The organism is Pantoea sp. GbtcB22, assembly GCF_019091025.1.
Classification (GTDB): Bacteria; Pseudomonadota; Gammaproteobacteria; order Enterobacterales; family Enterobacteriaceae; genus Pantoea; species Pantoea leporis.
Window position 1 is genome coordinate 114,176 of record NZ_JAGXKB010000005.1, and the last position, 198,073, is coordinate 312,248.

166 protein-coding genes, 8 tRNA genes, 1 other RNA gene and 1 other annotated feature (1 of these 176 only partly in view) are annotated in these 198,073 nt (G+C 55.1%); of the genes, 131 read left to right on the forward strand and 44 right to left on the reverse strand.

Translation table 11 applies throughout. From position 1 onward, the window contains the following. Positions 1-699, forward strand: partial view of a capsule biosynthesis protein gene (locus KVT28_RS16835; protein WP_217549394.1) — the 3' portion only. The gene continues 528 nt to the left of window position 1, outside the view; 699 of the gene's 1,227 nt are visible here — the last part of the coding sequence; its start codon lies beyond the left edge, outside the window; the stop codon is at positions 697-699. A 98-nt stretch (positions 700-797) separates the two neighbouring features. On the opposite strand, the gene KVT28_RS16840 is transcribed toward KVT28_RS16835, so the two are convergent. The 6 genes from KVT28_RS16840 to KVT28_RS16865 form a co-directional block, all read right to left on the reverse strand. Next, positions 798-1,439 (reverse strand): acyltransferase, encoded by a 642-nt coding sequence (locus tag KVT28_RS16840; protein WP_158238600.1) that lies wholly within the window; start codon positions 1,437-1,439, stop codon positions 798-800. 84 nt (positions 1,440-1,523) lie between these two features. Next, positions 1,524-2,642: a Stealth CR1 domain-containing protein gene (locus tag KVT28_RS16845; RefSeq protein WP_240632898.1), complete on the reverse strand. Its 1,119-nt coding sequence runs from the start codon at positions 2,640-2,642 to the stop codon at positions 1,524-1,526. 56 nt (positions 2,643-2,698) lie between these two features. Then, on the reverse strand, positions 2,699-3,619 hold the full coding sequence (locus tag KVT28_RS16850; RefSeq protein ID WP_101761928.1) for a hypothetical protein: 921 nt from the start codon (positions 3,617-3,619) through the stop codon (positions 2,699-2,701). After that, positions 3,616-6,018, reverse strand: a complete 2,403-nt coding sequence (locus KVT28_RS16855) for a glycosyltransferase (protein WP_217549396.1) — start codon at positions 6,016-6,018, stop codon at positions 3,616-3,618. Before KVT28_RS16855 ends, KVT28_RS16850 begins: the two co-directional genes overlap by 4 nt. 46 nt (positions 6,019-6,064) lie before the next feature. After that, complete coding sequence (locus KVT28_RS16860) at positions 6,065-6,748, reverse strand: ABC transporter ATP-binding protein (RefSeq protein ID WP_101761930.1); 684 nt, start codon at positions 6,746-6,748, stop codon at positions 6,065-6,067. Further along, complete coding sequence (locus KVT28_RS16865; RefSeq protein ID WP_217549398.1) at positions 6,745-7,521, reverse strand: ABC transporter permease; 777 nt, start codon at positions 7,519-7,521, stop codon at positions 6,745-6,747. Before KVT28_RS16865 ends, KVT28_RS16860 begins: the two co-directional genes overlap by 4 nt. Positions 7,522-8,009: 488 nt before the next feature. Between KVT28_RS16865 and speB the strand changes: the two genes are divergently transcribed. Both speB and KVT28_RS16875 read left to right on the forward strand, forming a co-directional pair. Then, the gene (speB, locus tag KVT28_RS16870) at positions 8,010-8,930 is read left to right on the forward strand and encodes an agmatinase (protein WP_217549400.1); all 921 of its coding nucleotides are present in this window, start codon (positions 8,010-8,012) and stop codon (positions 8,928-8,930) included. A gap of 54 nt (positions 8,931-8,984) precedes the next feature. Continuing rightward, complete coding sequence (locus KVT28_RS16875) at positions 8,985-9,389, forward strand: YidB family protein (protein ID WP_101761933.1); 405 nt, start codon at positions 8,985-8,987, stop codon at positions 9,387-9,389. Between the two features lie 161 nt (positions 9,390-9,550). Here KVT28_RS16875 and KVT28_RS16880 read toward each other — a convergent pair whose 3' ends face one another. Then, complete coding sequence (locus KVT28_RS16880) at positions 9,551-10,303, reverse strand: M48 family metallopeptidase (RefSeq protein WP_101761934.1); 753 nt, start codon at positions 10,301-10,303, stop codon at positions 9,551-9,553. A gap of 273 nt (positions 10,304-10,576) precedes the next feature. Here KVT28_RS16880 and tkt point away from each other — a divergent pair, with 273 nt between their 5' ends. The 6 genes from tkt (at position 10,577) to argO (ending at position 18,146) form a co-directional block, all read left to right on the forward strand. After that, the gene (gene tkt / locus KVT28_RS16885) at positions 10,577-12,568 is read left to right on the forward strand and encodes a transketolase (RefSeq protein WP_217549402.1); all 1,992 of its coding nucleotides are present in this window, start codon (positions 10,577-10,579) and stop codon (positions 12,566-12,568) included. A gap of 343 nt (positions 12,569-12,911) precedes the next feature. Further along, positions 12,912-13,931 carry an erythrose-4-phosphate dehydrogenase gene (gene epd / locus KVT28_RS16890; RefSeq protein ID WP_192236435.1) on the forward strand — a complete coding sequence of 340 codons (1,020 nt, stop codon included), beginning with the start codon at positions 12,912-12,914 and terminating at the stop codon, positions 13,929-13,931. Between the two features lie 51 nt (positions 13,932-13,982). Then, complete coding sequence (pgk, locus tag KVT28_RS16895; RefSeq protein ID WP_101761937.1) at positions 13,983-15,146, forward strand: phosphoglycerate kinase; 1,164 nt, start codon at positions 13,983-13,985, stop codon at positions 15,144-15,146. A 104-nt stretch (positions 15,147-15,250) separates the two neighbouring features. Continuing rightward, positions 15,251-16,330 carry a class II fructose-bisphosphate aldolase gene (gene fbaA, locus KVT28_RS16900; protein WP_101761938.1) on the forward strand — a complete coding sequence of 360 codons (1,080 nt, stop codon included), beginning with the start codon at positions 15,251-15,253 and terminating at the stop codon, positions 16,328-16,330. 188 nt (positions 16,331-16,518) lie between these two features. Then, complete coding sequence (gene mscS / locus KVT28_RS16905; protein ID WP_101761939.1) at positions 16,519-17,394, forward strand: small-conductance mechanosensitive channel MscS; 876 nt, start codon at positions 16,519-16,521, stop codon at positions 17,392-17,394. A gap of 128 nt (positions 17,395-17,522) precedes the next feature. Next, positions 17,523-18,146: an arginine exporter ArgO gene (gene argO / locus KVT28_RS16910; protein WP_110868000.1), complete on the forward strand. Its 624-nt coding sequence runs from the start codon at positions 17,523-17,525 to the stop codon at positions 18,144-18,146. Here the strand turns inward: argO and KVT28_RS16915 are convergent. Beyond that, the gene (locus tag KVT28_RS16915; RefSeq protein ID WP_217549404.1) at positions 18,143-20,404 is read right to left on the reverse strand and encodes an FAD-dependent oxidoreductase; all 2,262 of its coding nucleotides are present in this window, start codon (positions 20,402-20,404) and stop codon (positions 18,143-18,145) included. The two genes, argO and KVT28_RS16915, sit on opposite strands and share 4 nt — an antisense overlap. A 54-nt stretch (positions 20,405-20,458) precedes the next feature. On the opposite strand from KVT28_RS16915, the gene KVT28_RS16920 reads away from it, so the two are divergent. After that, complete coding sequence (locus KVT28_RS16920) at positions 20,459-21,157, forward strand: transcriptional regulator (protein ID WP_101761942.1); 699 nt, start codon at positions 20,459-20,461, stop codon at positions 21,155-21,157. On the opposite strand, the gene KVT28_RS16925 is transcribed toward KVT28_RS16920, so the two are convergent. Next, positions 21,144-22,451: an MFS transporter gene (locus tag KVT28_RS16925; RefSeq protein WP_217549406.1), complete on the reverse strand. Its 1,308-nt coding sequence runs from the start codon at positions 22,449-22,451 to the stop codon at positions 21,144-21,146. The two genes, KVT28_RS16920 and KVT28_RS16925, sit on opposite strands and share 14 nt — an antisense overlap. 217 nt (positions 22,452-22,668) lie before the next feature. Here KVT28_RS16925 and KVT28_RS16930 point away from each other — a divergent pair, with 217 nt between their 5' ends. Next, positions 22,669-23,397 (forward strand): oxidative stress defense protein, encoded by a 729-nt coding sequence (locus KVT28_RS16930; RefSeq protein ID WP_101761944.1) that lies wholly within the window; start codon positions 22,669-22,671, stop codon positions 23,395-23,397. A gap of 38 nt (positions 23,398-23,435) precedes the next feature. On the opposite strand, the gene KVT28_RS16935 is transcribed toward KVT28_RS16930, so the two are convergent. After that, complete coding sequence (locus tag KVT28_RS16935; RefSeq protein ID WP_007890292.1) at positions 23,436-24,341, reverse strand: LysR family transcriptional regulator ArgP; 906 nt, start codon at positions 24,339-24,341, stop codon at positions 23,436-23,438. 181 nt (positions 24,342-24,522) lie between these two features. On the opposite strand from KVT28_RS16935, the gene rpiA reads away from it, so the two are divergent. Both rpiA and serA read left to right on the forward strand, forming a co-directional pair. After that, the gene (gene rpiA / locus KVT28_RS16940; RefSeq protein WP_110867997.1) at positions 24,523-25,182 is read left to right on the forward strand and encodes a ribose-5-phosphate isomerase RpiA; all 660 of its coding nucleotides are present in this window, start codon (positions 24,523-24,525) and stop codon (positions 25,180-25,182) included. A 279-nt stretch (positions 25,183-25,461) separates the two neighbouring features. Continuing rightward, complete coding sequence (gene serA / locus KVT28_RS16945) at positions 25,462-26,700, forward strand: phosphoglycerate dehydrogenase (protein WP_110867996.1); 1,239 nt, start codon at positions 25,462-25,464, stop codon at positions 26,698-26,700. 38 nt (positions 26,701-26,738) lie between these two features. Here the strand turns inward: serA and KVT28_RS16950 are convergent, their stop codons facing one another. The 3 genes from KVT28_RS16950 to zapA all read right to left on the reverse strand — a co-directional run bounded on the left by KVT28_RS16950 (position 26,739) and on the right by zapA (position 27,968). Then, positions 26,739-27,335, reverse strand: coding sequence for a 5-formyltetrahydrofolate cyclo-ligase (locus tag KVT28_RS16950; protein WP_101761947.1), 597 nt, complete (start codon positions 27,333-27,335; stop codon positions 26,739-26,741). A gap of 80 nt (positions 27,336-27,415) precedes the next feature. Further along, a non-coding RNA gene (ssrS, locus tag KVT28_RS16955) (6S RNA) lies at positions 27,416-27,599 on the reverse strand. 39 nt (positions 27,600-27,638) lie between these two features. Next, positions 27,639-27,968, reverse strand: a complete 330-nt coding sequence (gene zapA / locus KVT28_RS16960; protein ID WP_007890288.1) for a cell division protein ZapA — start codon at positions 27,966-27,968, stop codon at positions 27,639-27,641. Between the two features lie 170 nt (positions 27,969-28,138). Between zapA and KVT28_RS16965 the strand changes: the two genes are divergently transcribed. The 9 genes from KVT28_RS16965 to KVT28_RS17005 all read left to right on the forward strand — a co-directional run bounded on the left by KVT28_RS16965 (position 28,139) and on the right by KVT28_RS17005 (position 39,118). Then, entirely contained in the window at positions 28,139-28,720 is a 582-nt protein-coding gene (locus tag KVT28_RS16965; RefSeq protein ID WP_101761948.1) for a YecA family protein, read from the forward strand. A 50-nt stretch (positions 28,721-28,770) separates the two neighbouring features. After that, a complete protein-coding gene (pepP, locus tag KVT28_RS16970; RefSeq protein ID WP_217549408.1) occupies positions 28,771-30,093 on the forward strand; it encodes a Xaa-Pro aminopeptidase in 1,323 nt (440 codons plus the stop codon). After that, the gene (gene ubiH / locus KVT28_RS16975; RefSeq protein ID WP_217549410.1) at positions 30,090-31,268 is read left to right on the forward strand and encodes a 2-octaprenyl-6-methoxyphenyl hydroxylase; all 1,179 of its coding nucleotides are present in this window, start codon (positions 30,090-30,092) and stop codon (positions 31,266-31,268) included. Before pepP ends, ubiH begins: the two co-directional genes overlap by 4 nt. 20 nt (positions 31,269-31,288) lie before the next feature. Next, a complete protein-coding gene (ubiI, locus tag KVT28_RS16980) occupies positions 31,289-32,491 on the forward strand; it encodes an FAD-dependent 2-octaprenylphenol hydroxylase (protein ID WP_101761951.1) in 1,203 nt (400 codons plus the stop codon). A 422-nt stretch (positions 32,492-32,913) separates the two neighbouring features. After that, positions 32,914-34,011, forward strand: a complete 1,098-nt coding sequence (gene gcvT / locus KVT28_RS16985; RefSeq protein WP_217549411.1) for a glycine cleavage system aminomethyltransferase GcvT — start codon at positions 32,914-32,916, stop codon at positions 34,009-34,011. 23 nt (positions 34,012-34,034) lie between these two features. Next, positions 34,035-34,421 carry a glycine cleavage system protein GcvH gene (gene gcvH / locus KVT28_RS16990; RefSeq protein ID WP_101761953.1) on the forward strand — a complete coding sequence of 129 codons (387 nt, stop codon included), beginning with the start codon at positions 34,035-34,037 and terminating at the stop codon, positions 34,419-34,421. Between the two features lie 99 nt (positions 34,422-34,520). Beyond that, positions 34,521-37,394, forward strand: coding sequence for an aminomethyl-transferring glycine dehydrogenase (gcvP, locus tag KVT28_RS16995; RefSeq protein ID WP_217549413.1), 2,874 nt, complete (start codon positions 34,521-34,523; stop codon positions 37,392-37,394). Positions 37,395-37,513: 119 nt separating this feature from the next. Next, complete coding sequence (locus KVT28_RS17000; RefSeq protein ID WP_217549415.1) at positions 37,514-38,257, forward strand: SDR family oxidoreductase; 744 nt, start codon at positions 37,514-37,516, stop codon at positions 38,255-38,257. A gap of 207 nt (positions 38,258-38,464) precedes the next feature. Next, positions 38,465-39,118, forward strand: a complete 654-nt coding sequence (locus KVT28_RS17005; RefSeq protein ID WP_101761956.1) for a hemolysin III family protein — start codon at positions 38,465-38,467, stop codon at positions 39,116-39,118. 60 nt (positions 39,119-39,178) lie between these two features. On the opposite strand, the gene ygfZ is transcribed toward KVT28_RS17005, so the two are convergent. Next, a complete protein-coding gene (ygfZ, locus tag KVT28_RS17010; RefSeq protein ID WP_101761957.1) occupies positions 39,179-40,162 on the reverse strand; it encodes a tRNA-modifying protein YgfZ in 984 nt (327 codons plus the stop codon). 218 nt (positions 40,163-40,380) lie between these two features. Between ygfZ and sdhE the strand changes: the two genes are divergently transcribed. Both sdhE and KVT28_RS17020 read left to right on the forward strand, forming a co-directional pair. Continuing rightward, positions 40,381-40,647: an FAD assembly factor SdhE gene (gene sdhE, locus KVT28_RS17015; RefSeq protein ID WP_101761958.1), complete on the forward strand. Its 267-nt coding sequence runs from the start codon at positions 40,381-40,383 to the stop codon at positions 40,645-40,647. After that, entirely contained in the window at positions 40,622-40,948 is a 327-nt protein-coding gene (locus tag KVT28_RS17020; protein WP_368734930.1) for a protein YgfX, read from the forward strand. The genes sdhE and KVT28_RS17020 overlap by 26 nt, the downstream gene beginning before the upstream one ends. 89 nt (positions 40,949-41,037) lie before the next feature. Here KVT28_RS17020 and fldB read toward each other — a convergent pair whose 3' ends face one another. Next, positions 41,038-41,556 (reverse strand): flavodoxin FldB, encoded by a 519-nt coding sequence (gene fldB / locus KVT28_RS17025; RefSeq protein ID WP_101761960.1) that lies wholly within the window; start codon positions 41,554-41,556, stop codon positions 41,038-41,040. 100 nt (positions 41,557-41,656) lie between these two features. Between fldB and xerD the strand changes: the two genes are divergently transcribed. The 3 genes from xerD to recJ are packed head-to-tail and all read left to right on the forward strand — an operon-like array spanning position 41,657 to position 45,020. Then, positions 41,657-42,550, forward strand: a complete 894-nt coding sequence (gene xerD, locus KVT28_RS17030; protein WP_192412041.1) for a site-specific tyrosine recombinase XerD — start codon at positions 41,657-41,659, stop codon at positions 42,548-42,550. Positions 42,551-42,572: 22 nt separating this feature from the next. Then, entirely contained in the window at positions 42,573-43,286 is a 714-nt protein-coding gene (gene dsbC / locus KVT28_RS17035; RefSeq protein ID WP_101761962.1) for a bifunctional protein-disulfide isomerase/oxidoreductase DsbC, read from the forward strand. Positions 43,287-43,292: 6 nt separating this feature from the next. After that, positions 43,293-45,020 (forward strand): single-stranded-DNA-specific exonuclease RecJ, encoded by a 1,728-nt coding sequence (recJ, locus tag KVT28_RS17040; RefSeq protein ID WP_101761963.1) that lies wholly within the window; start codon positions 43,293-43,295, stop codon positions 45,018-45,020. 95 nt (positions 45,021-45,115) lie between these two features. Here recJ and KVT28_RS17045 read toward each other — a convergent pair whose 3' ends face one another. Continuing rightward, positions 45,116-47,878, reverse strand: a complete 2,763-nt coding sequence (locus KVT28_RS17045; protein ID WP_217549418.1) for an autotransporter domain-containing protein — start codon at positions 47,876-47,878, stop codon at positions 45,116-45,118. Positions 47,879-48,432: 554 nt separating this feature from the next. Between KVT28_RS17045 and prfB the strand changes: the two genes are divergently transcribed. The 9 genes from prfB (at position 48,433) to KVT28_RS17090 (ending at position 56,530) form a co-directional block, all read left to right on the forward strand. Continuing rightward, positions 48,433-49,531, forward strand: a protein-coding gene (prfB, locus tag KVT28_RS17050) for a peptide chain release factor 2 (RefSeq protein WP_110867985.1) whose coding sequence is annotated in 2 segments (ribosomal slippage) — positions 48,433-48,507 and positions 48,509-49,531 — 1,098 coding nt in all. Because the reading frame shifts where the segments join, the coding sequence is not laid out codon by codon here. Between the two features lie 9 nt (positions 49,532-49,540). Continuing rightward, positions 49,541-51,061: a lysine--tRNA ligase gene (gene lysS, locus KVT28_RS17055; protein ID WP_101761966.1), complete on the forward strand. Its 1,521-nt coding sequence runs from the start codon at positions 49,541-49,543 to the stop codon at positions 51,059-51,061. A gap of 248 nt (positions 51,062-51,309) precedes the next feature. Then, positions 51,310-52,161, forward strand: a complete 852-nt coding sequence (locus tag KVT28_RS17060) for a MurR/RpiR family transcriptional regulator (RefSeq protein ID WP_101762021.1) — start codon at positions 51,310-51,312, stop codon at positions 52,159-52,161. Positions 52,162-52,423: 262 nt separating this feature from the next. Beyond that, positions 52,424-53,260, forward strand: coding sequence for a transporter substrate-binding domain-containing protein (locus KVT28_RS17065; protein ID WP_217549420.1), 837 nt, complete (start codon positions 52,424-52,426; stop codon positions 53,258-53,260). A gap of 2 nt (positions 53,261-53,262) precedes the next feature. Further along, positions 53,263-53,895, forward strand: a complete 633-nt coding sequence (locus KVT28_RS17070) for a DUF1989 domain-containing protein (protein ID WP_217549422.1) — start codon at positions 53,263-53,265, stop codon at positions 53,893-53,895. Beyond that, positions 53,879-54,526, forward strand: coding sequence for an urea carboxylase-associated family protein (locus KVT28_RS17075; protein WP_217549424.1), 648 nt, complete (start codon positions 53,879-53,881; stop codon positions 54,524-54,526). Before KVT28_RS17070 ends, KVT28_RS17075 begins: the two co-directional genes overlap by 17 nt. A gap of 3 nt (positions 54,527-54,529) precedes the next feature. Continuing rightward, positions 54,530-55,180, forward strand: coding sequence for an amino acid ABC transporter permease (locus KVT28_RS17080; RefSeq protein WP_192412037.1), 651 nt, complete (start codon positions 54,530-54,532; stop codon positions 55,178-55,180). Continuing rightward, positions 55,180-55,845 carry an amino acid ABC transporter permease gene (locus tag KVT28_RS17085; protein ID WP_217549426.1) on the forward strand — a complete coding sequence of 222 codons (666 nt, stop codon included), beginning with the start codon at positions 55,180-55,182 and terminating at the stop codon, positions 55,843-55,845. The genes KVT28_RS17080 and KVT28_RS17085 overlap by 1 nt, the downstream gene beginning before the upstream one ends. Before the next feature lie 13 nt (positions 55,846-55,858). Further along, a complete protein-coding gene (locus KVT28_RS17090; RefSeq protein ID WP_137386382.1) occupies positions 55,859-56,530 on the forward strand; it encodes a DUF1989 domain-containing protein in 672 nt (223 codons plus the stop codon). Positions 56,531-56,713: 183 nt separating this feature from the next. Here the strand turns inward: KVT28_RS17090 and KVT28_RS17095 are convergent, their stop codons facing one another. Continuing rightward, positions 56,714-57,340: a hypothetical protein gene (locus KVT28_RS17095; protein WP_101761972.1), complete on the reverse strand. Its 627-nt coding sequence runs from the start codon at positions 57,338-57,340 to the stop codon at positions 56,714-56,716. A gap of 362 nt (positions 57,341-57,702) precedes the next feature. Here KVT28_RS17095 and KVT28_RS17100 point away from each other — a divergent pair, with 362 nt between their 5' ends. After that, positions 57,703-58,866 carry an MFS transporter gene (locus KVT28_RS17100; RefSeq protein ID WP_101761973.1) on the forward strand — a complete coding sequence of 388 codons (1,164 nt, stop codon included), beginning with the start codon at positions 57,703-57,705 and terminating at the stop codon, positions 58,864-58,866. Here KVT28_RS17100 and KVT28_RS17105 read toward each other — a convergent pair. Then, positions 58,863-59,783 carry a LysR family transcriptional regulator gene (locus KVT28_RS17105; RefSeq protein ID WP_192236479.1) on the reverse strand — a complete coding sequence of 307 codons (921 nt, stop codon included), beginning with the start codon at positions 59,781-59,783 and terminating at the stop codon, positions 58,863-58,865. The genes KVT28_RS17100 and KVT28_RS17105 overlap by 4 nt on opposite strands. 110 nt (positions 59,784-59,893) lie before the next feature. Here KVT28_RS17105 and lysA point away from each other — a divergent pair, with 110 nt between their 5' ends. Both lysA and KVT28_RS17115 read left to right on the forward strand, forming a co-directional pair. Continuing rightward, positions 59,894-61,147 (forward strand): diaminopimelate decarboxylase, encoded by a 1,254-nt coding sequence (gene lysA / locus KVT28_RS17110; protein ID WP_217549428.1) that lies wholly within the window; start codon positions 59,894-59,896, stop codon positions 61,145-61,147. After that, on the forward strand, positions 61,147-61,596 hold the full coding sequence (locus KVT28_RS17115; protein ID WP_217549486.1) for a GNAT family N-acetyltransferase: 450 nt from the start codon (positions 61,147-61,149) through the stop codon (positions 61,594-61,596). The genes lysA and KVT28_RS17115 overlap by 1 nt, the downstream gene beginning before the upstream one ends. A 151-nt stretch (positions 61,597-61,747) precedes the next feature. On the opposite strand, the gene galR is transcribed toward KVT28_RS17115, so the two are convergent. Next, positions 61,748-62,749 carry an HTH-type transcriptional regulator GalR gene (gene galR / locus KVT28_RS17120; protein WP_036649453.1) on the reverse strand — a complete coding sequence of 334 codons (1,002 nt, stop codon included), beginning with the start codon at positions 62,747-62,749 and terminating at the stop codon, positions 61,748-61,750. Between the two features lie 197 nt (positions 62,750-62,946). On the opposite strand from galR, the gene KVT28_RS17125 reads away from it, so the two are divergent. The 12 genes from KVT28_RS17125 to lplT all read left to right on the forward strand — a co-directional run bounded on the left by KVT28_RS17125 (position 62,947) and on the right by lplT (position 86,645). Beyond that, positions 62,947-65,208 (forward strand): molybdopterin-dependent oxidoreductase, encoded by a 2,262-nt coding sequence (locus KVT28_RS17125; protein WP_192236481.1) that lies wholly within the window; start codon positions 62,947-62,949, stop codon positions 65,206-65,208. A gap of 273 nt (positions 65,209-65,481) precedes the next feature. Then, positions 65,482-67,212: a penicillin-binding transpeptidase domain-containing protein gene (locus KVT28_RS17130; RefSeq protein WP_101761978.1), complete on the forward strand. Its 1,731-nt coding sequence runs from the start codon at positions 65,482-65,484 to the stop codon at positions 67,210-67,212. Positions 67,213-67,617: 405 nt separating this feature from the next. Then, positions 67,618-67,806, forward strand: coding sequence for a hypothetical protein (locus KVT28_RS17135; protein ID WP_061719884.1), 189 nt, complete (start codon positions 67,618-67,620; stop codon positions 67,804-67,806). Positions 67,807-68,110: 304 nt separating this feature from the next. Continuing rightward, complete coding sequence (locus KVT28_RS17140) at positions 68,111-69,247, forward strand: efflux RND transporter periplasmic adaptor subunit (RefSeq protein ID WP_217549431.1); 1,137 nt, start codon at positions 68,111-68,113, stop codon at positions 69,245-69,247. A 9-nt stretch (positions 69,248-69,256) separates the two neighbouring features. Next, complete coding sequence (locus tag KVT28_RS17145) at positions 69,257-72,394, forward strand: efflux RND transporter permease subunit (protein WP_217549433.1); 3,138 nt, start codon at positions 69,257-69,259, stop codon at positions 72,392-72,394. Beyond that, positions 72,381-73,781: an efflux transporter outer membrane subunit gene (locus KVT28_RS17150; protein WP_217549435.1), complete on the forward strand. Its 1,401-nt coding sequence runs from the start codon at positions 72,381-72,383 to the stop codon at positions 73,779-73,781. Before KVT28_RS17145 ends, KVT28_RS17150 begins: the two co-directional genes overlap by 14 nt. A gap of 142 nt (positions 73,782-73,923) precedes the next feature. Next, positions 73,924-75,171 carry an MdtA/MuxA family multidrug efflux RND transporter periplasmic adaptor subunit gene (locus KVT28_RS17155; protein WP_217549437.1) on the forward strand — a complete coding sequence of 416 codons (1,248 nt, stop codon included), beginning with the start codon at positions 73,924-73,926 and terminating at the stop codon, positions 75,169-75,171. Then, complete coding sequence (locus KVT28_RS17160; protein WP_217549440.1) at positions 75,168-78,317, forward strand: MdtB/MuxB family multidrug efflux RND transporter permease subunit; 3,150 nt, start codon at positions 75,168-75,170, stop codon at positions 78,315-78,317. Before KVT28_RS17155 ends, KVT28_RS17160 begins: the two co-directional genes overlap by 4 nt. Continuing rightward, positions 78,314-81,418: an efflux RND transporter permease subunit gene (locus tag KVT28_RS17165; protein ID WP_217549442.1), complete on the forward strand. Its 3,105-nt coding sequence runs from the start codon at positions 78,314-78,316 to the stop codon at positions 81,416-81,418. Before KVT28_RS17160 ends, KVT28_RS17165 begins: the two co-directional genes overlap by 4 nt. After that, positions 81,419-82,822 carry an efflux transporter outer membrane subunit gene (locus KVT28_RS17170; protein WP_217549444.1) on the forward strand — a complete coding sequence of 468 codons (1,404 nt, stop codon included), beginning with the start codon at positions 81,419-81,421 and terminating at the stop codon, positions 82,820-82,822. It begins immediately after the preceding gene. Positions 82,823-83,307: 485 nt separating this feature from the next. After that, complete coding sequence (gene aas / locus KVT28_RS17175) at positions 83,308-85,458, forward strand: bifunctional acyl-ACP--phospholipid O-acyltransferase/long-chain-fatty-acid--ACP ligase (protein WP_217549446.1); 2,151 nt, start codon at positions 83,308-83,310, stop codon at positions 85,456-85,458. Beyond that, positions 85,455-86,645 carry a lysophospholipid transporter LplT gene (lplT, locus tag KVT28_RS17180; RefSeq protein ID WP_110867969.1) on the forward strand — a complete coding sequence of 397 codons (1,191 nt, stop codon included), beginning with the start codon at positions 85,455-85,457 and terminating at the stop codon, positions 86,643-86,645. The genes aas and lplT overlap by 4 nt, the downstream gene beginning before the upstream one ends. Before the next feature lie 119 nt (positions 86,646-86,764). Here the strand turns inward: lplT and KVT28_RS17185 are convergent, their stop codons facing one another. From KVT28_RS17185 to mutH, 3 genes are all read right to left on the reverse strand, one after another. Next, a complete protein-coding gene (locus tag KVT28_RS17185; protein ID WP_110867968.1) occupies positions 86,765-87,805 on the reverse strand; it encodes an NADP(H)-dependent aldo-keto reductase in 1,041 nt (346 codons plus the stop codon). A gap of 144 nt (positions 87,806-87,949) precedes the next feature. After that, on the reverse strand, positions 87,950-88,168 hold the full coding sequence (locus KVT28_RS17190) for a YgdI/YgdR family lipoprotein (protein WP_101761992.1): 219 nt from the start codon (positions 88,166-88,168) through the stop codon (positions 87,950-87,952). A 104-nt stretch (positions 88,169-88,272) separates the two neighbouring features. Continuing rightward, positions 88,273-88,959: a DNA mismatch repair endonuclease MutH gene (mutH, locus tag KVT28_RS17195; RefSeq protein ID WP_217549448.1), complete on the reverse strand. Its 687-nt coding sequence runs from the start codon at positions 88,957-88,959 to the stop codon at positions 88,273-88,275. A gap of 682 nt (positions 88,960-89,641) precedes the next feature. Between mutH and rppH the strand changes: the two genes are divergently transcribed. The 12 genes from rppH (at position 89,642) to recD (ending at position 107,892) form a co-directional block, all read left to right on the forward strand. Further along, positions 89,642-90,169, forward strand: coding sequence for an RNA pyrophosphohydrolase (gene rppH / locus KVT28_RS17200; protein WP_007890933.1), 528 nt, complete (start codon positions 89,642-89,644; stop codon positions 90,167-90,169). Between the two features lie 12 nt (positions 90,170-90,181). Further along, a complete protein-coding gene (gene ptsP, locus KVT28_RS17205; RefSeq protein WP_110867966.1) occupies positions 90,182-92,428 on the forward strand; it encodes a phosphoenolpyruvate--protein phosphotransferase in 2,247 nt (748 codons plus the stop codon). A gap of 94 nt (positions 92,429-92,522) precedes the next feature. Further along, positions 92,523-93,404 (forward strand): prolipoprotein diacylglyceryl transferase, encoded by an 882-nt coding sequence (lgt, locus tag KVT28_RS17210; RefSeq protein ID WP_008109262.1) that lies wholly within the window; start codon positions 92,523-92,525, stop codon positions 93,402-93,404. Further along, the gene (thyA, locus tag KVT28_RS17215) at positions 93,401-94,195 is read left to right on the forward strand and encodes a thymidylate synthase (protein ID WP_217549450.1); all 795 of its coding nucleotides are present in this window, start codon (positions 93,401-93,403) and stop codon (positions 94,193-94,195) included. Before lgt ends, thyA begins: the two co-directional genes overlap by 4 nt. Before the next feature lie 177 nt (positions 94,196-94,372). Next, positions 94,373-94,843, forward strand: coding sequence for a prepilin-type N-terminal cleavage/methylation domain-containing protein (locus tag KVT28_RS17220; protein ID WP_192236490.1), 471 nt, complete (start codon positions 94,373-94,375; stop codon positions 94,841-94,843). Continuing rightward, the gene (locus KVT28_RS17225) at positions 94,834-95,373 is read left to right on the forward strand and encodes a prepilin peptidase-dependent protein (protein WP_217549452.1); all 540 of its coding nucleotides are present in this window, start codon (positions 94,834-94,836) and stop codon (positions 95,371-95,373) included. The genes KVT28_RS17220 and KVT28_RS17225 overlap by 10 nt, the downstream gene beginning before the upstream one ends. Continuing rightward, on the forward strand, positions 95,370-95,792 hold the full coding sequence (locus KVT28_RS17230; RefSeq protein ID WP_192236492.1) for a DUF2509 family protein: 423 nt from the start codon (positions 95,370-95,372) through the stop codon (positions 95,790-95,792). The genes KVT28_RS17225 and KVT28_RS17230 overlap by 4 nt, the downstream gene beginning before the upstream one ends. Beyond that, on the forward strand, positions 95,725-96,066 hold the full coding sequence (locus tag KVT28_RS17235; RefSeq protein ID WP_110867962.1) for a prepilin-type N-terminal cleavage/methylation domain-containing protein: 342 nt from the start codon (positions 95,725-95,727) through the stop codon (positions 96,064-96,066). Before KVT28_RS17230 ends, KVT28_RS17235 begins: the two co-directional genes overlap by 68 nt. Positions 96,067-96,135: 69 nt before the next feature. Then, the gene (recC, locus tag KVT28_RS17240) at positions 96,136-99,516 is read left to right on the forward strand and encodes an exodeoxyribonuclease V subunit gamma (protein ID WP_217549454.1); all 3,381 of its coding nucleotides are present in this window, start codon (positions 96,136-96,138) and stop codon (positions 99,514-99,516) included. A 107-nt stretch (positions 99,517-99,623) separates the two neighbouring features. After that, positions 99,624-102,521 (forward strand): pitrilysin, encoded by a 2,898-nt coding sequence (ptrA, locus tag KVT28_RS17245; protein ID WP_217549456.1) that lies wholly within the window; start codon positions 99,624-99,626, stop codon positions 102,519-102,521. Continuing rightward, positions 102,518-106,057 carry an exodeoxyribonuclease V subunit beta gene (gene recB, locus KVT28_RS17250; protein ID WP_217549458.1) on the forward strand — a complete coding sequence of 1,180 codons (3,540 nt, stop codon included), beginning with the start codon at positions 102,518-102,520 and terminating at the stop codon, positions 106,055-106,057. The genes ptrA and recB overlap by 4 nt, the downstream gene beginning before the upstream one ends. Further along, positions 106,054-107,892 carry an exodeoxyribonuclease V subunit alpha gene (gene recD / locus KVT28_RS17255; RefSeq protein ID WP_217549460.1) on the forward strand — a complete coding sequence of 613 codons (1,839 nt, stop codon included), beginning with the start codon at positions 106,054-106,056 and terminating at the stop codon, positions 107,890-107,892. The genes recB and recD overlap by 4 nt, the downstream gene beginning before the upstream one ends. Before the next feature lie 142 nt (positions 107,893-108,034). On the opposite strand, the gene argA is transcribed toward recD, so the two are convergent. Next, entirely contained in the window at positions 108,035-109,363 is a 1,329-nt protein-coding gene (gene argA, locus KVT28_RS17260) for an amino-acid N-acetyltransferase (protein WP_007891884.1), read from the reverse strand. Positions 109,364-109,596: 233 nt separating this feature from the next. Here argA and amiC point away from each other — a divergent pair, with 233 nt between their 5' ends. Next, entirely contained in the window at positions 109,597-110,832 is a 1,236-nt protein-coding gene (gene amiC / locus KVT28_RS17265) for an N-acetylmuramoyl-L-alanine amidase AmiC (protein ID WP_146001292.1), read from the forward strand. A 72-nt stretch (positions 110,833-110,904) separates the two neighbouring features. Here amiC and KVT28_RS17270 read toward each other — a convergent pair. The 3 genes from KVT28_RS17270 to KVT28_RS17280 form a co-directional block, all read right to left on the reverse strand. Next, positions 110,905-110,981: transfer RNA gene (locus KVT28_RS17270), tRNA-Met, on the reverse strand. A gap of 51 nt (positions 110,982-111,032) precedes the next feature. Further along, positions 111,033-111,109, reverse strand: a tRNA-Met gene (locus KVT28_RS17275). 53 nt (positions 111,110-111,162) lie between these two features. After that, positions 111,163-111,239, reverse strand: a tRNA-Met gene (locus KVT28_RS17280). A gap of 204 nt (positions 111,240-111,443) precedes the next feature. Here KVT28_RS17280 and mltA point away from each other — a divergent pair. Together mltA and tcdA are read left to right on the forward strand one after the other, a co-directional pair. Continuing rightward, complete coding sequence (mltA, locus tag KVT28_RS17285) at positions 111,444-112,592, forward strand: murein transglycosylase A (RefSeq protein ID WP_101762003.1); 1,149 nt, start codon at positions 111,444-111,446, stop codon at positions 112,590-112,592. A 28-nt stretch (positions 112,593-112,620) separates the two neighbouring features. Continuing rightward, positions 112,621-113,427, forward strand: a complete 807-nt coding sequence (gene tcdA / locus KVT28_RS17290) for a tRNA cyclic N6-threonylcarbamoyladenosine(37) synthase TcdA (protein ID WP_176973561.1) — start codon at positions 112,621-112,623, stop codon at positions 113,425-113,427. Here tcdA and csdE read toward each other — a convergent pair. Continuing rightward, positions 113,415-113,870, reverse strand: a complete 456-nt coding sequence (gene csdE, locus KVT28_RS17295; RefSeq protein ID WP_110867956.1) for a cysteine desulfurase sulfur acceptor subunit CsdE — start codon at positions 113,868-113,870, stop codon at positions 113,415-113,417. The two genes, tcdA and csdE, sit on opposite strands and share 13 nt — an antisense overlap. A 4-nt stretch (positions 113,871-113,874) precedes the next feature. Then, positions 113,875-115,080, reverse strand: coding sequence for a cysteine desulfurase CsdA (gene csdA / locus KVT28_RS17300; RefSeq protein ID WP_101762025.1), 1,206 nt, complete (start codon positions 115,078-115,080; stop codon positions 113,875-113,877). A gap of 206 nt (positions 115,081-115,286) precedes the next feature. On the opposite strand from csdA, the gene KVT28_RS17305 reads away from it, so the two are divergent. From KVT28_RS17305 to rlmM, 4 genes are all read left to right on the forward strand, one after another. After that, entirely contained in the window at positions 115,287-115,511 is a 225-nt protein-coding gene (locus KVT28_RS17305; protein ID WP_008109575.1) for a YgdI/YgdR family lipoprotein, read from the forward strand. 330 nt (positions 115,512-115,841) lie between these two features. Further along, positions 115,842-116,759, forward strand: coding sequence for a transcriptional regulator GcvA (locus KVT28_RS17310; RefSeq protein WP_101762006.1), 918 nt, complete (start codon positions 115,842-115,844; stop codon positions 116,757-116,759). A 49-nt stretch (positions 116,760-116,808) separates the two neighbouring features. Further along, positions 116,809-117,204 carry a DUF423 domain-containing protein gene (locus tag KVT28_RS17315; protein WP_101762007.1) on the forward strand — a complete coding sequence of 132 codons (396 nt, stop codon included), beginning with the start codon at positions 116,809-116,811 and terminating at the stop codon, positions 117,202-117,204. Next, complete coding sequence (gene rlmM, locus KVT28_RS17320; protein ID WP_101762008.1) at positions 117,197-118,297, forward strand: 23S rRNA (cytidine(2498)-2'-O)-methyltransferase RlmM; 1,101 nt, start codon at positions 117,197-117,199, stop codon at positions 118,295-118,297. The genes KVT28_RS17315 and rlmM overlap by 8 nt, the downstream gene beginning before the upstream one ends. Before the next feature lie 325 nt (positions 118,298-118,622). On the opposite strand, the gene xni is transcribed toward rlmM, so the two are convergent. The 3 genes from xni to queF form a co-directional block, all read right to left on the reverse strand. Then, complete coding sequence (gene xni / locus KVT28_RS17325; RefSeq protein ID WP_101762009.1) at positions 118,623-119,393, reverse strand: flap endonuclease Xni; 771 nt, start codon at positions 119,391-119,393, stop codon at positions 118,623-118,625. Positions 119,394-119,431: 38 nt separating this feature from the next. After that, a complete protein-coding gene (gene ppnN, locus KVT28_RS17330) occupies positions 119,432-120,796 on the reverse strand; it encodes a nucleotide 5'-monophosphate nucleosidase PpnN (protein ID WP_101762010.1) in 1,365 nt (454 codons plus the stop codon). Positions 120,797-120,978: 182 nt separating this feature from the next. Further along, on the reverse strand, positions 120,979-121,824 hold the full coding sequence (gene queF, locus KVT28_RS17335; RefSeq protein WP_101762011.1) for an NADPH-dependent 7-cyano-7-deazaguanine reductase QueF: 846 nt from the start codon (positions 121,822-121,824) through the stop codon (positions 120,979-120,981). 62 nt (positions 121,825-121,886) lie between these two features. On the opposite strand from queF, the gene syd reads away from it, so the two are divergent. The 4 genes from syd (at position 121,887) to KVT28_RS17355 (ending at position 124,592) form a co-directional block, all read left to right on the forward strand. After that, positions 121,887-122,450 carry a SecY-interacting protein gene (gene syd, locus KVT28_RS17340; protein WP_101762012.1) on the forward strand — a complete coding sequence of 188 codons (564 nt, stop codon included), beginning with the start codon at positions 121,887-121,889 and terminating at the stop codon, positions 122,448-122,450. Positions 122,451-123,027: 577 nt separating this feature from the next. Next, positions 123,028-123,354 carry a YqcC family protein gene (locus tag KVT28_RS17345; RefSeq protein ID WP_101762014.1) on the forward strand — a complete coding sequence of 109 codons (327 nt, stop codon included), beginning with the start codon at positions 123,028-123,030 and terminating at the stop codon, positions 123,352-123,354. Further along, positions 123,354-124,133, forward strand: a complete 780-nt coding sequence (gene truC, locus KVT28_RS17350; protein WP_217549462.1) for a tRNA pseudouridine(65) synthase TruC — start codon at positions 123,354-123,356, stop codon at positions 124,131-124,133. The genes KVT28_RS17345 and truC overlap by 1 nt, the downstream gene beginning before the upstream one ends. Positions 124,134-124,145: 12 nt before the next feature. After that, positions 124,146-124,592: a flavodoxin gene (locus KVT28_RS17355; protein WP_217549464.1), complete on the forward strand. Its 447-nt coding sequence runs from the start codon at positions 124,146-124,148 to the stop codon at positions 124,590-124,592. A gap of 123 nt (positions 124,593-124,715) precedes the next feature. Here the strand turns inward: KVT28_RS17355 and garD are convergent, their stop codons facing one another. Beyond that, positions 124,716-126,275: a galactarate dehydratase gene (gene garD / locus KVT28_RS17360; RefSeq protein WP_217549466.1), complete on the reverse strand. Its 1,560-nt coding sequence runs from the start codon at positions 126,273-126,275 to the stop codon at positions 124,716-124,718. 509 nt (positions 126,276-126,784) lie between these two features. Here garD and KVT28_RS17365 point away from each other — a divergent pair. The 6 genes from KVT28_RS17365 to KVT28_RS17390 all read left to right on the forward strand — a co-directional run bounded on the left by KVT28_RS17365 (position 126,785) and on the right by KVT28_RS17390 (position 133,777). Beyond that, positions 126,785-128,131 (forward strand): MFS transporter, encoded by a 1,347-nt coding sequence (locus KVT28_RS17365; RefSeq protein WP_101762584.1) that lies wholly within the window; start codon positions 126,785-126,787, stop codon positions 128,129-128,131. A 9-nt stretch (positions 128,132-128,140) separates the two neighbouring features. Next, positions 128,141-129,481 (forward strand): glucarate dehydratase family protein, encoded by a 1,341-nt coding sequence (locus tag KVT28_RS17370; RefSeq protein WP_217549468.1) that lies wholly within the window; start codon positions 128,141-128,143, stop codon positions 129,479-129,481. Between the two features lie 16 nt (positions 129,482-129,497). After that, the gene (gene gudD, locus KVT28_RS17375; protein WP_110868303.1) at positions 129,498-130,829 is read left to right on the forward strand and encodes a glucarate dehydratase; all 1,332 of its coding nucleotides are present in this window, start codon (positions 129,498-129,500) and stop codon (positions 130,827-130,829) included. Positions 130,830-130,881: 52 nt separating this feature from the next. Beyond that, positions 130,882-131,649, forward strand: a complete 768-nt coding sequence (gene garL / locus KVT28_RS17380) for a 2-dehydro-3-deoxyglucarate aldolase (protein WP_217549470.1) — start codon at positions 130,882-130,884, stop codon at positions 131,647-131,649. Positions 131,650-131,668: 19 nt separating this feature from the next. Then, positions 131,669-132,553, forward strand: coding sequence for a 2-hydroxy-3-oxopropionate reductase (gene garR / locus KVT28_RS17385; protein ID WP_217549472.1), 885 nt, complete (start codon positions 131,669-131,671; stop codon positions 132,551-132,553). An 84-nt stretch (positions 132,554-132,637) separates the two neighbouring features. Beyond that, positions 132,638-133,777 (forward strand): glycerate kinase, encoded by a 1,140-nt coding sequence (locus tag KVT28_RS17390; protein ID WP_217549474.1) that lies wholly within the window; start codon positions 132,638-132,640, stop codon positions 133,775-133,777. 145 nt (positions 133,778-133,922) lie between these two features. Here KVT28_RS17390 and barA read toward each other — a convergent pair whose 3' ends face one another. After that, positions 133,923-136,652, reverse strand: coding sequence for a two-component sensor histidine kinase BarA (gene barA, locus KVT28_RS17395; RefSeq protein WP_217549476.1), 2,730 nt, complete (start codon positions 136,650-136,652; stop codon positions 133,923-133,925). 90 nt (positions 136,653-136,742) lie between these two features. On the opposite strand from barA, the gene rlmD reads away from it, so the two are divergent. From rlmD to queE, 6 genes are all read left to right on the forward strand, one after another. Beyond that, positions 136,743-138,059, forward strand: coding sequence for a 23S rRNA (uracil(1939)-C(5))-methyltransferase RlmD (gene rlmD / locus KVT28_RS17400; protein ID WP_101762591.1), 1,317 nt, complete (start codon positions 136,743-136,745; stop codon positions 138,057-138,059). 32 nt (positions 138,060-138,091) lie between these two features. After that, a complete protein-coding gene (relA, locus tag KVT28_RS17405; protein ID WP_101762592.1) occupies positions 138,092-140,323 on the forward strand; it encodes a GTP diphosphokinase in 2,232 nt (743 codons plus the stop codon). A gap of 112 nt (positions 140,324-140,435) precedes the next feature. Continuing rightward, positions 140,436-141,227 (forward strand): nucleoside triphosphate pyrophosphohydrolase, encoded by a 792-nt coding sequence (gene mazG, locus KVT28_RS17410; protein WP_101762593.1) that lies wholly within the window; start codon positions 140,436-140,438, stop codon positions 141,225-141,227. 241 nt (positions 141,228-141,468) lie between these two features. After that, positions 141,469-143,106: a glutamine hydrolyzing CTP synthase gene (pyrG, locus tag KVT28_RS17415; protein ID WP_007891723.1), complete on the forward strand. Its 1,638-nt coding sequence runs from the start codon at positions 141,469-141,471 to the stop codon at positions 143,104-143,106. 75 nt (positions 143,107-143,181) lie between these two features. Beyond that, positions 143,182-144,480, forward strand: a complete 1,299-nt coding sequence (eno, locus tag KVT28_RS17420; protein WP_101762594.1) for a phosphopyruvate hydratase — start codon at positions 143,182-143,184, stop codon at positions 144,478-144,480. Positions 144,481-144,629: 149 nt separating this feature from the next. Further along, on the forward strand, positions 144,630-145,301 hold the full coding sequence (gene queE / locus KVT28_RS17425; RefSeq protein ID WP_101762595.1) for a 7-carboxy-7-deazaguanine synthase QueE: 672 nt from the start codon (positions 144,630-144,632) through the stop codon (positions 145,299-145,301). A gap of 54 nt (positions 145,302-145,355) precedes the next feature. On the opposite strand, the gene queD is transcribed toward queE, so the two are convergent. Then, on the reverse strand, positions 145,356-145,715 hold the full coding sequence (queD, locus tag KVT28_RS17430; protein ID WP_167391191.1) for a 6-carboxytetrahydropterin synthase QueD: 360 nt from the start codon (positions 145,713-145,715) through the stop codon (positions 145,356-145,358). Between the two features lie 297 nt (positions 145,716-146,012). Here queD and cysJ point away from each other — a divergent pair, with 297 nt between their 5' ends. Genes cysJ through KVT28_RS17445 form a run of 3 tightly spaced genes read left to right on the forward strand, consistent with a single transcriptional unit; the run spans position 146,013 to position 150,270 of the window. Then, on the forward strand, positions 146,013-147,815 hold the full coding sequence (gene cysJ, locus KVT28_RS17435; RefSeq protein WP_101762596.1) for an NADPH-dependent assimilatory sulfite reductase flavoprotein subunit: 1,803 nt from the start codon (positions 146,013-146,015) through the stop codon (positions 147,813-147,815). Then, complete coding sequence (gene cysI / locus KVT28_RS17440) at positions 147,815-149,539, forward strand: assimilatory sulfite reductase (NADPH) hemoprotein subunit (protein ID WP_101762597.1); 1,725 nt, start codon at positions 147,815-147,817, stop codon at positions 149,537-149,539. Before cysJ ends, cysI begins: the two co-directional genes overlap by 1 nt. Continuing rightward, on the forward strand, positions 149,536-150,270 hold the full coding sequence (locus tag KVT28_RS17445) for a phosphoadenylyl-sulfate reductase (RefSeq protein ID WP_101762598.1): 735 nt from the start codon (positions 149,536-149,538) through the stop codon (positions 150,268-150,270). Before cysI ends, KVT28_RS17445 begins: the two co-directional genes overlap by 4 nt. 200 nt (positions 150,271-150,470) lie before the next feature. Here KVT28_RS17445 and KVT28_RS17450 read toward each other — a convergent pair whose 3' ends face one another. Next, positions 150,471-150,755 carry a YciI family protein gene (locus KVT28_RS17450; RefSeq protein WP_101762599.1) on the reverse strand — a complete coding sequence of 95 codons (285 nt, stop codon included), beginning with the start codon at positions 150,753-150,755 and terminating at the stop codon, positions 150,471-150,473. A gap of 9 nt (positions 150,756-150,764) precedes the next feature. Further along, positions 150,765-151,787, reverse strand: a complete 1,023-nt coding sequence (locus KVT28_RS17455; RefSeq protein ID WP_101762600.1) for an aminopeptidase — start codon at positions 151,785-151,787, stop codon at positions 150,765-150,767. Between the two features lie 248 nt (positions 151,788-152,035). On the opposite strand from KVT28_RS17455, the gene cysG reads away from it, so the two are divergent. From cysG to KVT28_RS17530, 15 genes are all read left to right on the forward strand, one after another. Beyond that, positions 152,036-153,451 (forward strand): siroheme synthase CysG, encoded by a 1,416-nt coding sequence (cysG, locus tag KVT28_RS17460; RefSeq protein WP_101762601.1) that lies wholly within the window; start codon positions 152,036-152,038, stop codon positions 153,449-153,451. Between the two features lie 9 nt (positions 153,452-153,460). Continuing rightward, positions 153,461-154,369, forward strand: coding sequence for a sulfate adenylyltransferase subunit CysD (cysD, locus tag KVT28_RS17465; protein WP_007893231.1), 909 nt, complete (start codon positions 153,461-153,463; stop codon positions 154,367-154,369). A 10-nt stretch (positions 154,370-154,379) separates the two neighbouring features. After that, positions 154,380-155,807: a sulfate adenylyltransferase subunit CysN gene (cysN, locus tag KVT28_RS17470; RefSeq protein ID WP_101762602.1), complete on the forward strand. Its 1,428-nt coding sequence runs from the start codon at positions 154,380-154,382 to the stop codon at positions 155,805-155,807. Next, positions 155,807-156,412 (forward strand): adenylyl-sulfate kinase, encoded by a 606-nt coding sequence (gene cysC / locus KVT28_RS17475; RefSeq protein WP_008104549.1) that lies wholly within the window; start codon positions 155,807-155,809, stop codon positions 156,410-156,412. The genes cysN and cysC overlap by 1 nt, the downstream gene beginning before the upstream one ends. A gap of 55 nt (positions 156,413-156,467) precedes the next feature. Beyond that, positions 156,468-156,788, forward strand: coding sequence for a DUF3561 family protein (locus KVT28_RS17480; protein ID WP_101762603.1), 321 nt, complete (start codon positions 156,468-156,470; stop codon positions 156,786-156,788). 171 nt (positions 156,789-156,959) lie between these two features. Beyond that, the gene (ftsB, locus tag KVT28_RS17485; protein WP_101762604.1) at positions 156,960-157,277 is read left to right on the forward strand and encodes a cell division protein FtsB; all 318 of its coding nucleotides are present in this window, start codon (positions 156,960-156,962) and stop codon (positions 157,275-157,277) included. A 3-nt stretch (positions 157,278-157,280) separates the two neighbouring features. Further along, positions 157,281-157,997, forward strand: coding sequence for a 2-C-methyl-D-erythritol 4-phosphate cytidylyltransferase (gene ispD / locus KVT28_RS17490; protein WP_101762605.1), 717 nt, complete (start codon positions 157,281-157,283; stop codon positions 157,995-157,997). Further along, positions 157,997-158,479, forward strand: coding sequence for a 2-C-methyl-D-erythritol 2,4-cyclodiphosphate synthase (ispF, locus tag KVT28_RS17495; protein ID WP_061719965.1), 483 nt, complete (start codon positions 157,997-157,999; stop codon positions 158,477-158,479). Before ispD ends, ispF begins: the two co-directional genes overlap by 1 nt. Further along, entirely contained in the window at positions 158,476-159,519 is a 1,044-nt protein-coding gene (gene truD, locus KVT28_RS17500; RefSeq protein WP_101762606.1) for a tRNA pseudouridine(13) synthase TruD, read from the forward strand. Before ispF ends, truD begins: the two co-directional genes overlap by 4 nt. Then, positions 159,500-160,261, forward strand: a complete 762-nt coding sequence (surE, locus tag KVT28_RS17505) for a 5'/3'-nucleotidase SurE (RefSeq protein ID WP_101762607.1) — start codon at positions 159,500-159,502, stop codon at positions 160,259-160,261. Before truD ends, surE begins: the two co-directional genes overlap by 20 nt. Further along, a complete protein-coding gene (locus KVT28_RS17510) occupies positions 160,255-160,881 on the forward strand; it encodes a protein-L-isoaspartate(D-aspartate) O-methyltransferase (RefSeq protein ID WP_008104533.1) in 627 nt (208 codons plus the stop codon). Before surE ends, KVT28_RS17510 begins: the two co-directional genes overlap by 7 nt. A 166-nt stretch (positions 160,882-161,047) precedes the next feature. Next, on the forward strand, positions 161,048-162,169 hold the full coding sequence (gene nlpD / locus KVT28_RS17515; RefSeq protein ID WP_206098214.1) for a murein hydrolase activator NlpD: 1,122 nt from the start codon (positions 161,048-161,050) through the stop codon (positions 162,167-162,169). Positions 162,170-162,217: 48 nt separating this feature from the next. Beyond that, positions 162,218-163,216, forward strand: coding sequence for an RNA polymerase sigma factor RpoS (gene rpoS / locus KVT28_RS17520; protein WP_007893257.1), 999 nt, complete (start codon positions 162,218-162,220; stop codon positions 163,214-163,216). Positions 163,217-163,586: 370 nt separating this feature from the next. Beyond that, positions 163,587-164,894: an MFS transporter gene (locus tag KVT28_RS17525; RefSeq protein ID WP_101762609.1), complete on the forward strand. Its 1,308-nt coding sequence runs from the start codon at positions 163,587-163,589 to the stop codon at positions 164,892-164,894. A gap of 26 nt (positions 164,895-164,920) precedes the next feature. Then, positions 164,921-165,667 carry a GolD/DthD family dehydrogenase gene (locus tag KVT28_RS17530; RefSeq protein ID WP_101762610.1) on the forward strand — a complete coding sequence of 249 codons (747 nt, stop codon included), beginning with the start codon at positions 164,921-164,923 and terminating at the stop codon, positions 165,665-165,667. Between the two features lie 103 nt (positions 165,668-165,770). Here KVT28_RS17530 and mutS read toward each other — a convergent pair whose 3' ends face one another. Next, positions 165,771-168,314 (reverse strand): DNA mismatch repair protein MutS, encoded by a 2,544-nt coding sequence (gene mutS / locus KVT28_RS17535; protein WP_101762611.1) that lies wholly within the window; start codon positions 168,312-168,314, stop codon positions 165,771-165,773. A 366-nt stretch (positions 168,315-168,680) separates the two neighbouring features. Between mutS and mltB the strand changes: the two genes are divergently transcribed. Both mltB and KVT28_RS17545 read left to right on the forward strand, forming a co-directional pair. Next, positions 168,681-169,763, forward strand: a complete 1,083-nt coding sequence (gene mltB, locus KVT28_RS17540) for a lytic murein transglycosylase B (RefSeq protein WP_101762612.1) — start codon at positions 168,681-168,683, stop codon at positions 169,761-169,763. Between the two features lie 85 nt (positions 169,764-169,848). After that, a complete protein-coding gene (locus tag KVT28_RS17545; RefSeq protein WP_192236517.1) occupies positions 169,849-170,184 on the forward strand; it encodes a zinc ribbon domain-containing protein YjdM in 336 nt (111 codons plus the stop codon). 32 nt (positions 170,185-170,216) lie between these two features. On the opposite strand, the gene KVT28_RS17550 is transcribed toward KVT28_RS17545, so the two are convergent. After that, positions 170,217-171,104 carry a dihydrodipicolinate synthase family protein gene (locus tag KVT28_RS17550; RefSeq protein ID WP_101762614.1) on the reverse strand — a complete coding sequence of 296 codons (888 nt, stop codon included), beginning with the start codon at positions 171,102-171,104 and terminating at the stop codon, positions 170,217-170,219. Positions 171,105-171,270: 166 nt separating this feature from the next. Here KVT28_RS17550 and tam point away from each other — a divergent pair, with 166 nt between their 5' ends. The 15 genes from tam to luxS all read left to right on the forward strand — a co-directional run bounded on the left by tam (position 171,271) and on the right by luxS (position 182,069). Further along, positions 171,271-172,047 carry a trans-aconitate 2-methyltransferase gene (tam, locus tag KVT28_RS17555; RefSeq protein WP_101762615.1) on the forward strand — a complete coding sequence of 259 codons (777 nt, stop codon included), beginning with the start codon at positions 171,271-171,273 and terminating at the stop codon, positions 172,045-172,047. A gap of 102 nt (positions 172,048-172,149) precedes the next feature. Beyond that, on the forward strand, positions 172,150-172,644 hold the full coding sequence (gene pncC / locus KVT28_RS17560) for a nicotinamide-nucleotide amidase (protein WP_101762616.1): 495 nt from the start codon (positions 172,150-172,152) through the stop codon (positions 172,642-172,644). 93 nt (positions 172,645-172,737) lie between these two features. Continuing rightward, complete coding sequence (recA, locus tag KVT28_RS17565) at positions 172,738-173,808, forward strand: recombinase RecA (RefSeq protein ID WP_101762617.1); 1,071 nt, start codon at positions 172,738-172,740, stop codon at positions 173,806-173,808. Between the two features lie 115 nt (positions 173,809-173,923). Then, a complete protein-coding gene (locus KVT28_RS17570; protein WP_254633574.1) occupies positions 173,924-174,439 on the forward strand; it encodes a regulatory protein RecX in 516 nt (171 codons plus the stop codon). Between the two features lie 135 nt (positions 174,440-174,574). Continuing rightward, positions 174,575-177,202 (forward strand): alanine--tRNA ligase, encoded by a 2,628-nt coding sequence (gene alaS / locus KVT28_RS17575; RefSeq protein WP_217549478.1) that lies wholly within the window; start codon positions 174,575-174,577, stop codon positions 177,200-177,202. A gap of 248 nt (positions 177,203-177,450) precedes the next feature. Beyond that, positions 177,451-177,636 (forward strand): carbon storage regulator CsrA, encoded by a 186-nt coding sequence (gene csrA / locus KVT28_RS17580; protein ID WP_008104508.1) that lies wholly within the window; start codon positions 177,451-177,453, stop codon positions 177,634-177,636. 305 nt (positions 177,637-177,941) lie between these two features. Then, positions 177,942-178,034 (forward strand) — tRNA-Ser (locus KVT28_RS17585). An 8-nt stretch (positions 178,035-178,042) separates the two neighbouring features. Further along, positions 178,043-178,119, forward strand: a tRNA-Arg gene (locus KVT28_RS17590). Positions 178,120-178,204: 85 nt separating this feature from the next. Further along, positions 178,205-178,281: transfer RNA gene (locus tag KVT28_RS17595), tRNA-Arg, on the forward strand. A gap of 55 nt (positions 178,282-178,336) precedes the next feature. Continuing rightward, positions 178,337-178,413 (forward strand) — tRNA-Arg (locus KVT28_RS17600). Between the two features lie 44 nt (positions 178,414-178,457). Beyond that, positions 178,458-178,534 (forward strand) — tRNA-Arg (locus tag KVT28_RS17605). Between the two features lie 241 nt (positions 178,535-178,775). Continuing rightward, positions 178,776-179,342 carry a fructose-1-phosphate/6-phosphogluconate phosphatase gene (gene yqaB / locus KVT28_RS17610; protein ID WP_008108985.1) on the forward strand — a complete coding sequence of 189 codons (567 nt, stop codon included), beginning with the start codon at positions 178,776-178,778 and terminating at the stop codon, positions 179,340-179,342. Beyond that, positions 179,339-179,767 (forward strand): YqaA family protein, encoded by a 429-nt coding sequence (locus KVT28_RS17615; protein WP_061719953.1) that lies wholly within the window; start codon positions 179,339-179,341, stop codon positions 179,765-179,767. The genes yqaB and KVT28_RS17615 overlap by 4 nt, the downstream gene beginning before the upstream one ends. A 31-nt stretch (positions 179,768-179,798) precedes the next feature. Continuing rightward, positions 179,799-181,403, forward strand: a complete 1,605-nt coding sequence (gene gshA, locus KVT28_RS17620) for a glutamate--cysteine ligase (protein WP_101762621.1) — start codon at positions 179,799-179,801, stop codon at positions 181,401-181,403. A 150-nt stretch (positions 181,404-181,553) separates the two neighbouring features. Continuing rightward, positions 181,554-182,069 carry an S-ribosylhomocysteine lyase gene (luxS, locus tag KVT28_RS17625; protein ID WP_192236523.1) on the forward strand — a complete coding sequence of 172 codons (516 nt, stop codon included), beginning with the start codon at positions 181,554-181,556 and terminating at the stop codon, positions 182,067-182,069. A 53-nt stretch (positions 182,070-182,122) separates the two neighbouring features. Here luxS and KVT28_RS17630 read toward each other — a convergent pair whose 3' ends face one another. Together KVT28_RS17630 and KVT28_RS17635 are read right to left on the reverse strand one after the other, a co-directional pair. Then, the gene (locus tag KVT28_RS17630; RefSeq protein WP_101762622.1) at positions 182,123-183,409 is read right to left on the reverse strand and encodes an HlyC/CorC family transporter; all 1,287 of its coding nucleotides are present in this window, start codon (positions 183,407-183,409) and stop codon (positions 182,123-182,125) included. Between the two features lie 10 nt (positions 183,410-183,419). Then, a complete protein-coding gene (locus KVT28_RS17635; protein ID WP_101762623.1) occupies positions 183,420-184,214 on the reverse strand; it encodes an inner membrane protein YpjD in 795 nt (264 codons plus the stop codon). Between the two features lie 167 nt (positions 184,215-184,381). Here KVT28_RS17635 and ffh point away from each other — a divergent pair, with 167 nt between their 5' ends. The 7 genes from ffh (at position 184,382) to tyrA (ending at position 190,490) form a co-directional block, all read left to right on the forward strand. After that, entirely contained in the window at positions 184,382-185,743 is a 1,362-nt protein-coding gene (gene ffh / locus KVT28_RS17640; RefSeq protein WP_101762624.1) for a signal recognition particle protein, read from the forward strand. A gap of 142 nt (positions 185,744-185,885) precedes the next feature. Continuing rightward, complete coding sequence (gene rpsP, locus KVT28_RS17645; RefSeq protein ID WP_007893313.1) at positions 185,886-186,134, forward strand: 30S ribosomal protein S16; 249 nt, start codon at positions 185,886-185,888, stop codon at positions 186,132-186,134. Positions 186,135-186,152: 18 nt separating this feature from the next. After that, positions 186,153-186,701, forward strand: a complete 549-nt coding sequence (rimM, locus tag KVT28_RS17650) for a ribosome maturation factor RimM (RefSeq protein WP_008108998.1) — start codon at positions 186,153-186,155, stop codon at positions 186,699-186,701. A gap of 35 nt (positions 186,702-186,736) precedes the next feature. Further along, entirely contained in the window at positions 186,737-187,501 is a 765-nt protein-coding gene (trmD, locus tag KVT28_RS17655) for a tRNA (guanosine(37)-N1)-methyltransferase TrmD (protein WP_206098215.1), read from the forward strand. A 42-nt stretch (positions 187,502-187,543) separates the two neighbouring features. Beyond that, a complete protein-coding gene (rplS, locus tag KVT28_RS17660; protein WP_007893316.1) occupies positions 187,544-187,894 on the forward strand; it encodes a 50S ribosomal protein L19 in 351 nt (116 codons plus the stop codon). A 388-nt stretch (positions 187,895-188,282) separates the two neighbouring features. Continuing rightward, entirely contained in the window at positions 188,283-189,362 is a 1,080-nt protein-coding gene (locus tag KVT28_RS17665) for a 3-deoxy-7-phosphoheptulonate synthase (RefSeq protein WP_217549480.1), read from the forward strand. A 6-nt stretch (positions 189,363-189,368) separates the two neighbouring features. Then, complete coding sequence (gene tyrA / locus KVT28_RS17670) at positions 189,369-190,490, forward strand: bifunctional chorismate mutase/prephenate dehydrogenase (RefSeq protein ID WP_061719956.1); 1,122 nt, start codon at positions 189,369-189,371, stop codon at positions 190,488-190,490. A 34-nt stretch (positions 190,491-190,524) separates the two neighbouring features. Here the strand turns inward: tyrA and pheA are convergent, their stop codons facing one another. The 4 genes from pheA to bamD form a co-directional block, all read right to left on the reverse strand. Continuing rightward, positions 190,525-191,688 carry a bifunctional chorismate mutase/prephenate dehydratase gene (pheA, locus tag KVT28_RS17675; protein ID WP_101762627.1) on the reverse strand — a complete coding sequence of 388 codons (1,164 nt, stop codon included), beginning with the start codon at positions 191,686-191,688 and terminating at the stop codon, positions 190,525-190,527. Between the two features lie 22 nt (positions 191,689-191,710). Further along, positions 191,711-191,835, reverse strand: a sequence feature (Phe leader region). Further along, positions 191,787-191,834, reverse strand: coding sequence for a pheA operon leader peptide PheL (gene pheL / locus KVT28_RS17680; protein ID WP_100703679.1), 48 nt, complete (start codon positions 191,832-191,834; stop codon positions 191,787-191,789). Its footprint overlaps the feature before it by 48 nt. A 96-nt stretch (positions 191,836-191,931) precedes the next feature. Further along, the gene (raiA, locus tag KVT28_RS17685) at positions 191,932-192,258 is read right to left on the reverse strand and encodes a ribosome-associated translation inhibitor RaiA (protein ID WP_008109009.1); all 327 of its coding nucleotides are present in this window, start codon (positions 192,256-192,258) and stop codon (positions 191,932-191,934) included. Between the two features lie 275 nt (positions 192,259-192,533). Then, a complete protein-coding gene (bamD, locus tag KVT28_RS17690; RefSeq protein WP_008109011.1) occupies positions 192,534-193,274 on the reverse strand; it encodes an outer membrane protein assembly factor BamD in 741 nt (246 codons plus the stop codon). A 130-nt stretch (positions 193,275-193,404) separates the two neighbouring features. On the opposite strand from bamD, the gene rluD reads away from it, so the two are divergent. The 3 genes from rluD to clpB all read left to right on the forward strand — a co-directional run bounded on the left by rluD (position 193,405) and on the right by clpB (position 197,810). Next, positions 193,405-194,385: a 23S rRNA pseudouridine(1911/1915/1917) synthase RluD gene (gene rluD / locus KVT28_RS17695; RefSeq protein ID WP_110868333.1), complete on the forward strand. Its 981-nt coding sequence runs from the start codon at positions 193,405-193,407 to the stop codon at positions 194,383-194,385. Further along, positions 194,382-195,110, forward strand: a complete 729-nt coding sequence (gene yfiH, locus KVT28_RS17700) for a purine nucleoside phosphorylase YfiH (protein ID WP_217549482.1) — start codon at positions 194,382-194,384, stop codon at positions 195,108-195,110. Before rluD ends, yfiH begins: the two co-directional genes overlap by 4 nt. A 126-nt stretch (positions 195,111-195,236) precedes the next feature. Next, positions 195,237-197,810 (forward strand): ATP-dependent chaperone ClpB, encoded by a 2,574-nt coding sequence (clpB, locus tag KVT28_RS17705; RefSeq protein WP_101762630.1) that lies wholly within the window; start codon positions 195,237-195,239, stop codon positions 197,808-197,810. Positions 197,811-198,073 lie beyond the last annotated feature (263 nt).

Here is a 198,073-nt window from a genome sequence, read left to right on the forward strand (position 1 = left end):
CATACTTTTGACCAATATTGTCACCATAAACCATTTTCACCTTGGCGCGAAGCCACATATTGGTTTCGTGCTGGGTGGCGCAAGACATTATATCAATTTAAGCAGAGATATATACTTAATAGATTAACGATTGAGCTAGATCAACGCTATTACCTGGCGATTTTACAGGTTTATAATGACAGCCAAATAGAGCATCATAGCCCTTATAATGATGTGCGGGATTATATCTATGAGGTAATGTGCTCCTTTGCGCAGCATGCACCAGCGGATACTTATCTGGTGATTAAACATCATCCAATGGATTGTGGGCATCGCAATTACGCAGCGCTGATCAATGAGCTCTGCAAGCGTTTAAATATTATAGATAGAGTAGTTTATATTCATGACCTCCCTTTGCGGGAATTAATTTTACATGCTCAAGGTGTGGTTACGATCAACAGCACCGCAGGGATTTTAGCGTTGATGCATGGTAAGCGGATAAAAGTGATGGGAGAGGCATTGTACGACATTCGAGGAGTAACGTTTCAGTCGGGTTTGGATTTTTTTTGGCGGGATCAATTTACTATAGATGATTATTTGTTCAAAAATTTTATGTCACATTTGACCTGCCAGACGCAAGTTAATATCCATTATTACCAATGGAACGTTTTTTCGAGTAAAGTTTGGAGTGAATTAGAAGACGTGCAAAACTTTAAATGAGCTCAATTTCAGCGTTGTTAATTAACGCCATGCTGACACTCAAGCGCAGCATGGTTCGTCAATTGCGGGTTCCCATTGAATATTTACTCTATTTTAGTTTAGTAAGGTTCTGCTGGCAGGAAGTCCATAGGAATGAGTGCGCGCTGCCACCTGACGTTTTCTCTGATTATTTTTGCAGGAATACCAACGGCTAAACTTCCGGGCGGAATGGTTTTTGTCACTAATGCTCTGGAGCCAATTATACTATTCTTTCCAATCGTAATGCCTTTTTGAATTGTGACATTCTCACCCAGCCATACTGAATCCTCAATGACGATACATTTGGCAGGATTTATTCTTTCTCCAGTCATATCATCAATGATTGAATGCCAATCTGTCGTAGACATCGTTATGTCAGAGAAAAGGCAATCCTTGCCTATGATGATTGATGCGCCTTCAGTAGCAACAATAAGTACATGACGATTCATTGCTGTTTGATCTCCGATTTCAATTTTAGATCCAGCACCAATAAAGTAACGTCCGCGAATGTAGGTTTTTTTACCAACTTTCCATACACCGTTACCATTTTCCATATTAATAGATACATTATTTAATATGCATCCTTCGCTGAAAGTAATGCTGGAGTTCTTACCTGATTGGAAATTTAGACTGAAATCACCTAAAACTTTTTCGGGTTTACCTATAACAACATTCCCTGCTGCAATGAAGCTTGCAATCTGTTTCTCATAACTATCATTCATAACAACGTTGTTCCTATTCATTTTAAGTGTTTTTCGATTGCAATCACTATAAAGAAGCTTTGTCATTCTTTTTACGTCATGACTTTACGAGATAAAAAATGATGATAGAAATTCATTCAATCTTTCACTGTAACCATCATGATTAAATTCATTAGAGCTAAAGTCATTCGCACAAAATGAATGTGGGAGATTATTGTCTTTTTTGCCATTAATAAGCGCTCGATAGAAACTGCCTGATGCAGGAGAGCGGATGTTAAAATAAAAACAGATGTCCAGATTCGGCGCGGATTTGCCCAGAATATATTGATGATAAGGAACGAGAAAGGTAGCAACATTTAAGTCATTCTTCGCTCTGAATTTGTTTTTGGAAAATGCAGCGATTTCATGTTGAAACATAGACGCACTTTCTTCAAAAACAGATTTAATCAAAGGTACATACGTATGAGTCAGTGTATTGTCAAATCGAACAGCAAAGTTTGATTCGAAGATATCGTTACAATTCTGACATGCTGATAACGTTGCTGTTGTTCTTTCTTCCCCTGGAGAATATGAAGTACTTTTGTTGCTAACAAATAAACTCGCTATCCCATTTGACTTGAAGAAATGCTCAGGGTTGTTTTTTTGAGCAACAAAGAAGTCATCGTTAAAGTAAATAAAGTGTTCTGATAATCCCTTGATTTTGTGTAGGTAGGCTTCAACTACATGTGAGTTAAATGTGGGCAGATATTGTTGTGGAATGATTTCGGAATGATCAACTAACACCACTCTATCCTTGAGGCTATCTGGAATTAATGGTTTTTGATTGTCAGTGACTATAAATATCCTGTTTACCCACGGTATGTTTTTTTCAATACTGAGTAGAGAGTAATAGAGTTCATTATGGTTACTGAATCTCGATTCTTCAGTTGCATAAAGTGCATATGATATGTCTGCATTGCTGTGCAGCCTTTTTTTTTGCAACCATGCTGAATCATTTGCATCGACCCAAGTGTATACAACATCGATTTTGAAAGCAGGTTTGAAGGAAGCTATTGAATTTTGTAAAGCACTAACAATAATACCTTCTGTTGCATTGATTATATTGTTGTGATTTAAAACCAAAGGGTGTCGTTTTAATAGGTAATCTCTAAAAAAGAGTATTGGTGCTCTTTTTAATTTCCTGAATTTTCTAAGGGAAATAGTTAGCATCTTATTGGGTTTCATTTTTAAAATTAATCCGCCCTGTATTTTTAAGAATGGATTAATTTAATTCTTTTATTTTAATGACTCAATTCCTGCTTCACGGATAAATAGTGTTCGTCACGTGAAACATGAGGAACAATCGTATCTAAAAACATAGCATAATCATCGTTTTTATCATTCATCTTGTTAAATGTTACGGCGAGAGGACATCGTTTCGAACCATGTACAGATTGTATCCAGATGAATTTTTCTTCATATCCTCTATCAAGCAGGGCAAACTGTATGGGTGATTTAATTATACTTTGCTCTCCCTTGGTCATAGTGTTAGAAATGGGTAAGAACTCGAATAAGTAATCATGTGGGTTACTGACAGACTCAAGTATGTTGTTGTAATGACAAAGTTGCATGTTATCAACGCAACAGAATTTTTCAGCGGGTGAAAAATTATAATCAAATTCACAGAAGTGTTCTGCGAATGTGTTTTTTACTCGGTCGATGTTTCTTTTTTTATTCTTAATGAAAGTATAAGGAATACCCGCTGGAGATATAAAATCTTTATTCGTTACCTTCTTAAGGAATAGAAAGTTCAAATCTATAAATATAAATAACTCTCGTTTTGGACTGATGTTTCTTATCTTGTTTTTGAAAGCCTCACTGTAGTTTTTAAAAACACTTATGTCACTGTTGTTGCTTATTATACTTTGGCTAATGTATGAGAGACTTTTAAAATTAGTGTACTTAATAATACTACGATATTGATACCTTATTAAGCTTTCTTTGAATTTTATTTTATCACTTACGGTGTCGATGACTATTAAATGAATGTTTAATTTTTCATTATCATATTTTAGTAATGGAGGCTCAGTGATTGTTTCAACCGTTGGCGTTATGTTTACTGCATTAATTATTTCTTTTGATCTTCCACCCAGAATATTCTTAAAAGCATCCTTAACGAAAAGACCGGGGGTATTTAATAATTTTGAAGCTTTAGTCATCATTCACACTCCTTTAATAGCTTATCCATAACTTTAGATATTTCGTATTTTTCAAGATAGGTTTTTCGACTGTTCTCTCCAAGTTGACTGAGTAAGTTCTCATTAGCCATAAGTCTTTCCATGTTCATGGCAAAGTGTTGAGTATCAAAACAGGGAGAAACTAAAGCGTTATATTCATTCACCAGGAAATCTTTAGGACCATAGCCTATATCATAACTAACCACAGGTTTGCTCATGCTAAAGCTTTCAATATAGACCATCCCAAAAGCTTCTTTAGCAGATGTGAGTGCGCAGAATGCACTATTGTAGATCTCTTCATAAACTAATGATGTCGGTGGATGAATGGTAACTTGCGATGTTAAACCTAGCGTTGAAATCTGATTGATAAGGTTTTCTTTTTCATCACCGTCACCAAAAATGTCTAAAATCCAATCTGGGAATTTTTTTGCTATTTTTGCAAAAGATTCTATTAATAAATTGAATTGTTTTAGCTCAACCAAACGACCAAAAGAAACAATTCTTTTCTTCTGGATATCCCTGCCCGATTGTGAAATTAGTGGGAACTTATCTTCGAGTCCATTTGGAATGGGGGTAACCTTACTAATTCCTTGAGCATTGTACTCTTCTTTTTGAAAAGAAGTGAGAGTAAGTACCTTATAGGCTTTAGGGTAGTTTCTTAACAATGTTTTCTGTATTTCTTTAGAGTGTGAGCTAAATTCACGATGTTCTTGAACAATGACTTTATTCGACTTATGGGCATGCTTAATGATATTCACACATAGGCCTGGGAATGTGCCTATAATTGTTGCGTTCTTAATGGTTTTTAAAATGCTTACCAGTTTAAAGTCTGTCAACAAAGATAAGCCATTATAAAGATCTTCTGATTTTTTAAAAATCTTTGAAGAATATTGAGCGAGGTGATTATCCAGCTTTGTGCGGAACTTGCCATTGCTGCGTGCGTCATTGAGATATTCAATACGTACACTGGGATCAAGTTGTAGCTTAGGTGTATCACTGGTGCGCCGCATTGAGATAATGGATACCTGATAGCCAACAGAAACCAGATAATTTGCCTGGTTTATAACTGTTTGTACTGTTCCACCTACGCCATAGATATTATAACAGCAGTAAACAATGTGCTGTTGTTTATCGGCAATCACGTTATCCAGAAATTTATTGGTTTTATTAAAATTTTCATAATCACGGATGACTTTAAGGAAATCCTTTCTGGCTCGATGTTTGATCTTGAAATCAATGCTTTTGTCTGAAAATAGGTCTTCAAGTTCATCAATAGTACGCACGACTGAACCGTTGAATTCATAGGGGGATTTTAAAAAATGACCTCGTTCAAACTTGTAATTATCATAGTCAAATTGTAGGAAAATAACCGGTGTTTTTATCAGGTTAAATTCAAAGGCAATTGATGAGTAATCTATTATGCATACAGCCGTATCTTTTAATACTGCTGAAAAGTCATCATGCCCGACAAATGAAATAGCTCCATCAAAGAGTTTTTCTATCATTGGTTTAAGATGGAGTATCTTTTCATGCAAATAAAATGCGATGTTTAAATTTCTTTTATTTGCATAATCAATTATTCCTTGGCTGTTTTTAATCTGCTGGACTATGTCTAAAAATGGATTGTCATCGCCAGGTTTTGTCCACTCTTCACGCCACGTAAAAAAGAATAATATGTTTTTTTCATTTTTCTTCTTCATTGGTAGTAGCTCATGTCGCGACAAGCCACTATTGATCACTCTTTTGTCGAGGAAACCAATATTCAGTATGAGTTTCTTTAGCGCCTGTAAATCATCTACCTCAACAGAATTTTTGTTAACGTAATATCGCTGGAGTAGCAAGATATAGAAATCTTCTAGGTTATTCCTGGAAAAAAAGTCATCGTAGTGTGGTATTTTGTATTTGATGGCTAATCTTTTTGTTTGGTTAATATCTTTTTGTGTTTGTAGTGTATTGATAACGATATTTTTCTCTGACTTCAACGAAGTGCTAAAATATCTTATTCTACCGTTGTAGTGACCTTTAAATATGAATATTCTCTTGTAAGAGATGATTCCGTGTTGAAGGTATACGATGGGAGCCCAGCCCTTTTCTAATGGTTTTTTATTAAAAGAGGGGAAAGTATCAAGATATCCGTCATTAAGCAGGAGGTAATCTGCATCATAAAATATCTTATGATGCTTTTTGCTATCCTTAAGTATGATGTTTTTATTAAAAGGTAAAAGTTTTTCTATGTCGACATTCTGTTTGCTATAAATGAAAAAAGTGTTTTTAAATCCTGACTTCATTCTATGCTGAAAATAACAAAAGCCATTATCACGGGCTTGCAGCCCTCCTTTTTCTCCAATGAGTATCAACAAATCTTGATGTTCGATTCCCTTCATTTCTCTTACCTAAAATAGATTGTTGTAAAATGATCAGCGGTGTTATTTATATTGGAATAGTATTTTTGTTATTTTCACTTCTTAAGTAAGCTTCAATAGCATCATTTACCGAGTCATAATAATTGACATAATTATCCCTACCAATGAAAATAGCTGCGTCACAATACTCTTTGAGCGTATTTAAGCTATGCGACACCATCAAAAAACTCGCACTTTTATGTCGTTCCTGGAACATCCTTGAGCATTTTTCTTTAAAGCGCGCATCACCTACCGCGGTGACCTCATCCACAAGATAATAATCAAAATCAAAAGCCATGCTTAAACCAAAACTTAATCTTGATTTCATTCCGGATGAATAAGTTTTGATCGGCATATTGAAGTATTTACCCAATTCAGCAAATGACTCAACAAAATCTATTTTCTCTTTCATCTCACTATGTTTGGCATATAAACGCGCGACGAATTTAACGTTTTCCCTACCGCTAAGACTGCCCTGAAAACCGCCAGTAAGGCCAACCGGCCAGGAAATCGTTTTATTGGTAGTGATTGCGCCGCTATCAGGCCGGTCAATACCACCAATCATGCGCAGTAATGTTGATTTACCTGCGCCATTTCGGCCAACCAACGCCACACTTTTTCCACCTGGCAGAGTGAGATTCAAATCTTTAAACACGAAGTGCCGGCCTGATGAGGTGCGGTACGACTTTGTGAGATTTTCAATCTTAATCATGAGGTCAGCATTGCCTCTTCACGGGTGCGATAGATGGCAAGCCCCAAAAATAATGTCGTTAGTGTGAGAATGGCGAGATAAATGAGGCTGACGCCTTCGCTACTATAGCCCGGCATCACGGCTGCTCGGCTGAGTTCCACCACATGCAGGAGGGGATTCCAGAGTAGAAATGGCCAGTAATCTTTCGGCACTGCGTGCAGTGGAAACATTATTCCCGAGATGAAATAGAGCGGTTTAAGGAGAATTGGCAAAAGTTTCTGCGTTTCTGTGTAGGTTTTACCTGTCACCATAAAAATGAGTCCAGCGCCACATGAGAAAATAATCAAAAGACTCCATGCACCCACTATTTGCAGTAGATTTTCTACAGAAAAATACTCCCCGGCAGCCCAAACAATCAACATCAGAAATATATAGACAGTTACGTAGATAATCGTCTCTAACATCGCCCTTGCTAAAACAGTATCGATGGGTTTAACCGGTCGATAATTAAATAAGCCTTGGTTCGCGTCAATTGCTCCAAGTGATCGAGTAGAGATATTAGAAAAAATGAAATAGGGAATGATCCCATTAAGTAAGAATACAGGGAAGGAAATGTCTGGCATTGTCCTATGCATGATGAAGCCAAAAATGGCCATCAATATTAATAAATGGGCTGATGGTTCTAGTATCGCCCAGAGATACCCCAAACGGAACTTACCGAATCTGGTTCTTATCTCTCTAAAAAACAATGCGTTAATCGTGGCGCTTTGTACATTTAATCCACTTCTTGCCATTTAAAACTCACAGTATTCTTGATTAATAGATATGCTACCGCCCTTGGCTTAACAGTTACCAATGCGCTGAAGATAAGATAATAGATAATAAGCAGACTCGAGTGGTCGCGTTGATTTGCCATCTACAGTTAGCTGATTAAATGGGTTGTTATTTGATTTGTATCGTATTTGCTACTTTTCAATCGATGAAATTATTGCCTGCCTTCCTATGAAGATAATTGAGAAAAGGCTCAATTTTCCTTATTCACTTTGCTCAAAACATTCTTGATTAAATTATTATCGTTTGTGGTTTCAAGCTCTCTCCAGCCGAAATGATTGACCTTGATTTTTCTGGAGGCTTACCACGTCAAAGCATTGATTGCACCCAACTTCAATCTTCGTAATAATCACGCCCATCTATCCCTTCCTCGTAGTATTTACGTTGAGGGGATTTTTTTCATCTATACCTAAACAGACCTATCGACTTACGGATCTTAAGAGGACCAGTTATGCATAACACCTTGGGCAATCATTATGATAACTCATTGGTTTCTAACGCTTTTGGTTTCATGCGCTTCCCCCTCAACTTCCAGCCTTACGACAGTGACGCTGAGTGGGTGATCACCGGTGTTCCTTTCGATGCCGCGACCTCCGGTCGTCCAGGCAGCCGTTTAGGTCCGGGGGCAATCCGCCAGATTTCCACCAATCTGGCGTGGGAAGGCTGTCGCTGGCCGTGGGATTTCGATCTGCGCCAGCGTTTGAACGTGGTGGATTGCGGCGATCTGGTTTATGCCTTTGGCGATTCACAGGATCTCTCTGACAAACTGCAGGCGCACGCCGAGAAACTGCTGGCGAACGGTAAGCGCATGCTGACCTTTGGCGGTGACCACTACGTCACGCTGCCGCTGCTGCGTGCACACGCTAAGCACTTCGGCAAAATGGCGCTGGTGCATTTCGATGCGCACACCGATACCTATTCCAATGGTCCTACTTTCGATCACGGCACCATGTTCTTCACCGCGCCAAAAGAGGGTTTGATCGATCCGCAGCACTCTGTGCAGATCGGTATTCGTACCGAGTTCGATAAGAGCTTGGGCTTTAACGTGCTGGATGCCGCGCAGGTCAACGATCGCAGCGTTGATGACATTCTGGCGGAAGTGAAGCGTACCGTTGGCGATCTGCCGGTGTATCTGACCTTTGATATCGATTGTCTGGATCCCGCCCACGCACCGGGCACCGGCACGCCAGTGATTGGCGGCTTGAGCAGCGATAAAGCCACCAAGCTGATTCGCGGTTTGCAGGGCATGAATATCGTCGGTATGGATCTGGTGGAAGTGGCGCCGGGCTACGATCACGCCGATCTGACCTCGCTGGCCGCAGCCACACTGGCGCTGGACATGTTGCACGTGCAGGCGGCAAATAAAGGTTAATCCTTTCTCCTGCGGCTACACTTATTGGCGGTTAATTAATCTGCGGAGGCGACTATGGGTTTACTGGACGATTTAGTAGGATCGCTAGGAAACAGCAACGGAAGCGGGCAGGGCAACCAGATGCAACAGCTGATGGCTATCTGGAACTGGGTGCAGGAACAGGGCGGCGTTGAAGTGCTGCTGCAGAAGTTTCAACAGGGCGGACTCGGGCAGGTGCTGAATAGCTGGCTTGGCAGCGGCAGTAACATGTCGATTGATGGCGGCGAGATTCAAAATGCGCTTGGCAATGATCAGCTGCAGTCGCTGGCGGATAAGCTCGGCACCGATGTACAGGGTGCGTCCGGTACGCTGGCTGCCTTATTGCCGCAGGTGATTGATAAGCTATCGCCGCAGGGCCACATTAAGACGTCGAATACCCAGGATTTGGGTGCGATGGTGGATGGATTGTTTAAGCGTTGAAGATTGTTTGCTTTGATCTTTGCTTACTGTCCCCCATCCTGGCCTTCCCCCATGAATGGGGGAAGGAGACGCAGCTAAATGCAGCTTCCTCACTGACATGTGGCAGCATCTTCCTCCCCCATTCATGGGGGAGGACCGAGGAGGGGGACAGCAAGCACGATCTATTTCCCAGCCGCAATACGCTCACGAATATGCTGGGCGCGGGCTTCCGAATCCGGATGCGAGTCAAACATCGAACTCTGTCTTCCTTGCTCCAGTTTCGCTAGCTTCTCAAAGCTGGTCGCTAATCCCATCGGATCGATGCCGCGCTTTTTCAGCAGGTCGAACGAGTAGTCATCGGCTTGTGTTTCCTGAGTTTGCGAGAATTGCGCATTCACCAGCTTTTCACCCATTTCACCCAATTGTGATTGTGACAGCGAGCCAATTACGCCGCCGACGGAAGCCGCAGCGGTGCGCGTTGCGGTGGTCGTCAGCGCCACCTGCATCGCTTTGCGCGTATGGCCCAGCGCGACGTGGCCCATTTCATGGCCCAGCACACCTTCGACTTCGTTATCGGTCATCATATCCATCAACCCGCTATAGACGCGGATACAACCGTTCGCCATCGCCCAGGCGTTAACGTCTTTGGTCTGATAAACCTTGTAGTTGGCAGGCACGCCGTTGATGTTGTCGCCTAGCGCCGCCGCGATTTTGTTCAGGCGCTGCTGGTATTCACTGTTAGCGGGTGCAACCTGATTGTCTTTATCCATCTGCGCACAGGATTGATCGCTCAACTCTTTCACCTGCGTATCGTTCAGCGCATAGGCCTGATAAGCCTGCGCACCCGATTGTAGCAGCGCATTGTTATCAAACCCTTCGCAGCCGCTCAGCAGCGAAGCCATTCCCAGAGCAACAATTGTGGCTCTCATTTTCATATCGGCATCCTTTGGGTAACAAGGTAAAGAAAACAAACACCTGAAACTGGCCCAAGTGTTTAAACGCTTAGGTTATAGCTCGCATGTTGTTCAATGACTAGCAGACAAGCCCGGAAATGCAAACGGTTACCCGTGATTTAGCACCCAGATGCATGTACTTTTGTCCTGATTTTCATGTACATTGATGTGCGACTTTTTTCTCGCTTCGCCTTATAACTGATTAATTACAATAAGTTAAGCGTGGCGGAGCATTAATCCGACCTGGAGTAGAAGATGCCCTCTCGTAAAGAGCTTGCCAACGCCATTCGCGCGTTAAGTATGGATGCAGTACAGAAAGCCAATTCGGGACATCCGGGTGCCCCAATGGGCATGGCGGACATTGCCGAAGTGCTGTGGCGTGACTTCCTGAACCATAACCCTACTAACCCGCTGTGGGCAGACCGCGACCGCTTTGTGCTGTCGAACGGTCACGGCTCAATGCTGATTTACAGCCTGCTGCACCTCACTGGCTACGATCTGCCAATGAGCGAGCTGCAGAACTTCCGTCAGCTGCACTCTAAAACTCCAGGCCACCCGGAATATGGCTACACCGCAGGCGTTGAAACCACCACCGGTCCACTGGGTCAGGGCATCGCTAACGCAGTGGGTTTTGCCATTGCCGAGCGCACGCTGGCGGCGCAGTTCAACCGTCCGGGTCATGACATCGTAGACCATAACACCTACGTGTTTATGGGCGACGGCTGCATGATGGAAGGCATCTCACACGAAGTCTGCTCCATCGCCGGCACCCTGAAGCTGGGCAAACTGGTTGCCTTCTACGATGACAACGGCATCTCCATCGACGGTCACGTTGACGGCTGGTTCACCGACGACACCGCCAAACGTTTTGAAGCCTACGGCTGGCACGTGGTGCGCGGCGTGGACGGTCACGATGCGGACGCGATTAAAAAAGCGGTGGAAGAAGCCAAAGCGGTTTCCGACAAGCCTTCGCTGCTGATGTGCAAAACCGTGATTGGCTTCGGTTCGCCGAATAAAGCCGGTACGCACGACTCGCACGGCGCGCCGCTGGGTGCCGATGAAATCGCGCTGACCCGCAAGCAGCTCGGCTGGAACCACGGTCCGTTTGAAATCCCTTCAGACATCTACGCGCAGTGGGATGCCAAAGAAGCCGGCCAGGCGAAAGAGTCGGCGTGGGACCAGAAGTTTGCCGCCTACGCCGCCGCGCATCCGGAGCTGGCTGCCGAGTTCAAACGTCGCGTGAACAATGAGCTGCCGGCGAACTGGGCCAGCGAGTCGCAGAAGTTCATCGAGCAGCTGCAGGCCAGTCCGGCGAAAATTGCCAGCCGTAAAGCCTCGCAGAACGCCATCGAAGCCTTCGGCAAAATCCTGCCGGAATATCTGGGCGGCTCCGCTGACCTGGCGCCAAGCAACCTCACCATGTGGTCCGGCTCGAAGCCAATCAACGAAGATGCGGCGGGCAACTACATCCATTACGGCGTGCGCGAGTTCGGTATGACCGCCATCGCCAACGGTATCGCGCTGCACGGCGGCTTCCTGCCGTACACCGCCACCTTCCTGATGTTCGTCGAGTACGCGCGCAACGCCGCACGTATGGCCGCGCTGATGAAAATCCGTCAGATCATGGTGTACACCCACGACTCAATTGGTCTGGGCGAAGATGGCCCGACGCACCAGCCGGTTGAGCAGATGGCCAGCCTGCGCGTGACGCCAAACATGAGCCTGTGGCGCCCGTGCGACCAGGTTGAGTCAGCGGTGGCTTGGAAGTACGCGATTGAGCGCGTTGACGGCCCGTCGGCGCTGATCTTCTCGCGTCAGAACCTGGCGCAGCAGGATCGTAGCGCTGAGCAGCTGGCTAACGTGGCGCGCGGCGGTTACGTGCTGAAGGACAGCGAAGGTACGCCGGAGCTGATCCTGATCGCTACCGGTTCAGAAGTGGAGCTGGCGGTGGCAGCGTTTGAGCAGCTGACGGCGGAAGGCCGCAAGGTGCGCGTGGTGTCTATGCCATCTACCGACGCCTTCGACAAGCAGGACGCGGCGTACCGTGAATCCGTGCTGCCAAAAGCGGTTGCCGCACGCGTGGCGATTGAAGCGGGTATCGCGGATTACTGGTTCAAATACACCGGCCTGAACGGCGCGATCGTCGGCATGACCACCTTCGGTGAGTCGGCGCCTGCGGATCAGCTGTTCAGGGAGTTTGGCTTCACCGTTGAGAATGTGGTGAAAACGGCGAAATCTATTCTGTAACTTTGCGCAGTAAATTGCGCCGCTACCGGTTAAGCACAGCCTGTAGCGGCGCGATTCATCGCGCGCACCTGCAATGCAGGCGTATCTAACCTGAAACGGTTCAATTATTCCTGCAGTAATAATCCGCCAGTGCAAAATTTGTGACGTAGATCCAATATTCAGCCACTCACTTGATCGCAATCATTCCCGTTATTCCTCTCTTGCATTACTCTAGCTGAACCGTTTCAGTTGTGAGCGAAATCGTGCATCTCACTCATGTGGGTAAGCAATAATTCCCTGTACAAACCGGTGTGAAACGCTCAGGCTAATCGGCACGTTTTTTTGGGTGTGGTTGAAGGTAGAGATGACCGTTCGCGTAGCAATAAATGGTTTTGGACGTATCGGGCGTAATGTGTTGCGTGCCCTGTATGAAACCGGTCGCCGGGCTGAGATCACCGTGGTCGCCATTAACGAGCTGGCAGACGCCGCCGGCATGGCGCATCTGCTGAAGTACGACACCAGCCATGGCCGTTTTGCCTTTGATGTGCGCCAGGAGCGCGATCAACTGTTTGTTGGCGACGACACCATTCGCATCCTGCATCAGGCTGAAATTGATGCGCTGCCGTGGCGCGAACTGAATGTGGATATCGTGCTGGATTGTACCGGGGTGTACGGTAGCCGCGCTGATGGCGAAGCCCATTTGGCGGCGGGCGCGAAGAAAGTGTTGTTCTCGCATCCGGGCGGCAACGATCTCGATGCCACAGTCGTGTTCGGTGTCAACGAACAAGCTCTTAAACAAACTGACCGCATTGTCTCCAACGCATCCTGCACCACCAACTGCATTATTCCGGTGATCAAGTTGCTGGATGACGCCTTTGGCATTGAGTCGGGCACCGTGACCACCATTCACTCGGCGATGCACGATCAGCAGGTGATCGACGCCTATCACAGCGATCTGCGTCGTACCCGCGCTGCCAGCCAATCGATCATTCCGGTAGATACGCGTCTCGCTGCTGGCATTACCCGTATTTTTCCGAAATTTAACGATCGCTTTGAGGCGATTGCCGTGCGCGTGCCCACCATCAACGTGACAGCCATTGATCTGAGCGTGTCGGTGCGCGAAGCGGTGAAGGCGTGTGAGGTCAACGCGTTGCTGCAAAACGCGTCAGAAGGGGCGTTTCGTGGTATAGTTGACTATACGGAATTACCGTTAGTCTCAGTAGATTTTAACCATGATCCGCACAGTGCCATAGTCGATGGCACGCAAACGCGGGTCAGTGGTCATCACCTTATCAAAACGCTGGTTTGGTGTGACAACGAATGGGGCTTTGCTAACCGCATGATCGACACCACGTTAGCAATGGCCGCAAGCGGTTTCAGGTAAGACGCGGACTGCGTCTGGCAAAACTTATGAGAATCAACGAGAGGGTTCACCATGTCTGTAATTAAGATGACCGATCTGGATCTTGCTGGTAAACGCGTTCTGATCCGTGCCGATCTCAACGTGCCAGTGAAAGAAGGGAAAGTGACGTCAGATGCACGTATTCGTGCTTCTCTGCCTACCATCGAAGCAGCGTTGAAACAGGGCGCGAAAGTGATGGTTACCTCTCACCTGGGTCGTCCGACCGAAGGTGAATACAACGAAGAGTTTTCCCTGCTGCCGGTTGTTAACTACCTGAAAGATAAACTGAACGGCACCAACGTTACCCTGGCAAAAGATTACCTCGACGGCGTTGAAGTCGGCGCGGGTGAATTGGTTGTGCTGGAAAACGTGCGCTTTAACAAAGGCGAGAAAAAAGACGAAGAAGGGCTGTCGAAGAAATATGCCGCACTGTGCGACGTGTTCGTGATGGATGCCTTCGGCACCGCGCACCGCGCACAGGCTTCTACCCACGGCGTGGGCAAATTTGCCCCAATCGCATGTGCCGGTCCGCTGCTGTCAGCTGAGCTGGAAGCGCTGGGCAAAGTGATGAGTAATCCAGAGCGTCCGCTGGTTGCTGTGGTTGGCGGTTCTAAAGTGTCGACCAAATTTGATGTGCTGCAGTCGCTGGTGAAGATTGCTGACACCGTGATTGTCGGCGGCGGTATCGCGAATACCTTCGTGGCTATCGATAACAACGTCGGTAAATCACTGTATGAGCCAGACTTCGTCGAAGCGGCAAAAGGTCTGCGTGATCAGTTTGGTATCCCGGTTCCTACTGATTCTCGTGTAGGCACGGAATTCTCTGAAACTGCCCCGGCAACCGTGAAAAAGGTTTCCGAAGTGGCGGATAACGAAGAGATTATGGACTTCGGCGACGAAACCGCACAGGCGATGGCCGCGATTCTGAAAGGCGCGAAAACCATTCTGTGGAACGGTCCGGTTGGCGTGTTCGAGTTCCCGAACTTCCGTAAAGGTACCGAAATCGTGGCAAATGCTATCGCCGATAGCGATGCATTCTCAGTGGCAGGCGGCGGCGATACGCTGGCTGCAATCGATCTGTTCGGTATCGAAGATAAGATCTCTTACATCTCTACCGGCGGCGGCGCATTCCTCGAGTTCGTGGAAGGTAAAAAACTGCCAGCAGTTGCTATGCTGGAAGAGCGCGCGAAGCAGTAACTCTTTGGGGGCGACGCTTGGGCGTCGCCTGAAGGCTAGCCCTTTATGGGGCAAACAAATCGCAATCCCTTCGGGGATGAACGGTAACGAAACGGGACACAAACATGTCTAAAATTTTTGATTTCGTAAAACCCGGCGTTGTCACTGGTGACGACGTTCAGAAAATTTTCCAGGTAGCGAAAGAGAACAAATTCGCTCTGCCAGCAGTTAACTGCGTCGGCACGGATTCTATTAACGCGGTATTGGAAGCTGCGGCCAAAGTGAAAGCGCCGGTCATCGTTCAGTTCTCCAATGGTGGTGCTGCCTTCATCGCCGGTAAAGGTTTCAAAACCGACAAGCCGCAGGGCGCGGCTATCTTCGGCGCTATCGCGGGTGCATACCATGTGCATCTGATGGCTGAACAGTACGGTGTGCCAGTAATCCTGCATACCGACCACTGCGCCAAGAAACTGCTGCCGTGGATCGACGGTCTGCTGGACGCGGGTGAAGAGCACTTCAAGAAAACCGGTAAGCCGCTGTTCTCTTCTCACATGATCGACCTGTCTGAAGAGTCTCTGGAAGAGAACATCGAAATCTCTTCTAAGTATCTAGCGCGCATGGCCAAACTGGATATGACCCTGGAAATCGAACTGGGTTGTACCGGTGGCGAAGAAGACGGCGTGGACAACAGCCACATGGACGCTTCTGCGCTGTACACTCAGCCAGAAGACGTTGATTACGCTTACACCGAGCTGAGCAAAATCAGCCCACGTTTCACCATCGCCGCTTCATTCGGTAACGTGCACGGCGTGTACAAGCCAGGCAACGTGAAACTGACGCCGACTATCCTGCGTGATTCTCAGGAATACGTGACTAAAAAACACAACTTGCCGCATAACGCGCTGAACTTTGTGTTTCACGGTGGTTCAGGTTCTTCTGCTGCAGAAATCGAAGAGTCTATCGGCTACGGCGTGATCAAGATGAACATCGATACCGACACCCAATGGGCAACGTGGGACGGTATTCTGCAGTACTACAAAAAGAACGAAGACTATCTGCAAGGCCAGCTGGGTAACCCAAATGGTTCAGATAGCCCGAACAAGAAATATTACGATCCACGCGTGTGGCTGCGTTCTGCGCAGGCTTCAATGGTTGTTCGCCTGGAGCAGGCTTTCAAAGAGCTTAACGCTGTCGACGTACTGTAATTTTTCGGTACAGTACAAAAAAGGCCCGCAGGGGCCTTTTTTTATGCGTCTCATCCAGAAAATCCCACGAATTCAGGCCATTTTTGGCGCTTCGCCTTATTTTTGTTTACCCTTGTATTCGGAGTGTCGGAGTCAATCTGGCAGTTTTTGGCAATTTCCCGCGGGAAACTCAACAACAGGGCTAACAAATGGAAGATTTACATGTCGTTGATGGCATTAATAGTGCTGGTGGATGGCTGATACGTAATCAGGCGTTGATCCTGAGCTATGCGGTCAATATTGTGGCGGCGATTATTACCATCATCATTGGTATGTTCATTGCGCGCATCGTCTCCAATGCGATTAACCGCGTTCTGCTGGCGCGTCATATTGATGCCACTGTGGCAGATTTCCTTTCTGCAATGGTGCGCTACGGAATTATCGCTTTTACCGTCATTGCTGCACTGGGACGCGTTGGCGTACAAACCGCCTCAGTGATTGCCGTGCTGGGTGCTGCTGGCTTGGCGGTGGGTTTGGCGCTGCAAGGTTCGCTGTCCAACCTGGCTGCTGGCGTGCTGTTGGTGACCTTCCGCCCGTTCAAAACCGGTGAGTTTGTCGATCTCGGCGGCGTGATGGGTACCGTACAGAACGTGCAGATTTTCTCCACTACGCTGAAAAGCGCTGATGGCAAAATCGTGGTGGTACCCAACGGTAAAATTATCGCCGGCAATATCGTTAACTATTCACGTGAACCGATCCGTCGCAACGAGTTCATTATTGGTGTGGCTTACGATGCGGATGTCGATCAGGTTATTAGCCTGTTGCGTGAAGTGGTTGATGCGGACGAGCGCGTACTGCAAGACCTCGGCGTACAGATCGGCCTAAATGAACTGGCGGCTTCATCGCTCAACTTTGTGGTGCGTTGCTGGAGTAAAAGCAGCGATCTGCAAAACGTCTATTGGGATCTGATGAAGAACTTCAAACGTACGCTGGACGCGAACGGCATCGGTATTCCTTACCCGCAGATGGATGTGCATCTGCATCAGGTGAAGAGCGAGCAACAACAGCCTGCACGCAGCGAATAATAGAGAAGGGCACCTGCGGGTGCCTTTTTTATTACTCATTCTAATAGCCTATTAAATATTTCAATTTCCTCTAATATCTTCGCGTCACTATACTGCACCGCATCTCACCAGTTATTAAGGTTATTTCCGTGTTATCTGTTTATTTACAAGGGCTTGCCCTTGGTGCTGCGCTGATTTTGCCGTTAGGCCCGCAAAATGCTTTTGTGATGAATCAGGGCATTAAGCGCCATTACCACCTGATGACCGCATCGCTATGTACCCTTAGCGATATTGCGCTGATCTGTGGTGGGATTTTTGGCGGCAGCGCGTTGCTGAATCAATCGCCTCTCTTACTGATGCTGATCACTTGGGCGGGCGTGGCATTTTTGCTGTGGTACGGTTGGGGCGCGCTGCGCGCTGCATGGCAAGGTGATGTGTCGCTGGCATCTGATGCGGAGATAAAGCAAGGTCGCTGGCGCATCATCGCTACTATTCTGGCGGTGACCTGGCTCAATCCGCACGTCTATCTCGACACCTTTGTGGTGCTCGGCAGCCTCGGTAGCCAGCTTCCGTCTGAAGACGCGCGTCGTTGGTTTGCATTTGGCACCGTGAGTGCCTCAATTATCTGGTTCTTCGGCCTGGCGCTGCTGGCCGCGTGGCTGTCGCCGCGGCTGCGCACCGTGCGGGCGCAGCGCATTATCAATTTGCTGGTCGGCGGCGTGATGTGGTTTATCGCCATTCAGCTGGCGCGTCAGGGCATTGCTGCACTCTAATGCAGATGTAATCCGTACAGTGCGGGCAGCGCGCCCGCACTGGCGAGCAACTCCAGTCGAATCTGGCTAAAACTCACGCCTTCTGGCACCGCGTGATGACACAGCGAGTGATGATTTTCCGTCACGTCTGCCAAAAGCATCTCATCCAGCCATACGCGATAATGTGTGGTGCAGTGCGGCGTCACAGCCTGTGCGTGGCCCATTTGCACCGTTTCCATCGCATGGTCGAAGTCGTTGTCAAACAGCAAGGTAATGTGTTTCGCCTGCTGCGGTTCATTCCAATGCCAGCTGACGTTGGGATGCGTGTCATCCTGCGCCGGCACCCAGCAGTTAGTGTGCTGTTCCGGGCGCAGCTTGCCGTTGAGCAGATAGTCGCGGTGCCAAAGCTGCAGCGGCGTTTCCAGCGCAAAGGCCAGCAGGATTTGCTGTGGAGCCCGGCGCGGCAGCCAGAAATCAAACTCATCAACGCCGTAATCGCCATCGTTAATCTGGCGTGTGCGTTTCGCCACGCGCGGATTGAGACTGTTGAACACCATCATCACGCCCGGCAAACGCTGGCTGGTTAATGCAACCTCAATCGCAGCGTTCTCCTCAAAGGCGATAAATACATAGCGATCGCATTCGGCGCGATAATCAAAGCTCAGTCGATAAGTGCCTTGCTCAGTAACCGTGATACTTTGCGTGCTCAGTTGGCAGTCGCCGCAGGTATTGGCCGGATTAGCGCTGGTGAGCAGCGATACCTGTAATTTCTGCGCGTTGGCGGCACGCAGCTGCACGCTGATTGCCGGCAAGCGTTCGCCCGCTTTGAGCGGCAGCAGCAACGCACAGCGAGATTGCAGCGGCTGCCAACCGGCATCGGCGGGCAGGGCGCGCAACTCTAAGGTGCTGCTCACCGTAACATACGCCTCGCGCGCTGGGTTGGCCAACGGATGTCGCGGGATAAACGCACCCTGACGCAGCAGATGCTGCTGCAGCTGCCCAACGCGCTCAGGCTGCGCCAGTTCGGCGGGCGTGATCTGCTGTTGCTGGCACAGCGCCGCCGCGCGGCCCACCACTTCGCCCAGCACGCCGCAGGTGCACATGACGCGTGCGCTGCCAAAGGCGACGTGCGTAGCGGAGATCAGTCGGCCGGTGAGCAGCTGATTGTCCAGCGACTGGCTGTAGAGCGCGCGGAAGGGAATGGTGTAAGTCCCTTTGCTGTGGAACTGACGACAGCCATCGTGTTCGCTGTAGACGCCGTCGGCCGGATGCAGATCAATCGACCAGCCACCATACGCCACCGCATCGTAGTGGTCGCGTTGTTCGATGATGTCCTGCTGGCACAGCATCGTCTCGCCGAGAAAACGCCGGCTCTCGCGCTTGCCGGGAATCAGGCCCACCCATTCGATGGTGAGGTTATCGGCATCGGAAAATTCGCCGGAGTTTTTGATGTAATCCCACACGCCCCAGACAATTTTCCACAGTTCCCACTTGATGGTTTCGCTCTCATGCACGGTATCGAGCCGTCCGCCCCATTCCAGCCACCATAAATCGCAGCCGTTCAGCTCTGAACTTAGCCGTTTATAGCGCGGAATGGCGGTGATCTCTTTTAGTGCGAAAGAGGGCGCAACGAAGCGTACCGGTTGTGCCGTGCGCTTGGTGTAGAAGTAAATGGAATGACCGAGCTTGTGGCCGAAATTCTCGCCCGGCGCCATCTTCTCGCCAAACTCCTCCACGGATTCCGCGCCCACGCGATGCGCCGCACCGGCCAGATAGCCCAATACGCCATCGCCGCTGGCATCGATAAACTGTGTAGCCGAAACCTGATAACGCGTTTGATTAATGGCGTTGAACGCCTGCACTGACAGCAAGCGGCGGCCAGATTTTTCGATATCGGTCACCACCGTATTGAGCAGCAAAGTCAGGCCGGGCTGCGCCTGTACGATGTCCAGCAGCACCATATCGAACAGTACCGGATTGCCCTCTTTATTGCGCCACAGGTTCTCCTCCATGATCTCGCCCATGATGCCGCCTTCGCGCGCCCAGCGATTGTTATTGCCCATGTGTGAGGTCGCACCGTTGGCCCACAAGCGCACTTCGCTGGAAGCGTTACCGCCCAGCACCGGGCGATCCTGAATCAGCACCACATCCAGGCCATCGCGCGCGGCGGCCAGCGCGGCACACACGCCCGCCAGTCCACCGCCGACGATCAGTAACTCCGCTTGTAGTCGTTGTTGCGGAAAGTGGCGCTCATTTTGCGTAGAGAAAGTTTGCATCATTTCATTCCTCTGACTCTAAGGCTAAGATTGGAGTTTGCCCGCCGCAGGTGATCTATGTCTTCTCAACCGAACCAAAGCCTGATTGACGGTATTCGCTGTCTGCAATATCTGGTGTCCAGTGACAAGGCCGTGGGTTGCCGTGAACTGGCGCGCCAGATGGGGATGAACAGCACGCGTGTGAATCGACTGCTGATGACCATGGCGTCGATTGGACTGACGACGCAGGATGAGCATCGACGCTATCTGCCTGGCCCCGGTATTCACGCGCTGGCGGCACAGGCGATTCGCGGATCTTCGCTGTTCGCGCAGGCGTTGCCGCAGCTGGAACGCCACGCGCCGCGCGATATCGTGGTGGCGCTGGGCGTGTTGTGGGAGGATCAGGTGATCTACATCTGGCACTCGGAACCCGGTGAACGCATTAACGCCAGCCAGGCGCTGGCCGGTTTCCGCATGCTGCCCGCGTGGCAATCGGTGATTGGCGTGTCGTTGCTGGCGGCGGAAAGTGACGAGGCGCTGCGCCCGCGTTTTAGCGAAGAACAGTGGCTGCAAATCGCGCCGCTGCTGGCGCGTAAGCGTGCTGAGGGTTACCTGATCTGGCACCGCGATGATGGCGAAATCAGTATGGCGCAGCCGATTGATCACAATCGCGCGGCATTGGCGTTCGCCAAAATCTGGCAGGACGATGAGGCGCACCTCGCGCAGCGCCTGCAACAGTTGCAATCGCTGGCGCAAACCGTGTTCACCCCGCGCTAACATGATCGATTTTCCCGACAATAAACAGGTAACTGCAGATGCCAATCGCGGCCAGCACGGCGATAAATGCCAGGGCTGGCGCGAAGTTATCGCCGTCGATTAACGCACCAATGGCAATCGGCACCACGATGGATGACAGCGCACCGGTAAAGTTAAATACCCCGCCCGCCAGACCAATCAAGTGGCGCGGCGCCAACGCCGTGACAAACACCCAGGTAATGGTCGCCAGGCCGTTGCCGAAGAACGCCAGCGACATAAACAGAATAATCAGCGTGGAGTCGTTGGTGTAATTGGCGCCAAGGATAAACAGCGTCAGGAACAGGCCGAGAATCACCGGTAGCTTGCGCGCCACGCTGGCGGAGATACCGCGACGTATCATGCGATCTGAGGCAAATCCGGCCAGCAGCACGCCACAGAAGGCGGCGAAGTAGGGCACCGAAGCAACATAGCCGCTCTTGATGAAGCCCATGTGGCGATACTCCACCAGATACGTCGGGAACCAGGTGAGGAAGAACCAGAAGGTGGCGGAAATGGTGAACTGGCCAATGTAGATGCCGACCAATTTACGACTGCGGAACATCTGCGCCAAATCGCCCCAGCGCGCTACGGGCTGCTGCGAATTTTGTCGACTCTCCAGCAACGCACCGTTGTCACGCAAATAGCTGAGCTCAGCTTTTGACACGCCTTGATGCTGATTCGGCTCGCGGTAGAGCCAATACCACACCAGCGCCCAAATCATCCCCGCAAGTCCGGTGATCAAAAACAGTCCGCGCCAGCCAAAAGCATCCTGCAGATGAAACAGCAGCGGCGTCATACACGCCAGGCCGACAAACTGCGCTGAGGAGTAAATACCGATCGCACTGGCGCGCTCTTGCTCCGGGAACCAGCTAGAGATCACCCGGTTGTTCGAGGGCATCACCGGCGCTTCAAAAGCGCCGACGCCGAGCCGCAGACCAAATAGCGCGCCAAAGCTGTTGGCAAGCGCGTGCAGCGCGGTGATCAGCGACCAGGCAAATAAACCGACGCCATAAACGACGCGCGCACCAAGGCGATCGATGAGGAAGCCGCCGGGAATCTGTAGCGCAGCGTAGATCCAGCCAAAGGCGGAAAAGATCAATCCCATCTCCATGGGCGAGAAGCGCAATTCGCCAGCCATTGCCGTAGCGGCAACCGACAGGTTAGTGCGATCCATATAGTTGATAATGATGTTAATAAACACCAGACCGAGCATCAGAAAGCGCGTGCGTCCCGCGCGAGCGCTGGCAACGGTTTGGCTAAGTGGCTGTTCTGTCATTGGCAACTCTCCCGAACTCAGAGGTGTTTCTTTAATAGAAACGAATAAGTGTTTTATTGGCGAATCCGTACAGCTAAATTTGCGATCGCGGCTACGTTAAAAAGGAGATTGCTCGAACTTTTGAGCCGTTTACTAATCAGATAAGCACACATGTTAATGTGTTTTGGGTTTAGCCATAATGGCGACCTGCAAATTGAATCCCTCAAGGAGGACTTTCGTGAAACTGAAAGCACTGGCGCTGGCCGCCGTAATGAGCACGGGCGCACTGTCCGGTTTAGTTCAGGCAGGCGAATTGCCAAATGGACCGCATGTGGTGACTTCTGGACAGGCAAGCGTTGATGCCACGCCAGATCTCGCGACGCTCGCGATTGTGGTGAATGTTTCGTCGAAAGACGCGGCAGAAGCGAAGAAACAAGCTGATGATCGCGTGGCGCAATATTTCGATTTCCTGCAAAAGAACGGTATCGAGAAAAAAGATATTGATGCGGCAAACCTCAGCACGCAGCCAGAGTACGATTACACCAAAGAAGGTAAGTCGGTACTGAAAGGCTATCGTGCCGAGCGTCAGGTACAGGTAACGCTGCGCCAGCTGGACAAACTCAACGAGCTGTTGGATGGCGCGTTAAAATCTGGCCTGAATGAAATTCGTTCGGTCGAGTTAGGTGTGGCGAATCCGGACAGCTACAAAGAGAAGGCGCGTAAAGTGGCCATCGCTAATGCTACGCAACAGGCTAACGCGCTGGCAGAAGGGTTTAACGCTAAGTTAGGTTCGGTTTACAGCATCCGCTATCACGTTGCGAACTATCAACCGATGCCGATGGCGCGCATGTATAAGGCCGCCGCAGTACAAGCTGATACCACCGCGCAGCAAACTTACGAGCAGCAGAGCATTCACTTTGACGATCAGGTGGATGTCGTCTTTGAAATCAAACCAAACACGCCGTAAGGTTTGATATCAGGTCGCCATGAAGGGCGACCTGATCTTTACGCGGGCAACACATCCTGACGCAGCACGCGATGTCCGTGCGCAATCAGCGCGTCGGTCACGCTGCGCATTAAACGACTTTCCGGCGCAAACCGGTGCCAGTACAGCATACGACGCTGATACAGGCCTGGCGTCAAATCCACCAGTTCACCTTGCGCTAACTCGCGCTCAATCTGCAGATGCGGAATCATACAGCACACCGAACCCTGACGCGCCAGCTGCACAAAGGCTTCTGACGAGTTAACGATGTGGCAAGGCACGCTGCCCGGCGACAGGTCAAAGTTCTGCTGTAAAAACGCCTGATGCATATCGTCCAGATGATCAAATGCCACCGCCGGCGCTTTCAGCAGCGCAGAGCGTGTTACGCCGTTCGGGAAATAGCGAGCAGCAAAATCAGGTGAGGCGCAGAACAGATAATCGAGCGCACCCAGTTGATCCACCAGACAGCTTGGCAGCGGCTGCGGCTGAATACTCACCGCGCCGACCACTTCACCGCGACGTAGGCGTTCCTGCGTGCGGGTTTCATCTTCCACCTGCAAATTCAGGCGCACTGGCGAATCGGCCAGCACGTCTTTCAGCGCGGGCAGCAGCCAGGTGGCCAGGCTGTCGGCGTTGACCGCCAGCGACAGCAACAGCGGCGTGGTTCCACCGTTATCATCACCCAGCCACTCCTCTTCCAGCAGTTCAACCTGATGCAACAACGCCAGTAACTTTTGTCCCTGCTCGGTCGGACGCGGCGGCACGGTGCGCACCAGCAGCGGCTGACCAAATAAATTTTCCAGCTGTTTAATACGCTGCGAAACCGCCGATTGGGTAATGCAGAGTTTTTGTGCCGCACGCTCAAAGCCGCGCTCGCGAATCACAGCATCCAGCGCCTGAAGCGTTCGATAATCCGGGCGTTTCATTGTTGTTCTCTCTCGTTCAGGGTGGACATTACTATGCCATAAAACTGTCAAATTGTGCTGCGGCGCATTTTTGCGGGCTGGCTTCCAAAGCGTTAAATCGGCTGTCTAACAGTCGCGCTTTTTTACAGCGCCTTGTTTTATACTACGCGCACTTCGATGTCGCACAGGTTTTAAACATACCATGACCCAGGATGAACTGAAAAAAGCGGTAGGTTGGGCAGCTCTGCAGTACGTAGAGCCCGGCACTATTGTCGGCGTAGGCACGGGTTCAACGGCGGCGCATTTTATTGATGCACTCGGCACCATGAAGAATCAGATTGAAGGTGCGGTTTCCAGCTCGGAAGCCTCAACGGAGAAACTGAAAGCGCTGGGCATTCACATCTTCGATCTCAACGAAATTGATGAGCTGTCGGTGTATGTTGATGGCGCCGATGAGATCAATCCGCAGATGCAGATGATCAAAGGCGGTGGCGCAGCGCTGACGCGTGAGAAAATCGTTGCGGCGGTGGCGAAGAAATTTGTCTGCATTGCCGATGCATCGAAAGAAGTTGATGTGCTGGGCCATTTCCCGCTGCCGGTTGAAGTGATTCCGATGGCGCGTTCGTATGTGGCGCGTGAACTGGTCAAACTCGGCGGCTTGCCTGAGTATCGCCAGAACGTCATTACCGACAACGGCAACATTATTCTCGACGTGCATAATCTGCGTATTCTCGATCCCATTGAGCTGGAAAAAACCATTAATGCGCTGCCGGGCGTAGTGACCGTTGGCCTGTTTGCGGGACGTGGTGCGGACGTCGCACTGATTGGTACCGCAGAAGGCGTGAAAACCATCGTAAAATGATCTGTCCGGCGCGCGTAATGCGCCGGTTATTTCCATCCGCAAAACATCTTTTCTCACCAGGCTGAAATTTGGTGACTTATGTCACAAAAGATTCATCAGCAGTAAGTTCGTACTTCGTCCATTAAGGATGTCACGATTTTGTACGGCATTGTGCTGTCTCCGCGTGGGCGCGTGCTGGCTCCCAGGCAATCGTTTGTATTGCTGCGCACGAAATTTTTGATATTTTGACAGAAGGCTACCTTATGGTAGTCCTCATTGAATTCTGAATAGGGTCGGGAAATGGCAAAGGTATCACTGGAAAAAGACAAGATTAAGTTCCTGCTGGTGGAAGGCGTTCACCAGAGTGCGCTGGAAAACCTGCGTGCAGCAGGCTACACCAACATCGAGTTTCACAAAGGGGCGCTGGATGCGGAGTCGCTGAAATCCTCCATCCGCGATGCGCACTTCATTGGTATCCGTTCCCGTACCCAACTGACTGAAGAGATCTTTGCTGCCGCAGAAAAGCTGGTAGCAGTCGGCTGCTTCTGTATCGGTACTAACCAGGTTGATCTCGCGGCAGCGGCGAAACGCGGTGTGCCGGTGTTCAACGCGCCGTTCTCCAACACCCGTTCTGTTGCAGAGCTGGTGATTGGCGAAATGCTGCTGATGCTGCGTGGCATTCCGGAAGCCAACGCCAAAGCGCACCGTGGCATCTGGAATAAAGTCGCCAACGGTTCGTTTGAAGCTCGCGGCAAGAAACTGGGCATCATCGGTTACGGCCACATCGGCATGCAGCTGGGTGTACTGGCAGAAAGCCTCGGTATGCACGTGTTCTTCTACGATATCGAAAGCAAGCTGCCGCTGGGTAACGCCACTCAGGTGCGTCATCTCTCCGATCTGCTCAACATGAGCGACGTGGTCAGCCTGCACGTTCCTGAAACGCCATCCACTCAGAACATGATTGGCGCGGAAGAGCTGGCGCTGATGAAGCCGGGTGCGCTGCTGATCAACGCCGCGCGCGGTACCGTGATCGATATTCCGGCGCTGTGTGATGCCCTGGCGAATAAACATCTGTCCGGTGCCGCTATCGACGTCTTCCCGGTCGAGCCTGCGACTAACAGCGATCCGTTTAACTCACCGCTGTGCGAGTTCGATAACGTGATCCTGACGCCGCACATTGGTGGTTCAACGCAGGAAGCGCAGGAAAACATCGGTATCGAAGTGGCTGGCAAGCTGGCGAAATACTCCGACAACGGTTCTACGCTGTCTGCGGTTAACTTCCCGGAAGTCTCACTGCCGATGCATGCGGCAAGTGCTAGCCGTCTGCTGCACATCCATGAAAACCGTCCGGGTGTGCTGACCGCCATTAACCAGATTTTTGCCGAGCAGGGCATCAACATCGCCGCGCAGTATCTGCAAACCACGCCGATTATGGGCTACGTGGTGATCGATATTGATGCTGAGCAGGATGCAGCGGATAAAGCGCTGCAGGCGATGAAGGCGATTCCGGGCACCATCCGCGCCCGTCTGCTGTACTGATTAAACAGGGCGCCATTGGCGCCCTTTGTTTTTCCTGCTCACGCTTCCCACTGCCACAGTTTCGATGGCGTCAGTATCGCGGGGAGCGGCACATCCCAGGCGGCAACCGGCAATGCTTCTACGCGCTGACAATCATGTGCGATGCCCACCGGAAGAAAACCATGCTGCTGCCAGTTTTGCAGCGTGCGATCGTAGAATCCGCCACCCATTCCCAAACGTTGGCCAGCATAGTCAAACGCCACCAGCGGCACCAGCATCACATCCAGCTGATCCAGCGTGGCCAGTTGCGTGATATCCAGCGGCGGTTCCGGGATGTGAAGTTTATTTGGCGCGAGTGGCGTTTCTGGCGTGTAACGGATAAACAGCAGATTGCCCGGCGAGAAGGGATGAAGCACCGGTAAATAAACCTGCTTTTTTTGCTGCCAAAGTTTGGCGATCAGTGGGCGGGTGTTGATCTCTCCATCGACAGATAAAAACAGCGCAATGCGTTGGGCATTAGCGATCGGCGCAATGTTGATGGCGTGTTCAGCCAACTGATCGGCGGCTTGTTCCTGTTGCTCAGACGTGAGATTACGGCGCAAATGGCGCACATGCTGACGGATGTCTTGACGGTCGAGAAGGGAGGGCGCTGGCATGATATCTATATCCCCGGAATAATCGCTTCTTAAAAGCGATTATATCATGCGAACCGGGGAAACAGACTTGCTACTAAATGGAGATCTCCGAGATGCCGCCGCAGGCTGTAACCCTTGAACCCTTGGTTCAAGGTGAACATGCCGTCACAACTATTAGGCTTCTCGGACGGACCGAGCATGCGCACAAATTGTGGAGCGTCACATTCTGTTGGTATGAAATATCGGCTCAGGGGACTGGCCCGCTTGCAAACATCTCAGAGAAAATTTACTTCACCGTCACTCTAGTATGAGGACCATGAAGCTTTATTCAAAATTAGGGCCCTGGCGGTCAGTTATGCGACCTTGCTCTACTAACGCTTGTTCAATGGTCTGCTGCAGCATGCGGATACGTTGTTCCATGTTTGCTGCATAGTCGCGCGTCTTACCTTTCTCTTGTGCCAACTCGTGGCAGATGTTTAACGCGGCGATGAACACCAGTTGCTCTGTATTGGTGACTCTAGTGCGAACTTTTAAATCTTGCAACCGTTGATTGAGATCCTCTGCGGCCAGATTCAGCGCATCTTGCTGTTCAGGCGGGCAATTCACTCTTAACGAACGACCAAAAATTTGAATATCTACTGGTTGTGCAGACATGCCACCATCCTAACTGATTACTTCGATCGCATCTCCCTTACCGGTCAATGGGTTGGGAGGTGCGAAACTATATATACCCGAGTTATAAGTTACAACCCCTTTTCTGGAAACCCAGAGGCACCTGGTGGTAGCATAACACGAACTTATTCTGCCAACGACGACCAAAGCTTATGTCTTTACAGAACGCAACGCCGAGTTACAACGCGCTGGCCGCGGCCCTTTCACAGCAGGGCGTGGGCATGACGCCAGCCGAAATGCATGGTCTCCTTTCCGGGATTCTGTGCGGCGGCAATCAGGATACCAGCTGGAAAACCATGGTTCACGATCTCACCAACGAAGGCATGGCATTTTCGCAGAGCCTGTCTCAGCCGCTGCAGGCGCTGCATGAAAGCCTGGCGACCACGTTGGAAGACGAAGGTTTTATGTTCCAGCTGATGTTGCCGGAAGACGATGACATCACGGTATTCGATCGCGCGGATGCTCTGGCCGGTTGGGTAAACCACTTCCTGCTCGGTTTGGGTGTCACGCAGCCGAAGCTGGAGAAAGTGACCGGCGAAACTGGCGAAGCGATTGACGATCTGCGCACCATCGCACAACTTGGCTATGACGAAGATGAAGATCAGGAAGAGCTGGAGCAGTCACTCGAAGAGGTGATTGAGTACGTGCGCGTTGCCGCTCTGCTGTGCCACGACACCTTCACGCGTCCGCATCAGCCAACGGCACCAGAAGTACAGAAACCTACGCTACATTAAGCGCGTCAATGCGGGTGCGTTGTGGCCCGTCTTCAACAGGGAGTGCAAACATGATTACCTTGGATACGTTTCAACAACGTCGTCAGGCGCTGATTGCCCGCATGGCGCCAGGCAGTGCGGCGTTAATTTTTGCTGCACCTGAAGTGACGCGCAGCAACGACACCGAATACAGCTTTCGTCAAAACAGCGACTTCTGGTACTTCACCGGTTTTAATGAACCGCAGGCGCTGCTGGTCTTAATCAAAAGTGATGATAAGCACAATCACAGTGTGCTGTTCAATCGCGTGCGTAACCTGACGGCCGAAATCTGGTTTGGTCGCCGCCTTGGCCAGGATGCCGCACCGGCGAAACTGGGAGTCGATCGCGCTTTGCCGTGGGATGACCTCGGCGAGCAGCTGCATCAACTGCTTAACGGCCTGGATGTGGTTTACCACGCGCAGGGCGAATACGCAGAAGCCGATCAGCTGGTGTTCAGCGCGCTGGACAAACTGCGTCGCGGCTTCCGTCAAAACCTTAGCGCGCCCGACACAGTTACCGACTGGCGTCCGTGGGTGCACGACATGCGCCTGTTCAAAAGCGCAGAAGAGATTGAGATTCTGCGCCGCGCCGGAAAAATCAGCGCGCTGGCGCACACGCGAGCGATGCAAGCCTGTCGTCCGGGCATGTTCGAATATCAGCTGGAAGGCGAAATTCATCACGAATTCAATCGCCACGGCGCGCGTTTCCCCTCGTACAACACCATTGTCGGTTCGGGCGAAAACGGCTGTATTCTGCACTACACCGAAAACGAATCGGAAATGCGCGATGGCGACTTAGTGCTGATTGACGCAGGCTGTGAATTCCACGGCTACGCGGGCGATATCACCCGCACCTTCCCGGTCAACGGCACCTTCAGCGAGCCGCAGCGCGCCATCTACGACATCGTGCTGGCTTCGCTCTACAAAGCGTTGTCGATGTTCCGTCCGGGCATCAGCATCCATGACGTTAACGACGAGGTGGTGCGCATAATGATTACCGGCCTGGTCGATCTCGGCATTCTGGATGGCAACATCGATACGCTGTTTGAAGAGCAGGCGCATCGTCCGTTCTTCATGCACGGTTTGAGTCACTGGCTGGGGCTGGATGTGCACGATGTCGGCCATTATGGCACGCCAAGCCGCGACCGCGTGCTAGAGCCGGGCATGGTGCTGACGGTTGAGCCTGGCTTGTATATCGCGCCAGATGCCAAAGTACCGCCACAATATCGCGGCATTGGCATTCGCATCGAAGATGACATCGTCATCACCGCCGACGGCAACGAAAATCTCACCGACAGCGTAGTCAAAGACGCTGACGCGATTGAAGCCTTGATGGCGGCGGCACGTCACGCATGAGCATTTTGATTGCCGGCGGCGGCATGACCGGTGCGACTCTGGCGCTGGCGATTTCACATCTGACGCAAGGCCAACTGCCGGTTACCCTGATTGAGCGCAGCCAGCCCGACAGCCGCGCACATCCTGGCTTTGACGGACGCGCGATTGCCCTGGCTGCTGGCACCTGTCAGCAGTTAGCGGATATCGATCTGTGGCGCTCGCTGGCCGATTGCGCCACGCCCATCACCGATATTCACGTTTCCGATCGCGGTCATACCGGCTTTGTTTCGCTTAAAGCGCAAGATCATCAGTTGCCTGCGCTCGGTCAGGTGGTTGAACTGTTTGATGTCGGCCAGCGGCTGTTTCAACGCCTGCAAAAAGCGTCAGGCGTCACGCTGCGCTGCCCGGATCATGTAACTTCGGTAGCGCGTACGGCGGATAATGTGCAGGTGATGTTGAACAGCGGCGAACAGCTGGCAGGCGCATTACTGGTGGCCGCCGACGGTTCGCGTTCACCTTTAGGCGCGTCCTGCGGTATCACCTGGCAACGCGACGATTATCAGCAGTTGGCGGTTATCGCCAACGTGTCGACGCAGTTGCCGCATCAGGGCCGCGCCTTTGAGCGCTTTACCGAATACGGCCCGCTGGCGCTGTTGCCGATGTCCGGCAACCGCATGTCGCTGGTGTGGTGCCACCCGCTTGAGGCGCAAGCAACGATTAAGCAGTGGGATGATGCGACCTTCCTGCAAGAACTGCAACGCGCATTCGGCTGGCGTCTGGGGCGCTTCACGCATACCGGTCAACGCGAGCATTATCCGCTGGCGCTGCAAACCGCTGAACGTCAGGTGACACATCGTCTGGCGCTGGTGGGCAACGCGGCGCAAACGCTGCATCCAATCGCCGGACAAGGCTTCAACCTGGGTCTGCGTGATGTGATGTCGCTGGCGGAAACGCTGGCAGGCGCATATCGTCAGCAGAAAGATCCCGGCAGTTTCGCGGTATTACAGCATTTTGCCGCGCGACGTCAGCCCGATCGTGCCGCCACTGTTGGCGTCACTGACGGTTTAGTCCGACTGTTTGCTAACCGCTATGCGCCGTTGGTAGCAGGACGAAATCTTGGGCTGGTGGCGATGGACCATCTGCCTTGGCTACGAAATCCACTTGCCGCGCGCACGCTCGGCTGGGTTAAGCGTTAAGCACGAATTAAGGGGCAGCAATGCAAACTTTTGATGTGGCAATTGCCGGAGGCGGCATGGTGGGTTTGGCCGTCGCCTGCGGACTCCAAGGCAGCGGCTTACGCGTTGCCGTGCTGGAAAAAGCACCCGAGCCACAGTTTGATCCGGCGGCCAATGCGTCGATTCGCGTCTCCGCCATCAACGCTGCCAGTGAACGTCTGCTGCAAAAGCTCGATGTCTGGTCGAGCATTCTGGCGCTGCGCGCCAGCGCCTATCACGGCATGGAAGTTTGGGATCAGGACAGCTTTGGCTCAATCAGCTTTGATGACGAGCAGCAGGGTTTATCGCATCTTGGCCATATTATTGAAAACGAAGTGATTCATAGCGCGTTGTGGCAGCGCGCCAGTCAGAGTAGCGATATCACGCTGTTTGCCCCGGCGCAGCTGCAGCAAGTGGCGTTTGGCGACAACGAAGCCTTCATTACGTTGCAGGATGGCAGCATGATGAGCGCACGTTTGCTGGTGGCGGCCGACGGCGCCAATTCGTGGCTGCGCGATAAAGCGGATATCCCGCTGACTTTCTGGGATTACGAGCATCACGCGCTGGTGGCGAACATCCGCACCGATATGCCGCATGATGCGATTGCGCGTCAGGTGTTTCACGGCGACGGTATTCTGGCGTTCCTGCCGATGCAGGATCCACACTTATGCTCGATCGTCTGGTCGCTCGCGCCACAGGAAGCGGCACGCTTGCAATCGATGCCGGAAGCGCTATTTAATCAGCAGCTGTCGGTGGCGTTTGATATGCGTCTTGGCTTGTGTCAGGTCGAGAGTGAACGTAAAACCTTCCCGTTGACGGCACGTTATGCGCGTAACTTTGCCGCGCACCGTTTGGCGCTGGTCGGCGATGCCGCCCACACCATCCATCCGCTGGCCGGGCAGGGCGTAAATCTCGGCTTTATGGATGCGGCTGAATTAATTGGTGAAATTCGTCGATTGCATCAGGAAGGCAAAGACATTGGTCAGCATCTCTATCTGCGTCGCTATGAGCGCAGCCGCAAGCACAGTGCGGCGATGATGCTGGCGGGGATGCAGGGTTTCCGCGAGCTGTTTGCTGGCACCCATCCCGCGAAAAAGCTGCTGCGTGATGTTGGCCTCAAGCTCGCCGACACGTTACCTGGCGTTAAACCGCTGATGCTGAAACAGGCGATGGGGCTTAACGATCTACCCAGATGGATACGCTAATCATCTCAGCTAATGGCGCCCAATTGGGCGCCGTTTTTCTTTGCTGCACCCCAATGATGCAGCGATGCACCGCGATCGCGCCTCGTTTGATTTATTCTAATTTGACGCCTTAATTCGCATTAGATTAATTCATGTCATAGCCCTGCGCATGCCGGACCATTTCTTAATCCTGTGGCGTGTATTCCCTCAATTTGCTGCATGAAAGTAATTTAGTCGTATTTTGTGCGAGGCTAATCACAATAATGCAGTGATTTATGCTGGGCGTTGTTCGATGATTTGATGAAAGGTGGTAGTGTTTCGCCCTCGTTTTCCTCATGGTTAATTGCCACATTAGGTGATAACTTCAGCACAAAGAGAACGTTTGCGTCAGCCTCATTAGGCGACGCAGGCGCGTCACACTCACTTGTCTTCACAGGATGGTTATGACTCAGCAAACGCCTCTATTCGAACAGCATCAGGCAAGCGGTGCACGCATGGTGGACTTCCACGGTTGGATGATGCCGCTGCATTACGGCTCGCAAATGGATGAGCATCACGCGGTGCGTAACGATGCCGGCATGTTTGATGTTTCCCACATGACCATCGTCGATTTGCGCGGCGCACGTACCCGCGAATTCCTGCGCTATCTGCTGGCAAACGATGTCGCCAAGCTCACCCAGCCGGGCAAAGCCCTGTATACCGGCATGTTGAATGCCTCTGCTGGCGTCATTGATGATTTGATTGTTTACTTTATGAGCGAAGATTTCTTCCGTCTGGTGGTGAACTCCGCTACGCGAGAGAAAGATCTAGCCTGGATTAAACAGCATGCGCAGCCGTTTGGCGTTGAGCTGACCGAACGTGACGATCTGGCGCTGATTGCGGTGCAAGGTCCAAACGCGCAGCAGAAAGCACAAACGCTGTTGAGCGCCGCTCAGCGTGATGCCGTTGCCGGCATGAAACCCTTCTTTGGCGTGCAGGCCGAAAACCTGTTTATCGCTACCACCGGCTACACCGGCGAAGCGGGTTATGAGATTGCCATGCCAGCGACTGAAGCCGCCGCTTTCTGGCAGCAGCTGTTGGCCGCAGGCGTTAAACCGGCTGGACTCGGTGCGCGTGACACGCTGCGTCTGGAAGCGGGCATGAACCTGTACGGTCAGGAGATGGATGAGGGCGTTTCGCCGCTCGCCGCCAATATGGGCTGGACCATCAGCTGGGAACCTGCCGATCGCGATTTCATTGGCCGTGATGCCCTGCAAGCGCAGCGCGAGCACGGAACCGAAAAGCTGGTTGGCCTGGTGATGACCGAAAAAGGGGTGCTGCGTAACGGGTTAACGGTGCGCTTCACCGATCAACAAGGTCAGCCGCAGCAAGGTATTATTACCAGTGGTTCCTTCTCACCAACCCTGGGTTACAGCATCGCGCTGGCGCGTGTGCCAGCCGGCATTGGTGAGCAGGCGATTGTGGAAATCCGCAACCGTGAAATGCCAGTGAAAGTCACCAAACCGATTTTTGTTCGCGCCGGTAAGCCGGTTGCCCAGTAATTTTTTTTCAGGAGAAATGGCCAATGAGCAATGTGCCAAATGAATTGAAATACCGCGATAGCCACGAATGGGTCCGTAAAGAAGCCGACGGCACCTTCACTGTGGGTATCACCGAACACGCACAGGAACTGCTGGGCGATATGGTGTTTGTCGATCTGCCAGACGTCGGTGCCACCTTCTCGGCCGGTGATGACTGCGCCGTTGCGGAGTCGGTAAAAGCGGCTTCAGACATCTACGCGCCACTGAGCGGTGAGATTGTGGCGGTGAACGACAATCTGGGCGATTCGCCAGAGCTGGTCAACAGCGCGCCGTACGCCGATGGTTGGCTGTTCCGCATCAAAGCCAGCGACGAATCAGAACTCGACGCGATGCTTGATGCCGATGCCTATAAAGCCGCAATCGACGAGTAACCGGTAGTGGCAGAAGGTGGCGCGCTGCGTCACCTTCTTTTTTATCTGCCTGATTTAACGCCATTTTTGTAACCCAGCCCGATTCAGGATTTACTGCAAATGACCCAGACTCTCAGCCAGCTTGAACACAACGGTGCTTTCATTGAGCGCCACATCGGTCCTACGCCGGAACAACAGGCCTTAATGCTGGAAGCGATTGGTGCCAGTTCGCTCTCCTCATTGATCAGTTCTATTGTGCCTGCCGACATCCAACTGCCAGGCCCGCCTGCAGTAGGCATTGCGGCGACCGAGCAGCAAGCGCTGGCAGAGCTGAAAGCCATTGCCAGTCAGAACCAACGCTATAAATCCTGGATCGGCATGGGCTACAGTGCGGTGATCACGCCGCCCGTCATCCTGCGCAATATGCTGGAAAATCCAGGCTGGTACACCGCGTATACGCCGTATCAGCCAGAAGTGTCGCAGGGCCGCCTTGAGGCGCTGCTTAACTTCCAAACTCTGACGCTGGATCTGACCGGTCTGGACATCGCATCCGCATCACTGCTGGACGAAGCGACCGCTGCTGCCGAAGCAATGGCGATGGCCAGGCGCGTTAGCAAACTGAAAACCGCCACCAAATTCTTCATCGCCGATGACATCCATCCACAGACGCTGGATGTGGTGCGCACCCGCGCAGAAACCTTTGGTTTTGAACTGATTATTGATCGTGCTGACAAGGCGCTGGATCACGATGATCTGTTCGGCGTGTTGCTGCAACAGGTGGGTACGCACGGTGAAGTGCACGATTACCGCTCACTGATTGCCGAGCTGAAAAGCCGCAAAGTGGTGGTGAGCGTAGCCGCAGATTTCATGGCGCTGGTGCAGCTAGAGGCGCCAGGCAAGCAGGGCGCAGATATCGTCTTTGGTTCTGCCCAGCGTTTCGGCGTGCCGATGGGTTACGGCGGACCACACGCCGCGTTCTTCGCCAGCCGCGACGAGCACAAACGCTCGATGCCTGGTCGCATTATTGGTGTATCGCGCGATGCCGCCGGGAACACCGCGCTGCGTATGGCGATGCAAACCCGCGAGCAACATATTCGTCGTGAGAAAGCCAACTCCAACATCTGTACATCGCAGGTGCTGCTGGCGAATATCGCCGGTCTCTACGCGGTGTATCACGGTCCGGTTGGCCTGAAACGCATTGCCTCACGTATTCACCGTCTGACCAGCATTCTGGCCGCGGGCCTGCAAAACGGTGGCCTGAAGCTGCGCCACCACAGCTGGTTCGATACGCTGACGGTTGAAGTGGCCGATAAAGCGGCGGTGCTGAACCGCGCGCAGAGCTTCGGCGTCAACCTGCGCAGCGATATCCACAATGCGGTTGGCATTACGCTGGATGAAACCACCGCACGTGAAGATGTGCTGGCGCTGTTCGCCATTCTGCTGGGCGATGCGCACGGCCAGGACATTGATGCGCTGGATGCCGCTGTTGCTGCGGAAAACAGCGCGATTCCGGCTGGTCAGGTGCGTGAAAGCGCTTTCCTGACGCACCCGGTGTTCAACCGCCATCACAGTGAAACTGAGATGATGCGCTACATGCACAGCCTGGAGAAAAAGGATCTGGCGCTGAACCAGGCGATGATCCCACTCGGTTCGTGCACCATGAAACTTAACGCCGCGGCGGAGATGATTCCAATCACCTGGCCGGAATTTGCCGAACTGCATCCATTCTGCCCGGCTGAGCAGGCGTCGGGTTATCTGCAGATGATTGGCCAGCTGTCGCAATGGCTGGTGCAGTTGACCGGCTACGATGCGCTGTGCATGCAGCCCAACTCGGGTGCGCAGGGCGAATACGCCGGCCTGCTGGCGATTCGTCGTTATCACGAAAGTCGTAACGAAGGCGGCCGTAATGTTTGCCTGATCCCGAGCTCGGCGCACGGCACCAATCCGGCATCGGCGCAGATGGCGGGCATGTCAGTTGTGGTGGTGGCGTGTGATAAACAAGGCAACATCGATCTTGGCGATCTGCGTGAGAAAGCCGCGCAGGTGGGTGAGCAGCTGTCGTGCATCATGGTGACCTATCCGTCAACACACGGCGTTTATGAAGAAACCATCCGCGAGGTGTGCCAGATCGTGCATCAGCACGGCGGCCAGGTGTATCTCGACGGCGCCAACATGAATGCGCAGGTCGGTATCACCACGCCAGGTTATATCGGCGCGGATGTATCGCACCTTAACCTGCACAAAACCTTCTGTATCCCGCACGGCGGTGGCGGTCCGGGTATGGGCCCAATCGGCGTGAAAGCGCATCTTGCACCGTTCGTGCCAGGTCACAGCGTGGTGCAAATTGATGGCGTGCTGACACAGCAGGGCGCGGTATCTGCCGCACCGTTTGGTAGCGCATCGATTTTGCCAATCAGCTGGATGTATATCCGTATGATGGGCGCAGAAGGTCTGAAGCAAGCGAGTTCGGTGGCGATCCTGAACGCCAACTACATTGCCAGCCGTCTGCAATCGGCCTATCCGATTCTGTATGCCGGCCGCGATGGCCGCGTGGCGCACGAATGTATTCTCGACATTCGTCCGCTGAAAGAGCAGACCGGTATCAGCGAGCTGGATATTGCTAAGCGTCTGATCGATTACGGTTTCCACGCACCAACGATGTCATTCCCGGTTGCGGGTACGCTGATGGTTGAACCCACGGAATCGGAAAGCAAAATCGAGCTGGATCGCTTTATCGATGCGATGCTGGCTATTCGCATGGAAATCGATCGCGTTGCCGATGGCGAATGGCCGCTGGAAGATAACCCGCTGGTGAACGCACCGCACACGCAGACAGAAATCGTTGGCGACTGGGCGCATCCGTATACCCGTGAGCTGGCCGTATTCCCGGCCGGTAGCGCCAATAAATACTGGCCGACGGTGAAACGTCTGGATGATGTATTTGGCGATCGCAATGTCTTCTGTTCGTGTGTACCAATGAGCGAATACCAATAATTTAGCCGTCATACTTTGAGCCACAGCGGCGTTGGCTGCATCTCAAATTCGTTAAGCTAAATTTACAGGTAATATTTATGAAAGGGCCGATTGTTCGGCCCTTTTTTGTGTAGGCAAAAATGGATCTGGCTTTGATTACCGGCGGTAGTCGCGGCATTGGACGCGCAACCGCACTATCGCTGGCGCAGGCGGGTTATCGCGTGGCGATCAACTATCGTCAGCGTGCAGCCGAAGCGGCAAGCGTGGTGGCAGAGATTGAAGCGCAGGGCGGCAGTGCGTTTGCGCTGCAGGCCGATATTGGCGATGAAGCGCAGGTCATACGTATGTTTGCCGAATTGGACCAGCAAGAGGGCGTGCTGCGAGTGCTGGTGAATAATGCCGGTATTTTGTTTACCCAGTGTCGGGTGGAAGATCTGGATGCCGAACGTATTCAGCGCGTGTTCGCCACCAATGTCACCGGCACGTTCATCTGCTGTCGTGAGGCGGTAAAACGCATGGGCACGCATCATGGCGGCAAAGGGGGCACCATCGTCAATGTGTCATCCGCTGCGTCACGTCTCGGTGCGCCAGGCGAATATGTGGATTACGCCGCCTCAAAAGGGGCGATGGATACGCTGACTAAAGGGCTGTCGCTGGAAGTGGCATCGCAAGGCATTCGCGTCAACAGCGTGCGTCCTGGCCTTATTTATACCGACATGCACGCCGATGGCGGCGAGCCGGGTCGGGTCGATCGCCTGGCGAGCGCATTGCCAATGGGACGCGGCGGCCAGGCAGAAGAGATTGCTGCAGCAATTGTCTGGCTAGCGAGCGATGCCGCGTCATACGTGACGGGCACCTTTATCGATGCGGCTGGCGGACGATAATCACCAAGCCGGTATCAATACCGACCCCATAAAACAGTATCCGTGCGGAGTGTCGCCATGCATGGCGACCGATTCATTCAAACCCTCGCCTGTCACACCCACTCACAGATTTATTTTAGCGTACATGTGTACTCTGAAAATTATCCCGGTTACTCTGGTTGCTCAGAAATAGCACACTCGCTTTTTCCGTTGTTCAGGAATCCCCTCATGGTACAAACCCCAGTTCTTGCCCAGGGCTACTCATTGGCCGAAGAGATCGCCAATAGTATCAGCCACGGAATCGGCTGCATTTTCGGCATCATCGGCCTGGTGTTGATGTTGACACAAGCCGTTGAATCCCAAGCTAACGTTACCGCGATCACCAGTTACAGCCTGTACGGCGGCAGCATCATTCTGCTCTATCTCGCCTCAACGCTGTATCACGCCATTCCCCATCAAAAAGCCAAATACTGGCTGAAGAAATTTGACCACTGCGCCATTTATCTGTTGATTGCTGGCACTTATACGCCGTTCTTGCTGGTGGGGCTCAATTCGCCGCTGGCACAGGGCTTAATGGTGGTGATCTGGAGCCTGGCGCTGGCCGGTATTCTGTTTAAAATCGCCTTTGCCCACCGCTTTGAAGCGCTGTCGCTGGTGACCTATCTCGGTATGGGATGGTTGTCGCTGGTGGTGATTTATCAGCTGGCGATCAAACTGTCGCCGGGCGGGATTTGGCTGCTGGCTGCCGGTGGCATTGTCTATTCGCTAGGAGTGATATTCTACGTCTCGCGCCGTATTCCTTACAGTCACGCCATCTGGCACGGTTTTGTGCTCGGCGGCAGCGTATTGCACTTCTGCGCGATTTATTTTTACGTGATGTAAGCTCAATCCAGGTCGCCGAAAATGGCGACCTTACGTGTTTAGTACGGACCCGGCCCGCAATTATTCGGTTAATGAATACGGCAGCGGCTGAATGGTCAATTTGCCACTTTCGTCGCCTTCCACGCGCAGTACGCTATCCGGCTCCAAATCATTATTCATCACCACCTGCACCCAAACGCTGCCGTCATCCAGCTGCACACCGCTCAATACGGTGCCGGTGCGACGCCATTTATCGCCCATCTGCAGCTCCATCGAACCGCCAACCTCCGGCACTTTGCTGGCTTTACCTGCCAGCCAATAGAGTGCGCGTTTGTTCGCACCGCGGAATTTGGCGCGTGCCACCATCTCCTGGCCGGTGTAACACCCTTTTTTGAAGCTGATGGCATCCAGCGCCTGTAGGTTAGTGGCTTGTGGAATCAACTGCGCGCTGGTGGCGCTTTCAATCACCGGAATGCCGGCTTCGATATCCAGCGCCAGCCATTGCAGGCTGTCGTTGAACTGCGCTTCTCCCGCCAGTTTCTCTTTCAACGCATTCGCCTGTTCTGGCGTGGTCACCAGCAGGAAACGTTCGGCTGGCTGATCAAACCACAAAAGCGTGCTCTCACCTTGCTGTACTACCGGCGTTTCCGCATCCGGCAGTGTGCTGAATACGCCTGCCAGCGCGGCGCGCGCCTGGAAACCGGCAACGCCGAGCAGCACCGCTTCATCGTCAGCCACGATGGTGACTTTGGCGAACACCGCGTATTTCTTCAGTTCGGTAAGCTGCTGCTCACGCAGGTTGCGACGCACAACGTAAGCGTAACCTTCGCTGCGATGGAACAGACGAATGTTGCTCCACATTTTGCCTTTGGCATCGCAGTGCGCGGCGGGACGATGCTGCGTCTCGCCCATCGCCGCGACATCCAGCGTCAGCTGACCTTGCAGATAAGACGTGCTGTCGTTGCCCTGCACCTTAACCAGCGCCCATTCGTCGAGCGAAATCAGGGTTAAAGGCAGGCGTGACGATGCAGCAGGCTGGCGAGGTGGAAGGGTAAAAATCGACATGTCTCTTTCCTGATTAATGAGGTAATAGGTTGCAATGGTAAAAGAGCAGTGCGGCTTTGCAACCTGTTTACTGAATATGGCGCACAAATCGCGTGATACCCATTGCAAACTGGGGGATGTAACGCCGAGGTATTGCACAGGGTTAAGCACAGCGCCTGCAGCGAGAAAAAAAAGCAGGTACACTGAGCCCCACTGTTTTTAGTCATGGAACCTGAGACATGGAAATTAACGACAAAGCCCGCGTCCAATGGGCATGCCGTCGCGGCATGCTGGAGCTGGATATGGCTATCATGCCGTTTTTCAAATTTGAATATGATTCGCTGAACGACACCGATAAGCAGGTTTTTATCGCGCTACTAAAGAGTGACGATCCCGATCTGTTCAACTGGTTGATGAATCACGGTGAACCGGTTGATCCCGAGTTCAAACGTATGGTGAAACTGATTCAGCAGCGCAACCGTGAACGCGGTCCGGTGGCAATGTGATCTGCGAGCGTCACGCAGTGCGCGCGCACTGAATGTGACGCTTTCTCTACTGTGCACCGGTTTGCTGCTGGCGCTGGAGTGGCCTGACGCGTGGGCGTGGAGCAAAGCGCCGGTGTTAGTGCTGCTGCTGGCGGAGTGCTGGCGTAACGAGCGCCGTCTGGTACAGCGCGTAGGTCATTTGGGGCTGGACATGAAGGGCAATTGGCTGTGGCGCGGCGTGCGCTGGCGAGCGGAACGTAAGGCGGATTGGTTGCCGTATGGCGTTTTGCTGGTGCTGCGTAATCAGCAGGGAAAACGCTAGCGGCTATGGTTAATGCATGACAACCTGCCGCCCGGTGAATGGCGCACGCTGCGCGCCTGCTGTTTTCTAAGGGATGGTCAAACCCTGCCTTAAAGCAGCGCTGCGGTTTCCGTCAGAATCTGTTCGCACCACTGCTCAATGCGCTCATCGCTCTGTTCGAACTGGTTAACATCGTCGAGCGCCAAACCGACAAACTGCGTGCCATCGGCGGTCAGCGGTTTTTTGCTGGTGAACTCATAGCCTTCCAGCGGCCAGTAACCCACAAACTGCACGCCCATCGGCTGCAGCAGTTCGTGCAGCATGCCCAGCGCATCAAGGAACCATTCGGCGTATTCGCCCTGATCGCCCATGCCGTAAAGCGCCACGATTTTTCCGCGCAAATTCAGCGCCGGAATCTGCGGCCAAATCGCTTCCCAATCTTCCTGTAACTCACCGAAATCCCACGTCGGAATGCCGAGGATCAGCAAATCGTACTGCTCCATCAGCGACGGATCGTCATCTTTCAAATTGTGCAGCGTGACTAATTCTTCACCGATAAAGTCGCGAATCTTCTCCGCCGTCATCTCGGTGTAACAGGTACTCGAACCATAAAACAAACCAATATTCATGCAATTAATGCTCTGTCTGAACCTGACTCGGGGGCAATTGTACCAGAAGCAGGCTACTTTCAGGCATAATGAGCACGATTTCACACGGGCGGAGAGTACAGTGCAGGACAGCGATCTGATCGAACAGTTTCTGGATGCGCTTTGGATTGAGCGTAATCTGGCGCAGAACACGCTCGCCTCTTACCGGCAGGATCTGCAAACGCTCACCGACTGGCTGCATCACCACGATCGCACGCTATTAACGCTTGAAGCGCTTGATTTGCAGCAGTTTCTTGCCGAACGCGTTGAGGGCGGCTACAAAGCCACCAGCTCGGCGCGCACCCTCAGCGCCATTCGCCGCTTGTGCCAATATCTCTATCGGGAAAAAGTGCGCAGCGACGATCCCAGCGCGCTGCTGTCGGCACCGAAACTGCCGCAGCGTCTGCCGAAAGATCTCAGTGAAAACCAGGTCGAACGCTTGCTGCAGGCACCGAGCATTGATGTGCCGCTCGAACTGCGCGACAAGGCGATGCTGGAGCTGCTGTACGCTACCGGTTTACGCGTAACGGAGCTGGTGGGTTTGACCATCAGCGATATCAGCCTGCGTCAGGGCGTGGTGCGCGTAATCGGTAAAGGCAACAAAGAGCGTCTTGTGCCGTTAGGTGAAGAAGCGGTTTACTGGATTGAATACTATATGGAACATGGTCGGCCGTGGCTGCTCAACGGGCAAACACTGGACGTGATGTTTCCCAGCCAGCGCGCACAGCAAATGACGCGGCAGACCTTCTGGCATCGCATTAAACACTATGCGACCCTTGCCGGTATCGATAGCGAAAAGCTGTCGCCGCATGTGCTGCGCCACGCATTTGCCACACATTTACTGAACCACGGCGCCGATTTACGCGTCGTACAGATGTTGCTGGGCCACAGCGACCTCTCGACCACCCAAATTTATACGCACGTCGCCACTGAGCGCCTGCGTCTGTTACATCAACAGCATCATCCGCGCGCTTGAGATGCGGTAACAAGGATTTAAGATGAAAAAGCAGCTAACGATGCTGGCTCTGCTGGTCAGTGCATTCACTGGATTGGCGCATGCCGATGACAACGCTATTCAGCAAACGCTGAAAAAACTGGGATTGCAGCAGGCTGAAATCCAGCCGTCCCCGCTGCCGGGTATTAAAACGGTGCTGACCGAAAGCGGCGTGCTTTACGTCTCCGAAGACGGCAAGCACATGATTCAGGGCCCGCTGTATGATGTCAGCGGCACCCAGCCGATCAACGTTACCAACCAGCTGCTGGACAAAAAAGTTACTGCGCTGGCGCCAGACATGATTGTCTATAAAGCGCCGAAAGAGCAGCACGTCATCACCGTGTTCACCGACATCACCTGCGGCTACTGCCGCAAGCTGCATGAGCAGATGGCCGACTACAATGCGCTCGGCATCACCGTGCGCTATCTGGCCTTCCCGCGTGAAGGTCTGAATGGTCAGGTAGAAAAAGCCATGCGCGCCATCTGGTGCAGCGCCGATCGTAACAAAGCTTTCGATGCAGCAATGAAAGGCGATGCGCCGCAGATGGATGCGCCAGCGACCTGCAAAATCAATATCGAGCAGCAGTACAAACTCGGCATCCTGTTTGGCATTCAGGGTACGCCAGCCATTCTCACGGATAGCGGCATGATGATTCCTGGCTACCAGGGACCGCAAGAGCTGAAGCAGGTGCTTGACGGCCAGAAGCGTGGCGGTTAACGCACAGTGATTCATTCTGTTGAATTGCGTCGGCGCGAAGCCGAGACCGAAGCCAGCTTACCCGCTGATTTGCCCCCTTTGCTGCGCCGCTTGTATCTGCAACGTGGCGTGAAAGAGGCGCTGGAACTGGAACGCGGCGCTAAACACCTGCTGCCGTGGCAAACGCTGGGCGGCATCGAAGCCGCCGTGACGTTGCTGCATCAGATGCTGCTGGCGGGCAAACGTATCGTGGTGGTGGGCGATTTCGATGCCGATGGCGCCACCAGCACCGCGTTAACCGTGCTGGCGCTGCGCAGCCTCGGCGGTAATGTGGATTATCTGGTGCCAAACCGTTTCGAAGATGGCTACGGTTTGAGTCCGGAAGTGGTCGAGCAGGCTAAAGCGCGCGGTGCGGAGATGATCCTCACCGTCGATAACGGCATCTCATCACATGCCGGAGTGGATACTGCGCATCAGCACGGCATTCCGGTGCTGGTTACCGATCACCACTTGCCGGGCGAAACCTTGCCCGCCGCCGAAGCGATTGTTAACCCGAACCTCAACGACAGCGAATTCCCCTCACGTTCGCTGGCGGGTGTTGGCGTGGCCTTCTATCTGATGCTGGCGCTGCGTGCGCACCTGCGTCAGCAAAACTGGTTTAGTGAGAGCCGAGCCGAGCCAAATCTGGCGGAGCTGCTGGATCTGGTGGCGCTGGGCACCGTGGCCGATGTGGTGCCGCTGGATGCCAACAACCGCATTCTGGTGTGGCAAGGTTTGAGCCGTATTCGCGCGGGCAAATGCCGTGCCGGGATTCGCGCGCTGCTGGAGATTGCCAACCGCGATGCGCGCCAACTCGCCGCCAGCGATCTCGGTTTTGCCGTGGGTCCGCGCCTGAATGCTGCCGGTCGTCTGGATGATATGTCGGTCGGCGTGGCGCTGTTGCTCACCGAAGATATTTCCCAGGCGCGCATGCTGGCGAATGAACTCGATGCGCTGAATCAGACGCGCAAAGAGATTGAGCAGGGCATGAAGAGCGAAGCGCTGGCGCTGTGCGATGAGCTGGAGCGTCAGCATACCGATCTGCCGCTTGGACTGGCGTTCTACCATCCCGAGTGGCATCAGGGCGTGGTGGGGATTCTGGCGTCGCGCCTGAAAGAGCGCTTCCATCGCCCGGTGATCGCCTTCGCCCCCGCCGGAGACGGCACGCTGAAAGGTTCGGGCCGCTCAATTGCGGGTTTGCATCTGCGCGATGCGCTGGAGCGTCTCGACACGCTGTTCCCTGGCTTAATGATCAAATTTGGTGGTCACGCCATGGCGGCCGGATTGTCACTGGAAACCGCGAAGTACGAGGAGTTCCGTGCGCGATTTGCCGCGTTGATTGATGAGTGGCTGGATGGCGAAGCGTTGCAGGGCGTGATTTGGTCGGACGGCGAACTGCATGCGCAGGAGTTTACCCTGCATACTGCCGAAATGCTGCGCGAGGCTGGTCCGTGGGGCCAGGCATTCCCGGAACCCGTGTTCGATGGCAAGTTCAAGCTGTTACAACAGCGGTTAGTGGGCGAGCGTCATTTGAAAGTAATGGTCGAGCCGCTCGGCGGCGGCCCGCTGTTGGATGGGATTGCCTTCAACGTGGATACCACGTTGTGGCCAGACAGCAGCGTGCGTCAGGTGCAGCTGGCCTACAAGCTGGATATCAACGAATACCGCGGCAATCGTTCGGTGCAATTGATCATCGATCACCTTTGGCCGCTGTAGTTCACTACCAAAACGCGCAATGCATCGCGCCGCTACCTGTGCACGTATCCGTAGCGGCGCGATTTATCGCGCTCAGTTGACCTGTTAAACGTTTATCAGAAACTCACATCCACACCGCCGCGCAGCACTTTCTCGTCACCGAGATCGGCGAAGTGCTGATCGGCGCGCAGAAACAGGCGCGCGCGTGACGTCTGCGCCACATCCAACCGCACACCTAACCACTGCGAACGGCGATCGAGCTGCATACCGGGAATCATGAAGCGGTTCTGGTCATCGCCAAATCCGCCCCAGCGCGCGCTGACATCCATCGACGGATTGTTGAATGCGTACTGATATTCGCCATACAGACTCAGCATGCTCCACAATCCAGCCGACCAATCCTGCCGTGCGCTGATACTCAAACCGCTATAACCGACGCTGCGTCGATAGCTGTCGCCGTCGCCGCTCAGACCGAACGCGCTACCTTTATCTTCAAACGCACCGGTATCCAGCCCGGTTTCACGCCAGCCGAGATAGGGTTCGAGGCGATAATTCTCCTCAATTGTCCAGCGATAGCCGCTTTGCAGCGCCGCCTGCCAGCTGTTGCTGCTGGTGGTCGATGACACCGGCGAAGCTTCATCCAGCAACACCAGACGCTTTAACTCATCGCGACCATGTTGATAGCTGAGATTGCCCTGCAGATACCATGCTGGCGTCAAATCGTAGCGGCCATACAGCATCGCGCCTTGCAGGCGATTACGGCTGGTGCCGCCGCTTTGGTCGTAGGTTGAGTCGATCTGATTCTGCGTCCAGGCCACGCCCACACGCAGACCAGAAATACCCAAATCGCTATCCACGCCCAATGCGGTAAGCGTGTTGCGGTAATCGGTGCCGAGGTAGCCCGGCTGATCTAGTGAACCGCGCAGTTGACCGCTCTCCAGCCAGAAACCGTAACGATTGTCGGCGCTGGCATCGGCGATACGGTTACTCAACAGGCGGCTTTGATAATCCAGCGCGTTAAACAGTACCGCGTTGCTGGAAGCGTGCGCCTGACCGGAAAGTGAATTGATGGCGGCCTGCGCGCTGCGGGCATCTGCCAGCGACTGAAACGCTCCTGCTGCGCCCAGCGCTGACTGCTGCGCACTGCTCAGTGAACCCTGTTGCTGCCAGCTGTCCGCTACGCTAAACGCCTGCTCCAGATTCGCGGCCGTTTGCTGAGTGCTGGCGCCGTTCATGCCCAGCGCTGCCGCTACTGCCGCGGTATTTTTACGCGTCAGCTGGCCAGTGACGCTGTTAGCGTTGTAGCTGACCGAACCATCAAGAAACACGCCAGTATTGACCTGACTGAACTGGCCGCTAACACCCGCATCGCTGGTCAGCAGCGTTTCCTGCTGTTTCACCACATATGTTGATGAGGGGGGCGCGAGGTTCAGCGTGCCGTCCAGCGTAGAGTGGCCTGCTACACGCAGCGGGCTGTTTAACGCGATATTGAGCACGCTATTACTGCGTTGCTGGTAATCGCCTTGCACCTGCAAACCGCCGTTGACCGTTCCCTGATTGAGTAAGCTGCCGCCAATCACACCGCTGCCACCCAAAGTGCCGCTGCCGCTGACGTTGGCACTGCCCGCAATCGCACCCTCAATCAGCAACGTATTGGCGGCAACGCTGGTCTGGCCGAGGTAACTGTTGTTAGCGGTTAACCGCAGCACGCCGCCATTATTGGCGCCGTCGAGTATCAGGCCACGATCGCCGCTGATGGCATTCGAGAAGACATAGCTACCCGCATCCAGGCTGGCGTGAAAATCATTGGCCCAGAACATTGCCGGACCGTTGAGCGCTTTCGCCTGGTTGAGATCGCCCCAGCCGAAGGTGTTGTTGTAAGGCCGCCCGTTGGCGCTATCCGCAGCGCCTGCGTAAGCATCACTGCGATAAGTGGCGGTGGTCAGCAACGTTTGCTGCAGGTTGTAGCCGCTCATCCACGGAAAGCGCTGCAACACTTGCGAAGCGGCCGCAGCGGCGCGCGGCGCGGCAAACGAGGTGCCGTAGCTACGCGCATTTACCCAGGTACCATCGGCGTTCTGAAAGCGATAATCGGTGTATCCCGGTGCGCTCAGGCACCATGCCGCGGCGTTACCACAGGCATCAAACGGCCCGGTTAACGCCGCGCGGTTCGCCGTGTCATATGAGGTGCTGTCCATCACGCCGGTAACGGCCAGCATATTCTTTTGCAGTGCGCTGTCCTGATAAATCAGCGGCAGCTGCGCGTTAGGGGACGGTGTTGCAGTGCCGCCATTGCCGGTGATCACCACCGCCAAACCGTTAGCCGCTGCAATCTCACGCATGCTTTGCACCAGCACCTGATAGTGCGGCTGCGCATCGGATAGCGCCTGTGCGGAGGTTAAGCGCTCGTTGGAGGCATACGACATATTGAAAACCCGCACGCCCTGGCTCAGCAGGCCGCTCACCGCACGGGCGGTATCGTCGTAGTGAAAGATATTGTTCTGCGATGCCTGCGCCACATACAGCGTGCTGCCCGGCGACAGGCCTAATAACGTCAGCGCCACCACGGTGCCGTGACCGTTAATGCCCTGATTATCATTCAAACTACTGCCGCCGCCGACGTAGCTGGTGAACTGCACGTTGGCGTAATTGATTTCACTGCGATCGGGCGATAACCCTGAATCAATAATGCCGACTTTGCTGGCATTGCCTGAAGCGCTGGGCTGAGCTGGCGTGGGTGTCTCAGGCGTGCCGGTGGTGGGCGAGGTTGCCGCGCTACTGCCACCTCCGCCGCCGCCGCCGCCTCCGCAGGCGGCAAGTAACAAAGGCATTAACAAGGCAAGCAGGCGCGGTGAAGTGCGCAAACCGGGAATAAACATCGATACTCCTTCATGTCTCTCAGGACATGTTGTGCCCGCTCACGTTTACGGGCGCTGATTACTGTGTCATTCCCTGTCGAAGCTGCGCATTCCTGGCGATCGTGGTGACAAACGGTCTGGACGTCAGTGATGTCCATCGGGGGGATAGTCACTGAGCAAAATGATAAAAGGGCGCTAATAAATCGATAGGCTGAATATCAGCTGCTTAATGGCGTTATTTGAGACGTGTCTGCTTTCTTGCAGGAAATTTCTCACAAGACAATTCTTAATGATTTATCGTTATAAATCATGATCTTTAATGACGTCATCTGGCGCCAATTGCCTAATTTTTGCAGGAAAATTCCTAAGAAGGTTCTGAAGGCGAGGTATTTGCGGAGGTGTTTGGGAAAGCGTAGCGGGTAAAGCTTTCCAGAAGGATAAGAACTTTTTTTCTTACGGCGGAGGCGCGCTCACTCAGGCGGCGTGCAATGCTACAAAGTGCGCACACTTTCGGGTAAACTAGCGCGTTAGTTTTTATCTCCTTTCACCGAATCGTCAAAAAAGACTGAAAAGCCATGTTTGAAATTAATCCGGTCAAAAATCGTATCCAGGACCTCAGTGAGCGCAGCGACGTTCTTCGGGGGTATCTTTGACTACGATGCCAAGAAAGAACGCCTCGAAGAAGTAAACGCCGAGCTGGAGCAGCCTGACGTCTGGAACGAACCTGAGCGCGCGCAAGCGCTGGGTAAAGAACGTGCTTCACTGGAAGCGGTAGTGGAAACCTTAGATCACATGACGCAAGGCCTGGAAGATGTGCAGGGCCTGCTGGATCTGGCGGTGGAAGCTGACGACGAAGAGACTTTCAACGAAGCGGTTGCCGAGCTTGATGCACTGGAAGTGAAGCTGGGCGAACTGGAATTCCGTCGTATGTTCTCAGGCGAATATGACAGCGCCGACTGCTACATGGACATTCAGGCCGGTTCCGGCGGCACCGAAGCGCAGGATTGGGCCAGCATGCTGCTGCGCATGTATCTGCGCTGGGCGGAAGCCAAAGGCTATAAAACCGAAATTATTGAAGAGTCAGACGGTGAAGTGGCCGGAACCAAATCCGCCACCATTAAAATCATCGGCGACTACGCGTTTGGCTGGCTGCGTACCGAAACCGGCGTTCATCGCCTGGTGCGTAAGAGCCCGTTCGATTCCGGCGGCCGTCGTCATACCTCATTCAGTTCGGTGTTTATCTACCCGGAAGTGGATGACAACATCGATATCGATATCAATCCTGCCGATCTGCGTATCGACGTTTACCGCGCCTCCGGTGCGGGTGGCCAGCACGTTAACAAAACCGAGTCTGCGGTGCGTATTACCCACTTGCCGACCAACATTGTGGTGCAGTGCCAAAACGACCGTTCACAGCACAAGAACAAAGATCAGGCCTTCAAGCAGTTACGCGCCAAGCTGTACGAATATGAGATGCAGAAGAAAAACGCGGATAAGCAGGCAGCGGAAGATAACAAATCTGATATCGGCTGGGGCAGCCAGATCCGTTCTTATGTTCTCGACGATTCACGCATCAAGGATCTGCGTACCAGCGTAGAAACCCGCAACACCCAAGCGGTGCTGGATGGCGATATCGATCGTTTTATTGAAGCAAGTTTAAAAGCAGGGCTATAAGGAACCGACATGTCTGAACAACAACCGCAGAGCGCTGATGCCGCCCTTGAGTTAAACAACGAACTGAAAGCGCGTCGCGAAAAACTCAGCGCGCTGCGTGAAAAAGGCGTGGCGTTTCCTAACGATTTCCGCCGCGATACCACGTCCGATGTGCTGCACGCCAGCTATGACGCGAAAGAGAATGAAGAGCTGGAAGCGCTGGGTGTTGAGGTGAGCGTGGCCGGTCGTATGATGACGCGCCGCATCATGGGTAAAGCGTCATTCGCGACCCTGCAGGATGTCGGCGGCCAGATTCAGATCTACGTCTCACGCGACGATCTGCCAGAAGGCGTCTACAACGAGCAGTTCAAAAAGTGGGATCTCGGCGATATCCTCGGTGCGCGCGGTAAGCTGTTCAAAACCAAAACCGGTGAGCTGTCGATCCACATCACTGAGCTGCGTCTGCTGACCAAAGCGCTGCGTCCGCTGCCGGACAAATTCCACGGCCTGGCCGATCAGGAAACCCGTTATCGTCAGCGTTATCTCGATCTGATCTCCAACGACGATTCGCGCAAAACCTTTAAAATTCGCTCACAAATCATGGCCGGCATTCGTCAGTTCATGGTTAACCGCGATTTTATGGAAGTGGAAACCCCGATGATGCAGGTGATTCCGGGCGGCGCGTCTGCGCGTCCGTTCATCACCCATCACAATGCGCTTGATATCGATATGTACCTGCGTATTGCGCCAGAGCTGTATCTGAAGCGTCTGGTGGTTGGCGGTTTTGATCGCGTGTTCGAGATCAACCGTAACTTCCGTAACGAAGGGATTTCGCCACGCCATAACCCAGAGTTCACCATGATGGAACTCTATATGGCGTATGCGGATTACAAAGATCTGATCGAACTGACCGAAAGCCTGTTCCGTACGCTGGCGCAGGATGTGCTGGGCACCACGGAAGTGCCGTATGGCGATCACAGCTTCGATTTCGGTAAGCCGTTCGAGAAGCTCACCATGCGTGAAGCGATCAAAAAATACCGTCCGGAAACTGACCTGAGCGATCTGGAAGACTTTGATAAAGCGGTAGCGATTGCCCAATCACTGCACATCAAAGTTGAGAAGAGCTGGGGCCTGGGCCGCGTCGTTACAGAGATCTTCGAAGAGACCGCTGAAGCGCACCTGATTCAGCCAACCTTCATCACCGAATACCCGGCTGAAGTATCACCGCTGGCGCGTCGTAACGACGAGAACCCGGAAATCACTGACCGCTTTGAGTTCTTCATCGGCGGCCGTGAAATCGGTAACGGCTTCTCAGAGCTCAACGATGCAGAAGATCAGGCTGAGCGTTTCCTGCAGCAGGTGAATGCGAAAGAGTCTGGCGATGATGAAGCGATGTTCTACGACGAAGACTACGTCACCGCGCTGGAGCACGGCCTGCCGCCAACCGCTGGTTTGGGTATTGGTATCGACCGTATGGTGATGCTGTTCACCAACAGCCACACCATCCGCGACGTGATCCTGTTCCCGGCACTGCGCCCGACCGGTAAGTAGTATTTCGCCGCAGTCCCCCATCCCGGTCCGTGCTCGCTGTCCCCCTCCTCGGTCCTCCCCCATGAATGGGGGAGGAAGATGCTGCAAAATGTGAGTTCTGAAGCTGCATGTGGCAGCATCTCCTTCCCCCGCTAGCGGGGGAAGGCCGGGATGGGGGACAGCCAGCACATTCCCCCCAACACAAAATTCCTGATGACAACCCGGCACGCTCTGTGCAGGATGGTTTTTTTCTTTTTCAGGGAATCGCCATGAGTGCAAAAGCGGCAACGTTAGAGGGCCGGATTCGTCAGCACTGGGATCAACTCTCCAGCCACGAGCAGCGACTTGCCGATGTGCTACTCGCCGCACCAGGCCAGTTAGCCATGAACACCGCCACCGAGCTGGCACACAGCGCGGGCGTGTCCAAAGCCACCACCACGCGCTTCTTCCGCCATCTCGGCTATGAAAGTTATGAAGCCGCACGTCGCCAGGCGCGTGACATGCAAAGCAGCGGTTCACCGCTCTATCTGCAACCGGCACCTAGCGCGTCGCCGCTGGCGAGCATCATGCAGCAGCATCTGGAAAGAGAGATCGCCAACCTGGTCAACAGCTATCGCACGCTGGACAGCGAACAGCTGCAGCAGGCGGTCAGCGCCATCAGCCAGGCGCGCCGCGTGGTGGTAATGGGTTGGCGCCACAGCCAAACCATCGCGCATCTGATTTATCGTGACCTGATCCATATTCACTCCGATGTGCGTCTGCTGCCGCGTCCCGGCGATTCGCTGGCGGAACATGTAGCGGCGTTGACCGCCGAGGATGTGGTGATCTGCGTCGGTCTGCGTCGTCGCATGCCCGCGCTGGAGGCGGCGATGAACGCGCTGGCCGAGCGCAATGTGCCGATGTTGTATATCGCCGACGTGCTTTCCGGCAAACCGGCGCGCCATGCGCAGTGGGTAATCCGCTGTCACACCGACAGCAGCCTGATTTTCGACAGCACCGCCGCGCTCTCTGGCGTGTGTAACCTGCTCTGTTCACTGGTGGCCCGGCAAATGGGTAAAGCCAGCAACGATCATCTCGCGCAAATCGAAGCGCTGCACCAATCCCTCGACGAACTGGAATAATGCGCCTTGCTGGCGCATTGTGCGCCAGAAAAATCACCAAAACGGTGCAATTCTGTCCAGTGCCCACCCATCCAATTATCCCCGTTTTACCGCGTGTGAAATAATAGAAACTAAAAATAAAAATTAAGAAACAAATGTTTCCATTTGATTTTATTAAATAAAATCTGTTTTTTATCAGATCTCCCTGCATGGTAGTGAAAAAGCTGGCACAAAATATGCTCAGTAGAAAATGACATTTCACCAACACCAGGGAATCACCATAATGAAAAAAACAGCACTGCTGATTGCCGCACTTCTCTCCGTCGGCACCATGGCGCAGGCACAAGCCGATACGCTGGCCGACATCAAAAGCAGCGGCAAAATTACCGTCGGTATCGATCCAACCTTTCCTCCCTACGAATACACCGATGACAAAGGTGAGATCACCGGTTACAGCGTGGCGATCATGCAATCCTTTGCCAACGATCTCGGTGTGAAACTGGAGTTTCAGAAAACCGCCTTCAGCGGCATTCTGCCGGGCCTGATTTCGGGCTCTTTCAATGCCGAAGGTTCATCCCTCAACGTCACGGCGGAACGCGCGAAAAAAGTGCTGTTTACCGTGCCGTACAGCAAAACCGTCAACGGCGTGCTGGTGCGTGAAGCCGAAGCGAAAACCTTCAGCGGCAAGGCCCTGAGTCCGGAAAGCTTGTCGGGTCTGCGCGGTGCGGTGAAAACCGCCAGCGTGCCAGAGCAGCTGTTGAAGGGCTTCAACGAACAGTTGAAGAAGGAGGGTAAAAAACCGATCACCATCATCAATGTCGATTCACTCGATCAAACCGTCAGCACCTTGATGACCAAACGCGCCGACTTCGTTTATGACGACATCTCGGTACTGGCGCCGGTAGCAAAAAAATATGCCGGCAAAGTGGCGCAGGTGGGCGAAGTCGGCCCGTCGCAGTGGATGGGTTGGGCGACACGTAAAGGAGATGGCAGCCTGAACAAAGCCATTAGCGACCACATCCTGGCGATGCAGAAAGACGGCGAACTGACCAAACTGCAGCAGCAATATCTCGGCACCACCTTTACCGTGCCCGCCAGCGACTTCATTCCGCAGGAGTAATTATGTGCCAGTCCAACCTGACGGTGCCTGCCGGCTTTGGCAAAACCTTCCGCGTGCGCAAGGGCCAGTTTATTACCGTGATTGACAGCGAAGGGCAGCAGGCGGCCGATTTTGTCGCGGTGAACGCCGATGACCTGAACGAGAAGCTGTCGCCGGTGCACACGCGCCAACAGCTGCGCTCGCTGTTCTTTAAGCCGGGTGACGCGTTGTGGTCGAGTGAAAACCGCCCGATGCTGCGCATTCTTGTCGACAGCATCGGCATCCACGACGCCAACGTACCGGCCTGCGATCGCACCCGTTTCAGCATCGATTTCGGTGTCGAAGGGCATCGCAACTGCGTCGATAACCTGCTGGAGGGGATGAAGGCGTTTGGCGTCACCTACTTCTCGCTGCCGGAACCGTTCAACCTATTTCAGAACGGCCCGGTCACCGCCGATGGCCGCATGGAAGTGACCGATCCCAACAGCAAAGCGGGCGATAGCATCACCTTTGAAGCGCTGTGCGATCTGATATGCGCGGTCTCATCCTGCCCGCAGGACATTATTCCCGGCAACGGCCTGCAGGTGACGCCAATCGACATCGTGGTCAGCGACCATTTTCACGCTCAGGAGATGAATCATGCTGTTAATGCGTGAAAGTTATGAAGAAACCGCCGTGCGCACGCTGGCTGAACCGGTACCGGTTGCGCGGGGCAGCATCGGTTCGATTCGCGTGCTGCGCGGTCAGTTGCTGCGCATCACCGCTCAGGGCGATGGTGCGGTGGCTTCGCTGTTTGGCTTTAGCCTGGCCGATCCCGCCGTGTGGCTGTCGGTACACCACACGCGGGTGTTTAGCAACAGCTACCTGCTCGGTTCCGGCATGCGTCTGGTGAACAACCGTCGTCGTCCGATGATGGTGCTGGGCAAAGACAGCGTGAAGCGTCACGACCTGCTGCTGCCGGCCTCCACCACGGCGTTTCTCGCTGAGCGCGGTTATCCGGGCGAAGGTTGTCTCGATGCGCTGCGCGGCGAGCTGGCGCGTCTGGGCATGGTGGTGCCGAAGCTGCCGGATCCCATCAACCTGTTTATGCACGTCAAGCTGACGCGTGAAGGCGAGATTCTGCCGGAAACCAACCTGACCCAAGCTGGCGACAGCATTACCTGTCGCGTGGTGATGGACACGCAGTTCATCGTCTCCGCCTGTAACACCGGCATTGAGGGCAACGATCGTCCCGCGCCGCTGCTGCTGTCGGTGGCGGAAAATCTGCACGACTTTAACGCGGAGTAACGCATGGGGCTGGATCAACAGGTAGTGGCCGCGCTGCCGGAACTCGGACACGGCCTGCTGATGACGCTGGTGCTCACCGTGCTGGCGTCATTAGTCAGCGTGGTGATGGGGCAGCTCGGCTGCTTCCTGCAGCTGCGTCGTGCCTGGATCTGGCGCGCCATCGGGCGTTGCTATGTCAGCGTGATGCGCGGAACGCCAGCGATTGTGCAGCTGTTTGTGGTGTTTTTCACCTTGCCGCGGCTGGGATTGGGCGGTCAGCCGATGCTGGCGGCGGTGATTGCCATTGGCCTCAACAGCGGCGCGTACGTGGCGGAAATCCTGCGCGTGAATCGCAGCCTGGTGACGCGCGGACAGCTGGAAGCGTCGCGCACGCTGGGTCTGAGCCGCCTGCTGACGTGGTGGTACGTCATCAATCCCCAAGTGATGCGCGCCAGTCTGCCGATGCTGGTGAATGAATTCACCATTCTGCTGAAAACCACGCCGCTGGCGTCGGTGGTGGCGCTCACCGAACTGACCTACGCCGGACAGATCGTCATCGCCCGCACCTACGAAGCCACGCAGGTGCTGCTGCTGGTGGCGGCCGGTTATCTGCTGATCGCCATGCCGTTAATCGCGGCGGCGCGCCGTTTAGAAGCGAAGCGGAGGTTAGCGTAATGGATTGGCAGGCAATTATCACCTCTCTGCCGTCGCTCGGTGACGGCCTGCTCGCCACCTTGCAGCTTTGTCTGGTGGCGGCGCTCTGCTCGATGCTGTGGGGCGCGCTGCTGGCCGTATTGCTGATGCGGGCATCGCGGTTCTGGCTGCGTCTGCTCAATCTTTACAGCGGCTTAACCCTCGCGCTGCCGCTGCTGGTGGTGATCTATCTGCTCTATTTTGTGTTGCCGGAATATGACATCACGCTGTCGTCGCCGGTGGTGGGCGTGCTTGCATTGACGCTCTACTACGCGCCTTACATTGCGCAGGTGATCCGCTCGGCGATTGATGCGCTGCCGCAAGGGCAGTGGGAAGCGTGCCGCGTGTTGGGCCTGAGCCGCAGCGAACAACTGCGTGACGTGGTGCTGCCGCAAACGCTGCCGCAGATGTTGTCGCCGCTGGTCGGGCTGATGATCGGTTTGATTAAAGACTCCGCGCTGCTGTCGATTGTCTCGGTGCAGGAGTTTATGTACGTCGCCAAACAGGCGATTTCGGATACCTACGCGCCGCTGGAGATCTATCTCACGGTGGCGCTCTGTTACTGGCTGCTCAACAGCATCATCGACTGGCTGGCGCGCGGCCTTGAATCTCGCATGACGCGCTATCGTCGTGCCATGCAGCATTAATCAGGAGAACAATATGTCGGCTGAATTTCAGCATCGCGAAGCGGTAACCATCCCGGCACGCTACGGTAAAGCGGTGCGCCTGAAGAGAGGTGAAGCGGTGCAGGTGATTAACCTGCACGGCACCCAGGTGGTGGATTGCTGGGCTTACAACGCTGAGGATGTGAGTGAATATATGTGTATGGAGGCGACGCGCGTGTGGAATCAGCGTCTCAATCCCAAAGTGGGCGACAGCTTTATCACCAGCCAGCGCCACCCGATTTTGACGCTGGTGGCGGATACCTCGCCAGGCGTGCACGACACCTTTATGGCGGCCTGCGATGCGCGTCGTTATGAGCTGCTCGGCTGCACCGAACCGCATCGCAACTGCCATGACAATCTGTTTGAAGGCATGCGTGAGCTGGGCGTGACGCTGCCGCATGGCAATCTGGCCTCGTTTAATATCTTTATGAATATTCAGGTGCAGCCGGATGGCATCACGCTGAAGACGCTGCCGGTGGTGACGAAGCCGGGTGACTATATTGTGCTGCGCGCCGAGATGGACTGTTTTGTGGCGTTTTCCGCCTGTCCGCAGGATATCGTCAGCATTCAGGGGCAGGGCGACAACACCCCGCGCGATGCCGAACTGCGTATCCTGACCAGCGGTTTCCCGCAGGTGCAGGTGCAGGGGGCGTGGGTTCCGGCTTGACTGTGCACGCTGTCCCCCATCCCGGCCTTCCCCCATGAATGGGGGAAGGAGACGCTGCCACATGCAGCTCCCCAACTATCATATTGCAGCATCTTCCTCCCCCATTTATGGGGGAGGACCGAGGAGGGGGACAGCCAGCACCGACCGCCAGCACCGACCGAGGAGGGGGACAGCCAGCACGATCTAAGACTTCACCACCCCATCCAGCCACGCCTGAAAACGTGCGTACGGTACATACAGCGCCACATTCTTAAACAGCGTTTTGCCGCTTTTATTGTCATCAATCTGGCTGCTGTAACCGACAATCACCCCCGCCAGCGTATCATCGCTGGCGTTATACACCGCGCCGCCGGACATACCTTTCACCACGCCGGCATTGGCCGCCACCACCACACAGCTGGCTTTGTTCCAGTCATTCGCCAGCGTGGTATTGATCAGATTCTTGCCGCTTGACGCTACCGGCATCGCGGAAATAAAGCTGTAGCCATACAGATTCACGTCGTCGCCGATATGGCTATTGCGGAACGGCGGCGGCAAATTGGCTTCGCTGTTTTTATGGTACACCACGGCGATATCGCATTCGGGATGCCAGGCTTTAACCCGATAGAGTGAATACTTCGCCACGTGGGCCGCCGTCAGGCTGTATTCGGGCGTGAGAGGAATGGTGGTGCCAAGCGCACCAATGCCCAGCACCGTTGGAATGCCGGTGACGGTCATATCGACGCGTTTTGCTGCTTCTTTGCTGTATTCGTAATGCCCAACTGAGCAGCCGCTTAGGCAGCCAACCGTTAGCGCGATGAGCCATCGCATACGCTTTCCCCTCGATTTTTGACACCCCATAACCGGGCAATCCATTGAGGTATCGGCAGTGCACGTCCATCCTTTACTGTTTGATTTTTCGCCAAAAGCTGACTCACTGTGATAACGATCACACCCTTCTCAAGCGTAGCGCGGAAACCTCCATCTGTCTCAATGGTTAGTCAGTGACATTTTCGCGCGCAGGGATTATTGCTACAGGCGCAAAATAGTCTTGCGGCGCGCAGGGTGGTTGGCATGGAAGGGCTATGCTTTAATAACAATGTGACGCAGTTCAAATTTTAATAAGCGTCTGTTGTCACCGTACTGCGTTCGCAGTGCGGCCCGCCTGCAAAAAATTATTGGGAGAGTATGTTATGCCTGTTGCATTACTGGCGCTGGCGCTGAGTGCGTTCGCCATCGGCACCACGGAATTCGTCATTATGGGATTGCTGCCCGAGGTGGCGGGCGATCTGCAAGTGACCATTCCTTCTGCGGGATGGCTGATCAGCGGCTACGCGCTGGGCGTCGCCATCGGCGCGCCGATCATGGCGTTGCTGACCGCCAAACTGCCGCGTAAACGTACTCTGATTCTGCTGATGATCATCTTCATCATCGGTAACGTGCTCTGTGCATTGGCCTACACCTACAACCTGCTGATGCTGGCGCGTGTGGTGACGGCGCTGTGTCACGGTGCGTTCTTCGGCATCGGTGCAGTGGTGGCGGCGAGCCTGGTCGCACCAGGTAAACAAGCTTCTGCCGTGGCGCTGATGTTCACCGGTTTGACGCTGGCCAACGTGCTCGGCGTGCCGCTCGGCACCTGGTTTGGTCAGATGTTTGGCTGGCGCGCCACCTTCTGGGGCGTGGCGATCATCGGCATCTTCGCCTTTATCGCGCTGATGGTGAGCCTGCCGACCAACAAAGAAGAGAAGCCGGTGCATCTGGCGAGTGAAATCAGCGCGCTGGCCAACGGCAAACTGTGGCTGTCGCTGCTGATGACGGTGTTCTTTGCGGCGGCGATGTTTGCGCTGTTTAGCTACATTGCCCCGCTGCTGTTGCAGGTGACCGGTATCTCGGATCGGGGTGTTAGCTGGACGCTGTTCCTGATTGGCGCGGGTCTGACCGTCGGCAACATCCTCGGCGGCAAGCTGGCCGACTGGAAAGTGTCGTTCAGCCTGATCCTCAGCTTTGTGCTGATTGCAGTGTTCTCGCTGCTGTTCAGCTGGACCAGCCATGCGCTGTGGCTGGCGGAAATCACGCTGTTCCTGTGGGCGATGGCGACCTTCGCCACCGTGCCGGGCTTGCAGATTAACGTGGTGCGCCACGGCAAAGATGCGCCGAATCTGGTCTCTACGCTGAATATCTCCGCCTTTAACGTCGGCAATGCGCTCGGCGCGTGGGTCGGTGGCGCGGTGATCGAGAAAGGGTACGGCCTGACGTCGGTGCCGGTTGCCGCTGCTGCGCTGGCCGCGGTCGGATTGGTGATCTGCCTGATCACCTTCCGCAAAGCGGGCGGGCAGGGCGAAGCGGTCAACGCTTAAGCCAGCCGCTCGGCAATACGTTGTGGAAACGCCGCCACGTGCCGTTGCAGGTGGTCGCAGAAGTGATCGACCAGCGCCGAAGCCGGTCGATGCTGCGGCCGCACCAGACTCACGGTGAAGGGCACCGCAATACTGAAGCGACGCATCACCACACCGCTGTCGGCGTAATCCAGCGCCGTCAGCGGATTCACAATCGAAATCCCCACGCCCGCGCGCACCATCGCGCACACTGACGCCGCGCTGTGCGTCTCCAGCACCAGACGACGCTCCACATTCTGCTCATGAAACAGGGAATCCAGCAGCTGGCGATAGCTATCGCTGCGCGACAGGCTGACGTAGTTTTCACCGTGGAAATCCTGCGGCGTCAGCACCTCGCGCTGACACAGCGGATGCTGTGGCGGCAGCACGCACACTTCGTCACAGGTCAGCAGCGGCAAGCGTTCGGTGCCCGCCGGTGCGTGTTGGGTTTCGGTCAGGCCGAGATCGTAACGCTGTGCCGACAGCCACTCTTCCAGCAACGGCGACTCCTGCGGAATGATATTCAGGCTAACCTGCGGATAGCGCTGAAGAAAGGGCTGCAGCAGCGGCGGCAACAGCGACTGCGAAAACACGGGCAGGCAGGCGATCGACAATTCACCCTGACGAAACTGACGCAACCCTTCGGCGGCATCCATGATGCGATCCAGTCCGTACCACGAGCGCTGCACCTCTTCGTACAGCCGCAAGCCCTGCACCGTGGGCTGCAGGCGGCCGCGCACCCGTTCGAACAGCTGCAGGCCGAGCTGCTGCTCGAGGCGCGCCAGTTCGCGGCTCACCGTGGGCTGCGAAGTATGCAGCAGCGTCGCCGCCTGCGTCAGGTTGCCGCTGGTCATCACCGCGTGAAAAATTTCGATATGTCGCCAGTTAATTTTTGCCATTGTCTCCTCCAGATAACCCATATCATATTTGTATAGATGTCGCTAAAAAAGATATTTTTATGAATTGATGCGCTGTGGCTAAATAGCCTCAATCACACAGGAGAATTGACATGCCACGCCCACTCAACAACACCGAAACCGCGTTAACTGCCGCCAACTTACTGCCGCTGGCGCAGCGTTATGCCGGCCCATTCTGGGCTTATGATGCGGCGATTATTCAGCAGCGCATTGCGCAGCTCAGCGCCTTCGACGTGGTGCGTTTTGCGCAAAAAGCCTGCTCCAACATCCACATTTTGCGTCTGATGCGTGCGGCGGGTGTCAAAGTCGATTCGGTGTCGCTGGGTGAAATCGAGCGTGCCATTGCCGCTGGTTATCAGCCGGGCGGCGAAGATATCGTCTTCACCGCCGATGTGTTTGATCAGCCAACCCTGACGCGTATCGCCGAGCTGAAAGTGCCGGTCAATGCCGGTTCGGTGGATATGCTGCATCAACTGGGCGAGCTGTCACCGGGCCACGCGGTGTGGCTGCGCATCAATCCGGGTTTTGGTCACGGTCACAGCCAGAAAACCAACACCGGCGGTGAGAACAGTAAACACGGCATCTGGCACAGCGATCTGCCGCTGGCGCTGGCGGCGATTCAGCAGCACGGCCTGCGTCTGGTCGGCCTGCATATGCACATCGGTTCCGGCGTGGATTATGGCCATCTGCAGCAGGTGTGTGACGCGATGGTCGATCAGGTGGTGGCGTTTGGGCAGGATTTGGAAGCGATTTCTGCCGGTGGCGGTTTGTCGATTCCGTATCGTTTCGACGAAGAAGCCATTGATACCCAGCACTATTACGGCTTGTGGAACGACGCGCGAGAGCGTATCGCTGCGCACCTCGGTCACCCGGTGAAACTGGAGATTGAGCCAGGTCGCTTCCTGGTTGCTGAATCGGGCGTGCTGGTGTCACAGGTTCGCGCGGTAAAAGAGATGGGCAGCCGTCACTTTGTGCTGGTCGATGCCGGTTTCAGCGATTTGATGCGTCCGTCGATGTACGGCAGCTATCACCACATTTCTCTGCTGCCGGTCGATGGCCGCGCGCTGGGCGACGCCACCGTGGAGAGCGTAGTGGCCGGTCCGCTGTGTGAATCGGGCGACGTGTTCACGCAACTGGAAGGTGGCAAAGTAGAAACCCGTGCGCTGCCTGTGGCGCAGGTCGGCGATTATCTGGTGTTCCACGATACCGGCGCGTATGGCGCGTCGATGTCGTCGAACTACAACAGCCGTCCACTGATTCCGGAAGTGCTGTTCGAGAATGGCGCGGCGCGTGAAATTCGTCGTGCGCAGACCATTCAGGAGCTGCTGGCGCTGGAGCTGATTTGATGAAGATCGTCGCGCTCAGCGAGGTGCCGCATCACGCCACGCAGATCACCGACTGGCTGTGGCAGGCGTTTGGTGACGGTACGTCGCGTGAGTTTTACCACAGCATTGTGCGCAGCAGCCTCAGCGGCGCGGACTTTCCTGTGACCTTTGTGGCGCTCGACGGCGACATACCGCTCGGCACGGTGGGATTCTGGCGCTGCGATTTGATCAGCCGTCAGGATCTCACGCCGTGGGTGGCGGCGCTGTTTGTTGAGGAGTCCGCGCGCGGCAAGGGATTGAGTAAAGCGCTGCAGCAGCATGTGATCGATTTCGCGCAGCAGCGCGGTCATGACAAGCTGTGGTTATGGTCCACCTTTGGCGGCTATTACGAACGTTTTGGCTGGCAGTATCAATGCGACGCGCTGGAGTTCCCGGATGTGCGGGTGAAGGTGTATTCGCGGGATTTGTGATGGGTGCGCGTTGTCCCTCATCCCAGCCTTCTCCCGCAAGCGGGAGAAGGAGCCGCCCAAGCAAGCTGTAAATCCGAGGTCCACTCCACCTAATCATTCCCTCTCCCGCTTGCGGGAGAGGGTTAGGGTGAGGGAAAGCGCGCTCCAGGATTTAACCCGGCCCACTCACCGAATGCCGTCTTACCAGCGTGGGGCTAAACATATTGGTCACTTCCGGCATCTCGCTGCCATTGGCTAACGCCAGCGCCAGTTGCGCCGCCTGTTGCGCCATGGTGACTATCGGATAACGCACCGTCGTCAAACGCGGACGCACATAGCGCGACACCAGCACATCATCGAAGCCAATCAGCGACATCTCTTCCGGCACGCGAATGCCGTTATCACTCAGCACCGCCAGCGCACCGGCGGCCATCGAATCGTTGTAACAGGCCACCGCCGTGAACTGCTTGCCGCGTCCCATCAATTCGGTCATCGCCTGCTCGCCGCCCACCTCGTCTGGTTCGCCCCACGCCACCAAACGGTCGTTACACGGCAAACCGTGCTCTTTCAGCGCGTCGTAATAGCCTTGCAGACGATCTTCGGCATCGGAAATGGTGTGCGTGGAGCAGATAAAGGCGATTTGCGTATGGCCTTGCTGAATCAGATGGCGCGTTGCCAGCCACGCGCCGTAGCGGTCATCCAGCGCGATGCAGCGATGTTCAAAGCCTTTCAGCAGGCGATTCAACAGCACCATGCCCGGCACCTGCTTCATCAACATCTCTAAATCGTCGTCGGGGATTTTCTTAGCGTGTACCACTAAGGCGGCGCAGCGATGGCGCATCAGTTGCTCAATCGCCTGACGCTCTTTTTGCTCATTGTGGTAACCGTTACCAATCAGCAAAAAGTTGCCGGTCTGGCCCGCAACTTCATCCACCGCTTTGACCATCGCGCCAAAAAACGGATCGGAAACATCGCCCACCACTAAACCCAGGGTTTCGGTGGATTGCTGCGCCAGGGCGCGTGCGTTGGCGTTCGGGTGATACTGCAACTGCTCCATTGCCGCCGTAACGGCGAGGCGAGAACTCTCGCTGGCTTTGGGCGAATTATTGATGACGCGGGAGACGGTCGCAACCGACACCCCAGCCATACGGGCAACATCCTTAATGGTAGCCATGCGATTATCGACATCCGGGAAAACGTTTACACATGCCACCAGTGTTACGGAAAACCCACCCTGTAGCAACCCGGCAGAATGCCAGCGCTGTCGCAAAAGCACGGAAAATCAGGCGCTCACAGCCGCGCTTTAGCTCGGTTACAGGCTCATGTTATGCTGCCAGACACAATCACACCTGCCTGCCGGACCCAAAAACCATGAAAACTCGCGTGCCACACCTGGCGCACTGGGGCGCATTCACTGCCGTCACCGAAAATGATCGCCTGATTGGCTGTGAACCCTTCTTCGCCGATGCCGATCCTTCGCCGATGCTCAACACCATTCCTGAACTGGTCTATTCGGATAAGCGTATTCGCCAGCCGATGGTGCGCCGTTCATGGTTGAAGTCGCGCGAGAACAGCGATCGCACCTTGCGCGGTCGGGAAGACTTCGTGGCGGTGGATTGGGATACCGCGCTGGATTTGGTGGCGGAAGAGAATCGCCGCGTGCGCGATCGCTACGGCGCATCAGGCATTTTCAACGGCTCTTACGGCTGGTCATCGGCGGGACGCGTCAACCACGCGCGCACGCTGATTCGTCGCTTCTATTTTCAGGGCGGCGGCGGCGTCGATCAGCAAGGTAACTACAGCTGGGGCGCGGCGCAGTTCTTCCTGCCGTACGTGATTGGCACCTACATGCCGCTCACCGGCCGCGTCACCGACTGGCCGGAAGTGGTGCAGCACGCCGACATCTTTATCGCCTTCGGCGGCCTGGCGCTGAAAAACGCGCAGGTGGCTTCCGGCGGCGCAGGGCAGCACAGCCTGAAACCGGCGCTGGAGCAGCTCAGCGCCAAAGGCACGCCAATCATTAACATCAGCCCAATGCGCGATGACTGCCCGGCGTTCGTCAATGCCGAGTGGATTCCGATTCGCCCGAACACCGACGTGGCGCTGATGCTGGCGCTGGGTTTTGAAATCACCAGGCGTAACGCGCTGGATGAAAGCTTCCTCGCCAGCCACTGTACCGGCTGGCCGCAGCTGCGCGGCTATCTGCTCGGTGAAAGCGATGGCATCGCTAAAACGCCTGAGTGGGCCAGCAGCATTACCGGCATTCCGGCGGCGCGCATTGCTTTGCTGGCGCAGCAGCTGATCGGCAAACGTAGCTTTATTACCTGCTCCTATTCGGTACAGCGCGCCCATCGCGGCGAGCAGCCGTACTGGATGATGATTGCGTTGTCATCAATGCTCGGTCAGCCAGGCTTGCCGGGCGGCGGTTTCTCCTTTGGTCATGGCTCGATGAACAGCGTCGGCAATCCGCGGCAGGATGGCCCGGCACCCATGATGAGCACCGGCCCGAATCCGGGCAATTTGTCGATTCCAGTGGCGCGCATCAGCGACATGCTGCTCAATCCCGGCCAGCCGTACGCATTCCAGGGTGAAACCCAGCACTATCCGGATATCCATTTGGTGCACTGGGCGGGCGGCAATCCGTTCCATCATCATCAGCAGCTCAATCGTCTGGTGGAAGGCTGGCAGCGCCCGGATACCGTGATTGTGCAGGATATCGTCTGGACGCCGGCGGCGCAGATGGCGGATATCGTGTTGCCCGCGACCACCACGCTGGAGCGCAACGACATCGGCGGATCGTCGCGCGATCGCTTCGTGCTGGCAATGCATCAGGCGATCAAGCCGCAGCATCAGGCGCGCAATGATTTCGACATCTTCGCTGATATCGCCGATCGCCTCGGCTATCGTGATGTGTTCACCGAAGGGCGCAATGAGATGCAGTGGATTGAGCATCTGTATCAACAGTGCGCGGTAGCGCATGCGCGCCGTGATATTCCGTTCCCGGAGTTCGGGGAATTCTGGGAGCGCGGTTTTGTCGAGATTCCCGAAGGCGGCAAGCCGTTCGTGTTTATGGATGATTTCCGCGCTAACCCAGAAACGCATCCAATTCAAACCGCCAGCGGCAAGATTGAGCTGTTCTGCCAAACCATTGCCGATTATCAGCTGGAAGATTTCGCCGGACATCCCGAGTGGCGCGAGCCGCAAGAGTGGCTGGGCGCGCCGCTCAGTTCACAGTTCCCGCTGCATATGATCTCGATTCAGCCATCCGATCGTCTGCACAGCCAGATGGACGCCACCGCCACGGTGCAAGGCAACAAAACCGCCGGACATGAGACGCTATATATGCATCCGCAGGATGCGGCAACGCGTGATATTCAGGATGGCGATGAGATTGAGGTGAGCAATGCGCGCGGGCGCATGCTGGCCGGTGTGCGCCTGACCGACGGGGTAACGCCGGGCGTGGTGATCATCGCCACCGGCGCCTGGTTCGATCCTGGCTTTGGTCGCGCCTGGCAACCGTGGGATCGCGCCGGCAACCCGAATGTCCTGACATTGGATATCGGCACCTCGTCGTTAACGCAGGGTCCTAACGCCATGAGTTGCCTGGTGGAAATCAAAAAACATCTGATGTGAATGGGCAACGAATAATCTCATCGCTGGTTACATTTTGCCGGTAACTGTTGCGTTTAGGCGATGGTTTCCCAGCGTGCCACCTTGCTACAGTCAGGGTCCCAGAGGTATTGATGGGTGAACATCAAAAAGTTTTCTTGATTACACCGACCTGCGCAGATGCGCAGGTTTTTTTTTGCTTAACGAATCGAAACACAGTTTTCCTGTCAACTCGCTTTACGTTTCTTTATAACTGCAAGCAATAAGCTTCAGATTCACTTACAGCAGCGGATTGCCATGCCTCAAATAAAAAAATTTCTGGGAAAAGACCAGATAAAAGCGCCCTTTAACCCGTTTCGTTTTCGCCTGATCTGCCTTGGCGTTTTCTGCTGTTTGGTGCTGTTGCTGATTTGCGTTGGTGACCTGCAGCTGATCAAGCATCCGATGCTGGAGCACGAAGCCGACCAGCGCTCGCTGCGTACCGTAACGTTGCCAACTAACCGCGGCACCTTGCTGGATCGCGACGGCCAGGCATTAGCGCTGAGCGTTCCGGCGCGTGACATCATCGCCGATCCAATGCGCGTGCTGGAGGCAAATCCCGATTTCACCAGCGCCAAATGGGCTTATCTGGCGGCCGCGCTCAATCAGCGTCCGGAAGATCTGCGCGCGGCCATCACCGCCAACCCGAAAAAACGCTTCCTCTATCTGGGCCGCAAAATCGAACTCGGCATCGCCAAAGATATCGCCGAGCTGAAACTCAAAGGTATCAGCTCGGTGTATAACGACAGCCGTTTCTATCCGATGAGTGAAGCAGCTGCGCCGCTGATTGGCATTGTAGGGGCCGACAGCAACGGCCTGAACGGCATCGAGAAGGGCTTCGACCATGTGCTGCAGGGCGATCCGGGCAAAGAAGTTTATCGTCAGGATGGTGAAGGCAACATCATTGCGATGATCGATTACCAGCCGCCACAGCAGCCGCCAACCGTGCAGCTCAGTATCGATAAGTTCGACCAATTCACGCTCTACAGCAAACTGCGCGACGGCGTGCTGCTTAACAAAGCGGATTCGGGTGCGGCGGTATTGGTGAAAATCGATACCGGCGAGATTCTGGCGATGGCCTCTTATCCGTCGTTCAACCCGAACAACTATGAAAATGCCACGCCGGCGCAGATGCGTAACTCGGCGATCAACGACAGTTACGAACCCGGCTCCACGGTGAAACCGCTGGTGGTGATGGAAGGGCTGGAACGCCATCTGGTGCGCGCCGATTCGGTGATCGATACCACGCCGTACAGCGTCAACGGCCACTTAATTCGCGACGTTGGTCACTGGCCGCGCCTCACCATGACCGGCATTTTGCAGAAATCGAGTGACATCGGCGTCTCGCACATTGCGCTGGCGATGCCCGCTGAAGCGCTGGTTAATACCTATCAGGCATTTGGCCTGGGTAAACCTACCGGGCTGGGATTGACCGGTGAGAGCGTGGGGTACTTCCCGCTGCACCGCGAGCGCTGGGCCGATATCGAACGCGCCACCTTTGCCTTTGGCTACGGCCTGCGCGTCACGCCGCTGCAGATTGCGCGTGAATACGCCACGCTCGGTTCGTACGGCGTTTATCGTCCACTGTCGATCACCAAAGTGACGCCGCCGGTGTTAGGCAAACAGGTGGCGAATCCGCAGGTGGTGCAAACCGTGGTGCATATGCTGGAGAGCGACGTACTGCCGGGCGGCACCGGGGTGAGAGCGGCGGTGCCGGGTTATCGTCTGGCGACCAAAACCGGTACCGCAGAGAAGATGGGCACCAGCGGCAAGTACGATGGCGGTTATATCAACTACACCGCCGGCATCGCGCCCGCCAGCCATCCGGAAGTGGCGCTGGTGGTAATGATCAACCATCCCACCGCGGGCGATCACTTTGGTGGCTCGGTGGCGGCACCGATCTTCGGCAACATCATGGGCCCGGTACTCAAGCACATGAACGTGGCACCCGATGCGATCTACAGTAAACCTTCTTCAGACAAATCTTAGTTAAATCAAAAGTGTAAGTGAGGTGTGGAGAATATTCACACCTCGTTTCACTTCCCCAAACACCGTTGCTTTTTGCACCTGTCTTTCACCGACTCATCGGTGCGAGTATGGAGATCCCAGAGGTATTGATGGGTGTGAAACAAGCTGCTTTGGCAGTACCCTGTTATTACACCGACCCACGCAGATGCGTGGGTTTTTTTTGCCTGTAATTTACTGCCGTGCGAACTCGCTCACACCTCTTGTCTGAGTCTTAACACTTCCCCGGCAACATAAAAATATCGGGTTGTGTAACCTGTAGGTAACGCACCGCAATGTCGCATTCCATGGCGGTTCGCTAGCCCCTTACGGTGTTGGTAGCGCTTTAAGGGGCGATTTTTTATTGCGACTCGTTGAGGCCAACCCGCGATGCCAAAAACCAAAGACCGCACGCCAAAAGGCGAGGGCCGTTCTTCGGCGTTTCAGTTACGTATTCACCCGGAGCTGCACGAGCAGCTGCGCAGTGTGACCGACGACGACAACGTCACGCTGTCGTGCTGGTTAAAAGAGCTGGCGCGCCGCGAGCTGCGCCGCAGAGGCATCGAACCCAAAGGTTGAATCGGTTGTTATTGCGTGCACATAACCGTAGCGGCGCAATTCATTGCGCTCCGTTGACCTTTTTCCCGCTGTTATCTTGCGCAATAAATTGCGCCGCTACGGAATTTTCGATAATCGGTTTCGGGGCTGAAAACCCGCAAAACGCTAAAAATCCCAACCCTTTATGGCACGAAAGGTTTACCATTTTCCTTTGGAAAATATATTTTACGCAACCTTAACAACCCCGCTTAACCCGCCTCCCTACAATGGCTTTTTGAGTCATTACCTTCGTGACTATTCCCCTCCTATCTTTTAGAGAACAACTATGCGCTTGAAACTTCTTTCTGCCAGCGTGGTGTTTTTACTGGCAGCCTGTGACCAGGGCGGAGCAAAGCCCGCCGCATCCGCCACCCCGCAAGTGGGCGTGGTCAACCTGAAAGCGCAACCCGTTACGCTTGTCAGCCAATTGCCAGGTCGCACCACGGCGGTGAGAACTGCGCAGGTGCGTCCGCAGGTGAGCGGCGTAATTGAAAAAATCCTGTTTACCGAGGGCGGTGAAGTAAAAGCCGGCCAGCCGCTGTATCAAATCGATCCGGCCACCTATAAAGCCGCCTACGACAAAGCGATGGCGACCTGGCAGAACGATGCGATGGTGGTGAAGCGCTATCAGCCGCTGGCCAACGCGCACGCCATCAGCCAGCAAACCTACGACGATGCGGTCGCCGCCGCGCGTGAAGCGCAGGCCGACGTGGAAACCGCCAAAGTGAATCTCGACTACACGCTGGTGAAAGCACCGATTTCCGGCCACATTAGCCGCTCGCTGTACACCGCCGGTGCGCTGGTCACCAACGGGCAAACCGATTATCTCGCCACCATCACTCAGCTTGATCCGATCTACGTCGATGTCAGCGAATCCTCCACCGATCTGCTGCGCCTGCGCCGTGCGCTGGCCGATGGCAAAATCGCCAAAGTGGCCGACAACACCGCCGCCGTGGGCTTGTCGCTGGAAGATAACAGCCAGTACGCCGAGCAGGGCAAGCTGGCGTTCTCGGAAGTGAACGTCGATACCGCCACCGGCACCGTGGTGCTGCGCGCGGTATTCCCGAACCCGAATAACGAACTGCTGCCTGGCATGTACGTGCATGCCAGCTTCCCGCAGGGCATTCAGCAGCAAGGCATTCTGCTGCCGCAAGAGTCGATCATGCATGACACCAAAGGTCAGCCGTATGTCTTTGTGGTGAAAAGCGACAACACCATCGAGCAGCGCAGTATCCACACCGGCGAGATGATTAAAGGAGAATGGCTGGTGACCTCGGGCTTGCAGCAAGGGGAAAACGTGGTGGTGAACAACCTGCAAAGCGTGCGCAGCGGGGTGAAAGTGACCACCACCGCCGCCAACACCAACGACACGCCATCCGCCAATGCGGTGAGTCTTTCGATGACTGACGCAGCGGCGCAATAAGGGGGTGGCATGTCGAAGTTTTTTATAGAACGTCCAATCTTCGCCTGGGTTATCGCCATTATCGTGATGCTGGTCGGCGCGATTGCCGCCATCAGTTTGCCGGTCAATCAATATCCCAATATCTCCGCGCCAGCGGTCTCCATCTCGGTAACCTATCCTGGTGCCAGCGCCGAAACCACGCAAAACACCGTGGTGCAGGTCATTGAGCAGCAGTTGAATGGCCTGGATGGTTTGCGTTATCTGGAGTCGAGCAGCGCCTCGGACGGCAGCGCGCAGATCATCGCCACCTTTAATCAGGGCATCAATCCCGATATCGCCCAGGTTCAGGTGCAGGATCGCGTGTCGCTGGCGGAGTCGCAGCTGCCCACCGATGTCACCCAGCAAGGTATCCGCATCCGTAAGTACCAGAAAAACTTCATGATGGTGATCGGGCTGATCGCCAAAGACGGCAAGCTGACTAACGGCGATCTGGCCGACATGCTGGTGTCGAAACTGGAAGATCCGATCTCGCGTACGCCGGGCGTCGGCGACTTCATGGTGCTGGGATCCGAATACGCGATGCGCATCTGGCTCGATCCGGCCAAATTGTACAAATACAACCTGATGCCGAGCGATGTCACCACGGCGATTGATAACCAGAACGTGCAGGTGTCGTCCGGTTCACTGGGCGGCTTGCCGACCATTCAGGGCGCAAAAACCCAGGCGACGATCCTCGGCAAAACCCGTTTCACCACCGTGCAGCAGTTTGAGAATGTGCTGCTGAAGGTAAATAGCGACGGCTCGCAGGTGCGGCTGAAAGATGTGGCCAGCGTCGCGCTCGGGCCTCAAAGCTACGGCATCGATGCCACCATGAACGGTAAACCGGCCGCCGGTATCGCGCTGCGTCTGGCAACCGGTGCCAATGAACTGGATACCGCCAAGGCGGTGCGCCAAACCATCGCCGACCTGAAAGATTCGCTGCCGGATAACGTCGAGATTCAGTATCCGTACGACACTTCGCCGGTGGTCAGCGCCTCAATTGAAGAGGTGGTGAAAACGCTGATCGAAGCGGTGGTGCTGGTGTTCTTCGTGATGCTGATCTTCCTGCAAAACCTGCGCGCCACGCTGATCACCACGCTGGTGGTGCCGGTGGTGCTGCTGGGCACCTTTGGCATTCTCTCAGCCTTTGGTTACAGCATTAACACCCTCACCATGTTCGGCATGGTGCTGGCCATCGGGCTACTGGTGGATGACGCCATTGTGGTGGTGGAGAACGTTGAGCGCGTAATGCACGAAGAGCAGCTCGACCCGAAAGCCGCCACCATTAAATCGATGCAGCAGATTCAGGGCGCGCTGTTTGGCATTGCGCTGGTGCTGTCGGCAGTGCTGCTGCCGATGGCGTTCTTCTCCGGATCGACCGGTGTGATTTACCGCCAGTTCTCGGTCACCATCGTCTCGGCGATGGCGCTGTCGGTGATCATGGCGCTGATCTTCACGCCTGCGCTGTGCGCCACCTTGCTGAAACCGGCGGCGGCGGAGCACAAAACCACCGGATTCGCCGGTTGGTTTAACCGCAAGTTCGACAGCGGGGCGATGCACTACACCCACGGCGTCAGCAAAGTGATTTCCCGTCGCGGCCTGTTCCTGGTGATCTATCTGGTGATCGTTGGCGTGACGGGATTTTTGTTCACCCGTGTACCGACCACCTTCCTGCCGGGTGAAGATCAGGGCTTGATGATGGTGCAGATCACGCTGCCGGTGAACTCGTCGTCGCAGCGCACTCAGCAGGTGATCAACGATCTCAACGCCTATCTGCAACAGAACGAAGCGTCGGTGGTGACCACCACCTTTGGCGTGGCGGGCTTTAACTTTGCCGGTCGCGGCCAGAGCAACGCCATGGCTTTTGTGCGCCTGAAAGATTGGGGCGACCGCACGCACAGCGGGCAAAGCGTGCAGGACCTGGCGAACCGCGTGATGGCGCACTTCGCCAACTACCAGAACGCCAAAATCTTCGCCATGGTGCCGCCGGCGGTGATGGAGCTGGGCAACGCCACCGGTTTCGATCTCTATCTGCAGGATACCGGCGCGCATAGCCATCAGCAGATGATGGATGCCGCGCATCAGTTGATTACGTTGGCGAACAACGATCCACATCTGGCGCAGGTACGTCTTAACGGGCTGGAAGATGAGCCGCAGTATCAGCTGGAGATCAATGATGAGAAGGCCAGCGCGCTCGGCCTGAGCATGACCGACATCAACAACACTTTGTCGGTGGCGTGGGGCTCCAGCTACATCGATCAGTTCATGTATAACGGCCGCGTGAAAGAGGTCTATCTGATGGGTAAAGCGGACTCGCGCGCCACACCGTCGGATCTCGACAAATGGTACTTCCGAAACAGCAGCGGCACCATGGTGCCATTCTCCGCCTTCGCCTCGGGAAAATGGGTGTACGGCTCGCCGCACTTTGAACGCTTTAACGGCTTAACCGCTGAGGAGATCCTCGGATCGCCCGCGCCGGGTCAAAGTACCGGTGAAGCGATGAAGGCGGTGGAACAGCTGGCGAAGCAGCTGCCGCACGGTTTCCGCGTGCAGTGGTACGGTATTTCGTATGAGGAGCAGGCATCCGGCAGCCAAACCACGCAGTTGTATCTGATCTCGATTCTGGTGGTGTTCCTGTGTCTGGCGGCGCTGTACGAGAGCTGGTCGATTCCGTTCTCGGTGATCATGGTGGTGCCGCTCGGCATCCTCGGCACCATTAGCGCGGTGCTGCTGCGCGGCCTGCAGAACGATGTGTTCTTCCAGGTCGGCCTGCTGACCACCGTGGGGCTGGCGGCGAAAAACGCCATCCTGATCGTGGAGTTCGCCAAAGAGCTGCATGAGCGCGAGGGCAAAACGCTGGTGGAAGCGGCGGTAGAAGCGGCGCGGCTGCGTATCCGTCCGATTATCATGACCTCAATGGCGTTTATTCTCGGCGTGCTGCCGCTGACCATATCCAACGGCGCGGGCGCAGGCAGCCAGCATTCGATTGGTACGGCGGTGGCGGGCGGTATGATCACCGCGACTTTCCTCGCCATCTTCTTTGTGCCGATGTTCTACGTGGTGGTTTCGCAGTTCTTTGCGCGTAAGAAACAAACATCCGCAGAGGGGGTTAAAAATGAACATGAATAACTTCCGTCTGGCGCTGTTGCCGCTCGCGCTGGCATTGGCCGGTTGTACGCTGGCACCGCACTATCAGCGCCCGGCGCTGCCGGTGGACGCTAAATACGATCAGGCGACGCCCGTCGGCAACGTCGCCGATTTACCGTGGCAGAACTTCTTCACCGATGCCACGCTGCGCAACCTGATCCAGCTGTCGCTCGATAACAACCGCGACCTGCGCGTGGCGGCGCTGAACGTGCAAGAGGCGCAGCAGGGCGTCACGGTGCAGCGCGCGGCGCTGATGCCGTCGATCAACGCCACGGCCAGCCAGACTTCGGCGCATGAACCGGCCAATCTCTACAACACCAAAACCAGCGGCGCGGTGACCTATCACGAGCTGAACAGCGGCTTGAGCGTCACTTCGTGGGAGCTGGATTTCTTTGGTCGCCTGCAAAGCCTGAGCGATCAGGCGCAGGAAACCTATCTGTCGAGCGCCGCCACCGAACGCGCCACGCGCATTTCACTGATCGCGGAAGTGGCGACGGCGTGGCTGACGCTGAGTTCGGATAACGATCTGCTGCATCTGGCGCAACACACCGCGCAAAGCCAGCAGGAATCGTATCGCCTGACCAAGCTCAGCTACGACGGCGGTGCCAGCAGCGATCAGGATCTGGCGCAGGCCGAAAGCACGGTGCGGGCGGCGCAGGCGGACGTGGCGAGTTACACGCGTCAGGTGCGGCAGGATGTCGATGCGCTGCGCTTGCTGGTCGGCACCGATCTGCCTGCCACTCTGCTGTCACACGCCACGCTGGACGCCAACTGGCACTTCCCGGCCACGCCTGCTGGCTTACCGTCGGATCTGCTGACGCGTCGCCCGGATATCATGGCGGCGGAGCACACGCTGAAGGCGGCCAATGCCAATATCGGCGCGGCGCGTGCCGCCTTCTTCCCGAGCATCACGCTGACCGCGTCCGGCGGCTCCACCAGCAGCTCGCTTGGCAACCTGCTGGGCGGCGGCACCGGCACATGGTCATTCATGCCATCGATTAACCTGCCGATTTTTGACGGTGGTAAAAACCAGGCCAACCTAAATATCGCGCATATCGAGAAACGCATTGAGATTGCTGACTATGAGAAGGCGATCCAGACCGCGTTTAAAGAGGTGAACGATGCGCTGGCCGGTCAGGATACCTGGCAGGATCAGCTGACGGCGCTGCAACAGGAGGTTGGCGCCAATCAGCGCGACTACGACTATTCCGTATTGCGCTTCAAGCAAGGCGTCGACAATTATCTCAATGTGTTAGTGGCCCAGCGATCGCTTTACAGTGCGCAGCAGTCGCTGATCAGTGCGCATTTGGGGCAATTGAGCCAGAAAATCACCCTGTACAAGGCGTTAGGCGGCGGCTGGAAATCTTAATCACCTTAACGAAACCCTTACGGTTCGCGTATGGAATTCGCGCGGGCATTCAACCGATAATGCGCGTAGTGATGATTTCCCCTTGAAATAGTCCCCTGTTTTACAGGGGATTTTCCGTTTTCTGGCTAACCTGAAGATCCTGATGACTAACAACGCTTCCCGCTCCCCGTTTTCTCGCTGGCTGAAATGGCTGCTCCTGTTAGTTTTGCTGTTGATTGTGGCGGGCGTTATCTGGCGCGTGGTCGGTGGTCATGGCGGCATGCCGGGCGGCGGAAAACCGCCGGGCGCACGCGGCGGTCATCGCGGTGGCGCGGGCGGCCCGCCGGGCATGGCGACGATGATGGGCGGTGCTACGCTGGTGCACAGCGGCGTCGCCAGCAGCGCGGATGTGCCGGAATACCTCAACGCGCTCGGCACGGTGATCCCTAACGCCAGCGTCACCGTCACCAGCCGCGTCGCCGGACAGCTGGAAAAAGTGTTCTTTACCGAAGGGCAGAAAGTTAGCGCCGGCCAGCTGCTGGCGCAGATCGATCCGCGCAGCTATCAGGCCACGCTGGCGCAGTATCAGGGCGATCTCAATCAGAATCAGGCGTTGCTGAAAAGCGCGCAGTTAACGCTGGTGCGTTATCAGAAACTGGCGGCGCAGGACTCGCTCTCGCGCCAGGATCTTGATACCCAAACCGCCACCGTCGGCCAGTACAAAGGCGCGGTCGCCGCTGATGAAGCGCAGATCGCCAGCGCCAAACTGGATATCGAGTATGCGCGCATCACCTCGCCAATCAGCGGACGCGTCGGTTTGCGTCTGGTCGATCCCGGTAATATGGTGCAAACCACCGATACCACCGGCATCGTGGTGGTGACGCAGATGCAGCCCGCCGCCGTGACCTTTAGCGTGCCGCAGGGCAACATTTCGCAGCTGACCAAAGCGCTGCACGGCGGACAGAGTCTGCCCGCCACCGCCTTTGATCAGGACAACAGCCGCGCGCTGGCGCAGGGCGAGGTGAAGTTCATCAGCAACCAGATCGATACCGCGACCGGCACCATTGAGCTGAAAGCCACCTTCCCGAATGAAGACGAATCGCTGTTCGCTAACCAGTTCGTCAATCTGAGGCTGCAAACCAACATCCTGATAAATGCCACGGTGATCCCGGCGCAGGCGCTGCAGCTGAGCAGCGACGGCAGCTTCGTGTTTGTTATCAATAAAGACAACACCGTGACGCGCAAAGCGGTCACCACCGGGCCAACGTTTGGTGAAGATCAGCAGGCGATCCTCAAAGGGGTGGAACCGGGCGATCGCCTGGTGACCGAAGGCATCGATCGCCTGACCAACGGCAGCAAAGTGCAGCTGGCGGATGAGAGTAAAACCACCGCGACCGCCGAGGCCAAATGAATCCGTCTCGCCTGTTTATCCAGCGTCCGGTCGCCACCATTTTGCTGATGGTCGGCGTGCTGATCGCCGGGATCTTCTCCTACCGTTTTCTCTCCACCTCGGCGCTGCCGCAGGTGGATTACCCAACCATTCAGGTCACCACGCTCTATCCCGGCGCTAGCCCGGATGTGATGGCGTCGTCCGTCACCTCGCCGCTGGAGCGCCAGCTCGGGCAAATGGCCGGGCTAAGCCAGATGACCTCCACCAGCTCAGGCGGATCGTCCATCGTCACGCTGAAGTTCAGCCTCGATCTGTCGCTGGATGTCGCCGAGCAGGAAGTGCAGGCGGCGATCAATGCCGCCAATAATTTGCTGCCGAGCGATCTGCCCAATCCGCCAACCTACAAAAAGGTCAATCCAGCCGATACGGCGGTGATTACGCTGGCGGTAAGTTCCGACACGCTGCCGCTGACGCAGGTGCAGGATCTGGTGAACACGCGCGTGGCGCTGAAGCTGTCGCAGATTAACGGCGTCGGCATGGTGACGCTGGCGGGCGGCCATCAACCGGCGATTCGCGTGCAGATGGACCCGAAAGCGCTGGCGGCGCATCAGCTGTCGCTGGAGGACGTCAACACGCTGATCGGCAACAGCAACGTGAACGGCTCGAAAGGCGGCTTCGACGGCAAATATCACTCGGTGACCATCGACGCCAACGATCAGCTGCGTACCGCCGATGAGTACGGCAATTTGATCATCACTTACCAAAACGGTGCGGCGCTGCGGCTAAAAGATATCGCGCATATCGAACAGGGACCGGAGAACAGCTTCCAGTCGGCGTGGGCCAACAACAGTCCGGCGATTGTGATCAGCGTGCAGCGCCAGCCGGGCGCCAACGTGATTCAGGTGGTGGATAGCATCAAAGCGCAGCTGCCGAAGCTGCAGGCGGCGCTGCCGGACGGCGTGAAGATGAGCATCTTGTCGGATCGCACGCAAACCATTCGCGCCTCGATCAGCGACGTGCAATTTGAGATGATGCTGTCGGTGGCGCTGGTGGTGATGGTGACGTTCCTGTTCCTGCGCAACGTGGCGGCGACGCTGATTCCCAGCGTGGCGGTGCCGCTGTCGCTGATTGGCACCTTCGGCGTGATGTATCTGGCCGACTTCAGCCTGAATAATCTGTCGCTGATGGCGCTGACCATCGCCACCGGCTTCGTTATCGACGATGCGATTGTGGTGGTGGAGAACATTTCACGGCGGCTGGAAGAGGGCGAAACGCCGATGCAGGCGGCGCTGAAAGGCTCGCAGCAGATTGGCTTCACCATCATCTCGCTGACCTTCTCACTGATTGCCGTGCTGATCCCGCTGCTGTTTATGGGCGACGTGGTTGGGCGGTTGTTCCGCGAATTTGCCATCACGCTGGCGGTGTCGATTCTGGTGTCGATGGTGGTGTCACTAACCCTGACGCCGATGCTGTGCGCCTATCTGTTGCAGCACATTCCGCCGGAAAAACAGTCGCGCTTCTCGCGTAAAGGCGGCGAGTTGTTCGACAAGCTGGTGCGCGGCTATGACCGCATGCTGACGGTGGTGCTGAACCATCAGAAGCTGACGCTGCTGGTGGCGCTGGCGACCTTTGCGCTCACCGCGCTGCTGTATATCGCCATCCCAAAAGGCTTCTTCCCGACCCAGGATACCGGGCTGATTCAGGGCGTCACCGTGGCGTCGCAGGATGTGTCGTTTAGCGAGATGTCGAAGCGACAGCAGGCGCTGGCGAAAGTGATTCTGCAAAATCCGTCGGTAGAGAGTTTGTCCTCAACCATCGGCATTGATGGCAGCAACACCAGCCTGAATAGCGGGCGCATCCAGATCAACCTCAAGTCGTTTGACCAGCGCGACGACAAAGCCGACGTGGTGATCAAACAGCTGCAGCAGGCGGCGCAGCAGGTGGCGGGCATTCAGCTCTATCTGCAACCGGCGCAGGATTTGACCGTTAACGATCAGGTGTCGCCGAGCCAGTATCAATTCACGCTGGATGATGCCGACAGCGAAAACCTGGTGCGCTGGACGCCAAAGATGGTCGCCGCCTTGCAGCAGCGTCCGGAGTTTAACGGCGTGGTGAGTAACCTGCAGGATCAGGGCCGCGTGGCCTATGTCGAGCTGAATCGCGATAAAGCGGCGCGCTACGGCATTACCGCCGCCGACGTCGATACCGCGCTGTACAACAGCTTCGGTCAGCGTCTGGTCTCCACCATCTTTACCCAGGCCAATCAGTATCGCGTGGTGCTGGAAGTGGCGCCGCAGTATCAGCAATCGCCCGCTTCGTTTGATGATGTCTATTTGCCGGTGACCAGCGCGAGCAGCAGCACTTCCACCACGGATGACACCACCACAACCACCACCGGCATGGTGAAGCTCACGTCCATCGCCACCATTCACCAGCGCACCGGTTCGCTGATGCACATGCGGCTCAATCAATTCCCGGCGGTGATGGTGTCGTTCAATCTCAATAAAGGCTATTCGCTGGAAGAGGGGCAGAAGGCGATTGCCGCAGTGACGCAGCAGCTGAATTTGCCGTCGAGCATCACCTTGCGTTATCAGGGCGAAACCTCGGCATTCCAGAGCGCCACCGGCAACACCCTGTGGCTGATTCTGGCGGCGCTGATCACTATGTACGTGGTGCTCGGCATTCTGTACGAAAGCTTTATCCATCCGGTGACCATTCTCTCGACGCTGCCGTCGGCGGCGGTCGGCGCACTGTTGACGCTGCTGCTGGCGGGCAGCGAATTCAGCCTGATCGCGCTGATTGGCGTGATTCTGCTGATCGGTATCGTCAAGAAGAACGCGATTATGATGATCGACTTCGCGCTGGAGGCGGAAAACAAGCAGCACATAAGCGCGCGGGACGCGATTCATCAGGCCTGTTTGCTGCGCTTCCGCCCGATTCTGATGACCACCATGGCGGCGCTGCTCGGTGCGCTGCCGCTGATGCTGGCGTCCGGTTCCGGTGCCGAGCTGCGCCAGCCGCTCGGTCTGGTGATTGTTGGCGGTTTGATCGTCAGCCAGGTGCTGACGCTGTTCTCCACGCCGGTAATTTACCTGTGGTTTGATGGCATTGCGCAGCGCGGCAAGCGCTACATGCAGCGCAAGCAGCAGGCGCGGGGCGAGCGATGAACCTCACCCGGCTGTTTATCTTCCGCCCGGTTGCCACGTTATTGCTGACGCTGGCGATCCTGCTGCTGGGCGCGTTGGGCTATCGGCTGCTGCCGGTGGCGCCGCTGCCGCAGGTGGATTTCCCCACTATCATGGTGAGCGCCAGCCTGGCCGGTGCCAGCCCGGAAACCATGGCAGCCACCGTCGCTACGCCGCTGGAGCGTTCGCTGGGGCAGATTGCCGGCGTCACCGAGATGACCTCGACCAGTTCGCAGGGATCGACCAGCGTGATTTTGCAGTTTGATCTCGATCGCGACATCAACGGCGCAGCGCGTGACGTGCAGGCGGCGATCAACGCCGCACGCAGTTTGCTGCCGAGCGCGATGGAGTCGCTGCCGACCTATCGCAAAGCCAATCCATCGGATGCGCCGATTGTGATGCTGGCGCTGACGTCCGCCACGCGCACGTCGGGCGAACTCTACGATCTGGCCGAAAGCAAAATCGAGCAGGCGATGGGCCAGGTGAAAGGCGTGGGCGAAGTGTCGCTGATGGGCAGCGCCTTACCGGCGGTGCGCATCGATCTGCAGCCGCTGAAGCTGACGCAGTATGGCATTTCGCTGGATACGGTGCGCAGCGCCATCGCCAACAGCACCAGCAATAAGCCGAAAGGGATTTTGCAGGGCAGCAGCCAGTCATGGGTGGTGGACAGCAACGGCCAGCTGGATAAAGCCGCGCAGTATCAGGATCTGATCGTTACGTATCAAGAGGGCAAAGCGGTGCGGCTGCATGATGTCGCCACCGTGTATGACTCGGTTGAAGATCAGTATCAGGCCGGTTTCCTCAATGCCATGCCATCGGTGATGGTGGGCATTAAGCGCCAGGCCGGTGCCAACATGCTCGACACCATTGATGCCATCAAAGCGCAGCTGCCGGCGCTGGAAAAAAATCTGCCCGCCGATACGCAACTGAAAGTGGTGGTGGATCGCTCGCCGACGGTGCGCGCCTCGCTGTATGACACCGAAGAGACGCTGCTGGTGGCGATGCTGCTGGTGATCGCCGTGGTGTTTGCGTTTCTGCGTAACGTGCAGGCGGTGATTATCCCGGCGCTGGCGCTGCCGGTCTCGCTGATTGGCACCTGCGCGGTGATGTATCTGTTGGGTTACAGCCTCGATAACCTGTCGCTGATGGCGCTGATTATCGCCACCGGCTTTGTCGTCGATGACGCGATTGTGGTGCTGGAAAACATCACGCGCCATATCGAAGAAGGGCTCAGTCCGCTACGCGCGGCGCTGCGTGGCGCGCAGGAAGTAAGTTTTACCGTGCTGTCGATGACCATGTCGCTGATTGCGGTGTTCATCCCGATTCTGCTGATGGGCAGTATCGTTGGGCGCTTGTTCCGCGAATTTGCCGTCACGCTGACGGTATCGCTGCTGATTTCGATGTTTGTCTCGCTGAGCCTGACGCCGATGCTGTGCGCGCGTCTGCTGAAGCCAAAGCCCAAAGTCACGCAACGCCCGCATCCGATGTATCAGTTTATCGAAAACCAACTTAACGCATTGCTGGCGGCTTATTCGCGCGGGTTAACCTGGGTGATGGCGCACCAAAAGCTGACGATGTTTAGTCTGGTGCTGACCGTGCTGCTCAACCTGTTCCTGTTTTCCGTGGTGCAAAAAGGCTTTTTCCCCAATCAGGATACCGGCCTGCTGATGGGCGCGCTGCGTGCCGATCAGAACATCTCCTTCCAGGCGATGAAGCCGAAAATGCTGCAGTTCACCCACATCATCCAATCCGATCCGGCGGTGGAGAGCGTGATGTCGTCGATGGGCAGCGGCATGTTCGGCTCGCGCAACAGCGCCAACTTCTTTGTGCGCCTCAAGGATTTTGACAAGCGCGATGCCACCGCCACCGAAGTGGCGAACCGCCTGAGTATGAAAACCAGCCATATTGCCGGCGCGCAGATGTTCCTGATGGCGGCGCAGGATCTGCACATCGGCGGGCGCAGCGCCAACGCCACCTATCAATACAGCTTGCAGGCCGACGATCTCGATCTGCTACGTGAGTGGACGCCCAAAGTGCAGGCAGCGCTGGCGGCAATCCCGCAGCTGAACAGCGTCGATTCCGACTCGCAAACCGGCGGTCAGGAAGTGGTGATTAATATCGATCGTGACCGCGCGAAACGGTTGGGCGTGGATGTGCAGATGCTCGACACCCTGCTGAATAACGCCTTCAGCCAGCGTCAGGTCGCCACGCTCTATCACACGCTTAATCAGTATCATGTGGTGATGTCGCTGCAGAATAGCTACACGCGCGATCCGGCGATTTTGCAGCAGCTGTATGTGATTAACGACAGCGGCGATCACGTGCCGCTCGCCGCATTCGCCAGCTTCAAGGGCGGCAACGCGCCGCTGTCGGTGGCGCATCAGGGCCAATCCGCCACCAGCACCGTGGCGTTTAACCTCAACGATGGCGTGTCGCTGGAGCAGGCGCAGGCGCTGATTAAGCAGGCGATGGCGCAGCTCGGTTTACCCTCCAGCATTCAGGCCGGTTTTGCCGGCACCGCCGCCGCCTTCGCCCAGCTTACCGCCACCATGCCGTGGCTGATTATCGCGGCGCTGGCGGCGGTGTATATCGTGCTCGGCGTGCTATATGAGAGTTACATCCATCCGATCACCATTCTCTCAACGCTGCCGTCGGCGGGTGTGGGCGCGCTGTTGTTGCTGTTGCTGACCAACACGCAACTGACGGTGATCGCGCTTATCGGCATCATCCTGCTGATTGGTATCGTGAAAAAGAACGCCATCATGATGATCGACTTTGCGATTCACGCCGAGCGCAGCCAAGGCATGACGCCGCAGCAGGCGATCACCCAAGCCTGTTTGATGCGCTTCCGGCCGATCATGATGACCACGCTGGCCGCCTTCTTTGGCGCGCTGCCGCTGGCGCTGGGCAGCGGCGGCGATGCCGACTTACGTAGCCCGCTCGGGCTGGCGATTGCCGGTGGTTTGGCGCTGAGCCAATTATTAACGCTGTTTACTACGCCGGTGGTTTATCTCTGGCTCGACCGTTTAAGCCGCGCCACGCAACATCAGTGGCAGCGGTTGCGTCATGTGGAATCCCGATAGATGAAAATGTCTCTGAAAATTACGCCGTTGCTCACCGTGATGTTGCTGGCGGGCTGCGCGGTTGGCCCCGATTATCAGCGCCCGAGCATGGCGATGCCGACCCATTTCAAAGAAGCCAAAGGCTGGACGCAGGCGACGCCGCAGGATGCAAACAGCAAAGGTGAATGGTGGCAGGTGTATCACGATGCCACGCTGGCTAGCCTGCTGAAGCAGGTGAGCATCTCCAACCAGAACGTAGCCAGCTATGCCGCGCAGTACCGCGAAGCACAGGCGTTAGTTGGGCAATCACGCGCGGAGTTGTTGCCGTCGGTAAGCTACGACGCCAGCAGCACGCGCAGCGGCAGCCGCGCCAGCGCCAGCGGACAACGTAGCGTCAGCAACAGCCATGCCGCCGATCTCAGCGCCAGCTGGGAGCTGGATGTGTGGGGCAAACTGCGACGCACGCTGGAGGAGAACAACGCCAGCGCCGAAGCCAGCAAGGCCGAGCTGGCGAATATCACCTTGAGCGCGCAGTCCGAACTGGCGCAGGACTATTTCCAGCTGCGCATCATCGACGAGAAAATCGCGCTCTATCAGCGCAGTATCGCGGCCTATCAACGCTATCTGACGGTGATTGAAAACAAATACGCGGCGGGCAGCGAATCACGCGCCACCTTAGCGCAGGCGCAGATGCAGCTGGAGAGCGCCCGCGCCTCGGCGCAGGATTACCAGTGGCAGCGTGCACAGATGGAGCACGCGATTGCGTTGCTGCTGGGCCGCGCACCGGCGGATTTCTTCTTGCCAGTGGCGAAGCTGGAGGCCGCGCTGCCCGCGATCCCGAACAGCGTGCCGTCGCAGCTGTTGCAGCGCCGTCCCGATATCGCCTACGCCGAGCGCAACGTGGCGGCGGCGAATGCGGCGGTCGGCGTGGCGATTGCCGGTTACTATCCCGATTTGACGCTGAGCGCCAGCGGCGGCGTGAGTTCATCGGCGATCAACAGTTTGTTCTCGCTGCCCAATCGCGTCTGGTCTTTGGGGCCGGAGCTGAGCGGTACGCTGTTAGATTTCGGCGCCACCTCAGCGAAAGTCGAACAGGCGCGCGCCGCCTATGATGCCAGCGTTGCCAGCTATCGCCAGTCGGTGCTGACCGGCATGGGCGAAGTGGAGGATTATCTGGTGCAGCTGAATACTTTGCAGGGCGAAATCGCCGCACAACAGCGCGCCACCGACGCGGCGCAGGAATCGGCGCGCGTAACGCGTAATCAGTATGATGCCGGAATGATCGACTATCTCGACGTCGCCACCACCGAAAACAGCAGCCTGAGCGCGCAGCAGAGTTTGCTGTCGCTGCAGAGCACGCAGTGGGTCAGCAGCGTCGGTCTGATCGCCGCGCTGGGCGGTGGCTGGCAGGCGGATACGCAGTAAAACCAGGTCGCCATGAATGGCGTAATGATTGTTAGTTAAGAAAGCATTTTTGGTGCGGGCTCTGACACATCTGCTGCGTCACGGGCCGTCCTCGCGCCGCTAACGCGGTGCCTTCGGCTTACACGTCGTGCCGACGGATCGTTCGTGGATCGGCCGTCCTGGCCGCCCCGAACTGCCTCACGCATCCCTGCGTGAGGCTCCTGGCCCAACGTAAAAGCCTCAGCGCTGCGAATGGCCCTTTGCCGCAGCTGACGCGCCAGCGCCTCTGGCAAATGAGCGAAGTGAAGGCACCGCGCTAGCGGCGCGAGGACCGCCGGCCCAAAAGTGGCCCCGGCCTGCGCACTCATCGTTGGCTTAACTAACAAGGATTACGCCATGAATGGCGGCCCTACGACCGCTATTGCGTTTAAATCACCACGCCACTTGTCGAAAATCCCCAGATCCTGCATCGTAAGAGCCATTTTTAAGACTGCTAAGGAGCTGGCATGCTACTCACTTTTTTCCGTTTCCTGTTCCGCCTGCTGTGGCGTGTGGAACTGCGCGGCGACCTCGCGGCACTGCATAAAGAGAAAGTGCTGATCACCCCCAATCACACGTCGTTTCTGGATGGGGTATTACTGGCGCTGTTTCTGCCGATCAAACCGGTGTTTGCGGTCTATTCCTCGATCAGCGATCAATGGTTTATGCGCCTGCTGAAGCCGATTATCGACTTCGTTCCGCTCGATCCCACCAAGCCGATGTCGATCAAACATCTGGTGCGCATGATCAATCAGGGCCGTCCGGTGGTGATCTTCCCGGAAGGGCGCATCACCGTGACTGGATCGCTGATGAAGATCTACAGCGGCGCGGGCTTTGTGGCGGCGAAATCCGGTGCCACCGTGGTGCCGATGCGTATCGAAGGCGCGGAATATACGCCGTTTGGTCGTCTGGCGGGCGTGTTTAAACGGCGCCTGTTCCCGCGCATCACCTTAACGGTGCTGCCGCCAACGGTAATCCCAATGCCTGAAGCCAAACGCGCGCGCGATCGCCGCACGCTGGCGGGCGAGCACCTGCATCATGTGATGATGGAAGCCCGCATGGCAGTGCGTCCGCGTGAGACGCTGTTCGAGGCTTTCCTGAATGCGCGTCAGCGTTATGGCGCGATGAAGCCGTGCATCGAAGACGTCAACTTCAAACCGGATAGCTATACCGGTTTGCTGAAGAAAGCGCTTGGCGTGGGCCGCATTCTGGAGCGTTACAGCCAGCAAGGTGAATACGTCGGTCTGCTGCTGCCGAACGCCACGGTGACAGCGGCGGCGATTCTCGGTGCCTCGCTGCGCGGGCGCATTCCGGCGATGCTCAACTACACCGCAGGCGTGAATGGCATGCGTGCGGCGTTGACCGCATCGCAGGTGAAAACCGTGTTTACCTCGCGGCAGTTCCTCGAAAAAGGCAACCTGTGGCACTTGCCGCAGGGACTCAGCGAAGTGCAGTGGATCTATCTGGAAGATCTGAAAGATACCGTTACGCTGCAGGACAAGTTGTGGATTGTGGCGCATCTGCTGATGCCGCGCCGTGCCCAGGTGGCGCAGCAGCCGGAAGATGCGGCGATGGTACTGTTTACCTCCGGTTCGGAAGGCCATCCCAAAGGTGTGGTGCACTCGCATAAAAGTCTGCTGGCGAACGTTGAGCAGATTCGTACCGTGGCGGATTTCACCCCGCGTGACCGTTTTATGTCGGCGCTGCCGCTGTTCCATGCTTTCGGTTTAACCGTTGGCCTGTTTACCCCGTTGCTGACCGGCGCGCAGGTGTTTCTCTATCCGAGCCCGCTGCATTACCGCATCGTGCCGGAGCTGGTTTACGACCGTAACTGCACCGTGCTGTTTGGTACCTCAACCTTCCTTGGCAACTATGCGCGTTTCGCCAGCCCGTACGATTTTGCGCGTCTGCGCTATGTGGTGGCGGGCGCGGAGAAACTGCAGGAAGCGACGCGTCAGATCTACATGGAAAAATACGGCATCCGTATTCTCGAAGGCTACGGCGTGACGGAGTGCGCGCCGGTGGTGGCGATCAACGTGCCGATGGCGGCAAAAAATCACACCGTGGGCCGCATTCTGCCGGGCATGGATTCGCGTCTGATTTCGGTGCCGGGCATTGAGCAGGGCGGTCGCCTGCAGCTGCGCGGTCCGAACGTGATGAACGGGTATCTGCGCGTGGAAAATCCAGGCGTGCTGGAAGTCCCGGTCGCCGATAACGGCGAAGGCGAGATGGAAGCGGGCTGGTACGACACCGGCGATATCGTCAGCTTTGATGAAGGCGGTTTCTGCCAGATTCAGGGCCGTGCGAAACGCTTCGCCAAAATTGCCGGTGAGATGGTGTCGCTGGAGATTGTGGAGCAGATTGCGCTGAAAGCCTCTAACGAGAAGCAGCATGCGGCGTCGCTGCGTCCGGACGGTAATCGTGGTGAAGCGTTGGTGCTGTTTACTACCGACAGCGAGTTGGGCCGCGACACGCTGCTGAAAGCCGCACGTGAAATTGGCGCGCCGGAACTGGCGGTGCCGCGCGATATCCGCGTGATGAAACAGCTACCGATGCTGGGTAGCGGCAAACCGGACTATGTCAGCCTGAAGCAGCTGGCGGAAGAGGAGCAGGCATGAGCCAGGCGTTAAATAAGGATGCACCGCTGTTATCGCGCAACATGCTGGCGGTGATTGTGGCGCAGTTCTTCTCGGCATTTGGCGACAACGCGCTGTTGTTTGTGACGCTGGCGGTGCTGAAAAATCAGTTCTATCCGGACTGGAGTCAGCCGATCCTGCAAATGCTGTTTGTGGCCACTTACATTCTGCTCGCGCCGTTCGTGGGCCAGATGGCGGATAGCTTTGCCAAAGGTCGGGTAATGATGTTCGCTAACAGTCTTAAGCTGCTCGGCGCGCTGGTTATCTGTTTCGGCTTCAATCCGTTCCTCGGCTATACGCTGGTGGGGATTGGCGCGGCATCCTATTCGCCAGCCAAGTACGGCATCCTGACGGAGATCACCAGCGGTGAACGCCTGGTCAAAGCCAACGGCTTAATGGAAGGTTCGACCATTGCGGCGATTCTGCTGGGTTCGGTGGCGGGCGGTATTCTGGCGGACTGGAACCTGGTCGCCGCGCTGGTGGTGTGTGCCATGACCTATGCGATGGCGGTGGTGGCGAACATCTTTATTCCGCGCCTGACGGCAGCGCGTCCCGGTCAGAGCTGGCATTTTGGCGCCATGCTGCGCAGTTTCATCGCGGCCACTAAGCTGCTGTGGCGCAACGGCGAAACGCGCTTCTCGCTGCTCGGCACCAGCTTGTTCTGGGGCGCGGGCGTGACGCTGCGTTTCCTGCTGGTGCTATGGGTGCCGGTGGCGCTCGGCATCAGCGATAACAAAACCCCGACCACGCTGAATGCCATGGTGGCGATTGGTATCGTGATTGGCGCGGCAGCAGCGGCGAAGTTGGTGACGCTGCAAACCGTGCGTCGCTGCATGCCCGCCGGTGTGCTGATTGGCGTGATGGTGGTGGTGTTCGCGTTGCAAACCAGCTTGCTCAATGCCTATCTGGTTTTGATGCTGATTGGTGCGCTGGGTGGTTTCTTCGTGGTACCGCTCAATGCGCTGCTGCAGGAGCGTGGCAAGGCATCCGTGGGTTCGGGCAACGCGATTGCGGTGCAAAATCTCGGTGAGAATACCGCGATGCTGCTGATGCTGGGATTGTATACCGTGGCGATTAAGCTGGGCGCGCCTGCGGTGGCGACCGGCGTCGGATTCGGCGCGATTTTCGCCGTGGCGATTGCGGTGTTGTGGTGGAAAGCGCGGAAGTAACAAAAGCATAGCGTCGTAGCGGGGCAATGTATTGCGCAATGGCGAATGCCGCACAAGTGGAAAAATGTGCGGCGTTTTTAAAGCGCGCGATAAATCGCGCCGCTACGGTGTGGTGCGATTTATGGCGCTGGATAGGTAAACTGGCGATGAATCGCTTCCAGTTCCTCTAACACCTCGGCATTCAGCGTCAGATTGAAACTCTCAACGTTAATCTTCAGCTGCTCCAGTGTGGTGGCGCCCAGCAAGGTGCTGGCGACAAACGGCTGTTGACGCACATACGCCAGCGCCATCTGCGACGGATCCATATTGTGTTTCTGCGCCAGCGCAACATAGGCTGCAATCGCCTGCTGAGACTGATCGCCGCTGTAGCGGGTAAAGCGACTAAACAGCGTATTGCGCGCACCGGCGGGTTTCGCACCGTTCAGGTATTTACCACTCAACGTACCAAACGCCAGGCTGGAATACGCCAGCAACTCGACGCCTTCATGCTGGCTGATCTCCGCTAAACCCACCTCGAAGCTGCGGTTCAGCAGGCTGTACGGATTCTGGATGGTGACGATACGCGGCAGCTCATGCTTTTCTGCCAACTGCAGATAACGCATCACGCCCCACGCAGTTTCGTTCGACACGCCAATGTAGCGAATCTTACCGGCGCGCACCTGTTCGGTCAGCGCTTCCAGCGTCTCCAGCAGCGTCACCGGCACGCTGGAATCGGTGTATTGATAACCCAGCTTGCCGAAGTAGTTGGTCTGACGCTGCGGCCAGTGCAGCTGATAGAGATCGAGATAATCGGTGTTCAGGCGTTTCAGGCTGGCATCCAGCGCTTCACGAATGTTTTTGCGATCCAGCGCCTGATTCGGGCGAATCGACGCATCCGCGCCGCGTACCGGACCGGCTACTTTGCTGGCGAGGATGATTTTGTCACGGCTGCCGCGCTTCTTCAGCCAGCTACCAATGTATTGTTCGGTTAATCCCTGGGTTTCCGGGCGCGGCGGCACCGGATACATTTCTGCGGTATCAATCAGGTTGATGCCACTGCTAACCGCGTAATCAAGTTGTGCGTGGGCGTCGGCTTCGCTGTTCTGCTCACCAAACGTCATGGTTCCAAGCCCCAGCTGACTCACTTCCAGCGTGCTATGGGGAATACGGTGATAGTGCATGTGCCGGCATCCTTTTTTCATTATGCAAGGGAATGTTGTGTCCTTTGGGACTATAGCGTGTGAAGCGGCGCGGAAGGAAGAGGGGAAAGTTCGGGAAATCGCCTGCACAAGGGGAAAACGCGTGCAGGCAGGGCAATTTGGCACTTAACGCTCAATGATGGTTGAAACCTCGTCACCATTGATCTGCATCTGATGGCCTTGCTCATCGGTGTACTGTACCAATCCGGTCTCTTTATCGATGGCGGGTTTGCCATCTGTCATGATCATGCGGCCATCTTTGGTCGCCATGACGTAATCACTGCTACAACCACTCAATAACAGCGTCACCAAGGTTAAACCTACTGCACTCACCAACCCTTTCATTCTTATCTCCTTCTCGCGACTTCAACAGCAAAAGTGTAGTAATAAATGCTTTCGTCGTTAGGAGTAATCGCATCATTCCTAAAATTATCGGCAGCAATATGCATTTACAGTAAAAAATGTCGCGCCAAAAGCGGACCGGTGAAGCTTTTCTTCAGATAAAAGCCGCGCGGCAGCGTCATGATTGGCTCGCCGTGTTCGCCAATCGCTTCGGTCAACGCTTTGCTGTTGGCGGCTTTAGGGCGGATTTGCAGCCAGGCACCGTGACGTGCGGTGATGCGCTCCACCTGACCGAGCACAATCATATCCATCAACTCTTCCCAGTCTTCGCGCAGCTGTTGCTCCTCTTCTGCACTCGGATGCCACAGCAGCGGCGAACCGACGCGGCGCTCGGCCAGCGGCAAAGCACGATCGCCTTCGATCGGGATCCACAGCACCCGCGCCAGTTTGTGCCGCACATGGCTGGTTTGCCAGGTTACGCCGCTATTGCCGGTTAACGGCGCGACGCACACGAAGGTGGTCTCCAGCGGTTTGCCCTGCGCATCTACCGGAATCGTTTTCAGCTCAATGCCGAGATGGGCGAAATCCTGCTCGGCTTTGCTGCCAGCGCTGGCACCCAAATGCAGCTCTAACAGCATGCCAACCCAGCCTTTGTCGCGTTTCAAATCTGCCGGAATCGGCAGGTTAATCTGCGCCGCCAGCGCGGCAAAGGTCTGTCCCGCCAGCTGCTGTGCGCGCTGCAGTAATTCCGCTTCGTTTTCAGGTGGCGATGGCAATAACGGTGAGGGGTGCATGCTAAAACTCACATTGGTTAAAGAGTGAACAGTAAGCGCGAGCCGGGTTTGTCCACATGGCAGTTAGTTGGATAAAGGTGATAATAGCATGATTCAGCATGCTTTTTTATTTCAATAGAATGGGACGATCCAGTGATATGGCCCGGTTATCCCAGCTTGTTATCGACAATGAACAGGTGTTGAACCTGGTTATCCACAGAAAAGTGGGGTAACACCCTTTTGTCCATACCCCTGTTTCCATTTACAGCCTTGACTTTCGCGTTTTGAACGCTTTTTTTCCTTTCTTTGACCAGGTTTAGGGCATTCTCTGTGGATAAAAACGTCGGTGATGGATCTTTAACCGATCGAAAAAACTGAGCGGAGTATAACTACGGATCCTGGTAACGATTTAACGGTTAATAAGTCATATCCCGATGAATATGATGATTTTTTTGCGTATTGTTATGTTGGGTGATGAGATTTATCCGAAGGGGTTATTCAATTCATTCCCGTGTTCTGCACAAAGCTATCCACAGAAAAGGTGAATAAGATCGCCGATAAATGGGGGCATCTGTTTATAACTTGGCTAATCTCTGTGAGTTATCCTGTTTTTATTCCGCCTGCGGCCCGCTATCCAGTGGTTTACCGCCTGTAAGGAGTGTGAAACAATCAGGCTATTCAAATTTAGCTTTGAGGTAGTCCAGTGATCGATGATGATGGCTACCGCCCGAATGTTGGTATCGTAATCTGTAACAGGCAAGGACAAGTGTTGTGGGCCAGGCGCTTTGGACAGCACTCCTGGCAATTTCCTCAGGGAGGCATCAATCCGGGTGAAACTGCTGAACAGGCGATGTATCGCGAGCTGTTCGAAGAAGTGGGTTTACACCGCAAAGATGTTCGAATACTTGCTTCAACCCGAAACTGGTTACGCTACAAGTTGCCAAAACGTTTGGTGCGTTGGGACACAAAGCCGGTGTGTATCGGCCAGAAACAAAAGTGGTTTCTTCTGCAGTTGATGTGCAGTGACGCGGAAATCAATGTGCAGCACAGCAGCACGCCCGAGTTTGATGGTTGGCGCTGGGTTAGCTTCTGGTATCCGGTACGTCAGGTGGTCTCTTTCAAGCGCGATGTATATCGCCGCGTAATGAAAGAATTCGCGGGCGTAGTGATGTCTATGCAGGAGAGTGCGGGGCAGCGTAATAATGCCGCCCAACGACGTAAAAGAGGATAGGCCACGCCCTTTATGCTCACTCAGTTACGCGAAATAGTAGAGAAAGTGGCGAGTGCTCCACGTCTGAATGAAGCACTCGACATTCTGGTAAACGAAATTTGCCTTGCGATGGAAACCGAGGTTTGCTCGGTTTATCTCGCCGATCACGATCGTCGTTGCTACTACCTGATGGCGACACGCGGGCTAAAAAAGCCGCGTGGTCGTACGGTCACGCTGGCGTTTGACGAAGGCATTGTTGGCCTCGTTGGACGCTTAGCCGAGCCGATCAACCTCGCCGACGCGCAAAGCCATCCCAGCTTCAAATACATTCCTTCCGTTAAAGAGGAGCGTTATCGCTCCTTCCTCGGCGTGCCGATTATCAGCCGCCGCCAGCTGCTTGGCGTGTTGGTTATCCAGCAGCGCGAACACCGTCAGTTTGATGAAAGCGAAGAGTCATTCCTCGTCACGCTCGCCACGCAAATGGCGGGATTGCTGTCGCAGTCGCAGCTCGGTCAACTGTTTGGTCAATTCCGTCAGACGCGGGTAAAAGCGATTGCCGCTGCGCCGGGTGTGGCGGTCGCGCCGGGTTGGGTGGATGAAACTCAGCCGCTGCTCGATCAGGTTTCCGCTGCGTCCACGCTTGACGTGCAGCGCGAACGCGAGCGCCTGGTGCTGGCGATGGGCGAGGCCGGCAACGAATTCCGCCGTTTCAGCAAACGCTTTGCTGCCAGCGTGCAGAAAGAGAGCGCGGCGATCTTCGATCTCTATTCGCACCTGCTTACCGATGCGCGGCTGAAAAAGGATCTGTTTGATGAGATCGAGCGCGGATCGGTCGCGGAGTGGGCGGTTAAAACGGTGATCGAGAAGTTCGCCGAGCAGTTCGCCAACCTGCAGGATCAATATTTACGCGAGCGCGCTGGCGATCTGCGCGTGCTCGGTCAACGTCTGCTGTTCCACCTCGATGATTCGCTGGTCGGCACCAATGCCTGGCCGGAGCGTTTTGTGTTAGTCGCGGATGAACTCACTGCCACCACGCTGGCTGAATTGCCGCAGGAGCGTCTGGCGGGCGTGGTGGTGCGCGACGGTGCCGCCAACTCGCATGCGGCGATTTTGACGCGCGCGATGGGCATTCCCACCGTGATGGGCGCGGATATTCTGCCAGCGCAGCTTAACAAACGCTTACTGATTGTTGACGGTTATCGCGGCGAAGTACTGATCGATCCGGAACCGGTACTGGTGCAGGAGTATCAGCGCTTAATCAGCGAAGAGAACGCGCTGAGCAAAATGGCCGAAGGCGTGGTCGAGCAGCCCGGCGAGCTGAAAAGCGGTGAGCGCGTTCAGGTGATGCTGAATGCCGGCCTCAGCCCGGAACACGAGCAGGCGCTGGATAACTGGGTGGATGGCATTGGCCTGTATCGCACCGAAATACCGTTCATGCTGCACAACGGCTTCCCGTCCGAAGAGGAGCAGGTGGCGCAGTATCAGGGCATGCTGCAGCTGTTCTACGACAAACCGGTGACGCTGCGTACGCTGGATGTCGGCGCGGATAAACAGCTGCCGTACATGCCGATCAGCGAAGAGAATCCGTGCCTTGGCTGGCGTGGCATTCGCTTAACGCTCGATCAGCCGGAAATCTTCCTGGTACAGGTGCGCGCCATGCTGCGTGCCAACGTGGCGTCCGGCAACCTGAGCATTCTGCTGCCGATGATCAGCCATATCGATGAGATCGATGATGCGCGTCGTCTGATCGATCGCGCTGGCCGCGAAGTGGAAGAGATGCTCGGCTATGTGATTCCCAAGCCGCGCATTGGCATCATGATTGAAGTGCCGTCGATGTTGTTTATGATCCCGCATCTGGCGGATCGCGTCGATTTTGTCTCGGTTGGCACCAACGATTTGACGCAATATCTGCTGGCGGTTGATCGCAACAACACGCGCGTGGCGAACCTGTATGATTCGCTGCATCCGGCGATGCTGCGGGCGCTGCACACGATTGCCAGCGAAGCCCGCCAGGCCAAGCTGGAGCTCTGTTTGTGTGGTGAAATGGCTGGCGATCCAATGTGTGTCGCGCTGTTAGTGGGCATGGGATATCACCATCTCAGCATGAACGGCAAGAACGTGCCGCGGGTAAAATATCTGCTGCGCCATCTCGATTTTGAAGAGGCGCAGAAGCTCAGCGAGCATGGACTGGCCGCGCATACCGCCTCGGAAGTGCGCCATCTGGTCTCCACCTTTATGGAGCGCCGTGGTTTAGGCGGTTTGATTCGCGGCGGGCGTTAACGTTTACAACTTCACGACCTGTAAAAAAAGTGGCTGTGCTATCATGCGCAGCCTTTTATTGTCCCGTTTCAGGGTAGAAAAATGATGGTGAAAGATGACTGACGGCTACATTTCGTTTCCCCAATTCGATCCGGTAATTTTCTCTATCGGACCGGTTTCGCTTCACTGGTACGGCTTGATGTATCTGGTGGGCTTTGTATTTGCTATGTGGCTGGCGACGCGACGCGCCAACAAACCTGGCAGCGGCTGGAAAAAAGAGGAAGTGGAAAACCTGCTGTATGCGGGCTTCCTCGGCGTATTCCTCGGTGGACGTATCGGCTATGTGTTGTTCTACAACCTGCCGTTGTTCCTTGAGAATCCGCTGTATCTGTTTAAGGTCTGGGATGGCGGCATGTCGTTCCACGGCGGCCTGATTGGTGTGATTGTGGTGATGCTGATTTTCGCACGCCGTACCAAGCGCACTTTCTTCCAGGTAGCGGATTTCATTGCACCGCTGATCCCGTTTGGTTTGGGTGCCGGTCGTCTCGGTAACTTCATCAACGGCGAACTGTGGGGCCGCGTGGCGCCTGATTTCAAATACGCGATGTTGTTCCCCGGTTCACGCAGCGAAGACATCGCGCTGGCAGCCAACAATCCGCAGTACCAGGAATTGTTGAACACCTACGGCGTGCTGCCGCGTCATGCGTCGCAGCTGTATGAGCTGTGCCTCGAAGGCATCGTGCTGTTCATCATTCTCAACCTATTCATTCGCAAGCCGCGCCCCATGGGCAGCGTCTCGGGCCTGTTCCTGATCGGCTACGGCGCATTCCGCATCATCGTGGAGTTCTTCCGTCAGCCGGATGCGCAGCTTGGCCTGTTTGAAGGCGGCGTCAGCATGGGACAGATTCTGTCGATCCCAATGATTCTGGCCGGTGTAATTATGATGATCTGGGCGTATCGTCGTCGCCCGCAGCAACAAACTCGTGAGGTAAAATGAAACAGTATCTGGACCTAATGCAACATGTGCTGAATGAAGGCGCAGAAAAGGCCGACCGTACCGGCACCGGCACGCTCTCCATCTTTGGCCACCAGATGCGTTTCAATTTGCAGGACGGTTTTCCGCTGGTCACCACCAAGAAAGTGCACCTGCGCTCGATCATTCATGAGCTGTTGTGGTTCCTGAAAGGTGAGACCAACATCGGTTACCTGAAAGAGAACAAGGTCACCATCTGGGACGAATGGGCCGATGAGAACGGCGATCTTGGCCCGGTCTACGGCAAGCAGTGGCGCAGCTGGGGCAGCGCCTCGGGTGAAGAGATTGATCAAATCGGTAAAGTGATTGAGCAGCTGAAGCGTGACCCCGATTCGCGTCGCATCATTGTCTCGGCATGGAACGTGGGCGAGCTGGATCACATGGCTCTGGCGCCTTGCCACGCCTTCTTCCAGTTCTACGTGGCCAACGGCAAGCTCTCTTGCCAGCTCTATCAGCGCTCGTGCGATATCTTCCTGGGGCTGCCATTCAACATCGCCAGCTATGCGCTGCTGGTGCATATGGTGGCGCAGCAGTGCGATCTTGAAGTGGGCGATTTTGTCTGGACCGGTGGCGATACGCATCTGTACAGCAACCATTTAGAGCAGGCGCGCCTGCAATTAACGCGTGAGCCGCGCCCGTTACCGAAGCTGGTAATCAAGCGTAAACCGGCTTCTATCTTCGATTATCAGTTCGATGATTTCGAGATTGAAGGCTACGATCCGCATCCAGCCATAAAAGCGCCCGTCGCCATTTAACGCCACTCCCGCAAGGTCGCCATTCATGGCGACCACGCCCAAATCGCACCTTAATCCTGAATCTGTCTCACAAAACGCTGTATCTCTCTGCACCTCTCCTCGATTTCCTGCGCAACGTTTCCCAACGTCGATTTCTCTCCCTTGTTGAACTTCATGATGCTGGGCACATTACCCGCCATGAACAGAAACGATAACCACGGCTTCACTTTGCCCGAACTGTTATTGGTGATGGTGATCGCCGGCATACTTAGCGTCGGCGCGCTGCAAGGTTGGCAGCGCTGGCAGCAATATCAACAGCTGCGCGACAGCGTACTGCAACTGCAGGGATTTCTTCTGCGCTTGCGCGCCCATGCTAACTGGCACAACCGCGATCTCACGCTGTGGGTACAGAGCGGTGAAAACGGCTGTCTTGGGGCGGGACCTAAACCTGCAGAAGGCTGCGCACTGCCCTCGCGCTGGTTATTTAAACCGCCGCACGACAGCGTGCGCCTTGTCGGCATCAATGGTGACGTCGGTTTTTACGGTCGGCGTGATGTCGCGCGTCCTGGCAGCATCGATCTCGCCAGTGCGGCGGGACGCTGGCGCTTAATTATCTCCGCCAGAGCGCGCATCCGTGCCTGTCAGCCGGGAGAGAAAGGATGCGAATAGCGCAACGCGGATTCAGCCTGCTGGAGATGCTGATTGCCATGGCGATTGGCGCGGTGCTGATGATCAGCGTCGGGCGATTTTTACCGCTGCTGCTGGAGCAGAATCTGCGCCTGCAACAGCGCGTGCAGTTACAGCAGGAGCTGCAGCAGATCGCCAATACGCTGCAAAAAGCGCTGCGCCGAGCCGGCTATTGCCACGGCCAGTGCAGCGGTTCGGCGCTAACGATTGCCGCCAGCGGCAGCTGCGTTTTACTGCGCTGGGATGAGAACAGCAACGGGCGCTGGGAAGGCGTGGGCCACAGCGAAAGTGACTATTACGGCTATCGGCTGCGCAGCGGACAGCTTGAAATGCAGCGTGGCGTGGATGAGTGCAACAGCAGCGGCTGGGAGAAACTCTCCGATCCGGCGTTTCTCACCATCGATACCTTCAAGCTTGAACGGCAGGGATCGCGTCTGGTGCTGCAACTGGCGGGACACGCCAACAGCCAAAGCGTAGAGCTGGCAAGCTGGATGGAAGGAATCAATCTGTGAAGCAGCGCGGCAATAGCACGCTGGGCATGGTGCTGATGATGTTACTGATGGGCGGATTGACGCTACACGCCACGCGAACGCAGCTCTCGCAAGGCATGGTGTTAGTGGCTGATGAGCAGCTGCACAGTCAGGATTTCTGGCAGGCGCAGGCGGCGTTAATGTGGGGCAGCGTGCAAAACTGGCCGCAGGCCACCGGCTGGCAATGTCAGCAATGGACAGCAGAACAGTGGCAAAGCTGCCTGCTACGAATGGAGGATGACAATGCGTTGTTATCGGGACATGGAGAAGGGCGCGCGCTGTGGCTCTATCGTTGGGTATCCATCCCCAACACGCAACCCCAGCCGCAAGCGCATGGCTGGATCGATTACTGCCCGCTGTCGCAGCCGGCGCTGTGCCAGCCAGAAGCAGCAGGGCTTTAGCCTGGCGGAAACGCTGGTGGCGATGCTGTTGCTGGCGATGACCATCAGCACATTGCTGCAATATCATCGCGCGCTGGCGCTGGGGTTTAGCCAGCAGTGGCAGCAGCGTCAGGCGTGGCGCGTTGCCGGCCAGGCGCTGCTTGGCCGTGACGTTGAGGGATGGCAGAGTCAGCGCCAGCAGCAGAGCCTGGCGGGCGGCTGCACGCTGGAGCGCGTCACGGTCACGGGGCCACAGCAGCGTTCCGCCTCACTGGCGCAGCTCAATTGCCACTAGCGGTAGGCATCGCAGGTGATAAACGGTAGAGTGGCTCGGCTGCGTTGTTGTCTTGTGTTTAGGAGAAATATGTTCCGGGTCTATCACTCTAATCAGCTTGATCTGTTGAAAAATCTGGCAGGTATTCTGATTGAAAATCAACCGCTGACCGATCCGCTGGCGGCTGAACAGGTGCTGGTACAAAGCCCAGGCATGGCGCAGTGGCTGCAAATGGAACTGGCTAACAGTTTCGGCATTGCCGCCAACATTGATTTCCCGCTGCCTGCGAGCTTCATCTGGAACATGTTCGTTAAGGTGCTGCCCGATATTCCTGAAGAGAGCGCCTTCACCAAGGCCAGCATGAGCTGGAAGCTGATGCATCGCTTGCCAACTTTGCTGGAGCAGGACGCTTTCCAGCCGCTGCGTCACTACCTCAATGATGACGACGACAAGCGCAAGCTGTATCAGCTCAGCGCCCGTGTTGCCGATCTGTTTGACCAATATCTGGTGTATCGCTCGGACTGGCTCAACAGCTGGGAGCGCGGTGAACGGATTGATGGCTTAGGCGAATCGCAGCAGTGGCAGGCGCTGCTGTGGTGCGATCTGGTTAACTTTACCGAAAGCCTGGGTCAGCCGATGTGGCATCGCGCCAACCTCTATGCGCGCTTTATCCAAAAGCTGGAACAGGCGCAAATGCCGCCGCCGGGCTTGCCGCAGCGCGTGTTTATTTGCGGTATCTCCGCGCTGCCGCCGGTTTATTTGCAGGCGTTAGAAGCGCTGGGCCGTCACATTGATATCCATCTGCTGTTCACCAATCCCTGCCGTCACTATTGGGGCGACATTCAGGATTATGCCTTTTTGGCGAAGCTGCAAAGCCGCCAGCGCCGCCGCATCCAGTCGGATGAGCTGCAGCCGCTGTTCCGCGATCCGGCTAGCGCGTCAGCATTGTTTAACGATATCGGCGAGCAGCAGCTGACCAATCCGCTGCTGGCGTCATGGGGCAAGCTGGGGCGCGATAACCTGTTTCTGCTGAGCCAGATGGAATCCGCCGCCAACGACATTGATGCTTTCGTCGAGGTGCCTCAAGACAATCTGCTGCACAGCGTGCAAGCGGATCTGCTCAATCTGGACGATAAAGCGGTCATTGGCCTCAACGCCGGTGAGCTGGCGAACAGCGCCGAAAAACGCCTGCTTGACCCTGAAGATCGCTCAATCACGCTGCAGGTGTGCCACAGCGCCCAGCGTGAAGTTGAAGTGCTGCAGGATCATCTGCTCACGCTGATGGAAGCCCATCCCGAACTCAAGCCACGCGACATCATCGTGATGGTGGCGGATATCGACAGCTACGCCCCTTTTATTCAGGCCGCTTTTGCCAGCGCGCCGAGCGAACGCTATTTGCCGTTCGCCATTTCCGACCGACGCGCCAGTCAGGCGCACCCGGCAATTTTGGCGCTGCTCAGCTTGCTGTCGCTGCCTGAAAGTCGCTTTGCCTCCGAAGATGTGCTGGCGCTGCTTGAGGTTCCCGCATTAGCGCAGCGCTTCTCGGTGGATGAAAGCGGGCTGCGCCTGCTGCGCCGCTGGGTGATGGAATCCGGCATTCGCTGGGGACTGGACGATGCCAGCGTGGAAGCGCTGGCGCTGCCGGTAACCGGACAACACACCTGGCGCTTCGGCCTGCAGCGTATGCTGCTCGGCTATGCGCTGGAGAGCCGCAACGGCGACTGGCAAGGGATCCTGCCGTATGACGAATCCAGCGGTTTGATCGCTGAGCTGGCGGGGCATCTGGCTGAACTGCTATCGCGACTCGAAGAGTGGCGTGCGCGTCTGGCAGAAGAGCGCACGTTAGCGGAGTGGCAGCCGCTGTGTCGTGAGCTGATTGAGTGCTTCTTTAGCGGAGACGCCGAAAGTGAAGCCGCGCTGCTGCTGGTGGAAACGCAGTGGAAACAGATTATCGAGCAGGGCATGCAGGCGGCCTATCAACAGCCGATTCCGGTTACGCTGCTGCGTGATGAGCTGCGTTCACGCCTCGATCAACAGCGTATCAGCCAGCGTTTCCTCGCCGGTCCCATCAACTTCTGTACGCTGATGCCGATGCGTTCGATTCCCTTCAAAGTGGTGTGTTTGCTGGGCATGAACGATGGCGTCTATCCGCGCACCTTAGCACCGCTGGGTTTCGACCTGATGCAGCAACAGATGCGCAAAGGCGACCGTAGCCGCCGCGATGATGATCGCTATCTGTTCCTTGAAGCGCTGATCTCGGCGCAGCAGCAGCTCTATATCAGTTACATCGGCCGGGCGATTCAGGACAACACCGAGCGCTATCCATCGGTATTAGTGAGCGAGCTGGTTGATTACCTGGGGCAGAGCTTCTGTCTGCCGGGTGATGAAGCGCTTGAACCCGATATCAGCGAGCAGCGCGTGCGTGAACATCTGCAAAAGCTGCATAGCCGCATGCCGTTTGCCGCAGAGAACTTCCAGCCGGGCGCACACGGGCAAAGCTTTGCTGCGGAGTGGTTGCCTGCAGCCACCGGCAGCGGCGTGGCACAGCCGGATTTTGTGCAGCCCTTGCTGCCTGCACCGATAGAAACCTTATCGCTGGAGCAACTGCTGCGCTTCTGGCGCCATCCGGTGCGCGCCTGGTTTCAGCAGCGCTTGGGGGTGGCTTTCTGGATGGAAGAGAGCGAGCTGCCCGACAGTGAACCGTTCGCGCCTGACAGCCTGGAACGCTACCAAATCAACGCGCAATTGCTGAATACGCTGGTCAACGGTGACGATCCGGCGCAGCTGTATGCGCGTCACCGCGCCGCAGGCAATCTGCCTTATGGCGCGTTCGGGGAACTTTTCTGGCAGAGCCAAACCGAAGAGATGCAGGAAGTGGCCGCCGAGGTGAGTGGTCAACGCCAGCCCGCTGAAAGTTGGGAAATCAATCTGACGATCGGCGCAGTGCAATTGACCGGCTGGCTGACGCAGGTGCAAGCTGATGGCCTGCTGCGCTGGCGTCCGGGCGTGCTGAACATGAACGATGGTCTGCTGCTATGGCTGGAACATCTGGTGTATTGCGCGTTGGGCGGCAGCGGTGAAAGCCGCATGTACGGCCGTAAACAGAGTCACTGGCGCTTCGCGGCGCTGCCTGCTGAACAGGCGCTGTCGCTTCTGCATGCGTATGTTGCGGGTTACCAGGCTGGATTAGTCGAGCCGCTGATGCTGCTGAATAAATCCGGCGGAGCCTGGCTGGAAGCCAGCTTTGATAGCAAGTCGCAGCAGTTGCTGGAAGACGAAGCCACGCAGAAAAAGGCACTTAACAAATTGCTGCAAGCCTGGCAGGGTGGTTTCCAGGTGGAAGGCGAGGGCAGCGATCCCTATCTGCAACGCCTGAGTCGGTCTTTGGACGATGATGCCGTGCAGGCGATTACTGCCGCCGCACGCCAATGGTATTTGCCGGTGCGCCTGGCGCATCAGAATGATGAATAGCATGGGGATACGACCTCGTTTGAGGTTGTTCCTGACACGATAAGAAAGTTTGTCTATTTCACCGCTGGGCACACAGCCAGCGGAAAAGGGTAATGTAAGGGGTTTAAATGCGGATTTACGCACGCTGGATTGGAGCGCTGCTGCTGAGCACGTTAGCGCTGAATGCCTTTGCCGATACCGATCGCGGCTGGCAACCCATCAATGACACCATTCGTAAAAGCGATCACGATCCACGCCGTTATCAGGCGATTACGTTAAACAACGGTATGACCGTGCTGCTGGTCTCGGATGCCGAAGCGCCTAAATCGCTGGCGGCGCTGACCTTACCGATCGGTTCGCTGGATGATCCTAATCAGCAGCTGGGTCTGGCGCACTATCTCGAACACATGGTGTTAATGGGCTCAAAGCGTTATCCGCAGCCTGATAATCTCGCCGAATTCCTGAAAAAAAATGGTGGCAGCCACAATGCCAGCACCGCGTCGTATCGCACGGCGTTCTATCTGGAAGTGGAAAACAGCGCGTTGCAGCCCGCAGTTGATCGTCTGGCCGATGCGATTGCTGAACCGCTGCTCGATCCGGTTAATGCCGATCGTGAACGCCATGCGGTTAACGCAGAACTGACCATGGCTCGCTCACGCGATGGCTTGCGTATGGCACAGGTGGGTGCAGAAACTCTCAACCCTGCGCATCCCGGCTCGCGCTATTCCGGTGGCAACCTTGATACGTTGAGTGACAAGCCGGACAGCAAATTGCATCAGGCGCTGACCGATTTTTATCACAGCCACTACTCCGCCAATCTGATGAAGGCGGTGATTTACAGCAACAAACCGCTGCCAGAGATGGCCGACATTGCGGCAAAAACCTTTGGTCGCGTGGCTAATCATCAAACGACGGTGCCAGAGATTGACGTGCCGGTAGTGACCGACGCGCAGAAGGGCATCATTATCCATTACGTGCCCGCACAGCCGCGCAAGCAGTTGAAAATTGAGTTCCGCATCCCGAACAACAGCGGCCAGTTCCGCAGTAAAACCGATACGCTGATCAGCTACATTCTGGGCAATCGCAGCAAAAACACCCTCAACGACTGGCTGCAAAAGCAAGGGCTGGCGGATGGCGTCAGCGCCGGTGCAGACCCGATGACCGAGCGCAACAGCGGCGTCTTCGCTATCAGCGTGTCGTTAACCGACAAAGGTCTGGCGCAGCGCGATGAAGTGGTGGCTGCGGTGTTCAACTACCTTGATATGCTGCGCACCAAAGGCATCAGTAAAGAGTACTTCGATGAAGTCTCCCACGTGCTGGCGCTGGATTTCCGCTACCCATCAATTACCCGTGATATGGATTACATCGAGTGGCTGGTGGATACCATGCTGCGGGTGCCGGTTGAGCACACGCTGGATGCGCCTTATCTGGCCGATCAGTTCGATCCCGCGGCAATCAAAACGCGTCTCGACGAAATGACGCCGCAGAACGCGCGCATCTGGTACATCAGTCCGCAGGAGCCGCATAACAAAGAAGCCTACTTTGTGAATGCGCCCTATCAGGTGGACAAAATCAGCGATGCCCAAATTAGCGACTGGCAGCAACGTGCCGCGCAGCTCCAGCTGTCGATGCCCACGCTGAATCCCTACATTCCGTCGGATTTCGCCCTTATCCCCTCCGATGGCAAAACCTACGATCATCCGGTCGCACTGACCAATGGCGACAGCATGCGTATTTACTGGATGCCAAGTCAGCAGTTTGCCAGCGAACCGAAAGCCGCTATTACCTTAGCGCTGCGCAATAAATCGGCGATCAGCGACGCGCGCCAGCAGGTGCTGTTTGGGTTGAATGACTATCTCTCCAGCCTGGCGCTGGATGAATTGAATTCGCAGGCTTCGGTTGGCGGCATCAGTTTCTCAACCGGGGAAGATGATGGCATCGTGTTTAGCGCCAGCGGGTTTACCCAACGTCTGCCGGAATTGCTGAAGAAGCTGGTGGAGGGTTACGCCACCTTTACGCCGGACCAGCAGCAGCTGGAACAGGCCAAATCCTGGTATCTGGATCGACTGGAAGCGGCGGAGAAGGGCAAAGCATTTGAGCAGGCGATTCAGCCGATGCAGATGTTGTCGCAGCTGCCTTACACCCAACGTGAAACGCGCCGCAATCTGGTGAAAAACATCACGCTAAAAGAGGTCACCGATTACCGCGATGCGCTGATTCATCATGCAACCCCGGAGATGATGGTGGTGGGCAATCTCTCTGCAGAGCGCGTGAAACTGCTCGGCGATGAGCTGCAGCAACAGTTACACAGCGATGGACACGGCTACTGGCACAGTGATTATGTGACGGTGGATAAAGCGATGAAGGCCAATCTGCAGAAAGCCGGCAGCAGCACTGATTCGGCGCTGGCCGCGCTGTATGTGCCGTTGGGCTACAGCGAATATCAAAGCATGGCCAACAGCACCATGCTGAGCCAGATCGTTCAACCCTGGTTCTACAACCAGTTGCGCACCGAAGAGCAACTCGGCTATGCGGTGTTTGCTTACCAGATGCCGATCGGACGCCAGTGGGGCATCGGTTTCCTGCTGCAAAGTAACAGCAAGCAGCCAGCGTTTTTACTGCAACGCTTCCAGGCGTTTTATCCGCAGGCTGAACAGCGTCTGCGCAGCATGAAAGCAGAGGATTTCGCCCAGTATCAGCAGGCGCTGATCAACGATATGAAGCAGCGTCCGCAAACGCTGGATGAAGAGGCGAACCGCTTTAACCGTGACTTTAAACGTCAGAACTTTGCCTTCGATACGCGTGAAAAAGCGATTGAGCAAATTCAGCAGCTGACGCCAGCCGGCCTGGCCGACTTCTTCCATCAGGCGGTATTAGCGCAGCAAGGCATGGCGATGATTTCGCAGATCGGTGGCAGCCATGATGGCGCGACCAAAGATGACTACGCCCAGCTGCCGGGCTGGACCACATGGGATGAGGTTCAGAAGTTGCAGCAGTCGTTGCCCGTGAAGAGTGATGCGCAATGAGTCTGCTACCTGAATCGCTCAATCCTCTGACGCTGCCGCTGCGCGGTGAGCGTCTGATTGAGGCCTCAGCCGGCACCGGCAAAACCTTCACCATCGGCCTGCTCTATCTAAGGCTGCTACTGGGATTGGGCGGACAACATGCTTATTCGCGCCCGTTGTCGGTAGAAGAGATTCTGGTGGTGACCTTTACCGAGGCCGCGACCGCTGAACTGCGCGGGCGTATACGCGCCAACATTCACGAGCTGCGGCTGGCCTGCCTGCGCGGCGTCAGCGGCAACCCGATGCTGATGCAGCTGCTGCAGGAGATTCCACAGCCCGCCGATGCGGCTTCGCTGCTGCTGGCCGCTGAACGACAGATGGATGAAGCCGCCATCTTCACCATCCACGGCTTCTGCCAGCGCATGCTGAATCTCAACGCCTTTGAGTCCGGCATGCTGTTTGAACAGCAGCTGATTGAGGATGAACAGCTGCTGCTGCGCCAGGCGACTGCCGATTTCTGGCGTCGTCACTGCTATCCGCTGACGCTGGATGTCGCGCGAGTGATTGTCAGCGAATGGAACGGCCCGGAGCAGTTGCTTTCCACCTTGCGTCCGTGGTTGCAAGGCGAATCGCCCAGCCTGCGTCTGCCGCCTGCCGACAGTGAAACCCTGGCTTCGCGCCACAGCGAAAACCTGGCACGTATCGCCGCGATGAAAGCGCAATGGCTGGCGGTGGGTGACGAAGTGCTGACGCTGGTGGGGCAATCTGACGTGGATAAGCGCAGCTACAGCAGCAAGAATTTGCCGGTTTGGGTCAATAAAGTCAGCTTTTGGGCGCAGAGCGAAACGCGTGATTATCAGGTGCCCGCCGAACTGGCGCGCTTCGGTCAGCGCATGCTTGAAGAGAAGACCAAAAAGGGCAATCCGCCGCATCACAGTGTGTTTGACGCCATCGACACTTTCCTTGCTCAGCCGCTGTCGCTGCGCGATCTGGTGATTGCGCGTGCGCTGGTAGAGGTGCGCGCTGCGGTGCGCAAAGAGAAACGTCAGCAGGCACTGTTGGGTTTTGATGACCTGCTGAGCCGCCTCGACGAAGCACTGCAGCAGCCGAGCGGTGAGCAACTGGCTCAGGCGATTCGCCAGCGTTTCCCGGTGGCGCTGATTGATGAGTTCCAGGATACCGATCCGCTGCAATACCGTATTTTCCGCACGCTTTATATCAATCAGCCAGCGCATGCGCTGCTGTTGATTGGCGATCCCAAACAGGCGATTTACGCCTTTCGTGGCGCGGATATTTTTACCTATATCCGCGCGCGCAGTGAAGTCAGTGCGCACTACACGCTGGATACCAACTGGCGCTCGTCGCCTGCGATGGTCAACAGCGTTAACCATCTATTTGCGCGCCTCGACGCGCCCTTCCTGTTCGCTGAGATCCCGTTCCAGCCGGTGCAGTTTGCGCCTCCTAACCAGCAACTGTCGCTCACTATCGATCAGGTTGAGCAAGCGGCGTTACGCTTCTGGCTGCAGCCGGGCGAAGGTTGCAGCGTTGGGGATTATCAACAACGTATGGCGCAGCAGTGTGCGGCCGATATCAGTCGCTGGTTGCAGGCCGGGCAGCAGCAGCGCGCGATGCTGGGCAAAGCGCCCAATTTGCGGCCGGTACAAGCCTCTGACATCACTGTGTTAGTGCGCAGCCGTAACGAAGCTAACCTGATTCGCGAAGCACTCAATCTGCTCGGTATTCCGTCGGTTTACCTGTCGAATCGCGACAGCGTTTACACCACGCCGGAAGCGCGTGAGCTGTTATGGCTGTTGCAAGCGGTGCTGGCGCCGGAGCAGGAGCGTATGCTGCGCACCGCGCTGGCAACCTCGCTGTTTGCTTTTGATGCCTCGCAGCTGGATGCGCTGGATCAGGATGCGCGCGGCTGGGATGAACTGGTGGATACCTTTGCCCGCTGGCAGCTGGTGTGGCAGCAGCGTGGCGTCTTGCCGATGCTGCGCGAGATGATGCTGGAGCGCCAGCTGGCGGAAAATCTGCTGGCATCGGAGAACGGTGAGCGTCGTCTGACGGATTTACTGCATCTGGGCGAACTGCTACAGGAAGCGGCTGCGCAGCTCGATAGCCCGCACGCACTGGTACGTCATCTGGCACAGCAGATCGCGCGCCCGGACAGCCAGTCTGCCAGCCAGCAGCTGCGTCTGGAGAGCGATCGTCATCTGGTGCAGATTGTCACCATCCACAAATCTAAAGGGCTGCAGTATCCGCTTGTGTGGCTGCCGTTCGCCGCCGGTTTCCGCGAGGCGGATACCGCGCTCTATCACGATCGTGAGAGCTTTAACGCGGTCCTGGATCTGCAAGCCGACGAAGAGAGCCTGGCGCTGGCCGAACAGGAGCGTCTGGCGGAGGATTTGCGCCTGCTCTACGTGGCGTTGACCCGTTCGATCTATCACTGCAGCGTCGGCGTGGCACCGCTGTTTCGCGGCACGCGCAAGAAAGAGGGCGAGAGCGATTTGCATAAAAGCGCGCTCGGTTTTCTGTTGCAGCGCGGTGTAGCGGCAACAGCCGAACAGCTCGGCGCGTTGCTGCATAACATGGACGCGGCGGGCACCGAAGTGGTGCTGGCCGAAGATATGCAAGCCGAGCGCTGGCAGGTTGAGGCGGTCGCCGATAGCGAGTTGGGGGCGCGAAGCGTAACGCGCGTGCTGGCCGACCCGTGGCGCGTCACCAGTTATTCCGGTTTGCAGCAGCACAGTTCTCACCGTCTGCTTGAGGTGATGCCGAATTTCGATGTGGAAGCAGCCGGCGAAGAGGATCGGGAAGAGGAAGGGGAAGCGGCGCTCACGCCCCATCACTTCCCGCGCGGTGCTGCGCCGGGAACGTTTTTGCATGAGCTGTTCGAATCGCTGGATTTCCCGCAGCCGCCTTCCGAGGAGACGCTGGCGCAACATCTGCAGCAAAACGGCTATCCGCTGCACTGGCAGCCGATGCTCAGTGCGTGGATCAGGCGTGTATTGAGCACGCCACTTAACGCGCAGGGTATTAATCTGGCGCAGGTGCAAAGCAGCGATCGTTTGGTGGAGATGGCATTCTATCTGCCAATTGACAATGTGCTGACCGCGCGTGAACTGAGCGCGTTGATTGCTCAGGATGCGTTATCGGCGCAGGCTCCGCCGCTCGATTTCCGTCAGGTGCAGGGCATGCTGAAAGGCTTTATCGACCTGGTGTTCCGCTGGCAGGGCAAATATTACCTGCTGGATTATAAATCCAACTGGCTCGGTGACAGCCATGAAGCTTATACGCCGCAGGCAATGGCGCAGGCGATGATCGACCACCGCTACGATTTGCAGTACCAGCTCTATACGCTGGCGCTGCACCGCTATTTACAACATCGCGTGCCGGATTACGATTATGAGCAGCATTTCGGCGGCGTATTTTATCTCTTCCTGCGTGGCATGGACGGCAGCTCGCCAGACAACGGCGTGTTTCATACCCGTCCCACCTTCGACTTCATTTCACAACTGGATAGCCTGTTTCGCGGGCCGGGAGCGACAGCATGAGCGGTATGACCGCGCTTTTAGCACAGGCGGCTGAGCTGCGTTTGCTGCGCTCGCTGGATGTCCAGTTCGCTCAACTGCTGGCTGATGACGAGCAACCGGCGCGTTTGCTGCTGGCGGCCTGCCTGAGCGCGGAAGCGGGAGATGGGCATGTCTGTTTGCCGTTATCACAGCTGAGCCGCGACAACCTGTTTAAAGGACGCCATGCGGAGCTGGCCCAGGCCATCTGGCAAGCGGCAGGCGAACCGCAGGATTGGCCTGCAATTTTAGCCGGCTGGTCGGCACTGAGTAGCAGCGATTGCGCGGCACCCATCGTGCTGAGCGAAGATCGTCTCTATCTACATCGCCTTTGGCACAACGAAGGGCAGGTGGCGCGCTTCTTTCAGTCACAGTCGACAGCACAGCCTTTTGCGCCTGAACGGGTCAGGGAAGTGCTGGATCAGCTGTTTGGCAGCGAGCCGGATAACTGGCAGAAGATTGCGGCTGCGGTGGCGCTGACGCAGAAAACTGCGGTGATCTCGGGCGGTCCCGGAACCGGAAAAACCACCACGGTGGCAAAACTGCTGGCGGCACTGATCCGTCTTAGCGAAGGCGCGTTACGTATTCAGTTGGCTGCACCAACCGGCAAAGCGGCGGCGCGTCTCACCGAATCGCTGGGCAAGGCGCTGCAAAAGTTGCCGGTGAGCGAGGCGGAGCGGCAGCGCTTTCCGGCCGATGCCACCACGCTGCACCGCTTGTTAGGCGCGCAGCCGGAAACACAGCGCCTGCGCTATCACGCCGGAAATCCGCTGCATCTGGATGTGCTGGTGGTGGATGAAGCCTCAATGGTCGATCTCGGCATGATGGCGAATTTGATTGCCGCATTGCCAGCGCAGGCGCGCGTGGTGTTCCTCGGCGATCGCGATCAGCTGGCATCGGTGGAAGCGGGCGCAGTGCTCGGTGATATCTGTCGCTGTGCCGAAGCCGGTTACAGCCCGATGCGCGCTGCGCAGCTGAGCGAGCTCACCGGCAGCGGGGTGGCGGGCATCGATGACAGCAGCGCACCCGCGGTACGCGACGCGATTTGCCTGCTGCGTAAAAGCTACCGCTTTGACGCCAACTCCGGCATTGGCCAACTGGCCGCAGCGGTTAACGCCGGTGATGCAAAGGCGGTTGAAGCGGCATTCAAGGCTGGTTTCAGCGATATCACCCGTCAACCTTTGCAGGATGCTGATGCGTATCAGGCGATGCTGACGGAGATTGCCGCCGGTTATCAGCCGTTCCTGAAACTCATTCGCCAACGCGCTGATCCTGCTGAAATTATCGCGGCGTTTGGCCGATATCAGCTGCTGTGCGCACTGCGTGAAGGGCCGTTTGGCGTGCAGGGATTGAATCAACGTATTGAGCAGAAGCTGATGCAGCTGCAGCTGATTCGTCGTCCAACCGGCGGCAGTCGCTGGTATCAGGGACGTCCGGTGATGGTGACGCGTAACGACAGCGCATTGGGCCTGTTTAACGGCGATATCGGCATAACGTTGTTTGATGAGGAAGGTCTGCTGAAGGTGTTCTTCCCGTTGCCGGATGGCAACATCAAGGCGGTGCAACCGAGCCGCTTGCCGACGCACGATACCGCGTGGGCGATGACGGTGCATAAATCGCAGGGTTCGGAATTTGACCACACGGCGTTGGTGATGCCGGCGCAGTTCCTGCCGGTGTTAACGCGCGAGCTGATTTATACCGCGATTACCCGCGCGCGTAAGCAGCTGACGTTGTACAGCGATGACGGCGTGTTCCGCCGTGCCGTGCAGTTGCGTACCCAGCGACGCAGCGGATTACTGGAGCGGTTGAGCGGAGAGTAATTAAGTATCGATTCCGCACAATCCGTCGCGGCGCGATGAATCGCGCATATCAATGGCGGCAGCTTGCCCATGCGGATATTGCGCAATAAATTGCGCCGCTGCGGTATGTGCAACTACGCAACGGCACAGTTAAATGATGCGACTATCCCAAATCCGCCATCAGCACTTTTGAACGGCGCTGATAGTTATACATCTGCTTCTTGCTCTCGGGCAGGGATTCAATATCCACCGGCGTAAAACCGCGCTCCTGGAACCAGTGAATGCTGCGCGTGGTTAACACAAACAGCTTCTTTAGCCCCATCTGACGTGCCTGCAACGCCACGCGATCCAGCAACAGTTCTCCACGCGACGAGCTGCGATAATCCGGATGCACTGCCACACAAGCCATCTCACCAATCTGCTCGTCCGGGAACGGGTAGAGCGCGGCACAGGCGATGGTTAAATTATCGCGCTGAATAATGGTGAACTTATCAATCTCCATCTCCAGTTGCTCACGGGAGCGACGCACCAGAATCCCTTGCTGCTCCAGCGGGCGAATCAGTTCGAGAATACCGCCGATATCGTTGATGTTGGCGCGCCGAATCTGCTCGGCCGACTCCATCACAATCTGGGTACCGATACCGTCGCGCGAGAACAGTTCTTGCAGCAACGCACCATCTTCCTGATAGCTAATCAGGTGGCTGCGACGCACGCCGCTGCGGCAGGCTTTGACCGCACCACGTAAGAACCGCACGGTGCCAGAGAGGAAATCGCCGTCGCTCTCCATTTCGTCGATGCGCGCCTGAGCTTCGTTCGGAAACAATTCAGAAATAATCGCGCCTTCGCGGTTGGTCACGCCCTGTTCGGAGCAGAAACCAATCATCTTCTCGGCCTTCAATTTAATTGCCAGCTGCGTCGCTACTTCTTCTGACGTCAGGTTAAAACTCTCGCCGGTCACAGAAACCGCTACCGGACCGAGCAGTACAATCGCATCGTTATCCAGCTGACGATGGATCGCTTCCTCATCAATACGACGAATACGCCCGCTGTGGCAGTAATCAACGCCATCATCCACCCCCAGCGGCTGCGCAATGATGAAGTTGCCGCTCACTACGTTAATGTGCGCGCCTTGTAGCGGCGTGTTGTTGAGGCTCATCGAAAGACGCGCGGTGATATCCAGCTGTAAACGACCGGCGGCCTGCTTTACCAGCTCAAGTGATTGCGCATCGGTAACGCGCGTATGTTTGTGGTAAATCGGTTCCAGCTGTTGCTGGGCCATGCTGGCGTCAATCTGCGGACGCGCACCATAAACCACCACTAAGCGAATGCCGAGGCTATGCAGCAGACCGATGTCATTAACGATGCTTGAGAAGTTCTCATGCTCGATGGCTTCGCCACCCAACATGATGACAAACGTCTTGTCACGATGGGTATTTATATAGGGAACGGTGTGGCGAAAACCCTGAACCAGTTCTGTACTGCGTTCCTTCACGGCAAAGCCCTCTATGCATGTTTATTCGTAATTTTCGTATTTTTATGCTCTTTTGCTCTTTATTGCAAGCGCCGGGCCTGACGTTACTTTACGATTTTCATGATGCAACACGCGCTAACAGACTGCATTATCTGGTTTTTCCGGCAAGACAAGACGATTCTCATCGAGTAAAGTTTTCACTTTCTTGCCATCGAGTGATGATTTTTTAGACATAACACAGCAGTTGGAGCGGCATGTCCGAAGCTTTTACACGACGACGATTATTACAGGGCGCTGGCGCATTATTAATGCTCAGCGTGACGCGTACCGGGCTGGCTGCCAGCCAGCATATTGTGGCGGTGCGCATCTGGCCCTCATCGACCTACTCCCGCGTAACCCTGGAATCAAACGTTCCCCTCAAGTACAAACAGTTCACGCTGGGGAATCCCGATCGTCTGGTTATTGATATCGAAAATATGCACATCAACCCGGTCCTGAAAGGAGTCGATAAGCTGGTGCGCGTGGACGATCCCTATATCAAAACCGCACGCGTCGGTCAGTTTGACGCTAACACGGTGCGACTGGTGCTGGAACTCAAGCGTAGCATTGCGCCCAAGACATTTACTCTTGCGCCAGTGGCAGGTATCAAGCATCGCTTAGTGGTCGATCTCTATCCTAATCAGCAATCACGGGAAGAGGATCCGCTACTGGCATTACTGCAGAATTACAATCAGGGCGATCTTGAACGCGATCAGCCGGTGCAGGCGGCGCTGCCGGGCAAAGCGGGGCGCGATCGACCGATTATCATCATGATCGATCCTGGCCATGGTGGTGAGGATCCCGGCGCGCATGGCAAATATAAAACGCGTGAGAAAGATATCGTGTTGAAGATCGGTCGCTATCTGAAGGCGCTGATCGACAAAGAGCGCAACATGAAAGCTTACATGACGCGCAATGAGGATGTGTTTATCCCGTTGCGTGTCCGCGTGGCGAAAGCGCGAAAGCAGCGTGCGGATCTGTTCATTTCGATCCATGCTGATGCCTTCACCAGTCGGGCCGCGCGCGGTTCGTCGGTGTTTGCCCTTTCGACCAGCGGCGCTACCTCAGCGGCGGCGCGCTTCCTCGCACAAACGCAGAATGAAGCCGATTTGATTGGCGGCGTCAGCATGAGCGGCGATCGTTATCTCGACCACACCATGTTCGACATGGTGCAGCGGCAAACCATCAGCGACAGCCTGAAGTTTGGTAAAGAAGTGCTGTCACGCATGGGACATATCAATCACCTGCACAAGCGCACCGTCGATCAGGCGGGATTTGCGGTGCTGAAAGCCCCGGATATTCCCTCGATTTTGGTGGAAACCGCGTTTATCAGTAATGTCGAAGAGGAGCGCAAGCTGCGCACGGCGCGCTATCAGCATCAGGTGGCTGAGGCGATTCTGCATGGGATTAAGGCGTATTTTGATAAGGGTGCGGCACTAGCGCATCGCTGAGGAGGGCGGCAGCAATGCCGCTTTTTCCGGACGCCAGAAACAAAAAAACACCCGTTAAGGTGTTTAAATGATTGGTTGCGGGGGCCGGATTTGAACCGACGACCTTCGGGTTATGAGCCCGACGAGCTACCAGGCTGCTCCACCCCGCGTCCGTCTGTCGCATTAAGCGACTTTTCACATTGTATTCTTCTTAAGACAATTGGTTGCGGGGGCCGGATTTGAACCGACGACCTTCGGGTTATGAGCCCGACGAGCTACCAGGCTGCTCCACCCCGCGTCCGACTGACGCGTTACACGACACTTCACATTGTCTCTTCATTTAAGAAGAATTGGTTGCGGGGGCCGGATTTGAACCGACGACCTTCGGGTTATGAGCCCGACGAGCTACCAGGCTGCTCCACCCCGCGTCCGTGGATGCGCACTATACTCTGGACGCGCGGCGATGCAACCCCTTTTTGAGACAAAACGCCAAATTTACAGTCAGTTGATGAATAAACTCGCCATTGGGTGAATTATTGTACAGATGTGAGCGCGACCGCTTAGGGCAGATTTCAATCTCTCTGTCCCTTTGCTATCTTCGCCGGGCAAACAATCGATAAAAAGAGAAGGTTATGAAAGGACATTGGGCGAAGTATGCACTTACTGGCGCATTTATCGCGCTGTTAGCGGGCTGTAGTTCCAAACCGACCGACCGCGGTCAACAGTATATCGATGGCAAGCTGGAGCAACCGCTTGGGCTGGTCAACCAACCGAATGCTAAAGGGCGTCCGGTGAACGGCAAAGACTTTAGCGATCAGGTGGTGCAGATTCAAACCGCCTCATCCGGCCTGTTCGGGCGCAACAACGGTACTTACAGCGCAGTGCAAAACTGGCTGCTGTCCGGCGCGGATACGCGCCAGCTCAACCAGTTTGGTTTGAATGCTTATCAGATGGAAGGCACTGACAATTACGGCAACGTGCAGTTCACCGGTTACTACACGCCGGTTGTGGAAGCGCGTTATACCCGTCAGGGCGAGTTCCAGTATCCGATTTATCGTATGCCACCGCGTCCGCGTGGACAGAAACTGCCGAGCCGCGCTTCTATCTATAATGGTGGGCTCGACGATCGCTACATCATTGCCTACAGCAATTCGCTGATCGATAACTTCATGATGGATGTGCAGGGCAGCGGCTACGTTGATTTTGGTGATGGTCGTCCACTGCGCTTCTTTGGTTACGGCGGCAAAAATGGCTGGGCTTATCACAGCATCGGTAAAGAGCTGATCGATCGCGGTGAAGTGAAGCGCGAAGATATGTCGATGCAGGCGATTCGTCAGTGGGCGCAAGAGCATTCGCCACAGGAAGTGCGTTCGGTGCTGGAAACCAACCAATCCTTCGTCTTCTTCAAACCGGAAGAGTATGTGCCGGTGCGCGGTGCCAGCGCGGTGCCGCTGATTGCCAAGGCTTCCGTTGCCTCCGATCGTTCATTGATTCCGGCCGGAACCGTGCTGTTAGCCGAAGTGCCGCAGCTGAACGAGAAGGGCAAGTTCAATGGCAAATATGAGATGCGTCTAATGGTGGCGTTAGACGTGGGTGGCGCGATTAAAGGCCAGCACTTCGATATCTATCAGGGCGTTGGCCCGGATGCGGCGCATCTGGCCGGTTTCTACAACCATTATGGCCGCGTCTGGGTGCTGAAAGCCGCGCCGGGCACCGGTCAGCCGCTGTTTAGCAACCCACAAAATGGCAACAACGGTTCGCTGCTGTTAGGTTCTAATTAATGTCCCGTTTTCCCGGAAAGGTTTGGTTATGACAGTAGTAAGCGACGCCTGGCGACAACGTTTTGGCGGCACCGCGCGTCTCTATGGCCAGGACGCGCTGCAGCGTTTTGCCGACGCGCACTTTTGCGTGATCGGTATTGGCGGCGTGGGTTCGTGGGCGGCGGAAGCCTTAGCGCGCACCGGCATCGGTAAAATCACCCTGATTGATATGGACGATGTCTGCATCACCAATACCAACCGCCAGATTCACGCGCTGCAGGGCAAAGTGGGCCAGGCGAAAACCGAAGTGATGGCCGAGCGTATGCGCGCCATCAATCCGGAATGCGAAGTGATCTGCATCGATGATTTCATCACGCCGGAAAATACCGCTGAACTGTTATCGGCGGGTTTTGACTACGTGATTGATGCGATTGACAGCGTGCGCCCCAAAGCCGCGTTGATCGCCTGGTGTCGTCGCAACAAGATCCCGCTGATAACCACCGGCGGCGCGGGCGGCCAGATCGATCCCACGCAGATTCAGGTGAGCGATCTGGCGAAAACCATTCAGGATCCGCTGGCGGCCAAGCTGCGTGAGAGATTGAAAGGGGATTTTAACGTGGTGAAGAACAGTAAAGGCAAGCTCGGCATCGACTGCGTATTCTCGACGGAAGCGCTGATGTATCCGCAGCCGGACGGCAGCGTGTGCACTTCACGCTCCACCGCAGAAGGCCCGAAACGCATGGATTGTGCCGCCGGATTTGGCGCGGCGACCATGGTAACCGCCACGTTCGGGTTTGTGGCGGTTTCGCACGCGTTGAAGAAGTTTCTGGCGAAAGCGGCGCGTCAAACGGCCTGAGCGTGCTGACGGGCAGCGCGTTGCACCGCATCCGCCAGCGCCTGTAAGCCGCTGCTGCGCGACGCACTGAGCTGCGCGCGCAGACCTAACGTATCAAACAACGCCAGCGGATCTTGCTGCAGCAAGTCGGCTGGCGTTTTGCCTTCCACCGCCGTCAGTAACACCGCTAGCAATCCGCGCACGATGCGTCCTTCGCTGTCACCATAAAAGTGCAGCGTGCCGTTGTTCAGCAACTGGCTGCTTAACCACACGCGATTTTCACAGCCCGTGAGTTCAATATCTGGCGTCTTTAACTCTTCCGCTAACGCAGGCAGCTGGCGGCTGAGCTGGATCAGTTGACGATAGCGATCTTCCCACTGATGAAAATGGGTGAATTTTTCCGTCAGGCTGGCTGCGGTAATCAGATCGCCAAACGGATGCGGGGCGAGCAGGGTTGATGTCATGGGCTTATTCACTCAGTAAGTCGACGGCATGGCGCATGGCGCGCACCAGCGCATCCACGTCCTGCAAATTATTATAGGGGGCGAACGAGACACGCAGCGTGCCGGTGACGCCCAGCGCCGCCATCAGCGGCTGCGCGCAGTGCTGCCCGGCGCGCAATGCGATGCCATGCTCGGCGAGCAGCGTAACGATATCGCTGTGGTGAATGCCGGCAATATCAAACGCCAGCAGGCTGGCATTGCCACAGCGGAAGCTGCGAAAACCGGGGATCTCGCTCAGTTGCTCCTCGGCGAGGCTCGCCAGTTGCTGGCTCCACATTTCGGCCTTTTTGCCATCATGTTGCGCCAGCCACTCTAGCGCGGCACTCAACCCCACCACGCCGGCAACATTAGGCGTTCCGGCTTCAAAACGCCACGGCACCGGCTGCGGTGTGAAACTGTTAAAATCGACCTGCGTCAGCATTTTGCCGCCGCCTTGCCATGGATCCATCGCTTCCAGCAGTTCCGCTTTGCCATACAGCACGCCAATGCCCATTGGGCCATAAAGCTTATGGCCGGAAAAAGCATAGAAATCAATATCCTGCGCCTGTACATCCGGCGGACAATGCACCACACCTTGTGCGCCATCGACCATCACTTTGGCACCGACGTCATGGGCTAAACGGATCGCCTGCGCCAGGTCCGGACAGCCGCCGGTGACGTTCGACATCTGACCAACGGCCAGCAATCGGGTACGTGAATTGAGCAGTGCTGGCAACAGCGTGATATCCGGCAAACGATCGTCGCCCAACGGCCATTTCACCACTTTCGCGCCCGCCGCTTTTGCCACCATCAGCCACGGCACCAGATTGGCGTGATGTTCGGCTTCGCTAACCACGATTTCATCACCAGCCTGCAATCGCGGAGCCAGCCAACTGTTCGCCACCAGATTGATCGCTTCGGTGGTGCCGCGCGTCCAGACAATCTGCCGATCGTCCGCAGCATTGAGCCAGCGCGCCACTAATCCGCGCGCCTGTTCGTATTTTTCCGTTAATGCGCGAGCGGCAGCGAACTGGCTGCGATGCACGGTGCCAGCGCTGAGGCTGTAGAACTGTGCGGTTGCGTCGATCACCGCCTGCGGCTTGAGCGCAGTAGCCGCGCTATCGAGGTAGATTCCGGCATCGCTCAGCGCGGGGAACTGCTGGCGGAAGGCGCCGGGAGAAAAAATGGTCATACTCAGCCCACTGTTAATCATGTTAGGACCAGGCTGAAAGCTGGCCCGTTGCCTGGCAAAGCTGGAAAAGCGCGTTATGCTAATTATTGCAAGGTTTGAACCGAAACCCGCATAACGCGTCGCTATTCATAGTCGATTTCACTGGCGCTACCTTTGGTGAGCGCATGCGGGTGGTTTAATGCAATTAATCTGCAAGGAGATAGAAGATGAATAAACTCACCGCAGTGCTGGCCGTGTGTACTCTGGCCTTTACCCTGTCCGCATGTTCCAGCAATTACGTAATGCACACTAACGATGGTCGCACCATCGTCGCCGATGGCAAACCTAAAGTTGATGACGAAACCGGTATGATCAGCTATCAGGATGCCAATGGCAACAAGCAGCAGATTAACCGCTCTGACGTCAAAGAGATGGTGGAGATGGGGCAGTAAGGCAAAAAAAAGCACCGCAATTTGCGGTGCTATTTAAAATCACTATGGACAGACAGGGTAAATCTACAGGAATTAAAAGCTTGATCTGCAAGCGTCAGATCAAAATGCAAACACAACATCACGACCACAAGCCAAAAGCTCTCCAAAAGTCTGCGATCTCTCGCACGTTTCCAGAAATCTTTTCGTTCCGGCTCAGGAAGTGCGGCAACTATAGGTATTTGCTGGAGCTTCCTCAACGGACAAATTATAATGTCTCGGATTAAAAAAACTAATACGTAGCGACTTTGTATAAGTTGAAGTATTACCTTGTCAATCCGGATACGGAAAACCATGTCTAAACGCCTTCCGCCGCTTAATGCTTTACGCGTCTTTGATGCTGCTGCCCGTCATTTGAGCTTCACCAAAGCCGCTGAAGAGCTGTTTGTTACCCAGGCTGCTGTCAGCCATCAGATCAAATCTCTGGAAGATTTCCTCGGTCTTAAGCTGTTTCGCCGGAGGAATCGTTCGCTTTTACTGACGGAAGAAGGTCAAAGCTACTATTTAGATATTAAGGAGATTTTCTCTGCTCTTAACGATGCCACGCGCAAGTTGCAGGCGCGCAGCGCTAAGGGTGCGCTGACCGTCAGTTTGCTGCCGAGTTTCGCCATTCAGTGGCTGGTTCCTCGCCTTTCCAGCTTTAATATGGCTTATCCGGGCATCGACGTGCGTATCCAGGCGGTGGACCGTGATGAGGAGAAATTGGCGGACGATGTCGACGTGGCGATTTTCTACGGTCGTGGCAATTGGCCAGGCCTGCGGGTTGAGAAATTGTATGCCGAATATTTGCTGCCAGTCTGCTCACCGATGTTGCTGACGGGTGATCATCCTCTCAAATCGCCGGCCGATTTGGCGCACTGCACGCTGCTGCATGATGCATCGCGCCGTGACTGGCAATCCTATACGCGTCAGCTGGGCGTGCAGCATATCAATGTGCAACAGGGCCCGATCTTCAGCCACAGCGCCATGGTGTTGCAGGCGGCGATTCATGGTCAGGGCGTGGCGCTGGCGAATAATGTGATGGCGCAGAGTGAAATTGAAGCCGGTCGTCTGGTATGTCCTTTTAACGACGTGTTGGTCAGTAAAAATGCTTTTTATCTGGTTTGTCATGACAGCCAGGCAGAACTGGGTAAAATAGCCGCCTTTCGTCAGTGGATCCTGGAAAAAGCGGCCAATGAACAAGAAAAATTCCGTTTTCGCTACGATCACTAATGCGTTGCTGGCTGCACAATGATGTGCGCATTACCTTGAGGATTGTTTGATGTCCAGTCGTGCCATGTTTGTTTTTGCTGCCATTAGCGGATTTATGCTGGTGGCGTTTGGTGCTTTCGGCGCGCATGTGCTGAGCAAATCGCTCGGCCCAGCCGAAATGGCGTGGATACATACCGGCCTTGAATATCAGGCGTATCACACGCTGGCAGTGATCGGCTTGGGTGCCGCTATGCTGCGTCGTGCCAATATCTGGTTTTACTGGAGTAGCGCCGCGATGGCGCTCGGTATCGTGTTGTTCAGTGGCAGCCTCTATTGTCTGGCGCTGTCGCACATGAAGTTTTGGGTTTTTGTTACGCCAGTGGGAGGCTTATGCTTCCTTATTGGCTGGTTCTTGATGTTGATTGGCGCACTGCGTCTGAAACGAAAGGCAGATCGCCATGAATAAAGTTTTACTCTATTGCCGTCCAGGATTTGAGAAAGAGTGCGCGGCAGAAATCAGCGCGAAAGCGGCTGAGCGCGAGATTTACGGCTTCCCGCGCGTCAAAGATGACTCAGGTTACGTGCTGTATGAGTGCTATCAGCAGCAAGATGCTGAAAAGCTGATCCAAACGCTGCCGTTTGCCGAACTGATCTTTGCGCGGCAGATGCTGGTGGTGGGAGAGCTACTGCGCGATCTGCCACCAGAAGATCGCATCACGCCGATTGTCGGCATGCTGACCGGTGTGGTGGAGAAGGGCGGTGAACTGCGGGTTGAAGTGCCGGATACCAATGAAGCGAAAGAGCTCACCAAGTTCTGCCGTAAATTAACCGTGCCGCTGCGTGCCAGCCTGCGTGAAAGCAAAATCCTGCTTAATTACGAAACGGCTAAGCGTCCGGTAGTGCACGTGTTCTTTATTGCGCCGGGCACCTGTTACGTCGGCTATTCGCTGCCGGAAAACAACTCGCCATTCTACATGGGCATTCCGCGCCTGAAATTCCCCTCCGATGCGCCGAGCCGTTCTACGCTCAAGCTGGAAGAGGCGTTTCACGTGTTTGTGCCTGCGGATGAGTGGGATGAGCGTTTAGCCAGCGGCATGTACGCCGTCGATCTTGGTGCTTGCCCTGGCGGCTGGACCTATCAACTGGTGAAACGCAGCATGTGGGTTTTTGCGGTAGATAACGGCCCGATGGCGCCAAGTCTGATGGACACCGGACAGGTGACGCACTGCCGCGAAGATGGTTTTAAATTCCGTCCGCCGCGTACCAATATCAGCTGGCTGGTGTGCGACATGGTGGAAAAACCGGTGCGCGTCGCAAGCCTGATGACCGAATGGCTGGTGAATGGCTGGTGCCGCGAGGCGATCTTCAACCTCAAGCTGCCAATGAAAAAGCGCTACGAAGAAGTGACACAGAACCTGGCGATGATTGATGACGCGCTGAAAGCGCAGGGTATTAATGCCCAGATTCAGGCGCGCCAACTCTATCATGACCGCGAAGAAGTGACCGTTCACGTACGCCGGTTGTGGGCAGCGGTGGGCGGCCGTCGCGACGAGCGCTAATCCTGCTTCATACTTTGCGCTACAGCGGTCCTGCTTCATACTTTGCACTACAGCGGCGTTGGCTGCGTTTGCTCGCCCCGGTCACATACTGATGTATGCTCCCGGGGACTCGCGCACTTGCCGCCTTGCTGTAGCACAAATTATTTCGCAGGAAATTGTTTTTTAGTGTCGCCATTGATGCCGTAATGATCGTCGGTTGAGGCATGAAAATCGCTAATTACCGAGAGCGCACATTGTAGCGGCGCAATTCATTGCGCGATAAATCGCGCCGCTACGGAAGGCGCGGTGATTTAATACGGCGCTTAACTGATTGGCATTACGCCATTTATGGCGACGGCTGTTTCGTTTGAAATCTCAATGTATTGAGATTGCCTTGCAGTACCAAATCACGTTTTAACGTCGATACTTTGCGGCAAATTTCTGCCATTTCCCGCTGTTCCTGCAATTTTCCCTGCCATTTGCTCGGTACCTGATCCCATTGCTGATAGATCGCATCCAGCGATCCAAACTGCATCAACAACTCGCGGGCGCTTTTCGGGCCAATGCCGGGCACGCCGGGAATTTTGCTGCTGCTGATACCACACAATCCCCAATAGTCGGGCAACTGCGCGGGCGTTACGCCAAACTCTTGCTCGATAAAAGGCACATCCAGCCAGCGCTTCTGGAAATAGTCGCGAATACGAATGTTAGGTGCCAGCAGCTGGCAATAACCTTTATCGGTAGAAACAATCGTTGCTTGATGACCAGCGTCCGCCATTTTCACCGCCAGCGTGGCGGCGAGATCGTCGGCTTCGTCTAAATCAGCCACCCAGCAGTTAACGCCTGCTGCGCGGAAGGCGTCCTGCAGCGCGGGCATCTCCAGATGCAAATCCTCCGGCATCGGCGGGCGACCCGCTTTGTAATCCGGTAATAGCTGATGGCGCCAACCGGGCTGACGCTCATGGCTATCAAACACCGCCACCACGTGCGTGGGTTGTGTATGTCCCAATAACTGATGCAAGGCGGCAACGCAGCTGTCGCGGCATGGCGAACCCTGAACAGCGTGCAGACGGCGAATCAGATTGAGTGCATCAATGATAAGAAGATGAAGCGACATAGCGATAGCGGCAGCCCGCAGGCTGCCTTCCTGATGAGTTATTTGATGATTTCGTAGCAAGGCGTGTAGGCGCTGCCCGGCAGCTTCATGCGCTGCTGTGCGACAAAACCTTGCAACAGTTCGTCCATGCGGTGCATGAGATTGGCATCGCCGTGCAGTTTGTACGGGCCTTTCTCGCGAATTTCACGAATTCCGATCTCTTTGACGTTACCCGCCACAATGCCGGAGAAGGCGCGACGCAGATCGGCTGCCAGCAGCTCGGCGGGCTGATCCGGGAACAGCTTCAGGTTTGCCATATTCTCGTGCGTCGGCAGGAAGGGCACTTGCAATTCGGGTGCGATACGAATCGACCAGTTGAAGCTGTAGGCATCGCCGGTTTCGCGGCGATACTCTTTCACCTGCGGCATGGCTTTCTTCATCAGACGCGCCACTTCAGCGGCATCATCAATGATAATTTTGTAGTGCTTGCGTGCGGCTTCGCCCAGCGTATTAACGATGAAATCATCCAGCACGCGGAAGTAGTCGGCGCTCTCTTTGGGTCCGGTCAGAATCAGCGGCAATACCTGATCGCTGTTGTGCGGATTCATTAAAATACCCAACAAATACAGCAGCTCTTCGGCTGTGCCCACGCCGCCAGGGAAGATCACGATACCGTGGGCGATACGCACAAAGGCTTCAAGGCGTTTTTCGATATCCGGCATGATGATCAGCTCATTGACCAGCGGATTCGGTGGTTCGGCGGCAATGATTGAGGGCTCAGTCAGGCCGATAAAACGGCTGTCATGATAACGCTGCTGCGCATGTCCTACCGCCGCACCTTTCATCGGTGCTTCCATGACGCCAGGTCCGCAACCGGTACAGATGTTGAGTTCGCGCAGGCCCATTTGCGTGCCGACGTTGCGGCAATATTGGTATTCCACCGCATTGATTGAGTGGCCGCCCCAACACACCACGGTATTCGGATATTCGCCGATGTGCAGTGCACGCGCGTTACGCAGAATCGAAAACACCTGATTGGTGATATGCGCAGAGTCTTCCGGCTCCTCGTTCTGGTAGCGTTCTGTTGCCGCCAGTTGTCCGTTTACAAACAGAATGTCGCGCAGCACGGCAAACAAGTTTGCCTGCAGCGAACGAATAATCCGGCCATCAACAAATGCCTCTTCCGGCGGGTTAATCAGCTCCAGTTTCACACCGCGCTCACGGCGCAACACGTTGATGTCGAAGTTTTCAAAACGCGAAAGCAATTCCTGGCTGCTGTCGGTCTGGCTACCGGAGTTGAGTACCGCAAGAGAACAGTTACGAAACAGCTGATAAAGGTCGCTGCTAGCGGTGCGCTTCAGCATGTCGACTTCAAGCTGGGAGAGCAGATCCATCGAGCCAAGCGGGCTGATATGTGTAATCAAGAGAACTCCTTTACACGCAAATGCGTGGCTGATGACGCTGCGCTTAACTTATTAACGCAGCGACGAAAATCCCTGGTCGCGCATGCTTCGATCGCGCCTTCAACAGAGTAACGTTGTCCGCTGTGAATGCTCAAGGGGAACCGCGCATCCGTGCAGCGGCCTGCGAGGCGTCTCGCAAACTATTACTGGCGAACCAGGCGGGAAAATCCCGGAGAGAAGGGCACGTTACTGCGCCACGGATTGATATCCAGACCGCCGCGCCTGGTGTAACGTGCATAAACGCTCAGGGCTTCTGGCTGACAAAAGCGCTGAACGTCGTTGAAAATGCGCTCAACGCACTGCTCATGAAACTCATTATGCTGACGGAATGAGATGAGATAACGCAGCAGCGCTTCACGATTAATACGCGGGCCTTTGTAGCGAATCATCACCGAGCCCCAATCGGGCTGATTGGTAATTAAGCAGTTCGATTTCAGCAGATGGCTAACCAGCGTTTCTTCAACAATCTCACGGCCTGCAGCCTGCGCCAGATAATCCGCATTGAAGGCATAATCGTGGATTTCGATATCCTGTTCATCAATCACTTCGCCACTGAAATGGCCGATCGGCTGGCCTTCCACTTCGCTGAGACGAAACAGCGCCACGCTGACCTGACCCTTCGCGCAGGCGCTGAGATCGCGCTCCAGCGTCTGACGCACTTCGCCCCAGTCGGCGAAAACGGTCTGATTAAAACTGTTAAGATAGAGCTTGAAACTCTTCGACTCGATCAGGTTTTGGCTATCGGCGCGCAGCACCACTTCGCCCACCGCGACCTGCGGAACGCCTTTGTTGTTGAGCCAGGAGAGTTCGTAGAGCGTCCAGATATCTGCGCCAGTAAACGGCAGATTATCGGGATACAGCCCCAGCGGCTCACGGTTAAGGCTGCGCGGCACGGATTGCAGCAGCGTGTTATCGTAGCGATCAACATAAGCCGTGGGCTTACCTAAGGTCAGGCCGCTTAATGCCTGATCCCGGTTTTCAGAAGACATAACGGTTACCACTGAATTTCATCAAAGTGGTTAAGTGTAACCTAACACTTGCGAGAATATGAATGATGCAGCAAACCGTAGATGCTCTGCGTGAGTTTACCGCCCGCTACGTGGAACATTGGCAGCAACAAACCGGACATTTTCCCGCCAGCGCCGATCTGCTTGGCGTTCCCTCCGACTGCATCATCAGCACGCTGGATGACCGCGTGTTGTGGCAGCCGCAGCCGTTTACGTTACCGGCCACGCTTGAAGCGGTAGAGCGTGCGTTGGATCTGCAACTGCAACCAGAAATCAGTGCGTTTTACACCAGCCAGTTTGCAGGTGATATGACGGCAACCTTTGAACAGCAGCCGATTACCCTGCTGCAGGTATGGAGTGAAGCGGATTTCACTCGCCTGCAGGAAAACCTGATTGGTCACTTGGTTATGAAGCGCCGCTTAAGACAAGCGCCAACGCTGTTTATTGCCACCACCGACTCAGAGAATGATGTGATTGCGCTGTGCAATCTTACCGGCGAGGTCATTATTGAGGAGCCTGGCACTAAAAAGCGTGAAGTCCTGGCAACATCGGTTGAGAAGTTTCTTAATGCTTTACAACCGGTTACTCAGTCATTTGCAGATTTTTAGGCTGCGCTTTGTGAGAGATCTCTCACGTTACGTGTGAGAGATCGCTAGATCATTGCGCAGACTTGCGGAAGCGCTAAATGTAAAAATATTGTGAATCATGAACTTATGGCATCAATCTGAAAATTAAGACAGGACTTAATCCATTAACGCTTCTTACTGGCTTGTTATTGCGATGGTTTCTGGGAGAATAGTCACCACTGGCAGGATGCTGGAGATTAAGAGACGTTCAGGAGAATGTCAGCCATGAGGCGGGAACGTAACGGAGTTTACGGCACAAGGAAGGCTTCAGGACGAAGCAGGACACTCAGGATTGAGTATAAAGGACACCTCCAGGACGGAGAATGAGAGCCACGCGGAACGTGGCGGGCCAGGATGCTAAGGACCAATGTCATGATGACAAGCGACGGAAAGCGCAGGAAAAGTTGTCATGGATGAGCAGGGAGCACAGCAGTAGCTGGAATGCTGCAAACGAAAACCGGGAGCACTGTAATCACAGTGCTCCCTTTTTTTATGCCATTTTTACGCCGGGCGTGACTGATGGTATGCTTGCCGCCCAATTTTTCTCTGGAGGTGGCGCATGTCGTCGCAAATGATTTTTCAGCGCCTGCAGCAGGTCGAAGCGGTGATGCGTGAACACGGCCATTGGCAGTCACAATCCCCCGAGGCGGGCGCCTTCGCCAGTACCGAACCTTTCTGTCTTGATACCATGGAGCCGCTGCAATGGCTGCAATGGGTATTCATGCCACGTTTTTATGCGCTGCTCGAAAGCGGCGCGCCGTTGCCGCAGAATTTTGCCATCGCTCCCTATTATGAAGTCGCATTGCCAGCCGACACGCCGGGCTATGCGGTGCTATTGCTGACGCTCAACAAGTTTGATGCGCTGTTCCAGGAACCTTCCGCCTGATGCTCGAAATCCTTTATCAAGATGCGTGGCTGGTCGCGGTGAATAAGCCGGCCGGTTGGCTGGTGCATCGCAGCTGGCTCGATCGCAATGAAAAAGTGGTGGTGATGCAAACGGTGCGCGATCAGATTGGCCAGCATGTGTTTACTGTGCACCGCCTCGATCGCCCAACGTCCGGCGTGTTGCTGATGGCCTTATCGAGTGAAGTCGCCCATTTACTGGCGCAGCAGTTTGAACAGCATCAGATGCAGAAAACCTATCATGCGGTGCTGCGCGGCTGGCTGGAAGGCGGCGCGACGCTGGATTATCCGCTGGTGGAAGAGCTGGATAAGATTGCCGACAAATTTGCCACCCAGGAACCTGTTGCCCAACCGGCGGTAACGGATTACCAGGCGCTGGCACACGTTGAGATGCCGGTCGCCATCAGCCGCTATAACACCGCGCGCTATACGCTGGTGGAGATGGCGCCGCACACCGGGCGTAAACATCAGCTGCGTCGCCACATGGTGCATCTGCGTCATCCGATTATTGGCGACAGCGCGCACGGCGATCTGCGCCAGAATCGCGGTGCGGCGGCACATTTTGGCCTCAATCGCCTGATGCTGCACGCCAGCGCGCTCAGCTTTACCCATCCCGTTACCGGCGAGCCCATAGTGATTCGCGCCGGGTTGGATCGCGTCTGGCAGCAGATGCTTGAGCAGTTTGGCTGGCAGGATCAGATCCCTGATGTTCCCAGGGTTGAGTTTGCCAATGATGCAGTCCAGGATAAGCCGACAGAATAAAGGAGCGGCAAGATGGTAAAGATTGGCATTTTTACAGGTACGGTTTACGGCAATGCGCTGCTGGTAGCTGAAGAAGCACAGACGGTGCTGGAAGAGCAGGGCCACGACGTGAAGGTGTTTGAAGATCCGTCGATGGCGGATTGGCAGGCATACAGCCAGGATGTGGTGCTGATTGTCACCTCAACCACCGGTCAGGGCGACTTCCCGGATAACATTGCCCGCCTGTATGTTGCAGTGCGTGATCAGCTGGGTTATCAACCAGAATTGCGTTATGGCGTGATTGGCTTGGGTGACAGCAGCTATGACAATTTCTGCCGTGCAGCTAAAACCTTTGATGCCACCTTGCAGGAGCAGAGCGCGCAGCGCATCGGCGAGGTGCTGTTGGTGGATGCGACGGAAGATCCGGAGCCCGAATCAGTGACCTCACCGTGGGTGGAGAGCTGGGGTAAGTTGCTGTAAGGACTTTTCCCTCACCCTAACCCTCTCCCGCCAGCGGGAGAGGGAATATTTAGAGGGTGCAGCCCGCACGGTTTGTTCCCTCTCCCGCGAAGTGGGAGAGGGCCAGGGTGAGGACAATAACCATCACGTTACCGGCGCCGGATTAAACACCGCCAGCTGATTACGAATCCCCCAACGATCCGACCATGTCTGCTTGCGCCCGCTGGCAATCTCCAGAATCAACTCAAACAGTCGCCAACCGACCTGTTCAATACTCTCTTCGCCCGTTGCAATGGTTCCGGCATTAATATCCATCAAATCATGCCAGCGTTCGGCCAGCGCATTACGCGTTGCCATCTTGATTACCGGAATGGCGGCCAAACCATAAGGCGTGCCGCGCCCGGTAGTGAACACCTGCAAGGTAATGCCTGATGCCATCTGCTGCGTGCCACACACGAAATCGCTGGCTGGTGTGGCCGCATAAATCAGCCCGCGTTTGGTGGGGCGCTGTCCTGGCGATAACACTTCAACAATCGGGCTGCGACCTGACTTGGCAATCGAACCCAGCGCTTTCTCCACCACATTCGCCAGCCCGCCTTTTTTGTTGCCCGGCGAGGGATTGGCGCTGCGATCGGTTTGGCCCTGGCTGAGGTAATCGTCATACCACGCCATCTCTTCCAGCAGCCGTTTGCCAACCGCTTCATCCACCACGCGCGGTGTCAGCAGATGAATAGCATCCCGCACTTCGGTCACTTCCGAGAACATCACCGTCGCACCGCAGCGCACCAGCAAATCCGAAGCAAATCCCACGGCGGGGTTCGCCGTTACGCCCGAGAAAGCGTCGCTGCCGCCGCACTGCGTGCCGATCACCAATTCCGATGCTGGACAGGTTTCGCGCTGACGTTGATTGAGCTTTTTCAGATGGCGTTCGGCGACCTGCAGGATTTCATCCACCATCGCGCCGAAGCCCACCAGCCGCTCATCCTGCAATCGCACAATGTCGTTGTCATCCAGCGAAATGGCCTGCACATCCGGTGTGCCGGTCAGCAGACGTTCGGGCTGTAACTTCTCGCAGCCGAGGCTGACGATCATCACTTCGCCACCAAAATTGGGATTCAGCGCCAGGTTATGAATGGTGCGAATCGGCACCACCGCGGCGGGCGCATTGATTGCCACGCCGCAACCGTACAGATGATTCAGCGCCACCACGCCATCGACATTGGGATAACGCGGCAGCAAATCACGCTCAATGATCTGCACTACATAATCCACCACGCCCGCCACGCAGTGAACGCTGGTGGTGATGCCGAGCAGGTTGCGCGTGCCCACGCTGCCATCTGCATTGCGATAGCCTTCGAAGGTATAACCTTCCAGCGGCGGCAGCGCGGGCGGTACATTGTTTGCCAACGGCAAACTGTTGAGTGGCGGCGCTTCGGGCAGCGCTACCAGTGATTCTTCAATCCAGCTACCTTGTGGGATGGGGCGCAGCGCGTAGCCAATCACTTCACCGTAGCGCAGGATCGCGCCTGCTTGCGGGATATCGCTGAGCGCGACTTTATGTCCCTGTGGCACATGCTCAGCCAGTTGCAGTCCGTCGTCGAACCGGGTGCCAGACGGTAACCCCTGATTGTTGACCACGATCGCCACGTTATCGGCATCGTGCACTTTGATATAGAGCGGTTTTTCTGTTAGAGGACGGTTCATTGCTCACCTTCCAGTTCGTCGCACCGTACGTAGCAGCGCGGTTTAAAATACGTCCATCACGTCATCGTTTTTTGCCAGCCTCAGTATATGCAGGGGTATTTGCCGTATGCATTGTGCAACTGACTGGCTTTAAGGAGATTTATCAGGGGAATTTGGTTCGTTTATCCAAACACAAGTGAAGGGACTCACAAACTGCCGTTATCCTGTACGTTAACCAGGCAAAATCAGGGAGCAAAAAAGCGTTCCGTGAGCCACGCCGCAGCGTTATGTGCAGATGCCATAAAATCATTCTCTTTCAACCCTAATCCTCATGCGTTCTTCCAGTGTTTCGCCGCCAGGCTGTTCCTATACTGATTCTCGTTCTTCAACGTTAGGTTATTCGTCACGACGCATCATCGTATTGCCAAATATAAAAATCGCCGTGTTTAACCCGACTTCATTCTGATACCCAACGCGATGTGTATGCAGTCAGAGTGGATGTAGCGTTCGCTATATTTCAGGAGTGCATCATGAATAGTTTCAGCCAGACAGCGGAAGCGGTGCAAAAGCGCACCAATGCCCGTTACTGGATTGTGGTGATGTTATTTATCGTCACCTCGTTCAACTACGGTGACCGCGCAACCATTTCGATTGCCGGTTCGGCGATGTCCAAAGAGATCGGCCTTGATTCGGTCGGCCTGGGCTATATCTTCTCCGCCTTTTCCTGGGCGTACGTGATTGGGCAAATTCCGGGCGGCTGGCTGCTCGACCGCTTCGGCTCGAAACGTGTCTACTTCTGGAGCATCTTCCTCTGGTCGCTGTTTACCTTGCTGCAAGGCTTCGTCGATCTGTTCAGCGGTTTTGGCATTATCATTTCGCTGTTCCTGTTGCGCTTCCTGGTCGGCCTGGCTGAAGCGCCATCCTTTCCCGGCAACAGCCGCATTGTTGCGGCCTGGTTCCCGGCGCAGGAGCGCGGCACCGCCGTCGCAATCTTTAACTCGGCGCAATACTTCGCTACGGTAATCTTCGCGCCGATCATGGGTTGGCTGGTCTCCGAAGTGGGCTGGGCGCACGTGTTCTGGTTCATGGGCGGATTGGGCATCATCCTCAGCTTTATCTGGCTGAAAGTGATCCACGATCCCACCGATCATCCGGGCGTTAATAAAGCCGAGCTGGAGTACATGGAGCAGGGCGGTGCGCTGATCAACATGGACGTCAAAAAGGATGACCGCAAAGTGAGCTGGAGCGAGAAGTGGTTCCAGATCAAACAGCTACTAACCTCACGCATGATGCTGGGCATCTATCTCGGCCAATACTGCGTCAACGCCTTAACCTACTTCTTTATTACCTGGTTCCCGGTGTATCTGGTGCAGGCGCGCGGCATGTCGATTCTGAAGGCCGGCTTTATTGCTTCGATCCCTGCGGTGTGTGGCTTCCTCGGCGGCGTATTGGGCGGCGTGATTTCTGATTACCTGATGCGTAAAACCGGTTCGCTGAACATCGCGCGTAAAACGCCCATTGTGCTCGGTATGCTGCTCTCCATCTCGATGGTGATGTGTAACTACACCGACACCGAATGGGTGGTGGTGTTCTTTATGGCGCTGGCATTCTTCGGCAAAGGCATTGGTGCGCTGGGTTGGGCAGTGATGGCAGATACCGCCCCGAAAGAGATCAGCGGTTTGAGCGGCGGCTTGTTCAACATGTTCGGTAACTTCTCCGGCATCGTCACGCCAATTGCCATCGGTTACATCATCGCCACCAGCGGATCCTTCGAGGGCGCGCTGATTTATGTCGGTATCCATGCCTTTGTCGCCGCATTTAGTTTCCTGGTGATTGCCGGCGATATCAAACGCGTTGAACTGAAAACCAGGCCATAAGGACGGAATATGACTACGCAAAGCACGCCGGTCATCACCGATATGCAGGTGATTCCGGTTGCCGGTTACGACAGCATGTTGCTCAACATCGGTGGCGCGCACAGCGCCTGCTTCACCCGCAATATCGTGGTGCTCACGGATAGCGCGGGACACACCGGCGTCGGTGAAGCGCCGGGCGGTGAAACCATCTACCAAACGCTGGTTGAGGCGATTCCGCAGGTAAAAGGTCAGCAGGTTGCCCGCATGAATCGTCTGGTGCAGCAGGTGCACAAAGGCAATCAGTCGGCGGATTTCGATACCTTCGGCAAGGGCGCGTGGACCTTCGAACTGCGCGTCAATGCGGTGGCCGCGCTGGAAGCGGCGCTACTGGATTTACTCGGCCAATGTCTCGGCGTGCCGGTGGCGGAACTGCTCGGTCCGGGCCAGCAGCGCGATGAGGTCACGGTGCTCGGCTATCTGTTCTATCTCGGCGATCGTCGCAAAACCGATTTGCCGTATCTGACCGGCGAAAACGCCAGCCACGACTGGTATCACTTGCGTCATCAGGAGGCGCTGACGCCGGAATCTGTGGTGCGTCTGGCGGAAGCGGCGCAGGACAAATATGGCTTCAAAGATTTCAAACTCAAAGGCGGCGTGCTGCCGGGCGAGCAGGAGATTGAGTCGGCGGCGGCGCTAAAAAAACGCTTCCCCGATGCGCGCATCACCGTCGATCCCAACGGTGCCTGGACGCTGGATGAAGCCATTCGCTTGTGTAAAGGCATGGGCGATGTGCTGACCTACGCCGAAGATCCGTGCGGTGCCGAGCAGGGCTATTCCGGCCGCGAAGTGATGGCCGAATTCCGCCGTGCGACGGGGTTGCCGGTCGCCACCAACATGATCGCCACCAACTGGCGCGAGATGAACCACGCGGTGATGCTCAATGCCGTCGATATCCCGCTGGCCGATCCGCACTTCTGGACGCTGAGCGGCGCAGTGCGCGTGGCGCAGCTGTGTGATGACCGGGGGCTGACGTGGGGCTGTCACTCCAATAACCACTTCGATATTTCACTGGCGATGTTCACCCACGTTGGCGCTGCTGCGCCGGGTAACCCCACCGCGATTGATACGCACTGGATTTGGCAGGAGGGCGATCAGCGCCTGACCAAAGAGCCGCTGCAGATCCGCAACGGCAAAATCGCCGTGCCGGATAAGCCGGGCCTCGGCGTCGAGCTGGATTGGGATCGCCTGCATCAGGCCAACGCGTTGTACAAATCACTGCCGGCGGGCGCACGTAATGACGCCACCGCGATGCAGTATCTGGTTCCCAATTGGTCATTCGACCGCAAGCGTCCAGCCTTTGGTCGCGGCTAAGTTTAAGGAGCAGGAAATGAGTCAGACACCGAAAATAACATCGCTGCAGGTCATTCCGGTGGCCGGTCACGACAGCATGTTGCTTAACCTGAGTGGCGCGCATTCGCCGTTCTTTACCCGCAACATCGTCATCATTAAAGACAATGCCGGACACACCGGCGTGGGTGAGATTCCGGGCGGCGAAAAAATTCGTCAGACGCTGGAGGATGCGGCGGCGCTGGTGGTGCAGAAAACCGTTGGCGAATACAAGAACATCCTTAACCTGGTGCGCAGCACCTTTGCCGACCGCGATTCCAGCGGACGCGGCAACCAAACCTTTGATTTGCGTACCACCATTCACGTGGTTACTGGCATCGAAGCGGCGCTGCTCGATCTGCTGGGACAGCATTTAGGCGTGAACGTCGCCTCGTTGCTCGGCGATGGTCAGCAGCGCGACCGGGTAGAAATGCTCGGCTATCTGTTCTATGTCGGCGATCGCAAGAAAACCTCGCTGCCGTATCAGAGCCAGGAAAATGACAAATGTGATTGGTATCGCCTGCGCCACGAAGAAGCGCTGACGCCGGATACGGTGGTGCGCCTGGCGGAAGCGGCCTATGAAAAATATGGCTTTAACGATTTCAAACTGAAAGGCGGCGTGCTGCGCGGTGGCGAAGAGGCCGAAGCGGTGACGGCGCTGGCGAAGCGCTTCCCGCAGGCGCGCGTGACGCTTGATCCTAACGGCGCCTGGTCGCTCAACGAGGCGATTCTGCTCGGTAAGCAACTGAAAGGTGTGCTGGCCTATGCGGAAGATCCGTGCGGTGCTGAGCAGGGCTATTCCGGTCGCGAAGTGATGGCGGAATTCCGCCGCGCCACCGGCATGCCGACCGCCACCAATATGATCGCCACCGACTGGCGTCAAATGGGCCACACGCTGTCGCTGCAGTCGGTCGATATCCCGTTGGCCGATCCGCACTTCTGGACGATGCAGGGTTCGGTACGCGTGGCGCAGATGTGTCACGACTTCGGCCTGACGTGGGGCTCGCACTCTAACAACCACTTCGACATTTCACTGGCGATGTTTACCCACGTTGCCGCCGCCGCACCAGGTGCGATTACCGCCATCGATACGCATTGGATTTGGCAGGAAGGCAATCAGCGCCTGACCAAAGAGCCGTTCCAGATTAAAGGCGGCATGGTGCAGGTGCCGCAAAAACCGGGTCTCGGCGTCGAGCTGGATATGGATCAGGTGATGCAGGCCAACGCGCTGTATCAGAAACACGGTTTAGGCGCGCGCGACGATGCGCAAGCCATGCAGTTCCTCGTACCGAACTGGACCTTTGATAACAAGCGTCCGTGCCTGGTGCGCTAACTTTTCCGGCTCCCCGCGCGGGAGCCTGCTGTAACCGACAGGAGTGAAGACAATGAGCAATGCCTGGCCGAACCCTTTTCGTCGCCGTTTGCTGGCAGGAGAAACCCTGATTGGCAGCTGGTGCGCGCTGGCTAATCCTCTTACCACTGAAGTGCTGGGCCTGGCGGGCTTTGACTGGCTGGTGCTGGATGGCGAACACGCGCCTAATGACATCACCACCTTTGTGCCGCAGCTAATGGCACTGAAGGGTAGCCACAGCGCGCCGGTGGTGCGTCCGCCGTGCAACGAACCGATCATCATCAAGCGCTTGCTGGATATCGGCTTCTACAACTTCCTGGTGCCATTTGTGGAAACCGAGGAAGAAGCGATTCGCGCGGTGGCATCAACTCGCTATCCACCGGCGGGCATTCGCGGTGTGTCGGTTTCACACCGCAGCAACATGTACGGCACGCTGCCGGATTACAACAGCACCATTAACGACAACATCACGGTGCTGGTGCAGATCGAAACGCAACAGGCGGTGGACAACATCGATGCTATCGCCGCGGTGGAAGGTGTTGATGGCATCTTCGTTGGGCCGGGCGATCTCTCGGCCGCGCTCGGCTATCTGGGCCAGCCTGCGCATCCCGAAGTATTGAAAGTGATTAAACACGTCTTCCAACGCGCCAAAGCAGCGGGGAAACCGAGTGGCATTCTGGCGCCGGTGGAAGCCGATGCGCGCCGCTATCTGGAGTGGGGCGCCAGCTTTGTGGCGGTAGGCAGCGATCTGGGTGTGTTCCGTAACGCCACGCAGGCGCTGTGTGACAAATTTAAAAAATAACTGACTGAGAGGAAAGGCAATGAAAATTGGATTTATCGGCCTCGGCATCATGGGCAAACCGATGAGTAAAAACCTGGTGAAAGCCGGTTATTCGCTGGTGGTGCGCGACCATAATGTTAGTAACGAAGCAGAGCTGGTGGAGCTGGGCGCCATCGTGGCGAAGACGCCAAAAGAGGTGGCTGAACAGGTGGATGTGTTGATCACCATGGTACCGAACTCGCCACAGGTTAAAGAGGTGTGCCTCGGTGCTAACGGCATCATCGAAGGCGCGAAGCCGGGCCTGATTGTTATCGACATGAGTTCCATTGCGCCGTTGGCCAGCCGCGAAGTGCATGATGCGCTGGCGGTGAAAGGCATCAAAATGCTCGATGCGCCAGTCAGCGGCGGCGAGCCGAAAGCGATTGAAGGCACGCTGTCGGTGATGGTGGGCGGCGATAAAGCGGTGTTTGATCAGTGCTACGACATCATGAAAGCGATGGCGGGTTCGGTGGTCCACACCGGTGACATTGGCGCGGGGAATGTGACTAAGCTGGCAAATCAGGTGATTGTGGCGCTTAACATCGCGGCGATGTCAGAAGCGCTGTCGCTGGCGACCAAAGCGGGCGTTAATCCTGAGCTGGTTTATCAGGCGATTCGTGGTGGTCTGGCAGGCAGCACCGTGCTGGATGCCAAAGCGCCGATGGTGCTGGATCGTAACTTCAAACCGGGCTTCCGCATCGATCTGCATATCAAAGATCTGGCCAATGCGCTGGATACCTCGCACGAGATCGGTGCGCATCTGCCGCTGACTGCCGCAGTGATGGAGATGATGCAGGCGCTGAAAGTGGATGGACAGGGCACTTCCGACCATAGCGCGCTGGCCTGCTATTATGAAAAATTAGCGAAAGTTGAGATCACCCGGTAGTGCAATCGTCCGGCGTCTACGGATGTCGGGCGGCTCGCTGCCTTCGCAGGACGGATGTCCGTCATCAACCGCGCTGGATTGCCTATGAAAATTGTCATCGCACCGGATTCATATAAAGAGAGTTTATCCGCCCTGGAAGTGGCTTCGGCGATTGAAGCGGGATTCCGCGAGATCTTTCCCGAAGCTGAGTACGTGAAAATACCGGTTGCCGACGGTGGTGAAGGCACGGTTGAAGCGATGGTGGCGGCAACGCAGGGAAACATTGTCCGGCTGACGGTTACTGGACCGCTCGGCAAGCCAGTGGAGGCGTTCTACGGTTTGTCAGGTGATGAGCGTACCGCATTTATCGAAATGGCGGCAGCCAGCGGGCTGGAGTTAGTGCCCGCGGCACAGCGCGATCCGCTGATTACCACCTCGTTCGGCACCGGCGAGCTGATCAAAGATGCGCTCGATCGCGGTGTCGATCACTTCATTATCGGCATTGGCGGCAGCGCCACCAATGATGGCGGTTCCGGCATGATGCAGGCGCTGGGCGCACAACTGCTGGATGAGCACGGCAAGCAAATCGCCCACGGCGGCGGCGCATTACCGCAGCTGGCGCGCATCGATATCGAACAGCTGGATACGCGTATTAAGCAGTGTCGCTTTGAAGTCGCCTGCGATGTCAGCAATCCGCTCACCGGTGATAAGGGCGCTTCGGCGATCTTCGGTCCGCAGAAAGGCGCGACGCCGGAACTGGTGCAGCAGCTGGACAAAGCACTGGAACATTACGCCACCCTGATTCATCGCGATCTGGATATTGATGTTTTACACATTGATGGTGGCGGCGCGGCGGGCGGCATGGGCGCGGCGCTGCATGCGTTTTGTCAGGCCGAGTTACGCAGCGGCATTGAGATTGTCACTGAAGCCTTGGGCCTGGCCGAGCAGGTGAAAGATGCCGATCTGGTGATTACCGGCGAAGGGCGCATTGATAGTCAAAGCATTAACGGCAAGGTGCCGATTGGTGTGGCAAAGGTCGCGAAGCAGTTTAATAAACCGGTGATTGGCATTGCCGGAAGTTTAACCGCGGATGTCGGCGTGGTGCACCAACATGGGCTGGATGCGGTGTTCAGCGTGCTGTTTAGCATCTGCTCATTGGATGACGCGCTGGCCAACGCGGCGCAGAACGTGCGCCTGACGGCGCGCAATGTGGCGGCGGTGATAAAGCTTGGGAAAGGGAGATAGTTTTCCCTCACCCTAATCCTCTCCCAGAGGGGGAGGGAACCGATCGGAGCGATGGAATAAGTTTGCACGTAACTTCAGCATGCTCAGGGCAACTCCCTCGCCCGCTTGCGGGAGAGGGCTGGGGTGAGGGGAAAATCGCACCGCACTAACCCAACGCCAACAATTTCCTCGCTTCACGCGCCACGTTCGCCATCTCATCGCTCAACTCCAGCAGCTCCGGCTCCAGCGCGTCGATATCGCTCTCCTGATGCAAACTCTTCTCCAGCTGCTGACACAGCTGCTTCAGGCGCGGCACGCCGCTGTAGCTGGCGCTGCCGTGCAGCTTGTGGATAATCTCGCGCAATCCCACCACATCATTGCTCGCCATGGCACTCTCTACGCGCTCTTCCACTTCCGGCAGGAAATCGAGCAGCATTTGCAGCAAATCGCGGGCTAAATCGGGTTTATTGGCGGCCTGACGTAGCGCCAGCGTCCAGTCCAGTGACGGCGCCACATGTGGCTGTTGCGGCTGTGGCATGACCCGGTTCGGCGCGTAACGCTGCAGCAGTTGGCTCAGTTTGTCCTCATCAATCGGCTTCGCCAGATAGTCATTCATGCCAGCGTTGATGAGCTGCGCACGTTCGCCGTCCATCGCATGCGCAGTAACGGCGACAATCGGTGTGGTGGCGTGCAGCGGCAGGGTGCGGATGATTTCGCTGGCGCGGATGCCATCGATATCCGGCATCTGAATGTCCATCAGAATCACGTCCAGCTTGTGCAGGCGCGCCTGACGAATCGCCTGCTCGGCGTTATCACACAGAATGATGTGCTGCACCTGCTCCTCCAGCAGCGCGCCAATCAGTTTCAGGTTGGCGGGATTGTCATCCACCGCCATTACCGTCAGCGGCTGACGTGCGCCGCGCGGCAGCGCATCGCTTTGCCAGTCATGTAAGTCCAGCAGCATCGGCAGCAAGCGCGTCAACGAAACCGGTTTGGCGATACACCCGGCAATGCCGCGCGCCCGTAAGTCATCGGCAAACAGCATCATTTCACTCGGCAGCGCCAGCAGCACCGAGTCGGCACGCGCATGCAGACGTTTAATCAATGCATCCGGCAACGTCGCAGGATGCGGCTCGGTGACCGGCAAACCCATCAGCAGCAGCGGGAAGTGCGTCTCGGGCATCTCTTCCAGGCTGGAGAAGTGCTGCACCTGCAGCGGCGTGATGCTTAGCATCTCCTGCACCGCTTTCGCCACCGCTGGATGTGGCTCGATATACGCCAGCGGCGTGGCGCGCAAATCGTCCAACATGCGCGGAATGGCTGGCGCATTGGGATTGAGATCGAGATGAACGTGCACCCAGAAGGTCGAACCCTGATTCGGGCGGCTGTGGAAGGCAATTTCGCCGCCCATTTCGCTCACCAGTTTCTGCGTGATAACCAACCCTAAACCGGTGCCGCCATGACGGCGCGTAATGCTGGCATCGGCCTGACGAAACGCCTGGAATAGCTGCGACTGCTGCTGTTCAGAGATACCGATGCCGGTGTCATGCACCTGAATCTCCAGCTCGACGCGCGTATTGTCGATGCTGCGCAGCTCAACGCGCAAATCGATATGACCGTGCTCGGTGAATTTAATCGCGTTACCAATCAGGTTAATCATGATCTGCTGCAGGCGCAGCGGATCGCCAATCACATTATCCGGCACCTGTTTTTCCAGGCACACGGTAATTTCCAGCCCTTTGTCATGGGCGGACGGCGCCAGCAGCACCAGCGTTTCATCCAGCGTGGCGCGCAGCGGGAACGGGATCGACTCCAGCACCAGCTTGCCGGCTTCCAGTTTCGAGAAATCGAGCACGTCATTAATGATGCTCAGCAGGTTATTCGCCGAACGCTCGATGGTGCTCATGTAGTCGCGCTGGTTGGTGCTCAGCCCGGTTTTTAGCATCTGACGGGTAAAGCCAATTACGCCGTTCAGCGGCGTACGCAGCTCATGCGACATGTTGGCGAGGAACTCCGATTTGATACGCGCCGCTTCCTGCGCGCGCTTCTTCGCCAGATCCAGCTCCACGTTCTGAATCTCCAGCTGCTCCAGCGTTTCACGCAGATCGTAAGTCGCCTGATCGATGTTCTGCTGCATCTCTTCGTGATAGGCGGTGAGCGACATCGCCATGGCGTTGATGCCGTTTTTCAGAATGCTCAGCTCGCCCAGCATGTAGCCATCGACGCGGCTGTCCAGCTGGCCACGACGAATGCGGTCCACGGTGGTAACCATATTGCGAATGGGACCGGTGACGTCGCGCATCAGGCGATAGGCAAACAGCATGGCGATGCACAGGCAAAACAGCAGCAGCAGTGTGGCGACAAATACTTCTTTGTACTGCTCCAGCCGCACTGATTGCAGATCCAGTTCGATCGCCACATAACCCAGCGGATTCCCGGCTGGTTTGGCATCTTCGCCCGGCAGCTCATCCACCGAATAGCGTTCAGAGATAATCGGCGTGCGCAGAATCATAATCGTGCCTTGCCGCTCCACCGAGACGCCATCTTCCAGCGTGGAGATGTCCTCTTTTTGCAGCAGCGCCAGATTCTGATTGTTATTCGAGGTGACGTAGACGTGATTGTTGTTGTCGAAAATGGTGATGGCACGGACAATATCGGAGTGGCGGCGATGCAGCAGACTGACTAACTCGCGAATCGCATCGCGGTTGTGCCACGTCATGCCGTATTCACTAGAGACCGCCAGCGGTTCGATGATGTTCGCTCCCGCGTCGTGCACCTGATGCTGTAATTCGTTGTAGCGGTGCACCACAAAGAAGGTACTGAGCAGCAGACCAATCATCAGCGTTGGTGCCAGTATCAAAATCATCATTCGCGCCCGCAGGCTGTATTTGGTCATAATTGTGGCCTGGCGACTCCTGGCATTTTTTCCCTGTGCGAGCACGGTTAATAGCTGCACACCCAATTAACGTAGAGATTTCACAATACTATGGCGCAATTTTACTCCGCAAAACAGCGTGTGACGACGAAGGCTCGCATATCCGTCACCATTGAAGACCTCGATCCTTTCGGACAAGGTGTTGCGCGCCATAAAGGCAAGGCGATGTTTGTTAGCGGTGCGCTGCCCGGTGAACAGGCGGAAGTGACGGTGTTCGAGGATAAAAGCAAATACGCACGCGCCAAAGCCAACAAGATCATTAATCCCAGCCCACAGCGGGAAACACCGCGCTGCGTCCATTTTGGCGTGTGCGGCGGCTGCCAGCAGCAACATGCCTCGGTGGCTTTGCAGCAGGAGAGTAAAGCGCGCGCCTTGAGCCGCATGTTAAGCCGCGAAGCGCCGCTGCCGGTGAAGGTCGATGAGATCATCAGCGGCAGCGCGTGGGGTTATCGTCGCCGGGCGCGTTTAGGATTGCAGTGGCAGCCAAAACAGCAGCGTTTGCAAATGGGGTTCCGTCAGGCCGCCAGCAACGATCTGGTTGAACTGAAGCAATGCCCGGTTTTGGTGCCCGAACTTGAAGCGTTGCTGCAGCCGCTGCACCAGTGCCTCAGCGATTTACAGGCAGTTAAACGGTTAGGCCACGTAGAATTGGTGCTGGCGGATAATGGCCCGCTGATGGTGCTGCGTCATCTTGATGCATTATCTGCCGGCGACCGCGCAAAACTGGAACGCTTTTCGCATGAGCAGCAACTGTCGCTCTATCTGGCTGATGGCAGTGAAAGTTTGCAGGCGTTGAATGCGCGCGAACCTTTTTATCACTCGTTGAATTTGCCGCTATCCTTTAGCCCGCAGAATTTTATTCAGGTCAACGATGGTGTGAATCAGCAGATGGTCGCCAAAGCCATTGAATGGCTGGATTTGCAGCCAGAGGATCGTGTGCTGGATTTGTTCTGCGGCATGGGAAACTTTACCTTGCCATTAGGAAAGTTCGTACAAAATGTTGTAGGTGTGGAGGGCGTTGCAGCATTAGTGCAGCAGGCAGCGTATAATGCTGAGCAGACTAATCTCAAGAATGTTCGCTTTTTCCAGCATAACCTGGAGGAAGATGTATCGCGTCAGCCGTGGGCGACGCAGGGATTTAACAAGGTGTTACTGGATCCAGCGCGTGCTGGGGCCGCGGGCGTAATGGCGCATGTGGTTAAACTTGCGCCGCAACGTGTGGTCTATGTTTCCTGTAACCCTACAACGCTGGCGCGTGACAGTCAGACATTGCTGTCAGCGGGCTACCATTTGGAAAGGGTCGCGATGCTGGATATGTTTCCCCATACCAGTCATCTCGAATCCATGGTGCTGTTTAGCAAAGCATAAGCGATGTCCACATCGCTGTGGCAGGAGAGGATATGGTTGCGGTTAGAAGTGCGCATTTAAATACGGCGGGCGAATTTGCCCTCGACCAGTGGATCGCCAGTTTGAGTATCAACAATCCGCAATCCTGTCAGCGACTGGCGGATGCGTGGCGCTACTGTGAAGCCGAAACGCACAACCATCCTGATCAAGCTCTGCTGCTGTGGCGCGGTATTGAGATGGTGGAAATTCTCACCATGCTCAGCATGGACATTGACAGCCTGCGCGCGGCGCTGCTGTTCCCGCTCGCCAACGCCGATGTGGTGAGCGAAGAGGATCTCGAAAAAGCCTTTGGCAAAGAGATTGTGATGTTGGTGCACGGCGTGCGCGACATGGATGCCATTCGCCAGCTGAAAGCGATTCACAACGATTCGATGGCCTCCGAGCAGGTGGATAACGTGCGCCGTATGCTGCTGGCGATGGTGGAAGATTTCCGCTGCGTGGTTATCAAGCTGGCGGAACGTATCGCCCATCTGCGTGAAATGAAAGACGCGCCAGAAGATGAGCGCGTGCTCGCGGCGAAAGAGAGCACCAATATCTACGCGCCGCTGGCCAACCGCTTGGGTATCGGCCAGCTCAAATGGGAGCTGGAAGATTACTGCTTCCGCTATCTGCATCCCGATGAATACAAACGCATTGCTAAGCTGCTGCATGAACGCCGTATTGACCGCGAAGGCTATATTGAAAGCTTCGTTGCCAACCTGCGTGCCGAGATGCAGAAAGAGGGCGTGCGTGCTGAAGTGTATGGCCGTCCGAAACACATCTACAGCATCTGGCGCAAGATGCAGAAGAAGTCATTAGCGTTCGATGAGCTGTTTGACGTGCGCGCGGTGCGTATCGTGGCGGAACGTCTGCAGGATTGCTACGGCGCACTTGGTACGGTGCATACGCTGTTTCGCCATCTGCCGAGTGAGTTTGACGACTACGTTGCCAATCCTAAGCCTAACGGCTATCAATCGATTCATACCGTGGTGCTGGGTCCGCAGGGCAAAACGGTGGAAATCCAGATTCGTACGCGCCAGATGCATGAAGATGCCGAGCTGGGCGTCGCCGCACACTGGAAGTACAAAGAAGGTCCAACCTCCAGCAATGCGCGCGGCGCGGCGGGACATGAAGGGCGCATCGCCTGGCTGCGTAAGCTGATTAGCTGGCAGGAAGAGATGGCTGATTCCGGCGAGATGCTGGAAGAGGTGCGCAGCCAGGTATTCGACGACCGCGTGTATGTGTTTACCCCGAAAGGTGACGTGGTCGATCTGCCGGCGGGATCAACGCCGCTCGACTTCGCCTACCATATTCACAGCGATATCGGCCACCGCTGCATTGGCGCCAAAATCAGCGGGCGCATCGTGCCGTTTACCTATCAGTTGCAGATGGGCGATCAGATTGAAGTGATCACCCAGAAACAGCCAAACCCAAGCCGCGACTGGCTGAACCCGAACCTCGGCTATATCACCACCAGCCGCGGACGCTCGAAAATTCACGCCTGGTTCCGCAAACAGGATCGTGACAAAAATATCATTGCTGGCCGTCAGATCCTCGAAAGCGAGCTAAATCAGATGGATATCAGCATGCGCGAAGCGGAAAAACTGCTGCTGCCGCGCTATAACGTCAGTTCGCAGGATGAGCTACTGGCGATGATTGGCGGCGGCGATATTCGCCTCAATCAGATGGTGAATTTCCTGCAGGGCAAGCTCAACAAGCCGAGCGCCGAAGAGGAAGATCGCGAGGCGCTGCGCCTGCTGACGCAGAAGTCACATGCGCCGTCCGCGCGCAAAGAGAGCGGTCGCGTGGTGGTGGAAGGCGTGGGCAATCTGCTGCACCACATCGCCCGCTGCTGCCAGCCGATTCCTGGCGACGATATCGTGGGCTTCATCACTCAGGGGCGCGGCATTTCGATTCACCGCGCCGACTGCGACCAGTTAACCGAGCTGATTTCGCACGCACCGGAACGTATCGTTGATGCGGTGTGGGGCGAGGATTATTCCAGCGGTTATTCGCTGGTGGTACGTGTTACCGCCAACGATCGTAGCGGCCTGCTACGCGATATCACCACCATTCTGGCAAACGAGAAGGTCAATGTGCTCGGCGTCTCCAGCCGCAGTGACACCAAAAAGCAGCTGGCGACCATTGATATGGATATTGAGATCTATAACCAACAAGTGCTTGGCCGCGTGCTGGCACGCCTTAATCAGGTGCCGGATATTATCGACGCGCGCCGTTTGCATTGATTCAGAGCCGTTTGTCCCCCATCCCGATCTTCCCCCTTTCGCGGGGGAAGAAGACGCTGCCGTATTTATAACCGGTGCAGTCTCTCCCAAAATTTTCCCAAAGGATCCTTTCATGACGCCCTTAAATCGCCTGCTCACCATCATGCAAACCTTGCGCGACCCGGAGCGCGGCTGCCCGTGGGATCGTCAGCAAACCTTCGCCTCGATCGCGCCTTACACGCTGGAAGAAACCTACGAAGTGATCGATGCCATCCAACGTGAAGATTTTGCCGATCTGCGCGGTGAACTTGGCGATCTGCTGTTTCAGGTTGTGTTCTACGCGCAGATGGCCGATGAGCAGCAGCGCTTTAATTTCGATGACATCTGCAACGCCATCAGCGACAAACTTGAGCGCCGTCATCCGCACATTTTTGGCGATGTTCAGGCTGCAACCAGCGAAGAAGTGCTGAAAAACTGGGAAGCCATCAAGCACAGTGAACGCGCAGAAAAATCGCAGCACTCGGCGCTGGACGACATTCCTAAAGCGCTGCCGGCATTGATGCGCGCGCACAAAATTCAGAAGCGTTGCAGCTCGGTGGGCTTCGACTGGAACAATCTCGGCCCGGTGCTGGATAAAGTGCATGAAGAGATCGATGAGGTGATGCACGAAGCGCAGCAAGCGGTGGTGGATAACGCCAGGCTGGAAGAGGAAATCGGTGATTTGCTGTTCGCGACCGTCAATTTGTCGCGCCATCTAGGCAGCAAAGCGGAAGTCGCCTTGCAGAAAGCCAATGATAAATTTGAGCGCCGCTTCCGCGAAGTTGAAGCCATCATCGCCTCACAAGGGTTAGCCATGAGCGATGCGACCCTGGATCAAATGGAAGCCGCCTGGCAGCAGGTGAAAGTGAGCGAGAACAAACAGTAAGCGAATCTGGCGATTATTCCAGCGCTGCGCATAAATTCGCCGCTTGAGCTTACTCGATTCAGCCTTGCGGCGACTTTGTGACGTACATCAACATTTCGCACCATGCTATCCGCTATGTTACCGGCTTACCTGTGGAGGACGATGGTGTGATTCATCAATTGTGGCTTAAGACGACTTCAAGTATACTATTTTCCCGTCTTGGTTATTCCACCGTCTTTAAACCTAAACTCTCAGGTTCAGCATGACAACGAATTATATTTTTGTGACCGGCGGGGTCGTTTCCTCTCTGGGCAAAGGCATTGCCGCAGCCTCCCTCGCAGCCATCCTTGAAGCACGTGGTCTGAATGTGACCATCATGAAACTCGATCCGTACATCAACGTCGATCCGGGTACCATGAGCCCAACGCAGCACGGTGAAGTATTTGTTACCGATGATGGGGCCGAAACCGATCTGGATTTAGGTCACTACGAGCGCTTCATCCGCACCAAAATGTCGCGCCGTAACAACTTTACTACCGGTCGTATCTACTCAGAAGTGCTGCGCAAAGAGCGTCGCGGTGACTATCTGGGCGCCACGATTCAGGTTATTCCACACATCACCAACGCCATCAAAGAACGCATCATTGAAGGCGGCGAAGGTCATGACGTGGTTCTGGTCGAGATCGGCGGTACCGTGGGTGATATCGAATCCCTGCCGTTCCTCGAAGCGATTCGTCAGATGGCGGTCGATGTCGGTCGTGAACACACCATGTACATGCACCTGACGCTGGTGCCATATATGGCGGCCGCAGGCGAAGTGAAAACCAAGCCAACCCAGCATTCAGTGAAAGAGCTGCTGTCGATCGGGATTCAGCCAGACGTGCTGATCTGCCGCTCTGACCGCGCGGTGCCGGCGAACGAACGCGCTAAAATCGCGCTGTTCTGTAACGTGCCAGAAAAAGCGGTTATTTCCCTGAAAGATGTGGATTCCATCTACAAGATTCCAGGCATGCTGAAATCGCAAGGTCTGGATGATTACATCTGCAAGCGTTTCAATCTGAACGCGCCGGAAGCGAACCTGGCCGAATGGGAACAGGTTATTTACGAAGAAGCCAATCCGGGCGGCGAAGTGACCATCGGTATGGTCGGCAAATATGTCGAACTGCCGGATGCGTACAAGTCAGTGATTGAGGCCTTGAAACACGGTGGCCTGAAAAATCGCGTTACCGTGAATATCAAATTGATCGACTCGCAGGATGTTGAAACGCGCGGTGTCGAATTACTGAAAGATCTGGATGCTATTCTGATCCCTGGCGGCTTTGGCTACCGCGGTGTGGAAGGCAAAATGATGACGGCGCAATACGCCCGTGAGAACAACGTGCCTTACCTGGGAATTTGCCTGGGTATGCAGGTTGCGCTGATGGAATTTGCCCGCAACGTTGCCGGTATGGAAGGCGCGAACTCTACGGAATTTGTGCCAGACTGTAAGTATCCGGTGGTTGCGCTTATCACCGAATGGCGTGACGAAGAGGGCAACGTTGAACAGCGTACTGAGCAGAGCGATCTGGGCGGCACCATGCGTCTGGGCAGCCAGCAGTGCCAGTTGACGCCGGAAAGCAAAGTGCGTCAGTTGTACGGTTCTGAAATCATTACCGAACGCCACCGTCATCGTTACGAAGTAAACAATATGTTGCTGAAGCCGATTGAAGCGGCGGGTCTGCATATTGCCGGTCGTTCTGGCGACGATCAGCTGGTTGAGATCATTGAGATCCCGAACCACCCGTGGTTTGTTGCCTGTCAGTTCCATCCGGAATTCACGTCGACCCCACGCGATGGTCATCCGCTGTTCGCTGGCTTTGTGAAAGCCGCGCAGGAACACCAGAAGCGTTTAGCGAAGTAAGTTTCACGAACAACGCGCGAACTTTTCGCGCGTTGTTTGTCTTAGGATTGACTAACTTGTACTGAGGAAAATCGAATGTCCAAAATCGTAAAAGTCATCGGTCGCGAAATCATCGACTCCCGTGGCAACCCAACTGTAGAAGCAGAAGTGCATCTGGAAGGCGGTTTCGTTGGTCTGGCTGCTGCGCCATCAGGTGCATCAACCGGTTCTCGCGAAGCTCTGGAGCTGCGTGACGGTGACAAATCTCGTTTCCTGGGCAAAGGCGTAACCAAAGCGGTTGCGGCTGTTAACGGTCCAATCGCTAACGCGGTAACCGGTAAAGATGCCAAAGACCAGGCGAACATCGATAAGATCATGATCGAGCTGGACGGTACTGAGAACAAATCTAACTTCGGTGCTAACGCCATTCTGGCGGTTTCACTGGCTGCTGCTAAAGCTGCTGCTGCCTCTAAAGGCCTGCCGCTGTACGCACACATCGCTGAACTGAACGGCACCCCAGGCAAATACTCTATGCCGCTGCCAATGATGAACATCATCAACGGTGGTGAGCACGCCGACAACAACGTCGACATCCAGGAATTCATGATTCAGCCGGTTGGCGCGCCAACCCTGAAAGAAGCGATCCGCATGGGTTCTGAAGTCTTCCATCACCTGGCAAAAGTGCTGAAGTCTAAAGGCATGAGCACTGCAGTTGGTGACGAAGGTGGCTACGCGCCAAACCTGGGTTCTAATGCCGAAGCGCTGGCTGTTATCGCTGAAGCGGTAAAAGCAGCAGGCTACGAACTGGGCAAAGACATCACCCTGGCGATGGACTGCGCAGCATCTGAATTCTACAAAGACGGCAAATATGTGCTGGCTGGCGAAGGCAACAAAGCCTTCTCTTCAGAAGAGTTCACCCACTTCCTGGAAGACCTGACCAAACAGTACCCAATCGTTTCTATCGAAGACGGTCTGGATGAATCTGACTGGACTGGTTTCGCCTACCAGACCAAAGTGCTGGGCGACAAAATCCAGCTGGTGGGTGACGATCTGTTCGTAACCAACACCAAGATCTTGAAAGAAGGTATCGATAAAGGCATCGCTAACTCCATCCTGATCAAATTCAACCAGATCGGTTCACTGACCGAAACTCTGGCTGCAATCAAGATGGCGAAAGATGCTGGTTACACCGCGGTGATTTCACACCGTTCAGGTGAAACCGAAGATGCAACCATCGCTGACCTGGCGGTAGGTACGGCGGCTGGCCAGATCAAAACCGGTTCTATGAGCCGTTCTGACCGTGTAGCTAAGTACAACCAGCTGATTCGTATCGAAGAAGCGCTGGGCAGCAAAGCACCGTTCAACGGTCTGAAAGAAGTTAAAGGCCAGGCGTAATCGCTTGAGTATGCTGCCTGAGGGCAGCATCGTCTGAATGAAGCCCCGCCTTGTGCGGGGCTTTTGCTTTTATTTGGCACGAAGCAGCTGTGACCTGGCGCATAAGATCTGCCATAATCTGCGCCTCAAATTTTAGACGTGAGTAAATAATGTTCTACCCGATTAACGAAATGTTCCAGACGCTGCAGGGCGAAGGTTTTTACACCGGTGTTCCGGCGCTGTTCATCCGCTTACAAGGATGTCCGGTGGGCTGTAGCTGGTGTGATACCAAACATACCTGGGAAAAGCGGGCGGATCGGGAGACCTCGCTGGGTGATATTCTGGTCAAAACCGTGGAAAGCGATGCGTGGGGCAGCGCCGATGCGGCCATGTTGATCGACACCATCCAACGTCAGGGCTGGACCGCACGTCATGTGGTGATCACCGGCGGCGAACCGGCGATTTTTGATCTGCGCCCTTTGACGGAACAATTAGAAGCGGCGGGTTTTGCCTGCCAGATCGAAACCAGCGGCACGCACGACGTGCAGTGTTCCGACGCAACATGGGTGACGGTTTCACCCAAGGTGAACATGCGCGGTGGCTATGATGTTTTGCCGCAGGCACTGCAGCGTGCCGATGAGATTAAACATCCGGTGGCGCGTGAGCGTGATGTGGAAGCGTTAGATACGTTGCTGGCAGGATTACACGACGATAAAAAGCGTATTGTGGCACTGCAACCGATCAGCCGTGGTGATGCGGCAACGAAACTCTGTATTGAAACCTGTATCGCCCGCAACTGGCGGCTTTCGATGCAGACGCACAAATACCTGAATATTGCCTGAGTTCTAAGGTCGCCATGCATGGCGACCTCACTCACGGTTACGGCTTCACTGACCTCAACCGCGATAAACGCAGCCGGCGGTGCAGGTCTCTTTAATCATTACCGCACTCAATTCCGGCAGAATCGGCTTCATCTGATCCCAAATCCATTTCGCCAGCACTTCACTGGTAGGATTCTCCAGACCCGGAATGTCATTCAGATAGTGATGATCGAGGCGTTCATACAGCGGCTTGAACTTCGCCTTCAGTTCGGCAAAATCCATCACCCAACCGGTATGCGCATCCACTTCGCCGGTAATTTCTAATCGCACCAGGAATGAATGGCCGTGCAAACGCCCACATTTATGGCCTTCCGGCACGTGAGGTAAGCGGTGGGCAGATTCAAACTGGAACTCTTTAAATAACGTGGTAGACATAATGGCTCTCAGACTTAAAAACCGCTGAAGTCTACCTGAATTGCAGATTTTTCGCACCCGCTGGCAACGAAAAGGGCATTTTGCGCCATGCCGACAGCAAAACGCCTAATTAACTCATTGAATCATATCGCCTTCATTTACCACTTTTGCTGGTTAACATTACCCGAAAAACCACTTAGTCATTTTGGTTATTTAATATGTCGAAGGCGTATTTAATCGTTAATATACAGCCCGGTAACCTACGCACTCTTTCGCAACATATTGATCCGGACTTCTGACACTGGAATTTTTAACGCAATGACGACTCAGGCACCAGGTTCACTGCTTCCGTTATCACCGGAGCAACTCGCGCGCTTACAGGCGGCGACCACGGATTTCAACACCACTCAGATGGCCTGGCTCTCCGGCTATTTCTGGGGCATGGTCAATCAGACGCCGGGTGCGGCTGCCGCGCCAGCGCCTGTGCAGGCAGAAACCCCGACCATTACGCTGATCTCCGCCTCGCAGACCGGTAACGCGCGTCGCCTGGCTGAGCAACTGCGTGATGACCTGCTGGCTGCCAAGCTGAGCGTCAATCTGGTTAACGCCGGCGATTATAAATTCAAGCAGATCGGTCAGGAAAAGCTGCTGGTGGTGGTAACTTCCACGCAAGGCGAGGGCGAGCCGCCGGAAGAGGCGGTGGCGCTGCATAAATTCCTGCTGTCGAAGAAAGCGCCGAAGTTTGCAGGCACAGCGTTTGCGGTGTTCGGTCTCGGCGATACCTCTTATGAGTTTTTCAGCAAAGCCGGTAAAGACTTCGATGAACGTCTGGCTGAGCTGGGTGCAGAACGTCTGCTGGATCGTGTGGATGCCGATGTTGAATACAAAGAGCAGGCGAACGCCTGGCGTCAGCAGATCACCGAGATTCTGAAAGCGCGTGTGCCGAGCGAATCGCCAGCACAGGCCGCCATCACCGCGGCGGGCAGCGTTAACCTGGTCGACAGCAGCCCGTACACCAAAGAAGAGCCGCTGGTGGCCAGCCTGGCGGCCAACCAGAAGATCACCGGACGCGATTCGGATAAAGATGTGCGTCACATTGAGATCGACCTTGGCGATTCTGGCCTGCGCTACCAGCCGGGCGACGCACTCGGCGTGTGGTTTGAAAACGATGACAAGCTGGTGCAGGAACTGCTGCAGCTGGTGTGGCTGAAAGGTGACGAGCAGGTTGAGGTGCAGGGCAAAACCCTGCCGCTAGCCGAAGCGCTGAAAACCCATTTCGAACTGACGGTTAACACGCCACAAATCGTTGAACAGTATGCGGCGCTATCCCGCAATGATGCGCTGTTGGCGCTGGCCGGTGACAAGCCGAAGCTGCAGAGTTATGCGCAGAGCTTCCCGATTGTCGATATGGTGCGTCAGGCACCGACCGAACTGAATGCCGAACAATTAACCGGCCTGCTGCGTCCTCTGACGCCGCGCCTCTACTCCATCGCCTCATCGCAGGCGGAGAACGAAACCGAAGTGCACATCACCGTAGGTGCGGTGCGCTTTGAAATCGACGGTCGTCAGCGCGGCGGCGGCGCCTCAACATGGTTGGCGGATCGTATTGAGGAAGAAGGCGAAATTCGCGTCTTCATCGAGCACAACGATAACTTCCGTTTACCGGCTAACCCGGAAACGCCAGTGATCATGATTGGTCCGGGCACCGGCATCGCGCCGTTCCGCGCCTTTATGCAGCAGCGCGATAACGATGGCGCAGGCGGTAAAAACTGGCTGTTCTTCGGTAACCCGCATTTCACCGATGATTTCCTCTATCAGGTGGAGTGGCAGAAGTATGTCAAAGATGGCCTGCTGACCCATATTGATCTGGCATGGTCGCGCGATCAGGCCGAGAAGGTTTACGTACAAGATAAAATCCGCGCCAAAGGTGCGGAGGTGTGGAGCTGGTTACAGGAAGGCGCACACCTTTACGTCTGCGGCGACGCCAATCGTATGGCGAAAGACGTTGAGCAGGCATTACTGGATGTGGTGGTCGAACACGGCGGCATGGATCGTGAAACGGCTGACGAATTTTTAAGTGAGCTGCGCATTGAGCGCCGTTATCAGCGAGACGTTTACTAATGAGCGAAAAACATCCTGGACCGCTGGTCGTTGAAGGCAAGCTGGTCGACGCTGAGCGTCTGAAAAAACAGAGCAACTACCTGCGCGGCACCATCCTCGACGATCTCGACGATGGCCTGACCGGCGGCTTCACCGGCGACAACTTCCTGCTGATCCGTTTCCACGGTATGTACCAGCAGGATGACCGCGACATTCGTGCCGAGCGTGTAGCGCAGAAACTCGAACCGCGTCACGCCATGATGCTGCGTTGCCGTCTGCCGGGCGGCATCATCACGCCAACGCAGTGGCTGGCAATTGATAAATTCGCCACCGATAAAACCATTTATGGCAGCATCCGGTTGACCAACCGCCAGACCTTCCAGTTTCACGGCATTCTGAAGAAGAACGTCAAGCCGACGCACCAGATGCTGCACGAAGTCGGGCTGGATGCGCTGGCGACCGCCAACGACGTGAACCGTAACGTGCTTTGCACCTCGAATCCGGTGGAATCAGAGCTGCATCAGGAAGCGTATGAGTGGGCGAAAAAGCTGTCAGAGCATCTGCTGCCGCAAACCCGCGCTTACGCGGAAATCTGGTGGGACAAAGAGAAGGTCGCCACCACCGATAAAGAGCCGATTCTTGGCGAAACCTATCTGCCGCGTAAATTCAAAACCACGGTGGTGGTGCCGCCGCATAACGATGTCGATCTGCACGCCAATGACCTGAACTTCATCGCCATCGCCGAGCAGGGCAAGCTGATTGGCTTTAACCTGCTGGTGGGCGGTGGCTTGTCGATTGATCACGGCAACAAAGCAACGTATGCGCGCACCGCAAGCGAATTCGGCTTTCTGCCGGTCGAGAAGATCCTCGACGTGGCGGCTGCGGTGGTCACCACGCAGCGCGACTGGGGGAATCGTACCGATCGTAAAAATGCCAAGACCAAATACACGCTGGAACGCGTCGGTGTTGAAACCTTCAAAGCGGAAGTGGAAAAGCGTGCCGGTCTGACCTTCGAACCGATTCGTCCGTATGCGTTCACCTCGCGCGGCGATCGCGTTGGCTGGGTGAAAGGCATCGATGAGAAATGGCACCTGACGCTGTTCATTGAGAACGGCCGTCTGCTGGATTATCCTGGCCGTCCGCTGAAGCGCGGCATCGCCGAAATTGCCAAAATCCATCAGGGCGATTTCCGTCTGACGGCTAACCAGAACCTGATTGTGGCTGGCGTGCCGGAGAAGCAAAAAGCGCAGATCGAAGCCATCGCCCGTGAACACGGTTTGATGGAAGCGGTCACGCCGCAGCGTGAGAACTCGATGGCGTGTGTGGCGTTCCCGACCTGTCCGCTGGCGATGGCAGAAGCCGAGCGCTTCCTGCCGTCGTTCGTGACCAAAGTGGAAGAGATCATGCATAAGCATGGTGTCGGCGAAGAGCACATAGTGTTACGCGTTACCGGTTGCCCAAATGGTTGTGGCCGTGCTTTGCTGGCGGAGTTAGGTCTGGTGGGCAAAGCGCCGGGCCGTTACAACTTACACATTGGCGGCAACCGCGAAGGTACGCGCATTCCACGCATGTACCGTGAGAACATCAACGAAGGCGAAATCCTCGCCAGCATTGATGAGCTGGTGGCGCGCTGGGCAACCGAGCGTCAGGCCAACGAAGGCTTCGGCGACTTCGTGATTCGCACCGGCATCATTAAAGCCGTGGTTGATCCCGCCCGTGATTTCTGGGACTCGGAGGCAGTATGACGGTACTCGATCTCGCAGCACTGAATGGTTCATCAAAAGTTGACCGCATCATGGCGCTGGCGGAAAGCAATGTGCAGCTGGAGAAACTCTCCGCTGAACAACGCGTGGGCTGGGCATTAGAACAGCTGCCGGGCGCATTTGTGCTGTCATCCAGCTTCGGTATTCAGGCGGCGGTTTTGCTGCATATGGTGACGCAGCAGAAGCCGGACATTCCGGTGATCCTGACCGATACCGGTTATCTTTTCCCGGAAACTTACCGCTTTATTGATGAGCTGACCGACAAGCTCAATCTCAACCTGCAAATCTTCCGTGCGGAGACCTCAGCGGCATGGCAGGAAGCGCGTTACGGCAAACTGTGGGAGCAGGGCGTCGAAGGGATTGAGCAGTATAACCAGATCAACAAAGTGGAACCGATGAACCGCGCGCTGGAAACGCTGGGCGCGCAAACCTGGTTTGCTGGCCTGCGCCGCGATCAGTCTGGCAGTCGCGCCAGTTTGCCGGTGCTGGCGGTGCAGCGCGGCGTGTTCAAGATTCTGCCGATCATTGATTGGGATAACCGTCAGGTGCATCAGTATCTGACCCAACACGGATTGAAATACCATCCGCTGTGGGATGAAGGTTATCTGTCAGTGGGCGATACGCATACCACCAAAAAGTGGGAACCGGGCATGGCAGAGGAAGAGACACGCTTCTTCGGCCTGAAGCGCGAGTGCGGGTTGCATGAAGGTTGATTGGTAGGTGCTCGTTGTCCCCCATCCTTGGTTTGTGCTCGCTTTCCCCCTCCTCGGTCCTCCCCCATGAATGGGGGAGGAAGATGCTGCCACATGTGAGTGTTGAAGTTGCATGTGGCAGCGTCTCCTTCCCCCGCTAGCGGGGGAAGGCCGGGATGGGGGACAGCCAGCACAATCAAGTATGAGTACAGCCAGCACAATCAAACCCCCTGCAACCCCGCAAACTCTTCCGCCGCACGCGTCATATTCACTTTCGTCACTTCATAATGCGCCACCGCCACAAACGGATCTTCCGCCAGGATGGTATCTAATCGCGCACGATCAATATCCTTCACCAACAGCACGCCGCCGGTGCGTGGATCTTTGCGTCCCGCCGCGATAAACACGCCGTTAGCGAAATAGCGATCCAGCCAGCTAATGTGCGGTTCCAGTAACGCTTCCACTTCTTCTACCGGACGAAAATAGTCTAGATATACCACGTACATAGGGAATCCTCAGGTTGTCGGATTAGCAAGCTCGGTCAGCAGCGGCAGCAGAATCTTCACGCTGTCATGCGTGCGCTGGGTGATGCGGCCAGGCAGCCAGTGATCGAGGTAGTTGAGATTATCGCGCTCGGTTTGATGGCGCACATTGCCTTCCGGGAAGTGGCTGGAACGCGCGCGCTGCTGCTGCCCATCTTTGTTGCCCAGCGTCCAGTTGGCGGCGGTGACATCCATCAGTGGCATGCCGGCTTTGTCGAACGGATTGACGCCAGGATAATCGCGTGCGGTCATCGCGTGGCTGGCGGCGGAGATACCGTAACGGTGCGCCAGCTGCACGGCACGCGCGCTGGTCTGTTTGCGCACTGCCGCTGGCGTATTCATGCCGCTGTTAAAGTAGAGATGATCGCCGACAATCAGGCTATTCAGATCGATCACCAGCAGCGTGTTCTTCTTCTCCTGCGCGCTCATACGCGCCAGATAATCATCCATGCCGTGCAAACCCGCTTCACCGGCGCTCAGCGCCACAAAGCGCACGCCGTAGTGCAGCGGCGTTTTGCTGAGCGCCTGCGCCAGCTCCAGCATCACGCCAAGCCCGGAGGCATTGTCATCCACACCCTGCAAACGCAGGCCGCCGAGATTGTTATCGGCTTCGTGGCGGCTGAGCGGCGTCCAGGTATCCAGATGCGTAACGATCAGGATCTCCTGCGGTACTTCACCGGCCCGCGCGGCAATCACCGACGTGGCCGTAACTTTGTGGGTGCGGCTCTCACCCTTTTTCTCCAGCCAGCTATAGCTGGTTTTAAACTGGCGGGTATTACTCTGATATCCCAGCTGGCTAAACTGCTGCTGCAGATAATCGGCAGTCAGCAACTCGGCGGGACTGCCGCTCATGCGGCCGGGGAAATAGGTGGCGATATGGCGAAGCTGCTGTTCGGCAAAATGTCCTGGCGTGTTGTTGCTCGCAGCCTGAACAAAGAAAGGCAAACCGCCCGCGAGCAGTGCAGCCAGCACAGTGCGGCGGAGAGTGGCAAACATAGTTAGCGTCCTTTTCTGACATCCGGTCATGCTAAAAAAATTCCGACTTAGTATGAAACTGTGACGACGCTTGCACAATTTGATTTGCTCTGAAACACCAGCAATATCATTTGTTAAGCACAAAATGTTATCAGCAATCCTGGGTCGTTATTCCATTCGGTAACTACTCATTCCAATTCGTAATTTCATCTGCTGGAAGGCCGGGACGTATAGTCGCGTTAACTTATTGTAAAACTAGCAAGGTTAACGTGGATTATCTGCCTCTCTTTGCCGATCTCAAAAGCCGTCCGGTGCTGGTTGTCGGCGGTGGCGACATCGCGGCGCGCAAAATAGAACTGCTGCGGCGTGCCGGTGCGCGCGTGCTGGTCGCCGCGCGCGAACTCGGTCATGAGCTGCAGGCGCTGCTGGAAATTGAGGCGATTGAATGGATCGCCCACCGCTTCGATCCGGCACAGCTGGATGGCGTGTTCCTCGTGATTGCCGCTACCGATGACAACGCGCTTAACGCGCAGGTGTTCGATGCCGCCAATGCGCGCCACAAGCTGGTGAACGTGGTGGACGATCAGCCGAAGTGCAGCTTTATCTTCCCGTCGATTGTCGATCGTTCACCGCTGGTGGTGGCCATCTCCTCCAGCGGCACCGCGCCGGTGTTAGCGCGTCTGCTGCGTGAAAAAATTGAAGCGTTACTGCCGGCCAATCTCGGGCAGATGGCGGAAGTGGCCGGGCAGTGGCGCGACAAGGTGAAGCAGCGCTATCACCGCATGTCTGACCGCCGTCGCTTCTGGGAGCGCGCCTTTAACGGTCTGTTCGCCAGCCAGATGGCGGCGGGTAACGTCCATGAAGCGCGGCGCACGCTGGATCACGAACTGGAAAACGATAGCGACAATCAGGGCGAAATTACGCTGGTAGGCGCCGGTCCAGGCGACAGCGGTTTGCTGACGTTGCGTGGCTTGCAGGTGATGCAGCTGGCCGATGTGGTGCTGTATGACCATCTGGTCAGCGACGAAGTGCTTGAGCTGGTGCGGCGCGATGCCGACCGCATCTGCGTCGGTAAACGCGCTGGTGCGCATTCGGTGCCGCAGGAAGAGACCAATCAGATGCTGGTGACGCTGGCGCAACAGGGTAAACGCGTAGTGCGCCTGAAAGGCGGCGATCCGTTTATTTTTGGCCGCGGTGGCGAAGAGCTGCAGGCGGCGCAGGCCGCGGGCATTCCGTTCCAGGTGGTGCCGGGCATCACCGCTGCAGCAGGCGCAACCGCCTATGCCGGTATTCCACTGACCCATCGCGACCACGCGCAGAGCGTGCTGTTTATTACCGGTCACTGTCGCGCGGATGGCGACGGCATTGATTGGCCGTCGCTGGCGCGCGCACGTCAAACCTTAGCGATTTATATGGGCACGGTGAAAGCGGCGGAAATCGCTGCCGGGCTTATCGAACATGGCCGCGCCGCCTCCACGCCGGTGGCGGTGATTGGGCGCGGCACGCGTCAGGATCAGCAGGTGCTGACCGGCACATTGGATCAACTGGAGGCGCTGGCTGCGGCCGCGCCCACGCCAGCACTGTTAGTGATTGGCGAAGTCGTAAATTTGCACGGGCAATTGGCCTGGTTCCAACATTCGGCACAGCAGGGGGCTCGCGAGTCCGCCGTTGTCAATTTGGCTTGAGGAAAAATTATGGACCAAAATCGACTTACTCATCTGCGCCAGCTGGAGGCAGAGAGTATCCATATCATCCGCGAGGTGGCGGCCGAGTTCAGCAATCCGGTGATGATGTACTCCATCGGTAAAGACTCCTCGGTAATGCTGCATCTGGCGCGTAAAGCCTTCTATCCGGGCACGCTGCCGTTTCCGCTGCTGCATGTTGATACCGGCTGGAAATTCCGTGAAATGTATGAGTTCCGCGATCGCACCGTGAAAGCGATGGGCGCGGAGTTGCTGGTGCATCGCAACCCGGAAGGCGTGGCGATGGGCATCAACCCGTTTGTGCACGGCAGCGCCAAGCACACCGACATCATGAAAACCGAAGGCCTGAAGCAGGCGCTGAACAAATACGGTTTTGATGCGGCATTTGGCGGCGCACGTCGTGATGAAGAGAAGTCGCGCGCGAAAGAGCGTATCTACTCCTTCCGCGATCGCTTCCACCGCTGGGACCCGAAAAACCAGCGTCCTGAGCTGTGGCACAACTACAACGGCCAGATTAACAAAGGCGAAAGCATCCGCGTGTTCCCGCTCTCCAACTGGACCGAGCTGGATATCTGGCAGTACATCTTCCTCGAGAATATCGAGATCGTGCCGCTCTACCTCGCCGCGCCGCGTCCGGTGCTGGAGCGTGATGGCATGCTGATGATGATCGATGACGACCGTATCGATCTGCAGCCAGGTGAAGTGATCAAGCAGCGCATGGTGCGTTTCCGTACGCTCGGCTGCTGGCCGTTGACCGGCGCGGTGGAATCAGAGGCGCAGACGCTGCCGGAAATTATTGAAGAGATGCTGGTCTCCACCACCAGTGAACGCCAGGGACGCGTGATTGACCGCGACCAGGCCGGTTCGATGGAAATGAAGAAACGTCAGGGTTATTTCTAAGGAGACGCAGATGAATACCGTTATTGCACAACAGATTGCCGATCAGGGCGGCGTAGAAGCCTGGCTGACCGCGCAACAACATAAAAGCCTGCTGCGTTTCCTGACCTGCGGTAGCGTCGACGACGGCAAAAGTACGCTGATTGGTCGCCTGCTGCACGACACGCGTCAAATTTATGAAGACCAGCTCTCCTCGCTGCACAACGACAGCAAACGTCACGGGACGCAGGGTGAGAAGCTGGATCTCGCGTTACTGGTTGATGGCTTGCAGGCCGAGCGCGAGCAGGGCATCACCATTGATGTGGCGTATCGCTATTTCTCCACTGAGAAGCGCAAATTTATTATTGCCGACACGCCAGGACACGAGCAGTACACCCGCAACATGGCGACCGGTGCATCGACCTGCGATTTGGCGATCCTGCTGATCGATGCGCGTAAAGGCGTGCTGGATCAGACGCGTCGTCACAGCTTTATCTCCACGCTGCTGGGCATTAAGCATCTGGTGGTCGCCATCAACAAGATGGATCTGGTGGAGTACAAGCAAGAGACCTTTGAGCAGATCAAACAGGATTACCTCGATTTCGCCGCGCAGCTGCCGGAAGACCTTGATATTCGCTTTGTGCCGATGTCGGCGCTGGAAGGCGATAACGTGGCAACGCCCAGCGTCACCATGCCGTGGTACAGCGGCCCAACGCTGCTCGACGTATTAGAAACCGTTGAATTGAACCGCGTGGTGGATCATCAGCCAATGCGTTTCCCGGTGCAGTATGTGAACCGTCCTAACCTCGATTTCCGTGGTTATGCCGGTACGCTGGCGTCGGGTGTGGTCAACGTCGGTCAGCGCGTGAAAGTGCTGCCATCGGGCGTGGAATCGACCATCTCGCGCATCGTCACCTTCGATGGCGACCTGCCTGAAGCGGGTGCCGGTGAAGCGATTACGCTGGTGCTGAAAGATGAGATCGACATCAGTCGTGGCGATCTGCTGGTGGATGCGGAAGCCGAGCTGCAAGCGGTGCAATCCGCCACCGTTGACGTGGTGTGGATGGCGGAACAGCCGCTGCAGCCCGGGCAAAGTTACGAAGTGAAGATCGCCGGTAAGAAAACTCGCGCGCGCGTTGAGAAAGTGATCCATCAGGTGGAGATCAACTCGCTGGAGAAGCGCACCGTGGACAGCCTGCCGCTTAACGGCATTGGCCTGGTCGAACTGACCTTTGACGAACCGATGGTGCTGGACGCGTATCGCCAGAATCCGGTGACTGGCGGCATGATCTTTATCGATCGTCTGAGCAACGTGACGGTGGGCGCGGGCATGATTAATCAGCCGCTGACCGATGTGCGTACGCAAGCGGGTCAGTTCAGCGATTTCGAGCTGGAGCTGAACGCGCTGGTGCGTCGTCACTTCCCACACTGGAACGCGCGCGATCTGCTGGGTGGCAAGTAATGGCGCAACACGATGAAAACGTGGTGTGGCACGATCATCCGGTAACGCGCGAGGAGCGCGAACAGCAGCACGGCCATCAAGGCGTGGTGCTGTGGTTCACCGGGCTTTCCGGCTCGGGGAAATCCACCGTGGCCGGCGCGCTGGAGCAGGCGCTGCATCGGGCCGGTGTGAACACCTATCTGCTGGATGGCGACAACGTGCGTCACGGTTTGTGCCGTGACCTCGGCTTTAGCGATGACGATCGTAAAGAGAACATTCGTCGCGTCGGCGAAGTGGCGAAACTGATGGTCGATGCCGGTTTAGTAGTGCTGACCGCATTTATCTCGCCACATCGCGCGGAACGCAACATGGTGCGCGATCTGCTGGCTGAAGGGCAGTTCATCGAAGTGTTTGTCGATACGCCGTTGGCCGTGTGCGAAGCGCGCGACCCCAAAGGTTTATACAAAAAAGCCCGTGCCGGTGAGCTGCGTAATTTCACCGGTATCGATAGCGTTTACGAGGCGCCAGACGCCCCGGAAATCCACCTTGATGGCGAACAATTGGTTACAAAACTCGCCGGCCAATTGTTAGACCTGCTGCGTCACCGCGATATCATCAGATCCTGAACCGACAGCGGCAAATCCCTTTGGGTTTGCCGCGCTTAGCGTCAACAGGATCTCTATGCAGAACGTAACGCCCATGCTAGCCCGTAAAGATGAACGCACCCCGGATGAGTCTCGCTCATCACTGCCGGGCGGCGTGTTTGGCTTTCTCTCGTACTGGTGCGCACTGGCGATTCCGTTCATGCTCTACGGCTCCAACACGCTGTTCTTCTTCCTCTACACCTGGCCATTCTTCCTCGCGCTACTGCCGGTTTCGGTATTGATTGGCATCGTGCTCAGCCTGATGATCCGCACTCACTTATTCTGGAGCGGGATCGCCACGGCGATTGTGGTGGTGTGCTTGTTCTGGCTGCTGTTCTCATTTCTCTCCGGTTGGTAACGCCCAGCTGATGTGCAAACGCATCGGCAGGTTACAAAACTTTACCTGCCGTCTCGCCTCCTACTCTGGCATTATTTGCACGGCTAAACGCCCGTGCGCGGCATTTTCGCCGTCGCAGTGGAGTCCAGCGTCAAGTTATGGGATGATTGGGCCGTTTTTCAGGGGGCGGGGATGGGAAAACTGACGTTACTGCTACTCGTGCTGCTGGGATGGCTTCAATATTCCCTGTGGCTGGGTAAGAACGGTATTCATGACTATACGCGCGTCAACGAAGACGTCGCGACACAACAGGCGAATAACGCCAAGCTTAAAGCGCGTAACGATCAGCTATTCGCCGAAATTGACGATCTCAATGGCGGCTCTGAAGCGATCGAAGAACGCGCACGTAATGAACTGGGCATGATTAAGCCCGGTGAGACTTTCTATCGTCTGGTGCCAGACCAGAACAAACGTAACGCGCAACAAGCTGCGCAAAATCAACAACGATAAGCCATGAACAAGCGCCCGATCCTTGCGGATGTGATTGCCGTGGTGCCCGCCGCAGGTGTGGGCAGCCGAATGCAGGCTGCCTGCCCAAAACAGTATCTGACCATTGGTCAATTCACCCTCCTTGAACACAGCGTCGCACGTCTGCTGGCACATCCTGCGGTAAAACAGGTAATTGTGCCGGTCAGCAATGACGATGGCTGGTTCGATTCACTACCGCTGGCGCAGGATTCCCGTATTCTCCGCGTGACCGGTGGCAACACGCGCGCCGAATCAGTGCTGGCGGGCTTAAACGCCATTCACCACAGCGAATGGGTGCTGGTGCATGACGCCGCGCGTCCTTGCCTGCATCCGGACGATTTAGCACGTCTGCTGGCGGTACGTGAGTACAGCAAGGTTGGCGGAATTCTGGCGGCGCCGGTGCGCGACACCATGAAACGCGCCGAACCGGATAAAACCGCCATCGCCCACACCGTTGAACGCGAGGATTTATGGCACGCGTTAACGCCGCAATTTTTCCCGCATCAACTGCTCACCGCTTGCCTGACGCGCGCACTCCATGAAGGCGCTACCATTACCGATGAAGCGTCGGCGCTGGAGTATTGCGGTTATCACCCGGAATTGGTGAGTGGACGCAGCGACAATATTAAGGTGACGCGGCCAGAAGATCTGGCGCTGGCGGCCTTCTATCTTACCCAGATTCAGTTACAGGAGAGCGCATGATGCGTATCGGTCACGGTTTTGACGTTCACGCTTTTGGCGGCGAAGGTCCGTTAGTGATTGGCGGGGTGCGTATTCCCTTCGAACACGGTTTTATTGCCCATTCTGATGGTGATGTGGCGCTGCATGCGTTGACGGATGCCTTGCTCGGCGCGGTGGCGATGGGCGATATCGGCAAGTTGTTCCCGGATACCGATCCGGCGTTTAAAGGCGCTGACAGCCGCGGTTTACTGCGCGAAGCCTGGCGTCGGATTCAGCTGAAAGGCTATCGCATCGGTAACGTCGATGTGACCATCATTGCGCAGGCACCGAAAATGTTGCCGCATGTGCCGCAGATGCGCGTCAATATCGCCGAAGATCTCGGTTGCCATATGGATGACGTCAACGTCAAAGCCACCACCACCGAAAAGCTGGGCTTTACCGGGCGTGGCGAAGGCATTGCCTGTGAAGCGGTTGCGCTGCTGATAAAGGCCGATCAGGCATGAGTGAACTGCATTACCTGCACGGCGTGCCGACTGCCACCGGCGTCATCAAAGCCAATCCCGAAGATTTCGTGGTGATTGAAGATCTTGGCTATCCCTATGATGGCGAAGGTGAACAGCTGTTGGTGCGCATCCGTAAAATTGGCTGCAATACGCGCTTTGTCGCTGAAGCCATCGCCAAATTTCTCGGCGTGCCGGTGCGTGACCTTAGCTATGCCGGCATGAAAGATCGTCATGCCGTCACCGAGCAAACACTCTGTTTCCGCGTACCGGGCAATGGCATGCCGAATCTGGCCGGATTCCAGCTGGAAGGCGTTGAAATCCTGCAGGTAATTCGCCACAAGCGCAAACTGCGTACCGGCGCGCTGGCGGGCAATGCGTTCCGCTTAGTGGTGCGTCAGATCTCCGATCGCCGTGAAGTCGACGCACGTTTACAGCAGATTCAACAGCGCGGCGTGCCGAACTACTTTGGTGAGCAGCGCTTTGGTCGTGGCGGCAACAACCTAACGCAGGCGAAACAGTGGGCGCAAGAGACATTCCGTCCGCGCGATCGCAATATGAAAGGTTTGCTGTTGTCAGCGACCCGCAGTCATCTGTTTAATCAGGTGACCAGCGCGCGTTTGCAGCGTGATGGCGCACTGGATGTGGTGCAGGTGGGCGATGCGGTACAGCTGGCCGGTCGCGGCAGCTGGTTCGTGGCGCAGGCGGAAGAGTTGCCTGACGTGCAGCAGCGCATCGATAATCATCAACTGCGCATCACTGCGCCGCTGCCGGGTCGCGGTGATGCGGGTCCGCAAGGCGACGCGCTGCTTTTTGAGCAGCAAAGCCTGGCAGGCGCAGAAGAATTGATTACACTGCTTGAGCGCGAGCGGGTTGATGCCGCGCGTCGTGCAATGCTGGTGGTGCCAAAGGATCTGCGCTGGGAATGGTGGGACGATGTGACGCTGGAGATGCAGTTCTGGCTGCCCGCGGGCAGTTTTGCCACCAGCGTGGTGCGTGAGCTTCTCCAACAAGAAGGTAACGATGCGGATATTGCTGAGTAACGATGATGGAATTCATGCGCCAGGTATTCAGACGCTGGCGCGTGCTTTACGTGAGTTTGCCGAGGTGCAGGTTGTCGCGCCCGATCGCAATCGTAGCGGCGCATCTAACTCGCTCACGCTGGAGACGCCGCTGCGTACCTTTACACATGAAAACGGCGATATCGCGCTGCAGATGGGCACGCCGACCGACTGCGTGTTCCTCGGCGTGAACAAGCTGATGCAGCCGCGTCCCGATATCGTCGTGTCCGGCATCAACGCCGGTCCAAACCTTGGCGACGATGTGATTTACTCCGGTACCGTCGCTGCGGCAATGGAAGGGCGCCATCTTGGCTTGCCTGCGCTCGCTGTTTCACTCAATGGACATCAGCATTACGACACCGCCGCATCCATCACTTGTACGCTGTTACGTGCGCTGTCGCGCGCTCCGCTGCGTACCGGCCGTATTCTTAATATCAACGTGCCTGATTTGCCGTTAGCGGAGATCAAAGGTTTCCGCGTGACCCGCTGCGGCAGCCGCCATCCCGCCGATCAGGTTATCTGCACCGAAGACCCGCGCGGCCAGCCGCTTTACTGGATTGGCCCGCCGGGGCAAAAGCTGGATGCAGGCCCGGATACCGATTTCGCTGCGGTGGATGCGGGCTACGTTTCGTTGACCGCGCTGCATGTGGATTTGACCGCGCATGCTGCACAAGAAGTATTAAGTGACTGGCTGACCCAGGCAGAGGTAAAACTCGCATGGTGAATCGCCGCATCGAAACGCTTTTGGAGCAGCTGCGCGCGCAGGGCATTCATGATGAACACCTGCTGAAAGCCATTGCCGATGTGCCTCGTGAGCGTTTTATCGATGAGGCGTTTGAGCATAAAGCGTGGGAAAACGTTGCGCTGCCGATTGGCAACGGCCAGACCATTTCTCAGCCTTACATGGTGGCGCGCATGACCGCCTTGTTAGAGCTCACGCCGGAATCGCGCGTGCTGGAAATCGGCACCGGTTCTGGCTATCAGACCGCGATTCTGGCGCATCTGGTTAATCATGTTTATTCCGTCGAACGCATCAAGGGCTTGCAGTGGCAGGCTAAGCGTCGCCTCAAGCAACTCGATCTGCATAATATCTCTACCCGGCATGGCGATGGCTGGCAGGGCTGGGCGACGCGTGGTCCGTTTGATGCCATTATCGTGACCGCCGCACCGCCTGAAATTCCGACTTTGCTGATAGCGCAATTAGGTGACGGCGGCAAAATGGTGCTGCCGGTTGGCGAGGATCAGCAGGTATTGAAGCGTTTGCGTCGTCAGGGCGATGAATTGATTGAAGAAATCATCGAACCCGTGCGCTTTGTGCCGTTGGTTCAGGGCGATCTGGCCTAGGACAGCATTACGCAATTCTTCACAACTGTTACATGGCACGGCACAGTTGATATTGTTACTATCCTTGTTTATCAATGCTAAAAACCGTTTTTAACGTTACGCGCAGTGGATAATGCGGTTAACGCCGTTACACATTTATATTCAGGGTTGCCATCACGGGGGATCAGTGAGCATGGGAAGCACAGCATTTCAATTACGCCGTTTGGCGGCACTTTCTTTGGTAGGTTTTTGGCTGGCGGGCTGTAGTTCTGGCGATAATACACAGGCACCCATTAGCCAGATTGGTGGTAATAGTGGCGATAGCGGTATGGCTTCAGCCTCAGGCGGCGGCATGATCTCTTCGCAAAACAGCGCTGTGCCCGCGATGCCACGTGGCGGAATGTTAAGCGGCGGCACACCATCGGCACAACCGTCAGGTGGAATGGTAAGTGACAATAACAATGTAGCCACGGAAAATGGTCGCATTGTGTACAATCGCAATTATGGGAATATTCCTAAAGGTAGCTACGGTGGTGAAACCTATACCGTAAAACGTGGCGATACCCTGTTCTACATTGCCTGGATTACCGGAAACGATTTCCGCGATCTGGCACAGCGTAACAATATTGCAGCCCCGTATGGCTTGAACGCTGGGCAAACGCTGCAGGTTGGTAATGGTAACGGCCAGACCATTACCGGTGGAAACGCGATTACTGCCGCCGATGCAACCCAGGGCGGCGTGCCAGTTACACTGAGCCAGACGCAAATTAAATCCACCCCTGTTGCACAGCAACCTGTTATTACGTATTCTGATGATTCGGGTAATTCGTCGGGTAGCAAATTGCTGCCGTCGAAAGGAGCAAATAATGTGGCAACGACCACAGCTCCGGTTGTCGCACCACCTACAGTCAGCAGCACGACTAATAGCACAACTCCAGTGGGAAGCTGGCGTTGGCCGACTGATGGGAAGATCATCGATAACTTCTCCGCTGCGGAAGGCGGAAACAAAGGGGTCGATATCGCCGGTTCGCGTGGACAACCTGTTGTCGCCACAGCTTCGGGAAGAGTGGTGTACGCAGGCAACGCGCTCCGTGGGTACGGTAATTTAATCATCATCAAACACAATGATGACTACCTGAGCGCCTACGCCCATAACGACTCTATGCTGGTCCGGGAACAACAGGAAGTTAAGGCGGGGCAAAAAATCGCTACCATGGGTAGCACCGGTACCAGTTCAGTACGATTGCACTTTGAAATTCGTTACAAGGGGAAATCCGTAAACCCGTTGCGTTATTTACCGCAGCGATAATCCGGCAGAACCTTGGTTCTGCCCTTGGATCACGGGTAGGAGCCGCTAATGAACCAGAATACGCTGAAAGTTAACGATTTACATGAAGATGCGGAATTCGAGGAAAACAACGGAGCTGAGGTTTTTGATGAGAAGGCTCTCGTTGAGAACGAACCTGGTGATAACAACGACGTAGCGGAAGAAGAGCTGTTGTCACAGGGTGCGACGCAACGCGTTTTGGATGCGACGCAGCTTTACCTCGGAGAGATTGGTTATTCACCGCTGCTGACGGCAGAAGAAGAAGTCTTCTTTGCGCGCCGTGCACTGCGGGGTGACATTCCATCTCGCCGCCGCATGATTGAAAGTAACTTACGCTTGGTAGTAAAGATTGCCCGTCGTTATAGCAATCGTGGTCTGGCGCTGCTGGATCTGATTGAAGAGGGTAATCTCGGCTTGATTCGCGCCGTAGAGAAGTTTGACCCAGAACGTGGGTTCCGTTTCTCAACTTACGCCACGTGGTGGATTCGTCAGACAATTGAACGGGCGATTATGAATCAAACCCGTACCATCCGTCTGCCAATCCACATCGTTAAAGAGTTAAATGTTTACCTGCGTACCGCGCGTGAACTTTCGCACAAGCTTGATCATGAGCCAAGTGCTGAAGAGATTGCCGAGCAGCTAGACAAGCCTGTTGATGACGTGAGCCGTATGCTGCGTCTCAATGAGCGCATTACCTCGGTCGATACACCTTTGGGTGGCGATTCCGAAAAAGCGCTGCTGGATATCCTGGCCGATGAGAAAGACAACGGTCCGGAAGACACCACGCAAGACGATGATATGAAACAGAGCATCGTTAAGTGGTTGTTTGAACTGAATGCCAAGCAGCGTGAAGTGCTGGCGCGTCGTTTCGGCCTGTTAGGCTACGAAGCGGCAACGCTTGAAGATGTCGGTCGTGAAATCGGTTTGACCCGTGAACGCGTACGTCAGATTCAGGTGGAAGGACTGCGTCGTCTGCGTGAGATTCTGCAGACGCAAGGTTTGAACATCGAAGCACTGTTTCGTGAATAACAGAATACGTGGTTAATACAAGAAGCGGTGGTGAAAACCACCGCTTTTTTATTGGTTAAAATATACAGGCAGCACTTGTTAATTCATCAAAGTAAAATCTTTTAACGCTATCACTTAAACCGTCACCTAAATAGATAACCGTAAATTAAATCCATTAGATGTTAATTAAACATCTAATAAATGCTCTATTTATCTTGCTCTCATTTAGCAATTTGTAATGTTGTGCACGACTTTCTTTGCAATTTTGCCTTATTTCCTTTCTCCGTGTCACTCTGATAAAAGTTTTTAAAACGGTGCTATGCCATTTTCTTGCTCGCTGTATCACCAGGATATTCAAGCAATGAATAACTAAAAGGGAGTGAGAAGAACAATGCGTGTGCAAAGCAGCAGTACAAAGTCACAATACTCCAGAGTGGTTTTTGGGATGCCAATATCTCTGCTATGGGGATATATTGCGATGGCCATCTTCATGACCGGCGATGGCATCGAACTGGCTCATCTCTCCCGATATCTCTACGATCTCGGCTATGGAGAAAAACAAGTTTCATTAGTTTTCACCGTTTATGCGTTAACGGCAGCAGTTTCAAGTTGGCTTTCCGGTGCCGTGAGTGAAATTTATGGTCCGAAGAAAATTATGCTCACCGGCGCTATTTGGTGGATGGTGTTACATGCCGTATTTGTTTATTTTGGCGTAAGTGAAAATAACTTTACCTTGATGTTGGTGAGTTATACGTTGCGCGGCTTCGCTTATCCGCTGTTCTTTTATGGATTCTATGTATTAGTGGTGCAGCGCACGCCTGAGCATCGACTTGCCTCCGCAACCGGCTGGATATGGTCGATGTTTACCATTGGTTATGGCATTACAGCTTCCTTCCTCTCCGGCCTTCTGGTGCCTGAAATTGGGTTCATCAATACGCTTTGGCTTTCACTGCTGTTTGCTGCGGTGGGCGGTGTGATTATATTGTTTACGGTTAAAACTCAGAGTGAACACAATCTAAATAGTAACGGCGTCAGTCGCAAAGAAAAATTGCGGGAAATATCGCGCGGAATAACCTTGATCTTCGAAGACCGCAGTATGTTCTTTGCGCTGATAACACGCATCTTATGTAATGTGGCATTATTTGGCCTGCCGGTATTTATGCCGATCTATTTCACCCGTGAATTAGGATTTTCTACTAAAGAGTGGGCGACTATCTGGGGCGTATTTTTCCTGGTTCAACCAATAACCAATGTGCTTTGGGGCATTATTGGCGATCGTATTGGCTGGATTTTTCAGATGCGCTGGTTTGGTTTCTTCGGATGCACGATTACCACTGCCGCTTTCTATTTTTTACCCTCATTTTTCCCAGGTAATCTGGCGTTAGCCATTGTCTGCGCGCTGTTATTAGCCTTAACGCTCACCTCCTTTGTGCCAATGGGGGCGATTTTCCCGATGCTGGCGCCGCAGCATAAAGGCGCTGCGGTTTCGGTGCAAAATCTGGGTGGTGGTTTCGGTAATCTAATTGGTCCGGCGGTTGCCGCACTAATGTTCGGCCTGTCATTTGAAATCAAGCACGTGATTATTACTTTCTCCGTTCTCTATTTTGCTGGCGGCGTCATGACATTCTTTATTCGTGATCCCCAACCAAAAATAGAGCGTAACGCTCCTTCCAAGACCACGGCCAGCAAATCCGAATAAATACCCTCAATGAAAAGGACCACAACATGACAACACCATTTTCACTGCAAAATAAGGTCGCCATCGTCACCGGCGCCGCATCGGGAATTGGTTACGCCATTGCCCGCTGTTTAAGTGCTGCGGGTGCCCAAGTGGCGATGATCGATCGCGCAGAAGAGGTAAAAACGGTTGCCAGCAAGATGGACAACCCTGCGCGAGGTTACGTTTTCGATCTGGCTAATGTCGAAGCGCTTGGCGAACTGGTTGAGCAGATTCACCATGATTTTGGCCGCATTGACATCCTGGTCAATAACGCCGGTATTGGCATGCTGGAATCCGTGGGCGAAGTGCAACTCGCCAGCTGGAATACCACGATGTTGATTAACATGACCGCGCCATTCTTCCTCGCTCAGCATTGTGCTCGATATATGAAAGAACACGGTTTTGGCCGCCTGATTAACATCGCCTCACAGGCCAGCGTCATTGCACTCAATGAGCACGCGGCATATTGCACCAGCAAATCAGGTATGGTGTCTTTCACGCGGGTGTTGGCAGCGGAGTTGGGGCCGTTTGGTATTACCGCTAATGCCATTTCACCAACGGTGGTTGAGACGGAATTAGGTAAGCGTTACTGGCATGGGGAGCGAGCGGAGCAGATGAAATCAAAAATCCCATCACGACGTTTTGCCACACCTGACGAAGTCGCGAGTACGGTGTTGTATCTCAGCAGCAATGAAGCGGCAATGGTCAATGGCGAGAATTTAGTGATCGATGGGGGATATAGTGTGATTTAAAGCCGGGCGAGTTGACTGGAATGAGCCCGCTAAAATTGCTTAACACCAGGGAATTGTAAAAAAAATGGCCCGCACAGAACGTTGCTTCTGGGCGGGCGAATAACTACACCAGCGTTTTCAAGCGATAGATCCATTCCAGCGCTTGCTTCGGCGTTAAGCTGTCTGGGTCCAGTGCCTCAAGCGCATCAACCGCCGGTGAGGTTTCTGCCACCAGCAACTGCATTTGCGAACCTTCCACTGTGGATGCGGCGGAGCTGCCAGATAACGCTTCCAGCTCCTTCAGCTTGTTACGCGCGCGCTTAATCACTTCCTTCGGCACGCCCGCCAGCGCCGCCACCGCGAGACCATAACTTTTGCTTGCTGCACCATCCTGCACGCTGTGCATAAAGGCGATGGTGTCTCCGTGTTCGACCGCATCCAGATGCACATTCACGACACCTTCCATTTTTTCCGGCAGCGTGGTCAGCTCGAAATAGTGGGTGGCAAACAGCGTCATGGCCTTAATGCGATTCGCCAAACTTTCAGCGCAGGCCCATGCCAGCGACAAACCATCATAAGTCGAGGTGCCGCGCCCGATTTCATCCATCAGTACCAGACTGTTTTCGGTAGCGTTATGCAGAATGTTGGCGGTTTCCGTCATCTCCACCATAAAGGTTGAGCGTCCGGAAGCCAGATCATCAGCAGCCCCGACGCGCGTGAAGATGCGATCGATAGGGCCGATGACGGTCTCTTCTGCTGGCACATAGCTGCCTATCCACGCCATCAGCGCGATCAACGCTGTCTGGCGCATGTAGGTACTTTTACCGCCCATATTGGGGCCGGTAATGATCAGCATGCGACGCTGCGGTGAGAGTGACAGCGGATTCGCGATAAACGGCTCTTTCAATACCTGCTCGACCACCGGATGGCGGCCTGCAGTAATACGGATGCCGGCTTTTTCTTGCAGCACCGGGCGGCAATAATTCAGCGTCCATGCACGTTCGGCCAGGTTCGCTAGCACGTCCAGCTCAGAGAGTGCAGCCGCACTGATTTGCAGGGCTTCAAGATGTGGTAGCAAGCGATCAAACAGCTCATCGTAGAGACCTTTCTCCAGCGCCAGCGCTTTGCCCTTCGACGTCAGGACCTTATCTTCATACTCTTTTAGTTCAGGAATGATATAGCGTTCAGCATTCTTCAGCGTCTGGCGGCGAACGTAATGAATCGGCACCAGATGGCTTTGACCACGGCTGACCTGAATGTAGTAGCCGTGAATCGCGTTAAAGCCGACTTTCAGCGTATCCAGCCCGAGTTTCTCGCGCTCTCGGATTTCCAGACGATCAAGATAATCGGTGGCACCATCGGCTAGCGCACGCCACTCGTCGAGTTCAGCGTTGTATCCCGAAGCGATCACGCCACCGTCGCGCACCAGCACTGGCGGCGATTCAATGATCGCCTGTTCCAGCAACTCACGCAGTTCGGTAAATTCGCCCATCTGAGAGCGCAGATTAATTAACTGCGTGGCCTCAACGCCCTCGAGTTGTTGGTTTAACTCGGGCAACTGCTGGAAGGCATGGCGCATACGTGCCAAATCGCGTGGGCGCGCGGTGCGCAGTGCCAGTCGCGCCAGAATACGCTCCAGATCGCCCACCTGGCGCAGCACCGGCTGCAGCTCCTGACTAAGTGATTGCAGTTCTGCGATAGACTCCTGACGCCGGGCAATGGTAGTGACATCGCGCAGCGGCATATGCAGCCAGCGTTTCAGCATACGGCTGCCCATCGGCGTGACGGTTTTATCCAGTATCGCCGCCAGTGTGTTCTCGATGCCGCCGGCCAGGTTTTGCGTTATTTCCAGGTTGCGGCGCGTAGCAGCATCCATGATCACGCTATCCTGCTGACGCTCCATGCTCAGCGAGCGAATATGCGGTAACGACGTGCGTTGCGTGTCTTTAACATATTGCAGCAGACATCCTGCAGCGCGTAGCGCCAGATGCGCCTGCTCAACGCCAAAACCACTTAAGTCGCGGGTGCCAAATTGCAGATTGAGCTGCTGGCGCGCCGTATCGATTTCATATTCCCACAGCGGGCGGCGACGCAGGCCACGGCGTTGATCGATCAACGTCATTGCCTGGAAATCTTCGGGATAGAGCAGTTCAGCCGGATTGGTGCGCTGCAGTTCTGCTGCCATCGTCTCCAGATCGCCGGGTTCACTCAGGCGGAAGCGGCCAGAACTGATGTCCAGCGTTGCATAACCAAAACCGCGCTGGCTCTGGAAGATGGCGGCGAGCAGGTTATCCTGGCGCTCTTGCAGCAACGCTTCATCGCTGATGGTGCCGGGTGTAACGATACGCACCACTTTTCGCTCAACCGGGCCTTTGCTCAAGGCTGGGTCGCCAATCTGCTCACAGATCGCCACCGATTCGCCGAGCTGGACCAGTTTCGCCAGATAGCCTTCAACCGCATGGTAAGGCACGCCCGCCATCGGAATCGGTTCCCCAGCAGAGGCGCCGCGTTTGGTCAGAGAGATTTCCAGCAGTTGCGAGGCGCGTTTCGCGTCATCGTAAAACAGCTCGTAAAAATCGCCCATGCGATAAAACAGCAGGATGTCAGGATGATCGGCCTTCAGGCGCAGGTATTGCTGCATCATCGGCGTATGGCCACTAAAGTCCATTTGCTCTGCTCCTTTCATCTCATTCTCACTCAACATTCATTCTTTTAATTACCTGAGGCTGGGTCAATGCAGCCCGGAAGTGTCGTTATCACTTGGGCGGATAACGAAAGCGGGATATTACCATTTTTGCCGCGTAACCTTCATCCGCCAGCAGGGCTTTATGGCTGCCGACCATAACAAATTGCCGCAAACGGTAAAAAGCAAAATTTAATGAAAAAGGTAAAGTGTGGAGCGGTTTCGCAAATTCGCGTTGCAACCGGCTGAAACGGGCGGGAAACGGCTAAATTTTAAGATATTGCTCTGTATGTCACCCCGATGAACGATTACCATGAGTGCTTCCGGTTTCACCTGGCTTATGGATATCCAATGCGTTTTAAGGTTGCTCTTCTTCCGCTTATTACTCTGCTTGCTGCCTGCAGCAGTAAGCCTGCATCCCATCAGCAGCCCGCCGTTGTGCCTGCACCGAAAGGCGGTTTTTTGCTGGAACCTTCGCACGCGGTTCAACCGATGTTTGGCGATTTTGCGGGTAACCCCGCAGCTGAACAGTTCATTGATCAAATGGTGGCAAAACACGGTTTTAACCGTGAGCAATTGCATGCGGTTATCGGCCAGGCGAAGCGTCTGGATTACGTGCTGCGTTTGATGGATCAGCAAGCCCCGAGCTATACGCCGCCAACCGGACCGAATGGCGCGTGGATTCGCTATCGCAACAAGTTTATTACGCCGGATAACGTGCAGAACGGCGTGGCATTCTGGAATCAGTATCAGGATGCGCTACAGCGTGCGCAGCAGGTTTACGGCGTGCCGCCGGAAATCATTGTTGGCATTATCGGCGTTGAGACGCGCTGGGGCAGGGTAATGGGCAAAACGCGCTTGCTGGATGCGCTGGCAACCTTGTCATTTAGCTATCCGCGTCGTGCAGCTTACTTCAGCGGTGAGCTGGAGACCTTCCTGCTGATGGCGCGAACAGAGCAAGACGATCCGCTGGATCTGCGCGGCTCCTTTGCCGGTGCGATGGGTTATGGACAGTTCATGCCATCCTCTTATAAGCAATACGCAGTCGATTTTAATGGCGATGGTCATATCAACCTTTGGGATCCGGTTGATGCGATTGGTAGCGTAGCCAACTACTTCAAAGAACATGGCTGGCGTGCGGGCGAGAACGTTGCGGTGCCGGCCAGCGGGCAGGCTCCGGCATTGGAGAATGGCTTTAAAACCAAGTACCCAGTCAGCACCTTAGCTGCGAGTGGTTTAACGCCGCAGGGATCGCTGGACGGTAATACTCAGGTCAGTTTGCTGCGTTTGGATCTCGGCACCAGCTATCAATATTGGTATGGTCTGCCCAACTTCTATGCCATTACGCGCTATAACCATAGCACCCACTATGCAATGGCGGTGTGGCAGTTGGGTGAAGCCGTGGCTAAAGCACGTCAGGGCAGCCTGTTTTAATGCTGTCCATATAAAGTGTGAGGGTATAAGATGGCCCCCCATTTGCGGTGCCATCTTCACCGCATCCGACTTCTGAGGAGCGCTTATGAGTACCTTACCTGCCTGTCCTGTCTGCCACGCCGATTACACCTGGCAAGATGGCGAGAACCTGAATTGCCCATCTTGCGGCCATATCTGGACGGCAAACGCCGATGATGCATCGGACGGTTTGGTGGTACGCGATGCCAACGGCAACCTGTTAGCCGATGGCGACAGCGTCACTGTCGTTAAAGATCTTAAGGTTAAAGGCAGCTCTTCGACGTTGAAAATTGGTACCAAAGTCAAAAGCATTCGCCTGGTCGAAGGCGATCACAACATTGATTGCAAAATTGATGGTTTTGGCCAGATGAAACTCAAATCTGAGTTCGTCAAAAAGAACTAATTATGGGACGGCTTTGCGCCGTCCTGTTTGTTTCAACTCAGTAAACGATCCACTTCCTCGCACTGTTCCGCTGTTAGCTCGCCACCATAATTGCGCGAGTTGCTGCGCATTGAATCAAATCGACGTGCAACAGCCGTTTTTATGGTGGTAACAAAATCATCGCCGATAGTGTAAATCGCCATCAGTTTACCAATACGTTGTTGAATCTCACTGAGCTGCGCTACATCGCCCGCCCGCCAGGCCTGCATCGCACGGGCAAATAGCTCCGGCACAATATTGTTCAAGCCGGAAATCACACCTGAACCGCCAGCCAGTAGATTGGGCAACAGATATTCGTCATAGCCGGAAAGCACGGTGAAATCGCTGCGCACCTGCTTCGTTTCTTCAATCATTGCGCGGTTGTGCGACAAGCAATCCATGGTGTCTTTGATGCCAATAAAGTTGGGCAGCTCTGCCGCCAGTTCTGCGACCAACGCAGGCGTTAAATCACAGCCGGTGCGTGCGGGGAAATTGTAGGCGAACCACTTGCCGCCCAGCTGTGTATCCAGCGCTTTGAAATAGCGCAGCAGCTGTTTATGTGTCTGCCCGTAATAGTAAGGAGGCAGCACCATTACAGCATCAAATCCGTTCTGCCAGGCCGCATCTGCCAGTTGCAGCATGTCCGCAATACAGGTGCTGGAGACATTTGCCACCATGGTCAGGGGCGAGAGTTGACGCGCCTCGCGGATCAGTAACAGGCGCTCCTGCTGCGAGAGCGAGGCAAATTCGCCAATACTGCCCATCAGCAGCAAGGTATCAATGCCTGATTGGCTCAGGCGAGAAAAATGGCGGCCAAGCGCATCAATATCCAGATTATTGTTGCTATCAAAGGGCGTTACTGACGGACACCATACGCCGGGCAATGCGGGTTGTGCAGACATATCAAGCTCCTTGCTTGGAAAATGAAACGTCGTTTTAACTTAATGCTATCTGCGCAGGCTAACCAGCTAACGAGGGCAAAAAGGTGAGATATCGCACTTTTCTCTTTCTATGAAAGCATGAAAAGCAGGTAGTGTTTAACCCCTCAGCCAAGACAGGAGCACTGCCATGCAAGACTGGAATCCACAACTGTATCGCCAATTCGAATCAGAGCGAACCCGCCCGGCGCGCGAGCTATTGGATCGCATTCCGCTCGATGATGTGCGCTTTGCCACCGATCTTGGTTGCGGACCTGGCAACAGCACCGAGCTACTGGCACAAGCCTGGCCTGAGGCGCAGATAACCGGCATTGACAGTTCTGCGGCAATGTTAGAGCAGGCGCGCGAACGTCTCCCCAACTGCCATTTCCTGCAGGCCGATATTCGTCGCTGGCAGGCTGAACAGCCGCAGCAGGTTATCTATGCCAACGCCTCGCTGCAGTGGTTGACCGAGCATCACACCTTGCTGCCGCATCTGGTTGATCAATTGGCCATCGGTGGCGCGCTAGCGATTCAGATGCCCGATAATCTTGAAGAACCATCGCACCGTTTGATGCGCGAAGTGGCGGCGAATGAAAAATGGCAGGCGCTGATTTCGCCACAAGCGGCGGATCGCAAACGCCTGCTAACCACCGATCGCTATTACGATCTGCTGACCGATGCGGGTTGCCAGGTTGATGTCTGGCGCACTACTTATTATCACCCGATGGCAGATGCGCAGGGCATCATTACCTGGTTGCGTGCCACCGGGCTGCGTCCTTTCCTCGCGGGGCTGGATGAAACGCAGCAGGCAGCATTTCTTCATGATTATCATCAGGCCCTCATTCCGGCTTACCCCGCACGCAGTAACGGCCAGGTTTTGTTAGCCTTCCCGCGTCTGTTTATGGTTGCAGTGAAAACTGGCTAAGGTATCTGGAAGCCACTGCGCAGAAATGATGGCTGAAGGTTGAAAAGGGCTTTTCAGCGCACCATATACTGCTAACGTGAAGCGCCACAACGGGAGAAGGCGATGAACGATGAACAGTTACAGCAGCTAAGTCACCGTATTGGCGAACAGCTGAAGAGACGTCAGGCCACGGTGACCGCTGCAGAATCCTGCACCGGCGGCTGGATTGCGAAAGTATTTACTGATATCAGCGGTAGCTCTGCCTGGTTTGAGCGCGGTTTCGTTACTTACAGCAATGAAGCTAAGCAGCAGATGGTCGGCGTACAGGACACAACGTTGCAGCAGCATGGCGCCGTAAGTGAACAGACGGTGCGTGAGATGGCTACCGGTGCGGCTAAAGCGGCAGCGGCAGAATACGCCATCGCCGTAAGCGGTATTGCCGGTCCTGAAGGTGGCACGCCCGATAAACCGGTGGGCACCGTGTGGTTTGCGATTGTGGGTCCAGAGGGGCGCGTACTAGCGCAGCGCCAGATCTTTGCTGGCGACCGTGATGCGGTACGCCGTCAGTCAGTGGCTTGGGCGCTGCAAACGCTGCTTGATGAATTTCTGATAAATTAAAACTTGATACTGTATGACTATACAGTATAATTAGCGGCAACAGAACGAGCGACATACTTGATGTCGACTCACCCAGCATGATTAGGAGTGGAAATGGCGATCGACGAGAACAAACAGAAGGCTTTAGCTGCCGCACTGGGCCAGATTGAGAAGCAATTTGGTAAAGGCTCCATCATGCGCTTGGGTGAAGACCGCTCAATGGATGTCGAAACCATCTCTACCGGCTCACTGTCACTGGATATCGCGCTGGGCGCGGGTGGCTTGCCGATGGGCCGTATCGTTGAGATTTACGGACCAGAATCTTCGGGTAAAACCACGCTGACGCTGCAGGTTATTGCTTCTGCACAGCGTAAAGGTAAAACCTGTGCCTTTATCGATGCTGAGCACGCACTGGATCCGGTGTACGCGAAAAAACTGGGCGTTGATATCGATAACCTGCTGTGTTCACAGCCGGATACCGGTGAGCAAGCGCTGGAGATTTGTGATGCGCTGGCGCGTTCAGGCGCAGTTGACGTCATCATCGTCGACTCCGTGGCGGCGCTGACGCCGAAAGCGGAAATCGAAGGCGAGATTGGCGATTCGCACATGGGTCTGGCCGCTCGTATGATGAGCCAGGCAATGCGTAAGCTGGCGGGTAACCTGAAGCAGTCCAACACGCTGCTGATCTTCATCAACCAGATTCGTATGAAGATTGGTGTGATGTTCGGTAACCCGGAAACCACAACAGGCGGTAACGCACTGAAATTCTACGCTTCTGTTCGTCTGGATATCCGCCGTATCGGTGCGATTAAAGAGGGCGACGAAGTGGTAGGTAGCGAAACCCGCGTGAAAGTCGTGAAGAACAAAGTTGCGGCACCGTTTAAGCAGGCTGAATTCCAAATCATGTACGGAGAAGGTATCAACACCTTTGGCGAGCTGGTGGATCTTGGCGTGAAGCACAAACTGGTTGAGAAAGCCGGCGCGTGGTACAGCTACAACGGTGAGAAGATTGGTCAGGGTAAAGCTAACTCCACCAACTTCCTTAAAGAGAACCCGGCGATTGCGAATGAAATCGACAAGAAGCTGCGTGACTTACTGCTAAGTGGTGATGTCGCCGCCGCAGACACCGCGAAAATCTCCGCGGATGATCGCGAAGAAGCCAGCGAAACCAACGAAGATTTCTAAAATATTAACGGGAGCAGAAATGCTCCCGTTTTGCTTTTCCCCGCCAGCGCTTTTCCTCTCTGCCTTCTTGCTTTACTCTGCGACCCTGCACGACTGTTAGAACAAGGTTGATCCTATGTCATCGTCATCATCTGCGGCACCTGTGCCAACATATTCCCGTTTACTCGACCGCGCTATGCGCATCCTTTCGCAGCGCGACCACAGTCGTGAAGAGCTAAAGCGTAAATTGCAGCTCTCTTCCCAACGTGCGGCTTATCTGCAGCAGCAGGAAAACACGCCCATTCCCGACGAGTTACTGGAAAAAGTGCTCGACTGGTGTCAGGAGAGCGGTTGGCTCAACGATGAGCGCTTTACCGAACGCTTTATTCAAAGCCGTGCGCGTAAAGGATATGGTCCACAACGCGTGCGTATGGAATTGCAGCAAAAGGGCATTGGCCGTGAGGAGATCAATCAGGCGCTATTCGATACCGAAGTAGACTGGAGCCAGTGCGCAGCCGATCTTGCCAAACGCAAATTTGGCGAACCCTTACCGCAAACCTGGACTGAGAAAAGCAAGGTACAGCGTTTTTTAATGTCGAAAGGCTTTATGATGGAAGATATTCAGGCTGTTTTCAGAAATAGTGACGACTGAAAGGCGATGTGATTTTACTTCCCACTGAAGAAAATTTATCTTATTCCCACTTTTTGTTCCTCAGTCAGCGGCAGGCCGGATGGATAGGGTTTGCCAGCGAAAGGGAACGTTCGTTAGCGTGATTCCAGGAATTTTATGAGCAAGAGCACTGCTGAGATCCGTCAAGCGTTTCTCGACTTTTTTCATAGCAAGGGACATCAGGTTGTAGCCAGCAGCTCCCTCGTACCGAACAACGACCCGACTTTGCTGTTTACCAATGCCGGGATGGTCCAGTTTAAAGACGTTTTCCTCGGGCAGGATAAGCGCGACTATGCGCGGGCAACGACGTCGCAGCGCTGTGTGCGTGCCGGCGGCAAGCATAACGACCTCGAAAACGTGGGCTACACGGCACGTCACCACACCTTCTTTGAAATGTTGGGCAACTTCAGCTTTGGTGATTACTTCAAGAAAGAAGCGATCGCTTATGCATGGGAACTGCTGACGGGTGAGCAGTGGTTCAAGCTGCCTAAAGAGCGCCTGTGGGTGACCGTCTATGAAACAGACGATGAAGCCTTCGAAATCTGGGCTAACGATATTGGTGTGCCGCGCGAGCGCATTATCCGTATCGGTGACAATAAAGGTAGCGCTTTCGCATCAGATAACTTCTGGCAGATGGGCGACACCGGACCTTGCGGTCCATGTACCGAAATTTTCTTCGATCACGGCGATCATATCTGGGGCGGTCCACCGGGCAGCCCGGAAGAAGATGGCGATCGTTACATCGAGATCTGGAACATCGTCTTCATGCAGTTCAACCGTCAGGCCGACGGCACCATGGAGCCGCTGCCTAAACCGTCAGTGGATACCGGCATGGGTCTGGAGCGTATTGCTGCCGTGTTGCAGCACGTTAACTCCAACTATGAAATCGATCTGTTTGCCAAACTGATCAAATCAGTTGCGCAGGTAACTGGCGCAACCGATCTGGATAACAAGTCGCTGCGCGTTGTCGCTGACCATATTCGCTCTTGTGCCTTCCTGATCGCCGATGGCGTAATCCCATCGAATGAAAACCGCGGCTATGTGTTGCGTCGCATTATTCGTCGCGCGGTACGTCACGGCAATATGCTGGGTGCGAAAGAAGCCTTCTTCTACAAGCTGGTTGCGCCACTGATTGAAGTGATGGGAGCTGCAGGCGAAGACCTGAAACGTCAGCAGAAACATGTTGAAAACGCGCTGAAGAACGAAGAAGAGCAATTTGCTAAAACGCTGGAGCGTGGACTTGCACTGCTGGATGAAGAACTGGCCAAACTGCAGGGCGATACGCTTGATGGCGAAACGGTGTTCCGTCTGTACGATACCTTCGGTTTCCCGGCGGATTTGACCGCTGACGTGTGCCGTGAGCGCAATCTGAAGATTGATGAAGCGGGTTTTGAAGCCGCGATGGAGCAGCAGCGTCAGCGTGCGCGTGAAGCCAGCGGTTTTGGTGCCGACTATAACAATGTCATTCGCATTGATGCCGCAACCGACTTTAAAGGCTATGACCATCTGGAACTGAACGCGACAGTCGAAGCACTGTTCGTCGACGGTCAGCAAGTTGAGCAGATCAGCGCGGGTCAGGACGCGGTGGTCGTACTGGACGAAACGCCGTTCTACGGCGAGTCAGGTGGACAGGTTGGCGATACCGGCGTGTTGGCTGGGCAGAATGCTGAATTTAGCGTTCAGGATACGCAGAAGTATGGTAAAGCGATTGGTCATATCGGTAAGCTGAGCAGCGGTCAGTTACGCGTTGGTGACCGTTTGCATGCACAGGTTGATGAAACGCGTCGCGCGCGCATCCGTTTAAATCACTCCGCCACGCACTTACTGCATGCAGCACTGCGTCAGGTGTTGGGTGATCACGTAGGACAGAAAGGCTCGCTGGTTAACGATAAATATCTGCGTTTCGATTTCTCTCATTTTGAAGCCATGAAACCGCAGGAAATCCGTCAGGTCGAGGATATTGTTAACGCGCAGATTCGCCGCAACCTTGTCGTTGAGACCGAAATCATGGATCTCGATGATGCAAAACAGAAGGGCGCAATGGCGCTGTTTGGTGAGAAATACGATCAGCGCGTACGTGTGCTGACCATGGGCGATTTCTCTACCGAACTCTGTGGTGGTATTCACGCGCTGCGTACCGGTGATATTGGCCTGTTCCGCATTCAGTCTGAATCGGGCACTGCTGCAGGTGTACGCCGCATTGAAGCCGTAACCGGCGAAGGTGCGTTGGCACAAGTGAATGCGCAAAGCCAACAGTTGCTGGATGTGGCGCAATTGGTGAAAGCCAATAGCAGTAACCTGAATGAGAAAGTGCGCGGCTTGGTTGATCACGTCCGCGCGCTGGAAAAAGAGTTGCAGCAACTGCGCGATCAGCAAGCTGCGCAGGAAAGCGCGTCACTGAGCAGTAAGGCGATTGACGTTAAAGGCACGAAGTTGCTGGTCAGTGAACTGAGCAACGTTGAGCCGAAAATGTTGCGTACCATGGTTGACGATCTGAAGAACCAGTTAACGTCTGCCATTATCGTGCTGGCAACGGTTGATGATGGCAAAGTTTCACTGATTGCTGGCGTGACCAAAGATCTTACTGACCGTGTAAAAGCCGGCGAGCTGATTGGCGAACTGGCCTCTCAGGTTGGTGGTAAAGGCGGTGGTCGCCCAGATATGGCTCAGGCCGGCGGTACAAATCCGCAGGCGCTAGCGGGTGCGCTGGCAGGCGTGCAGGAATGGGTCAGTAACCGACTGTAACGTATAAATTTCGCATTGTGATAAGCGCCAGAAGCCCGTTTTCTGGCGCTTTTTTAACGCGGTGCACACCAGGTAATGACAAAGTCCGGTTGATGTAGTGTATTTCGGCTAAACTAACTATCAGCAGAATGTATTGGCATGGCGAAGCACAATGGTGTATTTGTCATAGGCATTGTTCAGCGTTATATGATGGATACGGCCGGGAGACCGAACAAGCCCGACTCTTTTAATCTTTCAAGGAGCAAAGAATGCTTATTCTAACTCGTCGAGTTGGTGAAACCCTCATGATTGGCGATGAGGTGACTGTAACGGTGCTGGGTGTAAAAGGTAACCAGGTCCGCATTGGGGTTAACGCGCCTAAAGAAGTTTCGGTACATCGCGAAGAGATCTATCAGCGTATTCAAGCCGAAAAAACTCAAGCCTCGAGTTACTAACGGATTCAGCGCCTCGCTCCTGAGCGAGGCGCTACCGGTTTTTCCTCTCCAGCCCCACACATCTTCCGCTTTTCGCTCTCTATTACCAATTCTCTTTAACGCCCATTTCTGTTCTCCAGCAGGCTTTCTTTGTTGATAAATCACTCTTTTTGTCGCTAAAGCATCCGAATTGAGTGTCATTTGTGCAATCAAACAAAAGGCTGGAAATAAATGTTTGACTTATAAGTCCGGGAAAGTAATATGTGCGCCACGCAGTGCCGATGAGCAGAAACAAGTTCAGAAGCACGGTTCGGAAGAACGCGTAAGGTGAGGTGGCCGAGAGGCTGAAGGCGCTCCCCTGCTAAGGGAGTATGCGGTCAAAAGCTGCATCCGGGGTTCGAATCCCCGCCTCACCGCCATTTCCGATGCATCCATAGCTCAGCTGGATAGAGTACTCGGCTACGAACCGAGCGGTCGGAGGTTCGAATCCTCCTGGATGCACCATTCGGAAAGGTGAAGTAAGAGTGAACGAGCAGTTCCTTTCATGGTGAGTTGTTAGCACCCTGCGTTGTACAAGAATTAACTCGATGCATCCATAGCTCAGCTGGATAGAGTACTCGGCTACGAACCGAGCGGTCGGAGGTTCGAATCCTCCTGGATGCACCATTCTTCGTATCATCCTCAGGTTGTTTCAGTTAGTCCATCGTAAGAAAACCTCAATGCATCCATAGCTCAGCTGGATAGAGTACTCGGCTACGAACCGAGCGGTCGGAGGTTCGAATCCTCCTGGATGCACCATTCCTCTTCAAACTTCTCAAAATTTTCTTCAGCAGTAACTCAATGCATCCATAGCTCAGCTGGATAGAGTACTCGGCTACGAACCGAGCGGTCGGAGGTTCGAATCCTCCTGGATGCACCATCTCTTCTTCGATACCTCTCTGTTTTTGACTCTCAGTTTCTGAATCCTGCAGCAATCAAATCAACTTGTAAAAAAATCGCTGAATTTACCGGCGTTTATCCACGGCATTGCACTCTGACCTTTTTCTGAAAACGAAAAAAACTAATGCTTTCAAAGCATTTGCGGTTAAGCGTGCCTGGCGACAACCTGAGCGCATTACGCTAAAGTAATGGCTCATTTTGTGGTGCTCGATGGAGTGACAATGTACGACCAATATGACGCCCTGATTTTCGATATGGACGGCACAATTCTGGATACTGAGCCGACACATCGAAAAGCCTGGCAGCAGGTGCTTGGCCGCTATGGTTTCACCATGGATGAAGAAAAAATGGTGGGCTTCAATGGCGCTCCAACCTGGCAACTGGCGCAGTTCATTCTTGAGCAGAACAATGCAACGCACGATCCGCATCTGCTGGCGGCGGAAAAAACCGCTGCACTGAAAGCGATGTTGCTGGATGACGTGCGTCCGCTGCCGTTGATGGACGTGGTAAAGGCTTATCATGGTCGCCGTCCGATGGCGGTGGGCACCGGCAGTGAACACAGCCTGGCAAAAGCCTTACTCGAAGAGTTAGGTGTTTACCACCTGTTTGATGCGGTGGTCGGAGCGGATGACGTACAGCGTCATAAGCCGCAGCCGGATACCTTTTTACGCTGCGCTGAATTAATGGGTATCGCACCCGAGCGCTGTGTAGTGTTTGAGGATGCTGACTTCGGCGTACAAGCCGCCAAAGCAGCAGGCATGGACGTGGTTGATGTCCGTTTACTGTGAATGAATTTCTGACCTATGGATCGTTATTCGGCAGCAGCTTTCTTAGCGCGACTCTGTTACCGGGAAGCTCGGAAGCGGTGCTGGTTGCACTGCTGATCGCCCAAAAAGGTTCGGTTTATGGATTGTTATTGGCTGCATCAGTGGGAAACACGCTGGGTGGCCTGACCAACATTCTTCTTGGTCGCCTGATGCCGCCAAAAGGGCAAGGGCGATGGCACGACACAGCAATGACGTGGTTACACCGATTAGGACCTGCAGCACTGATTTTTAGCTGGCTGCCGGTAGTGGGCGACTTACTCTGCGTGCTCGCAGGTTGGTTGCGCTTTGCCTGGCTACCTTCAGTGCTGTTCCTCGCCATTGGTAAAACGCTGCGTTATATCGTTATCGCGACCGCCACATTGCAAACAATGCAATGGTGGCATTGATTCGCACAGATTCGAGGCTACGGCTAACATTATGCTGAACAAAAATAAATTATTAACACAGCGGGAGGTTAACGTGATCCCGGACGTATCTAAGGCACTTTCCTGGCTGGAGGCGCATCCTGACGCGTTAAAGGGTATCGGCCGTGGTATTGAGCGCGAATCATTACGCGTAAAACCCGATGGTCACCTGGCAACCACAGGACATCCTGAGTCACTCGGTTCGGCGCTTAAGCATGATTGGATCACCACCGATTTTGCCGAAACGCTGATGGAGTTCATCACGCCAGTTGATCAGAGCATCGATCGCTCACTGGCGTTTCTGCGCGATATTCACCGTCATGTGGCGCGTGAGTTAGGCGAGGAGCGCTTGTGGCCTTTCAGCATGCCGGGCTTCATTGATGACGTTGATAGCATCGAGTTGGCGCAGTATGGCAGCTCGAACATAGGCAAAATGAAAACGCTGTATCGTCAGGGGCTGAAGAATCGCTACAGCGCGCTGATGCAGATTATCTCTGGCGTGCACTACAACTTCTCGTTGCCGCTGTCGTTTTGGCAGGAGTGGGCGGATGTAAAAGATGCCGAAAGCGGCAAAGAGACCATCTCTGCCGGCTATCTGCGTCTGATTCGTAACTACTATCGTTTTGGCTGGGTTATTCCGTATCTGTTCGGTGCATCGCCAGCGATTTGCTCCTCGTTCCTGCAAGGGCGCGAGAGCAATCTGCCGTTTGAAGGTGATGGCAAGGGTACGCTGTGGCTGCCTCACGCCACCTCACTGCGCCTGAGCGACCTTGGTTACACCAACAAATCGCAGAGCGGTTTGGGTATCACTTTTAACTCGCTGGAAGGTTACGTTGCAGCACTGAAGGCAGCGATTAAAACGCCGTCGGAAGAGTATGCCGCCATGGGTACCAAAGATGCCGAAGGCAACTGGCTGCAGCTGAACACCAATGTGCTGCAAATTGAAAACGAGCTGTATGCGCCGATTCGTCCGAAACGCGTTACGCGTTCAGGCGAGGCACCATCCGATGCGCTGTTGCGTGGCGGTATTGAATACATTGAAGTGCGTTCGCTGGACATCAACCCATTCTCCGCGATTGGCGTAGATGCCGATCAGGCGCGCTTCCTCGATCTGTTCCTGATTTGGTGTACGCTTGCTGATGCGCCAGAAATGAGCGCGGATGAGCTGCTGTGTACGCGTAAAAACTGGAATCGCGTGGTGATGGAAGGGCGTAAGCCTGGCCAGGTCATTGCAGTAGGTTGCAGCGAAAAAGAACATACGCTGGTTGAAGTGGGTAAAGCGCTGTTTGCCGATCTGCGTCGCGTGGCGGAAGTGCTCGACAGCAATCACGGCAACACGCAATATCAACAGGTTTGCGATCAACTGGTGGCATCTTTCGACGATCCTGAGCTAACCTATTCGGCGCGCATCCTGCATGCGATCAAAGAAAACGGTTTGACCGGCGCGGGTGTGGCATTGGCAGAGCAATATCGTCATCTGCTGTGTGAAGAGTCGTTAGAGATTCTGACCGAAGAAGATTTTAGTCGTCAGGCGTTAGAGTCGGTGCAGGCACAAGAGAAGCTGGAACAGAGCGATACGCTGGATTTCGAAAGCTACCTTGCGGGTCGCGAAGGCTAGAAAAGAAAATGGCCACATCAATGTGGCCAAAATAAACATCTCTGTTGTCAGGGATGATGATAACAAATGCGCGTCTTTCATATATTCAGACGCTGGACGAACAGAAAAGTTTCATCGTTTTAAAAAAAATCTCAAAACAGGAGGTGACGTATGCCACTACTGGATAGTTTTACTGTTGATCACACCATCATGGGCGCACCTGCAGTACGCGTAGCAAAAACCATGAAAACTCCGCATGGCGATACCATCACCGTTTTCGACCTGCGTTTTTGCCGTCCGAATATTGATATTCTGACTGAGCGTGGCATCCATACGCTGGAGCACCTGTTTGCTGGCTTCATGCGTAATCATCTGAATGGTGATGGCGTTGAAATCGTCGACATCTCGCCAATGGGTTGCCGCACCGGCTTCTACATGAGTTTGATTGGTACGCCTGACGAGCAGCGTGTTGCGAAAGCCTGGAAAGGCGCGATGGAAGATGTTCTGAAAGTCAAAGAGCAGGGCCAGATTCCAGAGCTGAACGAATATCAGTGCGGCAGCTACAAACTGCACTCACTGGATGAAGCGCAGCAGATCGCGCGCAATGTGCTGGCGCACGACATCGGCGTGAACCGCAACGAAGATTTGAAGCTGCCAGCGGAAAAGCTGAAAGAGCTGCACATCTAGTTGAGACACCATGAAAAACGCCGCGATTATCGCGGCGTTTTTGTTTACAGGCTTCAGGAGCCGATGGAGGATTTCAGTGCGTGGTGTGGCGTAATGCGCACCTGCTTCACCATGTTGTCCTGCACATCAAGGATATCGATATCGTAGGCGCCAAGGGTGACGCGAGTATCGACCAGCGGAATCTCTTCCAGTGCTTCCAGCAGCATGCCGTTAATGGTGCGCGCATCCTCTTCCGGTAACGTCCAGTTAAAGGCTTTGTTGATTTCACGCACATTGGCGCTGCCTTCAATCAATACCGAACCATCATTTTGCGGCATGACTTCTTCAGCCAGCGACGGCGACATGGAGGTGGTGAAATCGCCGACGATCTCTTCCAGAATATCTTCGATCGTCACTAGGCCTTTAACATCGCCATATTCATCAACCACCATGCCGACTTTCTTTTTGTTACGCTGAAATTTAACCAGCTGCACGTTAAGCGGCGTGCCTTCCGGTACATAGTAAATCTCATCAGCAGCACGCAGCAGGCGATCTTTGTTAAACTCTTTCTTCTCGGTCATCATGCGCCAGGCTTCACGCACGCGCAGCATACCAACACAGTCATCCAGCGAGTCACGGAACAGGACGATACGCCCATGCGGCGAATGACTCAGCTGGCGCTCAATCGATTTCCAGTCATCATTGACGTTGATGCCGACGATCTCATTGCGCGGCACCATGATGTCATCCACGCTGACTTTCTCCAGATCAAGCACTGACAGCAGCATGTCCTGATTACGCCGCGACATCAGCGAGCGCGACTCATGCACAATGGTGCGCAACTCTTCTTTGCTTAACGCCGAACTGATGGAACCGTCGGTTTTAATGCCCACCATGCGCATCAGAATGCGGGTTATGGTATTCAGCAGCCACACCAGCGGCAGCATCACATACTGCAGTGGAGCCAGTAACACGCTGCTGGGATAGGCCACTTTTTCTGGATAGAGCGCCGCGACCGTTTTCGGCAGCACTTCGGCAAAAACCAGCACGACAAAAGTCAGAATGCCGGTGGCAATCGCTACGCCAGCATCGCCATACAGGCGCATACCGACAATGGTGCCGAGTGCGGAGGCGAGAATATTAACTAGGTTGTTGCCAATTAAAACCAGGCTGATCAGGCGGTCGGGACGACGCAGAAGTTTTTCTACCCGACGCGCACCGCGATTGCCGCTTTTGGCTTTATGGCGCAGTTTGTAGCGATTAAGCGTCATCATGCCGGTCTCTGAACCGGAGAAATAGGCAGAGACCAGCACCATGATGACCAGCGTAATGATCAGCGTGGTGGTTGAAACGTGTTCCAACACAAAATCCTTAGTGAGAGGTGAGCAGGTGCTGAAGCACGCGACTGCCGAAGTAGGCCATGGTTAGCAGCAATGCGCCGCCACAGTTAAACCACACGACGCGGCGTCCGCGCCAGCCTTCACGATAGTGTCCCCAAAGCAGAACGATGTAGACAAACCAGGCAATGATGGAGAGAACCGCTTTATCCACATTCTCAGCGCTAAACAGGTTATGCATGAAGAGCAAACCGGTGCACAGCACCAGCGTCAACAGCACAACGCCAATCTGCGTGATGTGGAACATTTTGCGCTCAATGCTGAGCAGCGGCGGCATATCCTGAGTGAAAGCCAGTTTCTTATTTTTCAACTGGTAATCAATCCACGCCAGCTGCAGCGCATACAGTGCCGCGATGATCAGCGTGGCATAGGCAAACAGCGACAGACCGATGTGAACCATCATGCCCGGCGTGGTTTCCAGATGCGTAATAAAGGCATTGGGCACAAAGGTGGCAAAGGCCAGATTAATCAATGCAAAGCTGTAAACAATCGGCAGCAGCAGCCAGCCACGATTGCGCGAGGCGACAATCGTCATGATGGCGCAGATCAGCAGGCTAACCAGCGAGCCGATATTAAGCAGGCTGAGGTTTTGCCCGTTATCAACAGCAAAAATGCGCTGCTGCAGAGCAATGGCGTGCGCAATCAGCGCCACGCAGGCAGAAAGCACAGCAAAACGACGCCAGCCACCGTTGCGTTTAAGCAGGCTGGGAATGATCAATGCAAGGCTGAGGGAGTAGGCGAACAGCGCCACGATCGCGAAAACGAACATAGATCCTTTCAGGTATCGGTCAGATAAGGAAAAAAGCAGTATAGCGCCAGCAGCAGCAGGCTCCAAACGATCTGACGGTCAATTGCAGAGATCGCTTCGTCTTCGTGTTATAATCCGCCGCATTGTGTCGCCTATGGCGGCCTCGCTACGGTTCTAAGTGAGAGAGCATGTTTGATAATTTAACCGATCGTTTGTCGCAAACCCTGCGCAATATCAGCGGCCGCGGAAGGCTGACTGAAGACAACATCAAAGACACGCTGCGTGAAGTCCGCATGGCGCTGCTGGAAGCTGACGTTGCGCTGCCGGTAGTGCGTGAATTTATTAATCGCGTGAAAGAGGCCGCCGTTGGCCACGATGTGAACAAAAGCCTGACGCCAGGCCAGGAGTTCATCAAAATCGTGCGCAACGAACTGGTTGCGGCGATGGGCGCTGAAAATAATGCGCTCAATCTGAATGCTCAGCCGCCAGCCGTGGTGCTGATGGCAGGTTTGCAAGGTGCTGGTAAAACCACTAGCGTGGCGAAACTGGGTAAATTCTTGCGCGAGAAGCATAAGAAAAAAGTGCTGGTAGTTTCTGCTGACGTTTATCGCCCTGCGGCGATCAAACAGCTGGAAACCCTGGCTGGCCAGGTCGGCGTGGATTTCTGTCCGTCCGATCTGAGTCAAAAGCCGGTAGATATTGTTCAGAACGCGCTAAAACAAGCCAAAGTGCAATTCTACGATGTGCTGCTGGTGGATACCGCCGGTCGTTTACACGTCGATGAAGCGATGATGGACGAAATCAAACAGGTACACGCCGCGATAAATCCGGTGGAAACCCTGTTTGTGGTCGATGCCATGACCGGTCAGGATGCCGCCAACACCGCGAAAGCCTTCAACGAAGCGCTGCCGCTGACCGGTGTGATCCTGACGAAAGTCGATGGTGATGCGCGCGGTGGTGCGGCGCTGTCGATTCGTCACATTACCGGCAAGCCAATCAAATTTATGGGGATGGGTGAGAAGACCGAAGCGCTGGAAGCTTTCTATCCAGAGCGTATCGCGTCGCGCATTCTCGGCATGGGCGATGTTCTGTCGCTGATCGAAGATATCGAAAGCAAAGTTGACCGCGATCAGGCGGAGAAACTGGCGAAGAAACTGAAAACCGGCGACGGTTTTGATCTCAACGACTTCCTTGAGCAGTTGAAGCAGATGCGTAACATGGGCGGCATGGCGAGCCTGATGGGCAAACTGCCGGGCATGGGGCAACTGCCTGACAACGTGAAATCGCAGATGGATGACAAAGTGCTGGTCCGCATGGAAGCCATCATCAATTCGATGACGCGTAAAGAGCGTGAGAAGCCAGAAATTATCAAGGGGTCGCGCAAACGTCGTATTGCGTTGGGCTCAGGCATGCAGGTGCAAGATGTCAACCGACTGCTGAAACAGTTCGATGATATGCAGCGCATGATGAAGAAAATGAAGAAAGGCGGCATGGCCAAAATGATGCGTGGCATGAAAGGTATGATGCCGCCTGGATTCCCTGGTCGCTAAGGCGGCCGTCATAAAGCCGGAAATTTGGCACGCTTAGGTTGCTTTTTGCGCCAAAATGAGTAAAATTTTCGGGCTTTTTATATCGCGCTCGGGCCCCGTTCCTCGATGGGGCCCGAGCGCTTTATTAACTAATGAGGATGTTATGGTAACAATTCGTTTGGCACGTCACGGCGCTAAAAAGCGTCCGTTCTATCAGGTCGTCGTCACTGACAGCCGCAATGCTCGTAACGGTCGTTTCATCGAGCGCGTAGGTTTCTTCAACCCGATCGCTTCTGGTCAGGCTGAAGGTCTGCGTCTGGATCTGGACCGTATTGAGCACTGGGTTGGCCAGGGCGCAACGCTTTCTGATCGCGTTAACGCGCTGATCAAAGAAGCAAAGAAAGCAGCTTAATCTGTCACGGTGGTGAGCATGAGCATTAAACCTGCCGGGCAGCCTCCCGTTAACCCGATTGTATTGGGAAAAATGGGCGCGGCTTACGGAATTCGGGGTTGGCTCAAAGTGTTTTCCTCCACTGAAGACGCTGAAAGCATCTTCGACTACCAACCTTGGTTCATCCAGCGCGCCGGTAAATGGCAGCAGGTCGAACTCGAGGGCTGGAAGCACCACAATCAGGACCTGATCATCAAAGTCAAAGGCATTGACGATCGGGACGCTGCGGCACAGTTGACCAATTGCGAAATTACGGTCGACTCCACGCAGCTGCCAGCGCTGGAAGCAGGCGATTACTACTGGAAAGACCTTATGGGAATGAAAGTAGTGAACCTCGAAGGCTACGAGATGGGCAAAGTCATTGATTTGATGGAAACCGGATCGAACGACGTTCTCGTCGTTAAGGCAAACCTGAAGGATGCATTCGGTGCGCAAGAGCGGTTAATCCCGTTTCTTGATGAACAGGTTATCAAGAAAGTCGATCTCTCTACTGGCCTTATTGAAGTAGATTGGGATCCTGGTTTTTGATCTCCGGACAATCCGGTAACGTAACGGCGAACGCGATGTGGATTGGTGTTATTAGCCTGTTTCCAGAGATGTTTCGCGCTATTACCGAGTACGGGGTAACTGGCCGGGCAGTAAAAAATGGCCTGCTCGACATTCACAGCTGGAGTCCTCGTGACTTCACGCATGACCGGCACCGTACCGTGGACGATCGTCCTTACGGCGGCGGACCGGGAATGTTGATGATGGTGCAACCCTTACGGGACGCCATCTCCGCAGCGAAAGCAGCGGCGGGAGAAGGTGCTAAGGTGATTTATCTTTCACCTCAGGGACGCAAACTGGACCAACAGGGCGTTTGCGAACTGGCGACCCATCAGAAGTTGATTCTGGTGTGTGGTCGCTATGAAGGGATAGATGAGCGCGTGATTCACACTGAGATTGATGAAGAATGGTCAATCGGTGATTACGTTCTTAGTGGCGGTGAGCTGCCAGCCATGACGTTGATAGACTCGGTCGCCCGGTTTATTCCCGGCGTACTGGGAAAACAGGCGTCAGCCGATGAGGATTCGTTCTCGGATGGTTTGCTGGATTGCCCGCACTATACCCGACCTGAAGTGTTAGAAGGGATGGAAGTTCCGCCAGTTTTACTGTCGGGCAACCATGCCGATATTCGCCGCTGGCGCCTGAAACAGTCGTTAGGCCGTACCTGGCTAAGAAGACCTGAACTTCTGGAAAACCTGGCTCTGACTGAAGAGCAAGCACGGTTGCTAAATGAGTTCCAGCGTGAACATCAGCAGCAACAAAACGATGAGGCGGGAGAGTAATCTTCCCTCACTATCAGTTTACCCAGGATAAGAGATTTAATTATGAGCAACATTATCAAGCAACTTGAACAAGAGCAGATGAAGCAGGACGTACCTTCATTCCGTCCGGGTGATTCCGTGGAAGTGAAAGTATGGGTCGTAGAAGGTTCTAAGAAGCGTCTGCAGGCATTCGAGGGCGTGGTTATCGCTATTCGTAACCGCGGTCTGCATTCTGCATTCACTGTTCGTAAGATTTCTAACGGCGAAGGTGTTGAGCGTGTCTTCCAGACTCACTCTCCAGTAATTGACAGCATTGCTGTTAAACGTCGTGGTGCTGTGCGTAAAGCCAAACTGTATTACCTGCGTGAGCGTACCGGTAAGTCAGCTCGTATCAAAGAGCGTCTTGGCGCGTAAGCGACTTCTCAAAGTTAATAGCAAACAAGGGGTTGGCCATTTGGCCAGCCCCTTTTTTTATGGGCGTATAAGAGCGCAGGATCATCCCTAAGATGGAAAAGTGTATGTTTCCTGAAAACAATGAAAATCAAAATGTTATACCAAACTTTCAGTTGAGAGCATCATCAGAAAATAATTGTATGTAACCTTTAGTTTACACTTTCACTCTGCCGTCATTTCAATTATGTATTTGATTTTAATGGTTATTTTAATATTACCTGTGTTTTTTATTTGATGTGGTAATAAATGTGTACATGGGTGGATTGCAACCTGTACAGGGTGTGATAAAGTAAGCGCCATCCTCAGTGAGGATCCCAAACCGCATAAACGAGTGAAAAGGATCGCAATCATGCAAAAAGACGCGCTGAACAATGTGCATATCGCCGACGAACAAATTTTGATTACCCCGCAAGAGCTGAAAGCCAAATTCCCGCTCACTGCGGCGCAGGAAGCGCAAATTGCGTCTTCTCGCCAAACCATTGCCGATATTATTGCGGGCCGCGATCCGCGTCTGTTGGTGGTTTGTGGTCCTTGTTCGATTCACGATACTGAAGCCGCGCTTGACTATGCCCGTCAGTTGCAATCTCTCTCTGCACAGTTGAAGGATCAGCTGTACATCGTTATGCGCGTTTATTTTGAAAAACCTCGAACCACCGTCGGCTGGAAGGGGTTAATCAACGATCCTTACATGAACAACTCGTTTGATATGGAAGCTGGCCTGCATATCGCGCGTCAACTGCTGGTTAATCTCGTTGAGATGGGTTTACCGCTGGCGACCGAAGCGCTGGATCCGAATAGCCCGCAATATCTTGGCGATCTGTTTAGCTGGTCAGCGATTGGTGCGCGTACCACTGAATCACAAACCCACCGTGAAATGGCTTCAGGCCTTTCCATGCCGGTTGGTTTTAAAAATGGTACGGATGGCAGCCTGGGCACCGCGATTAACGCCATGCGCGCCGCCGCAATGCCGCACCGTTTTGTTGGCATCAATCAGGCCGGCCAGGTTTGCTTGCTGCAAACGCAGGGCAACCCAGATGGGCATGTGATTCTGCGCGGCGGTAAAGCACCAAACTACGGTCCAGAAGATGTCGCTCAGTGTGAAAAAGAGATGCTGAAAGCGGGACTGCGTCCGGCCTTAATGATAGATTGCAGCCATGGTAATTCTAACAAAGACTATCGTCGCCAGCCTGGCGTAGCCGAATCGGCTATTGCGCAGATTAAAGATGGAAACCGTTCCATCATTGGCCTGATGTTGGAAAGCAACATTCATGAAGGCAACCAGTCTTCTGAACAGCCACGTAGCGAAATGAAATACGGTGTGTCCGTCACTGATGCCTGCATCAACTGGGAAACCACTGAAACATTGCTGCGTGAAATCCATCAGGATCTGCAGGGAGTGCTGTCGGCGCGTCTGTCACACGAGGTGTAATGAGTCATGGTGGCTGAACTGACCGCGCTACGCGATCAAATCGATGAAGTAGATAAAGCACTGCTTGGGTTACTGGCAAAACGACTGGAGCTGGTAGCCGAAGTAGGGGAAGTTAAAAGCCGCTACGGTTTGCCGATCTATGTTCCTGAGCGTGAGGCCAGCATGCTGGCTTCACGCCGCCAGGAAGCTGAAGCGCTCGGCGTGTCGCCGGACTTGATTGAAGATGTATTGCGTCGTTTGATGCGTGAATCCTATGCGCATGAAAATGACAAAGGCTTCAAAACGCTGTGTCCGACGTTGCGTCCGGTGGTGATTGTAGGTGGCCGCGGCCAGATGGGGCGTCTGTTTGAAAAGATGCTGACGCTTTCTGGCTATCAGGTCCGCATTCTGGATAAAGGCGATTGGGAACGCTCTGACGAGCTGCTGAAAGATGCGGGCATGGTGATTATCAGTGTGCCAATTCATCTGACCGAGCAAATCATCGGTGAGCTGCCAAAATTGCCAGAAGACTGCATTCTGGTCGATCTGGCTTCGGTGAAGAATCGCCCGCTGCAGGCGATGCTGGCCGCGCACACCGGACCGGTTCTGGGCTTGCATCCGATGTTTGGTCCGGACAGCGGCAGCCTGGCAAAGCAGGTTGTGGTTTGGTGTGATGGCCGTCAGCCGGAAGCTTATCAGTGGTTCCTTGAGCAGATTCAGGTTTGGGGCGCGCGGTTGCATCGTATCAGTGCCGTTGAGCACGACCAGAATATGGCGTTTATTCAGGCACTGCGTCACTTTGCGACTTTCGCTTACGGTCTGCATCTGGCGGAAGAGAACGTTAATCTGGATCAGCTGCTGGCGCTATCTTCACCGATATACCGCCTTGAACTGGCAATGGTTGGACGTCTGTTTGCGCAGGATCCGCAGCTTTACGCGGACATCATCATGTCCTCGGAGAGTAATCTGGCGCTGATTAAACGTTATTACCAGCGATTTGGCGATGCGATCAAACTGCTCGAGCAGGGCGATAAGCAAGCCTTTATCGATAGCTTTGAGCGCGTCGAACACTGGTTTGGTGATTACGCGAAACGCTTCCTGGTCGAAAGCAGAAGCATGCTGCGATCGGCGAACGATAGCCGGCAGTAAAAAACAAAAGGCATCCGTGAGGATGCCTTTTTGCTTAGAGGCGCGGCTCAACCGGAACCACATTCTCGCCTGGATAGCAGCCAAGAACTTTTAATGAACGGGTTAAGCCGCTCAACTCGGTTAACGCCAACTGCATATTTTCTGACTGCAGATTGCCCTGCACATCAATATAAAACATCTCTTCCCACGGATTGCCGTTGATGGGACGGTTTTCCAGTTTGCTCATGATGAGGCCGTGGTTACGTAATACCATCAGCGCTTCAACCAATGCCCCCGCTTGTTGACCCGTCGCCATGATCAATGTTGTTTTCGCCGGAACCTGACCAGAAACTTCAATCGCTTTACGTGCCAGCACGATGAAGCGCGTATGGTTCTGCTGTTGATTGGCCAGATTGCGCTCCAGCACCTGCAATCCATACAGCTCACCGCCCGCTTCGCTACCCAATGCGGCAACCTTTGGTGAATTCATCGCTGCCACTTTCTCCATCGCTGCAGCGGTGCTTTCGGTGTATTCGATTTTCCACTGCGGGAAACGATTAATGAACTGGCTGCACTGCTGGAATGGCTGTGGATGGCTATATACCGTTTCGATCTGCTGCAAATCGGTGCTGCCGTTGACCAGCACACAGTGCTCAATTGGAATGGTCAGTTCACCCACAATCGATAGCGTGGTTTGCTGAAGCAGATCGTAAACGTCGTTGATCGAACCAGAGCTGGTATTTTCAATCGGCATCACCGCGTAGTCCGCTTGTCCACTTTCCACCTGATGGATGATGTCATGGAATTTCAGGCAGCCAATCTCAACCATTGAATCAAAATGTCGGGTGGCGTATTTGCGCGCCGCAAGATGTGAGTAGGAACCTTTCGGACCGAGGAAGGCAATGCGCGGTGCGTGAGCATGTGGATGGTTGAGATTCTTTTGCAACAAGGCTTGCTGAGTTAGAACCGAATCTTCAATCACCAACTGAAACAGGCGAGTGATGTAATGCGCATCAAGCTGATGCTTTTTACCCAGTGAAATTAAGTTTTCCAGCAGAGCGCGCTCACGCTCAACGTCGCGGATAGGGCGATGCGTTGCCAGTTTAGCCTGCGCAACTTCAACGGCCAGTATGCGACGCTCCGACAAAAGCGCTAAGAGTTTTTCATCAACGGCGCTGATTTTATCGCGTAATGCCAGCAGCGGATTTTCGGGATTCATAGGGCTCACCTGTAAAATGTCCAATAAAAAAGCCTCCCATTTGGGAGGCTTTGTTGTTCGTCTTCGCATTCATTTTCACATGACGAATCGCCTCCCAATCAGGGGAAGGTAAAAAAGAATGCGAAGAAGAACGGCAGATGTTTCATGGTTGTTTCCATAAATGAAGTGGCTTGAGAGTAACCGCAGTGATTTAAAGCTGTCAATAAAAAACGCGCCCGGAGGCGCGTTACTAAAGATGTTTGCTTATTCCGTAGGAAGAAAATCTTTCACACTGCTGTTGGCGCGACGGGCTTCGGGTTTGTGTTGCGCTTTATTGAGTTGTCGCTCCAGCTTGGCAATCAAGTCATTGATGGCCGTATACATATCATCATGTTTCGCGCTGGCAACCAGCGTTCCGTTAGGCGTATTAATAGTGGCATCAGCCACAAACTCCTTCGGCTCTTTCGATAACACAATGTGAGGGTTTATCAGATGTGTTTGCCATTTTTCCAGCTTGGCGAGACGCTCTTCAACGTGGTTACGGATGGCCTCGGTGATTTCCATTTGTTTGCTGGTAATGTTCAGAATCATAGTTAAACCTCTCTGTCATTTCCGTGTGGGTAGGACCAGCATACCGCGGAAATTAAGAAAATGTGTGATTTAAATCACATTGAAATGTCACTTTTTGTCAATGCCGCTTAATTGTGAGAAAGGCCGGGAAAGTGGCGGGAGATACTTGAAGACGACTGGGGAAGGGCGCATGATTGACTGGATAACTGCAGCGATAAATCTGTAAAAATGCTGAATTATCCACAAAGTGACATAAAAAAAGCAGCCTCATGGCTGCTTTTTTGTGGGTGTAATAATCAGGACTGATTATTTGCCGCAATGATTTTTGCCACTTTGTCGGCTTCAGCCGTCAACTGCAGCTGGCGGTAAGCATTCTCCATCAACGGCAACGCTTCATGGGTTGCCTCAGTATCCGGATAATCCTTCATCATTGTTTCCACGCGGTTAACAACAGCGACATAGGCACCGCGCTTGGTATAGAATTGCGCCACCGAGAGTTCATACTTCGCCAGGCGCTCTTTCAGGAATGCCAAACGTTTCTGCGCATCCGCAGCATATTGGCTGTTTGGATAACCGCGCAGTAATTGCGAGAAGTCACGGAAAGCATCACGAGCGTGCGTCGGATCACGATCGGAACGATCGATACCGAAGAAGCCCTGCAGTGCAGAATCATCCAGCGCCATATCCGTCAGACCTTTCATATAGATGACATAGTCGATATTCGGATGGGTTGGATTCAGACGCATAAAGCGAGAAATAGCGGCTTGCGCCAGTGGCAGATCGGCATTTTTGTAATACGCGTAGATCAAATCCAGCTGTACTTGCTGCGAGTAAGGGCCAAACGGATAGCGGTTATCCAGTGCTTCCAGTTGCTTAATCGCCGCTTTAAAGTTACCGTCCTGCAGCTTTTGCTGGGCCGTGGCGTAAATTTCAGACGGCGGGCTGTCCGGGACTGGATCTGATGAGCCAGAACAACCCACAAGCGCCAGGCTCAGGCTCAGTGTGGCAGCAGCCACCAGATGTTTCATACGCGTCATGACGAAATGATTATCCTCAAAGTGTTGTAGCAGAAGCTGTCCGTATAGCTCCCAGTTATGACCAGGTACGATAGCACATTATATTAAACGGCATCGCCGTGAAAACCCAACGTTAACGAAGAAGCTGTATATGGCACAACAAGTTCAACTCACCGCAACGGTGTCCGAAGCACAGCTTGGACAACGCTTAGATCAGACTTTGGCAGAATTGTTCCCTGATTATTCACGTTCTCGCATAAAAGAATGGATTCTCGAGCGCCGAGTCAGCGTCAACGGCACTATCATCGATAAACCAAAAGAAAAAGTTTTTGGCGGTGAGCATGTCTCGATTGATGCTGAGATCGAAGAAGAGCAACGCTGGGAAGCGCAAAACATCCCATTGAATATCGTCTATGAAGATGACGACATTCTGGTCATCAACAAACCTCGCGGTTTGGTGGTACATCCCGGCGCCGGTAATCCTGATGGCACAGTGCTTAACGCACTGCTTTATCACTATCCACCGATCGTTGACGTACCTCGTGCAGGTATTGTTCATCGTCTGGATAAAGATACCACCGGTTTGATGGTGGTCGCGAAAACCGTTCCTGCGCAAACGCACCTGGTTGAAACGCTGCAGCTGCGCGAAATCACGCGTGAGTATGAAGCGGTGGCTATTGGCACCATGACTGCGGGCGGTACGGTGGATCAGCCCATGGCGCGCCACTCAACCAAACGTACGCACATGGCGGTGCACCCGATGGGTAAACCGGCAACCACGCACTATCGCATCATGGAGCATTTTCGTGCCCATACGCGTTTGCGTTTGCGTCTCGAAACCGGTCGTACCCATCAAATTCGTGTGCATATGGCGCATATTAACCATCCGCTGGTGGGCGATCCGCTGTACGGTGGCCGCCCACGTCCGCCAAAAGGGGCATCTGAAGCTTTCATCACTACGCTACGGGGTTTTGATCGCCAGGCGCTGCATGCCACGATGTTACGTCTCTATCACCCAATCACCGGTATTGAGATGGAATGGCATGCGCCGTTGCCGCAGGATATGGTCGATTTAATTGATGCGCTGAAAGCCGATACCCTTGAATTCCGCGATCAGATGGATTGGCTATGAGTGAATGGATCATCCCGGATTGGCCTGCGCCGCAGCATGTTCGGGCATGTTCCACCACGCGTTACGGCGGCGTCAGCGCTGCTCCATGGGATTCGTTGAATCTTGGTGGGCATGTTGGCGACGCTGAGGCGCATGTTGCTCAGAATCGTCAGCGCCTGGTTGAGCAACTGACGTTACCTGCAATGCCGCAATGGCTGGATCAGATCCATGGTCAAGTGGTTGCGCGTTTACCCGCCAGCGATCCGCTGCCGCGCGCTGATGCCGCAATCACGCGTGAAAGCGGGGTTATTTGCGCAGTGATGACGGCGGATTGTTTGCCGGTGCTGTTCTGCAGCAAGGATGGCAGTGAAGTCGCTGCAGCACATGCCGGTTGGCGTGGACTCTGTAATGGTGTGCTGGAACAGACGTTGTCGCAGTTTCACTGCGCGCCAAATGACATTCATGCATGGCTTGGTCCGGCAATTGGGCCGCTGGCATTTGAAGTTGGCTCGGAAGTCAGAACGGCATTTATGGCCCATGATTCACAAGCGGAAGAGGCTTTCCGCCCGGCGGGTAACAAATACTTTGCCGATATTTGGCTGCTGGCGCGTCATCGTCTACAGGCCGCTGGCGTGCATTCCATCAGCGGTTCAACGCGATGTACCTTCCATGAGCGCGATGATTTTTTCTCCTACCGACGCGACGGAATCACCGGGCGTATGGCAACTTTGATTTGGCTGAGATAACCTTACGCCACAAGACGGTCCAGTTAGCGTATTTTTTGCTCACAACTCAGGTCATTAACCTTGAAAAATTTGAGGGATGACCTCATTTAATCTCCAGTAGCATTTTGACCTGTAATGGGAGGAATTATGCGTCTGGATCGTCTTACTAATAAATTTCAACTGGCACTTGCCGATGCACAGTCCCTTGCTCTGGGACATGACAATCAATTCATTGAACCCCTTCATTTGATGAGCGCATTGCTCAACCAGGAAGGCGGATCGGTGCGTCCGTTGCTCAGCGCAGCGGGTGCCGACGTGGCTGGCCTGCGTACCAGCATTGAACAAGCGATTAATCGACTACCTCAGGTTGAAGGCACGGACGGCGATGTGCAGCCATCCGCCGATCTGATTCGGGTACTCAATCTGTGCGACAAGCTGGCGCAAAAGCGCGGCGACAACTTTATATCATCTGAATTATTTGTTTTGGCGGCCCTCGATTCACGTGGCTCGCTGGCTGATCTTTTGAAATCAGCTGGCGCGACTCCGGAAAAACTCTCTGCGGCCATCGAGCAAATACGGGGAGGAGACAGCGTGAACGATCAAGGGGCTGAAGATCAGCGTCAGGCATTAAAAAAATACACCATCGACCTTACAGAGCGTGCCGAACTCGGCAAGCTTGATCCGGTTATCGGTCGTGATGAAGAAATTCGCCGCACCATTCAGGTGTTGCAGCGTCGTACCAAAAATAACCCGGTGCTGATTGGTGAACCCGGCGTCGGTAAAACGGCTATTGCCGAAGGTTTAGCGCAGCGCATCATCAATGGCGAAGTACCGGAAGGGCTGAAAGGCCGTCGCGTGCTGGCTCTGGATATGGGTTCGCTGGTGGCGGGCGCCAAATATCGCGGTGAATTTGAAGAGCGCCTCAAAGGCGTGCTTAGCGATTTGGCGAAGCAGGAAGGCAACGTCATTCTGTTTATCGACGAACTGCATACCATGGTGGGCGCAGGTAAAGCCGATGGCGCCATGGATGCCGGCAACATGCTGAAACCCGCATTGGCGCGTGGTGAGTTGCACTGTGTCGGCGCAACTACGTTGAATGAGTATCGTCAGTTCATAGAGAAAGATGCGGCGCTGGAACGTCGTTTCCAGAAAGTCTTCGTTGCTGAGCCGAGTGTCGAAGATACCATTGCCATTCTGCGCGGACTGAAAGAACGCTATGAGCTGCACCATCATGTGCAGATCACCGATCCGGCGATTGTGGCTGCGGCGACGTTGTCGCATCGTTACATCTCCGATCGTCAGCTGCCGGATAAGGCCATCGACCTGATAGACGAAGCGGCCTCAAGCATTCGTTTACAGATGGATTCGAAGCCTGAATCCCTTGATCGCCTTGAGCGCCGCATCATCCAGTTGAAACTTGAGCAGCAGGCGCTGAAGAAAGAGTCTGATGACGCCAGCGTGAAGCGTCTGGAAATGCTGGAAAGTGAACTTGACCAGAAAGAGCGTGAATATGCTGAGCTGGAAGAGGAGTGGAAAGCGGAAAAAGCCTCATTAACCGGCACGCAAAACATTAAAGCCGAGCTGGAGCAAGCGCGCCTGACGATGGAGCAAGCGCGTCGCGTTGGTGACCTGGGTCAGATGTCTGAGCTGCAGTACGGTAAAATTCCGGAGCTGGAGAAACAGTTAGCCATCGCTACGCAGTCTGAAGGTAAAACCATGAAGCTGTTACGTAATCGCGTAACGGATGTGGAGATCGCCGATGTACTGGCGCGTTGGACCGGAATTCCTGTCGCACGCATGATGGAAGGCGAGCGCGACAAGTTGCTGCGTATGGAGCAGGATTTGCATTCACGCGTCATTGGCCAGAACGAAGCGGTAGAAGCGGTTTCGAATGCGATTCGTCGTAGTCGTGCCGGCTTGTCCGATCCGAATCGTCCAATTGGTTCCTTCCTGTTCCTCGGACCAACGGGGGTAGGGAAAACCGAGTTGTGTAAAGCGCTGGCTAGCTTCCTGTTCGATAGCGATGACGCGATGGTGCGTATTGATATGTCCGAGTTTATGGAAAAACACTCGGTGTCGCGGCTGGTGGGTGCACCTCCGGGATATGTCGGCTATGAAGAGGGCGGTTATCTGACCGAAGCGGTACGTCGTCGGCCTTATTCGGTGATTCTGCTGGATGAAGTGGAGAAGGCGCATCCTGATGTGTTCAACATTCTGTTGCAGGTGCTGGATGATGGTCGCTTAACCGACGGACAGGGCCGTACGGTCGATTTCCGCAATACCGTGGTGATCATGACCTCGAACCTTGGCTCCGATCTTATTCAGGAACGTTTCGGTTCTCTGGATTATGCGGAGATGAAAGAGGTGGTGATGACGGTTGTGGGGCAGCATTTCCGCCCAGAGTTTATCAACCGTATCGATGACATGGTGGTGTTCCACCCATTGGGCGAAAAACACATTGCTTCAATTGCGCAGATTCAGCTGCAACGTTTGTATAAACGTCTTGAGGAGCGTGGCTATCAGCTGCATATCTCCGATGAGGCGCTCAAACTGCTCGGCGAGAATGGCTACGACCCGGTGTATGGTGCGCGTCCATTGAAACGTGCTATTCAGCAGCAGATTGAAAACCCGCTGGCTCAGCAGATTCTTTCTGGTGCCCTGGTTCCGGGAAAAACCATCGAAATGGATGTTAAAGACGATGTGATTGTTGCTCATCAGTAATCACTTCTGATTAAAACGGGCCTGCAGGCCCGTTTTTTTTGGCCTTTTGCAAGAATTAGCTGCTTTTTGCAACGCATAGCCTGGAAAGTGAGCGGTCGCGCGAAAACTTCAAATTAGCACTTGTCAGCTGAAATGAACTCCCTATAATGCGCCACCACTGAGACGGCAAAGCGGCAACGCAGACGACTCGGCAGGGAGTGAAGAAATTCATCCCGCCGGATGAAAACGCTGAAAAAAGTGTTTGACTCCGAAGGAGAGTAGCG

What these genes read in the sequence shown, in the direction of transcription:
- KVT28_RS17095 (WP_101761972.1), bottom strand. Translation starts at nt 57,340, where the DNA reads ATGCGATGGCTCATCGCGCTAACGGTTGGCTGCCTAAGCGGCTGCTCA.
- rpiA (WP_110867997.1), top strand. Translation starts at nt 24,523, where the DNA reads ATGACCCAGGATGAACTGAAAAAAGCGGTAGGTTGGGCAGCTCTGCAG.
- queF (WP_101762011.1), bottom strand. Translation starts at nt 121,824, where the DNA reads ATGTCTTCTGAAAACCGGGATCAGGCATTAAGCGGCCTGACCTTAGGT.
- aas (WP_217549446.1), top strand. Translation starts at nt 83,308, where the DNA reads ATGCTACTCACTTTTTTCCGTTTCCTGTTCCGCCTGCTGTGGCGTGTG.
- rluD (WP_110868333.1), top strand. Translation starts at nt 193,405, where the DNA reads ATGGCACAACAAGTTCAACTCACCGCAACGGTGTCCGAAGCACAGCTT.
- gcvT (WP_217549411.1), top strand. Translation starts at nt 32,914, where the DNA reads ATGACTCAGCAAACGCCTCTATTCGAACAGCATCAGGCAAGCGGTGCA.
- KVT28_RS17530 (WP_101762610.1), top strand. Translation starts at nt 164,921, where the DNA reads ATGACAACACCATTTTCACTGCAAAATAAGGTCGCCATCGTCACCGGC.
- KVT28_RS17155 (WP_217549437.1), top strand. Translation starts at nt 73,924, where the DNA reads ATGACTAACAACGCTTCCCGCTCCCCGTTTTCTCGCTGGCTGAAATGG.
- pncC (WP_101762616.1), top strand. Translation starts at nt 172,150, where the DNA reads ATGAACGATGAACAGTTACAGCAGCTAAGTCACCGTATTGGCGAACAG.
- csrA (WP_008104508.1), top strand. Translation starts at nt 177,451, where the DNA reads ATGCTTATTCTAACTCGTCGAGTTGGTGAAACCCTCATGATTGGCGAT.
- lplT (WP_110867969.1), top strand. Translation starts at nt 85,455, where the DNA reads ATGAGCCAGGCGTTAAATAAGGATGCACCGCTGTTATCGCGCAACATG.
- gcvP (WP_217549413.1), top strand. Translation starts at nt 34,521, where the DNA reads ATGACCCAGACTCTCAGCCAGCTTGAACACAACGGTGCTTTCATTGAG.
- KVT28_RS16880 (WP_101761934.1), bottom strand. Translation starts at nt 10,303, where the DNA reads ATGAAAATGAGAGCCACAATTGTTGCTCTGGGAATGGCTTCGCTGCTG.
- eno (WP_101762594.1), top strand. Translation starts at nt 143,182, where the DNA reads ATGTCCAAAATCGTAAAAGTCATCGGTCGCGAAATCATCGACTCCCGT.
- KVT28_RS17135 (WP_061719884.1), top strand. Translation starts at nt 67,618, where the DNA reads ATGCCAAAAACCAAAGACCGCACGCCAAAAGGCGAGGGCCGTTCTTCG.
- KVT28_RS17510 (WP_008104533.1), top strand. Translation starts at nt 160,255, where the DNA reads ATGGTGAATCGCCGCATCGAAACGCTTTTGGAGCAGCTGCGCGCGCAG.
- ubiH (WP_217549410.1), top strand. Translation starts at nt 30,090, where the DNA reads ATGAGCATTTTGATTGCCGGCGGCGGCATGACCGGTGCGACTCTGGCG.
- KVT28_RS17185 (WP_110867968.1), bottom strand. Translation starts at nt 87,805, where the DNA reads ATGCACTATCACCGTATTCCCCATAGCACGCTGGAAGTGAGTCAGCTG.
- truD (WP_101762606.1), top strand. Translation starts at nt 158,476, where the DNA reads ATGAGTGAACTGCATTACCTGCACGGCGTGCCGACTGCCACCGGCGTC.
- KVT28_RS17140 (WP_217549431.1), top strand. Translation starts at nt 68,111, where the DNA reads ATGCGCTTGAAACTTCTTTCTGCCAGCGTGGTGTTTTTACTGGCAGCC.
- tam (WP_101762615.1), top strand. Translation starts at nt 171,271, where the DNA reads ATGCAAGACTGGAATCCACAACTGTATCGCCAATTCGAATCAGAGCGA.
- KVT28_RS16965 (WP_101761948.1), top strand. Translation starts at nt 28,139, where the DNA reads ATGTCTTTACAGAACGCAACGCCGAGTTACAACGCGCTGGCCGCGGCC.
- KVT28_RS16845 (WP_240632898.1), bottom strand. Translation starts at nt 2,642, where the DNA reads ATGAAACCCAATAAGATGCTAACTATTTCCCTTAGAAAATTCAGGAAA.
- KVT28_RS17455 (WP_101762600.1), bottom strand. Translation starts at nt 151,787, where the DNA reads ATGTTTGCCACTCTCCGCCGCACTGTGCTGGCTGCACTGCTCGCGGGC.
- KVT28_RS17115 (WP_217549486.1), top strand. Translation starts at nt 61,147, where the DNA reads ATGAAGATCGTCGCGCTCAGCGAGGTGCCGCATCACGCCACGCAGATC.
- cysJ (WP_101762596.1), top strand. Translation starts at nt 146,013, where the DNA reads ATGACGACTCAGGCACCAGGTTCACTGCTTCCGTTATCACCGGAGCAA.
- fldB (WP_101761960.1), bottom strand. Translation starts at nt 41,556, where the DNA reads ATGAATATTGGTTTGTTTTATGGTTCGAGTACCTGTTACACCGAGATG.
- cysD (WP_007893231.1), top strand. Translation starts at nt 153,461, where the DNA reads ATGGACCAAAATCGACTTACTCATCTGCGCCAGCTGGAGGCAGAGAGT.
- KVT28_RS17000 (WP_217549415.1), top strand. Translation starts at nt 37,514, where the DNA reads ATGGATCTGGCTTTGATTACCGGCGGTAGTCGCGGCATTGGACGCGCA.
- zapA (WP_007890288.1), bottom strand. Translation starts at nt 27,968, where the DNA reads ATGTCTGCACAACCAGTAGATATTCAAATTTTTGGTCGTTCGTTAAGA.
- pheA (WP_101762627.1), bottom strand. Translation starts at nt 191,688, where the DNA reads ATGAATCCCGAAAATCCGCTGCTGGCATTACGCGATAAAATCAGCGCC.
- KVT28_RS17570 (WP_254633574.1), top strand. Translation starts at nt 173,924, where the DNA reads ATGTCATCGTCATCATCTGCGGCACCTGTGCCAACATATTCCCGTTTA.
- KVT28_RS17310 (WP_101762006.1), top strand. Translation starts at nt 115,842, where the DNA reads ATGTCTAAACGCCTTCCGCCGCTTAATGCTTTACGCGTCTTTGATGCT.
- pepP (WP_217549408.1), top strand. Translation starts at nt 28,771, where the DNA reads ATGATTACCTTGGATACGTTTCAACAACGTCGTCAGGCGCTGATTGCC.
- speB (WP_217549400.1), top strand. Translation starts at nt 8,010, where the DNA reads ATGCATAACACCTTGGGCAATCATTATGATAACTCATTGGTTTCTAAC.
- KVT28_RS17635 (WP_101762623.1), bottom strand. Translation starts at nt 184,214, where the DNA reads ATGTTCGTTTTCGCGATCGTGGCGCTGTTCGCCTACTCCCTCAGCCTT.
- trmD (WP_206098215.1), top strand. Translation starts at nt 186,737, where the DNA reads ATGTGGATTGGTGTTATTAGCCTGTTTCCAGAGATGTTTCGCGCTATT.
- clpB (WP_101762630.1), top strand. Translation starts at nt 195,237, where the DNA reads ATGCGTCTGGATCGTCTTACTAATAAATTTCAACTGGCACTTGCCGAT.
- KVT28_RS17445 (WP_101762598.1), top strand. Translation starts at nt 149,536, where the DNA reads ATGACGGTACTCGATCTCGCAGCACTGAATGGTTCATCAAAAGTTGAC.
- KVT28_RS17390 (WP_217549474.1), top strand. Translation starts at nt 132,638, where the DNA reads ATGAAAATTGTCATCGCACCGGATTCATATAAAGAGAGTTTATCCGCC.
- KVT28_RS17345 (WP_101762014.1), top strand. Translation starts at nt 123,028, where the DNA reads ATGTCGTCGCAAATGATTTTTCAGCGCCTGCAGCAGGTCGAAGCGGTG.
- KVT28_RS17170 (WP_217549444.1), top strand. Translation starts at nt 81,419, where the DNA reads ATGAAAATGTCTCTGAAAATTACGCCGTTGCTCACCGTGATGTTGCTG.
- cysN (WP_101762602.1), top strand. Translation starts at nt 154,380, where the DNA reads ATGAATACCGTTATTGCACAACAGATTGCCGATCAGGGCGGCGTAGAA.
- rpsP (WP_007893313.1), top strand. Translation starts at nt 185,886, where the DNA reads ATGGTAACAATTCGTTTGGCACGTCACGGCGCTAAAAAGCGTCCGTTC.
- KVT28_RS17045 (WP_217549418.1), bottom strand. Translation starts at nt 47,878, where the DNA reads ATGTTTATTCCCGGTTTGCGCACTTCACCGCGCCTGCTTGCCTTGTTA.
- KVT28_RS17130 (WP_101761978.1), top strand. Translation starts at nt 65,482, where the DNA reads ATGCCTCAAATAAAAAAATTTCTGGGAAAAGACCAGATAAAAGCGCCC.
- ispD (WP_101762605.1), top strand. Translation starts at nt 157,281, where the DNA reads ATGAACAAGCGCCCGATCCTTGCGGATGTGATTGCCGTGGTGCCCGCC.
- KVT28_RS17090 (WP_137386382.1), top strand. Translation starts at nt 55,859, where the DNA reads ATGTCGGCTGAATTTCAGCATCGCGAAGCGGTAACCATCCCGGCACGC.
- KVT28_RS16875 (WP_101761933.1), top strand. Translation starts at nt 8,985, where the DNA reads ATGGGTTTACTGGACGATTTAGTAGGATCGCTAGGAAACAGCAACGGA.
- garL (WP_217549470.1), top strand. Translation starts at nt 130,882, where the DNA reads ATGAGCAATGCCTGGCCGAACCCTTTTCGTCGCCGTTTGCTGGCAGGA.
- rlmM (WP_101762008.1), top strand. Translation starts at nt 117,197, where the DNA reads ATGAATAAAGTTTTACTCTATTGCCGTCCAGGATTTGAGAAAGAGTGC.
- barA (WP_217549476.1), bottom strand. Translation starts at nt 136,652, where the DNA reads ATGACCAAATACAGCCTGCGGGCGCGAATGATGATTTTGATACTGGCA.
- syd (WP_101762012.1), top strand. Translation starts at nt 121,887, where the DNA reads ATGATGCAGCAAACCGTAGATGCTCTGCGTGAGTTTACCGCCCGCTAC.
- KVT28_RS17225 (WP_217549452.1), top strand. Translation starts at nt 94,834, where the DNA reads ATGCGAATAGCGCAACGCGGATTCAGCCTGCTGGAGATGCTGATTGCC.
- KVT28_RS17165 (WP_217549442.1), top strand. Translation starts at nt 78,314, where the DNA reads ATGAACCTCACCCGGCTGTTTATCTTCCGCCCGGTTGCCACGTTATTG.
- ftsB (WP_101762604.1), top strand. Translation starts at nt 156,960, where the DNA reads ATGGGAAAACTGACGTTACTGCTACTCGTGCTGCTGGGATGGCTTCAA.
- gcvH (WP_101761953.1), top strand. Translation starts at nt 34,035, where the DNA reads ATGAGCAATGTGCCAAATGAATTGAAATACCGCGATAGCCACGAATGG.
- bamD (WP_008109011.1), bottom strand. Translation starts at nt 193,274, where the DNA reads ATGACGCGTATGAAACATCTGGTGGCTGCTGCCACACTGAGCCTGAGC.
- mltB (WP_101762612.1), top strand. Translation starts at nt 168,681, where the DNA reads ATGCGTTTTAAGGTTGCTCTTCTTCCGCTTATTACTCTGCTTGCTGCC.
- pyrG (WP_007891723.1), top strand. Translation starts at nt 141,469, where the DNA reads ATGACAACGAATTATATTTTTGTGACCGGCGGGGTCGTTTCCTCTCTG.
- KVT28_RS17370 (WP_217549468.1), top strand. Translation starts at nt 128,141, where the DNA reads ATGACTACGCAAAGCACGCCGGTCATCACCGATATGCAGGTGATTCCG.
- KVT28_RS16840 (WP_158238600.1), bottom strand. Translation starts at nt 1,439, where the DNA reads ATGAATGATAGTTATGAGAAACAGATTGCAAGCTTCATTGCAGCAGGG.
- luxS (WP_192236523.1), top strand. Translation starts at nt 181,554, where the DNA reads ATGCCACTACTGGATAGTTTTACTGTTGATCACACCATCATGGGCGCA.
- KVT28_RS16950 (WP_101761947.1), bottom strand. Translation starts at nt 27,335, where the DNA reads ATGCCAGCGCCCTCCCTTCTCGACCGTCAAGACATCCGTCAGCATGTG.
- raiA (WP_008109009.1), bottom strand. Translation starts at nt 192,258, where the DNA reads ATGATTCTGAACATTACCAGCAAACAAATGGAAATCACCGAGGCCATC.
- KVT28_RS17305 (WP_008109575.1), top strand. Translation starts at nt 115,287, where the DNA reads ATGAATAAACTCACCGCAGTGCTGGCCGTGTGTACTCTGGCCTTTACC.
- KVT28_RS17075 (WP_217549424.1), top strand. Translation starts at nt 53,879, where the DNA reads ATGCTGTTAATGCGTGAAAGTTATGAAGAAACCGCCGTGCGCACGCTG.
- fbaA (WP_101761938.1), top strand. Translation starts at nt 15,251, where the DNA reads ATGTCTAAAATTTTTGATTTCGTAAAACCCGGCGTTGTCACTGGTGAC.
- KVT28_RS17150 (WP_217549435.1), top strand. Translation starts at nt 72,381, where the DNA reads ATGAACATGAATAACTTCCGTCTGGCGCTGTTGCCGCTCGCGCTGGCA.
- KVT28_RS16855 (WP_217549396.1), bottom strand. Translation starts at nt 6,018, where the DNA reads ATGAAGGGAATCGAACATCAAGATTTGTTGATACTCATTGGAGAAAAA.
- KVT28_RS16865 (WP_217549398.1), bottom strand. Translation starts at nt 7,521, where the DNA reads ATGGCAAGAAGTGGATTAAATGTACAAAGCGCCACGATTAACGCATTG.
- garD (WP_217549466.1), bottom strand. Translation starts at nt 126,275, where the DNA reads ATGAACCGTCCTCTAACAGAAAAACCGCTCTATATCAAAGTGCACGAT.
- KVT28_RS17235 (WP_110867962.1), top strand. Translation starts at nt 95,725, where the DNA reads ATGGCTGGATCGATTACTGCCCGCTGTCGCAGCCGGCGCTGTGCCAGC.
- KVT28_RS17070 (WP_217549422.1), top strand. Translation starts at nt 53,263, where the DNA reads ATGTGCCAGTCCAACCTGACGGTGCCTGCCGGCTTTGGCAAAACCTTC.
- KVT28_RS17125 (WP_192236481.1), top strand. Translation starts at nt 62,947, where the DNA reads ATGAAAACTCGCGTGCCACACCTGGCGCACTGGGGCGCATTCACTGCC.
- epd (WP_192236435.1), top strand. Translation starts at nt 12,912, where the DNA reads ATGACCGTTCGCGTAGCAATAAATGGTTTTGGACGTATCGGGCGTAAT.
- galR (WP_036649453.1), bottom strand. Translation starts at nt 62,749, where the DNA reads ATGGCTACCATTAAGGATGTTGCCCGTATGGCTGGGGTGTCGGTTGCG.
- KVT28_RS16920 (WP_101761942.1), top strand. Translation starts at nt 20,459, where the DNA reads ATGTCTTCTCAACCGAACCAAAGCCTGATTGACGGTATTCGCTGTCTG.
- tkt (WP_217549402.1), top strand. Translation starts at nt 10,577, where the DNA reads ATGCCCTCTCGTAAAGAGCTTGCCAACGCCATTCGCGCGTTAAGTATG.
- KVT28_RS17355 (WP_217549464.1), top strand. Translation starts at nt 124,146, where the DNA reads ATGGTAAAGATTGGCATTTTTACAGGTACGGTTTACGGCAATGCGCTG.
- mutH (WP_217549448.1), bottom strand. Translation starts at nt 88,959, where the DNA reads ATGCACCCCTCACCGTTATTGCCATCGCCACCTGAAAACGAAGCGGAA.
- KVT28_RS16850 (WP_101761928.1), bottom strand. Translation starts at nt 3,619, where the DNA reads ATGATGACTAAAGCTTCAAAATTATTAAATACCCCCGGTCTTTTCGTT.
- mscS (WP_101761939.1), top strand. Translation starts at nt 16,519, where the DNA reads ATGGAAGATTTACATGTCGTTGATGGCATTAATAGTGCTGGTGGATGG.
- alaS (WP_217549478.1), top strand. Translation starts at nt 174,575, where the DNA reads ATGAGCAAGAGCACTGCTGAGATCCGTCAAGCGTTTCTCGACTTTTTT.
- sdhE (WP_101761958.1), top strand. Translation starts at nt 40,381, where the DNA reads ATGGAAATTAACGACAAAGCCCGCGTCCAATGGGCATGCCGTCGCGGC.
- rpoS (WP_007893257.1), top strand. Translation starts at nt 162,218, where the DNA reads ATGAACCAGAATACGCTGAAAGTTAACGATTTACATGAAGATGCGGAA.
- pgk (WP_101761937.1), top strand. Translation starts at nt 13,983, where the DNA reads ATGTCTGTAATTAAGATGACCGATCTGGATCTTGCTGGTAAACGCGTT.
- rimM (WP_008108998.1), top strand. Translation starts at nt 186,153, where the DNA reads ATGAGCATTAAACCTGCCGGGCAGCCTCCCGTTAACCCGATTGTATTG.
- KVT28_RS17480 (WP_101762603.1), top strand. Translation starts at nt 156,468, where the DNA reads ATGCAGAACGTAACGCCCATGCTAGCCCGTAAAGATGAACGCACCCCG.
- queD (WP_167391191.1), bottom strand. Translation starts at nt 145,715, where the DNA reads ATGTCTACCACGTTATTTAAAGAGTTCCAGTTTGAATCTGCCCACCGC.
- KVT28_RS17085 (WP_217549426.1), top strand. Translation starts at nt 55,180, where the DNA reads ATGGATTGGCAGGCAATTATCACCTCTCTGCCGTCGCTCGGTGACGGC.
- yfiH (WP_217549482.1), top strand. Translation starts at nt 194,382, where the DNA reads ATGAGTGAATGGATCATCCCGGATTGGCCTGCGCCGCAGCATGTTCGG.
- serA (WP_110867996.1), top strand. Translation starts at nt 25,462, where the DNA reads ATGGCAAAGGTATCACTGGAAAAAGACAAGATTAAGTTCCTGCTGGTG.
- KVT28_RS17060 (WP_101762021.1), top strand. Translation starts at nt 51,310, where the DNA reads ATGAGTGCAAAAGCGGCAACGTTAGAGGGCCGGATTCGTCAGCACTGG.
- yqaB (WP_008108985.1), top strand. Translation starts at nt 178,776, where the DNA reads ATGTACGACCAATATGACGCCCTGATTTTCGATATGGACGGCACAATT.
- truC (WP_217549462.1), top strand. Translation starts at nt 123,354, where the DNA reads ATGCTCGAAATCCTTTATCAAGATGCGTGGCTGGTCGCGGTGAATAAG.
- KVT28_RS17080 (WP_192412037.1), top strand. Translation starts at nt 54,530, where the DNA reads ATGGGGCTGGATCAACAGGTAGTGGCCGCGCTGCCGGAACTCGGACAC.
- csdE (WP_110867956.1), bottom strand. Translation starts at nt 113,870, where the DNA reads ATGACATCAACCCTGCTCGCCCCGCATCCGTTTGGCGATCTGATTACC.
- queE (WP_101762595.1), top strand. Translation starts at nt 144,630, where the DNA reads ATGTTCTACCCGATTAACGAAATGTTCCAGACGCTGCAGGGCGAAGGT.
- KVT28_RS17145 (WP_217549433.1), top strand. Translation starts at nt 69,257, where the DNA reads ATGTCGAAGTTTTTTATAGAACGTCCAATCTTCGCCTGGGTTATCGCC.
- KVT28_RS17365 (WP_101762584.1), top strand. Translation starts at nt 126,785, where the DNA reads ATGAATAGTTTCAGCCAGACAGCGGAAGCGGTGCAAAAGCGCACCAAT.
- ffh (WP_101762624.1), top strand. Translation starts at nt 184,382, where the DNA reads ATGTTTGATAATTTAACCGATCGTTTGTCGCAAACCCTGCGCAATATC.
- cysI (WP_101762597.1), top strand. Translation starts at nt 147,815, where the DNA reads ATGAGCGAAAAACATCCTGGACCGCTGGTCGTTGAAGGCAAGCTGGTC.
- tcdA (WP_176973561.1), top strand. Translation starts at nt 112,621, where the DNA reads ATGACAGTAGTAAGCGACGCCTGGCGACAACGTTTTGGCGGCACCGCG.
- relA (WP_101762592.1), top strand. Translation starts at nt 138,092, where the DNA reads ATGGTTGCGGTTAGAAGTGCGCATTTAAATACGGCGGGCGAATTTGCC.
- recC (WP_217549454.1), top strand. Translation starts at nt 96,136, where the DNA reads ATGTTCCGGGTCTATCACTCTAATCAGCTTGATCTGTTGAAAAATCTG.
- recA (WP_101762617.1), top strand. Translation starts at nt 172,738, where the DNA reads ATGGCGATCGACGAGAACAAACAGAAGGCTTTAGCTGCCGCACTGGGC.
- mazG (WP_101762593.1), top strand. Translation starts at nt 140,436, where the DNA reads ATGACGCCCTTAAATCGCCTGCTCACCATCATGCAAACCTTGCGCGAC.
- amiC (WP_146001292.1), top strand. Translation starts at nt 109,597, where the DNA reads ATGTCCGAAGCTTTTACACGACGACGATTATTACAGGGCGCTGGCGCA.
- KVT28_RS16935 (WP_007890292.1), bottom strand. Translation starts at nt 24,341, where the DNA reads ATGAAACGCCCGGATTATCGAACGCTTCAGGCGCTGGATGCTGTGATT.
- mutS (WP_101762611.1), bottom strand. Translation starts at nt 168,314, where the DNA reads ATGGACTTTAGTGGCCATACGCCGATGATGCAGCAATACCTGCGCCTG.
- garR (WP_217549472.1), top strand. Translation starts at nt 131,669, where the DNA reads ATGAAAATTGGATTTATCGGCCTCGGCATCATGGGCAAACCGATGAGT.
- KVT28_RS17220 (WP_192236490.1), top strand. Translation starts at nt 94,373, where the DNA reads ATGAACAGAAACGATAACCACGGCTTCACTTTGCCCGAACTGTTATTG.
- KVT28_RS17450 (WP_101762599.1), bottom strand. Translation starts at nt 150,755, where the DNA reads ATGTACGTGGTATATCTAGACTATTTTCGTCCGGTAGAAGAAGTGGAA.
- tyrA (WP_061719956.1), top strand. Translation starts at nt 189,369, where the DNA reads ATGGTGGCTGAACTGACCGCGCTACGCGATCAAATCGATGAAGTAGAT.
- KVT28_RS16860 (WP_101761930.1), bottom strand. Translation starts at nt 6,748, where the DNA reads ATGATTAAGATTGAAAATCTCACAAAGTCGTACCGCACCTCATCAGGC.
- KVT28_RS17160 (WP_217549440.1), top strand. Translation starts at nt 75,168, where the DNA reads ATGAATCCGTCTCGCCTGTTTATCCAGCGTCCGGTCGCCACCATTTTG.
- ptrA (WP_217549456.1), top strand. Translation starts at nt 99,624, where the DNA reads ATGCGGATTTACGCACGCTGGATTGGAGCGCTGCTGCTGAGCACGTTA.
- mltA (WP_101762003.1), top strand. Translation starts at nt 111,444, where the DNA reads ATGAAAGGACATTGGGCGAAGTATGCACTTACTGGCGCATTTATCGCG.
- ptsP (WP_110867966.1), top strand. Translation starts at nt 90,182, where the DNA reads ATGCTCACTCAGTTACGCGAAATAGTAGAGAAAGTGGCGAGTGCTCCA.
- recB (WP_217549458.1), top strand. Translation starts at nt 102,518, where the DNA reads ATGAGTCTGCTACCTGAATCGCTCAATCCTCTGACGCTGCCGCTGCGC.
- ubiI (WP_101761951.1), top strand. Translation starts at nt 31,289, where the DNA reads ATGCAAACTTTTGATGTGGCAATTGCCGGAGGCGGCATGGTGGGTTTG.
- KVT28_RS17190 (WP_101761992.1), bottom strand. Translation starts at nt 88,168, where the DNA reads ATGAAAGGGTTGGTGAGTGCAGTAGGTTTAACCTTGGTGACGCTGTTA.
- KVT28_RS17545 (WP_192236517.1), top strand. Translation starts at nt 169,849, where the DNA reads ATGAGTACCTTACCTGCCTGTCCTGTCTGCCACGCCGATTACACCTGG.
- KVT28_RS16915 (WP_217549404.1), bottom strand. Translation starts at nt 20,404, where the DNA reads ATGATGCAAACTTTCTCTACGCAAAATGAGCGCCACTTTCCGCAACAA.
- rlmD (WP_101762591.1), top strand. Translation starts at nt 136,743, where the DNA reads ATGGCGCAATTTTACTCCGCAAAACAGCGTGTGACGACGAAGGCTCGC.
- surE (WP_101762607.1), top strand. Translation starts at nt 159,500, where the DNA reads ATGCGGATATTGCTGAGTAACGATGATGGAATTCATGCGCCAGGTATT.
- lysS (WP_101761966.1), top strand. Translation starts at nt 49,541, where the DNA reads ATGTCTGAACAACAACCGCAGAGCGCTGATGCCGCCCTTGAGTTAAAC.
- lysA (WP_217549428.1), top strand. Translation starts at nt 59,894, where the DNA reads ATGCCACGCCCACTCAACAACACCGAAACCGCGTTAACTGCCGCCAAC.
- KVT28_RS17315 (WP_101762007.1), top strand. Translation starts at nt 116,809, where the DNA reads ATGTCCAGTCGTGCCATGTTTGTTTTTGCTGCCATTAGCGGATTTATG.
- KVT28_RS17550 (WP_101762614.1), bottom strand. Translation starts at nt 171,104, where the DNA reads ATGTCTGCACAACCCGCATTGCCCGGCGTATGGTGTCCGTCAGTAACG.
- KVT28_RS17525 (WP_101762609.1), top strand. Translation starts at nt 163,587, where the DNA reads ATGCGTGTGCAAAGCAGCAGTACAAAGTCACAATACTCCAGAGTGGTT.
- KVT28_RS17105 (WP_192236479.1), bottom strand. Translation starts at nt 59,783, where the DNA reads ATGGCAAAAATTAACTGGCGACATATCGAAATTTTTCACGCGGTGATG.
- gshA (WP_101762621.1), top strand. Translation starts at nt 179,799, where the DNA reads ATGCTGAACAAAAATAAATTATTAACACAGCGGGAGGTTAACGTGATC.
- KVT28_RS16925 (WP_217549406.1), bottom strand. Translation starts at nt 22,451, where the DNA reads ATGACAGAACAGCCACTTAGCCAAACCGTTGCCAGCGCTCGCGCGGGA.
- thyA (WP_217549450.1), top strand. Translation starts at nt 93,401, where the DNA reads ATGAAACAGTATCTGGACCTAATGCAACATGTGCTGAATGAAGGCGCA.
- KVT28_RS17100 (WP_101761973.1), top strand. Translation starts at nt 57,703, where the DNA reads ATGCCTGTTGCATTACTGGCGCTGGCGCTGAGTGCGTTCGCCATCGGC.
- ygfZ (WP_101761957.1), bottom strand. Translation starts at nt 40,162, where the DNA reads ATGTCGATTTTTACCCTTCCACCTCGCCAGCCTGCTGCATCGTCACGC.
- recD (WP_217549460.1), top strand. Translation starts at nt 106,054, where the DNA reads ATGAGCGGTATGACCGCGCTTTTAGCACAGGCGGCTGAGCTGCGTTTG.
- rplS (WP_007893316.1), top strand. Translation starts at nt 187,544, where the DNA reads ATGAGCAACATTATCAAGCAACTTGAACAAGAGCAGATGAAGCAGGAC.
- KVT28_RS17005 (WP_101761956.1), top strand. Translation starts at nt 38,465, where the DNA reads ATGGTACAAACCCCAGTTCTTGCCCAGGGCTACTCATTGGCCGAAGAG.
- lgt (WP_008109262.1), top strand. Translation starts at nt 92,523, where the DNA reads ATGACTGACGGCTACATTTCGTTTCCCCAATTCGATCCGGTAATTTTC.
- KVT28_RS17665 (WP_217549480.1), top strand. Translation starts at nt 188,283, where the DNA reads ATGCAAAAAGACGCGCTGAACAATGTGCATATCGCCGACGAACAAATT.
- csdA (WP_101762025.1), bottom strand. Translation starts at nt 115,080, where the DNA reads ATGACCATTTTTTCTCCCGGCGCCTTCCGCCAGCAGTTCCCCGCGCTG.
- cysC (WP_008104549.1), top strand. Translation starts at nt 155,807, where the DNA reads ATGGCGCAACACGATGAAAACGTGGTGTGGCACGATCATCCGGTAACG.
- gudD (WP_110868303.1), top strand. Translation starts at nt 129,498, where the DNA reads ATGAGTCAGACACCGAAAATAACATCGCTGCAGGTCATTCCGGTGGCC.
- dsbC (WP_101761962.1), top strand. Translation starts at nt 42,573, where the DNA reads ATGAAAAAGCAGCTAACGATGCTGGCTCTGCTGGTCAGTGCATTCACT.
- xni (WP_101762009.1), bottom strand. Translation starts at nt 119,393, where the DNA reads ATGTCGCTTCATCTTCTTATCATTGATGCACTCAATCTGATTCGCCGT.
- KVT28_RS17065 (WP_217549420.1), top strand. Translation starts at nt 52,424, where the DNA reads ATGAAAAAAACAGCACTGCTGATTGCCGCACTTCTCTCCGTCGGCACC.
- ispF (WP_061719965.1), top strand. Translation starts at nt 157,997, where the DNA reads ATGCGTATCGGTCACGGTTTTGACGTTCACGCTTTTGGCGGCGAAGGT.